The sequence below is a fragment of the Streptomyces luteosporeus genome (genome assembly GCF_039532865.1).
Taxonomy (GTDB): Bacteria; Actinomycetota; Actinomycetes; order Streptomycetales; family Streptomycetaceae; genus Streptomyces; species Streptomyces luteosporeus.
This window is the reverse complement of sequence record NZ_BAAASL010000012.1, coordinates 57,129-254,995: the sequence shown is the minus strand read 5'-3', so window position 1 is coordinate 254,995 and position 197,867 is coordinate 57,129. Positions and strand designations below refer to the sequence as shown.

The 197,867-nt window shown below is 74.4% G+C and carries 167 protein-coding genes, 1 pseudogene and 2 riboswitches (1 of these 170 only partly in view); of the genes and pseudogenes, 97 read left to right on the top strand and 71 right to left on the bottom strand.

Going from position 1 to position 197,867, the window contains the following annotated elements; translation table 11 throughout:
* The 3 genes from ABD361_RS30700 to ABD361_RS18240 form a co-directional block, all read right to left on the bottom strand.
* On the bottom strand, positions 1–2,490 hold a 2,490-nt coding region (locus ABD361_RS30700), incomplete at its 3' end, for an AAA family ATPase (RefSeq protein WP_425583248.1).
* Positions 2,487–3,653, bottom strand: coding sequence for an exonuclease SbcCD subunit D (locus ABD361_RS18245; protein ID WP_344436437.1), 1,167 nt, complete (start codon positions 3,651–3,653; stop codon positions 2,487–2,489). The genes ABD361_RS18245 and ABD361_RS30700, both read right to left, overlap by 4 nt.
* A gap of 100 nt (positions 3,654–3,753) precedes the next feature.
* Positions 3,754–4,380: a YigZ family protein gene (locus tag ABD361_RS18240; RefSeq protein ID WP_344436436.1), complete on the bottom strand. Its 627-nt coding sequence runs from the start codon at positions 4,378–4,380 to the stop codon at positions 3,754–3,756.
* 64 nt (positions 4,381–4,444) lie between these two features.
* Between ABD361_RS18240 and ABD361_RS18235 the strand changes: the two genes are divergently transcribed.
* Complete coding sequence (locus ABD361_RS18235) at positions 4,445–4,921, top strand: CoA-binding protein (RefSeq protein ID WP_344436435.1); 477 nt, start codon at positions 4,445–4,447, stop codon at positions 4,919–4,921.
* Positions 4,922–4,955: 34 nt separating this feature from the next.
* Positions 4,956–5,450: a GNAT family N-acetyltransferase gene (locus ABD361_RS18230; protein WP_344436433.1), complete on the top strand. Its 495-nt coding sequence runs from the start codon at positions 4,956–4,958 to the stop codon at positions 5,448–5,450.
* Positions 5,451–5,478: 28 nt separating this feature from the next.
* Here the strand turns inward: ABD361_RS18230 and ABD361_RS18225 are convergent, their stop codons facing one another.
* Positions 5,479–6,051, bottom strand: a complete 573-nt coding sequence (locus tag ABD361_RS18225) for a helix-turn-helix domain-containing protein (protein ID WP_344436432.1) — start codon at positions 6,049–6,051, stop codon at positions 5,479–5,481.
* A 109-nt stretch (positions 6,052–6,160) separates the two neighbouring features.
* Between ABD361_RS18225 and ABD361_RS18220 the strand changes: the two genes are divergently transcribed.
* Positions 6,161–7,027 (top strand): EamA family transporter, encoded by an 867-nt coding sequence (locus ABD361_RS18220; RefSeq protein WP_344436431.1) that lies wholly within the window; start codon positions 6,161–6,163, stop codon positions 7,025–7,027.
* A gap of 55 nt (positions 7,028–7,082) precedes the next feature.
* A complete protein-coding gene (locus ABD361_RS18215; RefSeq protein WP_344436429.1) occupies positions 7,083–8,681 on the top strand; it encodes an FAD-dependent monooxygenase in 1,599 nt (532 codons plus the stop codon).
* A 5-nt stretch (positions 8,682–8,686) separates the two neighbouring features.
* Here the strand turns inward: ABD361_RS18215 and ABD361_RS18210 are convergent, their stop codons facing one another.
* The 3 genes from ABD361_RS18210 to ABD361_RS18200 all read right to left on the bottom strand — a co-directional run bounded on the left by ABD361_RS18210 (position 8,687) and on the right by ABD361_RS18200 (position 10,655).
* Positions 8,687–9,217: a gamma carbonic anhydrase family protein gene (locus ABD361_RS18210; RefSeq protein ID WP_344436454.1), complete on the bottom strand. Its 531-nt coding sequence runs from the start codon at positions 9,215–9,217 to the stop codon at positions 8,687–8,689.
* A 213-nt stretch (positions 9,218–9,430) separates the two neighbouring features.
* A complete protein-coding gene (locus ABD361_RS18205; protein WP_344436428.1) occupies positions 9,431–10,087 on the bottom strand; it encodes a DedA family protein in 657 nt (218 codons plus the stop codon).
* 115 nt (positions 10,088–10,202) lie between these two features.
* Entirely contained in the window at positions 10,203–10,655 is a 453-nt protein-coding gene (locus ABD361_RS18200; protein ID WP_344436427.1) for a DUF4442 domain-containing protein, read from the bottom strand.
* A gap of 86 nt (positions 10,656–10,741) precedes the next feature.
* Between ABD361_RS18200 and ABD361_RS18195 the strand changes: the two genes are divergently transcribed.
* Positions 10,742–11,764, top strand: coding sequence for a DUF8017 domain-containing protein (locus ABD361_RS18195; RefSeq protein ID WP_344436425.1), 1,023 nt, complete (start codon positions 10,742–10,744; stop codon positions 11,762–11,764).
* A gap of 12 nt (positions 11,765–11,776) precedes the next feature.
* On the opposite strand, the gene ABD361_RS18190 is transcribed toward ABD361_RS18195, so the two are convergent.
* Together ABD361_RS18190 and ABD361_RS18185 are read right to left on the bottom strand one after the other, a co-directional pair.
* A complete protein-coding gene (locus tag ABD361_RS18190) occupies positions 11,777–12,622 on the bottom strand; it encodes a spermidine synthase (RefSeq protein WP_344436424.1) in 846 nt (281 codons plus the stop codon).
* 4 nt (positions 12,623–12,626) lie between these two features.
* Positions 12,627–13,697, bottom strand: a complete 1,071-nt coding sequence (locus ABD361_RS18185) for a GTP-binding protein (RefSeq protein ID WP_344436423.1) — start codon at positions 13,695–13,697, stop codon at positions 12,627–12,629.
* 119 nt (positions 13,698–13,816) lie between these two features.
* On the opposite strand from ABD361_RS18185, the gene ABD361_RS18180 reads away from it, so the two are divergent.
* The 4 genes from ABD361_RS18180 to ABD361_RS18165 all read left to right on the top strand — a co-directional run bounded on the left by ABD361_RS18180 (position 13,817) and on the right by ABD361_RS18165 (position 17,838).
* A complete protein-coding gene (locus tag ABD361_RS18180) occupies positions 13,817–14,554 on the top strand; it encodes a TVP38/TMEM64 family protein (RefSeq protein ID WP_344436422.1) in 738 nt (245 codons plus the stop codon).
* A 152-nt stretch (positions 14,555–14,706) separates the two neighbouring features.
* A complete protein-coding gene (locus ABD361_RS18175) occupies positions 14,707–15,603 on the top strand; it encodes an undecaprenyl-diphosphate phosphatase (RefSeq protein WP_344436421.1) in 897 nt (298 codons plus the stop codon).
* A 170-nt stretch (positions 15,604–15,773) separates the two neighbouring features.
* The gene (locus ABD361_RS18170; protein WP_344436420.1) at positions 15,774–16,388 is read left to right on the top strand and encodes a TetR/AcrR family transcriptional regulator; all 615 of its coding nucleotides are present in this window, start codon (positions 15,774–15,776) and stop codon (positions 16,386–16,388) included.
* Between the two features lie 79 nt (positions 16,389–16,467).
* Complete coding sequence (locus tag ABD361_RS18165; protein WP_344436419.1) at positions 16,468–17,838, top strand: FAD-dependent oxidoreductase; 1,371 nt, start codon at positions 16,468–16,470, stop codon at positions 17,836–17,838.
* Here ABD361_RS18165 and ABD361_RS18160 read toward each other — a convergent pair.
* Positions 17,792–18,142, bottom strand: a complete 351-nt coding sequence (locus ABD361_RS18160) for an ArsR/SmtB family transcription factor (protein ID WP_344436418.1) — start codon at positions 18,140–18,142, stop codon at positions 17,792–17,794. The two genes, ABD361_RS18165 and ABD361_RS18160, sit on opposite strands and share 47 nt — an antisense overlap.
* Positions 18,143–18,196: 54 nt before the next feature.
* The gene (locus ABD361_RS18155; protein ID WP_344436417.1) at positions 18,197–19,345 is read right to left on the bottom strand and encodes a PP2C family protein-serine/threonine phosphatase; all 1,149 of its coding nucleotides are present in this window, start codon (positions 19,343–19,345) and stop codon (positions 18,197–18,199) included.
* A 169-nt stretch (positions 19,346–19,514) separates the two neighbouring features.
* Between ABD361_RS18155 and ABD361_RS18150 the strand changes: the two genes are divergently transcribed.
* The 4 genes from ABD361_RS18150 (at position 19,515) to ABD361_RS18135 (ending at position 23,516) form a co-directional block, all read left to right on the top strand.
* Complete coding sequence (locus ABD361_RS18150) at positions 19,515–20,612, top strand: NADH:flavin oxidoreductase/NADH oxidase (RefSeq protein WP_344436415.1); 1,098 nt, start codon at positions 19,515–19,517, stop codon at positions 20,610–20,612.
* Between the two features lie 93 nt (positions 20,613–20,705).
* Entirely contained in the window at positions 20,706–21,383 is a 678-nt protein-coding gene (locus ABD361_RS18145; RefSeq protein ID WP_344436414.1) for a uracil-DNA glycosylase, read from the top strand.
* A gap of 34 nt (positions 21,384–21,417) precedes the next feature.
* Entirely contained in the window at positions 21,418–22,407 is a 990-nt protein-coding gene (locus tag ABD361_RS18140; RefSeq protein WP_344436413.1) for an N-acetylglucosamine kinase, read from the top strand.
* Between the two features lie 185 nt (positions 22,408–22,592).
* On the top strand, positions 22,593–23,516 hold the full coding sequence (locus ABD361_RS18135) for a sirohydrochlorin chelatase (RefSeq protein ID WP_344436412.1): 924 nt from the start codon (positions 22,593–22,595) through the stop codon (positions 23,514–23,516).
* 129 nt (positions 23,517–23,645) lie between these two features.
* Here the strand turns inward: ABD361_RS18135 and ABD361_RS18130 are convergent, their stop codons facing one another.
* Positions 23,646–24,737: a lactonase family protein gene (locus ABD361_RS18130; RefSeq protein ID WP_344436411.1), complete on the bottom strand. Its 1,092-nt coding sequence runs from the start codon at positions 24,735–24,737 to the stop codon at positions 23,646–23,648.
* 338 nt (positions 24,738–25,075) lie between these two features.
* Between ABD361_RS18130 and ABD361_RS18125 the strand changes: the two genes are divergently transcribed.
* Positions 25,076–26,578 carry an FUSC family protein gene (locus ABD361_RS18125; RefSeq protein ID WP_344436410.1) on the top strand — a complete coding sequence of 501 codons (1,503 nt, stop codon included), beginning with the start codon at positions 25,076–25,078 and terminating at the stop codon, positions 26,576–26,578.
* Positions 26,579–26,819: 241 nt separating this feature from the next.
* Here ABD361_RS18125 and ABD361_RS18120 read toward each other — a convergent pair whose 3' ends face one another.
* Entirely contained in the window at positions 26,820–29,324 is a 2,505-nt protein-coding gene (locus ABD361_RS18120) for a SpoIIE family protein phosphatase (RefSeq protein ID WP_344436409.1), read from the bottom strand.
* A gap of 121 nt (positions 29,325–29,445) precedes the next feature.
* Here ABD361_RS18120 and ABD361_RS18115 point away from each other — a divergent pair, with 121 nt between their 5' ends.
* Together ABD361_RS18115 and ABD361_RS18110 are read left to right on the top strand one after the other, a co-directional pair.
* Complete coding sequence (locus tag ABD361_RS18115) at positions 29,446–29,934, top strand: Lrp/AsnC family transcriptional regulator (RefSeq protein WP_344436408.1); 489 nt, start codon at positions 29,446–29,448, stop codon at positions 29,932–29,934.
* Between the two features lie 121 nt (positions 29,935–30,055).
* Entirely contained in the window at positions 30,056–30,973 is a 918-nt protein-coding gene (locus ABD361_RS18110) for a D-alanyl-D-alanine carboxypeptidase family protein (protein WP_344436407.1), read from the top strand.
* Positions 30,974–31,001: 28 nt separating this feature from the next.
* Here ABD361_RS18110 and ABD361_RS18105 read toward each other — a convergent pair whose 3' ends face one another.
* The gene (locus ABD361_RS18105) at positions 31,002–31,433 is read right to left on the bottom strand and encodes a secondary thiamine-phosphate synthase enzyme YjbQ (protein WP_344436406.1); all 432 of its coding nucleotides are present in this window, start codon (positions 31,431–31,433) and stop codon (positions 31,002–31,004) included.
* A gap of 66 nt (positions 31,434–31,499) precedes the next feature.
* Between ABD361_RS18105 and ABD361_RS18100 the strand changes: the two genes are divergently transcribed.
* Genes ABD361_RS18100 through ABD361_RS18080 form a run of 5 tightly spaced genes read left to right on the top strand, consistent with a single transcriptional unit; the run spans position 31,500 to position 36,774 of the window.
* Positions 31,500–32,639 (top strand): NAD(P)-binding domain-containing protein, encoded by a 1,140-nt coding sequence (locus tag ABD361_RS18100; protein WP_344436405.1) that lies wholly within the window; start codon positions 31,500–31,502, stop codon positions 32,637–32,639.
* Between the two features lie 31 nt (positions 32,640–32,670).
* Complete coding sequence (locus ABD361_RS18095) at positions 32,671–33,435, top strand: (Fe-S)-binding protein (RefSeq protein WP_344436404.1); 765 nt, start codon at positions 32,671–32,673, stop codon at positions 33,433–33,435.
* Positions 33,432–34,901, top strand: a complete 1,470-nt coding sequence (locus ABD361_RS18090; protein WP_344436403.1) for a lactate utilization protein B — start codon at positions 33,432–33,434, stop codon at positions 34,899–34,901. The genes ABD361_RS18095 and ABD361_RS18090 overlap by 4 nt, the downstream gene beginning before the upstream one ends.
* Complete coding sequence (locus ABD361_RS18085) at positions 34,898–35,569, top strand: LutC/YkgG family protein (RefSeq protein WP_344436402.1); 672 nt, start codon at positions 34,898–34,900, stop codon at positions 35,567–35,569. The genes ABD361_RS18090 and ABD361_RS18085 overlap by 4 nt, the downstream gene beginning before the upstream one ends.
* A gap of 35 nt (positions 35,570–35,604) precedes the next feature.
* Positions 35,605–36,774: a CaiB/BaiF CoA transferase family protein gene (locus ABD361_RS18080; protein WP_344436401.1), complete on the top strand. Its 1,170-nt coding sequence runs from the start codon at positions 35,605–35,607 to the stop codon at positions 36,772–36,774.
* A gap of 27 nt (positions 36,775–36,801) precedes the next feature.
* Here ABD361_RS18080 and ABD361_RS18075 read toward each other — a convergent pair whose 3' ends face one another.
* A complete protein-coding gene (locus ABD361_RS18075) occupies positions 36,802–38,625 on the bottom strand; it encodes an ABC transporter ATP-binding protein (protein ID WP_344436400.1) in 1,824 nt (607 codons plus the stop codon).
* 142 nt (positions 38,626–38,767) lie between these two features.
* Between ABD361_RS18075 and ABD361_RS18070 the strand changes: the two genes are divergently transcribed.
* The gene (locus ABD361_RS18070) at positions 38,768–39,211 is read left to right on the top strand and encodes a MarR family winged helix-turn-helix transcriptional regulator (protein ID WP_344436399.1); all 444 of its coding nucleotides are present in this window, start codon (positions 38,768–38,770) and stop codon (positions 39,209–39,211) included.
* A gap of 19 nt (positions 39,212–39,230) precedes the next feature.
* Here the strand turns inward: ABD361_RS18070 and ABD361_RS18065 are convergent, their stop codons facing one another.
* Positions 39,231–40,841 carry a peptide-N4-asparagine amidase gene (locus ABD361_RS18065; RefSeq protein ID WP_344436398.1) on the bottom strand — a complete coding sequence of 537 codons (1,611 nt, stop codon included), beginning with the start codon at positions 40,839–40,841 and terminating at the stop codon, positions 39,231–39,233.
* Between the two features lie 208 nt (positions 40,842–41,049).
* On the opposite strand from ABD361_RS18065, the gene ABD361_RS18060 reads away from it, so the two are divergent.
* Both ABD361_RS18060 and ABD361_RS18055 read left to right on the top strand, forming a co-directional pair.
* Positions 41,050–42,882, top strand: coding sequence for an ABC transporter transmembrane domain-containing protein (locus ABD361_RS18060; protein ID WP_344436397.1), 1,833 nt, complete (start codon positions 41,050–41,052; stop codon positions 42,880–42,882).
* On the top strand, positions 42,879–44,660 hold the full coding sequence (locus ABD361_RS18055) for an ABC transporter ATP-binding protein (protein ID WP_344436396.1): 1,782 nt from the start codon (positions 42,879–42,881) through the stop codon (positions 44,658–44,660). The genes ABD361_RS18060 and ABD361_RS18055 overlap by 4 nt, the downstream gene beginning before the upstream one ends.
* A 140-nt stretch (positions 44,661–44,800) precedes the next feature.
* On the opposite strand, the gene ABD361_RS18050 is transcribed toward ABD361_RS18055, so the two are convergent.
* On the bottom strand, positions 44,801–45,592 hold the full coding sequence (locus tag ABD361_RS18050; RefSeq protein WP_344436395.1) for a metal-dependent hydrolase: 792 nt from the start codon (positions 45,590–45,592) through the stop codon (positions 44,801–44,803).
* A gap of 133 nt (positions 45,593–45,725) precedes the next feature.
* Here ABD361_RS18050 and ABD361_RS18045 point away from each other — a divergent pair, with 133 nt between their 5' ends.
* Positions 45,726–48,239, top strand: a complete 2,514-nt coding sequence (locus ABD361_RS18045) for a DEAD/DEAH box helicase (RefSeq protein WP_344436394.1) — start codon at positions 45,726–45,728, stop codon at positions 48,237–48,239.
* 53 nt (positions 48,240–48,292) lie between these two features.
* Here the strand turns inward: ABD361_RS18045 and ABD361_RS18040 are convergent, their stop codons facing one another.
* The gene (locus ABD361_RS18040; RefSeq protein WP_344436393.1) at positions 48,293–49,279 is read right to left on the bottom strand and encodes a DUF6397 family protein; all 987 of its coding nucleotides are present in this window, start codon (positions 49,277–49,279) and stop codon (positions 48,293–48,295) included.
* 108 nt (positions 49,280–49,387) lie between these two features.
* Entirely contained in the window at positions 49,388–49,768 is a 381-nt protein-coding gene (locus tag ABD361_RS18035; RefSeq protein WP_344436392.1) for a roadblock/LC7 domain-containing protein, read from the bottom strand.
* Between the two features lie 232 nt (positions 49,769–50,000).
* On the opposite strand from ABD361_RS18035, the gene ABD361_RS18030 reads away from it, so the two are divergent.
* The 6 genes from ABD361_RS18030 to ABD361_RS18005 all read left to right on the top strand — a co-directional run bounded on the left by ABD361_RS18030 (position 50,001) and on the right by ABD361_RS18005 (position 57,605).
* On the top strand, positions 50,001–50,288 hold the full coding sequence (locus tag ABD361_RS18030) for a hypothetical protein (RefSeq protein ID WP_425583245.1): 288 nt from the start codon (positions 50,001–50,003) through the stop codon (positions 50,286–50,288).
* A 157-nt stretch (positions 50,289–50,445) separates the two neighbouring features.
* Positions 50,446–51,345 (top strand): alkaline phosphatase family protein, encoded by a 900-nt coding sequence (locus ABD361_RS18025; RefSeq protein WP_486387910.1) that lies wholly within the window; start codon positions 50,446–50,448, stop codon positions 51,343–51,345.
* A 2-nt stretch (positions 51,346–51,347) separates the two neighbouring features.
* Positions 51,348–52,634 carry an MFS transporter gene (locus ABD361_RS18020; protein ID WP_344436391.1) on the top strand — a complete coding sequence of 429 codons (1,287 nt, stop codon included), beginning with the start codon at positions 51,348–51,350 and terminating at the stop codon, positions 52,632–52,634.
* A complete protein-coding gene (locus ABD361_RS18015; RefSeq protein ID WP_344436390.1) occupies positions 52,631–53,662 on the top strand; it encodes a TolB-like translocation protein in 1,032 nt (343 codons plus the stop codon). Before ABD361_RS18020 ends, ABD361_RS18015 begins: the two co-directional genes overlap by 4 nt.
* 113 nt (positions 53,663–53,775) lie before the next feature.
* On the top strand, positions 53,776–56,664 hold the full coding sequence (locus tag ABD361_RS18010) for a DEAD/DEAH box helicase (protein WP_344436389.1): 2,889 nt from the start codon (positions 53,776–53,778) through the stop codon (positions 56,662–56,664).
* Positions 56,661–57,605, top strand: coding sequence for an SWIM zinc finger family protein (locus ABD361_RS18005; RefSeq protein WP_425583244.1), 945 nt, complete (start codon positions 56,661–56,663; stop codon positions 57,603–57,605). Before ABD361_RS18010 ends, ABD361_RS18005 begins: the two co-directional genes overlap by 4 nt.
* Before the next feature lie 207 nt (positions 57,606–57,812).
* Here the strand turns inward: ABD361_RS18005 and ABD361_RS18000 are convergent, their stop codons facing one another.
* Complete coding sequence (locus ABD361_RS18000; RefSeq protein WP_344436388.1) at positions 57,813–58,235, bottom strand: hypothetical protein; 423 nt, start codon at positions 58,233–58,235, stop codon at positions 57,813–57,815.
* Positions 58,236–58,388: 153 nt separating this feature from the next.
* Between ABD361_RS18000 and ABD361_RS17995 the strand changes: the two genes are divergently transcribed.
* On the top strand, positions 58,389–58,886 hold the full coding sequence (locus ABD361_RS17995; RefSeq protein WP_344436387.1) for a hypothetical protein: 498 nt from the start codon (positions 58,389–58,391) through the stop codon (positions 58,884–58,886).
* On the opposite strand, the gene ABD361_RS17990 is transcribed toward ABD361_RS17995, so the two are convergent.
* Positions 58,834–59,691: a phosphatidylinositol-specific phospholipase C/glycerophosphodiester phosphodiesterase family protein gene (locus ABD361_RS17990; protein ID WP_344436386.1), complete on the bottom strand. Its 858-nt coding sequence runs from the start codon at positions 59,689–59,691 to the stop codon at positions 58,834–58,836. The genes ABD361_RS17995 and ABD361_RS17990 overlap by 53 nt on opposite strands.
* A gap of 247 nt (positions 59,692–59,938) precedes the next feature.
* Here ABD361_RS17990 and ABD361_RS17985 point away from each other — a divergent pair, with 247 nt between their 5' ends.
* The 3 genes from ABD361_RS17985 to ABD361_RS17975 all read left to right on the top strand — a co-directional run bounded on the left by ABD361_RS17985 (position 59,939) and on the right by ABD361_RS17975 (position 64,289).
* Positions 59,939–61,135 (top strand): phosphodiester glycosidase family protein, encoded by a 1,197-nt coding sequence (locus ABD361_RS17985; RefSeq protein WP_425583243.1) that lies wholly within the window; start codon positions 59,939–59,941, stop codon positions 61,133–61,135.
* 151 nt (positions 61,136–61,286) lie between these two features.
* Positions 61,287–62,699, top strand: a complete 1,413-nt coding sequence (locus ABD361_RS17980) for a family 2B encapsulin nanocompartment shell protein (protein WP_344436385.1) — start codon at positions 61,287–61,289, stop codon at positions 62,697–62,699.
* Positions 62,700–62,885: 186 nt separating this feature from the next.
* Positions 62,886–64,289 (top strand): family 2B encapsulin nanocompartment shell protein, encoded by a 1,404-nt coding sequence (locus ABD361_RS17975; protein ID WP_344436384.1) that lies wholly within the window; start codon positions 62,886–62,888, stop codon positions 64,287–64,289.
* Between the two features lie 39 nt (positions 64,290–64,328).
* Here ABD361_RS17975 and ABD361_RS17970 read toward each other — a convergent pair whose 3' ends face one another.
* Positions 64,329–64,523, bottom strand: coding sequence for a hypothetical protein (locus ABD361_RS17970; RefSeq protein ID WP_344436383.1), 195 nt, complete (start codon positions 64,521–64,523; stop codon positions 64,329–64,331).
* A 222-nt stretch (positions 64,524–64,745) separates the two neighbouring features.
* Here ABD361_RS17970 and lysX point away from each other — a divergent pair, with 222 nt between their 5' ends.
* On the top strand, positions 64,746–68,108 hold the full coding sequence (gene lysX, locus ABD361_RS17965) for a bifunctional lysylphosphatidylglycerol synthetase/lysine--tRNA ligase LysX (RefSeq protein WP_344436382.1): 3,363 nt from the start codon (positions 64,746–64,748) through the stop codon (positions 68,106–68,108).
* Between the two features lie 119 nt (positions 68,109–68,227).
* On the opposite strand, the gene ABD361_RS17960 is transcribed toward lysX, so the two are convergent.
* The 8 genes from ABD361_RS17960 to ABD361_RS17925 all read right to left on the bottom strand — a co-directional run bounded on the left by ABD361_RS17960 (position 68,228) and on the right by ABD361_RS17925 (position 81,471).
* Entirely contained in the window at positions 68,228–69,091 is an 864-nt protein-coding gene (locus tag ABD361_RS17960; RefSeq protein WP_344436381.1) for an ABC transporter permease, read from the bottom strand.
* Positions 69,088–71,766, bottom strand: coding sequence for an alpha/beta fold hydrolase (locus ABD361_RS17955; protein ID WP_344436380.1), 2,679 nt, complete (start codon positions 71,764–71,766; stop codon positions 69,088–69,090). Before ABD361_RS17955 ends, ABD361_RS17960 begins: the two co-directional genes overlap by 4 nt.
* 189 nt (positions 71,767–71,955) lie before the next feature.
* Complete coding sequence (locus tag ABD361_RS17950) at positions 71,956–74,967, bottom strand: alpha-mannosidase (RefSeq protein WP_344436378.1); 3,012 nt, start codon at positions 74,965–74,967, stop codon at positions 71,956–71,958.
* Between the two features lie 41 nt (positions 74,968–75,008).
* Positions 75,009–77,009 (bottom strand): endo-beta-N-acetylglucosaminidase, encoded by a 2,001-nt coding sequence (locus ABD361_RS17945; RefSeq protein WP_344436377.1) that lies wholly within the window; start codon positions 77,007–77,009, stop codon positions 75,009–75,011.
* A gap of 187 nt (positions 77,010–77,196) precedes the next feature.
* Complete coding sequence (locus ABD361_RS17940; RefSeq protein WP_344436376.1) at positions 77,197–78,420, bottom strand: glycoside hydrolase 5 family protein; 1,224 nt, start codon at positions 78,418–78,420, stop codon at positions 77,197–77,199.
* 20 nt (positions 78,421–78,440) lie between these two features.
* Positions 78,441–79,268: a carbohydrate ABC transporter permease gene (locus tag ABD361_RS17935; protein ID WP_344436375.1), complete on the bottom strand. Its 828-nt coding sequence runs from the start codon at positions 79,266–79,268 to the stop codon at positions 78,441–78,443.
* 2 nt (positions 79,269–79,270) lie between these two features.
* On the bottom strand, positions 79,271–80,164 hold the full coding sequence (locus tag ABD361_RS17930) for a carbohydrate ABC transporter permease (RefSeq protein ID WP_344436374.1): 894 nt from the start codon (positions 80,162–80,164) through the stop codon (positions 79,271–79,273).
* 8 nt (positions 80,165–80,172) lie between these two features.
* The gene (locus tag ABD361_RS17925) at positions 80,173–81,471 is read right to left on the bottom strand and encodes an ABC transporter substrate-binding protein (protein ID WP_344436373.1); all 1,299 of its coding nucleotides are present in this window, start codon (positions 81,469–81,471) and stop codon (positions 80,173–80,175) included.
* 158 nt (positions 81,472–81,629) lie between these two features.
* Here ABD361_RS17925 and ABD361_RS17920 point away from each other — a divergent pair, with 158 nt between their 5' ends.
* Positions 81,630–82,682, top strand: coding sequence for a LacI family DNA-binding transcriptional regulator (locus ABD361_RS17920; protein ID WP_344436372.1), 1,053 nt, complete (start codon positions 81,630–81,632; stop codon positions 82,680–82,682).
* A 158-nt stretch (positions 82,683–82,840) separates the two neighbouring features.
* Positions 82,841–83,267: pseudogene (locus ABD361_RS17915) on the top strand (hypothetical protein); the annotation flags it as partial.
* Here ABD361_RS17915 and ABD361_RS17910 read toward each other — a convergent pair.
* Positions 83,267–84,178, bottom strand: a complete 912-nt coding sequence (locus ABD361_RS17910) for an SDR family oxidoreductase (RefSeq protein WP_344436371.1) — start codon at positions 84,176–84,178, stop codon at positions 83,267–83,269. The pseudogene ABD361_RS17915 and the gene ABD361_RS17910 sit on opposite strands and share 1 nt — an antisense overlap.
* Positions 84,179–84,973 (bottom strand): SDR family oxidoreductase, encoded by a 795-nt coding sequence (locus ABD361_RS17905; protein ID WP_344436370.1) that lies wholly within the window; start codon positions 84,971–84,973, stop codon positions 84,179–84,181.
* Positions 84,974–85,058: 85 nt separating this feature from the next.
* Between ABD361_RS17905 and ABD361_RS17900 the strand changes: the two genes are divergently transcribed.
* Genes ABD361_RS17900 through ABD361_RS17875 form a run of 6 tightly spaced genes read left to right on the top strand, consistent with a single transcriptional unit; the run spans position 85,059 to position 90,062 of the window.
* On the top strand, positions 85,059–85,820 hold the full coding sequence (locus ABD361_RS17900) for an enoyl-CoA hydratase family protein (RefSeq protein ID WP_344436369.1): 762 nt from the start codon (positions 85,059–85,061) through the stop codon (positions 85,818–85,820).
* 14 nt (positions 85,821–85,834) lie between these two features.
* Positions 85,835–86,683, top strand: coding sequence for a CoA transferase subunit A (locus ABD361_RS17895; RefSeq protein WP_344436449.1), 849 nt, complete (start codon positions 85,835–85,837; stop codon positions 86,681–86,683).
* Positions 86,680–87,444, top strand: a complete 765-nt coding sequence (locus tag ABD361_RS17890) for a CoA-transferase subunit beta (RefSeq protein WP_344436368.1) — start codon at positions 86,680–86,682, stop codon at positions 87,442–87,444. Before ABD361_RS17895 ends, ABD361_RS17890 begins: the two co-directional genes overlap by 4 nt.
* Before the next feature lie 11 nt (positions 87,445–87,455).
* Complete coding sequence (locus tag ABD361_RS17885) at positions 87,456–88,502, top strand: NAD(P)H-dependent flavin oxidoreductase (protein ID WP_344436448.1); 1,047 nt, start codon at positions 87,456–87,458, stop codon at positions 88,500–88,502.
* Positions 88,503–88,522: 20 nt separating this feature from the next.
* The gene (locus ABD361_RS17880) at positions 88,523–89,359 is read left to right on the top strand and encodes an SCO6745 family protein (RefSeq protein WP_344436366.1); all 837 of its coding nucleotides are present in this window, start codon (positions 88,523–88,525) and stop codon (positions 89,357–89,359) included.
* A 22-nt stretch (positions 89,360–89,381) separates the two neighbouring features.
* Complete coding sequence (locus ABD361_RS17875) at positions 89,382–90,062, top strand: HAD-IA family hydrolase (protein ID WP_344436365.1); 681 nt, start codon at positions 89,382–89,384, stop codon at positions 90,060–90,062.
* Here ABD361_RS17875 and ABD361_RS17870 read toward each other — a convergent pair.
* The 3 genes from ABD361_RS17870 to ABD361_RS17860 are packed head-to-tail and all read right to left on the bottom strand — an operon-like array spanning position 90,046 to position 92,627.
* Positions 90,046–91,203, bottom strand: coding sequence for an acetyl-CoA C-acetyltransferase (locus ABD361_RS17870; protein ID WP_344436364.1), 1,158 nt, complete (start codon positions 91,201–91,203; stop codon positions 90,046–90,048). The two genes, ABD361_RS17875 and ABD361_RS17870, sit on opposite strands and share 17 nt — an antisense overlap.
* A gap of 15 nt (positions 91,204–91,218) precedes the next feature.
* On the bottom strand, positions 91,219–91,821 hold the full coding sequence (locus tag ABD361_RS17865) for a TetR/AcrR family transcriptional regulator (protein ID WP_344436363.1): 603 nt from the start codon (positions 91,819–91,821) through the stop codon (positions 91,219–91,221).
* Positions 91,822–91,835: 14 nt separating this feature from the next.
* Entirely contained in the window at positions 91,836–92,627 is a 792-nt protein-coding gene (locus ABD361_RS17860; RefSeq protein WP_344436362.1) for an SDR family oxidoreductase, read from the bottom strand.
* A gap of 45 nt (positions 92,628–92,672) precedes the next feature.
* Between ABD361_RS17860 and ABD361_RS17855 the strand changes: the two genes are divergently transcribed.
* The 9 genes from ABD361_RS17855 to ABD361_RS17815 all read left to right on the top strand — a co-directional run bounded on the left by ABD361_RS17855 (position 92,673) and on the right by ABD361_RS17815 (position 102,058).
* Complete coding sequence (locus ABD361_RS17855) at positions 92,673–93,578, top strand: enoyl-CoA hydratase (protein WP_344436360.1); 906 nt, start codon at positions 92,673–92,675, stop codon at positions 93,576–93,578.
* A complete protein-coding gene (locus tag ABD361_RS17850) occupies positions 93,579–94,715 on the top strand; it encodes an acyl-CoA dehydrogenase family protein (RefSeq protein ID WP_344436359.1) in 1,137 nt (378 codons plus the stop codon).
* Between the two features lie 7 nt (positions 94,716–94,722).
* Positions 94,723–95,757: an acyl-CoA dehydrogenase family protein gene (locus ABD361_RS17845; RefSeq protein WP_344436358.1), complete on the top strand. Its 1,035-nt coding sequence runs from the start codon at positions 94,723–94,725 to the stop codon at positions 95,755–95,757.
* Positions 95,758–95,779: 22 nt separating this feature from the next.
* A complete protein-coding gene (locus ABD361_RS17840; RefSeq protein ID WP_344436357.1) occupies positions 95,780–97,327 on the top strand; it encodes an FUSC family protein in 1,548 nt (515 codons plus the stop codon).
* A gap of 256 nt (positions 97,328–97,583) precedes the next feature.
* Positions 97,584–98,066, top strand: coding sequence for a MarR family winged helix-turn-helix transcriptional regulator (locus tag ABD361_RS17835; protein ID WP_344436447.1), 483 nt, complete (start codon positions 97,584–97,586; stop codon positions 98,064–98,066).
* Positions 98,067–98,095: 29 nt separating this feature from the next.
* Positions 98,096–98,737: a class I SAM-dependent methyltransferase gene (locus ABD361_RS17830; RefSeq protein WP_344436356.1), complete on the top strand. Its 642-nt coding sequence runs from the start codon at positions 98,096–98,098 to the stop codon at positions 98,735–98,737.
* A 30-nt stretch (positions 98,738–98,767) separates the two neighbouring features.
* A complete protein-coding gene (locus ABD361_RS17825; protein WP_344436354.1) occupies positions 98,768–99,103 on the top strand; it encodes a response regulator transcription factor in 336 nt (111 codons plus the stop codon).
* A 52-nt stretch (positions 99,104–99,155) separates the two neighbouring features.
* Positions 99,156–99,608 carry an iron chaperone gene (locus ABD361_RS17820; RefSeq protein WP_344436445.1) on the top strand — a complete coding sequence of 151 codons (453 nt, stop codon included), beginning with the start codon at positions 99,156–99,158 and terminating at the stop codon, positions 99,606–99,608.
* A gap of 164 nt (positions 99,609–99,772) precedes the next feature.
* The gene (locus ABD361_RS17815) at positions 99,773–102,058 is read left to right on the top strand and encodes a heavy metal translocating P-type ATPase (RefSeq protein ID WP_344436353.1); all 2,286 of its coding nucleotides are present in this window, start codon (positions 99,773–99,775) and stop codon (positions 102,056–102,058) included.
* A gap of 12 nt (positions 102,059–102,070) precedes the next feature.
* Here ABD361_RS17815 and ABD361_RS17810 read toward each other — a convergent pair whose 3' ends face one another.
* The 3 genes from ABD361_RS17810 to ABD361_RS17800 are packed head-to-tail and all read right to left on the bottom strand — an operon-like array spanning position 102,071 to position 104,852.
* On the bottom strand, positions 102,071–102,658 hold the full coding sequence (locus tag ABD361_RS17810; RefSeq protein ID WP_344436352.1) for a hypothetical protein: 588 nt from the start codon (positions 102,656–102,658) through the stop codon (positions 102,071–102,073).
* Positions 102,655–104,154, bottom strand: coding sequence for an ATP-binding protein (locus ABD361_RS17805; RefSeq protein WP_344436351.1), 1,500 nt, complete (start codon positions 104,152–104,154; stop codon positions 102,655–102,657). The genes ABD361_RS17810 and ABD361_RS17805 overlap by 4 nt, the downstream gene beginning before the upstream one ends.
* Positions 104,151–104,852: a response regulator gene (locus ABD361_RS17800; RefSeq protein ID WP_344436350.1), complete on the bottom strand. Its 702-nt coding sequence runs from the start codon at positions 104,850–104,852 to the stop codon at positions 104,151–104,153. Before ABD361_RS17800 ends, ABD361_RS17805 begins: the two co-directional genes overlap by 4 nt.
* Positions 104,853–105,020: 168 nt before the next feature.
* On the opposite strand from ABD361_RS17800, the gene ABD361_RS17795 reads away from it, so the two are divergent.
* Positions 105,021–105,449 carry a hypothetical protein gene (locus ABD361_RS17795; protein WP_344436349.1) on the top strand — a complete coding sequence of 143 codons (429 nt, stop codon included), beginning with the start codon at positions 105,021–105,023 and terminating at the stop codon, positions 105,447–105,449.
* An 80-nt stretch (positions 105,450–105,529) separates the two neighbouring features.
* On the opposite strand, the gene ABD361_RS17790 is transcribed toward ABD361_RS17795, so the two are convergent.
* Positions 105,530–106,285: a PaaX family transcriptional regulator C-terminal domain-containing protein gene (locus ABD361_RS17790; RefSeq protein ID WP_344436348.1), complete on the bottom strand. Its 756-nt coding sequence runs from the start codon at positions 106,283–106,285 to the stop codon at positions 105,530–105,532.
* Positions 106,286–106,377: 92 nt separating this feature from the next.
* On the opposite strand from ABD361_RS17790, the gene ABD361_RS17785 reads away from it, so the two are divergent.
* Together ABD361_RS17785 and ABD361_RS17780 are read left to right on the top strand one after the other, a co-directional pair.
* A complete protein-coding gene (locus ABD361_RS17785) occupies positions 106,378–108,024 on the top strand; it encodes an acyl-CoA dehydrogenase family protein (RefSeq protein ID WP_344436347.1) in 1,647 nt (548 codons plus the stop codon).
* A complete protein-coding gene (locus ABD361_RS17780; RefSeq protein WP_344436346.1) occupies positions 108,021–108,785 on the top strand; it encodes a crotonase/enoyl-CoA hydratase family protein in 765 nt (254 codons plus the stop codon). The genes ABD361_RS17785 and ABD361_RS17780 overlap by 4 nt, the downstream gene beginning before the upstream one ends.
* A gap of 380 nt (positions 108,786–109,165) precedes the next feature.
* Here ABD361_RS17780 and ABD361_RS17775 read toward each other — a convergent pair whose 3' ends face one another.
* Positions 109,166–109,417 (bottom strand): hypothetical protein, encoded by a 252-nt coding sequence (locus tag ABD361_RS17775; RefSeq protein ID WP_344436345.1) that lies wholly within the window; start codon positions 109,415–109,417, stop codon positions 109,166–109,168.
* Between the two features lie 242 nt (positions 109,418–109,659).
* Between ABD361_RS17775 and ABD361_RS17770 the strand changes: the two genes are divergently transcribed.
* Positions 109,660–109,920, top strand: a complete 261-nt coding sequence (locus ABD361_RS17770) for a hypothetical protein (protein ID WP_344436344.1) — start codon at positions 109,660–109,662, stop codon at positions 109,918–109,920.
* Between the two features lie 52 nt (positions 109,921–109,972).
* Positions 109,973–110,728: a bestrophin-like domain gene (locus ABD361_RS17765; protein ID WP_344436343.1), complete on the top strand. Its 756-nt coding sequence runs from the start codon at positions 109,973–109,975 to the stop codon at positions 110,726–110,728.
* Here ABD361_RS17765 and ABD361_RS17760 read toward each other — a convergent pair.
* Positions 110,706–112,025, bottom strand: coding sequence for a cytochrome P450 (locus ABD361_RS17760; RefSeq protein WP_344436342.1), 1,320 nt, complete (start codon positions 112,023–112,025; stop codon positions 110,706–110,708). The two genes, ABD361_RS17765 and ABD361_RS17760, sit on opposite strands and share 23 nt — an antisense overlap.
* A 160-nt stretch (positions 112,026–112,185) precedes the next feature.
* Between ABD361_RS17760 and egtA the strand changes: the two genes are divergently transcribed.
* From egtA to ABD361_RS17730, 6 genes are read left to right on the top strand one after another with little or no spacing between them, the layout of a single operon-like run.
* Positions 112,186–113,463, top strand: a complete 1,278-nt coding sequence (gene egtA / locus ABD361_RS17755) for an ergothioneine biosynthesis glutamate--cysteine ligase EgtA (RefSeq protein WP_344436341.1) — start codon at positions 112,186–112,188, stop codon at positions 113,461–113,463.
* Positions 113,463–114,794 carry an ergothioneine biosynthesis protein EgtB gene (gene egtB / locus ABD361_RS17750; RefSeq protein WP_344436340.1) on the top strand — a complete coding sequence of 444 codons (1,332 nt, stop codon included), beginning with the start codon at positions 113,463–113,465 and terminating at the stop codon, positions 114,792–114,794. Before egtA ends, egtB begins: the two co-directional genes overlap by 1 nt.
* Positions 114,794–115,591 carry an ergothioneine biosynthesis protein EgtC gene (gene egtC / locus ABD361_RS17745; protein WP_344436339.1) on the top strand — a complete coding sequence of 266 codons (798 nt, stop codon included), beginning with the start codon at positions 114,794–114,796 and terminating at the stop codon, positions 115,589–115,591. Before egtB ends, egtC begins: the two co-directional genes overlap by 1 nt.
* Positions 115,588–116,562, top strand: coding sequence for an L-histidine N(alpha)-methyltransferase (egtD, locus tag ABD361_RS17740; RefSeq protein WP_344436338.1), 975 nt, complete (start codon positions 115,588–115,590; stop codon positions 116,560–116,562). The genes egtC and egtD overlap by 4 nt, the downstream gene beginning before the upstream one ends.
* Positions 116,563–116,571: 9 nt before the next feature.
* Positions 116,572–117,057: a universal stress protein gene (locus ABD361_RS17735; RefSeq protein WP_344436337.1), complete on the top strand. Its 486-nt coding sequence runs from the start codon at positions 116,572–116,574 to the stop codon at positions 117,055–117,057.
* A 55-nt stretch (positions 117,058–117,112) separates the two neighbouring features.
* Positions 117,113–117,328 carry a dodecin gene (locus tag ABD361_RS17730; protein ID WP_344436336.1) on the top strand — a complete coding sequence of 72 codons (216 nt, stop codon included), beginning with the start codon at positions 117,113–117,115 and terminating at the stop codon, positions 117,326–117,328.
* A gap of 16 nt (positions 117,329–117,344) precedes the next feature.
* On the opposite strand, the gene ABD361_RS17725 is transcribed toward ABD361_RS17730, so the two are convergent.
* Positions 117,345–118,325 (bottom strand): helix-turn-helix transcriptional regulator, encoded by a 981-nt coding sequence (locus ABD361_RS17725; RefSeq protein ID WP_344436335.1) that lies wholly within the window; start codon positions 118,323–118,325, stop codon positions 117,345–117,347.
* A gap of 322 nt (positions 118,326–118,647) precedes the next feature.
* Here ABD361_RS17725 and ABD361_RS17720 point away from each other — a divergent pair, with 322 nt between their 5' ends.
* From ABD361_RS17720 to ABD361_RS17685, 8 genes are all read left to right on the top strand, one after another.
* A complete protein-coding gene (locus ABD361_RS17720; protein ID WP_344436334.1) occupies positions 118,648–119,646 on the top strand; it encodes a 3-oxoacyl-ACP synthase III family protein in 999 nt (332 codons plus the stop codon).
* Positions 119,647–119,736: 90 nt separating this feature from the next.
* Positions 119,737–120,453: a hypothetical protein gene (locus ABD361_RS17715; RefSeq protein WP_344436333.1), complete on the top strand. Its 717-nt coding sequence runs from the start codon at positions 119,737–119,739 to the stop codon at positions 120,451–120,453.
* Positions 120,440–122,212: a thiamine pyrophosphate-binding protein gene (locus ABD361_RS17710; RefSeq protein ID WP_344436332.1), complete on the top strand. Its 1,773-nt coding sequence runs from the start codon at positions 120,440–120,442 to the stop codon at positions 122,210–122,212. Before ABD361_RS17715 ends, ABD361_RS17710 begins: the two co-directional genes overlap by 14 nt.
* 32 nt (positions 122,213–122,244) lie before the next feature.
* On the top strand, positions 122,245–123,843 hold the full coding sequence (locus ABD361_RS17705) for an FAD-binding oxidoreductase (RefSeq protein ID WP_344436330.1): 1,599 nt from the start codon (positions 122,245–122,247) through the stop codon (positions 123,841–123,843).
* A gap of 9 nt (positions 123,844–123,852) precedes the next feature.
* Complete coding sequence (locus tag ABD361_RS17700) at positions 123,853–124,917, top strand: histidinol-phosphate transaminase (RefSeq protein WP_344436329.1); 1,065 nt, start codon at positions 123,853–123,855, stop codon at positions 124,915–124,917.
* Positions 124,918–124,951: 34 nt separating this feature from the next.
* Complete coding sequence (locus ABD361_RS17695; RefSeq protein WP_344436328.1) at positions 124,952–125,791, top strand: SDR family oxidoreductase; 840 nt, start codon at positions 124,952–124,954, stop codon at positions 125,789–125,791.
* A 71-nt stretch (positions 125,792–125,862) separates the two neighbouring features.
* Positions 125,863–126,912, top strand: a complete 1,050-nt coding sequence (locus ABD361_RS17690) for a methyltransferase (RefSeq protein ID WP_344436326.1) — start codon at positions 125,863–125,865, stop codon at positions 126,910–126,912.
* Positions 126,913–126,997: 85 nt separating this feature from the next.
* Complete coding sequence (locus ABD361_RS17685; protein ID WP_344436325.1) at positions 126,998–127,684, top strand: (2Fe-2S)-binding protein; 687 nt, start codon at positions 126,998–127,000, stop codon at positions 127,682–127,684.
* 20 nt (positions 127,685–127,704) lie between these two features.
* On the opposite strand, the gene ABD361_RS17680 is transcribed toward ABD361_RS17685, so the two are convergent.
* A complete protein-coding gene (locus tag ABD361_RS17680) occupies positions 127,705–128,130 on the bottom strand; it encodes an ArsI/CadI family heavy metal resistance metalloenzyme (RefSeq protein WP_344436324.1) in 426 nt (141 codons plus the stop codon).
* A gap of 83 nt (positions 128,131–128,213) precedes the next feature.
* On the opposite strand from ABD361_RS17680, the gene ABD361_RS17675 reads away from it, so the two are divergent.
* From ABD361_RS17675 to ABD361_RS17655, 5 genes are all read left to right on the top strand, one after another.
* The gene (locus tag ABD361_RS17675) at positions 128,214–128,594 is read left to right on the top strand and encodes an ArsR/SmtB family transcription factor (RefSeq protein WP_344436323.1); all 381 of its coding nucleotides are present in this window, start codon (positions 128,214–128,216) and stop codon (positions 128,592–128,594) included.
* Positions 128,591–129,367, top strand: coding sequence for an aquaporin (locus ABD361_RS17670; protein ID WP_344436322.1), 777 nt, complete (start codon positions 128,591–128,593; stop codon positions 129,365–129,367). The genes ABD361_RS17675 and ABD361_RS17670 overlap by 4 nt, the downstream gene beginning before the upstream one ends.
* Complete coding sequence (locus tag ABD361_RS17665) at positions 129,364–129,783, top strand: arsenate reductase ArsC (protein WP_344436321.1); 420 nt, start codon at positions 129,364–129,366, stop codon at positions 129,781–129,783. Before ABD361_RS17670 ends, ABD361_RS17665 begins: the two co-directional genes overlap by 4 nt.
* Positions 129,784–129,924: 141 nt before the next feature.
* Positions 129,925–131,067 carry an FAD-dependent monooxygenase gene (locus ABD361_RS17660; RefSeq protein WP_344436319.1) on the top strand — a complete coding sequence of 381 codons (1,143 nt, stop codon included), beginning with the start codon at positions 129,925–129,927 and terminating at the stop codon, positions 131,065–131,067.
* Between the two features lie 36 nt (positions 131,068–131,103).
* The gene (locus tag ABD361_RS17655) at positions 131,104–131,967 is read left to right on the top strand and encodes an Fpg/Nei family DNA glycosylase (RefSeq protein WP_344436318.1); all 864 of its coding nucleotides are present in this window, start codon (positions 131,104–131,106) and stop codon (positions 131,965–131,967) included.
* Between the two features lie 7 nt (positions 131,968–131,974).
* Here ABD361_RS17655 and ABD361_RS17650 read toward each other — a convergent pair whose 3' ends face one another.
* The 5 genes from ABD361_RS17650 to uvrA form a co-directional block, all read right to left on the bottom strand.
* Complete coding sequence (locus ABD361_RS17650; RefSeq protein WP_344436317.1) at positions 131,975–133,417, bottom strand: amino acid permease; 1,443 nt, start codon at positions 133,415–133,417, stop codon at positions 131,975–131,977.
* 143 nt (positions 133,418–133,560) lie between these two features.
* On the bottom strand, positions 133,561–135,903 hold the full coding sequence (locus ABD361_RS17645; protein WP_344436316.1) for a GH92 family glycosyl hydrolase: 2,343 nt from the start codon (positions 135,901–135,903) through the stop codon (positions 133,561–133,563).
* A gap of 180 nt (positions 135,904–136,083) precedes the next feature.
* A complete protein-coding gene (locus ABD361_RS17640; RefSeq protein WP_344436315.1) occupies positions 136,084–136,836 on the bottom strand; it encodes a lysophospholipid acyltransferase family protein in 753 nt (250 codons plus the stop codon).
* 181 nt (positions 136,837–137,017) lie between these two features.
* The gene (locus tag ABD361_RS17635; RefSeq protein ID WP_344436314.1) at positions 137,018–138,082 is read right to left on the bottom strand and encodes a phosphatidylinositol-specific phospholipase C domain-containing protein; all 1,065 of its coding nucleotides are present in this window, start codon (positions 138,080–138,082) and stop codon (positions 137,018–137,020) included.
* Positions 138,083–138,202: 120 nt separating this feature from the next.
* Complete coding sequence (uvrA, locus tag ABD361_RS17630) at positions 138,203–140,629, bottom strand: excinuclease ABC subunit UvrA (protein WP_344436313.1); 2,427 nt, start codon at positions 140,627–140,629, stop codon at positions 138,203–138,205.
* Positions 140,630–140,792: 163 nt separating this feature from the next.
* Between uvrA and ABD361_RS17625 the strand changes: the two genes are divergently transcribed.
* Positions 140,793–141,011: a hypothetical protein gene (locus tag ABD361_RS17625; protein ID WP_344436312.1), complete on the top strand. Its 219-nt coding sequence runs from the start codon at positions 140,793–140,795 to the stop codon at positions 141,009–141,011.
* Here ABD361_RS17625 and nicT read toward each other — a convergent pair.
* Positions 140,965–142,191, bottom strand: coding sequence for a Nickel transporter NicT (nicT, locus tag ABD361_RS17620; RefSeq protein WP_344436311.1), 1,227 nt, complete (start codon positions 142,189–142,191; stop codon positions 140,965–140,967). The two genes, ABD361_RS17625 and nicT, sit on opposite strands and share 47 nt — an antisense overlap.
* Before the next feature lie 30 nt (positions 142,192–142,221).
* Positions 142,222–142,444: riboswitch (cobalamin riboswitch) on the bottom strand.
* Between the two features lie 136 nt (positions 142,445–142,580).
* Between nicT and ABD361_RS17615 the strand changes: the two genes are divergently transcribed.
* Together ABD361_RS17615 and ABD361_RS17610 are read left to right on the top strand one after the other, a co-directional pair.
* Complete coding sequence (locus ABD361_RS17615) at positions 142,581–144,113, top strand: APC family permease (RefSeq protein WP_344436310.1); 1,533 nt, start codon at positions 142,581–142,583, stop codon at positions 144,111–144,113.
* An 87-nt stretch (positions 144,114–144,200) separates the two neighbouring features.
* Entirely contained in the window at positions 144,201–144,791 is a 591-nt protein-coding gene (locus tag ABD361_RS17610; protein ID WP_344436308.1) for a YIP1 family protein, read from the top strand.
* Between the two features lie 120 nt (positions 144,792–144,911).
* On the opposite strand, the gene ABD361_RS17605 is transcribed toward ABD361_RS17610, so the two are convergent.
* The 4 genes from ABD361_RS17605 to ABD361_RS17590 form a co-directional block, all read right to left on the bottom strand.
* Positions 144,912–146,198, bottom strand: coding sequence for a cytochrome P450 (locus ABD361_RS17605; protein ID WP_344436306.1), 1,287 nt, complete (start codon positions 146,196–146,198; stop codon positions 144,912–144,914).
* Between the two features lie 193 nt (positions 146,199–146,391).
* Positions 146,392–147,612, bottom strand: coding sequence for an MAB_1171c family putative transporter (locus ABD361_RS17600; protein WP_344436305.1), 1,221 nt, complete (start codon positions 147,610–147,612; stop codon positions 146,392–146,394).
* Positions 147,605–148,243: a hypothetical protein gene (locus ABD361_RS17595; RefSeq protein WP_344436304.1), complete on the bottom strand. Its 639-nt coding sequence runs from the start codon at positions 148,241–148,243 to the stop codon at positions 147,605–147,607. Before ABD361_RS17595 ends, ABD361_RS17600 begins: the two co-directional genes overlap by 8 nt.
* Positions 148,240–148,722: a helix-turn-helix domain-containing protein gene (locus ABD361_RS17590; protein WP_344436303.1), complete on the bottom strand. Its 483-nt coding sequence runs from the start codon at positions 148,720–148,722 to the stop codon at positions 148,240–148,242. The genes ABD361_RS17595 and ABD361_RS17590 overlap by 4 nt, the downstream gene beginning before the upstream one ends.
* A 272-nt stretch (positions 148,723–148,994) precedes the next feature.
* On the opposite strand from ABD361_RS17590, the gene ABD361_RS17585 reads away from it, so the two are divergent.
* The gene (locus ABD361_RS17585; protein WP_344436302.1) at positions 148,995–150,755 is read left to right on the top strand and encodes a hypothetical protein; all 1,761 of its coding nucleotides are present in this window, start codon (positions 148,995–148,997) and stop codon (positions 150,753–150,755) included.
* On the opposite strand, the gene ABD361_RS17580 is transcribed toward ABD361_RS17585, so the two are convergent.
* Positions 150,752–151,681 carry a LysR family transcriptional regulator gene (locus ABD361_RS17580; protein WP_344436301.1) on the bottom strand — a complete coding sequence of 310 codons (930 nt, stop codon included), beginning with the start codon at positions 151,679–151,681 and terminating at the stop codon, positions 150,752–150,754. The two genes, ABD361_RS17585 and ABD361_RS17580, sit on opposite strands and share 4 nt — an antisense overlap.
* Positions 151,682–151,752: 71 nt before the next feature.
* Here ABD361_RS17580 and ABD361_RS17575 point away from each other — a divergent pair, with 71 nt between their 5' ends.
* The gene (locus tag ABD361_RS17575; RefSeq protein WP_344436300.1) at positions 151,753–152,655 is read left to right on the top strand and encodes a dihydrodipicolinate synthase family protein; all 903 of its coding nucleotides are present in this window, start codon (positions 151,753–151,755) and stop codon (positions 152,653–152,655) included.
* Positions 152,656–152,900: 245 nt separating this feature from the next.
* Here the strand turns inward: ABD361_RS17575 and ABD361_RS17570 are convergent, their stop codons facing one another.
* Positions 152,901–155,030, bottom strand: a complete 2,130-nt coding sequence (locus tag ABD361_RS17570) for a hypothetical protein (RefSeq protein ID WP_344436299.1) — start codon at positions 155,028–155,030, stop codon at positions 152,901–152,903.
* Positions 155,027–155,419 (bottom strand): hypothetical protein, encoded by a 393-nt coding sequence (locus ABD361_RS17565; protein ID WP_344436298.1) that lies wholly within the window; start codon positions 155,417–155,419, stop codon positions 155,027–155,029. The genes ABD361_RS17570 and ABD361_RS17565 overlap by 4 nt, the downstream gene beginning before the upstream one ends.
* 190 nt (positions 155,420–155,609) lie before the next feature.
* Here ABD361_RS17565 and ABD361_RS17560 point away from each other — a divergent pair, with 190 nt between their 5' ends.
* Positions 155,610–156,548, top strand: a complete 939-nt coding sequence (locus ABD361_RS17560; protein ID WP_344436297.1) for a trypsin-like serine peptidase — start codon at positions 155,610–155,612, stop codon at positions 156,546–156,548.
* A 51-nt stretch (positions 156,549–156,599) separates the two neighbouring features.
* Here ABD361_RS17560 and ABD361_RS17555 read toward each other — a convergent pair whose 3' ends face one another.
* The 3 genes from ABD361_RS17555 to cobN form a co-directional block, all read right to left on the bottom strand.
* The gene (locus tag ABD361_RS17555) at positions 156,600–157,322 is read right to left on the bottom strand and encodes a hypothetical protein (RefSeq protein ID WP_344436296.1); all 723 of its coding nucleotides are present in this window, start codon (positions 157,320–157,322) and stop codon (positions 156,600–156,602) included.
* The gene (locus ABD361_RS17550; protein ID WP_344436294.1) at positions 157,322–158,578 is read right to left on the bottom strand and encodes a VWA domain-containing protein; all 1,257 of its coding nucleotides are present in this window, start codon (positions 158,576–158,578) and stop codon (positions 157,322–157,324) included. The genes ABD361_RS17555 and ABD361_RS17550 overlap by 1 nt, the downstream gene beginning before the upstream one ends.
* 90 nt (positions 158,579–158,668) lie before the next feature.
* Entirely contained in the window at positions 158,669–162,271 is a 3,603-nt protein-coding gene (gene cobN, locus ABD361_RS17545) for a cobaltochelatase subunit CobN (protein ID WP_344436293.1), read from the bottom strand.
* 26 nt (positions 162,272–162,297) lie between these two features.
* Positions 162,298–162,440: riboswitch (cobalamin riboswitch) on the bottom strand.
* A gap of 275 nt (positions 162,441–162,715) precedes the next feature.
* On the opposite strand from cobN, the gene ABD361_RS17540 reads away from it, so the two are divergent.
* The 3 genes from ABD361_RS17540 to ABD361_RS17530 are packed head-to-tail and all read left to right on the top strand — an operon-like array spanning position 162,716 to position 166,148.
* Positions 162,716–163,987: a cobalamin biosynthesis protein CobG gene (locus ABD361_RS17540; protein ID WP_344436292.1), complete on the top strand. Its 1,272-nt coding sequence runs from the start codon at positions 162,716–162,718 to the stop codon at positions 163,985–163,987.
* Complete coding sequence (locus ABD361_RS17535) at positions 163,984–164,634, top strand: precorrin-8X methylmutase (RefSeq protein WP_344436290.1); 651 nt, start codon at positions 163,984–163,986, stop codon at positions 164,632–164,634. The genes ABD361_RS17540 and ABD361_RS17535 overlap by 4 nt, the downstream gene beginning before the upstream one ends.
* Positions 164,631–166,148: a precorrin-2 C(20)-methyltransferase gene (locus ABD361_RS17530; protein ID WP_344436288.1), complete on the top strand. Its 1,518-nt coding sequence runs from the start codon at positions 164,631–164,633 to the stop codon at positions 166,146–166,148. Before ABD361_RS17535 ends, ABD361_RS17530 begins: the two co-directional genes overlap by 4 nt.
* Positions 166,149–166,307: 159 nt before the next feature.
* Here ABD361_RS17530 and ABD361_RS17525 read toward each other — a convergent pair whose 3' ends face one another.
* The 5 genes from ABD361_RS17525 to ABD361_RS17505 are packed head-to-tail and all read right to left on the bottom strand — an operon-like array spanning position 166,308 to position 178,995.
* Positions 166,308–167,432 (bottom strand): hypothetical protein, encoded by a 1,125-nt coding sequence (locus ABD361_RS17525; RefSeq protein WP_344436287.1) that lies wholly within the window; start codon positions 167,430–167,432, stop codon positions 166,308–166,310.
* Positions 167,429–168,355 (bottom strand): hypothetical protein, encoded by a 927-nt coding sequence (locus ABD361_RS17520; RefSeq protein WP_344436286.1) that lies wholly within the window; start codon positions 168,353–168,355, stop codon positions 167,429–167,431. The genes ABD361_RS17525 and ABD361_RS17520 overlap by 4 nt, the downstream gene beginning before the upstream one ends.
* A 26-nt stretch (positions 168,356–168,381) precedes the next feature.
* Complete coding sequence (locus ABD361_RS17515; RefSeq protein WP_344436285.1) at positions 168,382–171,939, bottom strand: hypothetical protein; 3,558 nt, start codon at positions 171,937–171,939, stop codon at positions 168,382–168,384.
* The gene (locus ABD361_RS17510; RefSeq protein ID WP_344436284.1) at positions 171,932–174,295 is read right to left on the bottom strand and encodes a hypothetical protein; all 2,364 of its coding nucleotides are present in this window, start codon (positions 174,293–174,295) and stop codon (positions 171,932–171,934) included. The genes ABD361_RS17515 and ABD361_RS17510 overlap by 8 nt, the downstream gene beginning before the upstream one ends.
* The gene (locus tag ABD361_RS17505) at positions 174,292–178,995 is read right to left on the bottom strand and encodes a DUF6603 domain-containing protein (RefSeq protein WP_344436444.1); all 4,704 of its coding nucleotides are present in this window, start codon (positions 178,993–178,995) and stop codon (positions 174,292–174,294) included. Before ABD361_RS17505 ends, ABD361_RS17510 begins: the two co-directional genes overlap by 4 nt.
* A gap of 328 nt (positions 178,996–179,323) precedes the next feature.
* On the opposite strand from ABD361_RS17505, the gene ABD361_RS17500 reads away from it, so the two are divergent.
* Entirely contained in the window at positions 179,324–180,064 is a 741-nt protein-coding gene (locus tag ABD361_RS17500; protein WP_344436283.1) for a hypothetical protein, read from the top strand.
* A gap of 76 nt (positions 180,065–180,140) precedes the next feature.
* Here the strand turns inward: ABD361_RS17500 and alaS are convergent, their stop codons facing one another.
* Positions 180,141–182,792 carry an alanine--tRNA ligase gene (alaS, locus tag ABD361_RS17495; protein WP_344436282.1) on the bottom strand — a complete coding sequence of 884 codons (2,652 nt, stop codon included), beginning with the start codon at positions 182,790–182,792 and terminating at the stop codon, positions 180,141–180,143.
* Between the two features lie 58 nt (positions 182,793–182,850).
* Positions 182,851–183,906 (bottom strand): tRNA (adenosine(37)-N6)-threonylcarbamoyltransferase complex transferase subunit TsaD, encoded by a 1,056-nt coding sequence (gene tsaD, locus ABD361_RS17490; RefSeq protein ID WP_344436443.1) that lies wholly within the window; start codon positions 183,904–183,906, stop codon positions 182,851–182,853.
* A gap of 159 nt (positions 183,907–184,065) precedes the next feature.
* On the opposite strand from tsaD, the gene cbiE reads away from it, so the two are divergent.
* The 3 genes from cbiE to ABD361_RS17475 are packed head-to-tail and all read left to right on the top strand — an operon-like array spanning position 184,066 to position 186,952.
* Positions 184,066–185,319, top strand: a complete 1,254-nt coding sequence (gene cbiE / locus ABD361_RS17485; protein ID WP_344436281.1) for a precorrin-6y C5,15-methyltransferase (decarboxylating) subunit CbiE — start codon at positions 184,066–184,068, stop codon at positions 185,317–185,319.
* The gene (gene cobM / locus ABD361_RS17480; protein WP_344436280.1) at positions 185,316–186,083 is read left to right on the top strand and encodes a precorrin-4 C(11)-methyltransferase; all 768 of its coding nucleotides are present in this window, start codon (positions 185,316–185,318) and stop codon (positions 186,081–186,083) included. Before cbiE ends, cobM begins: the two co-directional genes overlap by 4 nt.
* Positions 186,084–186,130: 47 nt before the next feature.
* Positions 186,131–186,952 carry a MerR family transcriptional regulator gene (locus ABD361_RS17475; RefSeq protein WP_344436279.1) on the top strand — a complete coding sequence of 274 codons (822 nt, stop codon included), beginning with the start codon at positions 186,131–186,133 and terminating at the stop codon, positions 186,950–186,952.
* A gap of 7 nt (positions 186,953–186,959) precedes the next feature.
* Here ABD361_RS17475 and ABD361_RS17470 read toward each other — a convergent pair whose 3' ends face one another.
* Entirely contained in the window at positions 186,960–188,102 is a 1,143-nt protein-coding gene (locus ABD361_RS17470; protein ID WP_344436277.1) for a cobalt-precorrin-5B (C(1))-methyltransferase, read from the bottom strand.
* A gap of 60 nt (positions 188,103–188,162) precedes the next feature.
* Between ABD361_RS17470 and ABD361_RS17465 the strand changes: the two genes are divergently transcribed.
* Positions 188,163–188,918 (top strand): cobalt-precorrin-6A reductase, encoded by a 756-nt coding sequence (locus ABD361_RS17465; RefSeq protein WP_344436276.1) that lies wholly within the window; start codon positions 188,163–188,165, stop codon positions 188,916–188,918.
* A gap of 4 nt (positions 188,919–188,922) precedes the next feature.
* Here the strand turns inward: ABD361_RS17465 and ABD361_RS17460 are convergent, their stop codons facing one another.
* Positions 188,923–190,419: an SDR family NAD(P)-dependent oxidoreductase gene (locus ABD361_RS17460; RefSeq protein ID WP_425583240.1), complete on the bottom strand. Its 1,497-nt coding sequence runs from the start codon at positions 190,417–190,419 to the stop codon at positions 188,923–188,925.
* 212 nt (positions 190,420–190,631) lie between these two features.
* Between ABD361_RS17460 and ABD361_RS17455 the strand changes: the two genes are divergently transcribed.
* Complete coding sequence (locus ABD361_RS17455) at positions 190,632–190,871, top strand: chaplin (RefSeq protein WP_344436274.1); 240 nt, start codon at positions 190,632–190,634, stop codon at positions 190,869–190,871.
* Between the two features lie 71 nt (positions 190,872–190,942).
* Here the strand turns inward: ABD361_RS17455 and ABD361_RS17450 are convergent, their stop codons facing one another.
* Entirely contained in the window at positions 190,943–191,200 is a 258-nt protein-coding gene (locus tag ABD361_RS17450) for a hypothetical protein (RefSeq protein ID WP_344436273.1), read from the bottom strand.
* Positions 191,201–191,232: 32 nt separating this feature from the next.
* Positions 191,233–192,021, bottom strand: coding sequence for a sigma-70 family RNA polymerase sigma factor (locus ABD361_RS17445; RefSeq protein WP_344436272.1), 789 nt, complete (start codon positions 192,019–192,021; stop codon positions 191,233–191,235).
* A 306-nt stretch (positions 192,022–192,327) separates the two neighbouring features.
* Between ABD361_RS17445 and ABD361_RS17440 the strand changes: the two genes are divergently transcribed.
* A complete protein-coding gene (locus ABD361_RS17440) occupies positions 192,328–193,251 on the top strand; it encodes a ribokinase (protein ID WP_344436270.1) in 924 nt (307 codons plus the stop codon).
* 406 nt (positions 193,252–193,657) lie between these two features.
* Here ABD361_RS17440 and ABD361_RS17435 read toward each other — a convergent pair whose 3' ends face one another.
* Positions 193,658–194,506 carry an AfsR/SARP family transcriptional regulator gene (locus ABD361_RS17435; RefSeq protein ID WP_344436269.1) on the bottom strand — a complete coding sequence of 283 codons (849 nt, stop codon included), beginning with the start codon at positions 194,504–194,506 and terminating at the stop codon, positions 193,658–193,660.
* Between the two features lie 551 nt (positions 194,507–195,057).
* Here ABD361_RS17435 and ABD361_RS17430 point away from each other — a divergent pair.
* The 4 genes in view from ABD361_RS17430 to ABD361_RS17415 are tightly spaced (at most 55 nt apart) and all read left to right on the top strand, a layout consistent with a single transcriptional unit that may run on beyond the window.
* On the top strand, positions 195,058–195,516 hold the full coding sequence (locus ABD361_RS17430; protein ID WP_344436268.1) for a helix-turn-helix domain-containing protein: 459 nt from the start codon (positions 195,058–195,060) through the stop codon (positions 195,514–195,516).
* A 28-nt stretch (positions 195,517–195,544) separates the two neighbouring features.
* Positions 195,545–196,060, top strand: coding sequence for a M48 family metalloprotease (locus tag ABD361_RS17425; RefSeq protein ID WP_344436267.1), 516 nt, complete (start codon positions 195,545–195,547; stop codon positions 196,058–196,060).
* Between the two features lie 5 nt (positions 196,061–196,065).
* Positions 196,066–197,286 carry an MAB_1171c family putative transporter gene (locus ABD361_RS17420; RefSeq protein ID WP_344436266.1) on the top strand — a complete coding sequence of 407 codons (1,221 nt, stop codon included), beginning with the start codon at positions 196,066–196,068 and terminating at the stop codon, positions 197,284–197,286.
* A gap of 55 nt (positions 197,287–197,341) precedes the next feature.
* On the top strand, positions 197,342–197,867 hold the 5' portion of the coding sequence (locus ABD361_RS17415; protein WP_344436265.1) for an alpha/beta hydrolase family protein. The gene runs 218 nt beyond the window's last position; only the first 526 of its 744 coding nucleotides appear in the window; its start codon is at positions 197,342–197,344; the stop codon falls past the right edge of the window.

The window sequence follows — 197,867 nt, the reverse complement described above, 5'->3', positions numbered from 1 at the left end:
GGATACCGCCGCCCGGCTCGCGCAGCCCGAGCGGGGCGGCGGTATCCGGCTGGCGGGCACGCGCGCGGTGCGCGACCGGCGGGTGCACCTGGTCGGGTACGGACCGTCGGCGAGCACCGTCGGCGCGAACCGCGCCGGGCGCGCGGCCGTGCGGGCCGCCGGCCGCGCGGCCTCGGCCGCGGCGGCCAGGGCCGCGAGCCGGTCCTCCAGCAGGGCGGCCCGGTGGGCGACGCTCGCCTCGCCGCCGCGGGCCCGGTCCAGTTCCCGCTGCAGCGACTCCCGTTCACGGTCGAGGTTCTCGCGGCGGGAGGTGCGGGAGGCCAGGCGCAGCCCCGCCTGCTGCCGGTCCTCGCGGCGCCGCTCGTACTCGCGCTCGGCCGCGGCCAGCGCCTCGCAGGCGGGCAGCAGGTCGTGGGAGGCGCGGGTGGCGGCGGCGTGCCGGTCCTCCAGCCCGGCGAGGGCGCCGGCGAGGCCGGCGGCGGGCTCGTCACCGGCCTCGGCCGTGGCCGCGGCCAGTTCCTGGCGCAGGGCGCGCAGCCGGCCCTCGGCGGCCTCGCGGCGCGCCTCGGCGCGCTGGTGGGCGGCCAGGGCCGCCTCCGCGGCCGCCCGGTCCACGTGGCCGGCCCCGGCCCGGGCGGGCGCCGGGTGCTCGGTGGCGCCGCACACCGCGCAGGCCCGGCCGGGCCGCAGGCCGGCGGCGAGCTCGGCGGCCATGCCGTCCAGGCGGCGCTCCTTCAGGTCGAGCCAGTGGGCGCGGGCGTCGAGGGCCTCGGTGCGCACGGCGGGCAGGCCGGCCTCTGCCTCCTCGGTCTGCCGGGCGAGGGCGTCGCGGCGGCGGGCGGCCTCCAGGCGGCGGCGGGCCGGGGCGAGCTGTCCGGCGAGCCGCTCGGCCAGGCCGACCGCGTCCCGGGCGGTCTCGATGCGCTGCCGGTGGTGCTCGCGGGTGCTCTCCCAGACCGCGAGCCACTGGTCGGCCTCGGCCAGTGCGTCCTCGTCGGCACGGGCCTCGGCCTGCAGGGCGGCGGTTTCCGCGGCAATGGCGGCAGCGCGTTCCTCGGCCCGGCGGGCGGCGGACAGGGCACCGAGCTCCTCGCGCAGGGTGCGCTCGGCGGCGGCCAGTTCGCCGGCGTCGTCGCCGCGGTGCGCGGCGGGCAGTGCCTCGCGGGCCTGCTCCTCGGCGGTGGTGGCGGCGCGGTGCGCGGCGGCGGCCTTCTCGCGCAGCTCCAGGGCCGGCGCGACGGACTCGGCGGCCGCGGCGCGCTCCAGGCGGGCGCGGGCGGCCTCGTACGCGTCGCGGCGCGCGGCCAGCGCCTCGCCGCGGCGTACGGCCTCCGCGTGGCGGAGCCGACCTGCCGCGAGGCGCGCCGCGTTCTCGGCGTGCTGCCGGGCGTCGCGGTGGGCGTCCTCGGCGGCCCGTACGGCGGCGTCGGCGACGGCGAGGGCCTCGCGGGCGTTGCTGCGGGCGAGGGCGGCCCATTCGAGCACGGCCTCGGCGAGCCCGTGCTCGCCCGGGGCGAGGGTGCCGGTGGGGTGGGGGCGTGCCGCCTGGGCGGGGACGGTGGCGCGCCGGGTGCGGGTGGCTGTGGAGGTGGGGGTGCCCCGGTCCCTCCCCCAGCTACCGCTGGGAGGTGCCCCCACTTTCACCGTTTCCTGGGGGCTGCGCCCCCAGCCCCCCGCTTCGGGGCTCCGCCCCGTGCCCCGTCCGGGGGCTCCGCCCCCAGGACCCCCTGCGGGCGAGGCGCCGCCGCTGTGTCGGGCGGCAGACGGCTCGGCCGTCGACGGGGAGGGTGTGGCCACCGCGGGGAGCGTGGGGTCGGCCGCGGCCTGTTGCATACGGTGGGCCAGGGCGAGCAGGTGCTCGTCTCCGCTGCGCACGCGGGTCTCGGCCGCGCGGCGCTGTGCGGCGAGGTGTTCCTCGACGGCGAGGAAGCGGCCGGTGCCGAAGAGGCTGCGCAGCAGCTTGCCGCGGGCGGCGTCCTCGGCGCGCAGGAAGCGGGCGAAGTCGCCCTGCGGCAGCAGCACGACCTGGCAGAACTGGTCGCGGCTCATGCCGAGCAGCTGCCCGATCTCCTCGCCGATCTCCTGGTGGGAGCGGCTGAGGCCCTTCCATTCCGCTGCCCCGGCGGGCTTCTCGCGCAGGGCGCTGAAGGCCTTCTCCTTGGTCAGGCCGCTGCCGCGCTTCTTGGGCCGGAGCTGTTCGGGCCGGCGGGTGACCTCCAGGCGGCGGCCGGCGACGGTGAACTCCAGCACGACCTCGGTCGCCGTGCCGGATTCGGCGTGGTCGCTGCGCAGGGCGAGGTCGCTGCCCCGCCGGGCGCCGGGGACCTCGTTGTAGAGGGCGTAGCAGACCGCGTCGAGGACGGAGGTCTTGCCGGCGCCGGTGGGGCCGTGGAGCAGGAAGAGCCCGGCTGCCGACAGGTCGTCGAAGTCGATGTGCTGGGTGCCGCCGAAGGGCCCGAAGGCGGTGATCGTCAGCTGGTGGAGCCTCACCGGGCCACCTCGCGGGCGGTCTCCTCGGTGCGTACGGCGTCCAGGGCGGCGGTGAGCACCGCGCGTTCGGCGTGGTCGGGGCCGCGCCCGCGCACGTGGGCCACGAAGTCCTCGGCGATCTGCCGGTCGGTGCGGCCGCGCAGCCGCTGGGCGTAGGAGGCAGGGGCGTCGTCGCCGGGGGCCCGTTCGGGGTCGAACAGCAGGCTGAGGACGTGCGGGAAGCGGCGGGCGAGGCGGGCCATCGGGCCGGCCGGTCGCACGGGGTCGGTGAGGGTGGCCTCGACCCAGGCGTCCTCGTGCGCGTCGAGGGCGGGGTCGGCGAGCAGGTCGGCGAGGTGGCCGCGGATGCGGGCCAGGGGCCGGGGCACGGGGCAGTCGACGCGCTCGGCGGTGATCCCGCCGGCGGGGCCGAGGTCGACGAGCCACATGGTCTTGCGGTGGTCGGCCTCGGAGAAGGAGTACGCGAGCGGGGAGCCGGAGTAGCGGATGCGCTCGTCGAGGGTCTGGCAGCCGTGCAGGTGGCCGAGGGCGACGTAGTCGGCGCCGGCGAAGGTCTCGGGGGGCACGGAGGCGACGCCGCCGACGGTGATGTCGCGCTCGCTGTCGCTGGGGGTGCCGCCGGTGACGAAGGCGTGGGCGAGGACGACGGAGCGGGTGCCGGCGGGCCGGGCGGCGAGGTCGGCGCGGACCCGGTCCATGGCGGCGCCGAGCACGGCGGCGTGGCTGCTGCCGCCGGCGCCGAGTTGCTCGCGCACGAGGGCGGGTTCGAGGTAGGGCAGGCCGTAGAAGGCGACGTCGCCGTGGTCGTCGGCCAGGACGACGGGGGTGGCGCAGGTGGCGGGGTCGGTGCGCAGGTGTATGCCGGCACGGTCGATGAGGCCGGCGCCGACGCCGAGGCGGCGGGCGGAGTCGTGGTTGCCGGAGATCATGACGGTGGGCACGGACAGGGCGGCGAGGCGGTGGAGGGCCTCGTCGAAGAGCTCGACGGCGGCGAGCGGGGGGACGGCCCGGTCGTAGACGTCGCCGGCGACGAGGACGGCGTCGACGTGGTGTTCGCGCACGGTGTGCACGAGGTGGTCGAGGAAGGCGCGCTGGGCCCCGAGCAGGCCGACGCGGTGGAAGGACCGGCCCAGGTGCCAGTCGGAGGTGTGCAGCAGCCTCACCGCAGGGCTCCGGCCCGCATCTCGTCTCCTCCGTTGTCGCCCCGTGCCACGTCCGCTCCGCGCGGCACCCTGTTCCTCACCCGGCTCAGTTTCTCATCGCTCAGGCGTCGCCGTACGCCTCTCCGCCGAGGTCGAGGCGCGCGGTGCCGGCGGTGGTGTCGGCGAGCCAGGCACGGAAGTCCGCCACGTCGGCCTCGGGCAGGCCGATCTCGATGCGGACCTCGCTGCCGTAGGTGACCTCGCGCACGTCCCGGCCGGTGGCGCGCAGTTCGTTCTCCAGCTTTCCGGCGCGCTGGTGGTCGGTGGTGACGGTGGCGAGCCGGAAGCGGCGGCGGGTGACGGTGCCGAGGGTGTCGAGGGCCTCGCCGACCACTCCGCCGTAGGCGCGGATCAGGCCGCCGGCGCCGAGCTTGACGCCGCCGAAGTAGCGGGTGACGACCGCGACGACGTAGCGCATCTCTCGCCGGACGAGCATCTGCAGCATGGGCACGCCGGCGGTGCCGCCGGGTTCGCCGTCGTCGCTGGCCTTCTGCACGGAGCCGTCGGCGCCGAGGACGTAGGCCCAGCAGTGGTGGCGGGCGGTGGGGTGCTCCTTGCGGACGCGGGCGAGGAACGCCTGGGCCTCCTCCTCGGTCGCGGCGGGCGCGAGCGCGCAGAGGAAGCGCGACTTGTTGATCTCGATCTCGTGCACGCCCTCGCGCGCCACCGTGCGGTACTCGTCCTGCATCCCGCCAGCCTAAAGGCTCGCCCGGGGGCGGGAATGGGGGGCGGCGGGCGGTCGTTGAGCGGGCATGTACGCAGAACCGGGAATCATCCGGAAGATCATCGAGGAGACCGGCGACACCTGGGCGGTGGTCGGTCTCTCGTCCAACGAGCGGCGTGCGGCCTTCGGGGTCGCCGGGATCCTGCAGCAGTACGGCAAGCGCGTCGTGCCCGTGCACCCCAGGGCGGAGACGGTGCACGGCGAGCGGGGGTACGCCTCGTTGGCGGAGGTTCCCTTCGACGTGGACGTGGTGGACGTCTTCGTGCGCTCGGAGCTGGCGGGCGCGGTGGCGGACGAGGCCGTGGCGATCGGCGCGAAGGCCGTGTGGTTCCAGCTCGGGGTGGTCGACGAGGACGCCTACGACCGGACGCGGGCGGCCGGGCTGCTGATGGTGATGGACCGCTGCCCGGCGATCGAGATCCCGTCCCTGGGCCTGCGGGCCGCGCGGCGGCAGAAGGCCGGCGCCCCGGGCCAGGGGCCCGGGGGTGCACTGCCCGCCTGGTGACGCCGGCCGCCGGGGCCTGCGTTAGCGTCCCTTCATGATCACCACACGCCGGGCGGGCCCCGAGGACGCCGCCGAGATCGTACGGTTGCGCCGGCTGATGTTCGCAGCGATGAAGGGCCGTGACGCGGCCGGTCCGTGGGAGCGGGAGGCCGAGCGGATCGCCCGGGAGCAGCTGGCGGCCGCGGATCCGGTCCTCGGGGCCTTCGTCGTGGACGGCGCCCCGGGGCAGGGGCCCTCGCATCTGGCGGCGTGCGCAGTGGGGCGGCTGGAGGAGCGGCTGCCGGCGCCCGGTCATCCCACCGGGCGCTTCGGTTTCGTCTTCAATGTCTCCACGGACGAGCGGTACCGGGGCCGGGGGTACGCCCGGGCGACGACCGAGGCGCTGCTGGGCTGGTTCGCCGAGCGGGGCGTCACGCGCGTGGACCTGCACGCGACGCCGGACGCCGAAGCGCTCTACCGGAGCCTGGGGTTCGCCGAGCACTCGCTCGCCCTGTCGCTCGACGTCTCCCGGCGCCCGGTCGGGCCGTGAGCGGCGCCTGCCCGCCCGCGCGGAGGGGTCAGCGGGCGGGCGGGACGGCGACGGCCATGGTCATCTCGACCGGTTCGGTGCCCGCGTTGCGGTAGACGTGGGGCACGTTGGCCTCGAATGTGGCGGACGTGCCGGCCGGCAGGAGGTGCTCCTCGCCGTCGACGACGAGGGTCAGCTCGCCCGCGGTGACGCGCAGCAGCTCGACGGTGCCGGTCGGGTGGGGGTCGGAGACGCTGCTGTCGCCAGGCATGATGCGCCAGTCCCACAGCTCCAGCGGTCCGCGGGCGTCGGTGCCCACGAGCAGGGAGGTGTGGCTGCCGGCCTCGGTGGACCACATGCGCACCGCCTGCTCGCGGGGGACGAGGCGCACGCGGGCGCCCTGCTCGTAGTCGAGGAGGGTGGTGATGCTCACGCCGAGGGCGTCGGCCAGCTTGACCGTCGTGCCGACGCTGGGGTTGGTCCGGGCCTGCTCGATCTGGATGATCATGCCGCGGCTGACGCCCGAGCGGGCGGCGAGGGCGTCGAGCGTGAAGTGCCGCTCGGCGCGCCAGTGTTTGAGGTTGCGGGCGAGCGATTGCGTGAGCTGGTCGAGGTCCGTCACGATCCGTCCCGTTCATCCCGTCGAAAATAATGTTTCAAGAAGTTCAGTCTCATGCACTACGGTGTCGTGGACGCCACCGTTCATCACACTGTACTGCGAGGTCTTCCCCATGACACCGGTCTTCGCCCTGCTCACCAGCCTGATGTGGGGGCTGGCCGACTTCGGCGGAGGGCTGCTGACCCGGCGCATGCCCGCGCTGACCGTGGTCCTGGTCTCGCAGCTGCTCGCCGTCGTCGCGCTGGGCACGATCGTGGTGGGGACCGGCGGCTGGGCCGAGGCCGGACCGCAGCTGTGGTACGCGGTCGCGGCCGGCGTGGTCGGCCCCGCCGCCATGCTCGCCTTCTACCGGGCCCTGGCGCTGGGCCCCATGGGCGTGGTCTCCCCCCTCGGCGCGCTCGGCGGCGTCGCCGTCCCCGTGGGCGTGGGCCTGGTCCTCGGCGAGCGGCCCGGCCTCCTGCAGCTCGCGGGCATCGTGGTGGCGGTCGCCGGCGTCGTCCTCGCCAGCGGCCCCGGCCTCGGCGGAGCGCCCGTCCAGCGGCAGACCCTCGTGCTCACCCTCGTCGCCGCCTTCGGCTTCGGCTCCGTGATGGCCCTGATCGCCGAGGCCTCGCACAACCTGACGGGCCTCTTCCTCGCCCTGTTCGTCCAGCGCCTGTGCAACGTGGTCGTCGGCGCCGGCGCCCTGTACGCCTCCGTGCGCCGCGGCTCCCCCGCCCTGCCCGAAGGCGGCCGGAGCGCACTGCGCGCGGCGCTGCCCGCCCTGGCCTTCGTGGGGCTGGCCGACGTGGCCGCCAACGGCACCTACAGCATCGCCGCGCACAGCGGGCCCGTGACCGTCGCGGCCGTGCTGGCCTCGCTCTACCCGGTCGTCACCGCCCTGGCCGCGCGCGGCTTCCTCAGCGAGCGGCTGCGCACGGTGCAGGCCGCGGGCGCGGGCCTGGCCCTGGTGGGCACGGTGCTCCTCGCGACGGGCTGACACCGGCCCGCCCGCTTCCGTTGCGCCCGGCCGGCGGCGGCGCCACAGTGATCCCATGACGGGTCGGACCGGCCCCGGCGGCGATCCCGGGCGCGAGGAGCCCGAGACGGCCGTACTCATCGTGGGCGGCGGCCCGGTCGGGCTCACCGCCCGCGTACTGCTGGAGCGCTGGGGCGTACGGACGCTGCTCGTGGAAAAGCGGGACGCGCTCTCGCCGTTCCCCCGCTCCCGGCTGGTCAACGTGCGCTCGATGGAGATCTACCGCCACCTCGGGCTCGCCGCGGCGATCACGGAAAGGGCCTTCCCGCCGGAGTACGGCCGCATCCGCTTCCGGGACACCCTGGACGGCCGCGACTTCGCCACCGCGGCCATGGTCGGCATCGACGCTCCCGTGCCCGAGAGCCCCGTGCGGGGCGTCGTCACCTCGCAGGACCGGCTGGAGCCCGTCCTGCTCGCCGCGGCGGACGCGCCCGTGCGGTTCGGGGTCGAGCTCACCGGCCTGAGCGGGGACGACGGCGGCGTCGTGGCCGCTCTCGCCGACCACCGGTGCGGCGGCGGGACGCGGGTGCGGGCCCGGTACGTCCTGGCGGCGGACGGCGCGCGCTCCACCGTCCGGCAGTTGCTGGGCACCGGCACCACCGGCCCCGGGGCGCTGGGGCACTTCACCACGGTCGTGTTCGACGCCGACCTCGACCGCTGGTGCGCCGGCCGGCCCGCCGGGGTGTACTTCACCGCGCACGGCATGTTCGCCCCCCTCCACCCCGAGGGCGGCTGGGCCTGGTTCGCCCCCACGCCCGAGGACGCCGGGGGCGCCGACTGGCCCGGCCTCGTCTCGCAGGCGCTGGGCCCCCGCGCGGGGGTGCGGGCCGAGGTGGTGCGGGTGCAGCACTGGGTGATGAACGCGTTCGTCGCCGACCGCTTCGGCCACGGCCGCGTCCTGCTGGCCGGCGACGCCGCGCACGCGATGCCGATCGTCGGCGGCCTGGGCATGAACACCGGCCTCGCCGACGTGCACAACCTGTGCTGGAAACTGGCGGGCGCCGTCCACGGATGGGCCGGCCCGGCCCTGCTGGAGACCTACGGGCAGGAACGGGAACCCGTCGCCCACCGGACCCTGCAGCGGACGGTGGCCAACACCCGGCTCCTGGTCGACGTGCAGAACCGGCGCGCCGAGCAGCTCCGGCGGGGCGAGCCGGCCCCGGACCGGGTGGAACTGCCCTGGTCGCAGGAGTACTTCGCCCAGCTCGGGCTCGTGCTCGGCGTCGCCTACCGCTCCGGCGCGGTCCTGCCCGGCGCCGACGCCCCGCCCGAGCCGCCCGGCACCGGCACCGCCTACGTCCCCACCCCGCACCCCGGCCACCGCATGCCGCACCTGTGGCTCGCACCCGGCCGCTCCACGCTCGACGCCTGCGGCCCGTGGTTCACCCTGTTCACCCCGGACCCCGCCCTGTGGGCGCAGCCCGCCGCCGGACCGTGGCCGCTGCGCGTCGAGGCGCTCGCCGGCGAGCACACCGGCCCCTGCGACCTCGGTCCGCACGGCGCCCTGCTCGTCCGGCCCGACGGCCACATCGGCGCCCGTTGGCGCGAGGGCCCCGAGCGGAACACAGCCCTCCGGCAGGCCCTGTCCCGCCTCACCGGCGTGACGGCGCCCTGACGCGCTCAGCCCTCCATGGCCTCGCGGTGCGCGGCGGCCAGGCCCGTGTACATCTCGGCGTTGAGGCGGATGTGCGCGCGCTCCTCCTCGGTCAGCTCCCGCCGGACCTTGGCCGGCACGCCCGCGACCAGCGAACCCGGCGGCACCTGCATGCCCTGCGGCACGAGCGCCTGCGCGGCGACCAGCGAACCGGCCCCGATGCGGGCGCCGTTGAGGACGGTCGCCCCCATGCCGATCAGCACGTCGTCCTCCACCGTGCAGCCGTGCAGGACGGCGTTGTGCCCGACCGTCACGCGCTCGCCCACGGTGACGGGAAAGCCGGGGTCGACGTGGACGGTGCAGTTGTCCTGGACGTTGCTGCCGGCGCCCAGCACGACGGGGCCGCAGTCGGCGCGCAGCACCGCGTGGTACCACACGCTCGCCCCGGGGCCGAGGGTGACGTCGCCGAGGACGACGGAGGTCGGCGCGGTGAACGCGGTCGCGTCCACGCGCGGCTCCTTGCCGGCCACGCCCCTGATCAGTGCCTGCTGCGTCATGTCCGCCATGTCCGCTCCTCGCCGCCGCGCCGGGTGATCGCTGCTCGATCCGCTGCTTGATCCACTGCTTGATCCACTGCGCACCGTATGCGACGCCGCGCCGGGGCGCCGGAGGGTGCGGCGCAGATCACAGGCGTACGCCGGCGGGTGCACGGCGAGGGCCCCCGGCGCTCACTGCGCCGGGGGCCCTCGTCGTACGCGGCCGGTGGGCCGTCACTCGGCGGCGACCGCCTCGGCCTCGGCGGGCTGCGCGGCCTCCTGGGACGCCGCAGCCTTCTTGGCGCGGATGCGCATCACGACGAACGAGCCCAGGCCGAAGAGGAGCGCGGCCACCAGGCCGAGCCAGGAGAACTTCCCGATCCACTCCTCGGCGACCTTGCCGACGGTGTAGATCAGCGCGACCGTGCCGCCGGCCCAGACGATGCCGCCGAGGACGTTGGCGATGAGGAACTTCCAGTACGGCATCTTCAGCACACCGGCCAGCGGGCCGGCGAAGATGCGCAGCAGGGCGATGAAGCGGCCCACGAAGACGGCCCACATGCCCCACTTGTGGAAGGACCGCTCGGCGGTGGCCACGTGGTGGGGCCCGAAGTGCTTGGGGAACTTGCGGCCGAGCCACTCCAGCAGCGGCTTGCCGCCCTTGCGGCCGATCAGGTAGCCGATCGAGTCGCCGACGATGGCGCCCGCGACGGCACAGGCACCCAGGACGTAGGGGTTGATGTGGTCCTGGGACGCGGCCAGCAGCGTGGCGCTGACGAGCACGATCTCGCCGGGGAGCGGGATGCCCAGGCTCTCCAGCCCGATGACTCCGCCCACCATGAGGTAGACGGCGACCGCCGGTACTGTCTCGAGCCACTCCTGGATGTGCAACGCCGGTTCCTTCCCCGTACGACGACCTGCTTCCCGGCGTGCGCCGCGGGGCGCACGCCGGGAAGCCTACTTGAGGGAGGACTCCCCCAGCGCCCGCGCGGTTGAGCCGCAGCGGCTACTTGTTCGGGCGCAGGGTCCACCAGATGGTCATCTCGCCGGTCTCCGCGCCGTCCTCGCGCGTGATGGAGACGCGCACGGGGAACTCGGGGCGCTGTCCGGCGTCGAGCTCGGCGAGGATCTCGGCGGCGGGGCGGCCGAGCTCGGCGGTGGCGGTGACCGAGCCCATGGCGAGCTTCTTGTAGGCGATCTCGGAGCGCACGGCCAGCGGCGTGGCCCGCCCGAGCTGGTCGCCGAAGGCGGCGAGCACGATGGCGCCGCTGGCGGACTCGGCGAGGGTGAACATGGCGCCGGCGTGCGGGCCGCCGACGTGGTTGTGGTACGCGGGCTGGTCGGGCAGGCGCAGCACGGCGCGCTCGGCGCCGGTCTCCTCGAACTCCAGGTTCAGGGTGCGGACCATGGGCACGGTGGCCGCGAGGAGATCGCCGGTCGAAGTGGGGCTCTGTGACATGCCGCGAAAGTTACCAGTCAGTAGCCTGGTGGGGAAGGGGCCGCCGGTTACCCGGGGTTCCCGGGCCATCTATATGGTTGTCGGCCATGTGGCCAGGACAGCAGCAGCCCGGCGGAGCGCAGAACCCGCAGGATTCCCAGGGCAATCCGTACCAGCAGCCCGGGTACGGATATCCCAACCCCTACCAGCAGCCCGCACCCCCGCACGCGGGCCCTCCCCAGCCCAACCCGTACGCCCAGCCCACCGTCCCGCAGTGGCCGGCGCCGGGCGGGCCGGCCGCTCCCCCGCCGGACGGCCGCAACAAGCGCACGGCGGTGATCGCGATCGGCGCGGCGGTGGCGGTGGTCGCCGCGGCCGTGATCACCGGAGTGGTCGTCCTGAAGGACGACGACAAGGGCAAGGACCCGGTGCCGGCCGCGAAGGACGCCTCGCCCTCGGCGAGCGCCCCCTCCGCGGCTCCGTCCAGCGCGGCGCCCGGCAACAACCCGCGGGCGGGCGGCAGCGACGCCAAGCCGGTGATCGCCGGCTGGAAGGTCGTCGTCAACCCCAAGCGCCATGTGGCCTTCGACGTACCCGCCGACTGGGACGTCGCCACGACGGGTTCGGGCGTGACCATCCCCGACACCTCGGAGGCGGGCCAGAAGGAGGGCAAGCTGGCCGAGGCGATGTCCTCGCCGGCCTACTTCCAGCGCGAGCAGTGCGTCGTGAAGAACGACAAGGGCTACGACGAGACGTACTCCGCCGGCATCGCCGGGGCCAAGGGCGCCAACGGCGCCAAGGACCTGCAGGAGGCCGCCGAGAACTCCGCCGCCAGCTGGGCCTGGGCGATGTTCGACCAGGAGAAGAAGGGCAAGTTCGACATCGGCAAGGCACAGCCGTTCACGAGCGACCACGGCATCACGGGCTTCACCGCCACCACGTCCGCCAACAACGTGCCCAAGGGCAACAAGTGCTCCAGTGACGGCAAGGCGTTCTCGGTGGCCTACAAGGACGCCAACGGCGACTTCCAGACGTGGATCTTCTCCGGCGTCAAGGGCAAGGACAACGAGGTGCCCGACGACACCATCAAGAAGATCATGAGCACGCTGCGGCCGCTGACCTCGTCCTGACGGCCGGCCCGCTCAGCCGACGGTGAACGTGCCGCCCGGTGGCTCCGGCGAGGCGGTCGCCGCTGCGTCGGTGACCGGGTGCGCGTCCGCGGCGAAACGTTCGAGCGCCGTCCCGTGCTCCACCCGCGCCGGGAAGGCGTCGGCGGCGGCCCGGCGGGAGAGGGCCGCCACCGGCAGCTCGGTGCGGGCGGCGACGAGCACGGCGTTGCCGAAGCGCCGCCCGCGCAGCATCGGCGCCTCGGCGATCAGGCACAGGTGCGGGAAGACCGCCGCGAAGGTGGCGGCCTGGGAGCGCAGGAAGGCGAACGGCGCCCCGTCGGCGAGGTTGGCCACGTAGTGGCCGCCCGGGCGCAGCACCCGGGCGGCGGCGCGCGCGTACTCGACCGAGGTCAGGTGCGCGGGCACCCGCGAGCCGCCGAAGACGTCGGCGACGACGACGTCGGCGGAGCCGGCCGGGGCCGCCTCCAGCGCCGCCCGGGCATCGCCGGCGCACACCTCGATCCCGCTGCCGGCCGGCAGCGGGAGGTGCTCGGCGACGAGGTCGATCAGGCCGCGGTCCGCCTCGATCACGCGCTGGCGGGAGCCGGGGCGGGTGGCGGCGGTGTAACGGGGCAGCGTCAGGGCGCCGCCGCCCAGGTGCAGCACGTCGAGCGGCAGGCCCGGGGCGGCGACGGCGTCGAGGACGTGGGCGACCCGCCGGGCGTACTCGAACTCCAGGTGGGTGGGCTCGTCGAGATCGACGTACGACTGGGGCGCGCCGTCCATGGTCAGCAGCCAGGCCCGGTCCCGGTCCACGTCGGGCAGCAGCTTGGCGGTGCCCAGGTCGACGTCGCGGGTCACGGGTACGGGTTCGGCCATCCGTTCATTGTCCCCCAGCCGGCAAGGGGCCGGTGACCACCCCGGTGCCCACCGTGCGTCCGTCCCGGCGCACGGCGAAGGGCAGGCCGCGGGTGAGGGCCACGGCCCGGTCGAGCTCGACGGTCGCGACGGCCGCCCCGGGCGGCTGCGCGAGCGTGCCGGCCGCCTCGGCGGTGCGCAGGTGGAAGCGGAGCGCCTGCCCGGCGCGGACGCCGGCGGACAACGCCACGTGCGCGCGGAAGCGCCGCAGCGAGGTGATGCTGCCCGGGGCGGCCACCACGTCGCCGCGCAGCGCCGCCCGCGCGCCGGGACCGGTCAGCAGCAGGGTGAGCCTGTCACCGGGCTCGGCGCCGTCCATGAGGCGGCCGAAGGTGCGCAGCTCCGCGGCGGTGGCACTCGCCCTCGCGCCGGGCAGCTCCACGCGCTCCCCCGGCCGCAGCGTGCCGCGTTCGACGGTGCCGCCGACGGCCGTCGCGCCGCCGGGCAAGTGGCGCACGTGGGAGAGCGGGAGCAGGAAGGGCGCGTCGGCGTACCGCACCGGCGTGGGCACATACGTGTCGACGGCGTCGGCCAGCGCCTCCAGCGCCGCGCGCCAGCGCGGGTCGCCGGCCAGGGCGGCCCGCGCGTCGGTCCGCACGACGGGGACGTGCCCGCCCCCGTGGGCGGTGAGCAGCTCGCGCACCCCCGCTTCGGCGCGGGCGCTGCGGGCGGGCCCGGCGCTCGCGGCCCGGGTGAGGGCGACGACGACGTGGTGGACGCCGGCGGTGCGGGCCAGCAGCAGGTGCTCGGCGGTGGACGGCGTGACGCCGTCGTGCGCCGAGACGACCAGGAGCGCGCCGTCGAGCCCCCACAGGCCGGCGATCAGGGCAGGCAGGCGGCGGGGCCGGCCGGGCAGGTCGGCGTGGGCGTAGTGGCGGGTGCCCGTCTCGTACTCCACGTACGGCGCGCCGGCGGGCACGGGGGCGCCGTGCAGGTGGGCGAGGGCAGCGGTGAGCGTGGTCTTGCCGTGACCGCGGTGGCCGAGGGTTGCGATGGTGAGGTGCGGTTTGGTGCGGGCGTAGGCCGGTTCGGGCATGGCTCCTTCCGGTGCGCGGTGCCCCGGCGCCTCGCACCGCCTCGATGCTCGCGCACCGGCTGCGGCCCGTCGAACGGTTTTCGCCGCCCGGGGCGGCGGGCGTCGGTTACGCTCCTTCGATGCTCGATACCGCAGTGCCGTCCCCCGGGCCCGCCGAGCGCTGCGTCCGTGCGTTGCTGTCCCCCTGGTTCCGGCTGGGGCTGCTCGTCGTGCTGCTCGGGGGTGCGGTCGCGGCCGTGCTGCTGTGCCGTCCGGAGCGGATACTGGCCGACGGCTGGCCGGCCCGGCTGTCGGGCGGCGCGGCCCCGGTGCTGTTCGCCGTGGCGTACGGGCTGTGCACGGCGGCGTTCGTGCCGCGTCCGGTGCTGAACGTGGCGGCGGGCGCCCTCTTCGGCGGCCCGGTGGGCACGGCGGCGGCGCTGGTGGGGACGGTGCTGGGCTCGGCCCTGTCGTTCGGGGCGGGCCGGCTGCTGGGGCAGGAGGCGCTGCGTCCGCTGTTGCGGGGCAAGTGGCTGCGCGCCGCCGACCGGCAGCTGAGCCGGCACGGTTTCCGCTCGATGCTGGCGCTGCGGCTGCTGCCCGGGCTGCCGTTCGCGGCCATGAACTACCTCGCGTCCGTCTCGCGCATGGGCTGGCTGCCGTTCCTGCTGGCGACGGCGGTGGGCAGCGTCCCGAACACGGCGGCCTACGTCGTCGCCGGGAGCCACGCCACCTCGCCCACCTCGCCGGTGTTCCTGGCCGCGACGGGCTTCATCGCGGTCACGGGCGCGGCGGCCGCCGCGGTGGCCTGGCGGCGCCGGCCGCGTACGCTGCGGGCCGCCCTGGCCCGCCGCCGCGCCGAGCGCGGCGCGGGGTGAACCACCGTCGTACCCCGCCGGTACGGCCCATGAACTCTTCGCACACCAGCCCGTATTGCGTAAAGACGTTCGCGGATCCGTGAGAGCGTACCGGCCGGTGGACCGGCGGCGGATCATGCCCGGTCGAGGATGCTGGGGTGGGCGCGAGGTTCATGAGCTGGTTCGAATCCTTCCTTCTCGGGCTCGTCCAGGGCCTCACCGAGTTCCTGCCCGTCTCCTCCAGCGCCCATCTGCGGCCGACCGCGGCGTTCGCGCACTGGCCGGATCCGGGGGCGGCCTTCACCGCGGTCACGCAGATCGGCACGGAGGCCGCGGTGATCCTGTACTTCCGCCGGGACATCGGCCGCATCCTCGCGGCGTGGCTGCGCTCGCTGCGCGATCCGGCGATGCGCCGCGACCAGGACGCCCGGACGGGCTGGCTGGTGATCGTGGGCTCGCTGCCGATCGGCGTGCTGGGCCTGCTGCTCAAGGACGCGATCGAGGGCCCCTTCCGGGACCTGCGGCTGATCGCGACGACCCTGGTGGTGATGGGCGTCGTGCTGGGCGCGGCGGACCGCCTGGCAGCGCGCGACGGGCACCGCCCGGGCGCGCCCGAGCGGGCCGGCGGCCGGCACCGGGCGGTGCGGCGGCGCAAGGGGCTGGCCGAACTCGACACCAGGGACGGGCTGGTCTTCGGCCTGTGCCAGGCCATGGCCCTGATACCCGGGGTCTCGCGCTCGGGCGCGACGATCAGCGGCGGCCTGTTCCTGGGCTACTCCCGTGAGGCCGCGGCCCGTTACTCGTTCCTGCTGGCGATCCCGGCGGTGCTGGCCTCCGGCCTGTTCGAGCTGAAGGACGCGGGCGAGGGGCACACGGCGTGGGGGCCGACGGCCCTGGCCACGGTGGTGGCCTTCGTGGTCGGCTATGCCGTCATCGCGTGGTTCATGCGGTTCATCTCCAGCAGGAGCTTCCTGCCGTTCGTCGTCTACCGCATCCTGCTGGGCCTGTTGCTCTTCGCCCTCGTCGGGGCGGGCGTCCTCGGCCCGCACGCGGGCGGCTCCGCCGGCTGACCCGCAGCCACTGCTCCCCTTGACGGATCGTCAAAAATGCCGCCGGCGCCGGATCATCCCCCGCATGACCCGGCGCCGGCGGCGCAGCCGTCCCCCGTGCAGCACAGGGGACAACGTGACGCAGCGCCAAGTATACTGGCTGGGAGCCAGCCAACACAGGAGTTACGTGCATGTGCCCGCGCAGCCCAGCGGTGAACGAGGAGTTGCGCCGGCGATCGCGCGAACGGCTGCTGCAGGCCACCGCCGAGCTGGTCGACGAGCGCGGCTTCGAGGAGACGACCCTCGGGGACGTCGCGGACCGCGCCGGCGCGGCGCGCGGGCTGATCTCGTACTACTTCCCGGGCAAGCGCCAGCTGCTGCAGTCGGCCGTGCACCGGCTGATGCACCTGGAGATAGACGCCTACTACGCGCGCACTCCCCTGCCGAGGGACGGGCGGGAGCAGCTCGCCCGGGCCATCGACGCGATCCTCGACCTCACGCGCAAGCATCCGCGGCTGATGCGCCAGCACATGGCCAACATCCTGATGACGGAGACCTTCATCCGCTGCCCCGACCAGCAGCGCCTGGCCTTCCTGCTGCAGGAGACGATGGCCGAGTTCGGCTCCGCCGACCCCGAGGCCGACTACCGGATGCTGCGGGCCCTGATGATGGGCGCGGTGGTGGCGGTCCTGGTGCCGGGCATGCCGATGCCCACCGACCGGCTGCGCGTCGAGCTCTTCCAGCGCTACGGCCTGCCGTGGGAGCTCGGCTTCCCGCCCGGCGACCCGCCGCCGACAGGGGTGTGAACACTCCCGGCGCGCCAGGGCATCTGCCTTCGTGCGCCGGGGAGTGCGATCCTGGGGGCTCGGAGCGGAAGGAGCCGCCGTGCTTCGCGTCGCAGTCGTCGGATCGGGCCCCAGCGGGGTCTACACCGCCCAGGCCCTGGTGCAGCAGCGCAGCGTTCCCGGCGTCACCGTGGACGTCCTGGACCGGCTGCCCTGCCCGTACGGGCTGGTCCGCTACGGCGTGGCCCCCGACCACGAGAAGATCAAGTCGCTGCAGAACACCCTGCGCACCGTGCTGGAGACGCCGGGCGTGACCTTCCTGGGCAACGTGTCCGTGGGCGAGGGCCCGGGAGCGATCCCGCCGCGCCGGCTGCTCGACGCCTACCACGCCGTTGTCTACTGCGTGGGTGCGGCGAGCGACCGGCGGCTGGGCATCGAGGGCGAGGACCTGCCGGGCAGTTTCTCGGCCACCGAGTTCGTCTCCTGGTACAGCGCCCATCCCGACGCGGCGCCCGGCGGGTTCGTGCTCGGCGCCCGGTCCGTGGTGGTGATCGGGGCCGGCAACGTGGCGGTCGACGTCACCCGGATACTGGCCCGCGGTGCCCCCGAGCTGCGGGCCACCGACGTCCCCGAGGCCGTGCTCGGCGCGCTCGCCGGCAGCCGGGTCAAGGACGTGCACATGGTCGCCCGGCGGGGTCCGGCCCAGGCCCGGTTCACCACCAAGGAGCTGCGCGAACTGGGCACCCTGCCCGGCGCCCGGGCGCACGTGCACGCCGAGGAGGCCGCCCTCGACCCCGCCTGGGCGGACCCGGCGGGGCTGCCGGGGCCCGCGCGCCGCAACGTCGAGGTGCTGCGGGAGTGGTCGCAGGTCCCCCCGGCGCCCGGTGCGCGCAGCATCCGGCTGCGGTTCTTCCTGCGGCCGGTGGCGCTGCTGGGCGACGACGCGGTGCGGGCGGTGCGCTTCGAGCGGACGGTGCCGGACGGCAACGGCGGCGTGGTGGGCACCGGGCGCTTCGAGGAGATCGAGGCCCAGCTGGTGCTGCGGTCGGTGGGCTACCGCGGGGTGCCGGTCGACGGCCTGCCCTTCGACGCCGAGCGGGGCACGGTGCCCCACCACGAGGGCCGGGTGCTGCGCGCGGGGGCGGCCTCGGCCGGGGAGTACGTGGCGGGGTGGATCAAGCGCGGCCCCACGGGCGTCATCGGCACCAACCGGCCGTGCGCGAAGGAGACGGTGGGCTCGCTGCTGGCCGACGCCGAGGCCCTGCTGGCGCGCCGCCCGGCCGCCGATCCGCACGAGCTGCTGCGCGCGGCCGGTGCGGAGGTGGTCCGGTGGCCGGGCTGGCTGGGCATCGAGGCGGCCGAGGCGGCGCTGGGGCGGGGCCTGGGCCGCGGTCCGGTGAAGATCGAGGACTGGCCGGGGCTGCTCACTGCTGCCCGGCGAGCCGCTGCTCCTGGTGGTCGAGGGCGGTGAGGACGGCGTCGAGCAGCCCGGGGAAGAGGGCGTCGAGGTCGGCCCGGCGCAGCCGGCTGACCTTGGCCGTGCCCTGGTAGACCTGGTTGATCACACCGCTCTCGCGCAGGACGCGGAAGTGGTGGGTGGTCGTCGACTTGCTGACCGGCAGCTCGAAGTCCGAGCAGCACAGGTCCTGTTCCTCGTGGGCGAGGGCGCGCACGATCCGCAGGCGCAGGGGGTCGGACAGCGCGTGCAGCACGCCCTCGACGCGGATCTCGTCCCGGGCCGGGTGCGCCAGGGGGCGGCCGGTCGGCGTGGTCATGGCGGGTCCTTCCCCGTACGGCGGTGGACCCCCATGGTACGAGGATCCTCGTAATTACCGCAGGCGCCGGGTGATGGGCGCCGTGCCGGGGCCCCGGCGGCCCTGCTCGTCGCAGCGCTCGAAGGCCACCATGGCGACGTCGTCGCGCAGCGCGCCGCCGGAGTGGACGAGCAGGTCCTCGTGGATGCGCCGCACCAGGCGCTGCGGGTCGCCCTCGCCCCAGGCCGCGACCCGTTCGAGCAGGGGGTAGAAGGCGCCGTCCGGGCTGCGCGTCTCGATGACCCCGTCGGTGTAGAGCAGCACCACGTCGCCGCGCTCGCAGGGGAAGGTCTCGGTGGTGAAGTCGTCCTCCGTCAGGCTGGCGCCGAGCCCCAGGGGCAGGGCCGGCTCGCGCACCGCCAGCTCGCTCACCTCGCCCCGGTGGATCCGCAGCGGGGGCGGGTGACCGCAGTTGATCATCCGCAGCTCCTCCGGACTGTCGGGGATCTCCACGACCACGGCGGTGACGAAGCCCTCGCCCCCGTTCTGCTCGCCCGACGGCTCCCAGTAGACGGTGTTGTGCAGGTGCGCCACCAGGCGTGGCAGGGGCGGGTTGCGGTGCGCGGCCGCCCGGTAGGCGCCCAGCAGCAGCGCGGCGTCCCCGACGGCCGTCAGGCCCTTGCCGCGCACGTCGCCGATCATCACCCGGGTGCCGCCGGTGGTGCGCACGGCGGCGTACAGGTCGCCGCCGATGCGGGCCTGGGCCGCCGCCGCGACGTAGACCGCGGCCAGCCGCAGCGGGCCCATCCGCGCGGGCAGCGGCCGCAGCAGCACGCGCTGGGCGACGTCGGCCACCGAGCGGGTCTCGTCGAGCAGCCTGCCCCGCCGCTCGTGCATCCAGCTCAGGCCCACGACGGAGAGCGAGACGACGAGGAGGGCGCCGACCTGCGCCTCGTGGTTGGCCGAGGTCAGCGTGCCGAAGACGGCCGCGATGACGATCTGCGCGACCACGGCGAGCGCGCCGACCAGCGCGGTGAGCCGGGGGCCGCCGAGAGTGGCGGCGACCGCCGGGGCGACCGCCAGCAGCGGGCCGAGGTGGATGTCGGGGCCCGTCAGCAGGTCCGCCGCCGTGATCACCACGATGAAGGCCAGCGGCACCGCGAGCAGCGCGCGGTGCGGGCGCGGCGGCTCGGGGAGTGCGGGCAGGTGGTGCGGCAGGCGCATAACTCCTGCATACATTCACCGCGCGCCGTGCGCCCGTCCGGCGCGTCCGGGCCGTCCCCGCCGGACGCTTGTACGAAACGGTTCGTACTTCGATGATTCCCGTAGTACGGTGATGGCCGTACTAACACGCAGCGCCGGACGTCGCTGCCGTCTGCGGAACGGAGTCACGTTGAGTTCCCTCTTCGAGCCCCTCACCCTGCGGTCCCTGACCGTCCCCAACCGGGCGTGGATGTCCCCCATGTGCCAGTACAGCGCGGACACCACGGGCGAGCACACCGGCGCCGCGAACGACTGGCACCTCGCCCACTACGCCGCCCGGGCCACCGGCGGAACCGGCCTGATCCTGCTGGAGGCCACCGCCGTCAGCCCCGAGGGCCGCATCAGCCCGGCGGACCTGGGCCTGTGGAACGACACGCAGACGGCGGCACTGCGGCGCCTGACCGGCTTCCTCAAGGAACACGGCACGGTGCCGGGCATCCAGCTGGCCCACGCCGGCCGCAAGGCGTCCACCGACGTGCCCTGGCGCGGCGGCCGGCCCGTGGGCCCCGAGGCGGACGGCTGGCAGCCGGTGGGCCCGAGCCCGGTGCCGTTCGCCGGCGACCACCCGGCGCCGCAGGAGCTGACGGCGGAGGGGATACGCAAGGTGGTCGCCGACTTCGCAGCGGCCGCCCGGCGCGCCCGCGAGGCCGGCTTCGAGGTCATCGAGGTGCACGGCGCCCACGGCTACCTCCTGCACGAGTTCCTCTCCCCGCACAGCAACCACCGCACGGACGCATACGGCGGGTCGTTCGACAACCGCATCCGGCTCGCCCTGGAGGTCGTCGACGCGGTGCGCGGCGAGTGGCCCGAGGAGCTCCCCGTCTTCTTCCGCGTCTCGGCCACCGACTGGCTCGCCGAGGACGGCCGCGACGACCGGCCGGGCTGGACCGCCGGCGACACCGTGCGCCTGGCCCGGGAACTGCGGGCCCACGGCGTGGACCTCCTGGACGTCTCCACCGGCGGCAACGTCCCCGACGCGCGCATCCCCGTGGGCCCCGGCTACCAGGTGCCGTTCGCCCAGCGGGTGCGCGAGGAGACCGGCCTGCCCGTCGCCGCGGTGGGGCTGATCACCGAGCCGCAGCAGGCCGAGAAGATCATCGCGGGCGGCGAGGCCGACGCCGTCCTCCTCGGCCGCGAGCTGCTGCGCGACCCGCACTGGGTCCGGCGCGCGGCCGGAGCGCTCGGCGGCGCGGCGCACACGCCCCGCCAGTACCTGCGCGCCGTCTGAGCACCGGCCCGCACGGCGGCCGCCCGGGCCCGCGCCCGGCGGCCACCGTGCGGGTTCGTGCGATCACGGGGTGAGCCAGTAGAGTGACCGGCCGTGGCTGCACGACCCTTGAACGAAATCGTCGAACCGGGCTGGGCCAAGGCGCTGGACCCGGTGGCCGGACGCATCGCCGCGATGGGCGACTTCCTGCGCGCCGAGATCGCCGCCGGCCGGACCTACCTGCCCTCCGGGGCGAACGTGCTGCGCGCCTTCCAGCAACCGTTCGACGACGTCCGGGTGCTGATCGTGGGTCAGGACCCCTACCCCACCCCCGGGCACGCCGTCGGCCTGAGCTTCTCCGTGGCACCGGAGGTCCGCCCGCTGCCGGGCAGCCTGGAGAACATATTCCGCGAGCTGCACACCGACCTCGGCCTGCCGCGGCCCTCCAACGGCGACCTCACCCCCTGGACGCGGCAGGGCGTGCTCCTGCTCAACAGGGCACTGACCACCGCGCCCCGCCGGCCCGCCGCACACCGCGGCAAGGGCTGGGAGGAGGTCACCGAGCAGGCCATCCGGGCCCTGGCCGGGCGCGGCAAGCCGCTGGTGGCGGTGCTGTGGGGGCGTGACGCGCGCAACCTGCGCCCCTTGCTGGACGGCGTGCCGTGCGTGGAGTCCGCGCACCCCTCCCCCATGTCCGCCGACCGCGGCTTCTTCGGCTCGCGCCCCTTCAGCCGGGCCAACGACCTGCTGGTGCGCCAGGGTTCGGCGCCGGTCGACTGGCAGCTGCCCTGACGCACGGGCGGCGGCGGGCGGTAAGGTGCGCGCCATGTCGCTTCCTGCCGGTCCGGTGCTGGGTGTCGACTCGGGCGGTTCGGGTCTGCGGATCGCCCTGACCGATCCGCGGACGGCCGGTCCGCCGCTGACCTGGTCCTCGCCGGTGCCCGTCGGCGTCGGGCCGCGCGGCATCGACGCGCCCGGCCTCCTGGAGGGCGTGCTGCCGGCCGCCCGGGACCTGCTCGCGGCCGCCGGCGCGGCGCACTGCGCCGCCGTCTGCGTGGGCGCCGCCGGCATGGCCACCCTCGGGGACGACCTGCACGCCGTCCTGCCCGGCGTCCTGCGCGCCGAACTCGGCGCCCGTCGACTCGCCCTGGCCGCCGACGCCGTCACCGCCTACGCCGGCGCCCTCGGCCAGCGGCCGGGCGTGGTGGTCGCGGCCGGTACGGGCCTGATCGCGCTCGGCACCGACCTGCGGCCGGGCACGGGGTGGCGGCGCGCCGACGGCTGGGGGCACCTGCTGGGCGACTGCGGGAGCGGCGCCTGGATCGGGCGGGCCGGGCTGGAGGCGGCCATGCGCGCGCTCGACGGACGTGACGGTGGCTCACCCGCGCTGCTGCAGCGGGCCGAAGCGCTCTTCGGACCGGTCTGCGGGCTGCCCGCCATGCTCTACCCCCGGCAGGACCGGCCCGCCGTGCTGGCCTCCTTCGCCCCCGAAGTGGCCCGCTGCGCCGGCTCGGACGCGGTCGCGGCCGGCATCCTGCGCGCCGCGGCCGGGCACATCGCCGTCGCGGCCGCCGCCGCCTGCCCGCCGCCCGGCGGCACCTCGGCGCGCGAAGTGGCGCTGACCGGCGGGTTGTTGCACCTGGGCGAGCCGCTGCTGGGGCCGGTGCACGAGGAATTGCGGGCGCGGCTGCCGCACGCCCGGCCGGTGCCCGCGCAGGGCGACCCGCTCCAGGGGGCGTTGCGGGTGGCCACGGCGCTGGCCGCAGACGATCTGACGCTGCCCGCCGACGGTGCACTGCTGCGCGTCGTCCACTGACGGGCAGTCCTGACGAACAGTCCTGACGGATGTCCTGACGGGCAGCCCTGACGGACAGTCGCCCTTTGATCACTTCCGCACGCATGGCACGAGCCAACGAAGAGCACCGAACAAATGCGGACAGACCTTGCTCATTTACCCCCACCTAAACGGTCGAGTCCTATGAACGGCTAACATGCGGCGCCATGAGCTCCCCCACAGGGCCCGCGTCCGGCCTGCCTGTACGAATGCCGCGTCCCCGCCAGCCTGGACGACACCGGCGACCGGAGCCGGTGACCGCTCCGGCGGGTGCTCCCCCGCTGGTGCTGGCCGTGCCCGGGACGCCCGACACGACCACCCGCCGCATCGCCGAGGAGTCGTTGAGCATCGCCCGCTCGGAGCTGCCGGGCCTCGACGCCCGCGTGGGCTACGTGGACGCGCCGGCCGACGCCGACGAGCGCGACTTCCCGGCGCTGGACGCCGTCCTCGGCCGCGCCGCGGCCGAGCGCGCCGCCCGCGCCGGTGACGCCGCCGAGGCCTGGGCGCAGGCGCCGGACGCCGTGGTGGTGCCGCTGCTCGCCGGGCCCGACAGCTCGGTGGTGCGGCGGATACGCCAGTCGGTGATGAGCAGCGGCAGCGCCGCCGAGCTGACCGACGCGCTCGGCCCGCACCCGCTGCTCGCCGAGGCCCTGCACGTCCGGCTGTCCGAGGCCGGGCTGGCCCGCGCCGACCGGGCCCGGCTCTTCACGGTCGCGACCGCCGCCGACGGCATCGTCCTCGCGACGATCGGCGGCGAGGAGGCGGTGCAGACCGCGGGCATCACCGGCATGCTGCTCTCCGCCCGCCTGGCCGTGCCGGTGCTGGCCGCCGCCCTGGACGAGGAGGGCGCCGTCGCCCGCGCCGCCGACCAGCTGCGCGGCTCCGGCTCCCGCAACCTCGCGCTCGCCCCGTGCCTGATCGGCCCGGAGGTCGACGGCGCGCTGACGGAGATGGCCGCGAAGGAGGCCGGCTGCCAGGCGGCCGAGCCGCTCGGCGCCTACCCGGCGATCGGCCGGCTCATCCTCGCCAAGTACGCCGACACGCTCGGCATCAGCACGCAGCCGGCACCGGTGAGCGCCCCGGTGCGCTGACGCGCCCGCCGGGAAGCACGGCCGGGCCCCGTGCCCGGTGCCGCCTTTCGCCAGGGGTCTTCGCTCACGCGAAGGCCCCTGGCGGCGTTTCCGGCGGCGTTTCCAGGCGGACGGTTTCAGGCGTGGGTTTCAGCAGGGCCGGGCAACGACCACGCACGAGGCCGCCGCCACCGCCACCGACCCGGCGAGGGCCGGTATGCCCGTTTGCGCATCGACGGTGAACCAGGCCACCTCGCCCGAGCGCTCATTGGCGGCGTAGAGCACCCCGCCGTCGGGGTGCGCGCTCAGGTCGCGCGGCCAGTGGCCGCCGCACGGCACGGTGCCGCGCAGCACCGCGGTGTCCCCCGAGGCGTCCAGGGCGAGCGTGGCAATGCTGTCGTGGCCGCGGACGGCCGCCCACAGGAAGCGGCCGCCGGCGCAGACCACGGGGGCCGAGGGGTAGGTACCGGCGCCGGCCTCCGGCGGCACCACACGCGTCTCGTCCACGGGCCGCAGCGTCCCTGTGGCGGCGTCCCAGTGGCAGACCGTGACGGTGGGTGCCAGCTCGTTCAGGACGTACGCCCGGTCCCCGCGCGGGTGGAACACCAGGTGCCTGGGTCCGCTGCCGGGGCGCAGGGGTGCCCTGCCGGCCGGGCGCGGCGCGCCGGCCGGCGGTTCCAGCGCGTAGATCCACACCGCGTCCGTGCCGAGGTCGGCGGAGAGCACCCAGCGCCCGGAGGGGTCCGGCACCACGCAGTGGGCGTGCGGCCCGGCCTGCCGGTCGGCGACCGGGCCGGAGCCCCGGTGCGCGAAGACCTCCACGGGCTCGCCCGGCCGGCCGCCCGTACGGATCCGCAGGGCGCTGACGCTGCCCGAGCCGTAGTTGGCCGTCAGCAGCCGGGCCCCGGCCACGGCGAGGTGGGTCGGGCCGTCGCCGCGCACGGGCACCGGGCTGCCCAGGAGCTCGGGGCGGGCCGGGTCGGCGAGGGAGAAGGCGGCGACCGCGCCCTCCTCCGTCTCGCTCACCGCGTAGAGCACGTCGCCGCCGGGCGACACGGCGAGGTAGGAGGGGTTGGCGACGGCGTCGGTGGCGTGCACGACCTTCAGCGCGCCCGTGCCGGGCTCCACCTCGGCGACCGTCAGGCCGGGCCCGCCGGCCTCGGTGAAGGAACCGATGTACGCCCAGCGCCGCGCCCCGCCGCCCGTACCGTCCTTGCTGCTGTCCTTGCTGCTGCTCGTCATGGCCTCGTCCTCCCCGGCCGGGCTCCTGGCCCCCGCTTCTCACCGTCCGTCGCTCCGACGCTACACCCGGCCACTGACAGGCCCGGGGACGGCACCGGATCGCCACCGTGGACCGTTGGCCGCTCGACGGCCCGGCTTTCGGCGCCGCGACTGGACCATTGGCCCAATGTCGCGGACATCTCTTGAGCCATCGGGCGCACGGATGTTTTCATGGTCCGGTCGATGGCGCTGCGGATTCCGCGGCGCCTCTTTCTTTGCGGCTTTCTTTGCGGATTTCTTCGCTGCCGTTCGCGATACGGCATGGCAACGACAGGGGGTAGCAGGCAGTGCTGAAGGGGATGTTCACGGCTCCGGACCCGGGCAGGGTGCGCTTGCGCACCTCGGCCCGGGCCGTGCTCGGCGTGGGGTCGGCCGTGACCGTCTCGCATCTGGCCACCGGTTCCCTGCCGGCGGCGATCGCCGGCGGCCTGGCGGCGATGCTGGCCCTGTTCACCGTGGGCGACGCGACCGTGCGGGCCCAGGCGGTCACCACCGCGCTGCTGCCGCTCGTGGGGCTGCCCGTCCTCGCCCTCGCGGCCGGTCTGCACGAGCACGCGCTGCCGCGCGACGCCGCCTTCCTCGCGGTGGTCTTCGCCGGCGTCCACGCACGCCGCTGGGGCCCGCGCGGGCAGGCGCTCGGCATCTTCGGGTTCATGACGTTCTTCATGGCGCAGTTCCTGCGCGCCGTGCCGCAGCAGCTGCCCGAGCTGTACACGGGCATGCTCCTGTCCCTGGTCGCCGCCGGTGTCGTGCGCTTCGCCCTGTGGTGCATCGAACGCCGCAACCCGCCCGCCCCCGTCCCGGCGCCGCTCACCGCCCGTGGTCTGGCACGTCCCACGACCCGCCAGGCGTTCCAGAACACGGTGGCCTGCGCGCTGGCCCTCGGCGTCGGTCAGCTGGTCTCCGACCAGCGCTGGTACTGGGCCGTGGGCACCGCGTGGTGGATCTTCGTCAACACCGCCTCGCGCGGCGAGACGCTGGTGCGCGGCTTCCGCCGGGTTGTCGGCACGCTGCTGGGCATCGTCGTCGGTCTGCTCGTGGCCGTCCCCCTGCACGGCGCGCCGGTGCCGTCCGTGGTGCTGGTCGCCGCGTGCGTCTTCGGCATCTTCTACACGGCCGCACCCTCCTACAGCTGGATGATGTTCTTCGTCACCGTGATGGCCTCCCTGCTGTACGGGCTGCTCGGGGTGCTCCACCCCGGCCTGCTGGTGCTGCGCCTGGAACAGACGCTCGTCGGCGCGGCCGCCGCCGGCCTGGCGCTGGCCCTCGTGCTGCCGGTGACCACGCACGCGGCCACCGACGCCTGGATCCGGCGCGCCCTGGTGGCCGTACGGCAGTGCACCGCCGCCTCCGCGCGGCGCCTGGCGGGCGACGCGCAGGCCGACCCGGCTCCGCACGTGGCGGAGCTGGAGCTGCTGCTGGTGCGGGTGCGGGTCTCGCTCGCCCCGCTGCTGCACCCCCTCAGCCCGCTGCGGGCGCGCAAGGCGCGCGCGCTGGAGGTGATGGCGCACCTGGACGTGTGCGCCCGGCAGGCACGGGGCCTGGCGGAGGTCGCCGCGGACCCGGAGGCCTCGCACGACGCCCGTCTGACGGCCGCGTGCCTGCGGGTCGAGGCGGCGCTGCACGCCCTGGAGCCGGCCGCGTGCACGGACGCCCCGGCGGCCGCATCCGGGGTGGCCGCCCCGCAGCACCACCCCGGCGCCGAGCGGGCGCTGGCGCACCTGCACGACCTGGAGCGGGCCCTGGCCGCTCTGGCGGCGCCCCTGCTGAGCAGCCCCCGGGCCCCGCTGGCGGGTACCTGAGGCTCCGCCTGGCGGATCTTCGTCGCGGGGCGCCACGCGCGCCCCGTAGGGGCGCGGGGCAGCACCTCGACTGCGGGCCGTCGGTGGCCGATCGCGCAGTTCCCCGCGCCCCTTACGGGGCACTGCACCAGCCGACGGCGCCCCGTAGGGGCGCGGGGAACTGCGCGACAAGCCACGACGCACCCGCAGAGGGGGCACTGCACCAGCCGCCGGACAGGCCCTGCGGCTCCGCCCGGCCCCGTTACGACGCCGGCGGCGACGGCAGGTGCACGTCCAGCAGGCACACGTCGTCGCGCTGCTCGCCCGGCAGGAGGCGCGCCAGCAGCGCCTCGATGGAGCTGCACCCCTTGCCGGCGCCCTCGCCGCCGAGTTCGCGGCGGGCCGCCTCCGCGAAGCGGCCGAAGCCCTCGTCGAGGTGTTCCCGGGGCCGCTCGACGAGCCCGTCGGTGTACAGCAGCAGGTGGTCCCCGGGCTCCAGGCGGCACTCGGCCTCGCCGTAGGTGGGCCGTGCCGTGGCGCCGAGCAGCATGCCCTCGGGCGGCGTGAGGAACTCCGCCTTGCCCTGCCGTACGAGCAGCGGCGGCGGGTGACCGGCCTGCGCCCACGTCAGGCAGCGGCCGACGGGGTCGTAGCGGCCGAGCACCATGGTGGCGGTGGTGTGGTGCCCGTCGTGCGTGTGCAGCAGCAGGGTGTTGAGCCGGTGCAGGGCCCCGGTCAGGGAGGACCCGGTGATGACCATGCCCTTGGCGGTGAAGCGCAGCTGCGCCATGGTGGCCACCGCGTCGATGCCGTGCCCGGCGACGTCGCCGACGGCGAACAGCACGCTGCCGTCGGGCATCTCCAGGGCGCTGTACCAGTCGCCGCCGACGTTGAGGTCGTCGTGCGAGGGCAGGTAGGTGACGTCCACGCGCAGGCCGCCCAGGCTCAGCGACCGGCCCGGCAGCGGCAGCAGCGCGTGCTGCAGCCGGGCGGCGACGGTCCGTTCGGCCTGCAGCACGTTGCGCTGGGCGAGGACGGCCTGCTGGGTCTCCAGCAGGGCCAGCTCGGCGCGGCGCTGGGCGGTGACGTCCTGGACGAAGCCGCGCACCTCGACGGGGGTGCCGCCCGCATCGGTCACCGCCTCGGCGACGATCCGCAGGTGTCTGACGCCCTTGGAGGTGGTGATGCGGAACGGGTGGTCGACGGGGGTGCCCTTGTCGAGCAGGCCCTGGATCACGGTGGCGAAGGCGGGCACCTCCTCGGGCAGCAGCAGCCCGGGCAGTTCCTCAAGGCTCACCGGGCCCCGCTGCGGGTCCCGGTCGAGGATGGCATGGACCTGGGGCGACCAGGTGATGGCCCCGGTGGCGAGGTTCCAGTCGGTCCAGCCGAGGTTGCCCAGCCGCTGCAGGTCGGCCAGCAGCTGCTGGCGGCGGTCGGCGGAGTCGTGGCCGGTCCAGGTGACGACAAGGCCGTCGCCCAGGCGCGCGGCCCGCACCGAGTAGCTGGAGACCTGCCGGACGCCGTCGGTGACCTCCTCGTACGAGAACGGGAGCCCCTCGTAGGGCCGTCCGGTCGCGAGGGTCTCCAGGTAGCCCCGCCACGGCGGGGCGCCGGCCATCGTGGGGTAGCACTCCAGGACGCGCAGTCCCACCATCCGCCGGCCGCGGCGTCCGGCGACGTCGACGGAGTGCGGGGCCGCGGCGTCGATGCGGAAGTCCTCGACCTCGCCGGCCGGGGAGCGCAGGGGCGTGAGCAGGACGGCCGGTCCGGGCAGCGTGTCGAACACCCGCTGGACGCGCTCGGCGTCGGGGTGCACGGGGCGCGGGGCGGTGACACCGCACACGCGCAGGCTCCCGGCGCACAGGTGGGCGGCGGCGTGCAGCATGTCACGGGCAGGCGGGGCGAAGGGGGCGTCCAGGGCGCGCATCACCCCCAGGACGGCGATGACCGTGCCGCCGGAGAGCACGGGGAGCCAGGCGCGGGTGGGCCACTGCTGCGGTGGGTCGCCCACCAGGTGATAGCGCCTGCTGTCCGCTTCGAGGTCCTCCAGCCAGACCGCCTCACCCGTACGGACGACGTCCTGGGCGGCGATGCCGCTGACGGGCGGCACGTGCCGCCACTGGCCCGCGAGGGCCGCCCCGGCGCCCGCGTGCCCGGCGAGCTCCAGCGCGCCGTCGGCGGTGGGCGAGAAGATCATCACCGCGGCGGCATGGACCGGGGGCCCGGCCAGGTGGTCGAGGAGTACGCCGGCGAGTTCCTGCGAACTGCCGACACCGGCCAGGGTCTCGCCCAATTCGCCGCGGCCGGCCGTCCGGCCATTGCCCGTCCGGGAGGTGGCCGGGCCGTCTGCCGACCGGTCGGCGAGGCTGCCGGCGCCGCCGTCCGGCGCCCGGTCGGCCGTCCTTCCTGCCTCCCCCACCGGGCCGCCGGGCCGCGGACCGGCGGGTTCGCCGGCAGCGCGCGGGGCGGGCACGCCGGGCGTGTGCCCGGGCGCCTGTCCGGCCGCCTCGCCGAGGACCGTCCAGCACTCCTCCACCAGCGTGCGGCCCTGCGCGTGGGCACGCCGCATCAGTTCCTCGTGGGCGTCGGCCGCACTGCAGCCGGAGCGGGCCATCAGCATGCCCTTGGCCCGCTCCACCACGGCGGTCGTGGCGGCCAGGTGCTCCAGTCGCTCGTTGTCGGCCCGCAGCCTGGCCACCACCTTGGCCAGCGCGACGACGTCGGGCACGACGCCGGACTCCTCGTCCTGCACAGACTCGCTCGTCACGCCCCGAGCATGGCACAGGCCGCCTGCCGAAAGCCCCGATCAGCCGGACCGGCCGCCCGGTATGGGGTCATTGGTACAGTGCGGTACCCGAAATCGTTCGACCGAGGGGAGCCGACGGCCCGTGGCCGTGGACGCGCTGGACGCCAGGATCCTGCGACTGCTGCTCGAACAGCCGCGCACGAGCGCGCGGGAGTACGCGCGGTTGCTGGGCATCGCGCGGGGCACGCTGCAGGCCCGGCTGGACCGCATGGAGCGGGACGGCGTGATCACCGGTACGGGCCCGCGGCTCTCCCCGGCGGCGCTGGGGCACCCGTTGCTGGCGTTCGTCCACATCGAGGTGACCCAGGGGCGCCTGGAGACGGTCGCCGCCGCGCTGGCGGACGTGCCGGAGATCATCGAGGCCTTCTCCATCACCGGTGGCGGCGACCTCCTGGCCCGGGTGGCCGCCCGGGACGCGGCGCACCTGGAGGACGTGATCCAGCTGCTGGTCCAGGTGCCGGGCGTGGTGCGCACCCGCAGCGAGATGGTGCTGCGCGAGCGCGTGCCCTACCGGATGATGCCGCTGGTGGAGGCGGTGGGCCGGCGGGCGGATCGACGCGGCGCGTCCTGACGCCCCTCCGCCCCGCGAAAGCCTGTAGAGCCCACTGACTTCCCGTCACCACTGCGTTGCGATTATCTGCTCACCCGGGCCCGATGTGTCGGGGCCCGGCCAGTGAGGAGGGGGTAATCGCATGGAAAGCAGCGGGACGAGACGCCGGTGGGGTGCCGCCGCGGTCGCGTCCGTGGCGGCGGTGGCCGTCGCCCTGCCGGCAGGCGGCGCGCAGGCCGCAGGCGGCCCGGCGGGCATCGCCGCCAAGGGGGCCTTCCTGCTCGACAGCGGCAGCAACCGCGCGCTGTGGGGCAAGGACGCCGACACCAGGCGGCAGATGGCCAGCACTACCAAGATCATGACGGCGGCGACGGTCCTGGACGCCGGCGTCGACCTGAACAAGCAGGTCGCCATCAAGCAGTCCTACCGCGACTACGTCCAGCGCACCGGCGCCAGCACGGCGGACCTGCGCACCGGCGACAAGCTGACCGTACGGCAGTTGCTGTACGCACTGATGCTGCCGTCCGGCTGCGACGCCGCCTACGCGCTGGCCGACACCGTCGGCAGCGGCGGCACGGAGAGCGCCCGCACCGCATCCTTCATCGCGAAGATGAACAAGAGAGCCGCCGACCTGGGGCTGAAGAACACCCACTACGACTCCTTCGACGGCATATCCCGCGCCGGCGCCAACTACACGACCCCGCGCGACAGCGCGACCCTCGCCCGGCACGCCCTGGGCAACGGCACCTTCGCCACCGTCGTACGGACCACGGCCACCCGCCAGAAGGCGGCCAACGTCAACCGCACCTACTACTGGGACAACACCAACAAGCTGCTGGGCTCCTACAAGGGCGCCATCGGCATAAAGACCGGCACGGGCACGGCCGCCGGCCCCTGCCTGGTCTTCGCGGCCCAGCGCGGCAGCCGGACGGTCGTGGGCGTCGTCCTCGACGACGCCACCAACCGCTACCCCGACGCGGCCCGGATGCTGGACTGGGCCTTCGGCACGCAGACCAGGATGACGCTGCGCCAGTTGCCGCCGTCGGCCCAGAAGGACTGACCGCGCCCCGTCCCGCGGGGACGGCGGGTCACCCCAGGAAGGTCAGGCGCACCTGGCGGTCCGGGTTGTCCACGTTGGTGTCGACCAGGCAGACGGACTGCCAGGTGCCCAGCTCCAGCCGGCCCCCGAGCACGGGCAGTGTCGCGTGCGGCGGCACCAGGGCCGGCAGGACGTGGTCGCGGCCGTGGCCGGGGCTGCCGTGGCGGTGGCGCCAGCGGTCGTCGGCCGGCAGCAGGTCGCGCAGCGCGGCGAGCAGGTCGTCGTCGCTGCCGGCGCCCGTCTCCAGGATCGCGATGCCGGCAGTTGCGTGGGGGACGAAGACGTTGAGCAGGCCGTCGCGGCCCGCGGCGGCCTCGTTCAGGAACGCCTCGCACTCGCGCGTGAGGTCGTGGACCCGCTCGCGGGAGCCGGTGCGCACGTGCAGGACGTGGGTGGAGAAGGTGGTGGTCGCATCGGTCATGCCCACCATCTTCGTACGCGCGGGCCGTCCGGGAAGGGATCGCCCTCTCCCCGGGTTGGTAGAAACATGAACGAATACGGGGTGCGCGAGGGGGTGCGCGAGACCGACGTCGTCGTCGTGGGCGCCGGGCAGGCGGGTCTGGCCGGCGCCTACCACCTGCGCCGGGCGGGCCTGGAGCCCGGCGAGGGCTTCGTCGTCCTCGACCGCTCCCCCGCGCCCGGCGGCGCCTGGCAGTTCCGCTGGCCCACGCTGACGTACGGCAGGGTGCACGGGATGCACGCACTGCCGGGCATGGAGCTGACCGGGGCGGACGAGGCCCGCCCGTCGGCCGAGGTGGTCGCCGGGTACTTCGCGCGCTACGAGCGCGCCTTCGACCTGCGCGTGCGCCGGCCCGTGCAGGTGCGCGCCGTCCGCGACGGCGGGGACGGCCGGCTGCTGGTGGAGACGGACGGGGACGGCGTCTGGTCGGCGCGGGCGCTGATCAATGCGACGGGCACCTGGGACCGCCCGTTCTGGCCGCGTATTCCCGGTCAGGAGCTCTTCCGCGGCCGTCAGGTGCACACCGCCGGCTACCCCGGGCCGGACGCGTTCGCCGGGCTGCGCGTGGTGGTGGTCGGCGGCGGGACGTCGGCCGTGCAGCACCTGATGGAGATCGCCGAGGTGGCTGCGGCCACCACGTGGGTGACACGCCGGCCGCCGGTCTTCCGGACGGGCCCGTTCGACGAGGCGCGCGGCCGGGCCGCGGTCGCGCTGGTCGAGGACCGTGTCCGCCGCGGGCTGCCGCCGCAGAGCGTGGTGTCCGTGACCGGGCTGCCCCTGACCGCCGCCATGGAACGGGCGCAGGCGGCCGGGGTGCTTCGGCGCCGGCCGATGTTCGAGCGCCTGACGCCCACGTCGGTGGTCTGGGCCGACGGCAGTGCCGTCGAGGCCGATGCCGTCGTGTGGGCCACCGGGTTCCGCCCCGCCATAGGCCACCTCGCCCCGCTCGGGCTGCGCGAGCCGGGCGGCGGTATCCGGCTGGCGGGCACGCGCGCGGTGCGCGACCGGCGGGTGCACCTGGTCGGGTACGGACCGTCGGCGAGCACCGTCGGCGCGAACCGCGCCGGGCGCGCGGCCGTGCGGGACATCCGCCGGCTGCTGGCCGGGGACACCCGGCCCGCCCCGAGTGGTGGATCTTCACAGCGGGAGCCCGCTGCGGCAGTATGAGGCGCGCAGACGGCAACCGGCAGGAGGTGCGATGCGCGTCGGGCTGTTCGTGACCTGCGTCAACGACGCCTTGCGACCGCAGACCGGGCGGGCCGTGGTCACCCTGCTGGAGCGGCTCGGCGTCCGTGTCGGCTTCCCGTCGGCCCAGAGCTGCTGCGGGCAGCCGCTGTACAACACCGGCTACCGGCGGGCGAGCGAGCCGCTGGTGCTGCGCTCGGCCTCCGCCTTCGCGGGCTACGACTACGTCGTCACTCCGTCCGCCTCCTGTGCCGCCATGATCCGGGACCACTACCCGCGCATCGCCGCCCGCGCGGCCGAGGAGGCGCGCCCGGCCGGCCGCGCGGCGGAACTGGCCGCGGCGGCCGAGGACATGGCGGGGCGGACCCACGAACTCACCGAGTTCCTCGTGGACGTGCTGGGCGTGACCGACGTCGGCGCGTCCTTCCCCCACACGGTCACCTATCACCCCACCTGCCACGGCCTGCGTGCCCTGGGGCTGGCCGACCGGCCCCGGCAGCTGCTGGAGCGGGTACGGGGCCTGCGCCTGCGGGAACTGGACGGCGCGACGGAGTGCTGCGGGTTCGGCGGCACGTTCTGCGTGAAGAACCCCGACGTCTCCACCGCCATGGGCACCGACAAGGCCCGGGCGGTCATCGCCGGGGGCGCCGAGGTGGTGTGCGCGGTCGACAACTCCTGCCTGCTCCACATCGGCGGCGTCCTCGCCCGCCTGGGCTCGGCGGTGCGCCCGCTGCACCTGGCGGAGATCCTCGCCTCCACCGGCGGGGCCGCCGCATGAGCCGTACGCACCTGGGCATGCCGGCGTTCCCGCGGGCGGCGGCCGTCTCGACCCGCGACGCCACCTTGCGCGCCAACCTCCGGCGCGCCACCGGCACGATCCGGGCCAGGCGCGAGGCCGCGGTCGCCGAACTGACGGACTGGCAGCAGCTGCGCGCCGCGGCGGCGGCCGTCAAGGACCGCACCCTGCGCCACCTGGACCGCTATCTGCTGCAGCTGGAGGAGAACGTCACCAGCGCCGGCGGCACCGTCCACTGGGCCGCCGACGCCGAGGAGGCCAACCGGATCGTCACGGACCTCGTGCGGGCGACCGGCGAGCACGAGGTCGTCAAGGTCAAGTCGATGGCCACCCAGGAGATCGGCCTGAACGCCGCCCTGGAGCGGGCGGGCATCCGCGCGTACGAGACCGACCTGGCCGAGCTGATCGTACAGCTCGGCGACGACCTGCCCTCGCACATCCTGGTGCCCGCCATCCACCGCAGCCGCGGCCAGATCCGCGACATCTTCCGCGCGCACATGGCCGAGTGGGGCCGCCCGGCCCCCGACGGGCTCACCGACCGGCCCGCCGACCTCGCCGAGGCGGCCCGGCTGCACCTGCGCGAGAAGTTCCTGCGGTGCACGGTGGGCATCTCCGGGGCGAACTTCATGGTCGCCGAGACCGGCACCCTGGTCCTCGTGGAGTCCGAGGGCAACGGCCGGATGTGCCTCACGCTCCCCCGGACGCTGATCTCCGTCGTGGGCATCGAGAAGGTGGTGCCGGCCTGGCAGGACCTGGAGGTCTTCCTGCAACTGCTGCCCCGCTCCTCGACGGCCGAGCGGATGAACCCCTACACCTCGATGTGGACCGGCACCTCCGACGAGGACGGACCCCGCGCCTTCCACCTGGTGCTGCTCGACAACGGCCGCACCGACGCCCTCGCCGACCGCACCGGCCGCCAGGCGCTGCGCTGCATCCGCTGCTCGGCCTGCCTGAACGTGTGCCCGGTCTACGAGCGGGCCGGCGGCCACGCCTACGGCTCGCCCTACCCGGGCCCGATCGGCGCGATCCTCACCCCCCAGCTGCGCGGTACGGCCTCGCCCCTGGAGGAGTCGCTGCCGTACGCGTCCACGCTGTGCGGCGCCTGCTACGAGGTGTGCCCGGTGGCCATCGACATCCCCGAGGTCCTGCTCCACCTGCGCGAACGCGTCGCGGAGGGCGGCGAGGTGACGCTGCGCGGCAACCGCACCGTCGTCCGGCCCGCCGCGCGGCACCGGCTTGAGCGCGCCGTCGCGGCCACGGCCGGCTGGACGCTGGACCACCCCGCGGTGCTCCGCCGCGCCCAGCGGCTGCTGGCCCGCACCCGGCGGCTGCACCCGCGGCGCCTGCCGGGCCCGGGCCGGGCCTGGTCGGACGGCCGCGCGCTGCCGCCGGTGCCGGCCGAGCCGTTCCGCGACTGGTGGGCCCGCACGCGCGGCGGTGCCTCGTGAGCGGCGGCGGGGCGAGCAGGGCGCGCGTCCTGGCCCGGGTACGGCGCGCGCTGGCGGACGTGCCCCGCCACGAGCGCCCCGGCGACCACCCGGTGCCCCGTGGCTACGAGCACGTGCACGGGCGGCGCACGCCGCAGGAGTCCGTGGCGCTGCTGGCCGCGCACCTGACGGAGTACCGGGCGGTCGTCCACCGCACCGACGAGGCCGGGCTGCCGGGGCTGATCGCCGCGCTGCTGGAGCGGCGCGGCGCACGGCGCGTGGTCGTGCCCGAGGGCCTGCCGGCGGCGTGGCCGGCGCAGGCGTCGGCGGAGAAGGTGCCGGACACTGCCGACCTGACGGTCCGTGACCTGGACGCGGTCGACAGCGTCGTCACCGGGTGCGCCCTGGCCGTCGCCGAGACCGGCACGCTGGTCCTGGACGGCGGCCCCGGCCAGGGGCGGCGCCGCATCACGCTCGTCCCCGACCACCACATCTGCGTGGTGCGGGTGCCGGGACAGGTGGTGGACTCGGTGCCGCAGGCGCTGGCGCGCCTGTCCCCCACCCGGCCGCTGACCTGGATCTCGGGGCCGTCGGCGACGAGCGACATCGAACTGGACCGGGTGGAGGGCGTGCACGGCCCCCGCGCCCTGGACGTCGTCCTCGCCGGCGACCCGGCCGTCGGGCCGTGAGCGCCGCAGAAGCCGTGCCCGGGAGAGGAGCCGCCGTGTCGCCGGAGGATTCGCGGGCGCTGCCGCTGCGCGGCATCACCGTCGTCGCTCTCGAACAGGCCGTCGCCGCGCCCTTCGCCACGCGGCAGCTGGCGGACCTCGGCGCCCGCGTCATCAAGATCGAACGTCCGGGAAGCGGCGACTTCGCCCGCGGCTACGACCGCCGGGTCAAGGGCCTGTCCGCGTACTTCGTCTGGTGCAACCGCGGCAAGGAGAGCGCCGCGCTGGACCTGAAGGACGCCGCCGACCATGCCCTGCTGGAGCGCATCCTCGCCCGCGCCGACGTCTTCGTGCAGAACCTCGCGCCCGGCGCCGCCGAGCGGCTCGGCCTGGGCGCCGCGACCCTGCGCGCCCGGCATCCGCGCCTGATCACGTGTGACGTCTCCGGTTACGGCACCGAGGGCCCGTACCGCGACAAGAAGGCCTACGACCTGCTGGTGCAGTGCGAGACGGGGCTGGTCTCGATCACCGGCAGCCCCGGGGCCCCGGCCCGGCCGGGCATCTCGGTCGCCGACATAGCCGGGGGCATGTACGCGTACACGGGAATACTGACGGCCCTGTACGAGCGCGAGCGGACCGGTCGCGGCACGCAGTTGTCGGTCTCGCTCTTCGACGCCCTGGCCGAGTGGATGGGGCATCCCTACTACGCCGAGGCGTACGGCGGGGAGCCCCTCGCACCCAGTGGCGCGCGGCATCCCTCGATCTCGCCGTACGGGCACTACGGCTGCGGCGACGGTGCGCGGGTGTTCCTCAGCGTGCAGAACGAGCGGGAGTGGGCGGCACTGTGCACCCGGGTGCTGCGGCGGCCGGAGCTGGTGGACGATCCGCGGTTCACGGACAACCCCGCGCGCCACGCCCATGACGAGGCGCTGACGGCCGTCATCGAGGAGTGCTTCGCCGCGCACACCGCGGACGGGGTGCTCGCGCTGCTGGACGCGGCCGGCATCGCGGCCGCCCGCCTGCGCTCGGTGGCCGAATCCACCGCCCACCCGCAGCTCGCGGCACGGGACCGGTGGCGGTCCTTCGGCTCCCCGGCCGGGCCCTTGCGGGGGCTGCTGCCGCCGGTGACCGTGGCCGGCCGGGAGGCGGCCATGGGGGCCGTCCCCGCGCTGGGCGCGCACACGGCCGCGATCCGGGCCGAATTCGCCGCGCCGCGGGCGGGGTGAAGGGGTCTCCTCACCCCGCCCCAGCGGTCAGACCTTGACCGTCAGGTGGGCGTCGCGCCGGACGAGCGCGGCGTAGTGCCCGTCGTCGGCGAGGAGCTCCCCGTGGGTGCCGCGCTCGGCGACGCGTCCCCGGTCGAGGACGACGATCTGGTCGGCGTGGCGGACGGTGGAGAGCCGGTGGGCGATGGTGATCGTCGTACGGCCCGCGGAGAGGGTGTCGATGGCCTGCTGCACGGCGTGCTCGGTACGGGTGTCCAGGGCACTGGTCGCCTCGTCCATGATGAGCACCGGCGGATCCCGCAGGATGGTGCGGGCGATGGCCAGGCGTTGTTTCTCGCCGCCCGAGAAGCGGTAGCCGCGCTCGCCGACGACGGTGTCGTAGCCGTCGGGCAGGGCGGCGATGTGGTCGTGGATCTGCGCCGCCTCGGCCGCGGCCCGGATCTCCTCGTCGGTGGCGTCGGGCTTGGCGAAGCGGAGGTTGTCGGCGACGGAGGCGTGGAAGAGGTACGTCTCCTGGGAGACCACGCCCACGGCCCGGGCCAGGGTGTCGAAGTCCAGGTCGCGCACGTCGACGCCGTCGATGAGGACGCGGCCGGAGGTGACGTCGTACAGGCGGGCCACGAGGTAGCCCAGGGTGCTCTTGCCGGAGCCGGTCGGGCCGACGACGGCGAGGCTGCTGCCGGCCGGGACGTCGAGGTCGATGCCGCTGAGCGCGGCGCCGGCGGAATCGGTGGCGTCGGTGACGTCGGTGGCGTCGTAGGAGAAGCAGACGCCCTCGAAGCGGACGTCGCCGCGGATCTTCTCCAGCCGCACCGGCTGCGCGGGCTCGGTGATCTCCCGCGGCAGGTCGAGGTATTCGAAGATGCGGCTGAAGAGGGCCACGGAGGTCTGCATCTGCACGCCGGTGGACAGCAGGCCGACGGTGGGGCGGAAGAGGCCCTGCTGGAGGGAGACGAACGCCACGAGCGTGCCCAGGGAGATGCCGGGGCCGCCGGTCTTGAGGGCGATGCCGGCCGCCCAGTAGACGAGCGCGGGCATGGCTGCCATGACGATGCCGATGGTGGACATGCGCCAGCGGCCGGCCATGTTCGTGCGGACCTCCAGGTCGACCAGTCGCTCGGACTCCGCGGCGAACGCCTTGGTGAGCGAGTCGGCGCGGCCCATGGTGCGGCCCAGCAGGATGCCGCTGACCGACAGCGACTCGGTGACCATGGCGGACATGGCGGCCATCTGCCGCTGGCGCTGGGAGGTGATCTTCCGGCGCTCGTCGCCCACACGGTGGCCGATCCAGACGAACAGCGGCAGCAGGAGCAGGGAGACGGCCGTCAGCCGCCAGTCCAGCGCGACCATGGCGACCACGGTGGCCACGACGCTGGTGAGGTTGGAGACGAGCGAGGTCGCGGTCGAGGTGACGGTGGCCTGCATGCCGCCGATGTCGTTGGCGATGCGGGACTGCACCTCGCCGGTGCGGGTGCGGGTGAAGAAGGCGAGCGGCATGCCCTGCAGGCGGTCGTAGACGGCGGTGCGCAGGTCGTGCATGACCCGCTGGCCGACGGTGGTGGAGATCAGCGTCTGCAGCACGCCGAAGACGTTGCTGACGACGGCCGTGGCGATCATGCCGAGGGCCAGCAGGGACAGCAGGCCCGTACGGCCCTGGGGGATGGCGACGTCGAGGATCTCGCGCAGCAGGAACGGCGAGGCCACGGCGACGAGCGAGGAGGCGGCGACGAGCAGCACCACCATGGCCAGCCGGCCGCGGTAGGGGTGGAAGAGGCGGAGGATGCGCCGCACCTGCGCGGGCTGCTCCGGGCCTGCGGGGGGCGGTGTCCAGTCCAGTGCGTCGTGGGGCATGGGCTCCTTCAGCGTGGTCGGATCCGAAATGCGGGAAGCGCGCCGACGCCGGTGACGGCGCCGGAAACACCGACGCTGTAAGGGAGCATAGCTCACTATTACCTATACTCACAATGTACGTGGTCCTGATACCATTGTGATCATGACGGCCCCCGACACGTCCGGCCAGCTCGCCGAGCAGCTGCTGAGGCTGACCCGCAGGCTCCACCGGGCCCAGAAGCGCTATCTGGACCCGGTCGGCATCACGCCCGCCCAGTCACGACTGCTGCGCACCGTGGCGCACTACGAGGCGCCCCCGCGCATGACGGACCTGGCGGAGCGCCTGGAGGTCGTGCCCCGGGCGGTGACCACCCTGGTCGACGCCCTGGAGGCCGGCGGGGAGCTGCGGCGCGTGCCCGACCCGAGCAACCGGCGGGTGATCCGCATAGAGCTCACCGACCGGGGCCGCACGACCCTGCGCGCCCTGCGCGACGCCCGTCGCGCGGCGGTGGAGGACGTCCTGGCCCCGCTCAGCGAGCCGCAGCGGGAAGTGCTGGGCGGGCTGCTGGCCGAACTGCTCTCCGGCCGCGGGCACCTGCCCGCCTGACCGGCCCGCCCGCGGCGGTTCAGCAGGCCCGCCGGTCCTCCGTCAGCTCGCCCTGGGCCGTGGCCAGGGTGCGGTCGTAGCAACTGCCGGGTCCGTACAGGCGGTAGCGCTCACGCGAGACGCCGGTGGCGTGGCGCTGATCGCGCGGCACGTTCTGGGTGTAGGCGGCATCTCCGGTGTACCTGTCGTCCAGACGCGACCAGGCGACCGTCCGGCCGCCGCGCAGGGTGACCGTCTGCGCGCCGTCGCCCATCGCCATGACCGTGCGCAGCCGGTCGCCGGCGCCCACCGACGTCGTGCCGTCCAGCGTGTAGGTGCGGTGGGTGCGGGTGGTGACCGCCGGCCCCCGGCCGGCCGTCGTCACGTTCGCGTCGTCGTTCCAGCGCGCCGTGAGGCCGTCGGTCGTCTCTCCTTCCGTCCAGCGGTGCACCGAGCGCGCGGTGACCTCGCGGGCGACGGTCGTGGTGACGCGGCCGTGCGAGGTGTCGAGGTAGCCGGCCACGGTGAGCTCGTGCCCGCCCTCGGAGGTCAGCCGGTGCTCCGTGCCCGGCTCGTAGGCGGTGGTGCCGGTCGGGCTGCCCTCCTCGTGGCGGGTCAGGGCGCCGGTGACGCGGTCGGAGGCGGCGTCCTGCCAGACGAGGACGTTGGTGGGCGTGCTCCAGCCGCTCTGCCCCTGCGGCACCCCGGCCACCGAGACGGTGACCGTGTGCGGCCGACCGTCGTTCAGCAACCCGGCGAAGGGCGTGAGGTCGTACTCCAGAGGACGGATGTCGAAGGCCTGCGGGCCCGGGATCACGTACCACAGGAACGGGTTGGACCATCCGCCGGTCCACACGGCCGGGAAGGGTGCGGCGATGCCGGCGAGCCGGCCGTCCACCGAGACCCGCACCTCCCGGTGGGGTCCGTCCTTGGCCTTGCACGAGTACGGCGCGGCGTCGGGGACGGTGAGGTACCAGAACTCCTCGCAGCCACCGCCGGATCCGGTGGCGTAGACCTCGGCGACGATGCGCTCGCTGTTGCGCGGCGTGGCCAGCGTCCCCTCGTACACCGTGCCGCCGTCTTGGGCCCCGTCGAGCGTGAGGACCTTGTCGGGGGTGGCGGCCGGCGGCACCCGGCCCTCGGCCCGGTAGAAGGTCAGCGTGGCCTTGACCTTGATGACGCCGGTGTAGGTGTCGTTGACGAGGTTGCCGATGAGCATCTCCACCGGCTGCCGGGAGCGCAGCACGGGAGCGTAGCGCGTGACGTCCTTCTCGACGCTCCAGGAAATGCCCTTCGGCGAGGGCTCGGGCGTCGAGGTGCGCAGCACCTCGACGCCGCCTATGCGCAGGTAGCCCAGGCGGTCGTACTGCCGGCCGGCCACCGATCCTTGCAGGCGCAGGACGACCTTGTTCCAGCGGTCGCCGCAGCGCTCGGGGGGCGCGTAGGTGCTCTTGTAGGGCGTGTAGTCGCGGAATTCGGTCTCGGCCACGGTGACCGTGCAGGAGGTCGTGCCGGGCGTGGCCACCGGCGGACCGGCGGTGACCGGGTCGTGCCAGTCGGTGCCGAACTCGGCGGGGGCCGCGGTGGCCTGGCCGGTGCTCAGCAGCAGGGCGGCGGTGACGGCGCACAGCACCTGGAGCAGTCGTCTCATGGGGCAGGAGTGAAGCGCTTTGCCGCGGGGCGCACCAGTACTCCACCGGCCCGAGTGCCGCCCGGCCTCCTTTGGCCCGAATCGCACGTCCACCGTCGCCCCCGATGCGCGGCCCCTGATGCGCGGACGTGGAAAACCAGTTGAAACAGGGCGCGCGGGCGGGCCAGCCTGGCACGACTCCATCCGTCCCCTGCGAACTCGGAATCCCATGCAGATTCGCGATCTTCCGTACACCGATCCCGGCCGACCGGACGTCCGGTCGGGGCCGCGCTTCCTGGTATGGCTGGGGCGCGGTCAACTCGGCGGCCAGCTCAAGGCGGTGCTCTGGGGCACGGTGCACATGGCCTCCGTCGCCCTCTTCCCGGTGGCCGTGGGGCTGGCCGTGCAGGCGGTCGTGGACCGCTCGGGCGGCCGCCTGGCGGCCTCCGGCGGCCTGATGCTGCTGCTCGGCGCCCTCACCACGCTCGGGGACACGATGCTGCACCGGGTGGCCGTCACCAACTGGATCCTGGCCGCGGCCCGGGTGCAGCAGCTCCTGGCGCGCAAGGCGGCCGAGTTGGGTGCGGCCCTGACCCAACGCGTGGCGGCCGGCGAGGTGGTGGCCGTCTCGACGGGCGACGTCGAGAAGATCGGCTGGTTCGTCGAGGCGTTCTCCCGCTTCACCGCGGCCGCCTTCACCACCGTGGTGCTCTGCGCGGGACTGGTGATCTACCAGCCGGTCCTGGGCGGCCTGATCGCGCTGGGCGTGCCTCTTCTGGTGCTGGCCGTGCTGCCGCTGCTGCCGCCGGCGACCGCGCGGGCGGACGCCCAGCGCGACAAGGCCGGTTACGCCACCGAGCTGGCCTCGGACACCGTGGCGGGGCTGCGGGTGCTGCGGGGCATCGGCGGCGAGGAGCTGTTCCTGGAGCGCTACCGCCGCGCCTCGCAGGAGGTGCGGTTGGCTGCCGTGCACAGCGCCCGGATGTGGGCGCTGATCGCCGCGGTCCAGGTCGTGCTGCCGGGACTGCTGCTGATCGGAGTCGTCTGGTACGGGGTGCACCTGGTGCAGCAGGGCACGATCGGCGTCGGCGAACTGGTCACGGTCTACGGCATCGTCACCTTCCTGCTCTTCCCCCTGCGGCAGTTCGAGGAGATCGCCCAGGCGTACTCCTTCGCGCTGCCCTCGGCCCGGCGCGCCGTCAAGGTGCTGGGCCTGCAGCGCCCGGCAGTCACCGAGGACGGGCAGGCGTCCGCCCCGGTGGGTGACGCCGCGCTCTCCGGCGATCTGTACGACCCCGTCACCGGTCTCCTCGCCCCCGCCGGGCGGCTGACCGCGGTGGTGTGCGGCGACCCGGACGCCGGCGGCCGCCTGGCCGCCCGGCTCGGCGGGCACGCCACCGGTACCGCCGCCGGGGAACACCCCTCCGTGCTGCTGGGCGGGGTTGCCCTGGACGAGGTGCCGCTGCCGGTGGCCCGGGCGGCGGTGCTCGTCCAGGACAAGGACCCGGTGCTGCTGTCGGGCACGCTCGCCGAGCTGCTGGACGTGCCCTCCTCGGGCGCGGTGACCGCCGAGGAGGCCCTGGCCGCCGCACAGTGCGACGACGTCCTGGCCTCGCTCGTGCGCTCGTCGGCCCTCCCGGCCGGCGCCCGCGGCGATGCCATGGCGGCCCGCATCACCGAGCGCGGGCGCTCGCTGTCGGGCGGCCAGCGGCAGCGGCTCGCCCTGGCCCGCTCGCTGGTGACCGACCCCGAGGTGCTGGTGCTCGACGAGCCGACCTCGGCCGTGGACGCCCACACCGAGGCCCGCGTCGCCGACGGGGTGCGGGCCCTGCGCCGGGGGCGGACGACGGTGGTCTTCACCTCCAGCCCGCTGGTGCTCGACCGGGCGGACCGGGTCGTCCTCGTCCACGAGGACGGCGTGGCCGCCGTCGGTACGCACACGGAACTGGTGGACACCCACCCGGCGTACCGCGATGTCGTCACCCGCCGGACGGACGACGAGGCCGACGAGACCGCCGGTGATCCGGCCGACGAGCGCGAACAGATAGGGGAATCGGCATGATCGGCGCAGCACCCCCGGAGCACGACCCGGCCGCACCGGAGTCGGCGACGATCCTGCCGGTCGCCGGGCCGGCCACGGTACGGGCGTATGTGCGGGGCCTGCTCAGCCGGCACCGCCGGGCCTTCGTGGTGCTGGTGACCGCCAACGCGGTCGCCGTCGTCGCCTCCATGGCGGGCCCGTACCTGCTGGGCGGGCTGGTCGACGACCTGTCCGCGGGCGCGCGGGACCTCCAGCTGGGCCGGACCATCGCCCTGTTCGGCTTCGCCCTCGCCGTCCAGACGCTCTTCACCCGCATGGTGCGGCTGCGCGGCGCGGTGCTCGGCGAGCGGATGCTGGCCGACCTGCGCGAGGACTTCCTGGTGCGCTCGGTCGCGCTGCCGCCGGGCGTCCTGGAGCGGGCGGGCACCGGTGACCTGCTGTCGCGGATCACCACCGACATCGACCGGCTGGCCGAGGCCATGCGCGAGGCCGTGCCGCAGCTGGCGATCGGCTTCGTGTGGGCCGCGCTGCTGCTCGGGGCGATGACGGTCACGGCGCCGCCGCTCGCGCTGTCGCTGCTGGTGGTTCTGCCGCTGCTGATCGCCGGCTGCCGCTGGTACTTCCGGCGGGCCCCCGCCGCCTATCGCTCGGAGGCCGCGGGCTATGCCGCCGTCGCCGCGGCGCTGGCCGAGACGGTCGACGCCGGCCGCACCGTCGAGGCGCACCGCCTCGGCGCGCGGCGCGTGGCCCTGTCCGACCGGCGCATCGCGGAGTGGACCGGATGGGAGCGCTACACGCTCTGGCTGCGCTCGGTGCTCTTCCCGGTGGTCAACGCCACGCACTTCCTGCTGATGGGCGCCGTGCTGCTCATCGGCGGTTTCTGTGTGCTGCGCGGCTGGTTGTCGGTGGGCGAGCTCACGACGGGGGCGCTGCTGGCGCAGATGCTCGTCGAACCGCTGGGGCTGATCCTGCGCTGGTACGACGAGCTGCAGGTGGCCCAGGTGGCGCTGGCCCGGCTGGTGGGGGTGCAGGAGATCGAGCCGGGCGCCGGTGACGAGAAGGTGCGCCCCGACGGCCGCGACGTCGCCGCCGACCGCGTCCGCTTCGGCTATACGGCGGGCGCGGACGTGCTGCACGAGGTCTCCCTCGCCGTGCGGCCGGGCACCCGGGTGGCCCTGGTGGGCCCGTCGGGCGCGGGCAAGTCGACGCTCGGCCGGCTGCTGGCCGGCATCTACGCCCCCCGGGAGGGGAGCGTGACGCTGGGCGGGGCGGAGCTGTCGCGCATGCCCACCGAACGGGTGCGCCGGCACGTGGCGCTGGTCAACCAGGAGCACCACGTCTTCGTGGGCTCGCTGCGCGACAACCTGCTGCTGGCCCGGACCGGTGCCGGTGACGAGGAACTGTGGGCGGCCCTGGCGGCGGTGGACGCCGACGGCTGGGCCCGGTCCTTGGCGGAGGGACTGGATACGGAGGTCGGGTCGGGCGGGCTCGCCCTGACCCCGGCGCAGGCCCAGCAGGTCGCGCTCGCCCGGCTGGTGCTGGCGGACCCGCACACGCTGGTGCTGGACGAGGCGACCTCGCTGCTCGATCCGCGCGCGGCCCGGCACCTGGAGCGTTCGCTGGGCAAGGTGCTCCAGGGCCGGACGGTGGTGGCGATCGCGCACCGGCTGCACACCGCGCACGACGCCGATGTGATCGCGGTCGCGGAGGACGGCCGGATCAGCGAACTGGGCTCGCACGACGAGCTGGTCGCCGCCGGCGGCGCGTACGCGGCGCTGTGGCGCTCCTGGCACCGGTAGCCCCGTAGGGGCGCGGGGCGGTGTCGGTCTGCGGCTGCCGCCGCGTGGGCGCGAGCAACCACCGACGGCCCGCAGCCGATGCGCCACCGACAGGGCCCCGCGCCCCTGACAGCGCGCTGCGCGGGCCGGCGGGCGGGGGGTCAGACCAGGTTCAGGGCCGCCAGTCCGCCGGCTCCGCCGAGCAGGAGGAAGGCCGGCATGAGGATCTTGGTTTCGACGCGGCTGCCGGCGCGGAAGCGCAGGGACTTCGGCGGGCCGAGGGGGTACCAGCGCTTGCGGGCGATGGGCAGCGGCCACAGGATCGGGCAGCCGGAGACCGTCAGGGCGTCCCCGATGTCGTGCACGAGGGCGCCCAGGACGATGGGCAGACCCAGCCACAGGTACTGCTGGCCGTCGCCGGTCAGCAGCCAGCCGGCGCCGTTGCCCGGCCGGTCCAGCTCGCCGGCCAGGATCCAGGCGCCGGTCGCGCCCAGCAGCCAGACCAGGACGTCGCTGGAGGTGCGGGCCGCCCGCCACAGCAGCCCCTCGACGGCCAGCACCAGATGGACGAAGAGGATGCCGAGGACGGCCCAGCGGCCCCCGGTCACCGCCAGCACGGAGGCCCCGGCCCCGATGAGCAGGGCCCACAGCGCGGTGTGGGTCAAGGTGCGGTGACCACCGCTGCGGCGGGGGTCCGCCTTGGTCCGGGTCGCCTTGTAGACGGCGTACGAGAGCTTGTCGATGATTTCGCACAGGATCCGGGATATCGGGCCGAAGGACCGCGATATCGTCGCCGACTTGTGGTCCAGGTCCGGGGCCAGGGCGGCGCCGGCGCAGATGAGCGTCCCGACGACGAGCACCGGCCAGGGCATCGGATGCCCGGTCGCGGCCACTGCGGCCCCCACGCCCAGCCAGGCTGCCGCTCCGGAGAGCGAGTGCGCCGGTCCCATCATGGTCGTTCCACCCCTTCGCCGGCCCGCGCGGGGCCTTTCTGACGCGCTGTCGGCGACTCAGGGTAACGTCCGGATGATCATCGCCGGACCGGCCGGTTGCCTGATCGGGGCCCGGGCCAGGCACTATGGTGGTGTGACCCTTATCGATCAGATGCCGAGCCATGCCGACCCCGACGCCCTCTTCGAAGCGTTCTCGACCTGGGCCGAGGAGCGGGGCATCTCGCTGTACCCCGCCCAGGAGGAGGCGCTGATCGAGGTGGTCTCCGGGGCGAATGTGATCCTGTCCACACCGACGGGCTCGGGCAAGAGCCTGGTGGCGGCCGGGGCGCACTTCGCCGCGCTGGCCAACGACCAGGTGACCTTCTACACGGCCCCCATCAAGGCGCTGGTGTCGGAGAAGTTCTTCGACCTGTGCAAGATCTTCGGCACCGAGAACGTCGGCATGCTCACGGGCGACGCCTCGGTCAACGCCGACGCCCCGGTCATCTGCTGCACCGCCGAGGTGCTCGCCTCGATCGCGCTGCGCGACGGCAAGGACGCCGACATCGGCCAGGTCGTCATGGACGAGTTCCACTTCTACGCCGAGCCGGACCGCGGCTGGGCCTGGCAGATCCCGCTGCTGGAGCTGCCGCAGGCACAGTTCGTGCTGATGTCGGCGACGCTGGGCGACGTCACGCGCTTCGAGGAGGACCTCACCCGGCGCACGGGCCGGCCGACGGCGGTGGTCCGCTCGGCGACCCGCCCGGTGCCGCTGTCGTACGAGTACCGCGCGACGCCGCTGACCGAGACGCTCACCGAGCTGCTGCAGACCCAGCAGGCCCCGGTGTACATCGTGCACTTCACCCAGGCCGCCGCGGTGGAGCGGGCGCAGGCGCTGATGAGCATCAACATGTGCTCGCGCGAGGAGAAGGACAAGATCGCCGAGCTCATCGGCAACTTCCGCTTCACGACCAAGTTCGGCCGCAATCTCTCGCGCTTCGTGCGCCACGGCATCGGTGTGCACCACGCCGGCATGCTGCCGAAGTACCGGCGCCTGGTGGAGCGGCTGGCGCAGGCGGGCCTGCTGAAGGTGATCTGCGGCACGGACACGCTCGGCGTGGGCGTGAACGTCCCGATCCGGACAGTTTTGTTCACCGCGCTGACCAAGTACGACGGCCAGCGGGTGCGCACCCTGCGGGCGCGGGAGTTCCACCAGATCGCGGGCCGCGCCGGGCGGGCGGGCTTCGACACTGCGGGCTTCGTCGTCGCGCAGGCCCCCGACCATGTCGTGGAGAACGAGAAGGCGCTGGCGAAGGCGGGCGACGACCCCAAGAAGCGCCGCAAGGTGGTGCGCAAGAAGGCGCCCGAGGGCTTCGTCAACTGGACGGAGAACACCTTCGAGAAGCTCATCGCCTCGGAGCCGGAGCAGCTCACCTCCCGTTTCAAGGTCACCCACGCCATGCTGCTGGCGGTCATCGCCCGGCCCGGCAACGCCTTCGAGGCGATGCGGCGGCTGCTGGAGGACAACCATGAGCCGCGCCGGAACCAGCTGCGGCACATCCGCCGGGCGATCGCCATCTACCGCTCGCTGCTGGACGGCGGGGTGGTCGAGCGGCTGGAGGAGCCCGACGCCGAGGGCCGCATCGTGCGCCTGACGGTGGACCTGCAGTCGGACTTCGCCCTCAACCAGCCCCTGTCGACCTTCGCGCTGGCCTCCTTCGAGCTGCTGGACCCCGAGTCCCCCTCCTACGCGCTGGACATGGTCTCGGTGGTGGAGTCGACGCTCGACGATCCGCGCCAGATCCTGGTGGCCCAGCAGAACAAGGCGCGCGGCGAGGCCGTGGCGGAGATGAAGGCGGAGGGCGTCGAGTACGAGGAGCGCATGGAGCGGCTGATGGACGTCACCCATCCCAAGCCGCTGGAGGAGCTGCTGTCCCACGCCTACGGGCTCTACCGCAAGAGCCACCCGTGGGTGGGCGACCACCCGCTGTCGCCGAAGTCCGTGGTGCGCGACATGTACGAGCGGGCGATGACGTTCACGGAGTTCGTCTCCCACTACGACCTCGCGCGCACCGAGGGCATCGTGCTGCGGTACCTGGCGAGCGCGTACAAGGCGCTGGAGCACACCGTTCCCGACGACCTGAAGTCCGACGACCTGCAGGACCTGATCGCCTGGCTGGGCGAGATGGTGCGCCAGGTCGACTCCAGCCTGCTGGACGAGTGGGAGCAGCTGGCGAACCCGTCGGAGGAGTCCGCCGAGGAGGCGCGCGAGCGCGCCGACCAGGTGGAGCCGGTCACCACCAATGCGCGGGCCTTCCGGGTGCTGGTGCGCAACGCGATGTTCCGCCGCGTCGAGCTGGCCGCCCTGGACAAGGTGGACGAGCTCGGCGCGATGGACGCCGACTCCGGCTGGGACGAGGAGCGCTGGGCGGCGGCCATGGACGCCTACTGGGACGAGTACGAGGAGCTGGGCACCGGACCGGACGCGCGCGGCCCGAAGCTGCTGCGGATCGAGGAGCGGCCGCAGGACGGGCTGTGGCGCGTCCGGCAGACCTTCGCCGACCCGAGCGGCGACCACGACTGGGGCATTTCGGCCGAGGTGGACCTCGTGGCCTCGGACGAGGAGGGCCGGGCCGTCGTCCGCGTGACGGACGTCGGCCAGCTCTGACGACGGCAGGCGGCGACCGTGGCGGTGCTGCTGGAGAAGCACCGCCACGGCGCTCACGCCCGGCCGCGCAGCCATGACCACAGCCCCTTCCGCCGGGCCGGCGCACCGGCCGGCTCCCCCGCCCCTGCCCCCGCCCCTGGTCCGTCCGGCGGTGCCAGTGCGGCCCGCCGCACAGGCCCGTCCGCTCCCCGGTCCGTCGCGTGGCCGGCCTCCGGTGGCACGGGCGGTGGCCCGCCGGCGCGGGCCTCGGCCAGTGCGGCGGCCAGGCGATGGCGGTAGTGGTCCCGCTCGTCGGGGTCGGCGGCCAGGACCAGGCGTGCAGTGACCTCGCCGGCGGCCCGCGCCCCGGGCCGGGCCCGGGCGAGGACCGGGCGCAGGGCCTCAAGGCATGCCCTTTCCCGTGCGTCCGCCGCGGCGCTCGCCACGTCGGTGGCGTCGAGCACCGCCGCGACGGCGGCCGCCCGCTCCCAGGGCCCGGCGGCCGCGGCCGTCAGCTGGGCGACGCGGCGGGCGCGCCAGCCGCGCGGCCGCCGGTCGGGCTGTTCCTCCAGTGCCTCGCGCAGGGGTGCGGGGATCCGGCCGGACAGCAGATCCGGGCTCGCCTCCGCGAAGTCGACCAGCTCGCTCGCGAGGTAGTGCCAGACCACGACGCGGTAGCGGTTGACGTAGAACTTCACGGGCGTGAAGCATCCGGCGCGGGCGAGACGGGTGAAGCGGGCTGCGCCGATCCCCAGCAACTCGGCGCCCTCGGCCGTGCCCACGGTCCACAGCCGGCTGCGCAGGGCCTCGGGGAAGCCCGTGGCGGATCTGTGCCGCTCGATCTCCGCGCGGCTCACGCGCTGCCCGCCCCCCGGCCCCGGGCCGGCTGTCCGCACCTCTCCCAGCTGCACGGCCAGCTCGAACTCCCGCGATCCGAGTCCCAGTTCCCGCGCGGCCCGCGCGAAGGGAACCTCCGCCCGCCCTTGGGCCTGCCGCACGCCGTCGTCCCACGCCTCGTGCCGTCGCACCTCGTGGCCCACGTGCTCCTGCTGCACCGCCATGACGCCTCCCCGCCACCGATCCATCACCGACAGTGACGACGGTAGCGCGGACGGACGCCGCCCGGGCAAGCCTGTGGATAACTTGGGTGCCGGTAGCGTTTTTGCAGGTCAGAGGCTCGTCGACCGGCCTTCGCCGACGCGGTTGACCAGCAGCGTCATCTCGTACGCGATCAGTCCGATGTCGGCTTCGCCGGCTCCGAGCACACACAGGCACCCGTCGGGCCCGGCGGCCGTGACGAAGAGGACCCCCTGGTCGAATTCGACCATCGTCTGCCGCACCTCGCCCGCCCGGAACTGCCGTCCGGTGCCCCGGGCCAGGCTGTGCAGCCCGGACGCGACCGCCGCCAGGCGCTCGGCGTCCTCCCTGCTCAGGCTCGCACTCGCCCCGGTGACCAGCCCGTCGTTGGAGAGCACCAGGGCGTGGCGTATCTCCTGGACCCGCTCGGTCAACTCGTCCAGCACCCCGTCGAGTTCCTTGCCGCTCGTCATGCGCCGCCTCCCCGTTGCGCGATGTCCCGTGGCTGCCGTGCCAGCCTTGCCCACGCGCGCGCCCACGGCAACCCGCCCCCGCCCGTCGGTACATGCCAGGGGCTTGGTCACACCGGCCGCACCGAATGTGCACGCGAGGCGCCCGGAATGTGCACACGGGATTCAACTCCACGACCGCCGGGCACACTTGAACGACCGCAGGTATGGCCGCTCACGGGGGCAGGTGATCCGCGTGTTCGACAAACTCCGCAAACGCATCGAGGTGGTGCGGCAGCCACCCTCGCCCCGCCCGCCGGCCGCCAGGCGGCACAACCTCTTCGAGGCTGCGGCGGTCTACGTTGCCGCCTGCGCCGAGAACGACCACGACAGGAGCCTGGAGGCGGCCCGCTGGGTCTCGCCCGAGGCCCTGAGCTTCGGCGTGAACGAGCTCGCCTGCCGGGCCGTCATCGCCCTCGCGCGCGAGCGCGACCAGTCGCCGCAGGCCGTGGCCCGTTCCCTCATGGGCCTGCCGACCGCCTAGCTCCCCCACTGCGGCACCGCAGGTCCCGGGCGTCGCGCCCCGCTCCGCGGCCGTTCGCGAGCCCGTCACCTTGAAGTCGTGCACATGCCAGCACGCGCTCCTACGCTGCCCCACGTCCAGCGAACTCCCCACCGTCCTCCCCTGCCCGGAGGTGCCCGTGCACGCCGCATCCGGCCCCCGCCGTCCCCGACTTCCCCGCCTTCGCCGGCGCCACGCCGTCGCCCTCGCCACGGCCCTCGGCCTCGCGGCGGCCTCCCCGCTGCTGTGGGCCCCGGACTCCGCCGCCGCCACCGCCGTGCCCACGCCCGACCACGTCGTGGTCGTCGTGTTCGAGAACCACGCCTACGACCAGGTCATCGGCAGCTCCAGCGCCCCGTACATCAACGCGCTGGCCAAGGACGGAGCGAACCTGACCGCCTCCTACGCCGAGACGCACCCCAGCCAGCCCAACTACTACGCGATGTTCTCCGGCGACACCCAGGGCATCACCGACGACAGCTGCGTGGACCCGGGCTTCAGCGACGCGCCGAACCTCGCCTCCGAGCTCCTCGACGCGGGCAGAACGTGGGCCAGCTACAACGAATCGCTGCCCTCCGAGGGCTCCACGACGTGCAGCAGCGGCAAATACCGCCAGAAGCACAACCCCTGGTTCGGCTTCTCCAACGTGCCCACCAGCAGTGCGCACACCTTCTCGGCCTTCCCCCGCGACTACTCCACCCTGCCCGCGGTCTCCTTCGTGGTGCCGAACATGTGCAGCGACATGCACGACTGCTCCGTCGGCACCGGCGACACGTGGCTGAAGAACAACCTCAAGGGCTATGCCGACTGGGCGAAGACGCACAACAGCCTGCTGCTGATCACCTTCGACGAGGACAACCGCCTCAGCGGCAACCGCATCCCCACCGTCCTGTACGGCGAGCCCGTCAAGGCGGGTGCCACCTCCGGCACCACCTACAACCACTACGACGTGCTGCGGACGCTGGAGAGCATGTACGGCCTGCCGCACGCCGGCAACGCCGCCGGCGGCAAGGACATCACCGGGATCTGGAACGGCTGACCGTGTACCTCGCGGACAGCCGTACCACCCCGCCCGCCGCCGGCCGGGAATCCGCCCCCGGCCGGCGGCGGGCCGCCGTTCCCGCGACGGTCCTCGCGCTGGGCACCGTCAGCCTGATCACGGATGTCTCCTCCGAGATGGTCGGCGCCGTCCTGCCGCTGTACCTGGTCACCGGACTCGGCCTGACCCCGCTCGGCTTCGGCCTGCTGGACGGCGTCTACAACGGCGCGGGCGCCCTCGTCCGCCTCCTCGGCGGCCGGGTCTCCGACCGGCGCGCCGGCGGCCACAAGACCGTGGCCGCCGCCGGCTACGGACTGTCGGCGCTGTGCAAGCCGCTGCTGCTCCTCGTGCACAGCATGCCGCTGATCGGTGCCGTCCTGGCCGCGGACCGCGCGGGCAAGGGGCTGCGCACCGCTCCGCGCGACGCCCTGATCTCGCTGTCCTGCGAACCTGCGGCCCGCGGCCGCGCCTTCGGCGTGCACCGCGCGATGGACACGGCCGGCGCGCTGCTCGGACCGCTGCTGGCCTTCGTGATCCTGCGCGCGGCGGCGGACGGGTTCGACGCCGTCTTCACCGCGAGCGCCTGCATCGCCGTGCTCGGCGTGGTCGTCCTCGTCCTGTTCGTCCCCGCCCACACCGGCGGGTCCGGCGACCCGCGCGGCACGACGGCCCGCACCGGGGCCCGGGAGCTGCTGCGCCTGCCCGCCGTGCGCCGGCTCACCGGCTGTGCGGTGCTCCTGGGTCTGACCACCGTGAGCGATTCCTTCCTCTACCTCACCCTCCAGCGCCGGCTGCACCTGCCGGAGGCGTGGTTCCCGCTGCTGCCGCTGGGAACCGCAACGGTGTTCCTGCTGCTGGCCGTTCCCCTGGGTGCGGTCGCCGACCGCTGGGGACGGCGGCGCCTATTCGTGTGCGGCCACCTCGCCCTGCTCACCGCGTACGCCGTGCTCCTGCTCGCTCCGCCGGGCGCCTCCCCGGTGACGGTCTGCTGCGTCCTGGTCCTGCACGGCGGCTTCTACGCCGCCACCGACGGGGTGCTGGCGGCCGCCACCGCCGACGCCGTGCCGCGGCAGGCGCGGGGCAGCGGCCTGGCCGTGGTGCAGACCGGTCAGGCCCTCGCCCGTTTCGCGTGCTCGATCGCCTTCGGCGCGGCCTGGACGGCCTGGGGCGAGCGCACGGCCCTGACCGCGGGCGCCGCCGGGCTGTGCGCGGCCACCGTCCTGAGTGCACGGCTGCTGCGCCCTTCCTCCGCCGGCACTCCTCCCACCGCACCGGAGAGCGCCCGTTGACCCGTACGCACCGGATCCTGATCCTGCTGGCCACCGTGCTCGCCCTGGCCGGTGTGGCGGTCGGGGTCACGCTCCACGCCGCCGGCCGCGCGGCCGAGAAGGACCGGCCCCGCGCGGGCGGTCCCGCCGTGCACCCGGGCGAGGTCACCTTGGACGCGCCCGGTCGCAGCGTCTTCCGCAACATGGCCTGGGGCCCGCACCGCGACGAGGTCGTCTCGGTCCCCGCGACCGACCCCACCGGGGCGCGCACCGCCTCCGGTGTCCGCTGTCTGCGCTTCCACACGGCGGCCGGTACCGGGATCTGCCTGCAGTCCGTACGCAATGGCCTACGGGACGACTACCGCGCCGTGCTCCTCGACGCGCACCTGCGCGAGCTGCATCACTATGCTCTCGCCGGCATCCCGACCCGGGCCCGCGTCTCCCCCGACGGCCGCGCCGCCGCCTGGACGGTCTTCGTCAGCGGCGACTCCTACGCCGGCACCGCCTTCTCGACCCGCACCTCCGTCCTCGACACGCGCACCGGTGAGCTGGACGGCGACTTGGAGACGTACCGGTTCCTGCTGGACGGCCGCCCGCACCGGGCGGCCGACATCAACGTGTGGGGCGTGACGTTCGCCGACGCCCGGCACTTCTACGCCACCGTCGCCACGGGCGGCAGGACGTACCTGGTCGACGGCGACCGCACGGCCCGTACGCTGCGCGCCCTGCACGAGAACGTCGAGTGCCCGTCGCTGTCCCCCGACGGCACGCGCATCGCCTACAAGAAGCGCGCCGAGGGCGCTCCGGCCGATGCGCCCTGGCGGTTGTACGTGCTGGACCTGCACACGATGCGGGAGACGGCGACCGCCGAGCGGCGCAACGTCGACGATCAGGCCGTCTGGCAGGACGCGCACACCCTGGTGTACTCCCTGCCCGGCGACTTCGGCTCGGACCTGTGGACCGTACCGGCCGACGGCTCGGGGCATGCGCGGCTGCTGATGAAGGCCGCGCTGGCTCCGGCCTTCGCCGCGCCCGCTCCACGCCCCTGAGCACGCGCCGTGTGACGCGCTTCACCTGCTGCTCGTGCGCATGTACGGCGCTTCTCCTGTACCCTCGGGCGCTCCGAGCATCCGCTAGTCAAATTTGAGGAGCAGTCCAACCTGTGACTCCGCCCTCCGCCGTGACACCCGCCCACGTCTCCCTGCTCAGCCGCTGCCGGGCGGCCTTCCTTCCCGGCGACCCCGCCCGCACCGGACGCATCGCCTTCTGGTCGGCCACCGACGATGCACCTCCCCTCGACCACGCCACGACCGAAGAGCTGACCGTCGCCGTCCCCGCCGGCACGGACGTCACCACCACGACCGTACGCGCCACCGTGCTGCCGGTACGCGAGGCCCTGCCCGTGCTGACCCGCGCCCGCACCGCCGGCGGCGACGAGGCCGCCGTCTTCTGGGGTACGGCCGCCGTCCTCGCCCTGCAGCTCGCCGCGCGCGGCCGGCTGCTGCCGGGCCTGAGCGAGGCGGGGTACGACACCTGGCAGGCGGGCCCGTTCGACGCCGAGGACGCGCGCCGCATCGCCGGCCTGGCCTCCGCCATGCCGCCCGCCGCCCACGCCGTACCGCTCCCGCACACCGGCGGCCCCCTTCTGCTGCCCGAACCGGGGCAGTTGCTGCGCTCCTTCCTCGACGCCGTCGCCGACGGCCTGCCGCGCTCCCCCGCCGCCCCGGCGGCCGCCGGCCACCGTGCCTTCACCGCAGCCGCGCCGCAGCGCCTGCGCGGCAGGCGCGCCGGGTCCGTGCCGGAAACGCCCGTGCGGCTCTCCCTGCGCGTCGAGGTCCTCGGCCTGACCGCGGCCGGTACCGGGGGCGACGAGGCGCAGGAGGCGGCGCCGCGCTTCCGGGTCGTGCCCCAGGTGCACGGCATCGCCGACCCCGCGCTCGTCGCCGACGCCACGGACGTCTGGACGGGCGCGAGTGCCGCCGGTGCCGCCCTGGGTGCGGGCGCACGGCCGACGACCCTGCTCGCCCTGCGGCGCGCCGCCCACGCCTGGCCCGCGCTGCAGCCCCTGCTCGCGGACGCCGTACCCGGCCCCCTCGACCTCGCCGACGAGGAGGTCACCGAACTGCTCGGCGCCGCCGCCGCTGCCCTGGACCGGGCCGGCGTCGAGGTCCACTGGCCCAGGGAACTGGTCCGCGGCCTGACCGCGCGGGCCGTCGTCGGGCCGCCGGACGGCGAGGCCGGGCCGGCCTTCGACCGGTCTTCCGGGCTGCCTCCGATGCTGTCCGCCGAGGCGCTGCTGACGTTCAGCTGGCGGTTCGCCGTCGGCGGCCGGGAGGTGAGCCGGCAGGAGCTCGACCGGCTGGCCGAGGTGAGCCGGCCGGTGGTGCGCCTGCGCGACCAGTGGGTGCTCCTCGACCCGGAGGCCGTACGGCGCGCCCGTGCCCGGCGCGACCGCAAGGTGACGCCGGTCGAGGCGCTGGGCGCGGCCCTCGTGGGCCGCGCGGAGACCGCCGAGGGCGAGGAGCCGGTCGAGGTGGGGGCCACCGGCTGGCTGGCGGCGCTGCGCGAGCGCATCGCCGACCCGCAGGCCGCGACCGAGCCGTTCGCACCGCCCGCCGCGCTCGCCGCCACCCTGCGCGACTACCAGCTGCGCGGCCTGGCCTGGCTGGACCGGATGACCTCGCTCGGCCTCGGTGCCTGCCTGGCCGACGACATGGGCCTGGGCAAGACCGTCACGCTCATCGCCCTGCACCTGCACCGTCAGGCGCTGCCCGGCGGCGCCGGCCCGACCCTGGTGGTCTGCCCGGCCTCCCTCATGGGCAACTGGCAGCGGGAGATCGAACGTTTCGCCCCCGGCACGCCGGTGCGCCGCTTCCACGGCCCGGCCCGGGACCTGGGCGGCCTGGCCGAGGGCGAGTTCGTGCTCACCACCTACGGCACGATGCGGCTCGACGCCCAGCGGCTGGCCACCACCGGCTGGGGCCTGGTCGTCGCCGACGAGGCCCAGCACGTGAAGAACCCCCGCTCGGCGACCGCCAGGGCGCTGCGCGGCATCGGCGGCGCCGCGCGCGTCGCGCTGACCGGCACCCCGGTGGAGAACAACCTCTCCGAGCTGTGGGCGATCCTCGACTGGACGACCCCGGGCATCCTCGGTCCCCTGGACCGCTTCCGCAGGCGTCATGCGCGCGCTGCCGAGGGCGGCGACCAGCAGGCCGCCGAGCGGCTCGCGGCCCTCGTGCGCCCCTTCCTGCTGCGCCGGCGCAAGTGCGATCCGGGCATCGCACCGGAGCTGCCGCCCAAGACCGAGACCGATCACGTCGTCGCGCTCACCGAGGAACAGGCCGGCCTGTACGAGGCGGTGGTGCGGGAAATGCTCGCCGAGGTGGCCGAGGCGGACGGCATCGAGCGCCGCGGGCTGATCGTCAAGCTGCTCACCGGCCTCAAGCAGATCTGCAACCACCCGGCGCAGTTCCTGAAGGAGGAGCCCGCCAAGGGGCGCCGGAAGTCGATGCTCACGGGCCGCTCCGGCAAGGTGGAGCTCCTGGACGAGCTGCTGGACACGGCGCTCGCCGAAGGGGCGAGCGTGCTGGTGTTCACCCAGTACGTGCGGATGGCGCGGCTGCTGGAGCACCACCTCGCCGCACGCGGCGTGCCATGCGCGCTGCTGCACGGCGGCACGCCGGTGGCGCGGCGCGAGGAGATGGTCCGCCGCTTCCAGGAGGGCGAGGTGCCGGTGTTCCTGCTGTCGCTGAAGGCGGCGGGCACGGGGCTGAACCTGACCCGCGCCGGGCACGTCGTGCACTTCGACCGCTGGTGGAACCCGGCCGTCGAGGCACAGGCCACCGACCGTGCGTACCGCATAGGCCAGACGCAGCCGGTGCAGGTCCACCGGTTCGTCGCCGAGGGCACCGTGGAGGACCGCATCGCGGAACTGCTCTCGCGCAAGCAGGCACTGGCGGACGCGATCCTCGGCTCCGGCGAGGCAGCGCTGACCGAACTGACGGACGCCCAGCTGGCGGAACTGGTGGCACTGAGGGGGACGGGTCGATGACGGACGAAGCGACAACAGAGGAACGCGTTTTCGCGGCACTGCCGCCCGTGTCCGGCGGGGCGTTCGCCCGCAGTTGGTGGGGGCGGGCCTGGCTGCAGGCGCTGGAGGACACGGCGCTGGACGGCGGGCAGGTCAAGGCCGGCCGCCGGTACGCCCGGGCGGGGGCGGTCGGCGCAATATCCGTACGGCCGGGTCGCGTCACTGCGCTGGTGCGCGACCGGGACGGCATGCCGCAGCGCGCGGACGTACTGGTGCGGACGCTGCCGGCGGGCGACTGGGAGCGGCTGCTGGAACTGGTGGCCGGCCGGGCCGGGTACACCGCCGCCCTGCTGGACCACGACCTGCCGCAGGGGCTGGCCGAGGACGCGGCGGCGAGCGGCTGCGAACTGCTGCCCGGCATCGGGGACCTGGAGGCCGAGTGCGCCTGCGGGGCCTGGGACCACTGCGCCCACACGGCGGCCCTGTGCCACCAGGTGGCGCGGTTGCTCGACGAGGACCCGTTCGTGCTCCTGCTGATGCGCGGGCGCGCCGAGCCGGCGGTGCTGGACGGGTTGCGGGCGCTCAGCGCACCCGCCGCCCGCAACGACGCGCCGGCCGCCGCTCCGGAGCCGCCGGCGGGTGTACCGGCGCGCGAGGCGTTCGCGGGGCGTGCCGCGCTGCCCCCGCTGCCGGCTCCGCCCCCGCCGGTCGGGACCGCGGGCCGCCCGGTGCTGCTGAGCGTCACCGGCGCCGAGGACTCGGCGGATGTGGACCTGGAGGCGCTGGAGTTCCTGGCCGGCGTGGCCGCCGAGCGGGCCCGGCTGCTCCTGGCCGCGGCGCTGGCGCCGGGGCACGAGCTGACGCCGGTGCCCGCGCCGCCGGCGTTCGCGCAGGACCTGGCGCACCTGGCCGCCGCCGGCCCGCCCGGCCGCGTCGCCGCCCGCCTGACGGCGGCCGGCTGACAGACGCGGTACCAGGGCGCCTGCCGCGGGGTGGCGCGTCGACTGCGGGCCGTCGGTGGCCGATCGCGCAGGTCCCCGCGCCCCTGACGGGGCGCCCTGCAGAGGGGCGGGGAACTGCACGACAAGCCACAACGCACCCGCAGACGGGGTACCGTGTCGCGCCACGCGGCGGCAGCCGCAGGGCGCGCACGGTCTGCCGGGAAGGCCCTAAAGCCCGAAGACGTCGGTCGGCAGGCCCGAGGGCAGCGCCGACGGGAACGCGGACGGGAAGCCGCTCGGCCACGTGGACGGCAAGCTGCTGGGCAGCTCGCTCGGGAAACCGGACGGCAGTCCGCTCGGCGCCCCGGAGGAGGCGGACGCGCCGGACGGACGGTGGTCCGGCGCGTTCCCGGTCCGGTCGGAAAGGACCTTCACCGCCCCCGCGGCGAGCCCTGCCACCGCCACGAGCGCGACGACGACCAGGGCGACGCGCCGGCCGCCGCCCGGGCGCGGCGGTCCGGGCGGTCCGGCGGGTCCGAAGCCCCCGGGCGCGGGGCCGAAGCCCCCGGGCGGCGGGCCCGGGGGCGGTCCGTACGGAGGTTGCCCGTACGGCGGCCCGTACGGCGGTCCCGGTGGGGGTGGAGTGGCCATGCAGCCAGCGTTCCCCGGGGCGGCCGGGGCAGCAGCGGGATGTGACCGTACCGGTACAGGCTTCGCTCCGGACGTCGACATTCCGCCATTCGCCCGCCCCGGCGCCGCGTGGCGCTACCGGGATAAATATCCGCTAACAGTACGATTCGACGGGTGACTGCCGAGATCACCCAGCTACGGGTCACCGATGCGAAGGCGAGGGCGGCACGCCTCCTGCTGGCGTACCGGCACGGCAACCAGGCGGCGTTCGACGACGCCCTGCCGGCCCAGCCGTCGGCCGAGGAGGCGCGGGAGCTCGTACGCGCGCTCGCCTGGGTCGCCAACGAGGCCGTGCACAAGGCGTACCGGCCCGACGTCGCCGACCGGGTGCTGCGGCACATCGTCCGGCGCGTGCCCGACGAACCGGGCTGGGTGGAGACGGACGAGGAGGCCGCACCGGATGTCGCAGTGCTGCTCGAATCCGTGTGGCGCGGGGACGCCGAGACGGTACGGGACCTGGTGCGCGCCACGCCCGACACCACGTTCGTGCTCGGCAAGCTCGTGCAGGCCGTGGCGCTGCTGCTGCCGTCGGTGCCGGCGCCGGCGATGCGCCGGGTGCTCACCCAGCTGCGCGCAGGAACGCCTCCAGGCCCGCCAGGTCGTCGGTGTTGAGGTAGTCGACGCCGGCGGCGAGCAGTTCCCGCCACAGCGCGTCGCGGGCCGGTCCGGGCGTGTCCGGCGTGGCCCAGAAGCGGACCTTCCGGTGCTCGGCGTGCGCGGCGGCCACGACGCGCCGCAGGGCGGCCCGCTCGCGCTCGGGCATCGTCCCCACGCCCTGCCAGGTGAAGTTCTTCGTCCAGTCGTCGCTGATCAGGGGGATGAAGGAGGCGGGCGGGCCGCCGAGGTCGGTCAGGCGGCCGTCGTAGAAGGCGTACCGCGTCCACTCGCGCTGCATCGGTTCGCGCGCGGCCCGGTCGCCGGAGACCACAGCGGTGACGGCCGCGCGGCGGACGACCGCGCCGGAGGCCGAGCTGAGGATCGCGCGGTAGGGGCGCAGGTGCCTCTCCAGTGCCCGGTAGGTGCTCGCGCCCTCGGTCTTGATGTCGATGAGCAGCTGCAGCGTCAGGTCGTGGCCGCGGTAGACGCGTCCGCCGCCTGCTCTGACGCGGTGCAGGAGCGGCTCCAGGTAGAGGGCTTCGAGGGTGCGTGCGGGGTCGAGGCCGGAGGCATCGTGCGCGACGAGGAGCCGGTCGCCGACGAGCCAGATGTCCGCCTCGACGCTGTTGAAACCGTGGGCGAGCGCGTCGGTCAGCGGGTGGGGGTGGGCGTAGTCGTTGTGGGCATGGGCGTGCGTGAGCGGCGCCCGGGAACACTCCGCGCGCCGTGCGACCGGGACGGCGGCGTACGCCGGACGGGTGAGGGATCCGGCGAGCGCCCCGCCCAGGGACAGGACGACGGCTCGGCGCGTACGCGACATTTGACTGCCTCTCTGCGGGCGGACGGGCGAATAGGTGCAGGCTGCGCGCGCTGTCGCTTGTGAGTATCGAGGCCCGCAGGGCTGTTCGACAGAGGCGGGCGGAGAGTTGCCGGAGCGTATGCCGGTGCTTTTCCCGCCGTTCTACGGGGCATGGATAAGTCCCTTGCTACGTGACCGGGTTGACGAGACCTGCGGGGTGACGGTGGCTGGACGTGGACGCCGCGTACGCGCGGTACTGACGGTGCTGGTGACATGGTTCTCATGGGTCGGAGGGGGCACCGCGCACGCGGGGGCCGGGGAGCCCGCCGTCCCCCTGGTGCTGGAGAAGGCCTCCTCGGTGGCGCCCGGCGTGACCTACCGGGGCTTCAAGGTGCGCGGCGCGCACGGGACGGCGTACGGGCACCTGCTCACCGTCGACCTGCGCAACCGGCGGGTCTCGGTGGACCTGCTGTACCCGGGTGCGGTGGCCGCCCGTGCCCGGGTCTCCCAACTGGCCGACCGCGAGGGTGCGGTGGGCGGGGTCAACGGCGACTTCTTCAACATCGCCGAGGCCCAGCACCCGGGCGTGGACGCCACGGGCGCACCGGTGGGCCCGGCGATCGCGAGCGGACGGGCGCTGAAGGCCGCCGTGCCGGACGGTCAGCGCTTCGGCCCGGCGCTGCCGCGCGGTACGAGCACCGAGGACGTCCTGGCGGTGGGCACCGACGGGGTCGGCAGGCTGGAGGAGCTGGAGCTGGACGGGTCGGTGGAGACCCCCGACGACGATCTCCCGCTCAGCGGCTTCAACCAGTACGCCATCCCCGTCGACGGGATCGGGGCGTTCACCCCGGCCTGGGGCCGGGCCTCGCGGCTGCGGTCGACCTGCGGCACGGACCGCGACCGGGGCGCGCGCTGCGCCCGCGAGACGTACGAGGTGACCGTGCGGGGCGGCAGGGTGTCCCGGACGGCGCGGCGGCCCGGGAGCGGCCCGGTCCCCCGGGGCTCGGTGGTGCTGGTCGGACGCGAGGACGGGGCGCGCGACCTGCGCCGGCTGGAGGTCGGCGACCGGGTGTCGGTGGAGCAGCACCTCAGACCACGCCACGCGGGGGCGCTGCGCTTCGCCATCGGCGGCTTCCCCGTCCTGCGCGACGGCCGGCCGCTGCGGGGCCTGGACGCGACGACGCCGGCGGTGCGCACGGCGGTGGGCCTGGCGGACGACGGGCACCGGCTGTACCTGCTGGCGCTGGACGGCGGCGCGGCCTGGCGGCCGGGCCTGACCGTGGCGGAGCTGGCGCGCACCCTGGACCGGCTGGGGGCGGACGACGCGTTCAACCTCGACGGCGGCGGCTCCTCGACCCTGGTCACCAAGGGCCCGCACGACCGGCACGCCGTGGTGCGCAATCACCCTTCGGGAGGCGCGGAGCGGCCGGTGCCCAATGGGATCGGAGTTTTTGTCCGACGGTGATACCACCGGTCAATCCCATCCTTTTGAGTGATCGCCACTCCACCATCCCACTGCTAGCTTCGCTGGGGGCCCGCGGGAATTTCCCCCCGCGGGCCGGTAACGGTCAGTTCTCTCTTGGCCAGTTCCCGACGGGATGGGTGGGCATTCGCTTATGACGACGTCAGTGGAGACCGGGGCGGGCACGGAGAATCCACCGGACCGGCTGAGTCTGGGTACGGAGGCCGCCCGGAATCTGGCGACCACGACAAAGTCCGTGCCGCAGATGCAGGGCATCACCTCCCGGTGGCTGCTGCGCCTGCTGCCGTGGGTCCAGGTCTCCGGCGGCACCTACCGGGTCAACCGGCGGCTGACGCACACGCTCGGCGACGGCCGGGTGGAGTTCTTCACCACCGGTGCCGAGGTCCGGGTCATCCCGGCGGAGCTCGGCGAGCTGCCGCTGCTGCGCGGCTTCTCGGACGCCGAGGTGCTCCAGACGCTGGCGGACCGCTTCACCCAGCGCGAGTTCGCGCCCGGTGAGCTGGTGGTGGAGGCGGGCCGCCCGGCGGACCAGGTGGTGCTGATCGCCCACGGCAAGACGGAGAAGGTGCACGACGGCGAGTACGGCGAGCCGGCCGTCCTCGGCGTGTTCGCCGACGGCGGCTACTTCGGCGACCAGGCGCTGGCCGCGGGCCGGGAGGGCAACTGGGACTTCAGCGTGCGGGCGGTGACCGCGTGCACGGTGCTGACCCTGCCGCACCAGGCGTTCCACGAGGTGCTGGACGGCTCCCCGGCTCTGCGCTCCCACGTCGAGGCGTACCGGACGCGTACCGCCCGCCCGCACAACGAGCACGGCGAGGCGGCCATCGACGTGGCCTCCGGCCACGTGGGCGAGCCGGCGCTGCCCGGCGTGTTCGCGGACTACGAGCCCTCGCCCCGCGAGTACGGCCTGAGCGTGGCGCAGACGGTGCTGCGGGTGCACACCCGCGTCGCCGACCTCTACAACGAGCCCATGAACCAGCTCGAACAGCAACTCCGCCTGACCATCGAGGCCCTGCGCGAACGCCAGGAACACGAGATGATCAACAACCGCGAGTTCGGGCTCCTGCACAACGCCGACCTCAGCCAGCGCATCCATACCCGCAGCGGCCCACCCACCCCCGACGACCTCGACGAACTGCTGGCGACGGTCTGGAAGGACCCCGGGTTCCTGCTGGCGCACCCGCGCACCATCGCCGCCATCGGCCGCGAGTTCAACCGTCGGGGCGTCTACCCGGACAGCGCCGAGGTCGGCGGGCACAACCTGCCCGCCTGGCGCGGGGTGCCGATCTTTCCCTGCAACAAGATCCCCGTCACCGAGAACGGGGTGAGCTCCATCCTGCTGATGCGCACCGGGGAGGAGTCCCAGGGTGTCGTCGGGCTGCACCGCACCGGAATTCCCGATGAATACCAACCCAGCCTTTCGGTGCGCTTCATGGGAATCAGCGAACAGGCGATCATCTCCTATCTGGTGAGCGCCTACTACTCGGCGGCGGTCCTGGTGCCGGACGCCCTGGGAATTCTCGAGAACGTCGAGATCGGGCACTGACAGCCGCGCAATCCGGTGCCACCGCGACAGCCGGGCGGGCCCATGGTCATGGGCGACAGCCGCCGCCCGGCTCTTGCGGACGCCCCGCCCCGGGGCCGCCCTCGGCAGCGATTTTCTCCGCACGTTTTCCCGCAGCACGTTCCCGCATGTTCCCGCATGTTCCTCACAGATGGGTGATCACCGCACATGACCACATCAGTGGAGCCGGAGCCCACCGACCAGGCGGCGCAGCAGCTGAGCCTGGGGACGGGCGCTGCCCGCCAGCTCGCGACGACGACCAAATCCGTCCCGCAGATGCAGGGGATCTCCTCCCGCTGGCTGCTGCGCGTCCTGCCGTGGGTCCAGGTCTCGGCCGGCACGTACCGCGTCAACCGGCGGCTTACGTACACCGTCGGCAACGGTGTGGTGGAGTTCATCTCCACGGGTTCCGAAGTGCGGGTCATTCCGCCGGAGCTGGGCGAGCTGCCGCTGCTGCGCGACTACCACGATGCGGACGTGCTCGAAGCGCTGGCCGACGCCTTCGTGCAGCGGGAGTACACCGCGGGCCAGACGCTCGTCGAGGCCGGCACGCCCGCCGACGAGGTCTTCCTGATCGCCCACGGCAAGCTCGCCAAGACCGGTCCGGGCAAGTACGGGGACGAGACCTCGCTGGGCACGCTGGCCGACGGCGACTTTTTCGGCGAGCGGGTCCCGCTGGAGCCGGACGGCACCTGGGGCTTCACGGTGCGGGCCCTGACCCGGTGCACCGTCCTGGCCCTGCCGGTACGGGCGTTCCAGGAGCTGGCCGAGCGCTCGGAGTCGCTGCGGGCGCACGTGGCGGACTTCGCCTCCCGGCCCGCGCCGAAGGCCAACAAGCGCGGCGAGGCCGACATCGCCATCACCTCGGGTCACTCCGGGGAGCCGGTCATCCCCGGCACCTTCGTCGACTACGAGCTCAAGCCGCGCGAGTACGAGCTGAGCGTGGCGCAGACGGTGCTGCGGGTGCACACCCGTGTCGCCGACCTCTACAACGAGCCCATGAACCAGCTCGAACAGCAACTCCGCCTGACCATCGAGGCCCTGCGCGAACGCCAGGAACACGAAATGGTCAACAACCGCGAGTTCGGGCTCCTGCACAACGTCGACCTCAGCCAGCGCATCCACACCCGCAGCGGCCCGCCCACCCCCGACGACCTCGACGAGCTGCTCTCCCGGCGCCGCAAGACGCAGTTCTTCCTGGCGCACCCGCGCACGATCGCCGCCTTCGGCCGGGAGTGCAACAGCCGGGGTCTGTACCCGAAGAACATCGAGGTGCTGGGGAGCGCGGTGCGCTCGTGGCGGGGCGTGCCGCTGCTGCCGTGCAACAAGATCCCCATCAGTGAGACGGGTACCAGTTCGATCATCGCCATGCGCACGGGCGAGGAGAACCAGGGCGTCATCGGCCTGCACCAGACCGGGATCCCCGACGAGTACCAGCCCGGCCTGAACGTGCGGTTCATGGGCATCAGCGAGCAGGCGGTCACCTCGTACCTGGTGAGCACCTACTTCTCCGCGGCCGTGCTGGTCCCCGACGCCCTCGGCGTCCTGGAGGACGTCGAGATCGGCCGCTGAGGGGCCGCGCCGCAGCGCCGGGCGCCTGCGGGCGCCCGGTCAGGGCCTGACGCCGCTGACGATTTCGGCAGTGGCGGACAGCCCGTGGGAGATGGTCGGGGCGACGCTCGTGCTGGCGAGCATGAAGCCGAGCAGCACGCAGACCATCGCATGCGAGGCCCGCAGGCCCCCGCTGCGCATGAAGACCACCGACAGGATCAGCAGCAACAGGACCACGGAAATCGAAACGGCCATGGTGGACCTCCTCGGCCAAGCGGCGGTGGACGTGCGCCAGTCTCGCCTATCCCACCGTGGCGGAGCCCTCCGCGGGCATACTCCATTCGGGTGGGAATCAACCGGTTCGGACGTGCGGAACCTCCCCAAATGTCCCAGAGTCGCGGGCATGGTCCACCACGGGACACGATCGGGTGCCGCATTCGGCGGGCGGCGCGCCCCGGACCTGCCTAGGCTGACGGAATGAGCCGCACAGCCGAGGGCCGCACAGCCGACGCGGCGGGCAGGACGGAGGTACGGCAGGGCGCACCGGAGGCCGAACGGGTGACAGGGTGGCACCGCTTCCTGCGGCGGGTGCCCAACGGGTTCGCGATCTTCTTCGGGCTGCTCGGCACGTACTGTGCCGTCACCTCGCTGATCCCGCCCCTGCGCCGGGCGCTCGCGCCGGTCACGCGCGCGCTGGACCTGCTCACCGTGCCCACCGCCGCCAACCTCGCCCTCGCCGTCTTCCTGCTGCTGCTCGCCGCCGCCACGGCCGCGCGCAAGAGGGTCACCCTCTGGTTCGTGCTGGCCTATCTGGCGCTGCTCCTGCTGGCGGACGTGCTGCTGCTGGCGGTCGGCTACTGGGACACCCTGCCCTCGCTCGTGCTGTGCCTGGGGGCCATGGCGCTGCTGGTCCTGGCCCGGCGCGAGTTCTACGCCGCCTCCCGGCGCGGCGCCTTCCTGCGGGCCCTGCTGGTGCTGGTGGCCGGGCTGGTGGTGGCCACCCTGGTGGGCTGGGGCCTGGTCGCGCTGTTCCCCGGGACCCTGGAGCCGGGAGCCGGCAAGCGGCTGCTGTTCGTGGCCAACCGGGTGTGCGGCGGGCTGGTCGGCTCCCGGCACTTCACCGGGCACCCGCCGCACTGGGTCTACTTCCTGCTGGGCCTGTTCGGGGCGCTGGCGCTGCTCAACGCGACGATGGCGCTGTTCCGCTCGCAGCGGCTGGAGGCGGCGCTGCACGGCGACGAGGAGGCGCGCATCCGCGCCCTGCTGCGCCGTTACGGCGCCCGGGACTCGCTCGGCTACTTCGCCACCCGGCGCGACAAGGCCGTCGTCTTCTCCCCCAGCGGCAAGGCCGCCGTCACCTACCGCGTCGAGGCTGGCGTGTGCCTGGCCTCCGGTGATCCGCTGGGCGACCCCGAGGCGTGGGACCCGGCCATCAGGGCCTGGCTGGAGGTGGCGGGGCGCTACGGCTGGCAGCCGGCCGTCATGGGCGCCGGCGAGGAGGGGGCCCGGGCGTACGCGCGGGCCGGGCTGGGTGCGCTGCAACTGGGCGACGAGGCGATCCTGCAGGTCGCCACGTTCGACCTGGAGGGCCGGGAGATGCGGGTGACCCGGCAGGCCGTCCACCGCGTCGAGCGCACGGGTGCCACCGTGCGCGTCAGGCGCCACTTCGAGCTGAGCGACGAGGAGATGGAGGAGGTCATCCGGCGGGCCGACGCCTGGCGGGACACCGAGACCGAGCGCGGCTTCTCCATGGCGCTGGGCCGCCTCGGCGACCCGGCCGACGGCGACTGCCTGCTGGTGGAGGCCCTGGACGCCGACGGGACGATGATCGCGCTGCTGTCCTTCGTGCCGTGGGGGCCGGACGGCATCTCGCTGGACCTGATGCGCCGGGACCGGGCCGCGCCCAACGGCGTCATGGAGTTCATGGTCGCCCAGTTGTGCACCCGGGCGGGCCGCTTCGGCGTCAAGCGGATCTCGCTGAACTTCGCCGTCTTCCGCTCGGCGTTCGAGGAGGGGGCCCGCATCGGTGCGGGCCCGGTGCTGCGCCTGTGGCGCAAGCTGCTGCTGTTCTTCTCCAAGTGGTGGCAGCTGGAGGCCCTGTACCGCTCGAACGTCAAGTACAACCCGGAGTGGCACCCCCGCTTCCTGTGCTACGCCGACGCCGGCGCCCTGGCCCGCATCGGCCTGGCGGCCGGCATCGCCGAGGGCTTCGTGGCCGTCCCGAGCCTGGGCAAGCTGTGGCGGCGCGGCCGGGCCCGTGGCCTGTCCCGCCCGGCCTCCACCGCCGGTCTGCCCTCGCTGACCGAGCTGGGCCTGGCCGAGGGCGAGGAGGCCGGCGCGGCCGTGGACGAACTGGCCGGCCTGCCCGAGCAGGTGCGGGTGCGCCGGCGCAAGCTGGAGAGGCTGCGCGCGGCCGGCGTGGACCCCTACCCCGTGGACGCCCGGCGCACCCACACCTGTGCGCAGGTCCGTCAGGCCGCCGCCGGCCTCGCACCGGGCTCGCGCACCGGTGAGCGCGCCACGGTGACCGGGCGCGTCATGCTCGTGCGCGACCACGGCGGCATCGCCTTCGCCGTCCTGCGCGACTGGTCCGGGGACGTGCAGCTGGCCTTCACCCGCGACGGCTCGGGCGAGGAGCTGCTCGGGCGCTTCACCACGCACGTCGACCTCGGCGACCACCTGGAGGCCGAGGGCGTGGGCGGCACCAGCGACCGCGGCGAGCCGACGCTCTTCGTCACCCGAGCCCGGCTCGTCGCCAAGTGCCTGCGCCCCCTGCCCGACAAGCGCCGCGGCCTCGCCGACCCCGAGGCCAGGGTGCGCATGCGGTACGTGGACCTGGCCGTCTCGCCGGAGGCACGCCGGACGCTGCGGGCCCGCAGCGCCGTGGCCCAGGCGCTGCGCCAGGGGCTGCTGGACCGCGGCTTCCTGGAGGTGGAGACGCCGATGCTGCAGCAGATCCATGGCGGTGCCAACGCCCGGCCGTTCACCACCCACATCAACGCCTACGACCTCGACCTGTACCTGCGCATCGCCCCCGAGCTGTACCTCAAGCGCCTGTGCGTGGGCGGGCTGGAGAAGGTCTTCGAGCTGGGGCGCACCTTCCGCAACGAGGGCGTGTCCTACAAGCACAACCCCGAGTTCACGATGCTGGAGGCCTACCAGGGCTGCGCCGACTACGACGTGATGCTGGAGCTGACCCGGGAGCTGATCCAGCAGGCCGCCGTGGCCGCCCACGGCTCGGCGATCGCGGTGCGCACGGACGAGGACGGCAAGCGCACCGAGTACGACATCTCCGGTACGTGGCCGGTCAAGACGGTCTACGGCGCGCTGTCGGAGGCGCTGGGCGAGGAGATCGGCGCCGACACCACGATCGAGGCGCTGCGCGCGTACTGCGCCGCCACCGGCACCCCGCACCGGCCGGAGGACGGCCACGGCGACATCGTGCTGGAGCTGTACGAGCGGCTGGTGGAGGAGCGCACGACGCTGCCGGTGTTCTACAAGGACTTCCCCACCGACGTCTCGCCCCTCACCCGCCCCCACCGGTCCGATCCCCGGGTGGCCGAGCGCTGGGACCTGGTGGCCTTCGGCACCGAGCTGGGCACGGCGTACTCCGAGCTGATCGACCCCGTCGAGCAGCGCCGCCGGCTGACGGCGCAGTCGCTGCGGGCGGCCGGTGGCGATCCGGAGGCCATGGAGCTGGACGAGGACTTCCTGCGCGCGCTGGAGTACGCGATGCCGCCGACGGGCGGGCTGGGCATCGGTGTCGACCGGCTGGTGATGTTCCTGACCGGCCTGTCGATCCGCGAGACCCTGCCCTTCCCGCTGGTGCGGCACCGCTGAGAGCGCCGGCGGTCCAGGGCTGTCCGGCGGATCTTCGTCGTCGGCTGCGGGCCGCCGGTGGCCGATCGCGCAGTTCCCCGCGCCCCTTACGGGGCGCTGCGCGGTTCGCCGGACAGGTCCTACGAGACGACGTCCTTGCGGCCGAAGTGGCGGAAGGCGAGGGCGATCAGGACGACCGCGTAGCCGGTGGAGACGGCCGTGCCCTTGATCATGCCGGCGAGTTCGGCGTGCGGCTGCAGGACGTCCGCCCAGGCGTACTGCCAGTGCGCCGGCAGCACCTCGCGCCAGTCGCCGAGCGCGGTGACGGCGTCCAGGACGTTGCCGACGATGGTCAGCCCCAGGGCGCCGCCGACCGCGCCCAGCGGCGCGTCGGTCACGGTGGACAGCCAGAACGCCAGCGCCGCGGTGACCAGCTGGCCGACGAAGACGTACGCCACCGCCAGGGCGAGGCGGCCCGTGGCCGTCGCCGCGTCCAGGGAGCCGCCGGTGGGGATGCGCAGCGGGCCCCAGCCGTAGGCGGCCGTGCCCGCGGCCAGGGCCACGGCCGGCAGCAGCACGATCGCCGCGGCGCTGAAGGCCAGGGCCACCGTCAGCTTGCTCAGCAGCAGCCGGGCCCGGGGCACGGGCGCGGCCAGCAGGTAGCGCAGGGAGGACCAGCTCGCCTCCGAGGCCACCGCGTCGCCGCAGAACAGTGCGACCGGCACCACCAGCAGGAAGCCGGCCGAGACGAACAGCGCGGTCGCCGCGAAGTTCAGCCCGGAGGCGGTGGCGGTGTCCATCAGCGTCACCCGCCCGTCGCGGCCCCGCCCGTCGCCGCCGACGGCGAAGGCGGCGATGAGGACGAACGGCAGCACCGCCAGCAGGGCGCCCATCACCACCGTGCGCCGTCGCCGCAGCTGCCGGGCCGCCTCCACGCGCAGCGGCAGGGTGTGCCGGGCGCGGTAGCCGGGTGCGGCAGTCGTGGACTGCGCCGCCGTGCTCATGCCGATCCTCCGATCAGGGTCAGGAACGCGTCCTCCAGCCGCCGGTGGGGCCCGGCGCTGGAGACGGGGATCTCCAGCCGCACCAGTTCGGCGAGCAGTGCGGACGCGCTCGCGCCGTCCAGCCGCACCAGCAGCCCCTCGTCGGTGCGCACCGCCGAGGCCACGCCGGGCAGGGCGGCCACCTTCTCCGTCGTGACGTCGGACAGCCGGCCGTCGACCCCGACGAGCAGGGTGTCACCGGAGCCGACGATGTCGGCCACCGGGCCCGCCGCGACGAGCCGGCCGCGGTCCATGACCACCAGGTGCGTGCACGACTGCTCCACCTCGGCCAGGAGGTGGCTGGAGACGATGACGGTCCGGCCGGCGGCGGCGTAACGGATCATCACCTCGCGCATCTCGCGGATCTGGGGCGGGTCCAGGCCGTTGGCCGGTTCGTCCAGGATCAGCAGGTCGGGCAGGCCGAGCATGGCCTGGGCGATCGCCAGGCGCTGCCGCATGCCCTGGGAGTAGGTGCGCACCGGCCGCTCCAGCGCCGGGCCCAGGTCCGCGATCTCCAGGGCCTCGTCCAGGTGGGCGTCCTCGGCGGGCCGGCCGGTGGCCCGCCAGTACAGGTCGAGGTTGGCCCGCCCCGACAGGTGCGGCAGGAAGCCCGCGCCCTCGACGAAGGCGCCGACGCGCGAGAGCACGGGCGAGCCCGGCCGCACGGCCCGGCCGAAGACGCGGATCTCGCCGGCGTCCGGCCGGATCAGGCCCATGAGCATGCGCAGCGTCGTCGTCTTGCCGGCGCCGTTCGGGCCCAGCAGGCCGAGCACCTGGCCGCGCTCGACGCGGAAGGACAGATCCCGCACGGCGTACCGGTCGGCGCTTCCCGCGTACCGCTTGCTCAAGTCCGTGATCTGCAGCGGTACGTCGGCCAGTGCCGGGTCGGCGGGCGGCGCGGAGGATCGGCGGCGGCCGGTGAAGAGGATCGCGGCAGCGACGAGAAGGCCGCCGGCCGGCAGCCCCCACGTCCACCACGGCAGCCCGGAGGAACCGGTCCGCACGCCCGGCGCGGTCGGCACGCTCAGGTCCGGCCCGGTGAGGGAGACGGTGTACGTGGCCGGGGCGGCCGGCGAGGCGTAGCCCAGGTCGGTGGCGGCGAGCACCAGCCGCATGCGGTGGCCCGCCTCGAAGGTGTGGTCGATCGCGGGCAGCCGCAGCCGCACCTCCCTGCCGTCCTTGGCGTCGCTCACCCGCACCGGCGTCACCAGCTGCCCCGGCAGCACCTGGCGGCCGTCCGGGCCGACGTCGTAGACCTTGGCGAAGAGGACCGCCTCGCCGGTGTCCGACGCCACGCGCACGGTCGCGGTGGGCGTGCCGGTGACGTGCACGCCCTCGGTCAGCGGCGCCGAGTCGAAGCGGGCGTGCTGGCCGGGGAAGTCCAGGGAGAAGCCGATGCCGGCGCCGGCGCCCAGGGACTGCAGCCCGGCCGCGGCGCCCAGGCCCGGTACGGCGGACAGGGCCGGGGGCGCCGCCCCCGCCGGGTTGCCGAACGCCTGCCGGTCGCCCGACAGGCGCACCGTACGGGTGCCGTCGCGCAGCCCCGGGTAGGCGTCCGCGGTTGCCGCCCGCAACCGGGCCCGGCCGTCAGTGGTGTCGACGCCACCGGTACGGCTGATGCGGAAGGCCGGGCCGGTGGACGCGCCGGAGTCGTTTTTGAGGTAGCGGTCGAACCAGGACCGGGTCCGCCCCGCGATGCGGTCGGTCTCGTCGCCGGTGCCGCTGTCGTGACCGCCGGCGATCCAGTCGACCGCGACCGGCGCGCCGTTGCGGCGGATCGCGGCGGCGGCCGCGTCGGACTGGTCGAGCGGGAAGAGGGAGTCGCTCTGCCCCTGCACCAGGAGGGTGGGGACCTTGATGCGGTCCGCGACGGCGGAGGGGCTGCGGCGCTCAAGGAGTTCACGGGCGGCGGCGTCGGGCCGGCCCGCGACGGCCACGCGCTCGTACATCCGGCACAGGTCGGCCTCGAAGCGGCCGCAGCCGTGGCCCGCGGAGCGGCCCGCCCCTGCCGGTTCCGTGGTTCCCGTGGTGAAGAAGATGCCGGTCCACAACTTCTTGAAGACGTCGCCGGGGAAGAGGGAGTCGGCCAGATTCCAGTAGGTGATCTGCGGGGCGATGGCGTCGACCCGCTTGTCGTGGCCGGCGGCGAGCAGGGCGATCGCCCCGCCGTACGAGCCGCCGGCGATGCCGGCGCGCGGGTCCCCGGGGGCGTCCAGCCGCACCTCGGGGCGGCGGGCCAGCCAGTCCAGGAGCCGGCTGACGTCGGCGACCTCGTGGTCGGGGTCGTTCAGGCCGATACGGCCGGTGGAACGGCCGAATCCGCGGGCCGACCACGTCAGCACCGCGTAGCCCGAGCGGGCCAGGTCCTCGGCCTGGGCCCGCATGTCGTCCTTGCTGCCGCCGAAACCGTGCGCGAGAAGCACGGCGGGACGGGGGTGGCCGGTGGCCGGGCCGGTCGTGAAGAACGACATGTCGATGCGGGCGTCCGGGACGCTCAGCATGCGGTCCTCGCGGTGGACGGGCGGATCGCCGCCGGCGGCGGTGGCCGCCACGGTCCAGGTGCCGGCGCCCAGCAGGGCGACGGCGGCGGCCGCGGCCGCCAGCCGCCGGCGCAGGCGCGGGAGTCGCAGCTTCATGTTCGAATGCTAAGCGGACCGCCCGCCCAGGTCGGGTTTGCCCCCGCCCCGCCCTTTCACCGTTTCCCGGGGCTGCGCCCCGGACCCCGGGGCCGGTTGCTGCCCGGTGGGCCGGTTTGTGCCCACCCGTTCCGCCCTGCGGAACGATTGCCCACAAACCTGCAGGCGCCGACCCGGAGGGCTGGGGGCTCAGCCGCGCGACAAGCGCAACGTCACGATTTCGAAGGGGCGCAGGGGGAGGGCGGATCCGAGGTCGAACGGCCTCTGCGGGCGTTCCAGGAGGTCGCAGTGGGATGCCCGCGTCACGGGGAAGTCCGCCGTCAGGTGGGGGCGGGCGCGGCCGCCGCGGGATTCGTAGAGGCGTACCACCACGTCCCCGCTCCCGTCGTCCGCCATCTTCACCGCCGAGACCACGACCGCGTCGTCGTCCACCGTCACCAGGGGGGCGACGCCCCGGGCGCTGCCCGGCACGTGCCGTTCCGGCAGGTTGATGCGGTGCCCCTCGCGTACCGCGTCGCCCACCGTCGCCGCCGGGACGAGGGCGTAGCGGAAGCGGTGGGGGCCCTGGTCGGTGCGGGGGTCGGGGAAGCGGGGGGCGCGCAGGAGGGAGAGGCGGACGGTGGTCGTGGTGCCGGTGTCCTCCTCGCGGACGGTGCGGGTCACGTCGTAGCCGTAGGTCGAGTCGTTGACCAGGGCGACGCCCCAGCCCGGTTCCTCCAGGTGGACGAACCGGTGGGCGCATGCCTCGAACTTCGCGGCGTCCCAGCTGGTGTTGGTGTGGGTGGGCCGGTACAGGTGGCCGAACTGCGTCTCGGCCGCGATCCGCTCGGCGTGGACGTCCAGCGGGAAGGCGGCCTTGAGGAACTTCTCCGTCTCGTGCCAGTCGACGTCCGTGGCGATGTCCACCCTGCGCTCCCCCGCGGGCAGCGTGATGTGCTGCTCGGCGCGGGAGGAGCCGAAGGTGCGCACGACGCGTACGCCGTCGTCGCCCGCCGCCTCGACGAGGTCGGCGCCGGTGAGGTCGGTGACCGTGTTGCGGTAGAAGTGGTCGACGTCCCAGGCGTCCCACATGGCGGGGAAGTCCTGGTGCAGCTGCAGGAGGTTCGCCGCGGCGCCGGGTGCCAGCGTCTCGCGGTCCGCCGCGGGGTCGTGGACCGAGACGATCAGCCCGCGTCCGTCGACCTCGATGCGCAGCAGTCCGTTGTCCAGGACGAATCCGCCGCCCTCGCGCGGCCGTACGCCGGTCGGCGCGCCGTCCGGCGCGGCCGCGGGGGCCGCGCCGCCCGCCGGCACCCCGGCACGGGCGTGGGGGGCCGCGTTGAAGACGAGGGCGTGGCCGCCGGCGGGGTCGCCCGCCAGGGCGGTGAGGGCCTCGCCGATCAGCGCCTCCAGTTCGGCGGCGACCTGCGCGTACGTCCGGACGGCCTCGCGGTGCACCCAGGCGATGGACGTCCCGGGCAGGATGTCGTGGAACTGGTGCAGCAGGACGGTCTTCCACAGCCGGTCCAGCGCCTCGTGCGGGTACGGCAGGCCGGTGCGCACGGCCGCCGTGGCCGACCACAGCTCCGCCTCGCGCAGGAGGTGCTCGCAGCGCCGGTTGCCCTGTTTGGTGCGGGCCTGGCTGGTGAGCGTGGCCCGGTGCAGCTCCAGGTACAGCTCGCCGGCCCACACGGGCGCGTCCGGGTACTCGGCGTGGGCCTTCTCGAAGAAGGCCGACGGCTTCTCGAAGCGCACCCGGGCGGAGCCCTCCAGATCCGCGAGCCGCTTGGCCCGGGCCACCATCTCCCGGGTCGTGCCCCCGCCGCCGTCGCCCCAGCCGGTGGGGGCGAGCGAGCGCGTGGCCCGGCCCTTCTCCTGGAAGTTGCGCACCGCGTGGGCGAGCTCCTGGCCCGAGAGCTGGGAGTTGTAGGTGTCGATCGGCGGGAAGTGGGTGAAGACGCGGGTGCCGTCGATGCCCTCCCACCAGAAGGTGTGGTGGGGGAACTTGTTCGTCCGGCTCCAGGAGATCTTCTGGGTGAGGAACCACCTGGCCCCGGCCAGCCGCACCAGCTGCGGCAGGGCAGCGGAGTAGCCGAAGGAGTCCGGCAGCCACACCTCCTCCGTCTCGATGCCGAACTCCTCCAGGAAGAACCGCTTGCCGTGCACGAACTGCCGGGCCAGCGCCTCCGCTCCCGGCATGTTCGTGTCGGATTCCACCCACATGCCGCCCACGGGGACGAAGCGGCCGTCCGCGACGGCCTTCTTCACCCGCGCGTACACCTCCGGCCGGTGCTCCTTGATCCAGGCGAACTGCTGGGCCTGCGACATGGCGTAGACGAAGTCGGGCTCGTCCTCCAGCAGCGCGGTCATGTTCGCGGTCGTACGGGCGACCTTGCGCACCGTCTCGCGCAGCGGCCACAGCCATGCCGAGTCGATGTGCGCGTGCCCGACCGCGCTGAGGCGGTGGGCGGAGGCGTGGGCGGGCGCGGACAGCACGCCCCGCAGCGCCTCGCGCGCCCGCTCGGCCGTGCCGCCCACGTCCTGCAGGTCGAGGGCGTCCAGGGCGCGTTCGACGGCCCGCAGCACCTCCCAGCGCCGCGCCCCCTCCACGGGCAGCTCGGCCATGAGCTGCCCCAGCACCTCCAGGTCCTGCACCAGCTCCCACACCGTGCGGTCGAGGACGGCCAGGTCCATGCGGGCCAGCCGGTAGCGCGGGGCGTCGCCGGCGGTGGTGCGGTCGCCGAGCTCGGTGGGCACGAAGGGGTGGTAGTCGAGGATCACCGGGTTGGCGGCGGCCTCGACGTGCAGGACGACCGCCTCCCCGCCGGTGGCGCTGTCACTGACGCGCACCCAGTGGTTGCGGGGGCTGAGCCCCTTCACGGGCGATCCGTCGGGGCGGTACACCAGCCCCTCGCACTGGAAGCCGGGCATGTTCTCGTCGAAGCCGAGGTCGAGCAGGGCCTCGACGGTGCGGCCCGCCCACTCCTGGGGGACCGTGCCCGTGACGGTGAACCAGCTCGTGCCCCACGGCGGCCCCCACGGCGCGCCGACCTCGATCGGGGTGCCGGCGGCCGCGAGGCCCTTGGCGACGGGCACCGGTTCCCCGGGGGCGTGCCACACGGAGACGGCCAGCGGCACCGACTGCGGGTACACGGCCGGCCGGATCCGCTCGTCCAGGACGCGCTTGAGGCGGGCTTCGGTGACGGTGCGGTCGTCGTGCATCGGCGATTCCTCCCGGTACCGGTCGGGTGACTACCAGGTCACTACCAGTGGAACGTGACGGGCGCGGGCGCCGACGCGGTGTACAGCTCGTCCACGGCACGCACCTCCAGGCAGGTGGCCGGCTCGCCGGCCGTCCGGCTCAGCACCGGAACGTAGTAGGCATGCCCACACGTGCCGCCCAGGAAGCGGCGTTCACCGCCGGGCAGCACCTGGTGCACCTCGTAGTGGCGCGGCCGCCCGGCGCCCCGCCGCGGCGCGGGCGGACCCCACGCCAGCCGCAGCGCCGCCGTGCCGTCCGCGGCGGTCGACGACGCGGTCACGGCCGGTGCCGTGGGCGGGCGGGGTGCGGGCGGCGTGCCGTCGTGCAGGGCGAGCTCCCCCAGCCGCCAGCGCACCGGACCGCCGTCCGGCGCGGCCAGCCGGATCCCCAGGGCGTACGCCGTGCCCCCGGACCGGCCGCGCAGCAGCGCCCCCAGGCGCACGGAGGCGGTGGTCCAGCCCGTGCCGCCGCCCGCCGGGAGGGTGGCCACGGGGACGTACGTGAACGGGTACGGCTGTTCCTCGGCGAGGGCGACCGCCAGCTCCACGCGCACCGCCCCCGACCCCGGGTCGGTGCGGTGGGCGAGCTCGGCCACGGTCGCCTCCGTCAGGGGCAGGCGCGCGGCGTACAGCTCCGTCGTTGCGGGCGCGCCGGAGCCGGTGACCAGGAGGCTGCTGCCGCCGCGCCAGGCGTCGGCGAAGTCGAAGCCGACGTCCGGTCGGGCGCCGTCGGTGCGGATCACCCAGCGGCGGCCGGGGAGGCGGTCCTGCAGGCCGAGGTGGTTCCAGGCGGCGGTGGACGTGACGCGGCCGCGCTCGTACCAGGCCAGGCCGTGACCGGTGTTGAAGGTCGTGGCGAAGGGGAGGGCCGTGAGGGTGGAGCGGTCCGCGACGAAGGCCGCCGGCGGCCGCCACGTCCCCGGCCCGGGCGCGGGCCGCGCCGGATCGAGGGCCGCGCCGGACCAGAAGCGGTCGTCGCGCCGGTGGAAGGCCGCCGGGGCGCGCTCGCCGGCGGGCGCGGCCTTCCACGTCCACTCGGGTCGGTAGAACCCCACGGAGGTCAGGGGCGGGCCGTCGGGCGGCAGGAGCGCCTCCCAGTCCACGCGGGTGTCCCAGCCGCGCGCCTCCACGTCGACGCCGGCCCACAGCTCGTACGGGTCGCGGCCCAGGCCGCGGGCGAGACCGGCGGAGGAGACCAGGCCGGGACGGTTCCAGCCGAAGTTGAGGAACATGCTGTCGGCGGCGCGGAAGAAGGGGGCGTTGTTGTCGTTGAGCTCGTTCTGCCAGGCGATGTCGCCGGAGACCGCCATCGCGTCGTACCAGGTCACCCGCAAGGGGTGACCGTGATCGCGGAGGAAGGCGACGAAGTCGCGCATGTCCGCGGCGAGGGCGGCGTCGCCGCCGCCGGTCTCGGCGTTGAGGAACCAGCCGTCGAAGCCGTACTCCCGGGCGACGGTGAGGAGTTTGCCGGCGACGGGGAAGTCTCCGTCGGTGCCGCGCCGGAGGAGGTCGCGCGTCCAGCGCAATTGGCCGCCGTAGGCGGCGGGTGGCAGGAAGACGGTGCCGAGTACGGGCACGCCGTTGCGGTGCGCGGCGTCGATCACGGGCGCGGTCGGGGCCAGGATGAGGCCCTCGCCCGCCGAGCCGCCCCAGAAGACGAGCTCGTCCAGGTACGCCCAGTGGGTCAGCGCGTAATGATCGGCGGTGGGCGAGCCCTGGGAGGGGTTGCCGGAGGTCGGGGCGAAGGAGACGAGTGCGCTGATGCGGGCGCGGTGGGCGTGAGCCATGGGGTTGGGCGGTGGTGGGGTGAAGCGGGAGGCCAGGGGGACGGTGGCGCGGTTGAAGGGGAGGTCGGGGTCGGTGCGGGGGTCCCAGGAGAGGAGGGTGTCGGGGAACCAGAAGGAGGCGTGGGGCTGCAGGTCGGGGGCCGCCGGGGCGGGACGGAGTGCGGTGAGGGCTGCGGCGGCGGCTGCGGTGAGGACGGTGCGGCGGGTGGGTCTCATGCGGCTCCTTTGTGGTGCGGGTGGGGGCGCCTGCGGCGGGCTGGTCCCCAGCCCCGCCCTTTCACCGTTTCCCGGGGGCTCCGCCCCCGGACCCCCGGACCGCGCTCCGCGCGGTGTCCTCAAACGCCGGACGGGCTGAATGGTGCACCTGGTTGTGCCCACCGGGCAGCAACCACCCCCGGCAACGTCACAGGCTCACCACCTCCTCGATGCCACGGGCGGCCAAGTACCCGGCTTCATCCGCCCGTTGCGCCAGCACCACCGCCGGGCGCCGGCCCCGCGCAGCGAGCCGCATCCACGCCTCGAAGAACGCACCGCCCGGTGCGCACGTCGCCCTGCCCGGGGCCGTCGTCGGGTCGCCCGCGTCGAGGGCGAGGGCCATGGTGCGGGGGCGCGGGGCCGGGGTGCCGCGGGAGTCGCGGATGCAGCGGGCGAGCGCCCGTCCCACCGGTTTGGGGCGGCGGTCGTTCGTCAGGAGGCCGAGGCCGTATTCGAGTGCGGGGAAGTCCGCGAGCCGCCGGTCGACGTCGTGGGAGCACCACCACGTGATGCCCCAGACGTCGGGGCAGTCCAGGACGGCCTCGACGGTCGTCTCCGTGAAGGCCGGTGCCTGTTCGGGCGGTACGTGGGGGGCGGGGGCGCCGACTTCCTGGAGCCAGACGGGGCGGGTGGGGTCGTCGGCCCAGGCCTTGGAAAGTTCGACGAGGTAGGCGGCGTGGAGTCCGGTGGCGGCGCCGGCGGGGCCGTAGCGCTGGGCGGTGCCGTTGAAGACCCAGGAGTGGACGGCCGTCCGGGCGCCGAGGCGGGCGGAGTGGGCGGGGGTGAAGGGGTGCGTGCCGTCGTACCAGGCGATGTCGTAGGAGGCGTGGAGGTGGGCGCGTCCGGGGGCGCCGGCCTCGCAGGCGGCGAGCATGCGGCGCAGCCAGCGTTCGGCGTCGGGCGGTCGGAGGGGGTCGGGGTCGGGGTGGGGAGGTGCGGAGAACTGGTTGGTCTCGTTGCCGACGGTCAGGCCCAGGAAGTGGGGCCGGTCGGCGAGGGTGGTGGCGAGGGCGTGGAGGTAGGCGGCCTGGGCGGCGGTGACGTCGGGGTCGGTGAAGAGGTTGCGGCGGTGCCAGGTGGTGGTCCAGGCGGGGAGGAAGTCGAAGCTGGAGAGGTGTCCTTGGAGGCCGTCGACGGCGACGTCGAGGCCGCGTTCGCCGGCGGCGTCGACGAGCTGGGCGAGCTGGTCGAGGGCGCGCGGGCGGACGAGGGTGCGGTTGGGCTGGAAGAGGGGCCACAGGGGGAAGATGCGGATGTGGTCGAGTTCCAGGAAGGCGAGGGAGTCGAGGTCGGCGCGGATCTCGTCGAGGTCGAAGTCGAGCCAGTGGTGGAACCATCCGCGGGTGGGGGCGTAGTTGACGCCGAATCGCATGGTGTGTGCCGTCCCTTCGGCTAGCCCTTGACGGCGCCCTCCCCGACGCCTCGGAAGAAGTACCGCTGCAGGCAGGCGAACATCACGACGAGCGGGGCGACGGCGATGACGGTTCCGGCGGCGACCAGGCGCGGGTTCTGCGTGAAGGTGCCGTGCAGGAAGTTCAGGCCGACGGTGAGGGTGAAGTGCCGGGGATCGGACAGGACGATCAGTGGCCACAGGAAGTCGTCCCAGGCGCCCATGAAGGAGAAGATGGCGACGACGGCGAGCGTGCCGCGCACGGCGGGCAGGCCGATGCGGGTGAAGCGCTGCCAGACGGTGGCGCCGTCGATGACGGCGGCTTCCTCCAGTTCGCGGGGGACGGCGGCGAAGGCGCCTCGCATGAGCAGGACGTTGAGGGCGCCGATGGAGCCGGGCAGGACGACGGCGGTGAGGGTGTTGTTCAGGTGCAGTTGCCGCATCAGGGTGAACTGGGCGATGACGACGGACTCCACGGGTACCAGCAGGGCGGCGACGAACACCAGCGTGGCGGCCCGGCGTCCGGCAAAGCGCAGCCGGGCCAGGGCGTAGCCGGCGAGGGAGGCGCCGGTGACGTTGGTGACGACGGAGGCGAGGGCAACCTTGAGGGAGTTCAGGGCGTAGTCCCACACGGGGATGATGTCCGCGACCTCGGCGTAGTTGTGGGTGGTGGGGTGGCGGGGCATCAAACGCGGCGGGGTGGTGTAGATGTCCTCGGTGGTGCCCTTGAAGGAGGTGGACAGCTGCCACAGGAAGGGGCCGACGGACAGGGCCAGGACGGCCAGCATCAGGGTGTAGCGCAGGACTTTCTCCCAGGTGGGGGTGCGCATCGTCAGGCGTCCTCCTTCCGGTCGGCGCGCAGGACGAGCAGCATGAGCAGCAGTGCGACGGCGAAGACGACGAGGGAGAGGGCGGAGGCGTAGCCCAGGCGGCCGTTCAGTCCGGTGCCGGTGCGCTGGACGAGCATCACGAGGGTGGTGTCCTGGCCGGCCGGGCCACCGGTGGGGCCGGCCAGGAGGAAGACCTCGGAGAAGACCTTGAAGGCTGAGACCGACGACAGGGCCGCGACCAGCACCATGGTGGGGCGTACGGCCGGGACGGTGACGCTGACGAAGCGGCGCAGGGCGCCGGCACCGTCGACGGCGGCGGCCTCGTGGAGTTCGCGGGGAACGTTGGCGAGGGCGGCGAGGTAGATGACCATGTAATAGCCCAGGCCCTTCCACACGGTCAGGGCCATGGCACTGGCCAGCAGCAGCCAGGCATCGCCGAGGAAGGGGACGGGGCCGGCGCCGAGGGTGTGCAGGATGCCGTTGACCAGGCCGCGGTCGTCGAGGATCCAGGACCAGATGAGGGCGGCGGCGACCACGGAGGCGACGACGGGGGTGTAGAAGGCGGAGCGGAAGAAGGTGACGCCGGGCAGCTGCTTGTGGACCAGGAGGGCGAGCAGCAGCGGCAGGACGACGGTGAACGGTACGACCAGGACGACGTAGAGGGTGCTGTTGCGCAGGGCCGTCCAGAACTGTTCGTCGTCCGCCATCGCGCGGAAGTTCGCGAGGCCCACCCAGTGGCCGGGGCTCAGGGTACGGGCGTCGGTGAAGGCGCTGCGGACGGTGGCCAGGAAGGGGTGGAGGCCGAAGGCGGTGACGACGGCGAGGCCGGGCAGCAGGAACAGCCAGGGGCTCGTGGCGCGGTGCGTGCGGACGCGGGCGGGTCGGCGGCGCGGCATGGGCGGGGTCAGTCCTGGCGCAGGAGCTGGTTGCTGCGGACGACGGCGTCGTCGAGGGCCTGCCGGGGGGACTTGCTGCCTTGGAGCGCCTTGGCGACCTCGTTCTTCAGGACGGTCTTCATCTCGTCGCTCATCACCACGGGCGTGTAGTTGACGGCGCCCTTGAGCATGCGGGCGGAGGCGACGCGGACGCGTCCTTCGTCGGTGCCGTCGTCGCGGGTCCAGTAGGGGCCGTCGAGGGAGCCCTTGGTGCTGGGGAAGACGGCGACGCGGTGGGCGAAGGCCTCCTGGTTCCTGCGGTCGGTGACGAAGTGGGCGAAGGCGATGGCGGCGGCCTTGTGCGGGCTGCGCCGGCCGACGGCCAGGCCCATCACGTACATGTTGGGTCGGCCGGTGTTGTTGGGCGCGTCGGTGATGCCGAGTTCGTGGTAGAGGGTGGGCGCGTCCTTCTTGAAGGTGTCGAGGTCGTGGGCGCTGCCGGGATTCATGGCGACTTTTCGTTCCAGGAATTTCTGGCCCGATTTCTCGGGGGTGTTGGTCAGCGCCTGCGGGTCGAGTCCGCCGTGGTCGTAGAGCTGTTTGTAGCGGGTGAGCAGTTCGACGCCCTTGGGTTCGTTGTAGGTGAACTTCGTGGCGTCGGCGTTCATCAGGCGCACGCCGTAGCGGCCGAAGTCCTCGACGGAAGGGGTGCCGGCGAGGGTGGCGGTGCGGCCGCCGGAGGCGCGGGCGATGGTCTCGGCGGCGGCGAAGAGGTCGTCGTAGGTCTTCGGTGGCTTCTCCGGGTCGAGTCCGGCGTCCTTGAAGAGTTTCTTGTTGTAGAAGAGCGGCCCGGTGTTGAGGTACCAGGGGAAGGAGTAGGAACCTCCCAGCCCGGGCAGGGTGTTGCCCTGCCACGCCTCCGGCGTGTACTCGTCCTTGTAGCGGGCGGCGGCCTTCTCCTTGTCCAGGTCGACCAGCAGCCCGGCCCTGGCCAGGGGGTAGGAGAGGTCGGGCGAGACGTTGACGACGTCGGGCAGGGTGCCGGCCGCGGCGTCGGCGCCGAGCTTGTCGGCGTAGTGCTCGGCCGGCTGGTCGAGCCACGTCACCTTCACGTCCGGGTACTGCTTCTCGAAGTCGCGGACGAGGCCCTCGAAATAGTCCTTGTACTTGGCCCGCAGGTTCCAGGTCTGGAAGGTGATGCGGCCTTCGGGCTTTCCGTCCGCCGGGGTGTCCGCGGCCTCGTCGCCGCCGGTGCCGCAGCCGGTGAGCGCGAGGGCCGCGGCGAGCAGGAAAGCGGTGGCCGCGGTGGTTCTGTGCTGAGCGGGCATGGCCGGCGAGCTCCTTCGGTCGGGCCGGGTGGTGCCGGTGGGCCGGGCGGAGACTGCACAAGGATTCGGGCAGCACAAAACCTGCACCCGCAAAGGGAGTTGCGTCAATACTGCCGCCGGTACTGCCGCTGCACGCTAATGCGCTTTAGTGTGGGGACATGCGCCGACTGCCGGCCCGCCGCCCGACGATGAAGGACGTCGCCCGGCGTGCGGGGGTCTCCGAGAGCGCGGTGTCCTTCGCGCTCAACGGCCGCCCGGGCGTCTCCGCGGCGACGCGCGAGCGCGTGCTGCGGGTGGCGCAGCAGCTGGGCTGGCGGCCCAGCGCCGCCGCCCGGGCCCTGTCGGGCGAGGGCTCGGCCACCGTGGGGCTGGTGCTGGCGCGGCCGGCCCGCACCCTGGGCGTCGAGTCGTTCTTCCTCGGCCTGGTCTCGGGCGTGCAGGAGGTGCTGGCCGCCCGCGGGCTGGGGCTGCTGTTCCAGGTGGTGGAGGACGTGGCCGCCGAGTGCGCGGTGCACCGGCGGTGGTGGGCCGAGCACCGGGTCGACGGCCTGCTGGTGGTCGACCCCCGCGAGCGCGACCCGCGGCCGGCGCTGCTGGCCGAACTGGGCCTGCCGGCCGTACTCGTCGGCGCGCCCGGCCGTGACGCGGCGCCGCCGGGTGCGCCGGTGACCGTGCTGCGCTCGGACGACGCCGCGGCCATGGCCTCGGTCGTGGAGCACCTGTGCGCGCTGGGGCACCGGCGCATCGTGCACGTCGCCGGGCCGCCGGAGCTCGCGCACACCCGGGCCCGCATCGCCTCCCTGCGGACGGAGGCCGCGGCGCGCGACCTGCCGGAGGTCGCGTCCCTGACCACCGACTACTCCGACGCCCAGGGAGCGGAGGTCACCCGGCGCCTGCTGGCCTCGGCGCACCCGCCGACCGCGCTCGTCTACGACAACGACGTGATGGCGGTGGCGGGCCTGGCGGTCGCCGCCGCCCGCGGCGTGCCGGTGCCGGCCGGGTTGTCGGTGGTGGCGTGGGAGGACTCGGTGCTGTGCCGCACCGCCCACCCACCGCTGACCGCGCTCGCCCGCGACCCGGCCGCGTTCGGCCGCGTCGCGGCCGGGCTGCTCCTGCCCCTGCTCGACGGCGCCGCGCCGGCCGACGTCCCGGCCGCGCTCCCCCGCCTGCTGGTGCGCCGCAGCACGGGCCGGGCGTACGGGGCCCCGTAAGGGGCGCGGGCAGTGTCGATGTGCGGCTCCGCCGCGTGGGCGCGATCAGCCACGACGCGCCCGCAGGCGAAGTGCCGTGAAGGTCGGCTGCAGGCCGTCGGTGGCTTGTCGCGCAGTTCCCCGCGCCCCTACGGGGCGGCCCATGCCGCCGGGATGCGGTGCTCGCCGCGCCGGTCGTCGGGGGGCTGCTCGGCATCGGTTTCGCCGTCGATCCCGGCAGCGGGCACGATCTGGTCATGGTGGTCCCCACCGGCGGCCACGGGCTCTTCGACGCGGTCACCGGGCAGAAGATCGCGCGCGAGTACGACCCCGACGACGAGGTGGCCGATGACGTGCCCGGGGCTCGGCCCGGTGGCGGGCGCGCGCGTGCACATCGCGGGGCTCATGGGGGGCGGTCTGCGCTGGCCCGCTCAGCGGGTGCTGCTGTCCGCCGGCGGCGGGGTCCGGCGGGGAGCGCACGGCGAGACGTGGCGGCACGTCTTCCACGCGCACTGCTCGGAGTTCCGCGCGGCGGGCTTCTCCCCGTCGGGACGTACGCTCGCGGTGGCCACCAGCAGCGACCTGAGCCTGTGGACGCGCCCGCCTCACGGCGCGCCGTGGACGGGTCCGGGCAGCCGCATGCGGGGCAGCAGGGCGCGGACGGCGCGGCCCGCCTCGGCGGGGGTCCAGCGTTCGCCCTTGTCGGTGGTGGGGCCGGGGTGCCAGCCCTCCATGACGGTGATGCGGCCCGCCTCGGCCTCGAAGACCTGGCCTGTGACGCCGTCGGAGTCGGCCGAGGCGAGCCACACCACCAGCGGTGAGACGTTGGCGGGGGCCATGGTGTCGAAGCCGCCGTCCGCGGGCGGGGCCATCGCCTCGGCGAAGGGGCCCTCGGTCATGCGGGTGCGGGCGGCGGGGGCGAGGGCGTTGACCTGGACGCCGTAGCGGGCGAGTTCGGCGGCGGCCACCAGGGTCAGGGCGACGACGCCGGCCTTGGCGGCGGCGTAGTTGGCCTGGCCCACGCTGCCGAGCAGTCCGGCACCGGAGGTGGTGTTGACCACGCGCGCCTGTGGGGTGCGGCCGGCCTTGGTCTCGGCGCGCCAGTGCGCCGCGGCGTGGCGCAGGGGCAGGAAGTGGCCTTTGAGGTGGACGCGGACGACGGCGTCCCAGTCGTCCTCGCCGAGGTTGACGAGCATCCGGTCGCGCACGAACCCGGCGTTGTTGACCAGGGCGTCCAGGCGCCCGTACGTCTCCAGGGCGGTGGCGATCAGGGAGGCCGCGCCCGCGTCGGTGGCGATGTCGCCGGTGTGGGCGACGGCCTCGCCGCCGCGCTGCCGTATCTCCTCGGCGGTGCGCCATGCCGGCTCCGTGCTGGCGCCGGTGCCGGCGGGGTCGGTGCCGAGGTCGCCGGCGACGACGCGGGCGCCCTCGGCGGCCAGGGCGAGGGCGTGGGCGCGGCCCAGACCCCGGCCGGCGCCGGTGACGGCGACGACGCGGCCGGCGCAGATTCCGTTCACTCAAGCGCTCCCCTCGGTCGTGGGGCCCTCGCCGGCGGCGGCGAGGAAGGCGGGGCGTTCCCCGCCGCCGTGGACGAGCAGGCTGGCCCCGGTGATGTAGGCGGCACGGTCGGAGGCGAGGAAGACGGGCGCCTGGCGGATCTCGTCGGGTTCGGCGAAGACACCGGCGGGGACGGTTGCGGCGACGGCGGCGAGGCGGGCGGCGTCGCCGTAGTGCAGGTGGGCGGATTCGGTGCGCACGAGGCCGGCGACGATGGTGTTGACGCGTACGGCGGGGGCCCATTCGACGGCCATGGTGCGGGCGAGGTTCTCCAGGCCCGCCTTGGCGGCGCCGTAGGCGGCGGTGCCGGGCGAGGGGCGGGTGCCGCTGACGCTGCCGACCATCACCACGCTGCCGCCTTCCGGTTGGCCGGCCATGATGCGCCGGGCGGCGAGGGAGGCGGCGAGCGGGGCGAGGAGGTTGAGCTCGACGATGCGGGCGTGGCGCTCGGCGGGGGCGGCGTCGAGGGGCCGGTGGGGGGTGCCGCCGGCGTTGTTGACCAGGACGTCCAGCCTGCCCGCGAGGGCGGCGACGCGGTCGAGGAGGTCGTCGGCGGCTTTGGGGCGGCGCAGGTCGGCGGGCAGGTAGCGGGCGGTGCGGCCGGCGGCCTCGACGGGCGCGGCGGGTGGTCTGCGGGCGCAGACGACGACGTGGGCTCCGGCGCGCAGGAAGGCGCGGGCGATGCCCGCGCCGACGCCCCGGGTGCCGCCGGTGACGAGGGCGACCCGGCCGTGGAGCAAGCCAGTTGTGCTCATTCACGCGCCTCCCCGGGCGACCGGGCGGCTGCTACCGTCGACAGCGACCGGTACACCTAACAAATGTTTGGTGAAAAGGTAGCCCATGGGCATCTCCACCGCACGCCCGGAGCGCGGCATCGCCGTCGTGACCGTCGACTTCCCGCCCGTCAACGCCCTCCCCGTCGTCGGCTGGCACGCCCTGGCGGACGCGGTGCGCGCCGCCGGCGCCGAACCGGCCGTCAACTGCGTCGTCCTGGCCGCCGCCGGGCGCGGCTTCAACGCCGGCGTCGACCTCAAGGAACTGCAGCGCCCCGCCGGCCACGCCGCGCTGGTGGCCGTCAACCGCGCCTGCGCGGAGGCGTTCTCCGCCGTCTACGACTGCCCCGTCCCGGTCGTCGCCGCCGTGCACGGCCACTGCCTGGGCGGCGGCATCGGCCTGGCCGGCACCGCGGACGCCCTGGTCGCCTCCGACGACGCCGTCTTCGGCCTGCCCGAGCTGGACCGCGGCGCGCTGGGGGCCGCCACCCACCTGGCGCGGCTCGTCCCGCAGCACCTGATGCGCACCCTCTTCTTCACCTCGCGCACCCTCACCGCCCGCGAACTGCACGGCCACGGCGCGATCTGGCGCGTGGTGCCGCGCCCGGAACTGGCCGGCGCGGCCCTCGCCCTGGCCCGGGAGATCGCGGCCAAGGACGGCGTGCTGCTGCGCCTGGCCAAGGCCGCGCTCAACGGCATCGACCCCGTCGACGTGCGCCGCAGCTACCGCTACGAACAGGGCTTCACCTTCGAGGCGACGCTCGCGGGCGCCGGCGACCGGCACCGCGACGCCTTCGTCAGCCGTCACCGTGGAAAGGAGCCGTCGTGACCGCCGACAAGACGATGACCGCCGACGAGGCCGTGGCCCGCCTGGCGGACGGCATGACGATCGGCATCGGCGGCTGGGGCTCGCGCCGCAAGCCGATGGCGCTGGTGCGGGCCCTGCTGCGGTCGTCCGTGACGGACCTGACGGTGGTCTCCTTCGGCGGCCCGGACGTCGGGCTGCTGGCGGCCGCCGGCCGCATTCGCCGGCTGGTCACGGCCTTCGTCACCCTCGACTCCATCCCCCTGGAGCCGCACTTCCGCGCGGCCCGGGAGCGCGGCGAGCTGGAGATGACCGAGCTGGACGAGGCGATGGTGATGTGGGGGCTGACCGCGGCCGCGCACCGCCTGCCGTTCCTGCCGGTGCGGGCGGGCCTGGGCTCGGACGTGCTGCGGGTCAACCCGCAGCTGCGCACCGTCCTCTCCCCGTACGAGGACGGCGAGGAGCTGGTCGCGGTGCCCGCCCTGGCCCTGGACGCGGCCCTGGTCCACCTCAACCGCGCCGACGCCCGCGGCAACGCCCAGTACCTGGGCCCCGACCCGTACTTCGACGACCTGTTCTGCGAGGCCGCGCGCGAGGCGTACGTCAGCTGCGAACGCGTCGTGGAGCCGGAGGAGTTCGCGGCGGCCGGGGGTCCGCAGAGCCTGCTGATCCAGCGGCACTGCGTCACCGGGGTGATCGAGGCGCCGCAGGGCGCCCACTTCACCTCCTGCGTGCCCGACTACGGGCGGGACGAGCGCTTCCAGGCCGCGTACGCCCGGGCGGCCGCCGACCCCGCGGCGTGGCGCGCGTTCACGGCGCGCTTTTTGTCGGGGGACGAGGAGGAGTACCGGGCCGCGGTCGCCGCCGACGCACGGGAGGCGGCGTGAGCGGCACGGGGCCGGCGAGCCGGGCGGAGATCTGCGTGGTGGCGTGCGCGGAGACCTGGCGCGGCGACGGCGAGGTCCTGGCCGCGCCCATGGGCCTGATCCCCACCATCGCGGCCCGGCTGGCCCGGCTGACCTTCGCCCCCGACCTGCTGCTGACGGACGGCGAGGCGCTGCTGGTCGCCGACGTGCCCGCCGTCGGCGCCCGGGCGCGGGTCGCCGAGGGCTGGCTGCCGTACCGGCGCCACCTGGGCCTGGCCATGGGCGGCCGGCGGCACGTGATGATGGGCGCGAGCCAGCTCGACCGCTACGGCAACCAGAACATCAGCTGCATCGGTGACTGGGAGCGGCCCGCCCGGCAGCTGCTGGGCGTGCGCGGGGCGCCGGTCAACACGCTCAACCACCCCACCAGCTACTGGATCCCCCGGCACTCCCCGCGCGTGATGGTCGAGCACGTCGACATGGTCTGCGGGGTCGGCAACGACCGCGCGACCGCGGCCGGCCCGTCCGCCACGCGCCACCACTGCCTGCGCCGCGTGGTCACCGACCTGGCCGTACTGGACTTCGCCACCCCCGACGGCCGCCTGCGCGTCCGCTCGCTGCACCCGGACGTCACGCCCGAGGAGGTGCGGCGGGCCACCGGATTCCCCCTCGACGTCCCCGCCGGCGCACCGCGCACCCGCGAGCCCACCCCGGCCGAACTGCACCTGATCCGCGAGGTGCTGGATCCCGGGGGCCTGCGCGAGAAGGAGGTGCCCCGGTGAGCGCGCCCGTCCTGCCCACCGCGCTGACCCGGCTGACCGGCGTCACCCATCCCCTCGTGCAGACGGGCATGGGCTGGGTGGCCGGCCCCCGCCTCGTGGCGGCCACGGCCGAGGCCGGTGCCCTGGGCATCCTCGGCGGGGCCACCCTGTCCCCGGCCGCCCTGCGCGCCGCGGTGCGCGAGGTCGCCTCGCGCACCGGCCGGCCCTTCGGCGTCAACCTGCGCGCGGACGCGGCGGACGCGGCCGAGCGCTGCGCGATCCTGGTGCAGGAGGGGGTGAAGGTCGCCTCCTTCGCGCTGGCCCCCGTCCCGCAGCTGATCGCCCGCCTCAAGGACGCCGGAGTGGTGGTCGTGCCCACCGTGGGCAGCCGGCGGCACGCGGAGAAGGTCGCCGCCTGGGGCGCGGACGCGCTCGTGGTGCAGGGCACCGAGGGCGGCGGGCACACCGGGCCGGTGGCCACCGGGGTGCTCCTGCCGCAGGTCCTCGACGCGGTGGACGTCCCCGTGGTCGCCGCCGGCGGTTTCCACGACGGACGCGGGCTGGCGGCCGCCCTCGCCTACGGCGCCTGCGGCATCGCCATGGGCACCCGCTTCCTGCTCACGGCCGAGAGCACCGTGCCGGCAGCCGTCAAGGCCGCCTACCTGGCGGCCGGTGTGCGGGACGTCACCGTCACCACCAAGGTCGACGGGCTGCCGCACCGGATGCTGCGCACGCCCTTCGTCACCGGCCTCGAACGGGCCGGGCGCGCGGGGACGTTCGTACGGGCCCTGCGGCACGCGGCCGCCTTCCGCCGGCTGACCGGCATGCGCCGCAGGGAGCTGCTGCGCGACGGGTGGGCCATGAAGCGCTCCCGGGACCTGACGTGGAGCCAGGTGCTGCTGGCGGCGAACGCGCCGATGCTGCTGCGGGCGGCCATGGTGGAGGGCCGGGTGGAGGCCGGGGTGATGGCGGCGGGGCAGGTCGCGGGCGTCATCGACGACCTGCCGAGCGTGGCGGAGCTCGTGGAGCGGGTGATGGCGCAGGCCTGCGCGACTCTGCGAGGCTTGCCCCGACCGTGACCGCACCCGAAGGAGGCCCCGTGCCGGACGCCCGCTCGCTGTGGCAGCTCTTCGAACCGGTGCACGCCGTGACCTACTTCGCGCCCGAGGGGCCGGCGGCCTTCCACGAGGCGGGGCTGCGCGGCTGGTGGCGCGCCTACTTCGCCGGCCGCGCCGCCCCGCTGGGCGCCGCCGGTCCGGCTCAGGTGACCGCCTCCTTCTTCGGCTTCGCCCCCGCCACGGTGGCCCGCGCCCTGCCCGCGGTCTGGGACACGGTGCCCCCGCACGCCGCGCTGGAGCTGCGGCGCACGGGCGCCCGCGCCGCGCTGGGCCGCCTGCTGGCCGGGCACGAGAAGGAGACCGTACGGGCGGCCGGGCTGCTGGGCACGGTGGTGGACGGGCTGGACTGCGCCGGGCGCGTCCTGGCCGCCGCCAATGCCGCCCTCGCGCTGCCGGACGACCCGCTGGAGCGGCTGTGGCAGGCGGCGACGGTGCTGCGCGAACACCGCGGCGACGGCCACGTGGCGGCCCTCGTCGCCGCCGGCCTCGACGGCTGCGAGTCCCTGGTGCTCCGGGCGGGCAGCGACGTGCCCCGCTCCGAGCTGCAGCCGTACCGGGGCTGGACGGACGAGGAGTGGGAGGCGGCCGCGCGCCGGCTGGCGGCACGGGGCCTGCTCGGCGCGGACGCACGGGTGACACAGGCGGGACGGGAGCTGCTGGCCGGCGTGGAGGAGGCGACGGACCGGGCGGCGGGGCGCGCGCTGGAGGGAGCGCCGGACGCCGAACTGGCGGCCGCTCTCCTGCCCTTGGCGCACGCGTGCACGGCGGCCTTGCGCTTCCCGAACCCGATCGGCCTGCCGCGACCGCCGACGGGCTGAGCACCCGGTACGCTCCGCACTCGTGCACTTTTCGGTTGACGCTCTTTTATTCGACAGTGATGACACGGTGGTCTCGACGCGCCTGGTCTCCCGCGTATGGCGGCAGTGGGCGCAGTCGTACGGCATAAGCCTCGACGAGGTCAAGGCCCGGGTGCCGATCCACGGCCGGCCCGCCCGGGCGATCATCGCCGACCTCCTGCCCGGCCCCGACGTGGCCGGCGCCGTGCGGCGCCTGGAGGAGGCGGAGGTGGCGGACGCGCTGGCCGGCAACGTCACCGCGGTCGCCGGGGCCGCCGAGCTCATCGCCTCGCTGCCCGCGGACCGCTGGGCCGTGGTGACCTCCGGCGCCCGCCGCGTCGCCGAGGCGCGCCTGGCCCGGCTGGGGCTGCTGCCCGAGGTGCTCGTCACCGTCGACGACACCACCCGTCACAAGCCCCACCCGGAGCCCTTCCTCCTGGCGGCGCAACGACTCGGCCTCGACCCGGCCCGCTGCGCCGTCGTCGAGGACTCCCCCGCCGGGCTGGCCTCCGGGCGGGCGGCGGGCATGACGACCATCGCCGTGACGACCACCCATGCCGCCGAGGACCTCGAGGCGGACGCGACGGTGGCGGACCTCACCGGGATCACCGCGCGCGTCGCGCCGGACGGACGGCTCCAGGTCACGGTCGGCCCGCGCAAGGACGCGCCTACAGCCGCTCGATGACCGTCACGTTCGCCTGCCCGCCGCCCTCGCACATCGTCTGCAGGCCGTAGCGGCCGCCGGTGCGCTCCAGTTCGTGCAGGAGCGTCGTCATCAGGCGCGCCCCGGTGGCGCCCAGCGGGTGGCCCAGCGCGATGGCGCCGCCGTTGACGTTGACGCGCCCGGGGTCGGCGCCCGTCTCCTTCAGCCATGCCAGGACCACCGGCGCGAACGCCTCGTTGACCTCGAAGAGGTCGATGTCGTCGACGCCGAGGCCCGTGCGCTCCAGGGCGCGGGCCGTGGCGGGGATGGGCGCGGTGAGCATGCGGATCGGGTCCTCGCCCAGGGCGGAGAGGTGGTGGATGCGGGCGCGCGGGGTGAGCCCGTGCTCGTGCACGGCCCGTTCGCTCGCGAGGAGCAGTACCGCCGCGCCGTCGGAGACCTGCGAGGAGACGGCCGCGGTCAGCCGCCCGCCGGGCACCACGGTGCGCAGGGCGGCCATGGCCGCCGCCGAGGTGTCCCGGCGCGGGCCCTCGTCGGCGCCCACGCCCTCGTACGCGGCGGTCTCGCGGGTGAAGCGCCCTTCGTCGGCGGCTTGCACGGCCCGCCGGTGGGAGCGCAGGGCGTACTCCTCCATCTGCTCGCGGGTGATGCCCCACTGGTCGGCGATCAGCTCCGCGCCGTGGAACTGGTTCACGGGCTGCTCGCCGTAGCGGGCGCGCCAGCCGCGGGAGCCGGCGAAGGGGCCCTGGACCAGGCCCAGGGGTTCGGCGGCGCGGTGGAAGGCGTAGCCGATGGGGACCTGCGACATGCTCTGGGTGCCGCCGGCGACGACGAGGTCCTGGGTGCCGGAGAGCACGGCCTGGGCGGCGAAGTGGACGGCCTGCTGGCCGGAGCCGCACTGCCGGTCGACGGTGACGCCGGGGACGTGTTCGGGCAGGCCGGCGGCGAGCCAGGCGGTGCGGGCGATGTCGCCGGCCTGCGGGCCGACGGTGTCCAGGCAGCCGAGGACCACGTCGTCGACGGCGGCCGGGTCGGCGCCGGTGCGGCGCAGGAGTTCGGTGATGACGTGGGCCGCCAGGTCGGCGGGGTGGGCGCCGGCGAGGCCCCCGCCCCGCCGTCCGACGGGGGTGCGTACGGCTCCTGCGATGTAGGCCTCGGCCATGACCGTCTCTCCTCCTCACTCGCGCAGGGCGATGCCCTCCAGGACGATGGACAGGTACTGCTCGGCGATCTCCTCGGGGCCGTGGGTGCCGTCCGGCCGGTACCAGGAGGCGGCGACCCACACGGTGTCGCGCAGGAAGCGGTAGGCGAGCCGGACGTCGAGGTCGGCGCGGAAGGCGTGCTCGGCGACGCCGCGCCGCAGCACCTTCAGCCACATGCGCTCGAAGCGCTCCTGGGAGGCGGCGAGGTAGCCGAAGCGCGGGTGGCCGGCCAGGTGGCGCGCCTCGCGCTGGTAGATGGCGACGGCGGCGCGGTGCCGGTCGATCTCCCGGAAGGACTCGGTGACCAGGGCCCGCAGGGTCTCGCGGGGCGCCAGGCCGGCGGCGAGGACGGCGTCGTAGCCGGCCCACAGCTCGTCGAGGAAGGCGGAGAGGATCTCGTCGAGCATCGACTCCTTGGAGTCGAAGTGGTAGTAGAGGCTGCCGGCGAGGATCCCCGCCTCGTCGGCGATGCGGCGGACGGTGGTGGCGCTGTAGCCGTGCTCGGCGAAGACGGACGCCGCCGTCGCCAGCAGTTCGGTGCGGCGCCCGGGGTGGGGCCTGGGGGTCGTGGTGGGCACGCGGCCATTGTCCGTCACGGGTGGCGGCTGCTGACGGAGACGGTCTCGCCGGTCATGTACGAGGAGTAGTCGCTGGCGAGGAAGACGACGACGTTGGCGACCTCCCACGGCTCGGCGGCCCGGCCGAAGGCCTCGCGCGCGGTGAGCTCCTCCAGCAGGGCGGGCGTGGTGACCTTGGCCAGGTGGGGGTGGGCGGCGAGGCTGGGCGCGACGGCGTTGACGCGCACGTGGAAGTCGGCCGCCTCCAGGGCCGCGCAGCGGGTGAGGGCCATGACGCCGGCCTTGGCGGCCGCGTAGTGGGCCTGGCCGCGCTGGGCGCGCCAGCCGGCGACGGAGGCGTTGTTGACGACGACGCCGCCCCGCCCGTGGGCCCGCATCCGGCGCAGGGCGGCGCGGGTGCAGCGGAAGGTGCCGGTCAGGGTGGTCTCCAGGACGCGGTGCCACTGCTCGTCGGTCATGTCGGCCAGCTCGGCGGTGCCGCCGAGCCCGGCGTTGTTGACGAGGACGTCGAGGGGGCCGTGGCGGGCCTCGGCGAGGTCGAGGAGGCCGGCGACCTGGTGTTCGTCGGTGACGTCGCAGGGGGTGCCGGTGACGCGGTCGGCGCCGAACTCGCCGGCGAGCGCGTCCACGGTCTGCGCGAGGCGGCGTTCGTGGGCGTCGCCGAGGACGAGGTGTGCGCCCTCCTCCAGGAAGCGGCGGGCGGTGGCCCCGCCGATGCCGGTGCCGGCGGCGGCGGTGACGACGGCGGCGCGGCCGGCGAGCAAGCCGTGGCCGGGCACGTAGGACGGCACCTCGACGCTGCTCATGGCCGTACGGTAACCTACCAAACACTTGTTAGGGAAGGACGGTTCATGTCCGCTGACCCAACATCCCGCGACAACAGGCTTCTTGACGTCCCGTCGGCCGAGCCCGTGGTGCGCTACGAGCGGCTGGGCCCGGTGGCCACGGTCACCATGAACCGGCCCGCGTACCGCAACGCCCAGAACTCCGCGATGACCTACGCCCTGGACGAGGCGCTGTACGCGGCGGCGGCCGACGACAGCGTCAAGGTGGTCGTCCTGGCCGGCGCCGGGAAGCACTTCTCGGCCGGTCACGACATCGGCACCCCCCAGCGCGACGCCCACCTGCCGCACGCGCGCGTGGCCGGGCTGTGGTGGGACCACGCGGACAAGGCGGGTGCCGAGCAGCGCTTCGCCCGCGAGGCGGAGGTCTACCTGGGCATGTGCCGGCGCTGGCGCGAGCTGCCCAAGCCGCTGATCGCGAGCGTGCAGGGGGCGTGCGTGGCGGGCGGGTTGATGCTGGCCTGGGTGTGCGACCTGATCGTCGCCGCCGACGACGCCTTCTTCGCCGACCCGGTGGTGCGCATGGGCATTCCCGGCGTCGAGTACTTCGCGCACCCGTGGGTGCTGCCGCCGCGCGTCGCGAAGGAGCTGCTGTACACCGGCGACCGGATGGACGCCCGGCGCGCGCACGAGCTGGGCATGGTCAACCGCGTGGTGCCGCGCGCCGAACTCGCCGCCGCCACCCGCCGGCTGGCCGAGCGCGTGGCCGCCATGCCGCGCCTGGGGCTCGCGCTCGCCAAGCGCGCCGTGAACCAGGCCGAGGACCTGCAGGGCCTGCACACGGGCCTGGACGCGGCGTTCGCGCTGCACCACCTCGCCCACGCGCACAACGCCGAGACCTCCGCGGACCCGCTGGCCGGCCTGGACGCCAAGGCCATGGCCCGCGCCGCGAAGGACGCCCGGAAGGGCACCTGAATGGACCTCGACCTCGCGCCCGAGGACGCCGCGCTGCGCGCCGGAGCCCGCGCATGGCTCGCGGCCCACGTGCCGCCGGAGCCGCTGCCGTCGCTGGAGACCGAGGCGGGCTTCGCCGCCCACCGCGCCTGGGAGCGGACGCTGCACGAGGCCGGCTGGTCGGTGGTCTCCTGGCCGCAGGAGTACGGCGGGCAGGGCTGCTCCCTGCTGCAGTGGCTGCTCTTCGAGGAGGAGTACTGGGCGGCCGGCGCCCCGGCCCGGGTCTCGCAGAACGGCACCCAGCTGCTCGCGCCGACCCTCTTCGCGCACGGCACGCCCGCGCAGCGGGCGCGGATCCTGCCGGCGATGGCGAGCGGCGAAGAGGTCTGGGCGCAGGCGTGGTCCGAACCGGAGGCCGGTTCCGACCTCGCCTCGCTGCGCTCGGCCGCCGTGCGCACCGGCGGCGGCTGGCTGCTGCGCGGCCACAAGACGTGGTCGTCGCGGGCCGCGTTCGCCGACCGCGCCTTCGGGCTGTTCCGCAGCCATCCGCGCGCGGGGCGGCCGCACGAGGGCCTGACGTACCTGCTGTTCCCGCTACGCGCGCCGGGCGTGACGGTGCGGCCCGTCGGCCGCCTGGACGGCAGGCCGGCCTTCGCCGAGATCTTCCTGGACGACGTCTTCGTGCCCGACGAGGACGTGGTGGGCGAGCCCGGGCAGGGCTGGCGGGTGGCCATGAGCACGGTGGGCAGCGAGCGCGGGCTGACGCTGCGCAGCCCCGGCCGCTTTAGCGCCGCCGCGCGGCGCCTGGCCGCCCTGTGGCGCGCCCGCGGCAGCGACCCGGCCCTGCGCGAGCGGGTCGCCGACGCGCTGATCCGGGCCCGCGCCTACCAGTTGTACGGGTACGCACAGGCGTCCCGCCCGCCGTCGGCGCCGGGTGCACAGGCCAGTGTGACGAAGGTCTTCTGGTCCGAGCTGGACCTCGCCCTGCACGAGACGGCGCTGGACCTGCTGGGCCCCGAGGGCGAAGTGGCGGGGCAACCGTGGGCGGAGGGCTGGCTCTTCGCCCTCGCGGGGCCGATCTACGCCGGCACGAACGAGATCCAGCGCGATGTGATCGCCGAACGGCTGCTGGGGCTGCCGAAAGGACGGCGCGGATGAGGTGCGCATGAGGTTCTCCCTGGACGCCGAGCAACGGGACTTCGAGCAGCTGCTGGAGCGGGTCCTGGCCGGGGCGGGGGTGCCCGCGGCCGTACGGGCGTGGGCACGCGGCGAGCACGGGCCGGGCCGCACGGTGTGGCGGCGGGCCGCCGACGCGGGGGTGTTCACGCTCGCGGTGCCGCAGGAATTCGGGGGTGCGGGCCTGCTGCCCGTCGAGGCGGGCGTGGCCTTCACCGCGCTGGGCCGGCACTGCGCGCCGGGGCCGCTGGTGGAGACGGTGGCGGCCGCGGTGCTGCTGGCCCGTCTGGCGGAGGCGGGCGAGGCGGGCCCGGCACGCCGGTGGCTGGCCCGGGTGTGCGCGGGCGGCGCGGTGCTGACGCTGGCGGCGCCCGGGGCGAGGCCGTCGGCGCTGGACGCGGACGCCGCGGACGCGCTGCTGGTGGTGGAGGGCGACGTGCTGCGGCTCGCCCCCGGCCACGGCCCGGTGCGGGCGTCGGTGGATCCCGCCCGGCGCCTGGCCGTCCCGGACGGCGGCGGGGAGGTCCTCGCGACGGGCCGCGCGGTGCGCGAGGCCGCGGCGGGGGCCACCGTGTGGGCGGCCTACGCGACCGCCGCGCAGGCGCTCGGCGTGGGGCTGGCGCTGCTGGACAAGGCGGTGGCGTACGCCGGCCGGCGTACGCAGTTCGGCCGGCCCGTGGGGTCCTTCCAGGCGGTCAAGCACCGGCTGGCGGACACGCTGGTGGGCCTGGAGTTCGCCCGTCCCCTGCTGCACGGGGCCGGCGTGGCGCTGGCCTCGGGTGCGGCGACGGCTGCGGGCGAGGTGGCGGCGGCCAAGGCGGCCGCGGGCGAGGCGGCGTACGCGGCGGCGCGCAGCGCGCTGCAGGTGCACGGGGCCATGGGCTATACCGCCGAGTACGAGTTGTCGCTGTGGCTGGGCAAGGCGCGGGCGCTGCGGTCGGCGTGGGGCACTCCCGAGCAGTGCCGGGAGGCCGCCCTCAGGGGACTCTTTCCCGAAGCCTTTCACGCAGTCTTTCACGAGTAAAACACCTGTTAATCTTTTGGTCATGGCGAAGCACTTCTCCGCCCTGGTCCGGCTGCGCCCGGCCGCGGACATCTGGTACAAGCCGGCCCTGAGCGCCGTCGTCGCGATGGCGGTGCCCGACGCCGTCCTGCTGGCCGCCGGCCGCCTGGACCTCGCGCTGTACACCGCCGCCGGAGCCCTGTGCGCGCTCTACGGGCACGACCTGCCCTACGCCCGGCGGGCCCGCGCCCTGGCCGGCGTCGTCCTCGGCACCCTCGCCGGCGTGGGCACCGCACTGACCTGCTCCGCACTGACCGGCTCCGCGCCCGTGCTCGTCCTCGGCGCCGCCCTCGTCGCGGCGGCGCACCGGGCGGCGTGCGACGCGAGCGGGATCGGGCCGCCCGGCAACGTCGTGCTGACCTTCGTCACCTCGAGCGCCTTCTTCGTCCCCCAGCGGCCGGGCGACGTCCCCGGCCACCTCGCCCTGGTGGCGGCCACCGGGGCCCTGGCCTGGCTGGTGTGCATGGCCCCGGCGGTCCGGCGGCCGCACGGCCCGGAGCGCGTCGCCGTCGCCCGCGCCCTCGCCGCCCCGGCCCGGCTGCTGGAGGCGGCCACCCCCGCCGAGCTGGCGGCGGCCCGGCACGCCGCGGTGACGGCGATCGGCGCGGCCCGGCGCGCGGTCGCCGGCCGGCCGCCGGTGACGCAGCCGCTGGCCTCGGCCGAGGCCGCCCTGGCCGCTCTTGCCACCGGGGAGACGGATGCCGCCGCGGCCGTCCGGCTGCGGGCCGCGGCCCGTGCCGTACGCCGCGACCGGACGGCCCTGGCCCCCGTCGGCCGCGCCGCCGGGCCGGCCCTGCGCGGCACGGCCCCGCTGCCCGTCGCCGCCCGCGTCGCGCTCGGCGCCGCCCTCGCCGGGTGGGCCTCGCTCGCGCTGGGCAGCGCCCACCCGTACTGGGCCGTGGTCAGCGCCGCCTCCGTCGTCCAGCCCAACACCACGCTGTCGTGGCAGCGCGCCGTGCAGCGCGCGCTCGGCAACCTCCTCGGGCTGGCCCTGTTCACCGCCCTGCTGCCGGTGGCCCGTACGGGCGCCGCCGCCCTGGTCGGCCTCTCGCTCGCCCTGCAGTTCGGCGCCGAGGCGCTCATCTCGCGCAACTACTGGCTCGGCAGCGTCTGCGTCACCCCGATGGCCCTGCTGCTCGGCGAGTTCGCCGCGCCGCACCCCGCGGGCGGCCTGGTCGCCGACCGGTGGACCGACACCCTCGTCGGCTGCGCCGTGGGCCTGCTGGCGTGCGCCGCGGTCACCAACCGGCGGGCCACCCGCCGCGCCGAGGCGGCCCTGGTGCGCGCCCGTGCCGCACGCCACGCCGCCGCGGCCGCCCGGCTGCACGCAGCCGTCGACCGGGAGCAGGCGCGCGACCGGCTCGCGGCCGCGCTCGTGGAGCTGCGCACCGCGGCGGACGTCGCCGCGGGCGAGTGGTGGCAGCCGGCACCGGCCGCCGCCCGGGCCGCCCGGGCCTCCCGGGAGGAACACGAGGGCCACCGCGTGCTGGCCGCCCTCCACGGACGGGCACCGGCGAGCAGCGCCCCGTAGGGGCGCGGGGAACTGAGCGGCACGTCGGCTGCGGGCACGTCGTGGCTTGTCGCGCCCGCGCGGCGGAGCCGCAGATCGATCCTGCCCCGCGCCCCTACCGGGCGCCCGGCGCCGCGCCGTGGGACGGGCCACGGCAGAATCGGAGCCGGAGCACCCACCGGAGAGGATCGAGAACGTGGACCGGGACGCCGAGGCGGCCAGGAACGAAGGAGCCGGCGAGGCCACCGGCGCCGCCGCGGAGGACGTCGTCGCGCGCGTGCTGCGCCAGTGGCAGCAGGTCAGCCCGGGCCTCGACACCGCCCCGATGGCCGTGATCGGCCGTCTCAACCGGTGCGCCGCCCTGCTCCAGCAGGCGGCCGACGCGCCGCTGGCCCGCGAGGGGCTGGCCCGCGCGGAGTTCGACATCCTGGGCACCCTGCGGCGCACGGGCGGCGAGCTGACCCCGGGCCAGATCGCCCGGGAGACCTTCGCCTCGGGCGCCGCCGTCACCAAGCGCGTACGGGTGCTGGAGGAGCGCGGGCTCCTCGCCCGCCGGCCCGACGAGCGCGACCGGCGCGTGGCCCACCTCTCGCTCACGGACGCGGGCCGCGAGCTCATCGACCGGCTCGTGCCGCAGCAACTGGCCTACGAGCAGGACCTGCTGACGGGCCTGGGCCGGGAGCGGCAGGAGGAGCTGGCCGGCACCCTGGCCCGGCTGCTCGTCCACCTCGAAGGGCGCCTGGGGGGCCTGCAGCTGTAGGGCCGGGGCGGGGTCTAGTGTCCTCGGTCATGACCGAACGCTCCTCCCACCTGCGCACCACCGTGGACGCCTACGACGCCGTCGCCGTCCGCTACGCCGCGTTCGTCCGCGACGCGCTCGACACCCTGCCGCTGGACCGCGCGATACTCGCCGCGTTCGCCGACCTCGTGCGGGCCGCCGGCGGCGGGCCCGTCGCCGAACTGGGCTGCGGCCCGGGGCAGACGACCGCGCACCTGCGGGATCTGGGGCTGGACGCCTTCGGCGTCGACCTGTCGCCGGTGATGATCGGCCTCGCCCGTGAGGCCTACCCGGACCTGCGCTTCGAGGTCGGCTCCATGGACGACCTGGACCTGGCCGACGGCACGCTGAGCGGCATCGCCTCCTGGTACTCGGTCATCCACACCCCGCCGCACGACCTGCCCGCGTACCTCGCCGAGTTCCGGCGCGTCCTCGCGCCCGGGGGTCATCTCCTGCTCGCCTTCTTCGAGTCGGAGGGCGATCCGGTCACGGCGTTCGGCCACAAGGTGACGACGGCCTACCGGTGGCCGGTCGACGAGCTGGCCCGGCTGACCCGCGACGCCGGGTTCGCCGAGGTCGGGCGGATGCTGCGGGAGCCGGTCGAGGGCGAGCGGTACCGCCGGGGGCACCTGCTGATGCGCGTGGGCGCGTAGGCCCTCGTCGGGCCCGTCAGGCCGGCCGACGTGCTCGCGCTGCTCGGGCAGAACCTGAGCAACGCGGAGATCGCCGCCCAGCTGTTCATCTCGGTGCGCACCGTCGAGTCGCACGTCTCCTCCCTGCTGCGCAAGGTGCAGGTGACGGACCGCCGGGCGCTGTCCCGGTACGCGGCCGCCTCGGCGCGCCCGGCGCCGGCCCTCCGGCCGTACTCGCCGGGCACCCGGACGCCCGGGCCGCGCTCGCCGGCCTCGGGCTCGCGCCCGCGGCGCTCCGGGAGGGTTTCGCCTGAGGGTTTCCGTGGGGGTTTCCGTGGTGAGCACGGAGGCGGACCGCGGCCGGGACGGGGGAAGCTGTGGTCATAGAAGCTTTGGTCACAGAAGCTGTGGTCACAGTGATCGACGGACAGGAGCGATGATGAGCAGCACGGGCAGCGGCGCGTACGAGGGGTTCACGCCCGAGGAGCGGGCCGCGATGAAGGAGCACGCGCAGGAGCAGAAGAAGGCCGCGCGCCGGGCGTCGCGCGAGGAGAAGGCGGCGGAGGCGGAGCGGGACGTGCTCGCCAAGATCGCCGAGATGGACGAGGCGGACCGGATCATGGCCGAGCGCGTCCACGCCGTCGTCACGGCCAGCGCCCCGGACCTGGCGCCGAAGCTCTGGTACGGCATGCCGGCCTACGCCCGCGACGGCAAGATCGTCTGCTTCTTCCAGAGCGCGGCGAAGTTCAAGTCCCGCTACGCCACCCTCGGCTTCAGCGACCAGGCGCACCTGGACGACGGCGCGATGTGGCCGGCCGCCTTCGCCCTGACCGAGGTGACCGGTGAGGTCGAGGCCCGCATCGCCGCCCTGGTGAGGCAGGCGGTGAGCTGAGGACGGGGGTCCTGATGCCGGGAGGCGGTCGCGCAAGCGGCCGCCTCCCGGCGTTTGCGCACCTTGCACGGGATACACCCGGGGGGTATAACGGAAACCGTAAATACCCCCTAGGGGTATCGGAGGGGGTACGGCCCCGTCGTCCGGCGAGGAGCGACACGAGCATGACGACCACGACCAGCGGCACACCTGCGGACACCGGCACCGGTGCCCTCGGCACCGAACTGCTCATCGGGGGGATGACCTGCGCCTCGTGCGCCGCGCGCATCGAGAAGAAGCTCAACCGCATGGCCGGGGTGAGCGCCACCGTCAACTACGCCACGGAAAAGGCCCAGGTCACCCACAGCGCCGACGTCACCGTCGCCGACCTCGTCGCCACGGTGGAGGCCACCGGCTACACCGCCGCCCCGCCCGCCCCGAAGACCGCCGGGCCCGGCGGACCCGCCGGGGAAGGGGAAGGCGAAGGGGACGACGAGAGCGCCGGCTTGCGCCGCCGGCTGATCGTCTCGGCCGTCCTCGCGCTGCCGGTGGTCGTGCTGGCGATGGTCCCCGCCTGGCAGTTCACCTATTGGCAGTGGCTCTCGCTGACCCTGGCCGCGCCGGTGGTCGTCTACGGCGCCTGGCCCTTCCACCGGGCGGCGTTCACCAACGCCCGGCACGGCGCCGCCACCATGGACACCCTGGTCTCGGTCGGCACCTCGGCCGCCTTCCTGTGGTCGGTGTGGGCCCTGTTCCTCGGCGACGCCGGGATGCCCGGCATGCGCCACGCCTTCTCCTTCACCGTCGAACGCGGCCACGGCGCGGAGAACATCTACCTCGAGGCCGCGGCCGGCGTGACCGCCTTCATCCTGGCCGGGCGCTACTTCGAGGCCCGCGCCAAGCGGCGCGCCGGAGCCGCGCTCCGGGCGCTGCTGGAGCTCGGTGCCAAGGAGGTGACCGTCCTGCGCGGCGGCCGCGAGCAGCGGATCCCGGCCGCCGACCTGGCCGTCGGCGACCGCTTCGTGGTCCGGCCCGGCGAGAAGATCGCCACCGACGGCACCGTCGTCGAGGGCGGCTCGGCCGTCGACGCCTCCCTGCTCACCGGCGAGTCCGTGCCCGTCGAGGTCGGCGTCGGCGACACCGTCACCGGTGCGACGATCAACGCCGGCGGCCGGCTGGTCGTCCGCGCCACCCGCGTCGGCGCGGACACCCAGCTCGCCCGCATGGCCCGCCTGGTCGAGGACGCCCAGAACGGCAAGGCCGCCGCCCAGCGCCTCGCCGACCGCATCTCCGCCGTCTTCGTCCCGGCCGTCATCGCCCTGGCCCTGGCCACCCTCGCGTACTGGCTGCTCACCGGCGCCGGCGCCACCACCGCCTTCACCGCCGCGGTGGCCGTGCTCATCATCGCCTGCCCCTGCGCCCTGGGCCTGGCCACGCCGACCGCCCTGATGGTCGGCACCGGCCGCGGCGCCCAGCTCGGCATCCTCATCAAGGGCCCGGAGGTCCTGGAGAGCACCCGCGCGGTCGACACCGTCGTGCTGGACAAGACCGGTACGGTCACCACCGGCCGCATGACGCTGCTGGGCACCCGCACCGCCGAGGACACCGACGAAAGCGAGGCGCTGCGCCTGGCGGGCGCCCTGGAGCACGCCTCCGAGCACCCCATAGCCCGGGCCGTCGCCGCCGGCGCCGCCGAGCGCACGGGCACCCTCCCGCGCGCCGAGGGCTTCGCCAACGTGCCGGGCCTGGGCGTGCGCGGCGAGGTCGAGGGCCGCACCGTCCTCGTGGGCCGTACGAAGCTGCTGGCGGACGCGGGCATCGCCCTGCCCGCCGACCTGGCGCGGGCCGTCGCCTCCGCCGAGGCCGCCGGGCGCACGGCCGTCGCCGTCGCCTACGACGGCCGGGCGCGGGCGGTGCTGGAGGTCGCCGACGCCGTCAAGGACACCAGCGCCGAGGCCGTGCGGCGGCTGCGCGCGCTGGGCCTCGCGCCCGTCCTGCTCACGGGCGACAACCGGGCCGTGGCCGAGGCCGTCGCCGCGGAGGTCGGCATCGACGAGGTGATCGCCGAGGTGCTGCCCGAGGAGAAGGTCGACGTGGTCCGGCGCCTGCAGGAGCAGGGCCGTACGGTGGCGATGGTCGGCGACGGCGTCAACGACGCGGCCGCCCTGGCCCGTGCCGACCTGGGCCTGGCGATGGGCACCGGCACCGACGCGGCCATCGAGGCCGGCGACCTGACGCTGGTGCGCGGCGACCTGCGGGTGGCGGCGGACGCCATCCGGCTCGCCCGCCGGACGCTCGCCACCATCAAGTCCAACCTCTTCTGGGCCTTCGCCTACAACGTGGCTGCCCTGCCGCTCGCCGCGTCCGGCCTGCTCAACCCGATGATCGCGGGCGCGGCGATGGCCTTCTCCTCGGTCTTCGTCGTCGGCAACAGCCTGCGGCTGCGCCGCTTCCGCGCCGCGCAGGCGTAAGGCACCGGCGCCCTACGGGGTGGTGGGCACGGCCGAGGGAACGGCCCTGCCCACCGTCACGCCCGCGCCGCAGACCAGGTCCTTCATGGTCCTGCCCGCCCCGAGCAGGGTGACCTTGACCTCCTCCGGGCGCGGGTTGCCGGGCACGCCGTTGTGGGAGGCAGTGCACACCAGCTGGTTGCGGGCGAGCACGGTGAAGCGGGTGGGATCCAGGGGCAGCCTGATGGTGACGGTGCCCTCGGCGCTGATCACCTCCACGGCCTCCTGGCGCATTTTGGGCAGCTCGGTGTACAGGCCCTGCGCCATCTCCGGCTCGTTGGGCCCCTGCAGCAGCAGCGGGATCGCCATCTCCGCGCTGACCTGGCCGCTGGCCGGCCGGGAACGGGGTTCGAGCCCGCCGGGGAAGCCGAAGTAGAGCCGGGCCTCCTCGACGGGCGCGCCCGGCCGCTTCGCGCCCTGGGCGGGCTGGCCCACCTCCACGACGTCGGTCGGCTCGATGCCGCAGCCGGCGAGCGTGCCGGCGGCCGCGGCCGACAGGGCGAGCGCCGCCGCCACCCGGCGCCACGTCCGCGTGGTGCGCGTGGTGCGCGTGGTCGTCATCTCTCCTCGCCTCCTCGCCGCAGGGGCAGGTCCACGGTGAACACCGCGCCCCCGTGCGACCCGTTGGCGGCCCGCACGGTTCCGTCGTGCAGCCGCACGTTCTCCAGCGTGATGGCCAGGCCCAGTCCGCTGCCCTCGGAGCGGGCGCGGGCCGCGTCGGCCTTGAAGAACCGCTCGAAGACGTGGGGCAGGACCTCGGGGTCGATGCCCTCGCCCCGGTCGGCGATCTCGATCAGCAGCCGGTCGTCGCCGTGCGGGCCGGGCGGGTCGTGAGGGCCGGGCGCGACGCGCACCGCCACGCTCACCGGTTCGCCGCCGTGCCGCAGCGCGTTGCCGACCAGGTTGGCCACCACCACGTCGATGCGGCGCGGGTCCAGCCGGGCGCGGATGCCCTCGGGCAGGTCGGCGCTCACCTTCTCCTGCCAGCCGCGCGCCTGCAGGGTCTTGCGGACGGTCTCGGCGACGTCGACCTCGTCCAGGTGCAGGGCGGCGGCGCCGGCGTCGAAGCGGGAGATCTCCATCAGGTCCTCGACCATGCGGGCGAGCTTGCCGGTCTCCTCGCTGATGAGCCGGACCGCGTGGGCGGTGTCCGCGTCCAGCGCGTCGGCGTCCTCGTCCAGGACGTCGACGACGGCGGTCATGGCGGCCAGCGGGGTGCGCAGTTCGTGGGAGACGTCGGCGGCGAAGCGGCGCGAGTTGGCCTCCATGCGCCGCAGCTCGGCGACGTTCTTCTCCAGGGCGGCGGCCATGTCGTTGAAGGTGCGCGAGAGGTCGGCGAGTTCGTCGCTGCCGCTGACGGTCAGCCGGGTGTCGAGCTCGCCCTCGGTGATCCGCTGGGTGGCGCGGCGCAGCTCGCGCACCGGTCGCAGCACGCCGCGCGCGGCCAGCAGCGCCGGCACGGCGGCCAGCGCCACCGCCGGCAGGGCGCCGCTCTGGGCCGCGTCCACCAGGGCGTGCACGTTGGCCTCGTCCTCGCGCAGCGGCACCTGGGCGTAGACCTCCAGGCCCGACATCTCGGCGTGCTCGCCGCTGAAGGTCACCGGCAGGCCGACCACCAGCCAGGGGTCGCCGCCGATGTCGATCCGCTGGAACGCGGCGATGCCGGCGCGCACCTTGCTCTGCACGCCCTCGGGGATGCCGCGGCCGCCCGGGCGGACGGCGGGCACCAGCGGGCCGCCCTGGTAGCGGACGTGGATGTTCCAGTGCTGGGCCTGCCCGGCGCGGGCCAGGTTGGTGGCGAAGCCGGTGAGGTCGGAGTGCGCCGGCGGGAAGCGCAGCTCGGGCACCTGCGAGTTGATCTGGCCGCGCAGCGCGGAGACCGCCGTGTCCTGGGTGCGCTTGAGGATCGCCGTACGGGCCTCGCGGAAGGTCAGGGCCGCGGTGGCCAGCGCGGCGAGCGAGGCCACCAGGAGGAAGGCGACCACGAGCCGCGCCCGCAGGCCCCGGGCGAGGGTGCGCAGGCTCCTGAGGCGAAGACGCTTGACCAAGGCGCTCACACCGGGCCGAAGCGGTAGCCGAAGCCGCGCACGGTCTGGATGTACTTCGGCGACCGCGAGGAGTCCTCGACCTTGGTGCGCAGCCGCATGACGCAGGCGTCCACCAGCCGGGCGTCCCCGTGGTAGCTGTGCTCCCAGACGTGCTCCAGCAGCTGCTGGCGGCTGAAGACGCGGCCCGGCGTGGCCGACAGGTACAGCAGCAGCTTCATCTCGGAGGGGGCCAGCGGCAGGTCCTTGCCGTGCTTGGAGACCAGCAGCCCGGCGCGGTCGATCGTCAGGTCGCCGTGCACCTCGGCGCCGGCCTGCGCCGCGGCGGCCGCCTCGGCGCCGTCGACGGGGGCGGCGCGGCGCAGCACGGCCCGGATACGGGCCTCCAGGACCTCGCCGCGGGCGGGCTTGACGATGTAGTCGTCGGCGCCGGCCTCCAGGCCGAGGACGACATCGATGTCGTCACCGCGCGCGGTGAGCATGATGATCGGGATCTGCTGGGTGGCGCGGATGCGGCGGCAGACCTCGAAGCCGCTGCGGTCCGGCAGCATCAGGTCCAAAAGGACGAGGTCGGGCCGGAAGGTCTCCAGCGCGGCCAGTCCGGCCTCGCCGGTGGGCGCGCCCTCCACCTGGTGGCCGCGGCGGCGCAGGGTGAGGGTGACCCCTTCCCTGACGGCGCGGTCGTCCTCGATCAGAAGCACGCGTGACATGCAGCCCAGTATCGGTCGTACGCACGCGCGAATGCGCGGCGGGGCGGGCGCGGGCCGAAACTGTCACGGACTTCTCATATTGAAGCCTTGTACGCCCCGAGGCGGTCCGGCGCCGACAACATCCGTCATCACGCTGCGTCCGGTTCCGGCCACTCCCACAGTGGTCGCATGTGGACCATCTTCGGAGTCGTACTCGGCGGGCTGATCTCGTTCACGGGCCAGTTCTGGCAGGGCCGCGTGACGGAACGGGATCTGCGCCGCACCCAGCGCATCCAGCACCTGATCGACTTCTTGTCCGCGGTACAGGAGGCCGAACGGGTCGCCGTCGAGCACTACCACCACCATGTGGACGACGAACAGTGGCGAACACGCTCCAAACAAATCATCGACAGGGTCTGGGTGGCCCAGAAGACCCTTCACATGTTGTGCTCGCCGAAGGTCAACGAGGCGGCACGGGCGCTGGCGTTCGACGTGCGGGACGTGATCCGCGACGGTCCCGGTGACACGCCGGGGGCGACGGAGGAGGAGAAGGTCTGGGAGTACATCCGTGCCAACCGGCGGGCCTTCCTCGACGTCGCCCGCGACCACCTGAAGTGAGGCAGCCACCTGCAGCGCCCCGTAAGGGGCGCGGGGAACTGCGCGACAAGCCACGACGCACCCGCAGACGAAGTGCCGGGCTAACCCCCGATGTGCCGCAGCAGGATCTCCCGGAACTCGCCGTCGAACGCGTCGTAGCGCCGGCGCAGGTCCGCGCCCGGCCAGTCGGGCGGCAGGAGGGCCGGCGGCAGGACGGGGTCGGCCAGCAGGTGCCGCAGGACGGCCGCCGACACGGTGAAGCGTTCGGCCAGGCGCTCCGGGCCGCCGGGCAGGGCGGACAGTGCCGCCTCCAGGGCGCGGGCGCGGCGGGCCCAGCCCGCCGGGTCCCACAGGGTCGCGGCGAGGGCGGCGGGGTCGCCCTCGGGGGCGGCGCCGGTCAGCAGGGCGCACTGGTCGCGGACGACGGCCGGCCACCCGTCGCGGGCGAGGTTGGCAGGCCGCAGCCAGCACCCCTCCCGCAGCTCGGCCAGCCGCAGGCCGGCCATGGCCTGGCGCAGTGCGGCCCGCTCCGGGGCGGCGCGGCGCTCGCCGGTGACGACGGCGATCTCCCAGGTGCCGTCCCAGGGGCGGGTGCGCGGGGCCCGGCTGTCGTCCTGGCGGGCCTGGCGGGCCAGCAGGCGCTCGGTGAGCCGGTAGGCGCCGTCGCGCTGCTCCAGGTCGCCGGCGGCGACCATGCGGGTCAGGGCGGTGCGGACGGTGCCCTCCGCGGTGCCGAAGAGGGCGCCGACCCGGACGAGGGCGCGGGCGGGCAGGGCGGGCGGGTGGTGCCCCAGGAGCGTGGAGAGCACGACCGAGCGCGCGGTCAGCGGCCGCAGGGGAAGCGAATCGTCGTCCATGGCTGACGCCACCCTATCCATTACAGCCTTGCATCACGCATCATGAAAGTGTAATGCCGTCCTGTCCTGCCGCCGCCCGCCCGGAGGTCGCCGTGAGCGCCACGCACGACGTGTTCAACCAGCCCCCGCCCCTGACCGGCTTCTCCACCGCCGACGACCTCGCCCTGCTGGAGGCCCTGCGCCGGGACGACGGTGCCTGGGGCGAGGAGGAGGTGCGCGAGCTGGGGGCCCGTGCGGGCTCGCCCGAGGTGCAGGAGTGGGCCCGGCTGGCCGAGGCGTACCCGCCGGTGCTGCGCACCCACGACCGCTTCGGGCACCGCGTGGACGAGGTGGAGTTCCACCCCGCCTGGCACGAGCTGATGGCGGCGGCCGTGGCGAGCGGCCAGCACGCCGCGCCCTGGGCGGAGCCGCGCCCGGGCGCCCATCTGGTGCGGGCCGCGAAGTTCTACGTCTGGGCACAGGCGGAGCCGGGCCACGGCTGCCCGGTCTCGATGACGTACGCCGCCGTGCCCGCCCTGCGCGCCCAGCCGGAGCTGGCCGCCGCGTACGAGCCGCTGCTCGCGTCGCGGACGTACGACTACGGGCTGCGCCCGCCGCTGGGCAAGCGGGGGCTGATCGCGGGCATGTCGATGACCGAGAAGCAGGGCGGCTCGGACGTGCGGGCGAACACCACCCGGGCGGTGCCGGCGGGCGACGGCACGTACGTCCTGACCGGCCACAAGTGGTTCACCTCCGCGCCGATGAGCGACGTCTTCCTCGTCCTGGCCCAGGCGGAGCAGGGGCTGACGTGCTTCCTGATGCCGCGGGTCCTGCCGGACGGCACCCGCAACGGGATGCGGCTGCAGCGGCTGAAGGACAAGCTCGGCAACCGCTCCAACGCCTCCGCGGAGATCGAGTACGAGCAGGCGGTGGCCTGGCCGGTGGGCGAGCCGGGGCGCGGGGTGCGCACGATCGTCGAGATGGTCAACATGACCCGGCTGGACTGCGTCATCGGGTCGGCGGCCGGCATGCGGGCGGGCCTGCGGCAGGCCCTGCACCACGCCGCGTACCGGCGGGCGTTCGGCGCCGAACTGATCGACCAGCCGCTGATGCGCGGCGTCCTGGCCGACCTCGCCGTGGAGTCGGAGGCGGCGACGGTGCTGGCCATGCGGCTGGCGGCAGCAGTGGACCGTGCGCAGGCGGGAGACGAGCAGGAGGCGGCGCTGCGGCGGCTGGCCCTGGCCGCCGGCAAGTACTGGGTGTGCAAGCGCGGCAGCGCGCACGCCGCGGAGGCACTGGAGTGCCTGGGCGGCAACGGCTACGTCGAGGAGTCCGGCATGCCGCGCCTCTACCGGGAGGCACCCCTGCTGTCGATCTGGGAGGGCTCGGGCAACGTGGCCGCCCTCGACGTGCTGCGCGCCCTGCAGCGCGAACCGCAGGCGCTGGAGGCCTACTTCGCCGAGGTGACGCCCGCGGCGGCGGGCGAACCCCGCCTGGCGGCCGCCGTCGCCCGGCTGCGCACCCTGCTGGGCGAGCTCTCCGACCCCGGCCGGGCGCAGCTGGTGGCCCGCCGCCTGGCCGAACAGCTCACGCTCGTCCTGCAGGCCGCCCTGCTGGTGCGGCACGGCGCGCCCGCCGTCGCCGACGCCTTCTGCGCCTCGCGCCTGGACGGCGACTGGGGGCGGGCGTTCGGCACCCTGCCGCCGGGCACCGACCTGGCGCAGATCCTGGAACGGGCGGTGCCCAAGGACGCCCGGTGAGCGTCCGCGTCGAGCGGCGCGGCCCGGTCACCACGGTCGTCCTCGCCCGGCCCGAGGCGCGCAACGCCGTCGACGGGCCCACGGCGGCAGCGCTCGCCGCCGCCTTCCGGGCCTTCGAGGCGGACCCGGGCGCGTCGGTGGCGGTGCTGTGGGGCGAGGGCGGCACGTTCTGCGCCGGGGCCGACCTCAAGGCGTTCGGGACGGACCGCGGCAACCGCGTCGCCGCCGACGGCGACGGTCCCATGGGCCCCACCCGGCTGCGGCTGACCAAACCGGTCGTCGCCGCGATCAGCGGCCACGCCGTGGCCGGCGGCCTGGAGCTCGCGCTGTGGTGCGACCTGCGGGTGGCCGAGGAGGACGCCGTCTTCGGCGTCTTCTGCCGGCGCTGGGGCGTGCCGCTGATCGACGGCGGAACGGTGCGGCTGCCCCGGCTCATCGGCGCCTCGCGCGCGATGGACATGGTCCTCACCGGCCGCCCGGTGCCGGCCGCCGAGGCGTACGCGACGGGGCTCGCCAACCGCCTCGTGCCCACCGGCACCGCCCGCGCCGCGGCCGAGGAACTCGCCGCGCACCTCGCCCGGTTCCCGCAGGACTGCCTGCGCAGCGACCGCGCTTCCTTGCTCGACCAGGAGGGCCTGGGTACGCAGGAAGCGCTGGCCGCCGAACTCGCCCACGGGCTGCGCTCGTTGCCGGCGGCGGCCGAGGGGGCGGCCCGGTTCGCGGCGGGCGCGGGGCGGCACGGGGACTTCCGGGACATCTGAAGTCACCTTCGCTCCCGGCGATTTCCGCCCATCGAGGGAATCCTGCTGTGCGGACGGCGTGAAGAACCGTTTGTTGTGCAGGCTGTTCCGGGTGAGGGGATGGTTCAGGGCCGGGTGCACGGTCGCGTTGGTCACGTCGGGGTTCGTGCTGGCTCCGGCGACCGGGGCCGCGGCGGGTGAGGTGGGGGCGGACGTCAGGGGCGCCGGTTCACGGGCGACCGCCGTCGTGCCCCATGTCCCCGACCTGCTGCCCAGACGCCCCCCTTCGCACGTGAGGGCCGCTCCGCTCGGCGGCGCGGTCACGGCGGAGGTCGACGACGACGGCAGGGACTGCATCCAGGCGCGCGCCACGGCGCTCGGCATCAGGGCACGGGTGTGGCTCACCCGTTGCCCCGCGGCAGCGCCCCCGGCGCCGGCACCTCCCGCACCGGCACCGCCCGCGCCCGCTCCCCCGGCGCCCGCTCCCCCGGCGCCCGGGGCGCCCGCGCCCGGAGCCCCGGCGCCCGCACCGGGCGCTCCCGCGCCGGGTGCGCCGGCTCCCGCGCCCCCGGCACCGGGGGCACCCGCACCAGGAGCTCCTGCGCCCGGCGCCCCGGGCGGTGGCGGAGGCGCACCGGGCGCGCCTGGAGCACCTGGGGCACCCCCTGCAGGCGGGGCGCCGGGCGCCCCTGGTGCGCCGGGGGCCCCGGGCGCCCCGGCCCCCGGCGCTCCTCCGGCACCGCCCGCCCCCGGTACGCCGGGCGCTCCCGGCGCCCCCGCCCCCGTACCTCCCGCACCGGGCGCCCCGGGGGCTCCCGGCGCGCCCGGGTCTCCGGGAGCCCCCGGCGCGCCCGGGCCCGCCGCTCCCGCGCCGCCCGGCTCGCGCCCCGGCACCGTGCCGGCGCAGAACCAGCAGAACCCGCAGAACCAGGTGCCGGGCACCACGCCCTCGTCCCCGCCGTCGTCCCCGCCCTCGCGGCCCGGGCTCCCGGGCCGGCACCGCTTCCCCGCCTACCACCACGCCGTCCTGTCGGCCGGCGGGCAGCAACACCACGGCACGTCCCTGGTGACGTTCACCCTGATCCTCACCGCCCCCGCCGTGCTGTCCGCCGCGCTGCTGCGGCCCCGCGGCAGCAACAGCCGCCGCGGGCGTTAGCGCACCGCTCCCGCCCCTCCCCCACCGCACCACCCCCAGACCGGAGGTTTCCTTGTCCGAGTGGCTGGTTCTGGCCATCGCCATGGCCGCCGCCTGCGCGGTCGTCCTGTCGATCACCGTGCTGCGGCAGCGCAGGATCGGCGCCGACGACGACCCGTCCGAGACCCCCGACGTCATCGAGTACATGACGATGATGGTCGGCGTGGTGTACGCCATCGTGCTGGGCCTGGCCATCGCCGGGGTGTGGGAGGCGCGCACCGGGGCGCAGGATTCCGTCCGGGCCGAGGCGCAGGCGCTGCACGAGGTGAGCGAGCGGGTGCAGGCGTACTCCCCGGAGGCCCGCGACCGCATCCGGGCCGACGTGCAGTCCTATGTGACCTATGTGGTCAAGGAGGAGTGGCCGGAGATGCTGAAGGAGGGCGAACTCACCGACAAGGGGCGGACGCTGCTGGACAAGGTGCGCACCGATGTCACGGCCTACGAGCCCCGCAACGACCAGGAGGCGCAGTCGTACCAGCCGCTGCTGGACCAGGTGGGCGCGGCCGACGCGGCGCGCAATGCCCGGGCGCAGAACGCCGAGCCGACGATGCCGGGCGTGGTGTGGTTCGGGCTGATCGGCGGGGCGCTGGTGGCGGTCGGCCTGATCTTCACGCTGCAGATCAGGCGCTCGGCGCGCGAGTTGCTGCTCGCCGGGCTCTACAGCGCGCTGATCGCCTTCCTGCTCTTCCTCATCTGGGACTTCAACTCGCCCTTCGGCCACGACGTGGACGACTTCGTCACCCCGTTCACCGATCTGTTCTCCATCTGACGGGCAGGTGCTTGAGCCCGTTCTGGAAGTTGGAGGTCAGCCGCACCGCCTCGCCCGCGCGTTCCAGGCCGGGCAGCCGGTCCAGGGTCAGCCGCAGCATGGCCCGCATCTGGACGCGTGCGAGGTGGGCGCCCAGGCAGAAGTGGGGGCCGTGGCCGAAACCGACGTGGTCGTTGGGGCTGCGGGTGATGTCGAAGCGGTCGGGGTCGGTGAAGACGCGCTCGTCGCGGTTGGCCGAGGCGTGGTAGACGACGACCTTCTCGCCGCGCCGGATGCGCCGGCCGGCGAGTTCGGTGTCGCGCGTGGCGGTGCGGCGGATCTGTACGACCGGCGGCCAGTAGCGCAGGATCTCCTCGATCGCGCCGGGGGTGAGCTCGGGGTGGCGGCGCAGGGCCGCGTACTGCTCGGGGTGGTCGAGGAGGGTGAGCAGGCCGCCGGGGATGCCGTTGCGCAGCGTCTCGTTCCCGGCGACGACGACGAGGAAGAACATGTTCTCGAACTCGTCGCGGGTCAGCCCGCCCTCGCGCATGCGGGCCAGCACGCTGCCCGGCCGGGGCCGGCCGGCCAGGGCGTGGGCGTAGGCGAACATGTCCGTGAGCGCCTCCCGGGAGCGCGGGTTGACCGGTGAGCCGTCGGCCCGCACGAGCGCGGGCCGGCGGGCGAGGGCGGCGCGGCCCATGGGGGTCAGTTCCGCCGGGTCGGCGGTGCGGGAGCGGGCGTGGTCGGCGTCCTGGTAGCCGATCACCCGGTTGGACCAGTCGTACAGCAGCCGCCGGTCCCGGGCGGGGACGCCCAGGACGTGGGCGAGGGTCCACACGGGCAGGTCGGCGGTGACGTCCACGAAGTCCGCCCGGCCCCGGTCGGCGACGGCATCGATCAGCTCGCGCGCCCGCCCCTCGATGGCGCTCTCCAGCTCCCGTACGGCCCGCGGGGTGAGGGCGGCGACCACGATGCGGCGCAGTCGGGCGTGGTCGGGCGGGTCCTGGTTGAGCATCATCGCGCGGACGAAGTCCAGGTCGGCGGGGGTATCGGGGTCCCGGATCTGGGTGGCGCCCAGATGCGAGGAGTACACCTCGGGGGTGGCGAGCACGTGCCGGACGTCCGCGTGCCGGAAGACGGCCCAGTAGCCGGGGCCGGCGGGCCAGGCGCCCACGGCCGGTTCCGGCACCCGGCAGACGGGCGCGTGCGCGCGCAGCCGCCGGAAGAGCGCGTACGGCACGCCCCGCGCGTAGGTGGCCGGGTCGAAGACGGGTGTCGGGTCCAGGGGTGCCGGGTCGAGGGCTGCGGGTGTGCTCACGCGCGGACGGTACGGCCGGCTGCGGCGGGCCCGTCAAGCCCTGACGGGCGATTCCGCCCCGCCCCACTGCTGGAATGACCGGTTCCGGGTCTCGGTCACCGGTGCTCCGACTGGCTTCGCGCGTTTGGGGGTACTCAGCAACGGACGGGAGGTGGCGAGCATGACCGAGTGCTGTGCTTCCGACGAAGACCTCGCCCGGCCGGTCGGCGAGCGGGAGGCCGACGCCTATGTGCGGGGGATCTCCTTCAAGACCGGCCCGCCGCGCCTGATCGGGGCCGAGCTGGAGTGGCTCGTGCACGACGTGGCCGAGCCGCGGCGGCCCGTTGCGGCCCACCGGCTGGCGGCGGCCGCCGAGCGGGTGGGCGCCCTGCCGCTCACCTCGGTGTTCACCATCGAGCCGGGCGGCCAGCTGGAGCTCAGCTCCCGGCCGGCCCCCTCGCTGGGGGCCTGCGTGGCGGACCTGAGCGCCGACCTCGCCCTGACCCGCGAGGCCCTCGACGGGCTGGGCCTGGCGCTGGTGGGCTACGGCAAGGAGCCGTGGCACGATCCTCCGTGCGTGCGCAGCACCCGCCGCTACGACGCCATGGAGGTCTACTACGACCGCATCAACGGCGCCGGGCGCAATGTGATGTGCCGTACGGCATCGGTGCAGGTCTGCATCGACGCCGGGTACGAGGGCCCGGGGCCGCTGGGGTACCTGCGCCGGTGGCGGCTGGCCCATCTGCTGGGCGCGGTGCTCTCGGCCGCGTTCGCCAACTCCCCCCTGCTGCGGGGCCGGCCGAGCGGCTGGCGCTCCAGCCGGCAGGCCTGCTACGCGCGGATGGACCCGGCCCGCACCCTGGCCCCGCTGGGCGAGGCGGACCCTCGGGCGGCCTGGGCGGCGTACGCCCTGGACGCACCGGTGATGTTCGTCCGCTCCGGGGAGGGGCCCTGGCCGGTGCAGCTGGGGCTGCCGCTGCGTCAGTGGATGCGCAGCGGACGGCCGCGGCAGACCACCCTGGACGACGTCGCCTACCACCTGACCACCCTGTTCCCGCCCATCAGGCCGCGCGGCCACCTCGAGTTGCGGATGATCGACGCGCAGAGCGGGCAGGACGGCTGGCTGGTGCCGCTGGCCGTGACGGCGGCGTTGTTCGACGACCCGTCGGCGGCGGAGACGGCCTACCGGGCGGTGAAGGGGCTGGCGGACGTCCAGGGCGGGCACCCGCCGCCGCGCAATCCCCTGTGGCGCAGGGCGGCGCGGCACGGGCTCGCCGACCCGGAGCTGCACACGGCCGCCGTGGCCTGCTTCGCCGCGGCCCGTGAGGCCCTGCCCCGGCTCGGGGCCGACGACCGCGTCCTGGCCGCGGTCGACGAGTTCACCGCCCGGTACGTCGAGCGGGGCCGCTGCCCGGCGGACGACCTGCTGGACGCGGTGGCCGGCCGGGGCGGCCGGTGATGACGGCCGCGCCCGCCCCGGACGGGGCCGAGCTGCGCGAGCGTGCCGCGGGCGCCCTGCTGGCCGCCCGCGCACGCACCCGCGTGCTGACCGCCTGCGTGGACGACGGCGAGCTGCACGCCCAGCACTCGCCGCTGATGTCCCCGCTGGTGTGGGACCTCGCCCACATCGGCAACCAGGAGGAGGTGTGGCTGCTGCGCGCCGTGGGCGGGCAGCAGCCGCTGCGCCCGGAGATCGACACGCTCTACGACGCCTTCCGGCACGCCCGCGCGGACCGGCCGGCGCTGCCCCTGCTGACGGCGCCCGAGGCCCGGGGCTACGTCGCGGACGTGCGGGAGCGGGTGATGGACGTGCTGGAGCGGACGCCGCTGGAGGGGGCCGGGCCGCTGGCACGCTCGGGCTTCGCCTTCGGCATGATCGCCCAGCACGAGCAGCAGCACGACGAGACAATGCTGATCACCCATCAGCTGCGCCGGGGCCCCGCGGTGCTCACCGCCGCCGAGCCGCCGCCGGCCGGCCCGGACGCGGCGGCGCTGCCGGCCGAGGTGCTGGTGCCGGGCGGGCCCTTCACCATGGGCACCTCCACCGAACCGTGGGCGCTGGACAACGAGCGGCCGGCCCATCCGCGCCTGGTGCCCGCCTTCTTCATCGACACGCTGCCGGTGAGCAACGCCGCCTACCTGCGCTTCGTCGAGGACGGCGGCTACCGCGAGCGCCGCTGGTGGCACCCGGCCGGCTGGGAGCAGGTGCGCCGCGAGGAGCTGGCCGCGCCGCTGTTCTGGCGGTGCGAGGGCGGCACCTGGGTGCGGCGGCGGTTCGGCGTCACCGAGGAGGCGCCGCCGGGCGAGCCGGTGCTGCACGTGAGCTGGTTCGAGGCCGCGGCCTACGCGGCGTGGGCGGGGCGGCGGCTGCCGACCGAGGCGGAGTGGGAGAAGGCCGCCCGGCACGACCCGTCCTCCGGGCGCTCGCGGCGCTACCCGTGGGGGGACGCCGACCCCACCCCGCAGCTGGCCAACCTGGGCCAGCGCCATCTGCGCCCGGCCCCGGTGGGGGCCTATCCGCGCGGCGCCTCGCCGCTGGGTGTGCGGCAGCTGATCGGGGACGTGTGGGAGTGGACGGCGAGCGACTTCCTGCCGTACCCGGGTTTTCGGGCCTTCCCCTACCGCGAGTACTCGGAAGTCTTCTTCGGCGGCCGGTACAAGGTCCTGCGCGGGGGCTCCTTCGCCGTGGACCCGGTGGCCTGCCGGGGCACCTTCCGCAACTGGGACCTGCCCGAACGCCGGCAGATCTTCAGCGGGTTCCGTACGGCGCGCGACGCGGACAGCGCCTGATGTGCCGCCACATCGCGGTTCTCGGCCCCCACGCCCCGCTGGCCGAGAGCCTGGTGGATCCACCGTACTCGCTGGTGCGCCAGTCCTGGGAGCCGCGCCGGCAGCGCCACGGGGTGGTCAACGCCGACGGCTTCGGCGTCGGCTGGTACGCGCCCGGCGACCCGCTGCCGGCCCGCTACCGGCGGGCCGGGCCGGTCTGGGCCGACGAGTCCTTCGCCGACATCGCCCGGGTGGTGCGCACGCGGGCGCTGCTGGCCGCGGTGCGGGACGCCACGGCGGCGGGTGCCGACCCGGAGGCCGCCGCGGCGCCGTTCGCCGGCGGCCCGTGGCTGTTCAGCCACAACGGCGCGCTGCCCGGCTGGCCGGAGTGCGCCGAGGCGCTGGCCGGGCAGGTGCCGGCGGCCGCCCTGCTGCGGCTGGCGGCCCGCAACGACTCCGCGTTCGTCTGGGCGCTGGTCGAGCAGCGGCTGCTGGGCGGTGCGCCCATGGGCCGGGCACTGGCCGGGGCGGTGGCGACGCTGGCGCGCGCCGTACCGGACGCCCGGCTGAACCTGCTGCTGACCGACGGCGCCGCCATCGCGGCCACGGCCTGGGGCGACTCGCTGTGGTACGTCAGCCGCGGCCGCCGCACGGCGGTGGCCTCGGAGCCGTACGACGACGACCCGGGCTGGACCGAGGTGCCCGACCGCACCCTGCTGGCCGCCGACCGCTCGGCGGTCGTCCTGACCCCGCTGACCCCGCGTTTCCCGGAGGCCGCCGACGCGCCGGCCGTCGTGTGCAAGGAGCCCGCTTCGTGAGTCCGTTCGTCCTCACCCGCTCCCTTCCCCCGGACGCGACGGCGGCCGCGCTGCGCGCCGATGTCGCCCAGGGGCTCACCCGCTCACCGAAGGAGCTGCCCCCGAAGTGGTTCTACGACGCCCGCGGCAGTGAGCTCTTCGACGAGATCACCCTGCTGCCCGAGTACTACCCCACCCGTGCCGAGCGCGAGATCCTGATCACCCGGGCTCCCGACATCGCCGCGGCCAGTGGCGCGCGCACCCTGGTCGAACTGGGCTCGGGCTCCTCCGACAAGACCCGCCACCTGATCGACGCCCTGCCCGGCCTGGAGGCCTATGTTCCGGTCGATGTCAGCGAGAGTGCGCTGACCGGCGCCGCCCGGACGCTGCTGGCCGAGCACCCCGGCCTGACGGTGCACGCGCTCGTCGCCGACTTCCAGTACGGCCTCGCGCTGCCGCCCGGCCTGCCCGGGCCGCGGCTGCTGGCCTTCCTGGGCGGCACGATCGGCAACCTGCTGCCGCCCGAGCGCGCCGCGTTCCTGGCCGGGCTGCGCGCCCGGCTGGCGCCGGGCGACGCCCTGCTGCTGGGCACCGACCTGGTCAAGGACCCGGGCGTGCTGGTGCCCGCCTACGACGACGCGCGGGGGGTGACCGCCGCCTTCAACAAGAACGTCCTGGCCGTCATCAACCGCGAGCTGGGTGCCGACTTCGATCCCGGCGACTTCGACCACGTGGCCCTGTGGGACGCGCGGCAGGAGTGGATCGAGATGCGGCTGCGCGCCCGCCGGGCGGTCGTCGCCAAGATCCCCGCCCTGGACCTCGCGGTGCACTTCGCGGCCGGGGAGGAGCTGCGCACGGAGGTCTCCGCGAAGTTCCGGCACGAGGGCGTGCGGGCGGAGCTGGCGGCGGCGGGGCTGGAACTGACCCATTGGTGGACCGACCGCGCCGGCCGGTTCGCCCTGTCCCTGTCGGTGCCGCGGAGCGGGGGTTAGCCTGCCCGTGTGAGCCGGGAAGAAGAGTACGAGGCGCGGGCAGGGCTGCGGGGCGGCTTCGAGCGCGGCACGGACGGGCCGAAGGTGATCCTGGCCGGTGTCGACGGCTCCGACACCTCCTGGCGGGCCGCCGCCTATGCGGCCGGTCTGGCCCGCCGCCAGCACGCCCTGCTGGCCGTCGTCTACGTCCAGCCCCTGCTGGCCGGGACGGCGGCCCTCGGCATACCGGTGACGGACACCACCGAGGAGGTCGCCGAGGAGGTGCTCGGCGAGATCCGCGCCACGGCCGAGCGCCTGCGCGGGGTGCACGAGGTCCGCTGGGAGTTCCACACCTTCCGCGGCGACCCCTACACGGGCCTGGTGCGGCTGGCCGACGAGCTGAAGGCGGACGCCGTCGTGGTGGGCGCCTCCGAGCGCGCCGGCCACCGCATCGTGGGCTCGGTGGCCGTGCGGCTGGTCAAGGCCGGCCGCTGGCCGGTGACGGTCGTCCCGTAGCCCTGCCGGCACCTGTGGCCTCGCGCGGCCGCGGCACCTGGGGCACGGTGGGAGCATGTCCAACCACACCTACCGGGTGACCGAGATCGTCGGCTCCTCGCCACAGGGCCTGGACGACGCCATCCGCAACGGCATCGCACGCGCCTCGCAGACGCTCAGGGGCCTCGACTGGTTCGAGGTGACCGAGATCCGCGGCCACCTCGAGAACGGCGCGATCGCGCACTACCAGGTCGGCATGAAGGTGGGCTTCCGGTTGGAGGAGGCCGACTGACCTACGGCCCCTCGACCTACGGCCCCGGGTCGCGGGGTTCCGCCCCGGCCGTCGCCGTCGCCGGCACCGCCGCCTCGGCGCCGACGACCGCCGGACCGCGCAGCAGGCCCAGCTGGGCGGCGCGGGCGCCGGCCTGGAACCGGCTGACCGCGCCGAGCTGGGCCATGGCGGCCTTCATGTAACGGCGGCACGTTCTGGTGGAGATGGCCAGGCGGCGGGCTATCACCTCGTCCTTCAGGCCGGCGCCCATCAGCTGCAGCATGGTCCGGTTCACGTCGCCGGCGACCTTCTCGTACTGCGCCTCGCGGGCCTCGAAGGGCTGGCCGACCATCCACACGTCCTCGAAGCGGCGCTGGACGAATCCGGCCACGGTGGTGTTCGTCACCATGGCCGCGCCGCCTGCCGTACCCTCCACCGGCGCCTGCGGCAGGAAGACGACGGAGCGGTCGAAGACCACCACGTACTCGCAGATCTCGGCGCTGGTGCGCACTTCGGCGCCGGCCTCGGCGGCCCGCACCACGTAGGCGCGGGTGGCGAGGTTGGCCCGCTCGGCGTGCTGGTAGAGCACGCGCACCCGCACCCCGCGGCGCAGCAGGGGCAGGCTCCAGTCGCGCAGGTGCAGGGCCGCGTCCGTGTCGCGTCCGGTGCCCGGCTGGATGACGACGGCCTCGTGCAGGCAGCGCCGGGCCGCGGCGGCCAGTTCGCGCCGGACCTCGTCGGGGTCGGCGATGGTACGGGTGTCCTGCGCGGGGCGGGAGGTGTCGGTGCTGCCCCGGTAGACCGGCACCAGCGCGTGCAACTGCCCGCGGACGCGGGCCATGTGCTCCTTGCGCTCGTGGATGTCGCGCTCGATCGGACCGCAGACGACCGCCTCCGCCACCTCGGGGTGCACGGCGACCAGGGGAGCGCCGCCGGTGGGCGCGCTGAGCAGCCCCAGGGCGCGCAACTCCTCGCGGCAACGCGCCAGTTCGGCCGGGGATATCCCCAACGCGTCCATGATTGTGAGCTCGTGAAAGGAACCGTGCCGCAGAGCCTGGGTGTAGACGGAAACGCAGGTTGAATCCAGTTCTGTCAACATTGCCCCCGATTTTGAGGATGTCGCGTTTGCTCCCACGCCTTTCCGGTTGTTGCCAGGCAACTATAGGACACTGCTTTCCGCTTGTTGCCAGGTCACAATAGGACACCGGGACATCGTGGCCGGGCGGCCGCGGCGTCCTCATACTCGAATGCGTTGCGGTCCGGGTGATACGGAATACATCCGTCCGCGACAGCTGAAGTGCCACAAGGGGGGAACCGAGCGGGTGCGCAACGACCGGGCGATGTCTGCCCAGATCATTGATGTAGTCAACTTCCTTCCCGAGCGGGTGGTCGCCAACGGCTCACAGGCCGACGGCGACGAGCTCGGGAACGATCCGTTCTTTCGCGGGGTGGCGGAGCGGCGGTTCGCGTCGCCCGACTACACCTCGGCGGAGCTCGGGGCCAGGGCCGTCGAGAAGCTCCTCGGCCGCACCGGGACCGACGCCGCCGACATCGACCTCATTTTGTACAACTGCGTTTTCAACGACACCTTCTGGCCGGGAATCGGCCCCGCCGTGCAGGCCCGCGTGGGCGCCGCCAACGCCGCGATCATGCAGGTCGACACCAGCTGCTGCTCGTGGCTGTCCGGGCTGCGCACGGCCAGCGCCTTCATCGAGTCCGGGCAGTACCGCAACGTCGTGGTGCTCACGGTCACCAACTTCGTCTCCCGGCTTCCGGAGTTCCAGAAGTCACCGCGTTCACGGGTGCTCGGCGACGGCGCCACCGCCACCCTGCTCGCACCGGGTGAGCGCACCATTCTCTCCGCGTACGAACGTTCCCACGGGGAGAACTACGGACTGCTGCGCTTCGAGCCCGACCTGGTGGACGGGGTGTTCCGGGATTACTGGGAGCGCGGCTGCGGACCGATCACGGTCAACTTCACGCGCGAGCGCATCGAGGCGCTGCGCCAGAACGCCATGAGCCTGGTGCCCCAGGCCGTCGGGATCAGTCTCGAAAGGGCCGGCCTCGCCGCCGAGGACGTCTCGATGCTGATCACCCATCAGCCCAACGAGGAGTACCTCGCCGAATGGCGCCGGCGCTGCGGCATCGAACCGCCGCGCGCGCACGACACGCTCGCCAAGTACGGCAATCTGTTCGCCGGTTCGATCCCGGTGACCCTGGCCGACGCCCTGGACAACTCCCTGGTCAAACCCGGTGACGTCCTGGCCCTCGGCACCTTCTCCAACGGTGGGGACATGGTCAGCGCGATGACGCTGCGCTGGTCCGCCGCCCGTGTGTGAGGCGGCCCGCCACCCATTTTCCGGGAAATCCCCGGGCAATCCCTTTGCGTGAATCCGAGCAACCATCCTGACTTCACTGGAGGAGGCGTCATGGCGCCTGGACAGAATTTCGCCGGCGGGCCGGACCGTTCCGACCTCGCCGGGCTCGACCTCATTCGCTGCGAGAACACCGACGCGGACGAGATCTACAAGCTCATGGTCGGCATGACCAAGGAGACGTATTCGCACGAGGAGATATTCGGCTCCTATTCCTCGCTCGGCGAGCACATCAATGTCCCCTACGACGTGGTGTTCGACTACCTCGCCGACATCCATTCCCTGGAGGAATGGTCGTACAGCATGCGCGACCTGCAGCACGTGGGCGGCGGGCTGTACCGGGGCCAGGAGGCCATCCAGCCGGACACCGAGATCTTCATCCGGGTGGACACCATGAAGGGCCCCGAGCACGGCATGGTCCTGTGGCCCTGTGCCTGGGACCAGGGCCACGAGCTGTGGATGCGCTACTACTTCACCGTCATCGACGCCACCCGCACCCTGCGCCGCCCGGGCACCGTGGTGCTGTGGACCAACTGCCGGCACCCGTACTACGACCGCGAGGTCACCGACGTGCCCGAGTACATCGCCGCCGGCCGGGCCCGCACCGACCGATACTGGGTCGGGGACATCTGGCCCCAGTTCGACGCCATCCACAAGGTGGAGATGGCCAACCTCAAGCGCATCCTGGAGCACCGCTTCGCCACCGGCGCCGTCGGGCCGTTCGCCCCCGCCACCTCCCTAGTGACAGGACCGTCCGATGCGACTGGCTGACGCCCTCGTCACCACCCTGCGCGACTGGGACCTCGGTTACGTCTTCGGAGTCAGCGGGGCCAACATCGAGCACCTGCACGACGCGATCCACCGCCTCGGCGGCGATCGCCTGCGGTCGGTCATGGCGCGGCGCGAGGACGGCGCCGCGTTCATGGCCGACGGCCGGGCCCGCGTGCACCGCACGCTCGGCGTGTGCTGCGCCACCTCCGGCGGCGGCATGGTCAACCTGCTGGCCGGGCTCGCCGAGTCGTACGCGGAGTCGGTGCCGGTCCTCGCCCTGATCGGGCAGCCGCCCCGCGTGCTGGAGGGCCGCGGGGCCTTCCAGGACTCCTCCGGCATCGGCCGCACGGTCGACGCGCTCGGCCTGCTGCGGGCGGCCACCAAGCGGGTGGCCAAGATCGAGGACCCGGCCGACTTCTGGCCCGAGCTGCACGCGGCCGCGGTCACGGCCCTCACCGGCCGCCCCGGCCCGGTCGCGCTGTTGCTGCCCCGCGACGTCTACGACCTGTCCGTCGGCCCCCGGCCGGCGGACTGGCCGGTGGACCTGGAGCGGCTGGCGGCACCGGCGGCCGTCGCCCGCGAGGCCGTGCGCCCGCTGTTCGAGGCGCTGCGCACGGCCCGCCGCCCGGCCCTGCTCATCGGGCACGGCGTGCGCCGCAGCGGGGCCGCCGGCGAGGTGACCGCCTTCGCCCGGCGCGCCGGCGTCCCGGTGGTCGCGACGATGGGTGCCCGCGCGGAGTTCCCCAACGACGACCCGCTGTTCCTGGGCGTCGCCGGCGCCACCGGGCACCCCTCGGCGCACGCCTACCTCAAGGAGTCCGACCTCGTCGTGGCGGTCGGCACCGGGCTCGGCGTGATGACGCGCGGCCCGCTCGACCTCGCCTCCGCCCGCCTGGCCGTGGTCAACATCGACCCCGGCGAGGCGGTGCGGGCCACGGACCCGGGCATCGTCGTCGAGGCGGACGCCGGGGCGGCCTTCGCGGCCCTGCTGGCCCTGCTGGAGGCCGAGCCGTTCACCGCGCCCGCGCCCGAGGGCTACGAGCTGCGCCGCTACCGGCCGCGCCCGGCGCCGCCCACCGGGCGGGAGCAGCGCGAGCAGGAGATGCGCACCGCCGGGGACAGCCTGTTGCAGAGCGAGGCCATCGCGCAGCTGGAGGAGTACCTGCCGCGCGGCGGTCACCTCGTGCTCGACGCCGGCAACTGCGCCTCCGCCGCCATCCACCTCTCGCACGTGCCCGAGGCCGCCTCGTCGACCATCGCGCTCGGCATGGGCGGCATGGGCTACAGCATCGCGGCCGCGATCGGCGCCCAGCTCGGCTCGGCCGACGGGACGCGCACGGTGGTGCTGTGCGGCGACGGGGCGTTCCTGATGAACGGCTTCGAGGTGCACACGGCGGTGGCCGAGCGGCTGCCGGTGCTCTACGTCGTCTTCAACAACAACATGCACGGCATGTGCGTCACCCGCCAGCAGACGTTCTTCGACTCCCGCCTGGAGTGCGTGGAGTACCCGGCGCTGGACGTGGCCACGGTGGCGTACGGACTGGGGGGTCCGGACCGGTTGTGGGTCGGCTCGGCCGGTACGGCCGACGAGCTGCGGGGGCTGCTCGCCGACTACCACGACCACCACGCGCACCTGCCGGGCGTTCTCGAACTGCGGCTGCCCGTCGAGGAAGTGCCGCCGTTCGCCGCGTTCCTGCCCGCGGACGAGCCGACGTACGTCGCCGGCCGCCGGGCGGACAGCCGGGTTCTGACCGGCTGACCTGCACCATCACACAGGGGGAGAACACGCACATGGAACAGGACACCCGCCGTGCCCTCGTCGAGGAGGACGCCGCCGGCGCCCCGGTCGTCGCGGGGGCGCCGCCCGCCGCGGCACTGGACGACGCCGTGCGGGCCGGGGCGGTCACCGTCACGCCCGGTGACGCGCGCTACGCCGACCTGATCCGCGGCTACAACCAGCGCTGGGTCTTCAGCCCGGAGTCGGTGCGCGTGGTGCACACCCGGCGCCAGGTGGAGGACGTCGTGCGCGAGGCGTTCGCGGCCGGCAAGAAGGTGGCGGCCCGCAGCGGCGGCCACTGCTACGAAGGCTTCAACACCGACACGAGGATCCTCATCGACCTGTCGGCCATGAACGCCGTGTACTACGACGCGGCGCACCGCGCCTTCGCGATCGAGCCCGGCGCGACGCTGGGCGAGGTCTACAAGGCGCTGTACAAGACGTGGGGCGTCACCCTGCCCGGTGGCGCCTGCCCCTCGGTGGGCATCGGCGGGCACGTCGCCGGCGGCGGGCACGGCCCGCTCTCCCGCCTGTTCGGGGTGACCGTCGACTACCTGCACGCCGTGGAGGTCGTCACCGTCGACGAGGCGGGCGAGGTGCGGACGATCACCGCCACGCGCGAGGACTTCGAGCGGGGCCGCTCCCACGGTGCCCTGTGGTGGGCGCACACCGGCGGGGGCGGCGGCAACTTCGGCGTGGTGACCCGGTACTGGTTCCGTGACCCGGCCGCCAAGGGCTCGGACCCCACCCGGCTGCTGCCCCGGCCGCCGGCCGAGGTCTTCGTCAGCACCCTGTCCTGGCCGTGGGAGAAGGTCACCCGCGAGGACTTCGGCCACCTGGTGCGCAACTACAGCTCCTTCTTCGAGCGGCACGCCGCGGCCGGCTCGCCCTACGCCAGTCTCTACAGCCAGTTCATGCCCACCCCGCGGGCGGCCGGCGGCGCGATCTCGATGATCGCGCAGTTCGACGCGACGCGACCGGACGCCGAGCGGCTGCTGGCGGACTTCTTCGCCGCCGTGGGCGCGAACGTGTCCGTCACGCCCAAGGTGGACCGCCTGCGCCTGCCCTGGCTGCACGCCACCGCCTGGCCGGGCCTGACCGGCCCCAACACGCCCACCTTCCGTTTCAAGGCCAAGTCGGCCTACCAGCACGGCTGCCTGCCCGACGACCAGATCGAGGCGATGTACCGGCACTTCGCGGAGGTGGACTACGCCAACCCCGCCGCCCGGCTGCTGATGATCTCCTTCGGCGGCCGGACCAACACCGTGCGCCGCGACGCCACCGCCTTCGCGCACCGCAACTCGGTGATGGAGATGCACTACGTGACCACCTGGGTCGACGAGGCCGGCGAGGCGGTCCACCTGAAGTGGCTGCGCGACTTCTACGCGGACGTCTACAAGGAGACCGGCGGGGTGCCGCTGTCCAACGGCGTCACCGACGGCTGCTACGTCAACTACCCGGACACCGACCTGGACGACCCGGCGTACAACACCTCCGGGACCCTCGCCCACCGGCTGTACTACGGGGAGAACTACGAGGCCCTGGTCGAGGCCAAGGGCACCTTCGACCCGCACAACGTCTTCCACCACGCCCAGTCGCTTCCGGTGAAGTGAGGCACGGGAATGACCGGTGACTTAAGCCCTCACAAGGAACCTCGCGCCGAACCCCGCGAGGAACACTGGCTGAGGCTGCACCTCAACGAGAACCCCTTCCCGCCGCTGCCCGAGGTGGCCACGGCCCTGGCGGCGGAGCTGACGGCGGTCAACCGCTACCCCGAGTTCACCCCGGACACCCTCACCGGCATGATCGCCGACTGGCTGGGCACCGGCCGCGAGCACGTGGCGGTCGGCAGCGGCTCGGTGGGCATCGCCCGCCAGCTGATCGACCTGTGCACCGAGCCGGGCGACGAAGTGGTCTACGGCTGGCGGTCCTTCGACGCCTACCCGCTGATCACCCGGATGGCCGGCGCCGTGCCCGTCGAGGTACCGCTGACGGCCACGGGCGAGCAGGACCTGCCCGGCATGCTCGCCGCCCTCACGGAACGCACCAGGGTCGTCGTGCTGTGCAACCCGCACAACCCGACCGGCACCCTGGTCGGCCGGGCGGAGCTGGAGGACTTCCTGGCCGCCCTGCCCCGGCGCATCACCCTCGTACTGGACGAGGCGTACCACGAGTTCGCCCGCGACCCGCGCACGCCCGACGGGCTGCGCCTGCTCACGGACCACCCCAACGTGGTGGTGCTGCGCACGTTCTCCAAGGCGTACGGCCTGGCCGCGCTGCGGGTGGGCTACTGCGTGGCCGCGCCCGGGCAGGCCGGGCGGCTGCGGGCGGCGTCCCTGCCGTTCGGCATCAGCCCCCTTGCCCAAGTGGCGGTCGCCGCCTCGCTGCGGGCCGGCAAGCAGCTGGCCGAGCGCGTCGACGCCGTCGTGGCCGAACGCGAGCGGCTGCGCTCCGGCCTCGTCCGCCTGGGCTTCACCGGCCCGGCGAGCCACGGCAACTTCCTGTGGCTGGACGCGGGGCCGCGCACCGAGGCGCTGGCCGCGGCGCTCGCCGCGGCCGGGGTCCTGGTGCGCTTCTACCCCGGCGAGGGGATGCGGCTGACCGTCGGTTCGCGCGAGGCCGACGACCTCGTCCTGAGCACGGCCGGGGCGCTCGCCCCGGCCGTGCCGGCCGGACTCACCCCGTAGGAACCCTGTGGGACCTTCCAAGGAAAGGACACCGATGAGTGAGACGTTTCTGGTAGTGGGCGCCACCGGCAAGACGGGCCGGCGGGTGGCCGCCGCGCTGCGCGAGGGGGGCCGGCAGGTGCGGGCCGCCTCCCGCAGCGCCGAGACCCGCTTCGACTGGCAGGACGAGGCGACGTGGGCACCGGCCCTTGAGGGCGTGCACGGCGTCTACCTGGTGCAGCCGACGCTGCCGAGCCAGGCGCAGCAGCTCGTCCCGCGCTTCGTCGAGCGGGCCGTCGCGGCCGGCGTGCGGCGTCTGGTGCTGCTCTCCGCGCGCGGCATCGACGCGGCGGGCGACGAGAAGCTGCTGATCCCCGAGCGCTCGGTGCGCGAGTCGGGGCTGACGTGGACGATCGTGCGGCCCACCTGGTTCGCCCAGAACTTCAGCGAGGCGGTCTTCCTGCCGCAGATCCTCGAAGGCGTCCTCGCCGCGCCGACCGGGGAGGGCAAAGAGCCCTTCGTGGACGCCGACGACATCGCGGACGTGGCCGTGGCCGCGCTCACCGGCGAGGGCCACGCCGGGCGCACCTACGAGCTGTCCGGGCCCGAGGCGCTGACCTTCGGCGAGGCCGCGGCGCGCATCGGGGCGGCCACCGGCCGTGAGATCCGGTTCGTCGACCTCGACGACGAGGCGTTCCTCAAGAGCGCCACCGAGGCCGGGGTGCCGGCGGAGCACGCCGGCATCCTGCTCGGCCTGCAGACCGCGATCCGCAACGGCTACGACGCGCACCTGAGCACCGGGGTGCGCGACGCGCTGGGCCGCGAACCGCGCAGCTTCGACGCGTACGTGCGCGCGGCCGCCGCCGCGGGCGCGTGGACGCCCCCGGCGAACTGACCGTCCGCACCCATCCGTCGTCCCACTGCAGGCGGGCGGCACCCACGGGTGCCGGCCGCCCGAGGAGTCGTATGAACAGCACCTCGTACACCGGCGTCCGCCCGCTGACCCCCGCGCCGCTGATGGCGATCGCCGACGGCTTCCGTGTGGCGAAAGTCCTCGCGGTGGCCCTGGAATTCGACCTGTTCACGCAAGTGAGCGGCACCGACGGCATCACGCCCGCGGAGCTGGCCGGCCGCGAGGGCCTGCAGGAGCGCCCCGCACGCCTGCTGCTGACGGCCTGCGCCTCGCTCGGGCTGCTGGACAAGCGCGAGGGGCGGTACGTGAACTCGGAGCTGGCGGAGGAGTTCCTGGTCCGCGGCAAGCGCTACTTCTTCGGTGACCTGGTGACCTTCACCGACCGGCGCGAGTACGACGCCTGGGGCAAGCTGGCCGACGCCGTGCGCGGCAACCGACCCGTCACCTGGGACCCGGACACCGCCGAGACGCTGTTCGACCCGGCGGACGAGCAGATGGCCGACCTGTTCCCCAAGGCCCTGCACGCCGGGGCGGTCTTCACCGCCCGCGCCATGGCCCTGTCCCTGGACTTCCACCCCTACCGCACGCTGCTGGACGTCGGCGGCGGCCTGGGCTCGTTCTGCGGCGAGCTGTGCCGCCACTACCCGCACCTGCGCGCCACCGTCTACGACCTGCCGTTCGTCGTCGGCATGGCCGAGAAGCAGCTGGCGCAGACCCCGGTGGCCGACCGCGTCGACGCCATCGGCGGCGACTTCTTCGCCGAGGACCTGCCCCGCGGCTACGACGCCATCCTGCTGACCAACGTCCTGCACGACTGGGACGCCGACCGCTGCGCGACGCTGCTGGCCAAGTGCCACGCGGCGCTCGGCAGCGGCGGCACCGTCATCGTGGGTGAGGCGTTCCTCGACGACGAGGGCACCGGCCCGGTGGCCGGCGCCGTCGCCGGCCTGAACATGCTGGTGGAGACGGCCGACGGCGCCAACCGCAGCCGCGCCGAGTACACCGCGATGCTCACCGCGGCGGGCTTCACCGACATCCGGCGGGCGGGCTTCGTCATGGACGCCCCGCTGGCCAACGGCGCCCTGCTCGCCCGCAAGGCCTGACCTGCGGCCCCTGCGCCCCGCCACCCGGGCGGGGCGCAGGGGTACAGTGAGGCGGCCGGCCCGCGAGCGAAGGAAGACCCGCCCCATGTCCTTGAGCGAACTCGCGGACGTGGGCCCGTTCTTCGCGCTGCCCACCGGCCAGGCACCGCCCGCGGACGACGCTGCGGCGTACCTTCCGCCCGGCCCCGAGGCGCTGCGGCAGCGCATCGCCGTCGTCACCGGCCGGCTCGGCACCCGCGAGGAGCGGGTCGCGGCGTCCCTCGCCTTCCAGGGCCTCGCCGGACGCCTGCTGTCGATCACCCTCGGCTCCCTCGTCCTGACCGGGCGCGCACCCGACCTCGCCGCCGGCGCCCTGCGCTGGCACCCCGCCCTCGGCGCCCCCGACGACCTGTGGTGGGCCGCACCGGCCGCCCCACCCCCGGCGCAGGACGCCGCGGCCGTCCTCCACGAGGTGCTCCTCCCCCTGCACGCCGCCACCCGCTCCCTGACCGGGGTCTCCGCACGGCTGCTGTGGGGCAACGCCGGATCCGCCCTCGCCGGCGCCCTGCGCGTCCTGCACCCCTGGTGCCTGCGGCAGGGCCGCCCGGCCGACGCCGACCGCGCCGTCGCCCTGACCCGCACCCTCCTGGCCGACCCCCTGCTGCACGACACCGGAACCCTGCACCTGCCCGCCGGCGGCCCGGCCTTCGCCCGCACCACCTGCTGCCTGTACTACCGCGTGCCGGGCGGCGGCCTGTGCGGCGACTGCGTCCTGCAGCGGCGCGGGGGCTGACACGGCACGTCAAGCGCGGTTCAGCTGCCGCAGGCGCAGCAGGCGTCACCGCCGGCGACGGGGCTCTTGCCCAGCTGATCGGCGTCGGCCTTGACGACGTAGACCTCCCACGGCTCCTTTCCGGGGCCGGTCACCCACACCTTGTCCTGCAGCGCGTAGCAGCAGGAGGTGTCGTTCTCCTCGAAGGTGGCCAGCCCGGCCTCCTTCAGGTGGGTCGTGGCGGCGTTGACCTGCTCGGTGGAGGCGACCTCGACGCCGAGGTGGTCCAGGCGGGTGTCCTCGCCGCTCTCGCCCTCGATGAGGACGAGCTTGAGCGGGGGCTCGGTGATGGCGAAGTTGGCGTAGCCGTCGCGGCGCTTGGCGGGCTCGGTCCCGAACAGCTTGGAGTAGAAGGCGATCGAGGCTTCGAGGTCGGCGACGCGCAGGGCGAGCTGGACACGGGACATGGCGGTCTCCCATCGGACTTGTTTCGATGCCTGTCGATACAGCCGACCTTGCCGCCAGGATCGACGGCCGTCAATATTGAAGAATGTCGAAACAAGCTGGCCTGCCGGTGCTCGGGCGGGACGAGGTCGCGTGCTGCGCGCCGATGGTCCGCGAGCCGCTCGGCGAGGAGGCCGCGGCCGAGCTGTCGCGGATGTTCAAGGCGCTCTCGGACCCGATCCGGCTGCGGCTGCTGTCCCTGATCGCCTCGTACGAGGGCGGCGAGGCGTGCGTGTGCGACCTCATCGGCCCCTTCGAGGTTTCCCAGCCGACGATCTCCCACCACCTGAAGGTGCTGCGGGAGGCCGGCCTGGTCGGCTCCGAGCGGCGCGGAACCTGGGTGTACTACTGGGTGCTGCCCGAGGCCCTGGCGAAGCTGTCCGCCCTGCTCCAGATCCCTGCCGTGTCCGCGCAGGCTCCCGCGTGAGCGCGCCCGCGCCGTTGACACGGCGGGCTGCGGTCGAGGGGCTGGGTACGGCCGCGCTGGTCGCGGTGGTGGTCGGCTCGGGCATCCAGGCCACCGAACTGACCCACGACGTCGGCACACAGCTGCTGGCCAATTCGCTCGCCACCGTTTTCGGTCTCGGCGCGCTGATCGCCCTGCTCGGCCCGGTATCCGGGGCGCACTTCAATCCCGCGGTCACCCTCGCCGCCTGGTTCACCGGTCGCCGCACCGGTGACGGCCCTGCCCTGCGCGATGTCGCCGCGTACGTGCCCGCCCAGGTCGCCGGGGCGATCGCAGGCGCGGTGCTGGCCGACGCCATGTTCGGCACGCCGCTGGTGCACCTCTCCGCCCACGACCGGTGGGCCGGGCACCTGTGGCTGGCGGAGGCCGTGGCCACCGCCGGGCTGGTCTGGCTCGTCTTCGGCCTGGCCCGCGCCGGCCGCGCACACCTGGCGCCGTTGCTGGTCGCCCCCTACATCGGGGCGGCGTACTGGTTCACCTCCTCCACCAGCTTCGCCAACCCGGCCGTCACGATCGGCCGGGCGTTCACCGACACCTTCGCCGGCATCGCCCCCGTCTCCGTGCCGCCCTTCATCGTCGCCCAGCTGATCGGCGCCGCTGCCGGTCTCGGCCTGGTCGCCGTCTGCTTCGGCCGCCCGGCCGCCGCGGGCGAGGACGAGGACGTCGTCCCCGACGCCGGGCAGCAGCCCGCAGCCCCCACCCGTTCCACCGAAGAAAGCGCCCTCGCCCGATGAGCACCCCTCCCGTCCCCTCCGTGCTGTTCGTCTGCGTGCACAACGCCGGCCGGTCCCAGATGGCCGCCGCCTTCCTCACCCACCTCGGCGGCGACCGGGTCCAGGTCCGCTCGGCCGGATCCGCCCCCGCCGACACGGTGAACCAGGCCGTCGTGGAGGCCATGGCCGAGGTCGGCATCGACATCTCCGCCGAGACTCCGAAGGTCCTCACCACCGAAGCGGTGCAGTCCTCGGACGTGGTGATCACCATGGGCTGCGGAGACGCCTGCCCCTACTTCCCCGGCAAGCGATACCTGGACTGGCAGCTGGAGGACCCGGCCGGGCAGGGCGTCGCGGCCGTCCGGCCGATCCGCGACGAGATCGAGCAGCGCATCCGCGGCCTGCTCGTCGAACTCGGCATCGAGCCGGCGGCGTGAGGGCCGCCGGGGCCGGCGTGCACATCACGCCGCCGCGGCTGTGAGCGGCCTGGACGGGGCGGCCGTCGTCTGCTTACGTTCGTGAACGCAACCGCATGGACGGATGTGCGGACGGCAGGCGACAGTTCGGGGGGATGCGCCATGGCCCGGGCACTGATCATCGGTGGCGGTATCGCCGGCCCCGTCACCGCCATGGCCCTGCAGCGGGCCGGCATCGAGGCGGCCGTCCACGAGGCGTACCCCGCCGGCGCGGACGACGTCGGTGCCTTCCTGGTGCTGTTCGCCAACGGTCTCGCGGCCCTGGCCGCCATCGACGCGGACGCGGTCGTGCGCGAGCACTCCTTCCCGGCCCGCACCGCCGAGTTCCTCGGTGCCGACGGCGCCGCGCTCGGCAGCCGCCCGCTCGCGGGGAGCAACGGCGGGGCGGCGCCGCGCACCCTGTCCCGCTCCGTCCTGCACCGCGTCCTGCGCGAGGAGGCCGCCCGGCGCGGCATCCCCGTCCACCACGGCAAGCGGCTGGTGGACCGGCGCACCGGGCCGGGCGGCACCGTCACCGCCCTCTTCGCCGACGGCACGCGCGCCGAGGGCGACGTGCTCGTCGGCGCCGACGGCATCCACTCGCGCACCCGCACCCTCCTCGACCCCGCCGCCCCCGCGCCCCGCCCCACCGGCCAGACCACCGTCTGCGGCCGCCTGCGGGATGCCGCCCACACGGTGCCGCCGGCCACGTACCGGATGATGTACGGCACGCGCGGCTTCTTCGGCTGCACCACCGCGCCCGACGGCACCACGTACTGGTTCGCCAACGTCCCCGGCACCCCCGCGCCCGGTGCCGGCCCGGCCCACTGGCGGCGCCTGGTGGCCGAGGCGTTCGCCGGCGACGGTACGCCCGCCGCCGCGATGGCCGCCGCCACCGGCGACGACATCGTCGGCACCAGCGCCCACGACCTGCAGCGCACCCCCGTCTGGCACGACCGGCACACGGTCCTGGTCGGCGACGCCGCCCACGCCACCGCCCCCAACGCCGCCCAGGGCGCCTCCCTGGCCATCGAGGACGGCGTCGTCCTCGCCCAGTGCCTGCGCGACCTGGCCGGCGTTCCGCGCGCCTTCGCGGCGTACGAGCGGCTGCGCCGCGCTCGCGCGGAGCGCGTCGTGGCCCTCAGCGCGGCCCTGGCGGCCCGGCTGGCCGGGGCCGCGGACGAGAACACCCCGCAGCGCAGCGGTGACGGCAGCGCCGACTGGCTCACCGGCTACCGCATCGACTGGGACGCCCGCGTGAGCTGAAGTTGCCGCCGGGCACCACTGCGGCAGACTGGAGCCATGCCGGAGCTGCCGGAGGTCGAAGCCCTCGCCGGGTTCCTCGCCGAGCACCTCACCGGCCGTACGGTCGAGCGCGTGGTGCCCGTGGCGGTGAGCGTGCTCAAGACGTACGACCCGCCGCTCGGCGCCCTCGAAGGGCGCACCGTGGCGGGCGTGCAGCGCTACGGCAAGTTCCTCGGCGTCGCCACCGACGGCGGCCCCCACCTCGTGCTGCACCTCGCCCGCGCCGGGTGGCTGCGCTGGCACGAGCAGGTGCCGGTCGCGCCGCCGCGGCCGGGCCGGGGGCCGCTGGCGCTGCGGCTGTACCTCGCCGGCGGCGCCGGCCTGGACGCCACCGAGGCCGGCACCCAGAAGCGGCTGGCCGCCTACTGCGTGCAGGACCCCCGCGACGTGCCCGGCATCGCCCGCCTCGGCCCGGACCCGCTCACCGAGGACTTCACCGAGCAGGTCTTCGCCGGGCTGCTGCGCGGGGAGCGCCGGCAGATCAAGGGCGTCCTGCGCGACCAGGAGGTGATCGCCGGCATCGGCAACGCCTACTCCGACGAGATCCTGCACGCGGCCCGCATGTCCCCCTTCAAACCGGCCGCGAACCTGACCGAGGAGGAGGTCCGGCAGCTGTACGAGGCGCTGCGCGCCACGCTCGGCGAGGCCGTCGAGCGCTCGCGGGGGCAGGCGGCCGGGGAGCTGAAGGCGGAGAAGAAGAGCGGCCTGCGGGTGCACGGCCGCACCGGCGAGCCGTGCCCGGTGTGCGGGGACACCATCCGCGAGGTCTCCTTCAGCGACTCCTCGCTGCAGTACTGCCCCACGTGCCAGACCGGCGGCAAGCCGCTGGCCGACCGGCGGCTGTCCCGCCTGCTGAAGTGAGCGCGCCTCAGTCGCGCGGAATGCCGCGCTCGTCCGCCTTCGCCAGCTCCGAGTGGCGGTAGGAGTAGCAGAAGTACACCACCAGCCCGATCACGAACCACACCGCGAACCGCACCCACGTCTGCCAGGCGAGGTAGGTGATCAGCCAGATCGACGCGGCCACTCCGATGCCGGGGACGACGGGCACGCCGGGGCAGCGGAAGGAGCGCGGCAGGTCCGGCCGGCGGTACCGCAGCATGATCACCGCGGTGCACACCACGGCGAAGGCCAGCAGGATGCCGATGTTGGTCAGTTCGGCCGCCTCGCCGATGGGCACCAGCCCGGCGATCGCCGCGGAGGCCACGCCCACGATCCACGTCACCCGCGTGGGCACGTGGCGCCGGGGATGGGTGTGGGCGAACCACTTCGGCAGCAGCCCGTCGCGCGACATGGCGAACCACACCCGGGTCACGCCCAGCATGAACGTGAACATCACGGTGAGGATGCCGATGATGGCCCCGACCGCGATGACGTCCGCGATGCCGTGCAGGCCCACCGACTTGAAGGCCGTGGAGAAGCCGCTCGCCTTGTCGATGTCCTTGTAGTTCTGCATGCCCGTCAGCACCAGGCAGGCCAGGACGTACAGCACCATCGAGATCGCCAGCGAGAGCATGATCGCCTTGGGCATGTGCCGCTGTGCGTCCTTCGACTCCTCAGCGGCCGTGGACATCGCGTCGTAGCCGAAGACCGCGAAGAAGACCGTGGCCGCGCCCGTGAACGCACCGCTGACGCCGAAAGGGAAGAAGGGGGAGTAGTTGGCGGTGTTGATGTGGAAGAAGCCCACGCCGATCACCAGCAGCACTACCAGGACCTTCAGGCCCACCACGATCGTCTCGAAGCGGGCCGCGTTCTTCATGCCCATGGTCAGCAGATAGGCGATCAGCAGGCACAGCACCGCCGCGAACAGGTCCACCCGGTGTCCCGGCCCGGTGCCCGGTGCGCCCAGCATCCAGCGCGGCAGCTCCGCGCCCACCTCCCCGAGCAGGAAGTTGATGTAGCCGGAGATGCCGATGGCCACCACCGCCACGATCGCGGTGTACTCCAGCAGCAGGTCCCAGCCGATGAACCAGCCGCCCAGCTCGCCCAGCACCGCGTAACCGTAGGTGTAGGCCGACCCCGCTCTCGGGATCAGCCCGGCGAACTCCGCGTACGAGAACGCCGCCGCGGCACTGGCGACGCCGGCGATCAGGAAGGACACCAGCACCGCCGGGCCCGCCACGCCGTTGGCGATCGTCCCCGCCAGGCTGAAGATGCCCGCGCCGATGATGCCGCCGACGCCGATCGCGGTCAGCTGCCACAGCCCCAGGGTGCGGGTCAGCCGCTCGCCGTGCGCCTCGGTCTCCTCCGCCTCCTCGATCGTCTCGATCGGCTTGCGGCGCCAGACGCCCTGCCCCGTCCCGAGCCCGGCCATGGCGTGTCCTCTCGTGGGCCTGCGGGCGGCTCGCCCTTGGGTGGTCTACGGGTGGTTTGCGGATGATTTGCCGGTGGATGGCCCCATCATGGCCGAGCGGGCGCGGCGACGGAAGACGCCGCGCCCCGTACAGGTGCCGGGCGTCAGCGAACAGCGGGCGGCCCGTCCTGCCCGCCCGTGCCCCAGGCCGAGGGCCGCGGGCCGACGGTGAAGTCCAGCCGGGCCCCGCGGCGCAGGTCCGCGGTCCTCACGTACGTACGGCCGTACGGCTTGCCGTCCAGGCGCACCGAACGCACGTACCGGTCGGTGCGCGAGGTGCCCGGCGCGCTCACCGCGATGCGGCCCCCGGGGTACCAGCGCCTGTCCAGGCGCAGCTCCACGCGGTCGAAGACGGGGGTGCTCAGCCCCCACACGTCCGTCCCCGGCTGCACCGGGTACACCCCGATCGACGACAGCACCATCCACGCCGACATGGTGCCGAGGTCGTCGTTGCCGGTCATGCCGTCGGGGGTGTCGGTGAACAGCGTCAGCGCCGCGTGCACCACGTCCGTGGTCTTCCACGGCCGGCCGGTGGACAGGTAGGTGTACGGGGCGATGAGGTCCGGCTCGTTCTGCGGGTTGTATTTGTCGGCGTTGTAGTAGTCGTACGGGCCGTGGACCCACACCTCGCGCGCGGTGCGGGCCGGGTCGGCCAGCAGCCGGTCGTAGGCGAAGAAGGAGTCCAGCCGCCGGTCGGTGGCGTCCCGGCCGCCGATCAGGCGCACCAGCCCGGGCGGGTCCTGCGGCACCAGCCACTGGTACTGCCAGGCCGTGCCCTCGTGGAAGCCCGGGCTGCGGGCCGGGTCGGCGGGCCCCGTGAAGGCGCCGTCGTCGTCGCGCGGCCGGAAGAAGCCGGTCTGCGGGTCGTGGATGCTGCGGTAGGCGCGCGAGCGGTCGGCGTAGCGGTCGGCGTCCGCCCGGTGCCCGAGCGCGCGGGCCATCGTCGCCAGGGCGCCGTCGGCCAGGGCGTACTCCAGCGTGGCCGAGGCGCCCTCGTGGAAGTCGGAGTCGCCCGGCTTGGCCCGGGGCCTCTCCGGCAGGTAGGGCACGTAACCGTCGCGGATGTACTCGCTGTTGCCCTCCCGGCCGACCGCCGGCGAGGCGGCCGGGGGCACGCCGTCGGCGTTCTTCTTCAGCACCCGGTACGCCTCCTCCTCGTGGCCGGTGAGCAGCCCGTGGTGGAAGGCGTTGGTGAGGTAGGGGGTGACCGGGTCACCGGTCATGATGTTCGTCTCGACCGTGCCGTACCCCCACTTGGGCAGCCAGCCGCCCTCGGCGTCCACGCGCAGCACCGACAGCGCCATGTCCCGCGCCTCGCGGGGCGCGAGGAGGGCCAGCAGCTGGGCCTGGGTGCGGTAGGTGTCCCACAGCGACCAGTTCTGGTAGTAGGTGAAGCCCCGGGCGCGGTGGACGCGCTGGTCCCAGCCCCGGTACCGGCCGTCGGCGTCGCTGCCGACGTTGGGCGAGAGGAACGAGCGGTACAGCGAGGAGTAGAAGGTGCGCCGCAGTGCGGTGCTCCCGCCGGTGACCCGTACGTCGCCCAGCCGCCGCTCCCAGGCCGCCCGGGCCGCCGCGGCCGTCCGGTCGAAGCCGTCCTGCTCGGCGCGCAGGTTGCGCTCGGCGCCGGCCGCGTCCACGTAGCTGACGGCGGTGGTCGCCTCCACGTCGCGGTCGCGGGTGGCGTCGAAGCGCACCCAGGCGCCGTTGCGCGCCGTCGAGGACGAGGAGCGGGAGCCGGCGCTGACGTGGTCGCCGTTCCACGTGCCGTACGAGGCGAAGGGCCGGTCGAAGCGGGTGAGGGTGTACAGGGTGTACGGGCGGGTATCCTGGCAGAAGCCGCGGCCGGTGATGGTGGTGCGCACCGTGCGCTCGTCGACGACCTCGACCGTGCTGGAGACCGTGCGGTGCAGCGCCTGACCGGCGTTGAACAGCACGTTGGCCTTGCCGGTGGCAGGAAAGGTGTAGCGCTGCCGCCCGGTGCGCGCGGTCGCGGTCAGCTCGGCGGTGATGCCGCCGTAGGAGCCCAGGCGGACCCGGTAGTAGCCGGGGCGGGCGCTCTCGTCGCGGTGGCTGAAGGACGCGGCGTAGCGCGCGTTGTCGGTGCTGGTGACCTCGCCCGTGGTGGGCAGCACCGGCAGGTCCCCGCCGATGCGGCAGCCGACCCCGGACAGGTGCACGGTGCTGAAGCCGCGGATGCGCTCGTGCCGGTAGTCGTACCCGGTGGCGTGCCCGGTGTCCGGGGACAGCTGCACCATGCCGAAGGGCACGGCGGCGCCGGGGAAGGTGTTCCCCTCGTTCTGCGTGCCGATGAAGGGGTTGACCAGGGCGGTGAGCGGCTCGGCCGGCCGGGCCGCGGGCGGCGCGAGGCCGGCGGTGCCGAGGACCGCGACGAGGGCGAGCGCGGCCGCGCCGGCGCGGCGCGGCAGTGGACGAACGGCCGGTCTCATGCGACCACGACCCTCCAGCCGACTTCGGTGACAGCGCAGAGGCTGGCCGGGGCCGTAAGGGGAGTCAAGGATGCGCCGCTCGGTGGGCGTGGTGTTCCGGTCACCAGGAGGGACGTACAGGGGCGCCGCGGAATGACAATATGCGGCGCCCGCTGAGTCCTCGTCAGGCCGCAGGCCCCGTCAGGCCGCCGCGGAACCGCCGAGGCCGGCGTGCGCGCCGGGCGCCGGGGCGAGGGGGCGCGGGCTGCCGCCGACCGTCCGCAGCCGGGCCTTGGCCTCGGCGGCGTAGACGTCCACGTACTCCTGCTCCGACAGCTTCCAGATGGCGTACATGATCTCGTCGGTGACGGCCCGCAGGACCGCGCGCTCGTCCTGCAGCCCGGCGTAGCGGGAGAAGTCCAGCGGCCGGCCGAAGCGGATGGTGATGGGCACCCGGCGCGGCAGCAGCCGCCCGGCCGGCTGCGCCTCGAACGTACCGATCATCGCGCAGGGCACGACCGGGACGCCGGCCTGCAGTGCCATGGCGGCGACCCCCACCTTGCCCTTGTACAGGCGCCCGTCGTGCGAGCGCGTGCCCTCCGGGTAGATGCCCAGCAGGCCGCCGCCCTTCAGCACCCCGAGCGCGGTGTCCACCGCGGCCTGGGCCGCTTCCTTGCCCGAGCGGTCCACGGGAATGCCGCCGACCCCGCGGAAGAAGGCCGCGATCAGCCGGCCCTTGAGGCCGCTGCCGGTGAAGTACTCCTGCTTCGCCAGGAAGGTGATCCGGCGCCTGACCATCACCGGCATCATGAAGTGGTCCGAGAAGGACAGGTGATTGCCGGCGATGATGGCCGCGCCCTCCTCCGGCAGGTGTTCCAGCCCCTCGACCCTGGGCCGGAACACCCACCGCAGCAGCGGTATCAGAACAACCGTCTTGAACAGGTGATAGAACACGTCGTGGCCCCTTTCCCCGGGCTTCCCGAGCGACCTGCCCCCGCGCCGAGGCACGGTAGTGGGCAGGCGGGATCATGGGGAGAGTGACTATTCGGCCACGCTCAGTGAAGCCCCGGTAAAGGACGGCAAGGGACGGCAAAAACGCCCCCGTTCACCGGGCCGCAACCTCAGCCGCGCACCCTCAGCCGCGCGGCGTCACCGACGCGAGCACCTGCGGCAGCGGGTACCAGTCGGCCGTGGCGAAGCTCGCGTGCGCGCGGGCCAGCAGCGCCACGCGCTCGCGGGCCTGCGTCTCGGTGGGGCGGGTGCCGTCGATGGCGGGGGCGACCTTGTGGGCGTCGGTCATGACCAGCAGGTAGTGGTTCCGGTCGTACCAGGCGGTGTCGATGCCGCCGCCCGTGTACGCGCCGGCGTCGCCGTCGAACAGGACGAACCACGGGCGCAGCGAGGCGTCGGCGTACCGGGTGCGCGGGTCGCCCGCGGCGGCGCCGTGGACGGCCGGGAAGGCGGCGGCCTGCCCGAGGCGGCCGGCGGCGGCCAGGTCGCGCAGATGCGTGGCGTACTCGCGGTCGGTCCACAGCCGGTCGGCCGGGTTCTTCTCCTCGACCGTGCCGGGGATGAGTTCGACGACGAACCGGCCCTGCAGCGCCGCCCGTGAGGGCCAGCCGCCGGCGCGCACGGCCGCATCGAGGTCCGCGTGGCCGCCGGCCAGATCCGCGGGCCGGTACAGGGCGTCGCCCAGGGCCGACGTCAGCAGGGCGTCGAGTGCGGCGGGCCCGCGGCCGCTGTTGGCATTGAACCCGTCCTTCATCTCGACCTTCAGCAGCACCGGCCGGTGCCCGGGGTGGGCGTCGTGCCAGGCGCGGATGTCGGCGAGGCAGCCGGCGAGCGGCTGGTTGCGGCTCTTGGTGCGCAGCTCGGCGGGCGAGTGGGCGTTCTCGCAGTTGTTGTCGTTGGCCACGGGGTTGGCGTGCGAGACGCGGAAGGCGCGGCCGCCGAAGCCGTTGCTCCACACGTCGAGCTCGAGCAGCCCGGCCCCGGAGTCCAGGGCGTCGGCGAAGTAGGGGTACTTGGCCCGGTCGTAGGCGTTGTGCACGCCGACCGCGGTCGTCGTGTCGTACGCCGCCTGGACCGTCCTGCCCGCTGCCGCCCCGCCCGCTGCCGCCGGTGCGGCGGCCGTGCCGCCCAGGACCGCCGCCGTCGCGGCCGCCGTGATCGCCGTGCGTATGTGCATGGTGGTTCGCATGTCCCCCGCCGTTGTCGCGCTTTCCGCTGTGATGGACGAGTCAGCAGCGTACGGGAGGGGGCGATGTGACGGGGCGACAGGTTTGGTGACGCGTTCATGAACGTCAGCGGACGAGGCCGCTCACAACCGCAGGGCCCGGGCCAGGTACGGCGCGGTGGCACTGCCGGTCGCCCGGGCCACCTCGTGGGGCGGGCCGGCGGCGACGATGCGGCCGCCCTCGGCGCCACCGCCCGGGCCGAGGTCGACGACGTGGTCGGCGCCCGCGGCCACGGTCATGTCGTGCTCGACGACCACGACCGTGTTGCCCGCGTCGACCAGGCCGTGCAGCTGGCGCAGCAGCACCTCCGTGTCGGCCGGGTGCAGCCCCGTCGTGGGCTCGTCGAGGACGTACAGGGTGTGGCCGCGGTGGCTGCGCTGCAGCTCGGCGGCGAGCTTGATGCGCTGTGCCTCGCCGCCGGAGAGCTCGGTCGCCGGCTGGCCCAGGCGCAGGTAGCCCAGGCCCACCTCCTTGAGGGTGCGCAGGGACCGCAGCGCCGCGGGCACGTCGGCGAGGAAGTCGGCGGCCGCGTCCACGGTCATGGCCAGCACGTCGGCGATGCTCGCGCCGCGGTAGGTGACCTCCAGCGTCCCGGGGTTGTAGCGCGCCCCGCCGCAGGCGGCGCAGGGGGCGTACGTGCCGGGCAGGAAGAGCAGCTCGACGGCGACGAAGCCCTCGCCCTGGCACTCCTCGCAGCGCCCGCCGGCGACGTTGAAGGAGAAGCGGCCGGCGCCGTAGCCGCGGGCACGGGCCTCGTCGGTGGCCGCGAAGAGCTTGCGCACGGCGTCGAAGAGGCCGGTGTAGGTGGCGAGGTTGGAGCGCGGGGTGCGGCCGATGGGCTTCTGGTCGACCGTCACCAGCCGGTCGACGGCCTCCAGTCCCTCGGCCTCGCCGAGCGGCTCGCCGCCGTCGAGGTGGGCGGCGACGGTCCCGGCGAGGGCCTGGCCGACGAGGGTGGACTTCCCCGAGCCCGAGACGCCGGTGACGGCCGTGAAGACGCCGAGGGGGAAGCCGGCGTCCACGTCGCGCAGGTTGTGCCGGTTCACGCCGCGCAGCCGCAGCAGGCCCGAGGGGGTGCGGGGGCTGCGCGCGGGCGGTCGCTGCCGCCCGTCGGGGAAGAGGTAGCGGCGCGTGGCCGACGCCTCGACGTTCGCGAGGGCTTCGACGGGGCCGCTGTGGAGCACCTGCCCGCCGTGTTCGCCGGCCCGGGGGCCGACGTCGACGATCCAGTCGGCGCGGCGCACCACGTCCATGCGGTGCTCGACCACGAAGAGCGAGTTGCCGGCGGCCTTGAGCCGCTCCAGCATCGCCAGCAGCGCCTCGCCGTCCGCCGGGTGCAGGCCGGCGGACGGCTCGTCGAGGACGTACACCACGCCGAACAGGCCCGAGCGCAGCTGGGTGGCCAGCCGCAGCCGCTGCAGCTCGCCCGCGGACAGCGTGGGGGTGGGGCGGTCGGTGGCCAGGTAGCCCAGGCCCAGGTCGGTGAGGATCCCGATGCGGGCGAGGAGGTCCCCGGCGAGTGCCGCGGCGGCCGATTCACCCGTGCACGCCGGGCGCAGCACCTCGGCCAGCGCGGTCAGCGGCAGGGCGGCGAGCGTGGCGATGTCGTGCCCGGCGAAGGTGACGGCCAGCGCCTCGGGCCGCAGCCGGCGCCCCGCGCACACCGGGCAGTCGGCGCTGACCAGGTGGCGCTCGGCCCGCGCGCGCAGCGTGGCGCTCTTGGAGTCGGCGAAGGTGTGCAGCACGTAGCGGCGGGCGCTCATGTAGGTGCCCTTGTAGGGGCGTTGGATGCGGTCGGCCTCGCGCACGGGGTGGACGGTGACCACCGGCTGCTCGTCGGTGAACAGGATCCAGTCGCGGTCGGCCTGCGGCAGCTCGCGCCAGGGCCGGTCGACGTCGTACCCGAGGGTGTCGAGGATGTCGCGCAGGTTCTTGCCCTGCCAGGCGCCGGGCCAGGCGGCGACGGCGCCCTCGCGGATGGTGAGCGAGGGGTCGGGCACCAGCGACTCCTCGGTGACCCGGTGGACGCGGCCCAGGCCCTGGCACTCGGGGCAGGCGCCGGCCGCGGTGTTGGGCGAGAAGGCGTCGGAGTCCAGGCGGGGCGCGCCCTGAGGGTAGGTGCCGGCGCGGGAGAAGAGCATGCGCAGCGAGTTGGACAGGGTGGTGACCGTGCCCACGGAGGAGCGCGAGGTGGGGGCGGAGCGGCGCTGTTCCAGGGCGACGGCGGGCGGCAGGCCGGTGATCTCCTCGACCCTGGGGGCGCCGACCTGGTGGATGAGCCGGCGCGCGTAGGGGGCGACGGACTCGAAGTAGCGGCGCTGGGCCTCGGCGTAGAGCGTGCCGAAGGCGAGGGAGGACTTCCCCGAGCCGGAGACGCCGGTGAAGACGACGAGGGCGTCGCGGGGGATGTCGACGTCGACGTGCTTGAGGTTGTGTTCGGCGGCGCCGCGGACGCGGACGTACGGGTCGTGGGGGGCGTACGGGTCGTGGGGGTCAAGGCGGTCGTGCACGCGAGCGAGTCTAGGCGCCGCTCCCCCGCCTCCCCGGGAGGGTGAACCGCTACCGACACGCTGACGCGGCCGGGCATCCTGCGCCAGGATGCCCCAGGCAACCTCTGTCACAGCGAACGTCTCACAGCGAACGTCGACGACGACCTTTTCGACGGGATGGCCCATGACCGACACCGATGCCCAGGCGCGCGCGGCCCCCGGCGCCGACCCCCTGCGCCGGATCGCCGCGGCGATCGAGCGGGAACGGGACGCCTCGTCCCGTACCTGCCGGACGTGCGGCGGGCCGGCGCTGGTGGTGGTCGGCGAGGAACCGGCGGGCAGCGGCCCGCCGGTCGTCAGCGCCCGGAAGGCGTGCGCGCGGCGGGACTGCCCCCGTCCGTGACCCCGGACCCGTCCGTGAGGGCGGGCTCGGCCGTAACGGCGGACCCGTCCGTGACGGCGGCCGCCGCCGTGCGGGCGGTCCAGCGCTGCTCGACCCGCGCCAGACGCCAGTAGGCCAGTGCCGCGGCCCACACCACGACGAACAGCCCGACGATGACGAAGCCGACGTTGTCGAGGTTCAGCCCGGCGATCCAGCCGCTGACGGGATCGTCCAGGCCGAGCTTCTCGTGCAGGACGCCCACCAGCTCGATGGTGCCGATGAGGAAGGCGACGGCGATGGACAGGCCGGTGATGGTGAGGTTGTAGTAGACCTTGCGCACCGGGTTGGAGAACGCCCACTGGTAGGCGAAGTTCATGAACGTGCCGTCGAGGGTGTCGAAGAGGCTCATGCCGGCCGCGAACAGCAGCGGCAGGCACAGGATCGCGTACCACGGCAGCCCGGCCGCGGCGCCGCTGCCCGCCATCACCATCAGCGTGACCTCGGTGGCGGTGTCGAAGCCGAGGCCGAAGAGGAAGCCGAGGGGGTACATCTGGCCGGGGCGGCTGACCGAGCGGGTGAAGCGGCCCAGCAGCCGGTTCATGAAGCCGCGCGAGTCCAGCTGCTTCTCCAGCTCGCCCTCGTCGTAGCGGCCCTCGCGCATGGCGCGGAAGACGCGCAGGATGCCGGCGAGGGCGACGAGGTTGAGGATGGCGATGAGGTAGAGGAAGCCGCCGGAGACGGAGGTGCCGACGATTCCGAGCACCTGGTGGGTGGTGGAGTCCTCGTCCATCAGCGTGCCGGCCAGGTGCGTGCCGCCGGCCACCAGCAGGGCCATCACGACGACGACGCTGGAGTGGCCGAGGGCGAACCAGAAGCCGACCGAGACCGGGCGCTTGCCGTCGGCCATGAGCTTGCGGGTGGTGTTGTCGATGGCGGCGATGTGGTCGGCGTCGAAGGCGTGCCGCATGCCGAGGGTGTAGGCGGTGATGCCGAGGCCGACGCCGTAGACCTTGGAGTCGACGGTGTAGTGCTGCGGCACGACCAGCAGGTAGAGCACGCCGAAGGCGACGACGTGGAGGGCGGCGATGACGGCCAGCAGGCCGGCGGTGCGCACGGTGTCCTCGCGCCGCCAGCGGAAGGCCGGCGGCCCGGTGGGTATGCCGGTGGGTATGTCGGCGGGAAGGGATGTGTTGGTGGACATCTCGGGTTGAACGCTCCAGCACCTCGTGGATCACTTCGAGATGCCGTGGCCGGTCTCCTGGCTGACGGGTGCGCACGCGACCGCCCCGCCTTCCCAGGCCGCCGGATGCGGCCCAGTGGCTTCCGTGCGCCGGACGGGCCGGCGTGCGGGGTGGGGACGGTCACTCCCCGATCACAGTGGCGAGGGCCGCTCCGGAATGGGCCCCGAAGGGCCGGCACCGGTCTTCCCGAACACCACGGCCCCGACACCCTAACCTCCCGGCGGGCCTCATGGTCGCCCGGCCGTGCGTCATCCGCCGGAGGCCATCCCTCCGCTACCGCGCGGGTGATGGACGCCACCCCGGGCCCGGTGCTACGAGTGCAGGCAACGACCGGAAGGGGCTGACCGCCATGGCAGATTCGGCAGCGGGGACGGGGCAGGACCCGGGCGGCAGTGCTCCGGAGGTGCCCGGGCAGCGGACGGTGTTCGTGCGCCGCATCGGGCTGTTCCAGGCCACGGCCATCAACATGAGCCAGATGTGCGGGATAGGCCCCTTCGTCACCATTCCCCTCATGGTCGCCTCGTTCGGCGGCCCGCACGCCGTCATCGGCTTCGTCGCGGGGGCGGTGCTGGCGCTGGCGGACGGGCTGGTGTGGGCCGAGCTGGGCGCGGCGATGCCCGGCGCGGGCGGCAGTTACGTCTATCTGCGGCAGGCGTTCCAGTACCGCACCGGCAAGCTGATGCCGTTTTTGTTCGTGTGGACGGCGATGCTCTTCATCCCGCTCGCCATGGCCACGGGCGTGATCGGGTTCGTGCAGTACCTGGGCTATCTGTGGCCCGGCATGACGCAGACGCAGGGCGACGTGACGGGCCTGGCCATGGTGGCGCTGGTCGTCGCGCTGCTGTGGCGGCGGGTGGAGTCCATCGCGCGCATCACCGCCGTCCTGTGGGGCGTGATGATCGCGTCGGTGTCCCTGGTCATCGTCGCCGCCTTCACCCACTTCAGCCCGGAGCGGGCCTTCACCTACCCGGCGGGCGCCTTCGACGTGACGAGCCATCAGTTCTGGCTGGGCTTCGCCGCGGGGCTGACCATCGGCATCTACGACTACGGCGGCTACAGCACCGTCGCCTACATGGGCGCCGAGATCAAGGACCCCGGGCGCACCATGCCCAGGGCCATCGTGAACTCCATCCTGGGCATCATGGCCATCTACCTCCTGCTGCAGATCGGCACCCTGGGCGTCGTCGACTGGCGGGAGATGCTCGACCCCTCCTCCACCGCCTCCTCCTCGGTCGCCTCGGCCGTCATGGAGAAGACCTGGGGCAAGGCGGCGGCCGATGTCGTCACCGTGCTGATCCTCGTCACGGCCTTCGCGTCGGTCTTCACCGGACTCCTGGGCGGCTCGCGCATCCCCTTCGACGCGGCGCGGGAGAAGGTCTTCTTCCGCCGCTTCGGCGTCCTGCACCCCCGCCACCGCTTCCCGGGGTTGTCCCTGGCGACGATGGGGGTCATCAGCGCCCTGGGGTTCCTGATCGGCCGTCACACCGACCTCGCCACGATCATCCAGCTGCTGATGGCCGTGATGGTGATCCTCCAGGCGCTCTCCCAGGTGATCGCCGCGACCGTGCTGCGCCGCCGCCAGCCGGACCTGCCGCGCCCGTACCGCATGTGGCTCTATCCGCTGCCGAGCCTGGTCGCGCTGGCGGGCTGGCTCGTCATCTACGGCTTCGCGGACCGCAGTTCGCCGGGCCGGCATCCCATCGAGTGGTCGCTGGCCTGGGTCGGGGCGGGCTGCGTGGCCTTCGTGCTCTGGGCGGCGTACGAGCGGCAGTGGCCCTTCGGGCCGCGGGAGATCAATGAGGAGTACCTCCCGCGGCGGGCCGCCGGCACCGGCGGCGAGGCGGAGGGCGAGGAGGGATCCGTGACCACCGCGCCCGCCTGACGCTCCGTCGGCCCGGCGTCCCGGCCGGACCCCTGCGGGCGCCCGCACTTTCGTGGGGGCCGGCCGAACGGTGATAAAACGGCACCCATGCCCGTGACCACGTCCCCGCCCCCGTCCACCCCCGCCGCCACGCCGCGCAGGCTGCTCTGGCACCGCCTGATATTCGGGCTCTGGTACCGGCCCGTCGAGGTCCTCGACGAGTCCCGGGACCGGAGCGTGTGGGGAGCGGCCGCCTTCCTGTCGCTGCTGTGCGGGGCGATGGGCACGCTGGCCGTGGACTCCTTCTGGGGGCAGTGGGGGGTGAGCCCGGTGCTGGCGCTGGAGGCGCTGGCCATCGGGTCGGTGGTGATGATGCTGGCCAGCTTCCTGCTGGGCGCGGCCACCCACGCGATCGCCCGCCGCCTGGGTGGCAACGGGCGGTTCGGGCCCACGACGAGCCTGTTCGTCGTCCTGTTCTGGGCGAGCGACCTGCCCCGGCTCGCGCTCGACACCTGGCTGCCGGCCGGCTCCGTCCCGGTGCGGGCCGCGGCTTCGGTGACGGCGGCCTTCGGCAGCGCGCTCGCCGTTCTGCTGATCCGCGGCCAGCACCACCTGCCGACCCGCAAGGCGGTGGCGGCCGTGAGCATCCAGATGCTGGCGGCCGTGGCCCTGCTGAAGTTCCCGCCCGGCAGCGGCTGATCCCGGCGGGCGTCCGCACACGGCCCGCGGGGAGGACGACGAAGGCCCGCCCGGTGCGACGGGGGATGCACACCGGGCGGGCTCGAGAACAGTTCTACCTCATCAAGGATGGGCCATGCATCAAAAACCTGTTCGTTTCTGCGCCGACCAGCGCACGGGGAGCGATTTCAGGCCACGCGCCCTGAGGCTCTCACGGCGGACCGGCGGCGCTTTCGGAAGGTCGAGTTCCAGGTCTTCCAGCCGCTCGAAGAGCACCGCAAGGGCCGTCTCCGTCTCCATCCGGGCCAGCGCGGCGCCCAGACAGTGGTGGATCCCGTGCCCCAGCCCCAGCTGCCCGGAATGCTCCCGCCGCAGGTCAAGACGGTCGGGATCGGGGAACTGGCGGGCGTCGCGATTGGCCGAGGCCAAGGAGAGCAGGACGGTCTCGCCCTTCGGCACCACCACCCCGCCGATGGTGACGTCCTGCAGCGGGAAGCGCCGGATGGCCAGCGGAACCGGCCCGTCCCAGCGCATGAACTCCTCCACGGCCGTCGCCAGGACGTCCGGATCCGATCGCACCTCCCGCAGCAGTACGGGGTGCTCGAGCAGGGCGAGCACCGCGTTGGCGATGAGGTGGACGGTGTTCTCGTAACCGGCGAAGAGCAGGAGGAAGACCAGCGAGGTCAGCTCGTCCGGCGACAGGACGTCCCCGCCGTCGCGCACCGCGATCAGGTCGGAGAGCAGGTCGTCGCCCGGCTCGGCCCGCTTGCCCTCGATCAGGGCGGCCACGAAGCGCATCAGGCTCCCCACCGCCTCCTTCGCCCGGTGCGGCTGCCCCGGGTCGGGGGCGATCAGGGCGTCGGTCCACTCGCGGAAGTCCCGCCGGTCGCGCTGCGGCACCCCGAGCAGGTCGCAGATGACGGCGATGGGCAGCGGACCGGCGTACGCCGCCATCAGGTCCGCGCGGCCGTCCGCCGCGACGGCGTCCAACAGGTCGCCGGCCAGCCGGCGCACCGGGGCCCGCAGCGCCTCCACGCGGGCGGGCGTGAACGCCTTGACCACCAGGCGGCGCAGCCTGGTGTGGTCCGGCGGGTCCATGTTGAGCAGGTTGGCGTCCAGGGCCGGGGGCAGGGACAGACCGCTGTAGGAGCCGGGCAGCGCGTTGCGCCTGTCCAGGGAGAGCCGAGGGTCCGCGAGCGCCCGCCGCACGTCGTCGTAGCGGGTCACCAGCCAGGCCGGCCGCCCGTCGGGGCCGGTCATGCGGTGCACGGGCGCCGCCTCGCGGAGCGCGGCGTACGTCCCGTAGGGGTCGGCCAGCAGGGCCGCGACGTCGACGGACTGCACGGTGGGTCCGGCGGCGTGCTCGGCGGTGGGCTCGACGGTGGGTTCAGCGGCGGGCTCGGCGGTGGACTCGTCAGTAGGCTGCATGACAACCGACTCTAGGGGCCCCGGATCCAAGGGCCCCGGACGGTGGCCCCTTGCGGGGAGCGGAAGGGGAGGGCGCCCACCGGCCGTGCCGGGTCCGTGCGGATCGGCGATCCGCGCGGACCCGGCACCGGCCTGTGAGGCGGGGCGGCCGTGACCCCCGTCCATGGCCGCCCCGTCCACGGGCCGCGCGCCGTCAACCGCGGCGCGCGGCACTGATCTCCCGTAGTTCGGTGAGCACCGCGTCGACCAGCGGAGCGTGGTACACGTCCGCGACGCGGGCCAGGTGTTCGTGCTCCTCCGCGGGGTCGGAGCTGACGGTGACCACCACGTTGTCGGCGTGGGGCACCGCCACGTGGCCCACGGCCTGGTTGCCCAGGCCCCGGCGCAGGGCCGCGGCCTCCACCACGGCCGCGAGCGCGTGCCCGTCCAGGCCGGCCGACCGGGCCCGTTCCCGGGCCAGTTCGACGGTGAGCGGCTCCACGTGGCGGCGCACCCCGCGCTGGATGTCGCGGATCTCCGCCATCTGCCGGTTGGCCCGCCACTCCAGGTCGGCGAAGGGCCAGCGGGCCGTCCAGCGGGCCCAGCCGCCCTCCTCGATCGTCACCTCCGGGGCGTGCGCGGTCACCTCCCGCCACAGCGGCTCCAGCCGGCGCAGCCGCCGCCAGGCGGCCGCCCGCGGGCCGACGGCCGGCAGCGAGAAGCCGAGCAGGACGAGCAGCGCGGCCACCGAAGCGCTCATCGGGGCCACTCCGTTGGAGAGCCAGTACGCGTCCCGGCCGGCCCAGGTCAGCGCGAAGCCGGCCAGCTTGCAGGCGCAGTACGCAAGGCCCAGCCAGCAGCCGGCCGACAGCGTGCGCAGCCCCTTGGAGAGCCAGGAGCGGCCCAGCTGGGCGGCGTAGCGGGGGCACAGGGTGCCCAGCCCGGCCAGGCTGGTGCCGAAGATGGCCAGGTACAGCGCCAGGAAGGCGACCACGCCCGGTGCGTCGGCGTACGCGGTGCTGAAGTCCCTGGGGTGCTCGACCGCGTCGGGGCGCCCGACGGCGAAGCAGACGATCGCCGCCGTCCAGGCGAGCGCCACCGCCGCCACCGCGTACCGGGAACGGGTGGCCGCGCGGGCCCGGGCCGCGGCGTCACTGCGGCTGGTCCAGCGCAGCAGCAGCACCGTGGCGCCCGAGGCGAAGAGCACGACCGCGGAGTACAGCACGACCATCGCCAGGTTCGCCACGCCCGTCAGCCGGTCGAAGGCGCGGTAGACGGTGGGTGCGGAGAAGAGGAAGACGACCGGCACCCCGGACGTCATCAGTGCGGTCAGCCCGAGGTCGACGTTGCCCCGGTCGCGCAGCCAGGCCCGGGCCTTGTAGCCGACGATGGCCCAGGTGACGACGGAGAACGTCAGGTAGATGGCGTCAAACACCGGCGCCCCCGCCGTCGCGCAACTGCCGGCGCACGTGCTGCAGGGCCGGCCCCAGGGACGCGGCGAGCTCCGCCGCCCCGCCCTCCAGGACGACGTCCTGGCCGGGCGGCGGGGGCACCACGCGCGACATCAGGAGGGTGCCGAGGATCTCGGTCTCGCGCTCGGTGAGGTTGTCGTAGCAGTGGTGGCGGGCCAGACCCATCGTCAGCCCCATGCGGCGCATGGCGGTGGCCACGTCCACCGAGGGCGTCCACACCTTCAGGGCGTCCTCGGTCACGGCGGGGTCCTGGTCGTGCCCGAGCAGCAGGTGGCCGATCTCGTGCAGGACGATGTGCACCTGGTGCCAGGGCGAGGTCTTCTGCTCGTAGACGACCCAGTAGGCGTCGTCCGTGGTGGCGGTCATGCCGGAGACGACACCGTCCAGGCTCATCGGCACCAGGTTGATCGGCCTGCCCACGTGCCGCGCGACGGCGTCGCACATGCCCTGCAGGTCGGCCGAGGCGGGCAGGGCGAGCTCCTGGATGAGCTGCTTGCAGCGCCGGCGAATCCGCCCCACCCGCATGCTTGCACCGTCCTCGTCCTCGGTACGCCGCCAGTTGGTGAAGAGGCCCTCCTCCGCGGTGACGGTCACGGGCGCTCCTCACCCCCCGCGCAGGGCGGGTCGGTCGGAAGGTTCATCTGCTGCCGGAACTGGCAGATGATGGTGGTCAGGCTGTCCTGCACCTCGGGCGGGAGCCCCACCGAGCGCAGGGCGATCGCCCGGACGCGCTGATCCCTCATGGCCGCGAGGAAGCGGACCTCCTCCTCCACCCGTTCGGCCTGGGAGTCCGACAGGTCGCCCATCAGGTAACCCACGGGCACGGCGAAGAACTTCGCCAGCGCCCGCAGCACGTCCGGGCTGGGATTGACGCGCTTGCCGTTGCGCAGCATCGACAGGTACTGCTCGGTCAGCGTGACCCCGCCGTACTCCTCCCCGCGACTGATCTCCTCGGCCACGTGGCCGTTGGTGTACGGCGCACCCGGCGGATGCATCGATTCGAACAGGTAGGTGAGCCGCTGGGCGAGCGGACTGCTCGCCTCCCGCGCCTGCCTGTCCCCCCCGTTAGCCATCTGCCCCGTTCCTTCGAGCGCGCTGTGTCACACGGCTTCATGGCCCTTCACGGCCAGTTAAGTCCGTGCCGTCGGCCGCGAGGGCATCCTGTCACGCGGAGCGGGCGAGCACTAGCCCATGCCCGGTTACAAGGGGATGAAGGACTTAACCACAGGTTTATGCGGAGCCGGGGGCTCTGGAGCGGGACGACGGGTGCGCACGGGGTCGCATACGGTGGGGGCGTGCTGCGGGGCGGCGGGTGAATTGCCGCGGAACGAGTTGCGGGGGCGGAGTGAGGGACGGTAGGGAAGGCACCATAGAGCCGGAAGCCGGAAGCCGGAAGCCGGAAGCCGGAAGCCGGAAGCCGGAAGCCGGAAGCCGGAAGCCGGGTGATCTGCGCGTCCCCGTCGGGGACGACGCCTGGCGGTGGCGTACGTTCCCCGGGGAGCGCCTCCTCGTCGCCGCGGCCCGCACCGTCACCTCCGCCGTCCGCCTCCTCGACGTCCTGCCCGACCTCGTGCGCGGCGACCCCCGCGTCGACGTCGTCTTCGCCTTCGACCCCACCTCCGCCTTCGGCGACGGCGTCCACGACCTCCTCCACGCCGCAGGCGTCCGGCTCATGCCCTGGGACCAGCTTTCCCGCGTCCGTCCGCACCTCGTCGTCTCCGCCAGCGAGAACATCGACACCACCGGCCTCGACACGAGGTGCCCCGTCCTCGTCCTGCCGCACGGCATCGGCTTCCACAAGCTCGTCCCCGACGCCCGCGGCAGCGGGCGGCGGCTGTCCGGGGTCATGGACGACCCGCGCGCCCGGCACGCCGTCTCGCACCCCGACCAGATCGCCCAGCTCGCCGAGCACCACCCCGGCCCGGCCGCCCGCGCCCGTCTGATCGGCGACCCGTACCACGACGGGCTCCTCGCCTCGCGTCCGCTGCGCGCCCGTTACCGCGCGGTGCTGGGTGCCGGTGACGACCGGCGGCTGGTGCTGATCACCTCGACCTGGGGGCCGCAGTCCCTGCTCGGCCGCGATCCGCACCTGCCGGCGCGGCTGGCGGCCGCGCTGCCGCTCGACGAGTACCGCGTCGCCGCCGTGCTGCACCCCAACGTCTGGTCCGCCCACAGCCCTTGGCAGGTGCGTGCCGTCGAGGCGGCGGCCCTGGACGGCGGACTGCTGCTCGTGCCCCCGGAGCGCGGCTGGCCGGCGGCGCTCGTCGCCGCCGACGTGGTCGTGGGCGACCACGGCTCGGTCACCCTGTACGCCGCGGCGCTGGGCCGGCCGCTGCTCCTGGCCGCGTTCGGCGAGGAGTCGGTGCCGGGCACGCCGATGGCCGAACTCGGCCGCGTCGTACCGCACCTGCAGCCCCACGAGCCCCTCGCAGCCCAGCTGGAGCGGGCCGTCGACGAGCACGACGAGGAACGCGTCATCAAGATGGCCGCCGGCGCCTTCACCGAACCCGGCTCCGCGCTGCTGCGGTTGCGCTCGTTCCTGTACGAGCTGATGGCGCTCCCCGAACCGGACGGCTCCCCGCCGCCCCGGTACGCCTGCCCGGCGCCCCGGCCCGAGGGCGGCGCCGTGACGGCGGCCTGGGTGACCACGACCGTCACCGGCGAGGAGGTGTCCGTACGCCGGCTGCCGGCGAGCGGCGCACAACCCGAGGAGGGTGGCGGGCGCTTCCTCCACCTCTCCTGCGACGAGGACGAACGGGACCTGCGCCTGCTCGGCAGCGCCTCGGCCCTCACCACCGGCACCTGCCACGACTCGGTGGCGCAGGCCGTGCGCTGGGCCCTCGACACGCTCGCCGCGTGGCCCGGCGCCCGGCTGGCCACGGCGCCGGCCCCGGGGCGCTGCGTGAGCGTCCTGCGGGACGGCCGCGTCGTGGAGACGTCCGTCACCGGCCGCCCGCCCGCCGACGCGGGGTTGCACGCGGCGGTCGTGTACGCGCACCTGCGCGCCGGCCGCCCGCCGGCAGGCACCGTACGGCTGCGGGCGGGCGTGCGGGACGCGGACGTGGTCCTGTCGCTGCGGCGCTCGCGGCACGTGCGTGAGGGCTAGGAGGCACGGCGGGTGCCCACCGCTGTGCGGGCCGCCGAGACGAATGCCGCGATCGCCGGGTGCGTCCCGCCGCCCGCGCGGCAGGCGACCTTCGAGCGGCGGAAGAGGGGCAGCCGGGTCAGGACCACGCCGTCGGGGGCGTGCACGGTGGCCATCTCCGGTACGAATCCGGCACCTTGTCCGACGGCGGCCAGGGCCAGAACCGTGCGGAAGTCGTTGACCTGATGGCGGATGCGCGGCTGGAAACCGGCCGCCTGACAGGCACGTACGGCCATGGCGTGACCGGTCGTACCGTCGCGGGCCGTGATCCACGGGGACGTGGCCCACGGTCCCAGCAGCTCCGCCAGCGTGTCGCCGCGGGCGGCAGGACCGGTGGCGAGGGCGCTGTCGGTGGGGCCGCCCGTGGCCAGGTACATCGGCTCCTCCAACAGGGGCACCTGGTCGACCGTGGTGTCCGGTGACGCGGGCACGAAGTCGTAGTCGTGGACGAGAGCCACGTCCAGTTCGCCGGCGCGCAGGCCGTCGGAGACCCGCGCCGGGTCGATCTCCTGCACCATCGGTTCCAGCGCGGGATGCCGCCGGGCCAATTCAGCCAGTACGGCGGGCACGATCGCGGGGCCGCCGGAGGGGAACGTCCCGATCCGCAGCGGCCCGCCGATGCCCTCGCGCGCGCCGGCCAGCTCGGAGACCGCCAGTTCGAGGCGTTCGAGGACCGCGTCGGCGTGGGTGACGAGGGTGCGGCCCGCGGGCGTGAGCACCACCCGTCTGCCGCTTCGTTCCAGCAAGGGCACGCCCGCCTCGCGCTCCAGCACGCTCAGTTGCTGGGAGACGGCCGAGGCGGTGAAGGTCAGCGCCTCGGCCACGGCCGCGATGGTGCCGCGTCGGTCCAGTTCGCGCAGCAGGTGGAGACGTCGGACATCAAGCACAAGGTGAGCTTACGCATGAGTGAAGAAATGTGAACTGGATCTACTGGGTTTGCGTCGGTCAGGCTGGGCCCATGAAGCCCGAAGCACACTTCACCGGCCTGTTCGTCCCCTTGGTGACCCCGTTCACCGACGACCTGCGCCTCGCCCCGGAAGCGCTCGCCCGCCTCGCCGATGAGGCCCTGTCAGCCGGCGGAGCCCGCGGACTCGTCGCCCTGGGCACCACCGCGGAGGCGGCCACCTTGACCGCCGAGGAGAAGCAGGCCGTGGTCCGCATCTGCTCGACCGCCTGCCGGGCTTACGGAGCCCCGCTGATCGTCGGTGTCGGTACGAACGACACTGCCGCCGCCATCACGACGCTGCAGGAACTCGCCCGGAGCGGTGACGTCGCCGCGGCGCTGGTCCCCGCACCGCCCTACACCCGGCCCGGCGAGGCGGGAACGCTGGCACACTTCACGGCACTCGCCGAACACGGCGGCCTGCCGTTGGTCGTCTACGACATCCCGTACCGCACCAGCCAGCACCTCAGCACCGGCACGCTGACCACGCTCGGGCACCTGCCGCAGGTCGTCGGCGTCAAATACGCGGCCGGCGCGATCGACGCAGCCGCGATGGAACTGCTCGACTCGCAGACACCGGGTTTCGCGGTGCTGGGCGGCGATGACGCCGTCATCTCGCCGCTGCTCGCGGCCGGCGCCCGCGGCGGCATCCTGGCGTCGGCCAATGTCCGCACCGCCGACTACGCCGAGCTGATCTCCCTGTGGCAGCGCGACGCCGCCGGACCGGCCCGCAGGCTGGGAGCCGAGCTGGCCCGGCTGTCCGCGGCGCTCTTCGCCGAGCCGAACCCGACCGTCATCAAGGGCGTGTTGCACGCCCAGGGCCGCATCCCCAGCCCGGCCGTCCGGCTGCCGCTGCTGGCCGCCTCCCCCGATGCGGTCCGCCGAGCGGCAGACCTGGCCACAGCCGGCCAGGCCTAGCGCGTGTCCGGCGGGTCTTCGCGGCGCCCCGTCAGGGGGCGCGGCCTGACCCGGGCGCCACGGCGCCCCGTAGGGGCGCGGGGAACTGCGCGACAAGCCACGACGCGCCCGCAGACGAAGTGCCGTGCTTCGCCCGGGCCCCGGGGTGGCGTGTCGGCTGCAGGCCGTCGGTGGTCGATCGCGCAGTTCCCCGCGCCCCTACGGGGCGCCGTGGCACCGTGTGACGAAGAGCCGCCGGGCACGCCCTAGCCCTCCTCCCGCAGCGCTTCGAGGCGTTCGCGCAGCTCCGCCTCCTTGGGGCTGCCGTCCAGGGCGTGCAGCTCCAGGGCGCGGGCCAGTTGCCGGCGCGCCGGCGCACGGCTGCCGTCCTGCAGCGCGAGGTCGGCGAGGGCCTCGCGGGCCTGTGCCTCGTACGGCCGGGCGCGCTGCCTGCGCAGCGCCCACGCCGCGCGCATCAGGATGCGCACCGCGATCCGTGTGTTGCCGGCGTGCACATGCGCCACGCCCAGCGCCGCCAGGGCCCGGGCCGCCATCCGGCGGTCGCCGATCGCGGCGAGCCGGTCGTGGGCGTCGGCCAGCGTCGCCAGGGCCCGGCCGTGCTCGCCCGTCGCGTCCTGCGTGCAGCCCATGAAGTACAGGACGAGCGCGACACCACGCCACTGCCCGGCCTCGGCGTTGAGCGCGAGGGCCTCCTCGTACTGGGCGAGGGCCGTCGCCGGCTCGCACGCGTCCCAGTAGCGGGCGGAGAACTCGCGCACCGACGCCCGCAGGACGGGATCGGGCGTGCCGTCCGCGAGCTCCAGCGCCCGGTCGAGCTCCTTGCGCGCCTCGGCGGAGCGGCCGATGTCCATCAGCGGCCGGGAGAGCAGGCTGCGCAGCCGCGCCTCCAGGGCCCGGTGCCCCAGCCGGGCCGCGGCGTCCGCGCCGAGCCTGCCCGACTCGATCCAGTCCGTCAGGTGCCGGTGGTTGAGGTACAGGGCGGTCAGGCCCTCGGCCAGCTCGGCCGCCTGCCGGTCCAGACCGCGGGCGACGGCGGTGCGCAGCACGCCGAGGGCGGCTGCGCGTTCGGCCTCCAGCCAGTCCAGCGCCCGGTCGCGGGCGTCCGGCCCCGCAAAGGGGTCCTCGTGCCCGGCGAGCAGCACCGCGTGATCCGTGATGCGCAGCCGGTCGGCCGGCATCACCGCCCGGTCGGCGAAGGCGGTGCGGACGGTGTAGTGGTCAACGAGCCGGCACAGCGCGGCGTGCCGCGCCTCACCGTCGTCGGCCTCCGCGAGGGCGCGGGCGTGCAGGCGGACGAGGTCGTGCATGCCGTAGCGCCCTGTCGGCCGTCCGGCGACGATCTCCTCGTCGACGAGGCTGGCGGCCCGCAGCTCCTCCAGCAGCGGCGCGACGACGGCCCGGTCGCTGCCGTCCAGGGCGACGGCGGCATCGAGGTGGAACGTACGCCCGGGCAGCAGCCCCAGCAGCCGGTACAACCGCAGTGCGGCGGCAGGCAGATGACGGCAGGCGACGCCGAGCGCGGCGGAGACGCTGTGGCGCGTGGCGCCGGTCTGCGGCGACACGACGGCCAGCCTGCTGCTTTCGGCCTGCATTTCCTCCAGGACCACGGCCAGGGCGAGGCCGGGGCGCGCGGCCAGCCGGGCGCCGACGACGGCGAGGGCCAGGGGCAGGCCCTCGCAGCACTCGGCGAGTCCGGTCGCCGCGGCGGGCTCCGCCTCGACGCGCACGGCGCCGATCAGGCCGGCCAGGAGGTGCCGGGCGTGCTCGGCGTCCAGCGGCTGCAGGGGCAGCAACTGCGCGCCGTCGAGGACCAGTTCTTCGAGGCGGTGGTTGCTGGTGACGACGACCGCGCTGCCGGGCGTGGCGGGGACGAGCGCGGTGACCTGTGCGGGAGTGGTGACGTTCTCCAGGACGAGCAGGATGCGCCCGCGCCGGTGGGTGCGGGAGCGGTAGAGGGCGGCCAGGTCGGGGCCGGGCACGGCGAGGTGCTGTTCGGCCACGCCGAACGCGCTGCGCAGCACGTGGGCCTGGGCGCTGCGGACGTCCCCGTCCAGGACGGCGAAGTCCACGTACAGCACACCGCCGGGGTATAAGTGGCGCACCTCGGCGGCCGTCCGCAGAGCGGTGCTCGTCGTGCCGATGCCGGGCGTTCCGCTGAGGACGTACGTGCGGGGCGCGTCACCGTCGCCGCCGGCCAGCCACCGGTGCATCCGTGCCAGCTCCTTCGTGCGGTTGACGAAGCAGGCGGTGCCCGACGGCACCTGGAACAGCGCGGGTTGCGGCTCTTCTCGCGGCACCGTGCGGAAGTCGTTGTAGACGATGTCCCGGCCGGCCTGGAGGACCTGGTCGGCGGTGCCGGAGAAATCGTTGGTCACCGGGTGCCCGTCACGTTGATGTTCTGCCCCTGGTAGAGCGTGCGCACCCGCGCGTTGCCCGAGACGGTGTTGTTGACGGTGACGGTGTCGCCGGCCACAGAGATGTCCGCGGCGCGGGCGCTCTCCAGCCACTGGCGGAACTCGGTGGCCATGGCCTCGTCGTGGAGCATCCGTCCGAACAGCATGGCGGCCAGTGCCTGCGTCTCCTGCGGGCTGGCCGGGTCGAGCGGCAGGGGCACGGGCTCGGTGGTCGTGGTGCCGTCCTCGCGGCCGCGGCCGAAGGTGCGCCGGGCGAGGTCGGCCAGGGATCCCCAGACCCGGCGCCCGACCTCCGTACCGGCCGCTCCGGCTGCGGCCGTGACCGCCGTGGTGACTGCTTCGAGCGACATCGGATCGACCATTACGTACTCCCCACCCCATGGGCCGTCTTTGGTGTCCCACAGGCTACCGGCCGCCACTGACAGTGCTGTGCGTCGTTGTGATGAATCCTGTCGCGTCGACGACTCACCACTGCCGTCCCGGCAGCGGCAGGATGACACGCTCGCTCCGTTGGTCCCTGCCTGCAGGAAGGAACCGTCCATGCGCCACAGACCTCTCGTCATACGCGGACGTCTCACCGCCGTTCTCGCCGGTCTGCTGCTGACGGCGGCGACCGCCGTCGTGCACGGCCCCGCCGCGGCGGCCGCCGGTCCGCACACCTCGGCCGTCACGGCGGACGCGTACTGGACCCCGGAGCGCATGGCGGCGGCGCTGCCGGCCGAGGCCGCCGGCAGGCGCGCCGCCGGGGCCGTGCCCGGGGATCCCGTACCGCCCAGTCACCCCTTCGACGGCCTGCCGCAGGTGGGCACGTTCTTCTGGACCGACGGGCAGAACACCGGCCGCTTCTGCGGCGGTACGGTCGTGCGCAGCCCGCACCGCGACCTGGCCGTCAGTGCCGCGCACTGCCTGCGCTCGCCGGACCCGAAGAAGCGGCTGTCGTTCGTGCCGCAGTACCACGACGGCCTGAAGCCGCACGGCGTCTTCCCGGTCGAGGACATCTACATCGACCAGCGCTACTACGACCTGGGCACGAACGGCGGTGCCCGCTGGGACTTCACGATCGGGCGGATGGGGCCGCGCGCGGACGGCACGGACGTGCAGGAGGCGGTGGGCGCCTTCGACCTGGCGATCCGGCCGGGGTACGACCACCGGAACGTGCGTCTGATCGGCTATCCGGGCAGCAGCGACGCGAAGTACCCCAAGCCGCTGGACTGCACGTCCTCCACGCACCGCTACACCAGCACCGATCCGGCCGCGCCCGGTGACTTCCTGGAGATCGCCTGCGCGGGTTACGTGGGCGGCACCTCGGGCGGCCCGTTCCTGGTGCGGTGGGCCACCGGGTACGCGGTCGTGGGGGTCATCGGCGGCTACCACACCGGTGGGGACACCCCGGACATCTCCTACAGCTCGTACTTCACCGAGGACCTGCTGGAGCTGTATCTGCGGGCGGTCGACGGCGAGGAGTCCGCACGACGCTGATGCCCGGCGTGCCGGTGGCGGCGCCCCGGGGCCGGGGCGCCGCCACCGGTGTCACCTGCGTCGCGGGTGACGGGTGAGGGTGTAGCCGCCGATGGCGGCCAGGGCGCACAGGACGGCGCCGCCGAGGGTCCAGCCCCAGCGGCCCGACCACCAGCTGCCGTTCCAGCCGTCCTCGGGCTCGGTGACGGCGGCCGCGTGCAGCGGCGCCCCGAGCGAACCGCCCTCGGCGCGTGCCCCGCCGGCGTCCTCCGCCGTGACCTGCATCTCCGCGTGCACGGGCAGGCCCATGTCGCGGTCGGGTGCGTCGGCGACGGTCAGGCGCACGTAGTACGCGCCGGGCAGCGGGTCGTTGGCCCACCGCTCGGCCCACGGCCGTACCGTGCGCAGCGTGCAGGTGAGGGTGACGGAGGCCTCGTCGCGCGCCGCTCGCTGCGTCGGTGCGCCGGAGGCGCACGCCTGCCGGCGGCGCAGGCCGTCGAAGACGTCCAGCTGCCAGGTGGCCGTGCCGTTGCGGGTGGCGGTCTCGGGCAGGGTCACGGTGGCCTTGACCGTGGGCTGCTGCCCGGCGCCCGCCGGGAACTGCCAGTAGAGGTAGTCACCGGTGGAGGCGTCGGCGGTGGCCCGCTGACCCTGTTCGACGGCGACGGCGGTACGGAAGGCCGTACCGGCCTCACTGGGCGCCGGCCTGCCCTCGTCGGCGGTGGCGGCGGGGCCGAGGCCCAGCAGCACCGCACCGGCGGCGACCGTGGCCGCCAGGAGCCGCTTGACGTACATCAGTTCTCCCTCCACACGGCCACGCGCCAGCGCGCCAGCCAACCCCACAGCAGACCGGCCAGCAGGCCCGTGCCGCCGAGGACGAGCAGCAGCACCCACCCGCGGCCCAGGCCGAAGGCGGCGAGGTCCGAGGGGTCGTCCGGGCCCTTGACGACGTCGACGGCCAGCTCGACCGGCAGGCCCGGCTCGCGCTTGACCGAGGGCGGGGCGGCGAAGGACTGGGAGACCTCCAGGCAGACCGTGCGCGGGTCCTTGTCGTCCTTCGAGGCCCGGTAGACGGGCCGGCGCAGGCCGGCGGACATCACGTCGGTGCGGCCGTTGCCGGCGTCGGAGCCCCGGACGAGCTCCTGCCCGCCCTCGCTCACGGCCCGCAGCAGCACGCCGTAGTCGCGCTCGACGGCCCGGTCGGCGGCCACGCTGACGGCGGCCCGCAGCTCCTGGCCGGGCTTGACCTTCACGCGGTACCAGCGGTGCTCGCCGAACCGCTCCCGGTCGGTCCACAGCCCCGCGCCGATCTCGGGCGCGGTGGCGCAGGAGGCGCCGCCCTGAGTGGCCCGCGGCGTCTGGACGGGGGTGTCGGCCCGCTTGACGAGCTGCTTGATGCGGCCGGAGAGCTCCTTGCGGTGGTGCACGGTGGTGTACGTGCCGCCGGTGGCCTCGGCGATGCAGCTGAGCTGCTCGCGCGTCTTGTCGTCGGCGGCCAGGCCGAGCGTGTCGACGGTCAGGTGGGTGCCCTTGGCGGCCAGTTCACGGGCCACGTCGCACGGGTCGGGCTGGCCGCAGGAGTCCTCGCCGTCGGTGATGAGGACGATGCGCCGGGTGCCGCCCCCGACGTCCAGGTCCTGATCGGCGCCGCGCAGCGCGTACCCGATGGGCGTCCAGCCCGTCGGCTGCAGCCGTGCCACGGAGTTCTTGGCCTCGGTCCGGTTGACGGCCCCCACCGGGTACAGCTTCTCGCTGTCCCGGCAGCCGATCGCCTTGTCCTCCCCGGCGTACGTCGCCCCGAGCGTCCGGATCCCCAGCCGCACACCCTGCGGCACGGAATCGATGACCTCGTTGAACGCCTCCTTGGCCGCCGCCATGCGCGACTGCCCGTCCACGTCCTGTGCCTTCATCGAGCCACTGACGTCGAGCACGAGCTCGACCTTCGGCGAGTCCTTGGAGGGCCCGTCGGCGGCACTCGCGGGCACCGCACCCCCGGCAAAGGCGGCCAGCAGGGCACAAATCCCCGCTGCCGCCCGTTTCCTGTAGATCATTCAGGTGATCCTATGGAAAGCGGAGCCCCACGCTCAAAACGCGTGGGGCACCGCGGGTGCCGGGGAACCGTCGGCTACGGGGGGATCACCTCATTCGGCGCCGTCGGCGCCGCCCTCCAGGTTGCCCTCCGTCTCCAGGAAGACCTGGCGCAGGGCTTCGAGCGTCTCGGCGTCGGGCTTGGCCCACATGCCGCGGCTCTCGGCCTCCAGGAGGCGTTCGGCGATGCCGTGCAGGGCCCAGGGGTTGGCGTCCTCCAGGAAGGAGCGGTTCTCGGGGTCGAGGACGTAGGTCTGGGCCAGCTTGTCGTACATCCAGTCGGGGACGACGCCGGTGGTGGCGTCGTAGCCGAAGAGGTAGTCGACGGTGGCGGCGAGTTCGAAGGCGCCCTTGTAGCCGTGACGGCGCATGGCCGCGATCCAGCGGGGGTTGACCACGCGGGCGCGGAAGACGCGGGAGGTCTCCTCGACGAGGGTGCGGGTGCGGACGGTCTCCGGGCGGGTGGAGTCGCCGATGTAGGCGGCGGGCGCGGTGCCGCGCAGGGCCTTGACGGTGGCGACCATGCCGCCGTGGTACTGGAAGTAGTCGTCGGAGTCCGCGATGTCGTGCTCGCGCGTGTCGGTGTTCTTGGCGGCGACGGCGATGCGCTTGTAGGCGCTCTCCATCTCCTCGCGGGCCGGGCGGCCCTCCAGGCCACGGCCGTAGGCGTAGCCGCCCCAGACGGTGTAGACCTCGGCGAGGTCGGCGTCGGTGCGCCAGTCGCGGCTGTCGATGAGCTGGAGCAGGCCGGCGCCGTACGTACCGGGGCGGGAGCCGAAGATGCGGGTGGTGGCGCGGCGTTCGTCGCCGTGGGCGGCGAGGTCGGCCTGGGCGTGGGCGCGGACGTGGTTGTCCTCGGCGGGCTCGTCGAGGGCGGCGACGAGGCGTACGGCGTCGTCGAGCAGGCCGATGACGTGGGGGAAGGCGTCGCGGAAGAAGCCGCTGATGCGCAGGGTGACGTCGATGCGGGGGCGGCCCAGTTCCGCGAGGGGGACGGGTTCGAGTCCCGTCACTCGGCGCGACGCCTCGTCCCACACCGGGCGTACGCCCAGCAGGGCCAGGGCCTCGGCGACGTCGTCGCCGGCGGTGCGCATCGCGCTCGTGCCCCACAGGGACAGGCCGACCGACTGCGGCCAGGTGCCGTTGTCGGTGCGGTAGCGCTCCAGCAGGGAGTCGGCCAGGGCCTGGCCGGTCTCCCAGGCCAGGCGGGAGGGGACGGCCTTGGGGTCGACGGAGTAGAAGTTGCGGCCGGTGGGCAGCACGTTGACCAGTCCGCGCAGGGGCGAGCCGGAGGGGCCGGCCGGGACGAAGCCGCCGGCCAGGGCGTGGACGGCGTGCTCGAGCTCGTCGGTGGTGCCCGCCAGGCGGGGGGCCACCTCGCGGGCCGCGAAGCGGAGGACGGCGGCGACCTGTTCGCCGTGCCCGGTGGGCACGGCGGCCGGGTCCCAGTTCGCGGCCTCCATGGCCTCCACCAGGGCGCGGGCCGCGGCCTCCGCGTCGTCCGCGCTGGTGCGCGTCGCGGCGGACTCGTCCAGGCCGAGCGCCTCGCGCAGGCCCGGCAGGGCCGCGGTGCCGCCCCAGATCTGGCGGGCGCGCAGGATGGACAGGACGAGGTTGACGCGGGCCTCGCCGGTGGGCGCGGCGCCGAGGACGTGCAGGCCGTCGCGGATCTGGGCGTCCTTGACCTCGCACAGCCAGCCGTCGACGTGCAGCAGGAAGTCGTCGAAGCCGTCGTCGTCCGGGCGCTCGTCCATGCCGAGGTCGTGGTCGAGGCGGGCGGCCTGGATCAGCGTCCAGATCTGGGCGCGGATCGCCGGGAGCTTGGCCGGGTCCATGGCGGAGATCTGGGCGTATTCGTCCAGGAGTTGTTCCAGTCGCGCGATGTCGCCGTAGGACTCGGCGCGGGCCATGGGCGGGACGAGGTGGTCGACGAGGGTGGCGTGGGCGCGGCGCTTGGCCTGCGTGCCCTCGCCGGGGTCGTTGACGAGGAAGGGGTAGATCAGCGGCAGGTCGCCGAGGGCGGCGTCGGGGCCGCAGGCGGCGGACAGGCCGGCGTTCTTGCCGGGCAGCCATTCGAGGTTGCCGTGCTTGCCCAGGTGGATCACGGCGTCGGCGCCGAAGCCGCCGTCCTCCTGGGAGGCGGCGATCCACCGGTAGGCGGCCAGGTAGTGGTGGGAGGGCGGCAGGTCGGGGTCGTGGTAGATGGCGATGGGGTTCTCGCCGAAGCCGCGCGGCGGCTGGATGAGGATCAGCAGGTTGCCGCGGCGCAGGGCGGCCAGCACGATGTCGCCCTCGGGGTTGCGGCTGCGGTCGACGAACATCTCGCCCGGGGCCGGGCCCCAGTGCTCCTCGACGGCCTCGCGCAGTTCGGCGGGCAGGGCGGCGAACCAGCGCCGGTAGTCGGCGGCCGGGATGCGCACGGGGTTGCGGGCGAGCTGCTCCTCGGTCAGCCACTCCTGGTCGTGGCCGCCGGCCTCGATCAGGGCGCGGATGAGCTCGTCGCCGTCGCCCGACTCCAGCCCCGGAACCGCCTCGTCGCCGAAGTCGTAGCCCTCCTCGCGCAGCCGGCGCAGCAGGGCGACGGCGCTGGCGGGGGTGTCCAGGCCCACGGCGTTGCCGATGCGGGAGTGCTTGGTGGGGTAGGCGGACAGGACGAGCGCCAGCCGCTTCGCGGCCGGCGGGATGTGCCGCAGCCGGGCGTGGCGCACGGCGATCCCGGCGACGCGGGCGGCGCGTTCGAGGTCGGGCACGTAGGCCGGCAGGCCGTCCTCGTCGACCTCCTTGAAGGAGAACGGGACGGTGATGATGCGCCCGTCGAACTCCGGTACGGCCACCTGGGTCGCGGCGTCCAGCGGGGAGAGGCCCTCGTCGTTCTCCTCCCACGCGCTGCGCGGGCCGGTCAGGCACAGCGCCTGCAGGACGGGGACGTCGAGGGCGGCCAGCGCCCCCGCGTCCCACGACTCGTCGTCGCCGCCGGCCGAGGCGTCCGCGGGCCGCGTGCCGCCGGCGGCGAGCACGGTGGTGACGATGGCGTCCGCGTCGCGCAGCGCGTCCACGAGCTCCGGCTCGGGGGCGCGCAGGGAGGCCACGTACAGCGGCTTGGCGCGGCCGCCCGCGTCCTCGATCGCGCCGCACAGGGCCTCGACGAAGGCGGTGTTGCCGCTCATGTGGTGGGCGCGGTAATAGAGCACCGCCACCAGCGGGCCGGCCGCCCCCGGCTTGGGCGCGCGCTCCAGCTCGCCCCACGCGGGCGCGGCGGCCGGCGGCTCGAAGCCGTGACCGGTCAGCAGCACCGTGTCGGACAGGAAGCGGGCCAGCTGCTCCAGGTTGGCGGGACCGCCGTGGGCGAGGTAGGCGTGGGCCTCGGCCGCGATGCCGACGGGGACGGTGGAGGTCTCCATCAGCTGGGCGTCGGGGGCCTGTTCGCCGGTGAGCACGACGACCGGCCGCGGCCCGGCCAGCAGCACGTCGAGCCCCTCCTGCCAGGCGCGGATGCCGCCGAGGAGCCGGACGACGACGAGGTCGGCGCCCTCCAGGAGGCCGGGCAGCTCGTCGAGCGGCAGCCGGGCGGGATTGGCGAGCCGGTAGGGGACCGGGCCGCCGGCGGCACGGGCACTGAGCAGGTCGGTGTCGGACGTCGACAGGAGCAGGATCACGGCAGGCCTTCCTCGGGGTCCGCGCCCCGGGCGGTGGGAGGACGGCAGGAGTTCCTGACTTCCCACGAAGTGCTCGACTTCGTGGTCACAGTGGCGGGACCGTGCCGGAATCGCACCGGCTTCCTCCCCTGTCGCCGTCGCTGGCGCAGCCATAGTAGCCATGCGGGGTGCGCCTGCGGCGGGCCTGGCCCCACCCCCACCCTTTCACCGTTTCCGAAGGGGCTGCCGCCCCTTCGAAACCCCGCTTGGCCTCAAACGCCGGCCGGGCTGAAATCAGCCCGCCCGGAGGCACCTCCCAGCGGTAGCTGGGGAAGTTCGAGGCCACCGCGCGGCAGCACGGTCGAGCGGGGGTGCGAGGGGGCCGCAGGCCCCACTCGGAAACGGTGAACGGGCGGGGTTGGGGCCAGGCCCGCCGCAGGCGGTGCCGGTCGGTATGCTCGCCGCATGCCCGCCCGACCCGACCGTGACCGCGACGACGCCTGTCCCGGTGCGCTGCGCCTGCACGTCGCGGACGACGGCGCGCTGGCGCGCGTCCGGCTGCCGGGCGGGCTGCTGACGGCGCACCAGGCCGCCGCGCTGGCGGACGCCGCCGAGGCGCTGGGGGACGGCCACCTCGACCTCACCTCCCGCGGCAACGTCCAGGTGCGCGGCCTCGCGGAGACCTGCGGCGCCGACCTGGCCGCCCGGCTGCGCGCCGCGGGCCTGCTGCCCTCCGACCGTCACGACCGCATCCGCAACATCGCCGCCTCCCCTCTCGGCGACGGCCGCGTACAGCAGTGGGTCCGGGAACTGGACCACCTCCTGTGCTCGGGCGAACCGGACCTCTCCGGCCTCTCCGGCCGTTTCCTCTTCGGTCTGGACGACGGGCGCGGCGACATCGTCGCCCTCTCCCCCGATGTGACGTTGATCGCAAGCGCCGACGGCGCCCTGCTCTGCCACGGCCCCGCCGGACCCGGTCTCCACATCGCCGACCGGGACGCCCCGCGGGCCGCGGCCCTCGCGGCCGCCGGGTTCCTCGCCGCGCAGCGCGCGAGCGGTACGCGCGCCTGGCGGCTGCGCGAGCTGCCGGCCGAACACCGGCCCGCACCCGGCGACTTGGCCCGGCGTCTGGACGCCGCCGGCATCCCGTCCCGGCCCGTCACCGTCGCCGTCGCCCCCGCTCCCCCGCCCGGGCCGGGCGTGCTCCCCGGCCCCGGCGGCCGGCCGGCCCTGTCGGTGGCCGCCCCGCTGGGCCGGCTGACCACCGCCCAGTGGCGGTCGCTGGCCGGCATCGCCGACCGGTACGGCGACGGCGGGCTGCGTGTGACACCCTGGCGCGGCGTCATCGTCCCGGGCCTCGCGCCGGGGGCGGATCCGCAGCCGCCGGCCGCCCTGGCGCAGGAGGCCGGGCTGGTCACGTCCGCGGCGTCCGCCTGGCACGGTGCGGGGGCCTGCGCGGGCCGCCCGGGCTGTGCGAAGGCGCTCGCCGACGTGCGCGCCGACGCGGCCGCCGCGCTCGCGTCCGTACGCCCTGGTGGCCCGGGGGTGTTGCCGGTGTACTGGTCCGGGTGCGAACGGCGCTGCGGGCACCCCGGTGGCCGCTGGGTCGACGTGCTGGCGACGGGCGAGGGGTCCTACCGGGTCACCGTGCGCGACGGCCTGCGGGAGGCACCGTCGGTGACGGTGACGGCGGCAGAACTGGCCGGCGCGGTGGCGGCGGCCCGTACCACGACATGAACGAGGGCAACGAGGGCACAGTGTTCGACTACGACAAGGACGGCGCGTCCATCTACCGCCAGTCCTTCGCCACCATCCGTGCCGAGGCGGACCTCGGCGGACTGCCGACGGACGTCGCCCGGGTCGCGGTCCGCATGATCCACGCCTGCGGGATGACCGATCTCGTCCGCGACCTCTCCTACTCCCCGCAGGTGGTGGCGAAGGCGCGCGAGGCGCTGTGCGCCGGTGCACCGATCCTGTGCGACGCCAACATGGTCGCCTCCGGCGTCACCCGCAAGCGGCTCCCGGCGGACAACGAGGTGCTGTGCACCCTGACCGACCCGGCCGTGCCCGGTCTCGCCGCCCGCATGGGCACCACGCGCAGTGCGGCCGCGCTGGAGCTGTGGCGCGAGAAGCTCGGCGGCGCGGTGGTGGCCGTCGGCAACGCGCCGACGGCCCTGTTCCGGCTGCTGGAGATGGTGGCCGAGGGCGCGCCGCGCCCGGCGGCGGTGCTGGGCATTCCGGTCGGCTTCATCGGCGCGGCGGAGTCCAAGGACGCCCTGGCCGCGAACGAACTGGGGCTGGAGTACCTGGTGGTGCGGGGGCGGCGCGGCGGCAGCGCCATGGCCGCGGCCGCGATCAATGCGATAGCGAGCGAGGAAGAGTGAGCGAGAAGCCCAGCACGACCGGCCGGCTCTACGGGGTGGGGCTCGGCCCGGGCGACCCCTCGCTGATGACCCTGCGGGCCGTCGAATGCATCACCGAGGCGGACGTGGTGGCGTACCACAGCGCCCGGCACGGTCGCAGCATCGCCCGCTCCATCGCCGAACGCCACCTGCGCCCCGGCCACATCGAGGAGCCGCTGGTCTACCCGGTGACGACCGGGACCACCGACCACCCCGGCGGCTACCGGGGCGCGATGGAGGAGTTCTACGAGGAGGCCGCGGCCCGGCTGGCCGCCCACCTCGACGCCGGGCGCACCGTGGCCGTCCTCGCCGAGGGCGACCCGATGTTCTACAGCTCGTACATGCACATGCACAAGCGCCTCGCCGACCGCTACCCGACCGAGGTGGTGCCCGGCGTCACCTCCGTCAGCGCGGCGGCGGCCCGCCTGGGCGAGCCGCTGGTGGAGGGCGAGGAGGTGCTGACGATCCTGCCGGGCACGCTGCCCGAGGAGGAACTGACGGCACGCCTGGCCGCCACCGACTCGGCCGTGGTGATGAAGCTCGGCCGCACCTTCCCGACCGTGCGCGGCGCGCTGGAGCGCTCCGGCCGGCTGGCGGAGGCCCGGTACGTGGAGCGGGCCACGATGCCCGGCGAGCGCACCGGCCACCTGGCCGACGTCGACCCGCAGTCGGTGCCGTACTTCTCGGTGGCGGTGCTGCCGAGCCGCGTGGACGCGCCCCCCGTCGCGGACGGCGGCGAGGTGGGCGAGGTGGTCGTCGTCGGCCTCGGCCCGGCGGGCCCCCTGTGGCTCACCCCGGAGGCACGCGGCGCACTGGCGGCCGCGCAGGACATCGTCGGCTACAGCACGTACGTGGACCGGGTGCCGGTGCGCCCGGGGCAGCAGCGCCACGCCTCCGACAACAAGGTCGAGTCCGAGCGCGCCGAGTTCGCCCTCGACCTCGCCCGGCAGGGCCGGCGGGTGGCCGTGGTCTCCTCCGGCGACCCGGGCGTCTTCGCGATGGCGACGGCCGTCCTGGAGGTGGCCTGCGAGGGCCCCTACCGTGACGTGCCCGTCCGCGTCGTCCCCGGCATGACCGCGGCCCACGCCGCGGCCTCCCGCGCCGGCGCCCCGCTCGGCCACGACTACGCGGTCGTCTCCCTCTCCGACCGCCTCAAGCCGTGGGAGGTCATCGCCCAGCGCCTGCACGCCGCGGCCGCCGCGGACCTGGTGCTGGCGCTGTACAACCCCGGCTCGCGCAGCCGCGTGTGGCAGGTGGGCAAGGCCCGCGACCTGCTCCTGGAACACCGCTCACCCGACACCCCGGTGGTCATGGCCCGCGACGTGGGCGGCCCGACGGAACGCGTCCGCATCGTCTCCCTCGGAGAGCTCGACCCGGCGCAGGTCGACATGCGCACGCTCCTGATCGTGGGCTCGACGCAGACGCGGCGGGTACGGCGCGGTGCGGACGGCACGGAGGAGATCGTCTGGACGCCGCGGCGGTACCCGGAGGGGTAGGCGGGGCCCCGGTTCGAAGTGTCCACCTCCGGCGACGTTCGGCACCGACCCGTCAGTTCCCGGGGCCGGGCAGCCTGCCCCGCTCGGGGCCGTGCGGGAGGGCTGACGTGCACGAGGCCGGGGCCCGTCGTCGAGAACGACGGGCCCCGGCCTCGTGGTTCATGCGGGGAACGTGTGGTTGCCCCACGCGATGGTGACGCGTGCGTCACCGGAGTGGTCCGCGCTCGCGGACATCAGTGTGGCTTTGGCAGCATCGAAGTAGCTGTCGCCGCCCTGGCCGCCCTGTCCACCCTGGCCGCCGGCGCCACCGCCGCCGCCTCCTCCGCCACCACCGCCGGCATAGGACCAGCCGAACCCCGTGCCCGACTCTCCGCCGCCTCCGCCACCACCGCCGTAACCGGCCGTACCCGAACCGCCATCGGTCGCGCGGGCCTCACCACTCCCGTTCGCACCGCCCGTGCCTCCACGGCCACCGGAACCGCCGTCACCGCCCGTGCCGCCGTAGCCACCACGGTTGGTGTCGCCGTCCGACGTCTTGGGTGCCCCTCCCGAGCCGCCCGACTGCCCCGAGCCGCTGCCACCGCTGTGCTCTCCACTGCCGCCGGAGCCGGCACCGCCAGGGGTTCCCGCGTGGCCACCATCACCGCCGCTGCCCGCACTCTGGCCGAAGTAGCCCCAGCCCTTGCCGCCGCCTCCGCCCTTGCCGCCGCCGGAGCCCTGACCGCCCGAGGAACCGGAGGCGCCTGCCGCTGTCCCGCCATCAGGCTGCACCAGGCCGGCGTCACCCCCGGCGCCGCCCGACCCTCCGCCGCCCCCGGAGCCTCCGGATCCCCCGCTCGACCGCTCCGCACCGCTGCCGTTGCCCGCGCCACCCGTGCCGCCGTCGGCACCGCCGCTGCCGCTGCCACCGGCCTCACCCGCGTCTCCCCCGCTGCCCGCCCCCACGATCAGGGCGCCCCCGTAGGAAACCTTCGCCGCCGCACCCGAAGCGCCGTCGCGGGCGATCCGGACGGTGAGCCGGTCGCCCGGGTTCACGTAGAGAAGCGCCGCGATGTCGGCGCCCTTGCCGCCGCTCGCGCCGCCGGCGTCCCGGCCCGAGGCACCCTGCACGTGCAGGTCGAGGATGGTGACGTCGTCCGGGACGACGAAGGACTGGTCCTCGTCGCTGCCCGTGTACGTGAAGTCCTGGCTGCCCGCAGGGTTGATGATCTTGTAGTGACCGCCGGTGGTGCCGATGTCTCCCGAGGCGGTGATGCGCCCCTTGACCACGAACCGTCCCGTCATGCCAGTTCCCCTCGCAGCGGGGTTCCCTTGGGGTCGAGGAAGTGCTTCCGCGTCGTGATGTCCTCGGTGGCCTCGACGGTGCCGGTGACGTCCGCGTCGCCCTCGACCGTCAGCGTGCCCTTCACCGTGGCCGCACCGGTCACCGTCAGCCCGGTGAGCTGCGGGTCCGGCACCGTCACCGTCGTCGTCAGGCAGTGCGTGGCCTGGTTGACGACGTACGTCAGGTAGAAGGTGGTGTCACGGGTGACCGTGCCCTTCCACTCCAGGTCACGGATGGTGTCCTTCTGCTGGTCGGCCGGCTTCGCGCCCGAGCCGTACGAGATCGTGTAGTCGAGCGTCGTCGGGCCGCGCCATGTGAGGTGGACGTCGCCGCCCGACGCCGCCTCCGGCTTGTCCGCACGGAAGTCGTTGACGATCTGGACGGGGATCTCCGGCGCCGGGAACTTCGTGAGCGCGCACGTCGTGTAGCCCGGGCTCACCGGCCAGTCGCCCAGCTTCGTCGTCGCCGTCTCGCGGATCTCGATCCGCGCCGTGCCCGGCTCCTTGCTGATGTGCAGGTTCTTGAGGGTGATGGTGATGCCGGAGCGGTCCACCGCCGCATTCTCGTCCTGGTGCGTGGCGCGGAAGTGCTCGTAGTCGCCCTTCGGCAGGGCGATGTCCGCGCCTTCCTGGAGCTGCTCCACGGTCCAGCCGGTGGCGCTGCCCTCGCCGTCCTTGTCGCCGTCCACCAGGCTCTGGGCGAGGTCGCCGTGCGGGAGGGAGAAGACGATCTCGCGGCAGTAGACGGATTCGGCGCCGCCGTTGGAGACGACGATGTGCAGCGTCGTGGGCGGGGCGCCTTCGGTCGCCGCGTACAGCGGGAACGGCTCGGTGATGACGGCGTAGTCCAGCAGCGGCTGGCCGAGGGGGGCCGGGTCGGTCACGGGCGGGGTTCCTTTCGGGGAAGAGGTCACTGGGCGGCACCGCCGTCGAAGGGGTTGGTCAGGCGCAGGAAGCCGGTGCGGACGACCGGGCCGTCCTCGTCCAGGCGGGCGTGCTGGTCGGCCTGGACGATCGGCCGGTGCTCCCAGTGGGCGGTGGTCTCCGTGTCGGGGAGGTCCAGTTCCGCCCAGTCCCACGTGCCCTGCGGGGACGCGGGGAACGGCAGGGCCAGCGGCTCGGGCGTGTGTGCGGTGGCCGGCAGCTTGCGGGTCGTGGTCAGCACCGGGCTCAGCCGCAGGGCCGGCTTCAGCGCCGCCATCGCGTTGCGCGTGAAGCGCGTCGGCAGGCGCAGGTCGGTGACGGGCAGCAGATCGGTCGTGGCGTGGACGGCGGCCCGGGGGTCGAGCAGCAGCGTCAGGTGGGTGTGCTCCTTGGAATCGGCCGCCAGGCGCGGCCAGTTCGCCTCGCCGATCTCGCTCACGTAACCGGTCGGCGTCCGGGTGTCCGGCGTGGCCACGGCGTGGAACGCCGAGTAGTCGGTCCCGGTGAAGTAGCCGATCAGGCCGTCGCCCTGCTGACCGGCGTTGCCGAGCCGGACCGGCCACCGGTAGGCCACGTGCGCGATCTGCTCGGGTACGTCCTGCCCGGTCCTCCCGGTCCGGTCCCACTCCAGCGGGGTACGCCAGTCGAGCGCGTACTGCCAGCCCGGGTCGGCGACCGGCGGCCCGTCCAGTTCGAAGCCGAGGCGGGCGCGAACGAGGGCGAGCGGCCGGCCGAGGAGCGCGCCGAGCACCTCGTCGCCGTACGGGTTGCCCGGGTCGATGCCGGTCAGCGCCCGGTCGACGGTGGAGAGCAGGTCGGCGAACGCGCCGGGGCCCTGGGCGACGAGCTCCCGCAGGAACGCGTACAACTGGGGCCGCACGGTGGCCAGGTCGTCGAGGGTCCGGACGGAGGAGTCCGGCAGCGCGTCCCAGCCGAGGACGGTGGTGACCCCGTCGGGCGAGGACGCGTCGGCGCGCAGCTTCAGCCGCAGCTCGCCCAGCGGGGTGCCGTCGGGCGCGTAGCAGAGCAGCGAGCGGTCCACGTAGCCGGGGATGATCCAGGCGCACACCGGGGTGGTGCCGGCCTCCAGCTCGACGAGCTTGTCGTCCTGCCGTTCGTCGACGAAGTCGAAGCGCAGCCGGGCGGGCTGGAGGAGGCGCGGCGGCAGCTGGACGAAGCGGTCCTTGAGCTCCGCCTCCGCGCGCTTCTCGCCGGGCAGCAGGCTGTCGCCCACGACGGGGTGGAGGTAGTCGGCGTCGCCGGGCAGCAGGACGTCCAGGCTCTGGCCGAACTCGTCGACGATGCTCAGCGCCGCCATGGCGAACTGCCCGGCGCGGATCCGGGAGAACCCGGACGGCAGCCAGCCCTCGAACGGCACCGGAAGGGGGCCCCTGTGCGCGAGGTGGTCACGGGCGTCGCCGACGAGGTCGCCGATCGCGCCGGGCGGGCTGAGGTTGGGGGCCTTGTCGCGGCCGGCGAACCGGTCGGTGAGGCCGTCCAGCTTCTGCGAGAGCAGGTCCAGGCCCTGGGCCTCCCCGGCGTCGGCGCCGTGGCGGTCGAGGCCGGCGCCGAGGGTCTGCTGGAGCAGGGGGACGAGGAAGCGCCGCCCGGTCACGTCGAGGGGGTGGTTCGTGTCGGCGTCGCCGCTGCCCCACTGGTAGCGGGTGCCGTCGAACGTCCAGTTCCCGTAGGGGACGTTCCAGTGCCTGACCTGCCACTGGTACAGCAGCGGCTTCCACGGCTGCCGCCACTGCGGCAGCGCGTTTTTCCCGAGCTGGTCGAGGAACTCGCCCAGAAGCGCTGCCACGACGGGCGGCAGCCCGTCCGCCTTGAGGCCGGCGAAGGCGTCGGGCAGCTTGCCGCCCACGGGGACGCCGCCCGTGATCTGCCCGGGCAGCCGGACCGGGAGCCCGTCCTTGCCGCCCGAGCCACCCGACAGCGCCGCGTGCGCCGCCGCGTGTCCCTTCGTCCCGGCCAGTACCACCGACGGGTCCGTCACCTGCCAGAACGGAGGCAGGGCCTCCCGGCGCAGCTCACAGCCGCCGGGCCGGCCGGCCGCGTACGTGGTGACGGCGCGCTCGGCCTCCGCCAGCTCCGCCTTCCGCCTGGCCACCTCGGCGGCGAGCCCCTGCGGGTTGGCCGGGTCGATCTCCGCACGCAGCTGCTCACGCGTGTACTGGCGCGGGATGAGGGGCAGTCCGTGGGTGTACCACAGCGCGTACAAGCGCTGCTGGAGGTAGGCGAGTTCGCGCGCCTTCTTGTCGTGGTCGGCCTGGAGAGCGTTGAGCCCCGCCAGCCACTGCTCCTGCTCGGGGGCCACCCCGGACCAGGTGACGGACTTCGGGTCGCCGGAGGCGTTGCCCTGGCCGCCGGTGTCGGCGAGCCGCCAGACGTAGCCGCCGGGCACCTGGGTGAACCAGCCCTTGTGGAGCTCCTGCGCGGTACGGATCCTGCCGTCCGGGCCGTCCAGGGTGTCGGTGAGGCCGCTGCTCAGCGCGTGCAGCAGGGCGTGGTCGGTGTGCTCAAGGGCGTTGCCGGATCCTTCGGGCAGGGCGGCGTGGGCCAGGGCCGTCAAGGCCGTGTGGGCTTCGTCCGCGCTGCTGCCGACCGCGATCGTGACAGCGCTCTTGTCCGGGCGGTCCGACGCGGGGGCATCGCCGTCCCGCTTCCAGGCCACGCCGGCGACCCGGCCGCAGTAGGTCGTGCTGCCGGGCTTCCAGCCGTCGGGCAGGCCGCCGTCCACCGTCCAGCCGAGCCCGGCCAGCACGCCCGCCGCCGTCGCGTCCGGCGCGGCGAGCAGGCGGCGCAGCTCCTCCTGGGCGGGGTCCGAGTACCAGCCGACGACCTGGTAGTCGACTGCGTCGGCCTGGTCGATGCCGGTGAGCGGGTCGTGCAGGGAGAAGACGTTCTGGTGGTACGGCTGGTAGGCGCTGAAGGTCATCAGGCCCGGGCCGACCGCCGTCAGGAACAGCTCCTTGCGCGACGCGTCGGAGCCGGCCGGCTCGCTCCACGCCTTGCCGTGCGGCCCCGGACCGATGTCGATGGCCTGGCCGGCCTTCGTCGTGATGATCGTGGAGCGGAAGGGCGTGACCGAGGGATCCTGGACGCCCGCCTTGAACGGGTGCACGAAGGGGGACGTGCCGTTCTCCGGGTGCAGGAAGTCGCTCTCCACCACCCAGGCCGCCAGCTGCTGCGGCTGGTCCTTGACGTACCGGACCACCAGCCAGCGGTTGGGCACGAGCGGGAACTCGGTGCGCCCGCCCGGGGTACGGGCCGCGCCCCTGCGCAGCGCCTCGGGCAGCTCCCAGCGCACGTACACGCCGTCGTACTGCTTGTACGCGCTGTCGTCCTCGCCCTCCTGCGTGGCGTTCCACGGCACTTCGTTGGTGAAGGGGTCCGGCTCGGGGGTGCGGTTGTGGCGCAGCAGGTTGAAGTTGGGCTGCCAGCGGCGGAAGCCCTGGCCGTCCCGCTGGCGGAGCGTCTGGTTGACCACCAGGGCGTCCACGGTCACCGGGACGATGAGCGTGTCGTCTCGGTCAGCCATTGCGGTGGTCTCCTGTCGTGACGGGTGCGGTGGTGAAGGTGCGGCGCTGGGCGGCGTTGATCATCTGGATGGCGAACCGGGCGGGGCTGAGGGGCGGTTGCAGCTGGAGCGCGCCGGCGAGCCCGTGGGCGAGCTTGCCGATACGGAGCACGGTGTCGGGTTTCCCGTCCCCCGGCTCGCGTACGTAGTCGCGCAGTCCGGGCTGCTGCGGGAAGAACTTGCCCGGCAGTTCCTGCCCGATGGGCCCGGTCGCCTCGTCGACCGACCGTAGCCGGATGATGCCGTCGTCCAGGGGCGCGGCGGCACGGCCGTCGTCCGGTTCGTCGATGCCGAAGTGGACGCCCTGCTGGGGCTCGGCGATCTCGACCCGGCCCGGTACGCCCTCGAAGAGGACGAGCAGCACGTCCTCGGCGAGCGCCTCCCGGCGCAGGACGCGCAGCGGGGTCTCGCCGTCGGTCGCGTGGGGGTTCGCGTACGGGCGGACCTCCAGTGCCGGCCAGCCGCTGACCAGCTTGGACCGCAGCAGCAGGCCCGTGACGGGGGCGGTGGGCTCCGGCAGCGCGCCCTGGGGGCCGAAGAGCAGGTCGTCGCCGGTGAAGTCGAAGCGGTGGGCGAGGCCGGCGCTCAGGGCGCCCTCGACCAGGGTGGTCGTCCAGTCGGCGTCCACGTGGAAGAAGCGCAGGCTCTCGGCCGGGAGCATGCGGGCGTCGGGGACGAGGTGGGCGAAGGGGACACCCGTGAGGTTCCGCAGCCGCAGCAGCCAGTCGCGTACGGCGGTGAAGTCCTCGTCCGGGCCTTCGGGCCTGCCGCTGCCGCCGGTGATGTCGCCGACGCCCTTGTCCAGCCGGTCGCGCAGGTCGGCGTCCGTGCGCAGCCGCTCGACGGTGATGTCGGCGAGGGCGGGCAGGGCGGTCGCGTCGGCCGCCGGGGTGACCGCAGGCCGGGCCGCGTTCGCGGCGGCGGAGGCGAGGACGGGCTGCCGGTGGAGCTCACGGAGGTGGCCGGCGAGGCCGCCCGCGGCCAGGTGCTCGATCCGGGCGCGGGCGGCGACGGCCGGTGCGGGGTTCAGGGCCCGCTCGGCCGCCGTGCGCACCTTGCCGCGCAGCCGCAGCAGGGCCGCGGCGAACTGGTGGTCGGCGAGGGCGACGCCCCGGCCCGCCGTGAAGGCGGTGGCGAGGGAGACGTCGAAGACGCCGTACTCCTCCAGGTGGATCAGGGCCTCGGCCGCGCACCGGCGCCGGTCCTGTGCGGCCTGTTCCTTGACGGGCTCCGCGACGAACGGCCCCCGGTACCAGCCGAAGGTGGCGCGCCCCGACTCGGTACGGCAGGAGACGGGCAGGTATCCGTCGCGCAGCCGGTCGGCGACCGCCTGCTGTTCGGGGCCGGACAGCGGCAGGTCGCCCACGGGGACGCGCAGCAGCAGCTCGTTGCCGTCCTTGCCCTCGGTGTCGACGAAGTGCTCGGTGAGGGCGGCGAAGCCGGGGGCGTGGTCGGTGAGGGTCTCGAAGGACCAGGACCACAGGGAGATCAGCCGCAGCCTCTCGTCCGGGCCGGTGTACGCCTCCTCGCCCTCCTTCCCGCTGGGCAGGCGGTCCAGCCAGCCCTCCAGGGACACGAGGTGGGCGATGTAGCGTCCGCCGTCGGGGCTGGGCAGCCGGTTGCCGGTGACGACGGCGTAGTCGCCGATCCGGATGGTGTCCTCGGTGAGGGTGACGCCCTGGTGCTGTGTGTTGACGTGCCGGACGTGGGTGAGGAGCGGCAGTTCGTCCTGGGCGGGTGCGACGGCGTGGAAGACGGCGCGGGGCACGAGGACGGTGCGGCACACGCGCTGCAGCTCGTCGTCCGCGATCGGCTCGGCCTTGGTGTCGAAGGCGGGCAGGACGACGCCGTCCTCGTGGCCGGTGAGCTGGGCGACGGTGCGCTGGTCGTCCTGGCTCGGGCCCAGGCAGTGCGGGTCGTCGGGCAGTTCGCCCTCGCCGAAGACCAGGAGGGCGAGCCAGGGCAGACGCTTCCCGTCGCCGTCCGTGTGCTCCTCCCGCTCCCAGGGGAGCGTGGGCCGGTCGAGCGTGATGTGCGGCAGCACGTCGTCGTACAGGCCGGTGGCGCCGGGCGGCGGGTAGGCGCCGTGCACCCACTCGGGCTCCACGGCGAACCGGGGCGCCCGCACGTCGATGTGCCGGGTCACCGGCTTCTCGGCCGTCGGCAGGTAGCCGTCCGGGCCGTTGGTCAGGGTCTGGTACGCCGTGAGGGTGTACGTGCCCGCCGTGATCTGCGGGACGAGCGAGTCGCGGAACTCGACGTTCAGCGAGGGGTCGGGGTCGGGTCCGGGGTCGGAGAGGTGCTCGGGCCGGCTCACGCCGCACCGCCTTCCTGGGTTCGTGAGTTGTCGGCGGCCGGGAGGGTGACGGCCAGCGCCAGCGGGTCGTCGGGGAGCGTGACCGTGTCGGGCAGCAGGACGGGCGGGGTGGCGGCCACGTCGACGACCCGGAGCGTCCGGTCCTTCGCCAGGGCGACGTAGAGCCGGTCACCGGCGGTCGACACGGCGAGCGCGATCGGCTGCGGGCCGACCCAGAGGGGCTCGCCCGCCTCCACGGGCTTGTCGGCCGAGGCGCCCGAGGTGTCGAAGACGGAGACCGTGCCGGCGGTGGCGCTCGCCACGTAGAGCCGGGTGCCGTCCGGGGAGGCGACCAGGGCGCTGGGGTCGGTGCCGGTGCGCAGGGTCGTGACCACGGTGTCGGCGGCCTCCTCGCCGGTGGCGTCGACGTCGACGACCGTGACGGTGGACCTGCCGGCGTTGAGAGCGTAGAGCCAGCGGCCCTTGGGGTCGACGGCCAGGCGGGTCGGGGCGGGACCGGCGTACGGCCATGCCTGCCCGGTGGGGTTGGCCAGGCTGGAGACGTCGACCTTCACGACCCTGTCCTCGGCGGGCAGGGCGATGTACACGTGCTGATGTTGCTCGTCCCACGGGAGGGCCGGAGCCACGTCCGCGGGGATCGCCTGCCGCCAGTCCCGCGTCATCACGCCGTACTCGTGAACCCTCTTCGCCGTTTCTCCGCTCAGGTCGAGGATCACCATCTGGTTCGGCTGCGGGTAGGTGACGTAGGCCCACTTGCCGTCGGGCGAGTACGCCGCTCCGCGCGCGTTCTGCGCCAGAGCGAAGGAACTCGCGTCCAAGGCAACCGCCTTGCCGGGCTGATCGGCCGAGGTGTCGAAGACATCGATGTGCTCCGAGCCGCCGACCGCGTACAGCCGGCTGCCGTCCGGGCTGACGGCCAGGTGCGTGGGGTCCTCATGCTGAAGGGCGAGGGGCGCGTACGCGGTCAGGCCCTGGGCGTCGACCGGGGTCACCGTCTGGCCGGCGCCCAGCACGTACAGCCGCTCGCTGACGGTCGGCTCGCCCGGGACCGTACCGGCGATCGGCGCCGTGACGTCGCCCGCCACCAGGGTGTCGTCGGCGACCAGCCTGCCGTTGGTGCCCGGGCTGACGCCCAGGTCGCCCATCGCGGCGAACAGCCGGTCGCGGGACTGGTCGATCAGCGTCCCGGACATCGCGCCGGTGGCGGCGCCCAGACGCGGCGAGATGCGGGCCATTTCCGCGATCGGCTCGACGGCCGCCTCGGCCGCGACGGTCTGCCGGACCGCCGCCGGCGCGTGCAACGGAAGCGTCCCGTCCGGCCTGCGGTCGTCGTGCGCCAGCACGCCCGCCTTGATCGGACCCGGTGTGTCGCCCTCGGCGGGCGGCGGCAGCCGCAGGTCGACGCCCATGAGCTGGTCGTCCACCCACTGCGGGCCGTCGGCCTTGAGGTCGCCGTCGTATGCGCCCCACAGGGCGGCGGGCAGGCTCGCCCGGTTCTCTGCGGCCCGTCCGGCGTACCAGGTGCCGAGGACGGGCTGGTCGGTGCCGGTGTCCTTGGTCAGGGTGACGGTGAGGACCGAGTCGAGACCCTTGCCGTCGTCGCGCCGGGGACGGATGTCGACCTTGTGGCCGGTGACGGTCGTGGCGTCCTGGCCCGTACCGAGCCGCAGCTCGGAGACGGGCACGGCCGTGCGGACCGCGAAGGAGAACGCGCCGGGGCCCACGACCCACAGCTCCTTGCCCTGCGCGTCCTTGGCGCGCGCGGGCGACAGACCGGCGGTCGGCATCAGCCGCACCGCGTCCTGCGCGGCGGGCAGTTGCCCCAGCACCTCCGGCCAGGTGGCCGCGCGGCCGTCCTGGGCGCTGCCGTCGCCGAAGGCGATGGTGAAGGAGATGAACCACAGGTGGACGGTGACCTCACCGGCCGTCGGCGGCCCCCACAGCCGCAGCGATGCGCCGACCTCCACGCTGATCGTCTCGCGCACCAGCCATAGGTCGAGGGTGTAGCTGACGCCGATGCTCACCTCGATGCCGACGTCGAAGTGGAACGGGGCCCACTCGATGAGCATGTTGGCGCCGGCCTTCAGCCAGGCGTGGAGGTCGCCGGAGCGGAAGTTCACGTCCAGCGCGCCACCGGCCATGACGGCGCCCGGGGTGAGGGCGAAGTACGAGCCGCCGCTGATCGTCAGCTCGGAGGTGACGGGCCAGTTGAAGCCCAGCCTCGGCACCGTCGGGTAGTGGGCGGGGACGGGGAAGTCCGGGTGGTAGCCGCCGAGCGTGAGGACGAAGTCGCCCGCGTGGGCGTCGTCGAACCATGTGTACAGCGCGAAGCCGCCGGTCAGGACGCACGCCTCGTCGATGAGGAACGAGCCCGGCGCGAGCTGCGCGGCTATCTTCAGGGTGGGTTCGCTCTGGCGGTACTTGGCGGAGATGCCGAGCCGGGCCCGCGCGTACGCCTTCACGCCGACGTCCTTGGGGAAGCGCGCGTCCGCCGTGCCCAGGACGGCGACGGCGAAGTCGTCGCCGACCTCCAGGACGAGCAGGGCCTGCCCCTGCAGGAACTCGAAGACCTTGAAGCCCAGTCCGGCCACGAACCACAGCTGTCCCGGCCGGGGCCGCACCCAGGCGTCGTCGCCGCTGCCCATGAGCGTGGCGAGGACGTCCATGGGGTCGGCGTCCGCGGACGGCTGCTCTTTGGGGTCCATGTCCTTGAGGAACGGGAAGTGGAGGGCCTCGTCGCCCTCGGGGAGCCGCAGATCGGTGTTGAAGCCGAATCCAGCCATGATCTCGGTGACCTGGACGGGCGGCGGGCCACCGAACTCCCCGGTCACCTTGCCGAACAGGAACATGGACGGCTCGCCGTCCTTCTTGTCCCGCGCGTACGCGCCGAGGGCGGTGATGCCGAACTTCTCGGCGGACAGCGCCAGCACGCCCTCGACCAGCGGGTCATAGCGCTCGTCGCTCTTGTACACCAGCCCGCCCGCAATCGCGAGGGGCGGGCGGGAGTAGGCGACGCTGATGCCGTCGAGCCGGAAGCTCAGACCGCCGTCCTTGAGGGATACTCCCACGCCGAGCCCCTGGACGCCGAGTTCGAGGCCGGCCATGCCGAGGGACGCGTCGAAGAGCACCCAGACGGTGTCGCCCGCGAGGCCGGCGCCGATCCGGCGCAGGCGCAGGGGACCGACGGAGCGCTGGACGTCGGCCCAGGCGACGAGGGGCAGGCTGCCGGAGGCCGAGGCCGCCGCTGCCAGGACAGGGCTGCCGTCCTCGCGGATCAGCCGGGGCGACTGGGGCTCCTGCGGCGAGGGGGGCGTCTTGCCGCCCGTGCCGCCGCGCACGACGAGCGAGGTGGTCTCGGAACGTCCGGGCAGCTGGAGGTCGACGAGGAAGGCCAGGCCCTCGACCAGCCCATCGGCCGGCAGGACCGGCAGCGTGGAGTCGGTCGTGGACAGCACCTTGTTGAGCTCGCCGATCCGCTCGGCGGTCAGGTTCCGGGAGGCGATGAGCACCCCCAGGCCGCGCAGTCCGGCGTCCTGCCCGTCGGGTATCTGCCCGTGCAGCAGCGGTACCTGCGAGAGCATGGCCTCCAGCGTCAACCCGACGCGGACGACCCATACCCTCTGCTCCTTGGGCTCCGGCTGGTCCGACACGAAGACGAGCGAGTCGCCACCGCTCCCGCCCTGGCCGCCTGCGGCGGCGAGCACGAGGGCCTTACGGGCGGCGGAGTAACCGAAGACGAGCTTGCTGACGCTCCCGAGCCGGGCCAGGACGTCGGCGGCCGCAGCGTCCTGCACGCCCAGCAGTGCGGCCAGGTCGGCGAGGGTGACACCCTCGGTGTCCTGGCAGGTGGCGGAGAAGTCCGCGTGCTGCGCGTCCTCGACGGTGAAGGTCAGGACGCGGGGGTCGGTGTCCTGGGGGGCGGGCAGGGTCAGCGAGAGATGGGCGGCGTACTCCTGCTCGTAGCCGGCCTCGCCCTCGCCCGTCCGCTTGGTCAGGGTCGCCTGGACGCCGAAGTCCGCGGTGACGTCCCCCAGCGGCACGGCGGCGTCGACCTCGACCCGGAACCCGGGGGTCGCGCCCCGGTCGTAGCCCAGCGCGAGGCGTTCGAGCTCGATGCCCTTGAGCACGGGCGGCGGCGTGACGCCGAACAGGCCGAAGAACGCCTCGGCGATGTCGAGCCGTTTTCCTTCCTCGGGCTCGATGACGAAGTCGTAACTCGTGCGGTCGGCTTCGAAATCGACCGAGCAGGTGAGGGTGAGGGCGTCGCCGTCCGGTAATGCGACGTCCGCCTGGGCGGAGAGCTTGCGGACGGCGGCGCCGTCGAACATACGGATCTCGTAGACCAGCACGAGATCGCGCAGACCGAGGTCGGCCAGCGCCCCGAGAAGGGGGTTTCCGCTCAGCGGCAGGGCGATCTGGACGCCGATGACGTCGTCGCCGCCGGCGGGTTCCTCGTTCTCGGCGAAGAACCACAGCGATACCGTCGGGCCGTCCTGGGAAAACGTTCCGCTGAGCCGCAGGTTCGCGGGGTCCGTTTCCGTGACCGTGAGCTCGGCGCCTACGGTCAGCCACTTGGCGAGCGCGTCGGGATTGACCGCGTTCTTGAGGTCGCCCAACGCACCGGGAAGGCCGTCCGGAAGGGCCACCTCCGATTTCGGGGAAAGACTGGTGAGCCATTCCTTGAGCTCGTCGACGGTCATCGCCACAACGCATTCCCTCCCGACCGTTCTGGCCGCGCTGGGCACGGGCCGTCATGGGTGTCGAAACACAAAATCAGGCGGGACGGTAACAGCTCCGCGATCATGGCCGGAGGCGATCCGGCCAGACCCCCGTCGGGCGATTTGTCATGATGTACCGCTCTTCAGTGCCGAACCCCGCAGAAATCCGGCCATACTTTGTCGCTTCCCATGGCCATGACAGTCTCGAAACCGCTCCTGCGGCGGCCCGTCCGAAAACTGCCGTCACCTGCATGCGCACGCGTACTGTGCCCCCCCTGCCGGACCAGTCGACCACTCCAGGACGAGGCGCATGCCCGACACGAAGACCAAGAGGCCCAAGGCCCCGGACCTCAAGAGCAACCTCCTGCACGGCGGCAGCCGGATGGACACCTGCCCGCGCTGCGGGCAATGGCGTGGCAGAAAAGGGAAGAACAGCCACGGAATCCCGGAGGTGACCGAGAGCCCGGCGCTTCGGACGGCGCTGGGGCGGATCCTGTTCGAGGTCCGGGCGGACACATCCACCCGGAAGAAGAAAAAGAACGGGAAGGAGGTGGACACCACTCTGCAGCAGGAAGCATTCATGATCGGGGTACTGGAGGCCAAAATACGCGGCCACGAGTACCACTTCGTCGCTTCCAGCGGAGTCGAGGCCACGCCCTGGGTCCAGCAGAAGCACCTCAAGAGCCTGGACCGCCCGAAAATCTGGACCGTCACCGACAAGCTGGTTCCCAGCTCCCGCAAGGGCTGGAAGAACCTCCGGTGGGGAAGTTTCGACCTGCCGAGCAGCATACGGAGGGTCACCAGTCCGTGTGCCGCCATGAAACTCCTGCTCGTCCTGGCGGACAACGTCGCCGGTTCGCAGCCATGGGGGCCCGTGGAATATGTGCGGATCGCCGAGGAGTACTACGTGGGCCCCGATCACGTTCCCGAGAGCGACGACAATCCGACCTGGCGCGGCGAGGGCGCGGCCTGCTCCTGGACGGCCCACTCCTGCGGCCCCTGCGAGGCACGCATCCCCTATCTGATCTGCGACCGCCCGGCTGAGGACTGAACCGCCGGCACCCCCGCTCCGATGCCGCGGGGGTGGCGTCTCGTAGGGGCGGCAGCCCCTGGTCAGCCGCGGGCCGTCAGCCGCGGACCGTCAGGAGCGCCGGCAGCGCGTCGAGCGTCGTCCGGAGCGAATCCGCCGGTACGCCGCCGCCCTGGGCGACCTCCGCCGTTCCGCCGCCGCGGCCGCCCAGCAGGGACTTCACCAGTGTTGCGGCCGACAGGCCGGCCGCCGTCGCCGCGCCGTTGAGGGCGACGGCCAGGACCGCGCGGCCGCCGTCCGTCGTGGCGCCGATCGCCGCGAGGCCGGGCCGGTGCGCGGGCAGGTGGTCGCGGGTGGCGAGGGCCAGGGCGCGGGCGTCGCCGTCCGTCGTGGCGGTGACGACGAGCGTGCCGTGCACGTCGGTGGCCGCGGCGGCGAGTTCCGTGGCGCGGGCGAGGGCCGTGCGCCGGCGCAGTTCCTCGGCGCGCTGGTCGGCGGCCTTGAGCCGGTCCAGGAGGCCGGCGACGCGCTCGGGCAACTGGGCACGGGGGGCCTGGAGCTGTTCGGCGAGGCGGGTGACCAGGTCGCGTTCGCGGGCGAGGTAGCCGAAGCCTTCGAAGCCGACCGCGGCCTCCAGGCGGCGCATGCCGGCGCCGACGGAGGTTTCCGACGTCAGGGCGACGAGCCCGATCTGCGCGGCGTGTTCGACGTGGGTGCCGCCGCACAGTTCGCGGGACCAGGCGCCGCCGATCTCCACGACCCGTACCCGTTCCCCGTACGTCTCGCCGAAGAGGGCGAGGGCGCCGAGTTCCTTGGCCTCGGGCAGGGACATCCAGCGCACGTCGACCGGCAGGTCGCGGCGCAGGGCGCGGTTGGCGGCCTCCTCGATCTCGCTGCGGGCGGCGGGGCCGAGGGCGCCGCGCCAGGGGAAGTCCAGGCGCAGGTAGCCGGGCCGGTTGTAGGAGCCGGACTGCAGGGCGGTGGGGCCGAGGACCTGGCGCAGGGCGGCGTGCAGCACGTGGGTGCCGGAGTGGGCCTGCCGGGCGCCCAGGCGCCATTCGGGGTCGACGGCGGCCCGTACGGTGTCTCCCACCACGAGTTCGCCGGAGGTCACCCGCACCTGGTGCACCACCAGTCCCGGCAGGGGCCGCTGGACGTCGAGCACCTCGGCTTCCACCGATGCCCCGGTCAGGGCGCCGGCGTCGCTGTCCTGGCCGCCGGACTCGGCGTAGAAGGGGGTGCGGTCGAGGACGACGGAGGCGATCCGTCCGGCGGCCAGGGACGGCAGCGGGCCGGTGGGGCCGAGCACGGCGAGCACGCGGGAGTCGGTCGTCAGCGTGTCGTACGCCCGCCAGTCGGTGGGCCCGTGCGCGTCGAGGACGGTGCGCAGGGCGCCGGTGTCGAGGGCGCCGCCGGACTTGCGGGCCCGGGCGTCGGCCCGGGCGCGCTCGCGCTGCTCGGCCATGAGGGCGGTGAAGCCCTCGCGGTCGACCTCGACGCCCTGTTCCTCGGCCATCTCCAGGGTGAGGTCGATGGGGAAGCCGTAGGTGTCGTGCAGCAGGAACGCCTTGGGGCCGGGCAGCAGGTGGCCGCCCTCGGCCTTGACCTCGGCCACGGCCGTGTCCAGCACGGTGGTGCCCTGGCGCAGCGTGGCGCGGAAGGCGTCCTCCTCGGCGTACGCCTGCTGGGAGATGCGGGCGAAGTCCTCGGCGACCTCGGGGTAGCCGGCCGTCATGCAGTCGCGGGCGGCGGGCAGCAGTTCGGGCAGGGCCGGGTCCTCGTACCCGAGCAGGCGGACGGAGCGCACGGCGCGGCGCAGGATGCGGCGCAGGACGTAGCCGCGGCCCTCGTTGCCGGGCGCGGTGCCGTCGGCGAGCAGCATCAGGGCGGTACGGACGTGGTCGGCGACCACGCGCAGCCGTACGTCGGCCCGGTGGTCGGCGCCGTAGCGGACGCCGGTGAGCTCGGCGGCGCGGTCGAGGACGGGCCGGGTCTCGTCGATCTCGTAGAAGCTGCCGGCGTCCTGCAGCAGGGTGGCCATGCGTTCCAGGCCCATGCCGGTGTCGATGTTGCGGCGGGGCAGTTCGCCGAGGATCGGGTAGCCGGTCTTGCCGGGGCCCTCGCCGCGCTCGTACTGCATGAAGACGAGGTTCCAGAACTCCATGTAGCGGTCCTCGTCGACCGCCGGGCCGCCCGCGCGCCCGTAGGCCGGGCCCCGGTCGTAGTACAGCTCGGAGCAGGGGCCGCAGGGGCCGGGGACGCCCATGGACCAGAAGTTGTCCTCGTCGCCGCGGCGCACGATGCGCTCCTCGGGCAGCCCCGCCACGCGCCGCCAGATCGCCGCGGCCTCGTCGTCGGAGTGGTGGACGGTGACCCAGATGCGCTCGGTGTCGAGCCCGTAGCCGCCGTCGGCGACGGGTGAGGTGGACAGCTCCCAGGCGTGGGAGATGGCCTCCTCCTTGAAGTAGTCGCCGAAGGAGAAGTTGCCGTTCATCTGGAAGAACGAGCCGTGGCGCGTGGTCTTGCCGACCTCCTCGATGTCGAGGGTGCGCACGCACTTCTGCACGCTGGTCGCGCGCGGCCACGGCGGCGCCGCCTCGCCGGTGAGGTACGGCTTGAAGGGCACCATGCCCGCGTTGACGAACAGCAGCGTCGGGTCGGGCGTGGGCAGCGGGGCGCTGGGGACGACGGTGTGGCCGCGCGCGGCGAAGAAGTCGAGGAAGCGGCTGCGGATGTCGGCGGTGCGCAAGGTGCCCTCCAGGGCTCTCGACAGGGGATCTTCGGGCGGTGCGGTGCGAGGCGGGGCGTCAGGCGGCGCGGGCGTGGCCGGCGGTGGGGTGCAGCGTGGCGTACTCCAGGGGCGCGGACGGGTCGATCGACACGTCGAGCGGCGCGGGCTCGGCCCCGGCACGCACCAGCAGGTCGCCGACGGCGGCGATCATCGCGCCGTTGTCGGTGCACAGGCGCAGCGGCGGCACGCGCAGCTCGATGCCCGCAGCATCGCAGCGTTCCTGGGCCAGGGCCCGGACCCGGGAGTTCGCGGCCACGCCGCCGACCACGACGAGCGTGCCGACGCCGTGGTCGGTGCAGGCGCGCACGGCCTTGCGGGTGAGGACGTCGGCGACGGCCTCCTGCAGGGAGGCGGCGCCGTCGGCCACCGGCAGCGGCCGGCCGGCGGCGCGGTGCTGCTCGGCCCAGCGCGCGGCGGCGGTCTTCAGGCCGGAGAAGGAGAAGCCGTACGGGTCGTCGCGGGGGCCGGTCAGCGGGCGGGGGAAGGCGACGGCGCCCGGGTCGCCCTCGCGGGCCGCCCGGTCGACGGCGGGGCCGCCCGGGTAGGGCAGCCCGAAGACGCGGGCGACCTTGTCGAAGCACTCGCCGGCCGCGTCGTCGAGGGTGTCGCCCAGGTGCACGATCGGGTCGCGGGCGAGGTCCCGTACGAGGAGGAGGGAGGTGTGGCCGCCGGAGACGATCAGCACCATGCAGGGGTTGGGCAGCGGGCCGTGTTCGAGGGTGTCGGCGGCGACGTGCCCGGCGAGGTGGTGCACGCCGTACAGCGGTACGTCGAGCGAGTAGGCCAGGGACTTGGCGGCGGCGACGCCGACCTGCAGCGCGCCGGACAGGCCGGGGCCGGTGGTCACGGCGACGGCGTCGATGTCGCGCAGGGTCAGCCCGGCGTCGGCGAGGGCCGCCCGGACGACGGGGTTGGCGGCGTGCACGTGCGCCCGTGCGGCGATCTCCGGGACGACGCCGCCGTAGCGGGCGTGCTCGTCCATGCTGGACGCGACCGCGTGGCCCAGCAGCCGCCCGTCGCTGACGAGACCGGCGCCGGTCTCGTCGCAGGACGACTCGATACCCAGCACCACCGGTGAACGCCTCACGGCCACGCCTCCGCCTCCTGCGAATCTTCTGTAAATGCACATTGTATGCAGCAGGGTCCCGCCGCTCGGCTCGTCCCCGCAGGTCAGTAGAGTTCCCCTGCCCCTGATCACCTGATCGCCGCCGGATTTCCGAGGTACGCCGCCGTGAGCCAAGCCCCCGCCCCCGTGACGGTCGTCGGCATCGGCGCGGACGGCTGGGAGGGACTGGCCCCGCTCTCACGGCAGGCGCTGCGCGAGGCCGAGGTCCTGCTCGGCGGCCCCCGGCAGCTCGACCTGCTGCCGGCCGGCGAGTGCGCCGGCGAGCGCGTGGCCTGGCCCTCGCCGCTGCGCCCCGCCGTCCCGGGCCTGCTGGCGGAGCATGCAGGCCGCCGGGTCTGCGTCCTGGCCAGCGGCGACCCCACGTTCTTCGGCATCGGCCGCACACTGGCCGAAGTGCTCGGCGGCACCGAGCGGCTGCGCGTGCTGCCGCACCCCTCCTCCGTCTCCCACGCCTGCGCCCGCCTCGGCTGGCCGCTGGAGGAGACGGAGGTCGTCAGCGCCGTGGGCCGCCCGCTGGCCGCGCTCGCCGCGGCACTCCACGACGGCCGCCGGGTGCTGCTGCTCAGTGCCGGCGCCGGCACGCCCGCCGAGGTGGCGCACCTGCTGTGCGAGCGCGGTTTCGGGCCGAGCCGGCTGAGCGTTCTCGAACAGCTGGGCGGCGAGCGCGAGCGCCGCACGGACGGTACGGCCGAGGACTGGCCCCACCCGCCCGGCGACGCCCTCAACGTCGTGGCCGTCGAGTGCCGGCGCGCCCCCGGCGCGCCCCGGCTCGGGCTCACCCCCGGCCTGCCGGACGACGCCTTCGCCCACGACGGCCAGCTGACCAAGCGTCACGTACGGGCCGCCACGCTCGCCGCCCTCGCTCCCGCCCCCGGCGAACTGCTGTGGGACGTCGGCGGCGGCTCCGGCTCCGTCGCCGTCGAATGGATGCGCGCCCACCGCTCCTGCCGGGCCGTCAGCATCGAGCGCGACCCCGTACGCGCCGGGCGCATCACCCGCAACGCCGACACCCTCGGCGTCCCGGGGCTGCGCGTGGTCACCGGTGCCGCCCCCGCCGCGCTCGCCGGGCTGCCCACGCCCGACGCCATCTTCATCGGCGGCGGCCTGACCGCCCCCGGGCTGCTGCAGGCGTGCTGGGACGCCCTGCCCGCCGGCGGCCGGCTCGTGGCCAACACCGTCACCCTGGAGTCCGAGGCGCTCCTGGCCGCCTGGTACCGGCGCCACGGCGGCGACCTGACCCGCCTGGCCGTCGCCCACGCCGTCGGCGTCGGCGGCTTCACCGGCTGGCGGCAGGCGATGCCGGTCACCCAGTGGTCGGTCGTCAAGTCCGCCCCGAACGAAGGAGAGTCCCCCGCATGACCGTGTACTTCATCGGGGCCGGCCCCGGCGCCGCGGACCTCATCACGCTGCGCGGCGCCCGGCTGCTCGCCCGCTGCGGGGTGTGCCTGTACGCCGGCAGCCTCGTGCCGCCGGAGCTGCTCGCCGAGTGCCCGCCGGACGCCCGGCTCGTCGACACCGCCCGCCTCGACCTGGACGCGATCACGGCCGAGTTCGTCCGCGCGCACGAGGCCGGAGCGGACGTCGCCCGCCTGCACTCCGGCGACCCGTCGGTCTACAGCGCCGTCGCCGAGCAGATGCGCCGCCTGGACGCCGCCGGCATCCCGTACGAGATCGTGCCCGGCGTGCCCGCCTTCGCCGCGGCCGCGGCCGCGCTCGGCCGCGAGCTGACCGTGCCCACCGTCGGCCAGACCGTCGTCCTCACCCGCGTCGCCCAGCGCGCCACCCCGATGCCGCCCGGCGAGGACCTCGCCACCCTCGGCCGCAGCGGCGCCCTGCTCGTGATCCACCTGGCCGCCCGGCACGCCGACCGCGTCGTCGCCGAACTGCTCCCCCACTACGGGCCCGACTGCCCGGCCGCCGTCGTCGCCATGGCCAGCCGCCCCGACGAGATCGTGCTGCGCGGCACCCTCGCCGGCATCGCCGACCAGGTGCGGGCGGCGGGCGTCGTGCGCACGGCGGTCATCCTCGTGGGGCGCACCCTGGCGGCCGAGCAGTTCCCCGACAGCTTCCTGTACTCCACCGAACGCGACCGGGACACCTGCGGTCGCACCGTCCCGCTCTGACCGGCGCTTGACCCTCACACCGTGTCAGGCGGTGCAGTGATCCCACCATGTTCACCATCGGAGACTTCGCCCGCCACGGCCGGGTGTCCGTGCGCATGCTGCGCCACTACGACACCATAGGACTGCTGCGCCCCGCCCGTACCGACCCGCACAGCGGCTACCGGTACTACGCGGCCGGCCAGCTCTCCCGCCTCAACCGCATCATCGCCCTCAAGGACCTCGGCTTCACGCTGCACCAGGTGCTGACGATCGTCGACGAGGAGGTCGGCACCGAGGAACTGCGCGGCATGCTGCGGCTGCGCCGGGCCGAACTGGCGGCGGCCGTCGACGCGGCCACGACCCGGCTCGGCCAGGTCGAGGCGAGGCTCCGCACCATCGAGAGCGAGGGTCACATGAGCAGCGACGACGTGGTCGTCAAGAGCGTGCCCGCGGTACGGGTCGCCGAACTGAGCGCCCCGGCCGCGAGCTACGAGCCGCACGACATCTCCCCCGTGGCCGAACCGCTCTTCGCCGAGCTGTGCCGCCGGCTGGAGGCGGCCGGCGTCGAGACGACGGGACCGGGCATCGCCCTGTACGAGGACGCGCCGGACAGCGAGGGGATCATCGTGCGCGCCGCGATGCCGGTGGCGCCGGACACGCGGGGCGACGGCTTCACCGTCACCGACCTGCCGGCCCTGCCCGAGGCGGCCACCATCGTCCACCACGGCCTGATGGACGACTGCCTGCCCACCTTCCAGACGCTGGCGCGCTGGATGGACGCGAACGGCTACCGCTCGGCGGGCTACGCGCGCGAGCTGTACCTGGAGTACGACCCGGCCGACCCGGCGCGCTGCGTGACCGAACTCCAGGAACCGCTCACGCGGGACTGACCCGTCCTCAACCGCCGCGCGGACCCCTGGCGTCCGCGCGGCCCACGATCGTGCCGGCGCGGTCGATGCACAGGACGTCGACCGCGACCGGCGCCCCGCGCAGCACCCCCAGCGCCTCCTCGCGCGCCGCCGCGGCCACCAGGTCGCCCAGCGGCACGCCCCGCGCCGCGCACAGCTGCAGGGCCTCCAGGCCCGTGTTGGCACAGGTCACCGCCGCGGCCAGCGCCTCGTCGGCGCCGCCGTGGCGGGCGAGCTGCGCCAGGAACTCCTTGTTCACCTGCGAGCGCGACGAATGCAGGTCCAGATGCCCGGCCGCCAGCTTCGACAGCTTCGCGAACCCGCCGGCGATCGTCAGCCGGTCCACCGGATGCCGGCGGATGTACTTCAGCACCGCCCCCGCGAAGTCCCCCATGTCCAGCAGGGCGTCCTCCGGCAGCCCGTGCACCGCCACCGCGACCTTCTCCGACGTCGACCCCGTACACCCCGCCACGTGCCGGCGGCCCGCGGCCCGGGCGACGTCCACGCCGCGGCGGATGCTGTCGATCCACGCCGAACACGAATACGGCACGACGATGCCGGTCGTCCCCAGGATGGAGATGCCGCCCAGGATGCCCAGGCGGGGGTTCCACGTCGAGCGGGCGATCTCCTCGCCGTGATCGACCGACACCTCGATCTCCACGTCGCCCGTGCCGCCGTGCCGCGCCGCCACCTCGGCGACGTGGTCGCGCATCATCGAGCGCGGCACGGGGTTGATGGCCGGCTCCCCGACCTCCAGCGGCAGCCCCGGCCGGGTCACCGTGCCCACGCCCGGACCGGCCCGGAAGACCACCCCCGAGCCGGGCGGCAGCAGCCGCACCGTGGCACGCACCAGTGCGCCGTGCGTGACGTCCGGGTCGTCGCCCGCGTCCTTGACTATCCCCGCCATCGCACTGCGGCCGTCCGCCTCCAGCCGCTCGGCGGCCAGCGCGAACGCCGGCGTCTGGCCCTTGGGCAGGGTGATGCCCACCGGGTCCGGGAAGTCGCCGGTCAGCAACGCGGTGTACGCGGCCGTGGTGGCCGCCGTGGCACAGGCGCCCGTCGTCCAGCCGTGCCGCATACCGGTGTGCTGCAACTGCGCGGAACGCCCGCCGGCGGACGCGGGAGCACTCATGAACGACCCCGCACGTACGCTGGGGCGAGCACCGGACACCGACGGAAGGACGACCCCGCCGTGAGCGGCGCCGAGCGCCACATCCTCGTCCTGGGCGGCACCACCGAGGCCCGCCGCCTGGCGGCCCACCTCGCCGCCGACCCCGCCCTGCGCGTCACCAGCTCGCTGGCCGGACGCGTCGCCGCACCCCGGCTCCCGGCGGGGGAGGTACGGATCGGGGGCTTCGGCGGTCCCGAAGGCCTCGCCCACTGGCTGCGCGAGCAGCACGTCGCCGCGCTCATCGACGCCACCCATCCCTTCGCCGGCACGATCAGTTACAACGCGGCCCGGGCCGCCGCCGCGACCGGCGTACCCCTGCTGGCGCTGCGCCGCCCCGGCTGGACGGCGCAGCCGGGCGACGACTGGCACGACGTCGCTTCCCTGGCCGACGCGGCCCGGACGCTGCCCGCCCTGGGCGAGCGGGTGTTCCTGACCACGGGCCGGATGGGCCTGGGCGCCTTCGCGCACCTTGAGGATAAGTGGTTCCTGGTCCGCTCCGTGGACGCCCCCGAGCCCCCGGTGCCGCCCCGCACCGAGGTCCTCCTGGACCGGGGGCCGTTCACCCTCGAAGGAGAGCGCGAACTCCTCGCCCGGTACGCCGTCGACGTCCTGGTGACGAAGGACAGCGGCGCGACGGCGACGGCCCCGAAGCTGGCGGCGGCGCGCGAGGCGGGCATCCCGGTCGTCATGGTCCGCCGCCCACCGGCCCCGGAGGGGATACCGGTTTGCCGCGACCCGGCGGGGGCGGTGGAGTGGGTGCGGCGCGTACTGGCCTGAACTCCTACCAGTTGGCCTTGCGGTAGTCCTTCAGGAAGCACCCGTACAGGTCCTCGCCCTCCTCGCCGCGCACGATCGGGTCGTAGACGCGGGCCGCGCCGTCGATGAGGTCGAGGGGGGCGTGGAAGCCGGCGGCGGCGAGGCGGATCTTGTCGGGGTGGGGGCGTTCGTCGGTGATCCAGCCCGTGTCGACGCTGGTCATCAGGATGTTGTCGGCCTCGAACATCTCCTGCGCGCTGGTGCGCGTGAGCATGTTCAGGGCCGCCTTGGCCATGTTGGTGTGCGGGTGGCCGGCGCCCTTGTAGCCGCGGCTGAAGACGCCTTCCATGGCGGAGACGTTGACGACGTACTTGCGCCGGGCCGGGGAGGCCGCCATGGCCGGGCGGAGGCGGCTGATGAGGATGAACGGCGCCGTGGAGTTGCACAGCTGGACTTCGAGGAGCTCGACGGGGTCGACCTCGGAGACGGTCTGGATCCAGCTGTTGGTGGAGTCGAGGTCCGGCACCAGGCCGCCGGCATCGATGGCCGTGCCGGCCGCGACGCGGGCGAGGGACGCCGAGCCGGCGACGAGGGCCAGGTCGGTGACGTCCTGGGCGGTCATGCCGTCGCCCCGCGGGCCGGGCAGGGCCGCGACCGCGTCGACGGCGCCGCTGCCGAAGGCGCCGATGACCTCGGCTGCGGGCAGGGCGCCGGCCGGCAGGGGGGCGGACTCGGCGGCGATCAGCTCGCTGTAGGCGCGCGGGGAACGGCGCACGGTCTGGGCGGCGTTGTTGATCAGGATGTCGAGGGGGCCCTCCGCGGCGACGGAGTCGGCGAGGGCGACGACCTGGGCCGGGTCGCGCAGGTCGATGCCGACGACCTTCAGGCGGTGGATCCACTCGTCGCTGTCCGGCATCGCCTTGAAGCGCCGGATGGCGTCGTTGGGGAAGCGGGTGGTGATGGTGGTGTGCGCGCCGTCGCGCAGCAGGCGCAGCGCGATGTACATGCCGATCTTGGCGCGGCCGCCGGTGAGCAGGGCGCGCCGGCCGGTGAGGTCGGCGCTGGCGTCGCGCCGGGCGCGGTTCTCGGCGGCGCAGTCGCGGCAGAGCTGGTGGTAGAAGGCGTCGACCTCGACGTAGCGAGCCTTGCAGATGTAGCAGGAGCGCGGGCGCTGCAGGATGCCGGCGATCTCGCCGACCGCGCTGGAGCTGGGCAGCAGGCCCTGCGTCTCGTCGTCGATACGCTCGGCGGAGCCGGTGGCGGTGGCCTCGGTGACGGCCTTGTCGTGGGCGGTCTTGGCGGCGCGGCGCTCCTGGCGGCGGCGCTGCTTGACCGTGCGGTAGATGCCGGAGGTGGCGCGCCGGACGGCGATGGCGTCGGGGTGGTCCAGCGGCAGCGCGTCGAGCTCCTCCAGCACGGCGAGGCAGATCGCCATGCGCTGGGGGTCTATGCCCGGGGTGGTGGGGTGTGCCGCGTCCGACAGGTGGCCCGCACCGTCGTTCTTCTCTTCAGTGACGGTCATGACCGCTGTCGTTTCCCAGTCCGCTTGTCCGAAAAATCTCCCAGGAAACTGTACGCAGGTGGGCCCGGCAACTCCAAACCGGATTCCGGACCATTACATCGGACTTATTGATCTTTCCGGGTTAATTGCATGCAGTCGATCCCTTTTTCGGCCAACTCCTACTGAAACGGCGGCCACAATTGCCTCTCAACACCCCTTAGAAAGGTTTAGCCATGTCGCGTATCGCCAAGGCAGCCGTCCTGACCGCCGCCGTCGGCACTGCAGTGACCGGCGTCGCCGGCGTCGCCTCCGCCGACTCCGGCGCGCAGGGTGCGGCCGTCGGCTCCCCGGGCGTCATCTCGGGCAACGTCATCCAGGTCCCGATCCACGTGCCGATCAACCTCTGCGGGAACTCGATCGACCTCATCGCCCTGCTGAACCCGACCTTCGGCAACACCTGCATCGCCGGCTGACCGGTCGGAGCGAGGCAGCACCCCCAGCACGCGTCACAGCCGGACGCGTACCGCGCGGGGCGGGGTCGCAGTCAGCCGCCGGACCCCTCCTTCGCGCGCTTGTGGCGCCCATCCCCCTCCTGATGGGCGCCACTGCCGTTTCCGGGGGCCGCCGGGCGGGCGGCCGCGGACCGTACGGCCGGGCGGGATCCGCTCCCGCCGCCCTCACCGCCCTCGCCGTCCCCGTCGCCGCGGTCGCCGCGGTCGCCGCACGAGGCGCCGGGCAGGTCGGGGACGTCGACGAGCGGTGGCAGGTCGGGGGTGAGGTGGGTGTGGTGCGACGTGGTCATCGTGTGCCTTTTCTTCCGTGACGGGCCGCTGCTCAGGCCGCCGCCAGCAGTTGCCGGCGCAGGCGCGCGCAGGTGCGGCTGAGGATGCGGGAGATCTGCATCTGGGAGACGCCCAGGCGGGCGCCGATCTGCTTCTGGGTGAGGTTGCCGAAGAACCGCCAGTACAGGACGTAGCGCTCGCGCTCGGAGAGGGTGTCCAGCAGCGGTTTGAGGGCCTGGCGGTCGATGACCAGCTCCAGCGCCCGGTCGGCGCGGCCGAGGGTGTCGGCGAGCGGCAGCTCGTCGGTGCCGGCGACGGGGTGGTCGAGCGAGAGGGTGTGGTGGACGCCGTCGGCGTCCAGGCCGCGCCGCACCTCGTCCTCGGTGAGGCCGGTCTCCGCCACGAGGCGGGCCGTGGTGATCTCGGTGCCGGTGCCGTCCTGTTCGAGGCGGGTGCGCGCGGCCCGCACCGCTGCCCGCAGCTCCTGGTCGCGGCGCGGGATGTGCAGGGCCCACACGTGGTCGCGGACGTGGCGTTTGAGCTCGCCGCTGATGGTGGGGATGGCGAAGGACTCGAAGGCGTAGCCGAGCCGGGGGTCGAAGCGGTCGACGGCGTGGACGAGGGCGAGGGCGGCCACCTGCCGCAGGTCCGCGGGGCTCTCGCCGCACTTGCGGAAGCGCAGGCTGACGCGTTCGGCCATGGGCAGCCAGGCCGCGATCACCTCGTGCCGCAGCCGGTCGCGTTCGGGGCCGGTGGGCATGGTGATCAGGCGCAGGAAGACACCGTCGGTGTCGGGGGCGTCGCGGTGGCGCCCGCGCGGTCGCAGTGGTGTGTCAGCCATGGTCACACTCGTCCCCTCGCTCGTGCGTCAAGGAGTGCCTGCCGGCCGGGACCCCGTCTCGGGGTGCGGTTCGCCCTCGCCCTTCGCCCGGTGACGGGTGGCGGCGGGGCCGGGCCGGCCGGTGTCGGCCACGGTCGTCCCAGCATGACCCCGGTCGGACACGTTCGCGACTCGGAGCTCCGTTTTCCTCACGCACAGCTACGCTCCTGGGAGCGCTGATGCCTGTGCGTGACGGCCGTCACCTGAATGCCACGTCGGCGATGCGGGCAGACTGGCGAGGTCAGGAGCGTGCGGGACGGAGGAACAGTGCCTGATTACGACGTACTGGTGGTGGGCTCCGCCAACGCCGATCTGACGGTGCGGGTGGACCGGCGGCCGGGCCCCGGCGAGACCGTCACCGGCGGCGATCTCGTCGAGTCGGCGGGCGGCAAGGGCGCCAACCAGGCGGCCGCGGCGGCCCGGCTGGGGGCCCGCACGGCCCTGCTGGCCCGGGTCGGCGACGACGCCTACGGGCAGCTGTTGCTGGACGCCCAGCGCCGGGCCGGTACGGACGTACGGCACGTCCTGGTCGAGCGCGGGGCGCGCACCGGCACCGCGACGATCGTGGTCGGGCCGGACGGCGACAACGCCATCGTGGTCTCCCCGGGCGCGAACGCGCGCCTGTCCCCCGCCGACGTGACGGCGGCCCGCGCCCTGGTGGCCGCGTCGGCGGTGGTCTCGCTGCAGCTGGAGGTACCGGCGCGGACGGTACGGGCCGCGGCCACGGTGGCGGCGGAGGAGGGCGCGCGGGTGGTGTTCAACCCCTCACCGGCGCCGGAACGCATCGACGAGCAGGTCCTGGCGGTGGCCGATCCGCTGGTCGTCAACGAGCACGAGGCGCGGCAACTGTCGCAGGGCGAAGGGAACACGGCCGAGGAGTGGGCCGCGGCGCTGCGGCACTGCGGGGCGCGGTCGGTGGTCGTGACGCTGGGCGCCGAGGGGGCGCTGGTGCTGGGTGCCGACGGGCGCCGCCCGGTACGGGTGCCGGGCGTGCCGGCCGAGGTGGTCGACACGACGGGGGCGGGGGACGCGTTCACCGGGGCGCTGGCGGTACGGCTGGCGGGCGGTGCGTCCCTGGAGGAGGCGGCGCGGTACGCGGTACGGGTGGGGGCGGCGGCCGTGACCCGACCGGGCGCGCAGCCGTCGTACCCGACGGCGCGGGAGCTCGACCGGCAGCCCGCGACCGGCTGAGTCGGTGCCCACGGCGGTGGCGTCGCGCCGTCCGCCCGGGCCGGGCCCGAGTGCCTGTCCGGCGGCTCGGGCAGCGCCCCGAAGGGGCGCGGGGCAGTGTCGATCTGCGGCTGCCGCCGCGTGGGCGCGATCGGCCACCGACGACACGCAGGCGACACGCCACCGGCGCATGCCGGGCGAAGCACGGCTCTTCGCCTGCGGGCGCGTCGTGGCTTGTCGCGCAGTTCCCCGCGCCCCTGACGGGGCGCTGCGCGATCCACCGGACACGCCCTAGGGCGCGCCCCGTAGGGGCGCGGGGAACTGCGCGATCGGCCACCGACGGCCCGCAGTCGACGTGCCATCCCGGGGTCCGGGCACAGCTTCGGGGCGCCGTGGTGCCGCTTGGCGAAGATCCGCCGGAGAGGCGCTAGCGGCCGCGGTCGGGGGCCGAGCCTCGGATGCGGCCGGGCTGGCGGGGGATCAGGTCGAGGAGGGGCGGCGTGCCGGGCGTCGGGGCCGGCAGGGTGGCCTCCAGGCCGGCCCGGCGGAAGGCGCGCTGGGCGGCAGCCAAGTGGCGGCCGGCCCGGACCGTGCGGTGGAACGTCCCGCACAGGCGGCCCAGCGCCAGGTTGGCCTCGGCCGCCGGCAGCGGGTCGTCGAGTGCTTCGGCCGCGCACAGGGCGGCCTGGAACGTGGTCTCGGCCTCGTCGACGAAGCCGGCCTCGAACTGGCTCTCCCCCACGCCCAGCAGGGCGCGGCAGGTCTCGGTGCGGCGGGCGCCGAGGTCGGCGGCCGCCATCTCCGTGGCGGGGCCGCCGACGCCGTCCAGCGCCGGTCCGCGCCACAGGGCGAGCGCGCGGATGTACAAGGTGGCGGCCTCCTCGAACTCCTCCTGGGCCGCGGCCTCCTCGGCGGCGGCGACCAGGGCCTCGAAGGCGCACACGTCGTCGTGGATGCCGCTCCGTCCGGGGAGCAGCCGGTAGCCGGGCCGGGTGGCGACGATGAGGGGGCCGGTGTGGCCGGCGTCGCGGAAGGCCTTGCGCAGGGCGAGGACCGAGCGGGTGACGGCGGCGCGCGCGGCCAGGGGCGGCCGGTCGCCCCACACGGCGTCGATCAGGGTGCGCACCGGGACGACGCGGCCGCGGGCGAGGACGAGCAGGGCCAGCACGACGCGCTGCCTGCGCCCGGTGACGGTGACGGGTCGTCCGCCGACGCGGGCGGCGACCGGTCCCAGCAGGGTGAAGTCGATGGCTCCGGCACGTACGGCGGTGGTCATGGCCGCCTCCCGGCGGCGAGTGGCCGCGGGTGGCCGGGCCGCCTGTGTGAGCGGCAGGCGGCCCGGCCGGATGTCCGCCCCGGCCGCCGGGGCGGGCACGGCAGACCCGCGACTCCCCCCGGCCCGACCGCGTTCCGCTCATCCCCCCGTAGACGAGCGGCTCGCGGCCGGCCGGTGGGGCCGGTGGTCCGTCCAGTGGCACGGTGCTCCCGCGGCTGCACGACCGTCATGAGCACACCCCCTCCAGCAGGACCTCCGGCCGCCGGCGGATCGCGCACTCGGACGGGGCGGGTGTCTGGAAGCCCGCTCCGTCCAACTGGCGTGGATCGCTCCTGGGAGCCGCGTCCAACACCAGTCGATCCGTCGACACCCAGGACGCTAGGCAGCGAGCCCACGGCCTGTCAACCGGGATTGTTCGGAGGGCCGGCGGCGCCGGCTCCGCGGGGCGGGCGCGGGCGGCGCCGGCCAGGTCGTCGCGACCGGTACGCGCGGCCGTATGGACCGCTCCCGGCACCCGTAAGCTAGATTGACCGCGGGAGGGAGGTGCGATCATGAACGACTCCGACGCCACGGCCGAGTCCGCGGAGAACACCCTGGCCGACAAGCTCAACCACCTCTTCCGGACGGTGGTACCGGCCGGCCGGGAGCCGTACACCACGGAAGAAGTGGCACGCGAGATCACCGCTGGAGGCGTGCCCATTTCCGGCAGTTACATCTGGCTGCTGCGCAAGGGGCAGCGCAACAATCCGACGCTTCGTCACGTCGAGGCACTGGCGAAATTCTTCGGCGTACCTCCGGCCTATTTCTTCGACGACCAGGTGACGGAGGCCGTCAACGCCGACCTCCGGCTGCTGGTGGCTCTGCGGGACACCCAAGTGCAGCGCGTCGCACTCCGCGCGGCCGGGCTGTCCCCCGAGAGCCTGCACTCGATCAATGAAGTGATCGAGCGTGTCCGCGAGTTGGAAGGCCTTCCGACGAACCGGACGAGTCCCCCGGAAAGAAGCGCCTAGTTACGGGAATCCCGTGAATTTCAAGAGGTTGCACCAGCGAAGTCTGGAGCTGGTTCGCGGCCTGGACATTCCATCGCCGTTCGACGTCTGGGAACTGTGCCGCCGGGTTGCCGACCGGCATGGTCGCCCCATTCATCTGGAGGCCGTCCGGCTCCCCGCCGACGGGCCCTGCGGATTGTGGATATCCGCACCGGATGTCGACTACATCTTCTACGAACGCGATACCAGTCCGCTGCACCAGGAACACATCATCGCCCATGAACTGGGCCACGTCGTCTGCGGGCACAAGGAGAACGCCGTCATGGGCGCGGAGACCGCCCGGCTCCTGCTGCCCAACCTGGATCCCCGCATGGTCCAGGGCGTCCTGCAGCGCACGTACTACACCTCGGCCGAGGAGCAGGAGGCCGAGATGGTCGCGTCGCTGATCCTCCAGGAGGCCAACCGCAAGCCCCTGGAACGCAACTGGAGCGTGCCCAGCGAGGCGGCCGCCACCGTCGAGCGGCTCGACCGCTCGCTGCGCGGCACGCACCAGGACGAGGGGTGAGCGGCATGGTCACCGTATTGCACTCCCTCGGAGCCCTGGCCGCCTGGTGCGGCCTTTTCTATAAAGTACGTGCCCTGCGAAAGGATCCCCGGGATCCGGCGCTGCTCGCCCTGTGCGCGGTGTTCGCGCTGTCCGGCATGAGTTTCTTCGTCTCGCTGCCCCCGGTGTGGGTGCAGGTCGACCGGATCACGGGCGTGCCGAACATGGCGGCCGTCCTCGCGCAGTGCTGTGTGCTCTCGCTCGTCTTCGGCCAGCAGGTGGTCCTGACGTACTGGGCCCGCCCGCCGGAGGAGGCGCGGCGGGTGGCGCGGTGGCAACTGGGCGCGTGCGCGGCCGCGGTGGCGGCGCTGATCACCTTGTTCTGCCTGCTGACGCCCACCGACCAGAGGGTGAAGGACTTCACGCTCTATTACGTGCACGACCCCTATTACGTCGCGTACCTCTCCTTGTACATCGCCGTCTATCTGGTCGGCGAAGCGAACGTATGCCGGGTGTGCCGGCGGTACGCGAAGGTCGCCGGGCGCACCTGGCTGCGGCGCGGGCTGCGCGTGACGGCGGCCGGGGCGTTCATCTGCCTGGGCTACGGCGCCGTGCGGGCCGGGAACGTCCTGGGCACGGTCTTCCACTTCGACCTGCGCGCCTGGGAGGACGTCGCCTGGCTGTGCGGCGACGTGGGATCGGCGCTCACCCTGGTGGGCTGGACGCTTCCGGGGTGGGGGCCGCGGGTGGCCGCGGTGGGCAACTGGCTGCGCGCCTACCACCGTCACCGGCGGCTGTACCCGCTGTGGGCCGCGCTCCACGGGGCCGTGCCCACGATCGCCCTCACGCCGCCGCGCGGCGCCCTGGCCGACCGGCTGGCGTTCGGGCAGCTGGAGTTCCGGCTCTACCGCCGGGTCATCGAGATCCGCGACGGCCAGCTGGCCCTGCGGGCGTTCGCCGGCCCGGAGGACGAGGAGCGGGCCGGCCGCGAGGGCCGGGCCGCCGGGCTGAGCGGTGAGGCGCTGCGCGCCCATGTGGAGGCGGTGCGCACCCGCACTGCACTGGAACGCCGGTCGCAGGGCCGGGCGGCCGCGGCCGCCCGGGCGGAGGAGGACGCGGGGCACGCGGCGCGGACCGACCTGGCGGCGGAGACGGCGTGGCTGGTGCGGGTGGCCACCGCGTTCGCCGCGCTGCCGCGTGCCCCGCGGCAGCCGGCCGACGCGGGCGTACCTGCGGAAAGGGTGTGAGCGGGGGCGGTTGATACGGTCCTTTCGGACCATCAGATCAGTGGGAAGGGCCGCCGTGACCGTACGCTCCGATGTGCACTACGAGTTCGCCACCGCGCAGAACGGCAAGCTCGTCGACATCCTCCGGCCCGCGGCGGGCGGGCAGAAGCTGCCCACCGCCCTGCTCTGGCACGGCATAACCCCCGACGAACGCCACCTGCTGCGGCCGCTGGCCGAGGCGGTGGCGGCCCTGGGCCTGCTGGTCCTGGTGCCCGACTGGCGTTCGGACGAGCCGGACGGCGGCCGGGCGCACCTGCTGGGTTCGCTGGAGTTCGCCCGTACCCGCGCGGCGGCGCTCGGCGGGGACCCCGAGCGCATGGTGGTGGCCGGCTGGTCGGCGGGCGCCCCCGCGGCGCTGGGCCTGGCCCTGCGCCCGGAGGTGACCGGCGGCTGGCGGCCGGCCGCCGTGGTGGGCATCGCCTCCCGCTACGACCTGCCCGCCCGCACGACGGGGATCGCGCCGCTGGCGGACCTCGCGAGCCAGGGCCCGGGCCTTCCGCTGCCGGTGCCGGTGAGCCTGGTGCACGGCACCGCGGACCCGC

What these genes read in the sequence shown, in the direction of transcription:
- ABD361_RS17860 (WP_344436362.1), bottom strand. Translation starts at nt 92,627, where the DNA reads ATGAGCAGCGTCGAGGTGCCGTCCTACGTGCCCGGCCACGGCTTGCTC.
- ABD361_RS17655 (WP_344436318.1), top strand. Translation starts at nt 131,104, where the DNA reads ATGCCGGAGCTGCCGGAGGTCGAAGCCCTCGCCGGGTTCCTCGCCGAG.
- ABD361_RS17550 (WP_344436294.1), bottom strand. Translation starts at nt 158,578, where the DNA reads ATGATCTACAGGAAACGGGCGGCAGCGGGGATTTGTGCCCTGCTGGCC.
- ABD361_RS17990 (WP_344436386.1), bottom strand. Translation starts at nt 59,691, where the DNA reads ATGTCGCGTACGCGCCGAGCCGTCGTCCTGTCCCTGGGCGGGGCGCTC.
- ABD361_RS18235 (WP_344436435.1), top strand. Translation starts at nt 4,445, where the DNA reads ATGTACGCAGAACCGGGAATCATCCGGAAGATCATCGAGGAGACCGGC.
- ABD361_RS17960 (WP_344436381.1), bottom strand. Translation starts at nt 69,091, where the DNA reads ATGAGCACGGCGGCGCAGTCCACGACTGCCGCACCCGGCTACCGCGCC.
- ABD361_RS17660 (WP_344436319.1), top strand. Translation starts at nt 129,925, where the DNA reads ATGGCCCGGGCACTGATCATCGGTGGCGGTATCGCCGGCCCCGTCACC.
- ABD361_RS17540 (WP_344436292.1), top strand. Translation starts at nt 162,716, where the DNA reads ATGCCCGCCCGACCCGACCGTGACCGCGACGACGCCTGTCCCGGTGCG.
- ABD361_RS17790 (WP_344436348.1), bottom strand. Translation starts at nt 106,285, where the DNA reads ATGGACGACGATTCGCTTCCCCTGCGGCCGCTGACCGCGCGCTCGGTC.
- ABD361_RS17515 (WP_344436285.1), bottom strand. Translation starts at nt 171,939, where the DNA reads ATGGCTGACCGAGACGACACGCTCATCGTCCCGGTGACCGTGGACGCC.
- ABD361_RS17955 (WP_344436380.1), bottom strand. Translation starts at nt 71,766, where the DNA reads ATGAAGCTGCGACTCCCGCGCCTGCGCCGGCGGCTGGCGGCCGCGGCC.
- ABD361_RS17435 (WP_344436269.1), bottom strand. Translation starts at nt 194,506, where the DNA reads ATGACCACCGCCGTACGTGCCGGAGCCATCGACTTCACCCTGCTGGGA.
- ABD361_RS17430 (WP_344436268.1), top strand. Translation starts at nt 195,058, where the DNA reads ATGAACGACTCCGACGCCACGGCCGAGTCCGCGGAGAACACCCTGGCC.
- ABD361_RS17895 (WP_344436449.1), top strand. Translation starts at nt 85,835, where the DNA reads ATGACCGCCGACGAGGCCGTGGCCCGCCTGGCGGACGGCATGACGATC.
- ABD361_RS18035 (WP_344436392.1), bottom strand. Translation starts at nt 49,768, where the DNA reads ATGACGAGCGGCAAGGAACTCGACGGGGTGCTGGACGAGTTGACCGAG.
- ABD361_RS17650 (WP_344436317.1), bottom strand. Translation starts at nt 133,417, where the DNA reads ATGGCCGGGCTCGGGACGGGGCAGGGCGTCTGGCGCCGCAAGCCGATC.
- ABD361_RS18185 (WP_344436423.1), bottom strand. Translation starts at nt 13,697, where the DNA reads ATGCCCGAACCGGCCTACGCCCGCACCAAACCGCACCTCACCATCGCA.
- ABD361_RS18195 (WP_344436425.1), top strand. Translation starts at nt 10,742, where the DNA reads ATGTGGCCAGGACAGCAGCAGCCCGGCGGAGCGCAGAACCCGCAGGAT.
- ABD361_RS17555 (WP_344436296.1), bottom strand. Translation starts at nt 157,322, where the DNA reads ATGTACGTCAAGCGGCTCCTGGCGGCCACGGTCGCCGCCGGTGCGGTG.
- ABD361_RS18110 (WP_344436407.1), top strand. Translation starts at nt 30,056, where the DNA reads ATGGAAAGCAGCGGGACGAGACGCCGGTGGGGTGCCGCCGCGGTCGCG.
- ABD361_RS17590 (WP_344436303.1), bottom strand. Translation starts at nt 148,722, where the DNA reads ATGGCTAACGGGGGGGACAGGCAGGCGCGGGAGGCGAGCAGTCCGCTC.
- ABD361_RS18065 (WP_344436398.1), bottom strand. Translation starts at nt 40,841, where the DNA reads ATGAGACGACTGCTCCAGGTGCTGTGCGCCGTCACCGCCGCCCTGCTG.
- ABD361_RS17605 (WP_344436306.1), bottom strand. Translation starts at nt 146,198, where the DNA reads ATGCAGCCTACTGACGAGTCCACCGCCGAGCCCGCCGCTGAACCCACC.
- ABD361_RS17920 (WP_344436372.1), top strand. Translation starts at nt 81,630, where the DNA reads ATGCGCCGACTGCCGGCCCGCCGCCCGACGATGAAGGACGTCGCCCGG.
- ABD361_RS18005 (WP_425583244.1), top strand. Translation starts at nt 56,661, where the DNA reads ATGACGGACGAAGCGACAACAGAGGAACGCGTTTTCGCGGCACTGCCG.
- ABD361_RS18220 (WP_344436431.1), top strand. Translation starts at nt 6,161, where the DNA reads ATGACACCGGTCTTCGCCCTGCTCACCAGCCTGATGTGGGGGCTGGCC.
- ABD361_RS18050 (WP_344436395.1), bottom strand. Translation starts at nt 45,592, where the DNA reads ATGATGGGACCGGCGCACTCGCTCTCCGGAGCGGCAGCCTGGCTGGGC.
- ABD361_RS17900 (WP_344436369.1), top strand. Translation starts at nt 85,059, where the DNA reads ATGGGCATCTCCACCGCACGCCCGGAGCGCGGCATCGCCGTCGTGACC.
- nicT (WP_344436311.1), bottom strand. Translation starts at nt 142,191, where the DNA reads ATGTCCACCAACACATCCCTTCCCGCCGACATACCCACCGGCATACCC.
- ABD361_RS18175 (WP_344436421.1), top strand. Translation starts at nt 14,707, where the DNA reads ATGAGCTGGTTCGAATCCTTCCTTCTCGGGCTCGTCCAGGGCCTCACC.
- ABD361_RS18075 (WP_344436400.1), bottom strand. Translation starts at nt 38,625, where the DNA reads ATGCCCCACGACGCACTGGACTGGACACCGCCCCCCGCAGGCCCGGAG.
- ABD361_RS17725 (WP_344436335.1), bottom strand. Translation starts at nt 118,325, where the DNA reads ATGGACGCGTTGGGGATATCCCCGGCCGAACTGGCGCGTTGCCGCGAG.
- ABD361_RS17560 (WP_344436297.1), top strand. Translation starts at nt 155,610, where the DNA reads ATGCGCCACAGACCTCTCGTCATACGCGGACGTCTCACCGCCGTTCTC.
- ABD361_RS17970 (WP_344436383.1), bottom strand. Translation starts at nt 64,523, where the DNA reads ATGGCCGTTTCGATTTCCGTGGTCCTGTTGCTGCTGATCCTGTCGGTG.
- ABD361_RS17445 (WP_344436272.1), bottom strand. Translation starts at nt 192,021, where the DNA reads ATGGCTGACACACCACTGCGACCGCGCGGGCGCCACCGCGACGCCCCC.
- ABD361_RS17455 (WP_344436274.1), top strand. Translation starts at nt 190,632, where the DNA reads ATGTCGCGTATCGCCAAGGCAGCCGTCCTGACCGCCGCCGTCGGCACT.
- ABD361_RS18215 (WP_344436429.1), top strand. Translation starts at nt 7,083, where the DNA reads ATGACGGGTCGGACCGGCCCCGGCGGCGATCCCGGGCGCGAGGAGCCC.
- ABD361_RS17800 (WP_344436350.1), bottom strand. Translation starts at nt 104,852, where the DNA reads ATGTCACGCGTGCTTCTGATCGAGGACGACCGCGCCGTCAGGGAAGGG.
- ABD361_RS17975 (WP_344436384.1), top strand. Translation starts at nt 62,886, where the DNA reads ATGACCACATCAGTGGAGCCGGAGCCCACCGACCAGGCGGCGCAGCAG.
- ABD361_RS17450 (WP_344436273.1), bottom strand. Translation starts at nt 191,200, where the DNA reads ATGACCACGTCGCACCACACCCACCTCACCCCCGACCTGCCACCGCTC.
- ABD361_RS17535 (WP_344436290.1), top strand. Translation starts at nt 163,984, where the DNA reads ATGAACGAGGGCAACGAGGGCACAGTGTTCGACTACGACAAGGACGGC.
- ABD361_RS17820 (WP_344436445.1), top strand. Translation starts at nt 99,156, where the DNA reads ATGAGCAGCACGGGCAGCGGCGCGTACGAGGGGTTCACGCCCGAGGAG.
- cobM (WP_344436280.1), top strand. Translation starts at nt 185,316, where the DNA reads ATGACCGTGTACTTCATCGGGGCCGGCCCCGGCGCCGCGGACCTCATC.
- ABD361_RS17525 (WP_344436287.1), bottom strand. Translation starts at nt 167,432, where the DNA reads ATGACGGGACGGTTCGTGGTCAAGGGGCGCATCACCGCCTCGGGAGAC.
- ABD361_RS17855 (WP_344436360.1), top strand. Translation starts at nt 92,673, where the DNA reads ATGTCCGCTGACCCAACATCCCGCGACAACAGGCTTCTTGACGTCCCG.
- ABD361_RS17500 (WP_344436283.1), top strand. Translation starts at nt 179,324, where the DNA reads ATGCCCGACACGAAGACCAAGAGGCCCAAGGCCCCGGACCTCAAGAGC.
- ABD361_RS18040 (WP_344436393.1), bottom strand. Translation starts at nt 49,279, where the DNA reads ATGGCGGTGCAGCAGGAGCACGTGGGCCACGAGGTGCGACGGCACGAG.
- ABD361_RS17830 (WP_344436356.1), top strand. Translation starts at nt 98,096, where the DNA reads ATGACCGAACGCTCCTCCCACCTGCGCACCACCGTGGACGCCTACGAC.
- ABD361_RS17505 (WP_344436444.1), bottom strand. Translation starts at nt 178,995, where the DNA reads ATGACCGTCGACGAGCTCAAGGAATGGCTCACCAGTCTTTCCCCGAAA.
- ABD361_RS17420 (WP_344436266.1), top strand. Translation starts at nt 196,066, where the DNA reads ATGGTCACCGTATTGCACTCCCTCGGAGCCCTGGCCGCCTGGTGCGGC.
- ABD361_RS17705 (WP_344436330.1), top strand. Translation starts at nt 122,245, where the DNA reads ATGGAACAGGACACCCGCCGTGCCCTCGTCGAGGAGGACGCCGCCGGC.
- ABD361_RS17715 (WP_344436333.1), top strand. Translation starts at nt 119,737, where the DNA reads ATGGCGCCTGGACAGAATTTCGCCGGCGGGCCGGACCGTTCCGACCTC.
- ABD361_RS18100 (WP_344436405.1), top strand. Translation starts at nt 31,500, where the DNA reads ATGAACGAATACGGGGTGCGCGAGGGGGTGCGCGAGACCGACGTCGTC.
- ABD361_RS17945 (WP_344436377.1), bottom strand. Translation starts at nt 77,009, where the DNA reads ATGAGACCCACCCGCCGCACCGTCCTCACCGCAGCCGCCGCCGCAGCC.
- ABD361_RS18060 (WP_344436397.1), top strand. Translation starts at nt 41,050, where the DNA reads ATGCAGATTCGCGATCTTCCGTACACCGATCCCGGCCGACCGGACGTC.
- ABD361_RS18180 (WP_344436422.1), top strand. Translation starts at nt 13,817, where the DNA reads ATGCTCGATACCGCAGTGCCGTCCCCCGGGCCCGCCGAGCGCTGCGTC.
- ABD361_RS17615 (WP_344436310.1), top strand. Translation starts at nt 142,581, where the DNA reads ATGGCAGATTCGGCAGCGGGGACGGGGCAGGACCCGGGCGGCAGTGCT.
- ABD361_RS17925 (WP_344436373.1), bottom strand. Translation starts at nt 81,471, where the DNA reads ATGCCCGCTCAGCACAGAACCACCGCGGCCACCGCTTTCCTGCTCGCC.
- egtB (WP_344436340.1), top strand. Translation starts at nt 113,463, where the DNA reads ATGACGGCCGCGCCCGCCCCGGACGGGGCCGAGCTGCGCGAGCGTGCC.
- ABD361_RS17815 (WP_344436353.1), top strand. Translation starts at nt 99,773, where the DNA reads ATGACGACCACGACCAGCGGCACACCTGCGGACACCGGCACCGGTGCC.
- ABD361_RS17470 (WP_344436277.1), bottom strand. Translation starts at nt 188,102, where the DNA reads ATGAGTGCTCCCGCGTCCGCCGGCGGGCGTTCCGCGCAGTTGCAGCAC.
- ABD361_RS17930 (WP_344436374.1), bottom strand. Translation starts at nt 80,164, where the DNA reads ATGCCGCGCCGCCGACCCGCCCGCGTCCGCACGCACCGCGCCACGAGC.
- ABD361_RS17475 (WP_344436279.1), top strand. Translation starts at nt 186,131, where the DNA reads ATGTTCACCATCGGAGACTTCGCCCGCCACGGCCGGGTGTCCGTGCGC.
- ABD361_RS17700 (WP_344436329.1), top strand. Translation starts at nt 123,853, where the DNA reads ATGACCGGTGACTTAAGCCCTCACAAGGAACCTCGCGCCGAACCCCGC.
- ABD361_RS17870 (WP_344436364.1), bottom strand. Translation starts at nt 91,203, where the DNA reads ATGGCCGAGGCCTACATCGCAGGAGCCGTACGCACCCCCGTCGGACGG.
- ABD361_RS18055 (WP_344436396.1), top strand. Translation starts at nt 42,879, where the DNA reads ATGATCGGCGCAGCACCCCCGGAGCACGACCCGGCCGCACCGGAGTCG.
- ABD361_RS17840 (WP_344436357.1), top strand. Translation starts at nt 95,780, where the DNA reads ATGGCGAAGCACTTCTCCGCCCTGGTCCGGCTGCGCCCGGCCGCGGAC.
- ABD361_RS17730 (WP_344436336.1), top strand. Translation starts at nt 117,113, where the DNA reads ATGTCCAACCACACCTACCGGGTGACCGAGATCGTCGGCTCCTCGCCA.
- lysX (WP_344436382.1), top strand. Translation starts at nt 64,746, where the DNA reads ATGAGCCGCACAGCCGAGGGCCGCACAGCCGACGCGGCGGGCAGGACG.
- ABD361_RS18130 (WP_344436411.1), bottom strand. Translation starts at nt 24,737, where the DNA reads ATGACGAGCAGCAGCAAGGACAGCAGCAAGGACGGTACGGGCGGCGGG.
- ABD361_RS18140 (WP_344436413.1), top strand. Translation starts at nt 21,418, where the DNA reads ATGTCGCTTCCTGCCGGTCCGGTGCTGGGTGTCGACTCGGGCGGTTCG.
- ABD361_RS17690 (WP_344436326.1), top strand. Translation starts at nt 125,863, where the DNA reads ATGAACAGCACCTCGTACACCGGCGTCCGCCCGCTGACCCCCGCGCCG.
- ABD361_RS17980 (WP_344436385.1), top strand. Translation starts at nt 61,287, where the DNA reads ATGACGACGTCAGTGGAGACCGGGGCGGGCACGGAGAATCCACCGGAC.
- ABD361_RS17795 (WP_344436349.1), top strand. Translation starts at nt 105,021, where the DNA reads ATGTGGACCATCTTCGGAGTCGTACTCGGCGGGCTGATCTCGTTCACG.
- ABD361_RS18210 (WP_344436454.1), bottom strand. Translation starts at nt 9,217, where the DNA reads ATGACGCAGCAGGCACTGATCAGGGGCGTGGCCGGCAAGGAGCCGCGC.
- ABD361_RS17610 (WP_344436308.1), top strand. Translation starts at nt 144,201, where the DNA reads ATGCCCGTGACCACGTCCCCGCCCCCGTCCACCCCCGCCGCCACGCCG.
- ABD361_RS18000 (WP_344436388.1), bottom strand. Translation starts at nt 58,235, where the DNA reads ATGGCCACTCCACCCCCACCGGGACCGCCGTACGGGCCGCCGTACGGG.
- ABD361_RS18190 (WP_344436424.1), bottom strand. Translation starts at nt 12,622, where the DNA reads ATGGCCGAACCCGTACCCGTGACCCGCGACGTCGACCTGGGCACCGCC.
- ABD361_RS18155 (WP_344436417.1), bottom strand. Translation starts at nt 19,345, where the DNA reads ATGCGCCTGCCGCACCACCTGCCCGCACTCCCCGAGCCGCCGCGCCCG.
- ABD361_RS18170 (WP_344436420.1), top strand. Translation starts at nt 15,774, where the DNA reads ATGTGCCCGCGCAGCCCAGCGGTGAACGAGGAGTTGCGCCGGCGATCG.
- ABD361_RS17710 (WP_344436332.1), top strand. Translation starts at nt 120,440, where the DNA reads ATGCGACTGGCTGACGCCCTCGTCACCACCCTGCGCGACTGGGACCTC.
- ABD361_RS17625 (WP_344436312.1), top strand. Translation starts at nt 140,793, where the DNA reads ATGACCGACACCGATGCCCAGGCGCGCGCGGCCCCCGGCGCCGACCCC.
- ABD361_RS17680 (WP_344436324.1), bottom strand. Translation starts at nt 128,130, where the DNA reads ATGTCCCGTGTCCAGCTCGCCCTGCGCGTCGCCGACCTCGAAGCCTCG.
- ABD361_RS17675 (WP_344436323.1), top strand. Translation starts at nt 128,214, where the DNA reads ATGTCGAAACAAGCTGGCCTGCCGGTGCTCGGGCGGGACGAGGTCGCG.
- ABD361_RS18095 (WP_344436404.1), top strand. Translation starts at nt 32,671, where the DNA reads ATGCGCGTCGGGCTGTTCGTGACCTGCGTCAACGACGCCTTGCGACCG.
- ABD361_RS17810 (WP_344436352.1), bottom strand. Translation starts at nt 102,658, where the DNA reads ATGACGACCACGCGCACCACGCGCACCACGCGGACGTGGCGCCGGGTG.
- ABD361_RS18200 (WP_344436427.1), bottom strand. Translation starts at nt 10,655, where the DNA reads ATGTCACAGAGCCCCACTTCGACCGGCGATCTCCTCGCGGCCACCGTG.
- ABD361_RS17850 (WP_344436359.1), top strand. Translation starts at nt 93,579, where the DNA reads ATGGACCTCGACCTCGCGCCCGAGGACGCCGCGCTGCGCGCCGGAGCC.
- egtA (WP_344436341.1), top strand. Translation starts at nt 112,186, where the DNA reads ATGACCGAGTGCTGTGCTTCCGACGAAGACCTCGCCCGGCCGGTCGGC.
- egtC (WP_344436339.1), top strand. Translation starts at nt 114,794, where the DNA reads ATGTGCCGCCACATCGCGGTTCTCGGCCCCCACGCCCCGCTGGCCGAG.
- ABD361_RS18105 (WP_344436406.1), bottom strand. Translation starts at nt 31,433, where the DNA reads ATGACCGATGCGACCACCACCTTCTCCACCCACGTCCTGCACGTGCGC.
- ABD361_RS17685 (WP_344436325.1), top strand. Translation starts at nt 126,998, where the DNA reads ATGTCCTTGAGCGAACTCGCGGACGTGGGCCCGTTCTTCGCGCTGCCC.
- ABD361_RS17950 (WP_344436378.1), bottom strand. Translation starts at nt 74,967, where the DNA reads ATGCACGACGACCGCACCGTCACCGAAGCCCGCCTCAAGCGCGTCCTG.
- ABD361_RS17635 (WP_344436314.1), bottom strand. Translation starts at nt 138,082, where the DNA reads ATGCGAACCACCATGCACATACGCACGGCGATCACGGCGGCCGCGACG.
- ABD361_RS17845 (WP_344436358.1), top strand. Translation starts at nt 94,723, where the DNA reads ATGAGGTTCTCCCTGGACGCCGAGCAACGGGACTTCGAGCAGCTGCTG.
- ABD361_RS18135 (WP_344436412.1), top strand. Translation starts at nt 22,593, where the DNA reads ATGAGCTCCCCCACAGGGCCCGCGTCCGGCCTGCCTGTACGAATGCCG.
- ABD361_RS17665 (WP_344436321.1), top strand. Translation starts at nt 129,364, where the DNA reads ATGAGCACCCCTCCCGTCCCCTCCGTGCTGTTCGTCTGCGTGCACAAC.
- ABD361_RS17695 (WP_344436328.1), top strand. Translation starts at nt 124,952, where the DNA reads ATGAGTGAGACGTTTCTGGTAGTGGGCGCCACCGGCAAGACGGGCCGG.
- ABD361_RS18090 (WP_344436403.1), top strand. Translation starts at nt 33,432, where the DNA reads ATGAGCCGTACGCACCTGGGCATGCCGGCGTTCCCGCGGGCGGCGGCC.
- ABD361_RS17940 (WP_344436376.1), bottom strand. Translation starts at nt 78,420, where the DNA reads ATGCGATTCGGCGTCAACTACGCCCCCACCCGCGGATGGTTCCACCAC.
- ABD361_RS18230 (WP_344436433.1), top strand. Translation starts at nt 4,956, where the DNA reads ATGATCACCACACGCCGGGCGGGCCCCGAGGACGCCGCCGAGATCGTA.
- ABD361_RS17575 (WP_344436300.1), top strand. Translation starts at nt 151,753, where the DNA reads ATGAAGCCCGAAGCACACTTCACCGGCCTGTTCGTCCCCTTGGTGACC.
- ABD361_RS18070 (WP_344436399.1), top strand. Translation starts at nt 38,768, where the DNA reads ATGACGGCCCCCGACACGTCCGGCCAGCTCGCCGAGCAGCTGCTGAGG.
- ABD361_RS18125 (WP_344436410.1), top strand. Translation starts at nt 25,076, where the DNA reads ATGTTCACGGCTCCGGACCCGGGCAGGGTGCGCTTGCGCACCTCGGCC.
- ABD361_RS17565 (WP_344436298.1), bottom strand. Translation starts at nt 155,419, where the DNA reads ATGTCGCTCGAAGCAGTCACCACGGCGGTCACGGCCGCAGCCGGAGCG.
- ABD361_RS18160 (WP_344436418.1), bottom strand. Translation starts at nt 18,142, where the DNA reads ATGACCACGCCGACCGGCCGCCCCCTGGCGCACCCGGCCCGGGACGAG.
- ABD361_RS17460 (WP_425583240.1), bottom strand. Translation starts at nt 190,419, where the DNA reads ATGACCGTCACTGAAGAGAAGAACGACGGTGCGGGCCACCTGTCGGAC.
- ABD361_RS17935 (WP_344436375.1), bottom strand. Translation starts at nt 79,268, where the DNA reads ATGCGCACCCCCACCTGGGAGAAAGTCCTGCGCTACACCCTGATGCTG.
- ABD361_RS17720 (WP_344436334.1), top strand. Translation starts at nt 118,648, where the DNA reads ATGTCTGCCCAGATCATTGATGTAGTCAACTTCCTTCCCGAGCGGGTG.
- ABD361_RS17645 (WP_344436316.1), bottom strand. Translation starts at nt 135,903, where the DNA reads ATGAGACCGGCCGTTCGTCCACTGCCGCGCCGCGCCGGCGCGGCCGCG.
- ABD361_RS17905 (WP_344436370.1), bottom strand. Translation starts at nt 84,973, where the DNA reads ATGAGCACAACTGGCTTGCTCCACGGCCGGGTCGCCCTCGTCACCGGC.
- ABD361_RS18240 (WP_344436436.1), bottom strand. Translation starts at nt 4,380, where the DNA reads ATGCAGGACGAGTACCGCACGGTGGCGCGCGAGGGCGTGCACGAGATC.